Source organism: Streptomyces sp. NBC_01304 (assembly GCF_035975855.1).
In the GTDB taxonomy this organism is placed as follows: Bacteria; Actinomycetota; Actinomycetes; order Streptomycetales; family Streptomycetaceae; genus Streptomyces.
In genome coordinates this window covers 288,358-519,043 of record NZ_CP109055.1, presented here as the reverse complement: position 1 = coordinate 519,043, position 230,686 = coordinate 288,358, and the positions used below count along the sequence as shown (strand labels likewise).

General features: G+C 69.0%; 191 protein-coding genes and 8 pseudogenes (2 of these 199 running past the window's edge). 113 read left to right on the top strand and 86 right to left on the bottom strand.

Going from position 1 to position 230,686, the window contains the following annotated elements:
* Positions 1-173 carry the end of a hypothetical protein gene (locus OG430_RS02230; RefSeq protein WP_327350647.1) on the top strand. Its footprint begins 352 nt before the window's first position, so only the last 173 of its 525 coding nucleotides appear in the window; its start codon lies off the left edge, out of view; the stop codon is at positions 171-173.
* A 181-nt stretch (positions 174-354) separates the two neighbouring features.
* Here OG430_RS02230 and OG430_RS02225 read toward each other — a convergent pair whose 3' ends face one another.
* The 4 genes from OG430_RS02225 to OG430_RS02210 form a co-directional block, all read right to left on the bottom strand.
* The gene (locus tag OG430_RS02225) at positions 355-2,808 is read right to left on the bottom strand and encodes an ABC transporter permease (protein WP_327350646.1); all 2,454 of its coding nucleotides are present in this window, start codon (positions 2,806-2,808) and stop codon (positions 355-357) included.
* Entirely contained in the window at positions 2,805-3,536 is a 732-nt protein-coding gene (locus OG430_RS02220) for an ABC transporter ATP-binding protein (RefSeq protein ID WP_327350645.1), read from the bottom strand. Before OG430_RS02220 ends, OG430_RS02225 begins: the two co-directional genes overlap by 4 nt.
* Positions 3,533-4,120: a helix-turn-helix transcriptional regulator gene (locus OG430_RS02215; protein ID WP_327350644.1), complete on the bottom strand. Its 588-nt coding sequence runs from the start codon at positions 4,118-4,120 to the stop codon at positions 3,533-3,535. Before OG430_RS02215 ends, OG430_RS02220 begins: the two co-directional genes overlap by 4 nt.
* Before the next feature lie 268 nt (positions 4,121-4,388).
* A complete protein-coding gene (locus OG430_RS02210) occupies positions 4,389-5,195 on the bottom strand; it encodes a phosphotransferase (RefSeq protein WP_327350643.1) in 807 nt (268 codons plus the stop codon).
* 167 nt (positions 5,196-5,362) lie between these two features.
* Here OG430_RS02210 and OG430_RS02205 point away from each other — a divergent pair, with 167 nt between their 5' ends.
* Positions 5,363-5,938 (top strand): hypothetical protein, encoded by a 576-nt coding sequence (locus OG430_RS02205; protein WP_327350642.1) that lies wholly within the window; start codon positions 5,363-5,365, stop codon positions 5,936-5,938.
* A 68-nt stretch (positions 5,939-6,006) separates the two neighbouring features.
* Here the strand turns inward: OG430_RS02205 and OG430_RS02200 are convergent, their stop codons facing one another.
* Positions 6,007-8,490 carry a discoidin domain-containing protein gene (locus OG430_RS02200; protein ID WP_327350641.1) on the bottom strand — a complete coding sequence of 828 codons (2,484 nt, stop codon included), beginning with the start codon at positions 8,488-8,490 and terminating at the stop codon, positions 6,007-6,009.
* Positions 8,491-8,886: 396 nt separating this feature from the next.
* Between OG430_RS02200 and OG430_RS02195 the strand changes: the two genes are divergently transcribed.
* From OG430_RS02195 to OG430_RS02170, 6 genes are all read left to right on the top strand, one after another.
* Positions 8,887-9,570: a response regulator transcription factor gene (locus OG430_RS02195; RefSeq protein WP_327350640.1), complete on the top strand. Its 684-nt coding sequence runs from the start codon at positions 8,887-8,889 to the stop codon at positions 9,568-9,570.
* Complete coding sequence (locus OG430_RS02190; RefSeq protein ID WP_327350639.1) at positions 9,563-11,092, top strand: sensor histidine kinase; 1,530 nt, start codon at positions 9,563-9,565, stop codon at positions 11,090-11,092. The genes OG430_RS02195 and OG430_RS02190 overlap by 8 nt, the downstream gene beginning before the upstream one ends.
* A gap of 125 nt (positions 11,093-11,217) precedes the next feature.
* The gene (locus OG430_RS02185) at positions 11,218-12,498 is read left to right on the top strand and encodes an MFS transporter (protein ID WP_327350638.1); all 1,281 of its coding nucleotides are present in this window, start codon (positions 11,218-11,220) and stop codon (positions 12,496-12,498) included.
* Between the two features lie 51 nt (positions 12,499-12,549).
* Entirely contained in the window at positions 12,550-13,071 is a 522-nt protein-coding gene (locus tag OG430_RS02180) for a J-domain-containing protein (RefSeq protein WP_442816429.1), read from the top strand.
* A gap of 256 nt (positions 13,072-13,327) precedes the next feature.
* Positions 13,328-13,696 (top strand): ATP-binding protein, encoded by a 369-nt coding sequence (locus OG430_RS02175; protein ID WP_327350637.1) that lies wholly within the window; start codon positions 13,328-13,330, stop codon positions 13,694-13,696.
* Between the two features lie 412 nt (positions 13,697-14,108).
* The gene (locus OG430_RS02170) at positions 14,109-15,005 is read left to right on the top strand and encodes a SigB/SigF/SigG family RNA polymerase sigma factor (protein WP_327350636.1); all 897 of its coding nucleotides are present in this window, start codon (positions 14,109-14,111) and stop codon (positions 15,003-15,005) included.
* Between the two features lie 266 nt (positions 15,006-15,271).
* Here OG430_RS02170 and OG430_RS02165 read toward each other — a convergent pair whose 3' ends face one another.
* Entirely contained in the window at positions 15,272-17,479 is a 2,208-nt protein-coding gene (locus OG430_RS02165) for an MMPL family transporter (RefSeq protein WP_327350635.1), read from the bottom strand.
* 348 nt (positions 17,480-17,827) lie between these two features.
* The gene (locus OG430_RS02160) at positions 17,828-18,505 is read right to left on the bottom strand and encodes a TetR/AcrR family transcriptional regulator (protein ID WP_327350634.1); all 678 of its coding nucleotides are present in this window, start codon (positions 18,503-18,505) and stop codon (positions 17,828-17,830) included.
* Positions 18,506-18,585: 80 nt separating this feature from the next.
* On the opposite strand from OG430_RS02160, the gene OG430_RS02155 reads away from it, so the two are divergent.
* The gene (locus OG430_RS02155) at positions 18,586-18,993 is read left to right on the top strand and encodes a RidA family protein (RefSeq protein WP_327350633.1); all 408 of its coding nucleotides are present in this window, start codon (positions 18,586-18,588) and stop codon (positions 18,991-18,993) included.
* A 145-nt stretch (positions 18,994-19,138) separates the two neighbouring features.
* On the opposite strand, the gene OG430_RS02150 is transcribed toward OG430_RS02155, so the two are convergent.
* On the bottom strand, positions 19,139-19,492 hold the full coding sequence (locus OG430_RS02150) for a rhodanese-like domain-containing protein (protein WP_327350632.1): 354 nt from the start codon (positions 19,490-19,492) through the stop codon (positions 19,139-19,141).
* An 89-nt stretch (positions 19,493-19,581) separates the two neighbouring features.
* Here OG430_RS02150 and OG430_RS02145 point away from each other — a divergent pair, with 89 nt between their 5' ends.
* Complete coding sequence (locus OG430_RS02145) at positions 19,582-20,277, top strand: helix-turn-helix domain-containing protein (protein ID WP_327350631.1); 696 nt, start codon at positions 19,582-19,584, stop codon at positions 20,275-20,277.
* Between the two features lie 207 nt (positions 20,278-20,484).
* On the opposite strand, the gene OG430_RS02140 is transcribed toward OG430_RS02145, so the two are convergent.
* Entirely contained in the window at positions 20,485-21,180 is a 696-nt protein-coding gene (locus OG430_RS02140; RefSeq protein ID WP_327350630.1) for a hypothetical protein, read from the bottom strand.
* 216 nt (positions 21,181-21,396) lie between these two features.
* Positions 21,397-22,755 (bottom strand): MFS transporter, encoded by a 1,359-nt coding sequence (locus OG430_RS02135; RefSeq protein WP_327350629.1) that lies wholly within the window; start codon positions 22,753-22,755, stop codon positions 21,397-21,399.
* A gap of 431 nt (positions 22,756-23,186) precedes the next feature.
* Between OG430_RS02135 and OG430_RS02130 the strand changes: the two genes are divergently transcribed.
* The gene (locus OG430_RS02130; protein ID WP_327350628.1) at positions 23,187-23,966 is read left to right on the top strand and encodes an aminotransferase class IV; all 780 of its coding nucleotides are present in this window, start codon (positions 23,187-23,189) and stop codon (positions 23,964-23,966) included.
* A 47-nt stretch (positions 23,967-24,013) separates the two neighbouring features.
* On the opposite strand, the gene OG430_RS02125 is transcribed toward OG430_RS02130, so the two are convergent.
* Positions 24,014-24,496, bottom strand: coding sequence for a hypothetical protein (locus OG430_RS02125; RefSeq protein WP_327350627.1), 483 nt, complete (start codon positions 24,494-24,496; stop codon positions 24,014-24,016).
* 193 nt (positions 24,497-24,689) lie between these two features.
* On the opposite strand from OG430_RS02125, the gene OG430_RS02120 reads away from it, so the two are divergent.
* From OG430_RS02120 to OG430_RS02085, 8 genes are all read left to right on the top strand, one after another.
* The gene (locus OG430_RS02120) at positions 24,690-25,805 is read left to right on the top strand and encodes a serine hydrolase domain-containing protein (RefSeq protein WP_327350626.1); all 1,116 of its coding nucleotides are present in this window, start codon (positions 24,690-24,692) and stop codon (positions 25,803-25,805) included.
* A gap of 132 nt (positions 25,806-25,937) precedes the next feature.
* A complete protein-coding gene (locus OG430_RS02115) occupies positions 25,938-28,817 on the top strand; it encodes an ABC transporter substrate-binding protein (RefSeq protein ID WP_327350625.1) in 2,880 nt (959 codons plus the stop codon).
* Positions 28,818-28,915: 98 nt separating this feature from the next.
* Positions 28,916-29,713, top strand: a complete 798-nt coding sequence (locus tag OG430_RS02110) for a thymidylate synthase (protein WP_327350624.1) — start codon at positions 28,916-28,918, stop codon at positions 29,711-29,713.
* The gene (locus tag OG430_RS02105) at positions 29,710-30,213 is read left to right on the top strand and encodes a dihydrofolate reductase (RefSeq protein WP_327350623.1); all 504 of its coding nucleotides are present in this window, start codon (positions 29,710-29,712) and stop codon (positions 30,211-30,213) included. The genes OG430_RS02110 and OG430_RS02105 overlap by 4 nt, the downstream gene beginning before the upstream one ends.
* Before the next feature lie 313 nt (positions 30,214-30,526).
* A complete protein-coding gene (locus OG430_RS02100; RefSeq protein WP_327350622.1) occupies positions 30,527-30,811 on the top strand; it encodes a hypothetical protein in 285 nt (94 codons plus the stop codon).
* Positions 30,812-30,829: 18 nt separating this feature from the next.
* A complete protein-coding gene (locus OG430_RS02095; protein ID WP_327350621.1) occupies positions 30,830-31,075 on the top strand; it encodes a hypothetical protein in 246 nt (81 codons plus the stop codon).
* 254 nt (positions 31,076-31,329) lie between these two features.
* On the top strand, positions 31,330-31,671 hold the full coding sequence (locus OG430_RS02090; RefSeq protein WP_327350620.1) for a hypothetical protein: 342 nt from the start codon (positions 31,330-31,332) through the stop codon (positions 31,669-31,671).
* 309 nt (positions 31,672-31,980) lie between these two features.
* Complete coding sequence (locus OG430_RS02085; RefSeq protein WP_327350619.1) at positions 31,981-33,132, top strand: S1 family peptidase; 1,152 nt, start codon at positions 31,981-31,983, stop codon at positions 33,130-33,132.
* Positions 33,133-33,333: 201 nt separating this feature from the next.
* Here the strand turns inward: OG430_RS02085 and OG430_RS02080 are convergent, their stop codons facing one another.
* Positions 33,334-33,924, bottom strand: a complete 591-nt coding sequence (locus OG430_RS02080; RefSeq protein ID WP_327350618.1) for a malonic semialdehyde reductase — start codon at positions 33,922-33,924, stop codon at positions 33,334-33,336.
* 483 nt (positions 33,925-34,407) lie between these two features.
* Here OG430_RS02080 and OG430_RS02075 point away from each other — a divergent pair, with 483 nt between their 5' ends.
* Positions 34,408-34,614, top strand: coding sequence for a hypothetical protein (locus OG430_RS02075; protein ID WP_327350617.1), 207 nt, complete (start codon positions 34,408-34,410; stop codon positions 34,612-34,614).
* A gap of 169 nt (positions 34,615-34,783) precedes the next feature.
* On the opposite strand, the gene OG430_RS02070 is transcribed toward OG430_RS02075, so the two are convergent.
* Positions 34,784-35,368: a GNAT family N-acetyltransferase gene (locus OG430_RS02070; protein WP_327350616.1), complete on the bottom strand. Its 585-nt coding sequence runs from the start codon at positions 35,366-35,368 to the stop codon at positions 34,784-34,786.
* A 382-nt stretch (positions 35,369-35,750) separates the two neighbouring features.
* Here OG430_RS02070 and OG430_RS02065 point away from each other — a divergent pair, with 382 nt between their 5' ends.
* The gene (locus tag OG430_RS02065) at positions 35,751-36,173 is read left to right on the top strand and encodes a carboxymuconolactone decarboxylase family protein (protein ID WP_327350615.1); all 423 of its coding nucleotides are present in this window, start codon (positions 35,751-35,753) and stop codon (positions 36,171-36,173) included.
* Between the two features lie 37 nt (positions 36,174-36,210).
* Here the strand turns inward: OG430_RS02065 and OG430_RS02060 are convergent, their stop codons facing one another.
* From OG430_RS02060 to OG430_RS02050, 3 genes are all read right to left on the bottom strand, one after another.
* A complete protein-coding gene (locus OG430_RS02060) occupies positions 36,211-36,915 on the bottom strand; it encodes a cytidylate kinase family protein (RefSeq protein WP_327350614.1) in 705 nt (234 codons plus the stop codon).
* Positions 36,916-37,329: 414 nt separating this feature from the next.
* Positions 37,330-38,064, bottom strand: a complete 735-nt coding sequence (locus OG430_RS02055; RefSeq protein ID WP_327350613.1) for a glycoside hydrolase family 16 protein — start codon at positions 38,062-38,064, stop codon at positions 37,330-37,332.
* A 249-nt stretch (positions 38,065-38,313) separates the two neighbouring features.
* Positions 38,314-39,051 (bottom strand): D-Ala-D-Ala carboxypeptidase family metallohydrolase, encoded by a 738-nt coding sequence (locus tag OG430_RS02050; protein ID WP_327350612.1) that lies wholly within the window; start codon positions 39,049-39,051, stop codon positions 38,314-38,316.
* A gap of 611 nt (positions 39,052-39,662) precedes the next feature.
* On the opposite strand from OG430_RS02050, the gene OG430_RS02040 reads away from it, so the two are divergent.
* The 4 genes from OG430_RS02040 (at position 39,663) to OG430_RS02025 (ending at position 44,477) form a co-directional block, all read left to right on the top strand.
* Positions 39,663-40,508, top strand: coding sequence for a glycoside hydrolase domain-containing protein (locus OG430_RS02040; RefSeq protein ID WP_327350611.1), 846 nt, complete (start codon positions 39,663-39,665; stop codon positions 40,506-40,508).
* Between the two features lie 236 nt (positions 40,509-40,744).
* Complete coding sequence (locus OG430_RS02035) at positions 40,745-41,584, top strand: arylamine N-acetyltransferase family protein (protein ID WP_327350610.1); 840 nt, start codon at positions 40,745-40,747, stop codon at positions 41,582-41,584.
* A 144-nt stretch (positions 41,585-41,728) separates the two neighbouring features.
* Positions 41,729-42,790: an FAD-dependent monooxygenase gene (locus OG430_RS02030; protein WP_327350609.1), complete on the top strand. Its 1,062-nt coding sequence runs from the start codon at positions 41,729-41,731 to the stop codon at positions 42,788-42,790.
* Between the two features lie 745 nt (positions 42,791-43,535).
* The gene (locus OG430_RS02025; RefSeq protein ID WP_327350608.1) at positions 43,536-44,477 is read left to right on the top strand and encodes a serine protein kinase RIO; all 942 of its coding nucleotides are present in this window, start codon (positions 43,536-43,538) and stop codon (positions 44,475-44,477) included.
* 144 nt (positions 44,478-44,621) lie between these two features.
* Here OG430_RS02025 and OG430_RS02020 read toward each other — a convergent pair whose 3' ends face one another.
* From OG430_RS02020 to OG430_RS02010, 3 genes are all read right to left on the bottom strand, one after another.
* Positions 44,622-45,626: a MerR family transcriptional regulator gene (locus OG430_RS02020; protein WP_327350607.1), complete on the bottom strand. Its 1,005-nt coding sequence runs from the start codon at positions 45,624-45,626 to the stop codon at positions 44,622-44,624.
* 3 nt (positions 45,627-45,629) lie between these two features.
* Positions 45,630-46,301 (bottom strand): HEAT repeat domain-containing protein, encoded by a 672-nt coding sequence (locus tag OG430_RS02015; protein WP_327350606.1) that lies wholly within the window; start codon positions 46,299-46,301, stop codon positions 45,630-45,632.
* A 242-nt stretch (positions 46,302-46,543) separates the two neighbouring features.
* The gene (locus OG430_RS02010) at positions 46,544-47,278 is read right to left on the bottom strand and encodes an alpha/beta hydrolase (protein WP_327350605.1); all 735 of its coding nucleotides are present in this window, start codon (positions 47,276-47,278) and stop codon (positions 46,544-46,546) included.
* 377 nt (positions 47,279-47,655) lie between these two features.
* On the opposite strand from OG430_RS02010, the gene OG430_RS02005 reads away from it, so the two are divergent.
* Complete coding sequence (locus OG430_RS02005; protein ID WP_327350604.1) at positions 47,656-48,177, top strand: hypothetical protein; 522 nt, start codon at positions 47,656-47,658, stop codon at positions 48,175-48,177.
* A gap of 38 nt (positions 48,178-48,215) precedes the next feature.
* On the opposite strand, the gene OG430_RS02000 is transcribed toward OG430_RS02005, so the two are convergent.
* Complete coding sequence (locus OG430_RS02000) at positions 48,216-49,460, bottom strand: hypothetical protein (protein ID WP_327350603.1); 1,245 nt, start codon at positions 49,458-49,460, stop codon at positions 48,216-48,218.
* 307 nt (positions 49,461-49,767) lie between these two features.
* On the opposite strand from OG430_RS02000, the gene OG430_RS01995 reads away from it, so the two are divergent.
* Complete coding sequence (locus tag OG430_RS01995; RefSeq protein WP_327350602.1) at positions 49,768-50,109, top strand: hypothetical protein; 342 nt, start codon at positions 49,768-49,770, stop codon at positions 50,107-50,109.
* Positions 50,110-50,333: 224 nt separating this feature from the next.
* On the opposite strand, the gene OG430_RS01990 is transcribed toward OG430_RS01995, so the two are convergent.
* From OG430_RS01990 to OG430_RS01975, 4 genes are all read right to left on the bottom strand, one after another.
* The gene (locus OG430_RS01990) at positions 50,334-51,110 is read right to left on the bottom strand and encodes a polysaccharide deacetylase family protein (protein WP_327350601.1); all 777 of its coding nucleotides are present in this window, start codon (positions 51,108-51,110) and stop codon (positions 50,334-50,336) included.
* Between the two features lie 203 nt (positions 51,111-51,313).
* The gene (locus OG430_RS01985) at positions 51,314-51,856 is read right to left on the bottom strand and encodes a GNAT family N-acetyltransferase (RefSeq protein ID WP_327358944.1); all 543 of its coding nucleotides are present in this window, start codon (positions 51,854-51,856) and stop codon (positions 51,314-51,316) included.
* A 951-nt stretch (positions 51,857-52,807) separates the two neighbouring features.
* Complete coding sequence (locus tag OG430_RS01980) at positions 52,808-53,548, bottom strand: class I SAM-dependent methyltransferase (RefSeq protein ID WP_327350600.1); 741 nt, start codon at positions 53,546-53,548, stop codon at positions 52,808-52,810.
* 429 nt (positions 53,549-53,977) lie between these two features.
* Positions 53,978-56,071 (bottom strand): scabin-related ADP-ribosyltransferase, encoded by a 2,094-nt coding sequence (locus OG430_RS01975; protein ID WP_327350599.1) that lies wholly within the window; start codon positions 56,069-56,071, stop codon positions 53,978-53,980.
* Between the two features lie 281 nt (positions 56,072-56,352).
* Here OG430_RS01975 and OG430_RS01970 point away from each other — a divergent pair, with 281 nt between their 5' ends.
* Together OG430_RS01970 and OG430_RS01965 are read left to right on the top strand one after the other, a co-directional pair.
* Positions 56,353-57,057, top strand: a complete 705-nt coding sequence (locus tag OG430_RS01970) for an N-acyl homoserine lactonase family protein (RefSeq protein WP_327350598.1) — start codon at positions 56,353-56,355, stop codon at positions 57,055-57,057.
* A 172-nt stretch (positions 57,058-57,229) separates the two neighbouring features.
* The gene (locus tag OG430_RS01965) at positions 57,230-57,967 is read left to right on the top strand and encodes a VC0807 family protein (protein ID WP_327350597.1); all 738 of its coding nucleotides are present in this window, start codon (positions 57,230-57,232) and stop codon (positions 57,965-57,967) included.
* A 42-nt stretch (positions 57,968-58,009) separates the two neighbouring features.
* On the opposite strand, the gene OG430_RS01960 is transcribed toward OG430_RS01965, so the two are convergent.
* Both OG430_RS01960 and OG430_RS01955 read right to left on the bottom strand, forming a co-directional pair.
* Positions 58,010-58,462: a nitrate reductase gene (locus tag OG430_RS01960; protein ID WP_327350596.1), complete on the bottom strand. Its 453-nt coding sequence runs from the start codon at positions 58,460-58,462 to the stop codon at positions 58,010-58,012.
* 374 nt (positions 58,463-58,836) lie between these two features.
* Positions 58,837-59,337, bottom strand: a complete 501-nt coding sequence (locus OG430_RS01955; protein ID WP_327358943.1) for a DinB family protein — start codon at positions 59,335-59,337, stop codon at positions 58,837-58,839.
* Positions 59,338-59,669: 332 nt separating this feature from the next.
* On the opposite strand from OG430_RS01955, the gene OG430_RS01950 reads away from it, so the two are divergent.
* The 3 genes from OG430_RS01950 (at position 59,670) to OG430_RS01940 (ending at position 64,441) form a co-directional block, all read left to right on the top strand.
* Positions 59,670-62,504 (top strand): PQQ-dependent sugar dehydrogenase, encoded by a 2,835-nt coding sequence (locus OG430_RS01950; RefSeq protein ID WP_442816428.1) that lies wholly within the window; start codon positions 59,670-59,672, stop codon positions 62,502-62,504.
* Between the two features lie 153 nt (positions 62,505-62,657).
* A complete protein-coding gene (locus OG430_RS01945) occupies positions 62,658-63,278 on the top strand; it encodes a histidine phosphatase family protein (RefSeq protein ID WP_327358941.1) in 621 nt (206 codons plus the stop codon).
* A gap of 329 nt (positions 63,279-63,607) precedes the next feature.
* On the top strand, positions 63,608-64,441 hold the full coding sequence (locus OG430_RS01940) for a PIG-L family deacetylase (protein WP_327350595.1): 834 nt from the start codon (positions 63,608-63,610) through the stop codon (positions 64,439-64,441).
* A 190-nt stretch (positions 64,442-64,631) separates the two neighbouring features.
* Here OG430_RS01940 and OG430_RS01935 read toward each other — a convergent pair whose 3' ends face one another.
* Positions 64,632-65,186, bottom strand: a complete 555-nt coding sequence (locus tag OG430_RS01935) for a GTP-binding protein (protein WP_327350594.1) — start codon at positions 65,184-65,186, stop codon at positions 64,632-64,634.
* A 388-nt stretch (positions 65,187-65,574) separates the two neighbouring features.
* On the opposite strand from OG430_RS01935, the gene OG430_RS01930 reads away from it, so the two are divergent.
* The 3 genes from OG430_RS01930 (at position 65,575) to OG430_RS01920 (ending at position 69,685) form a co-directional block, all read left to right on the top strand.
* Entirely contained in the window at positions 65,575-67,569 is a 1,995-nt protein-coding gene (locus OG430_RS01930) for a glycoside hydrolase family 3 protein (RefSeq protein WP_327350593.1), read from the top strand.
* A 387-nt stretch (positions 67,570-67,956) separates the two neighbouring features.
* Positions 67,957-68,964: a 1-aminocyclopropane-1-carboxylate deaminase gene (locus OG430_RS01925; protein WP_327350592.1), complete on the top strand. Its 1,008-nt coding sequence runs from the start codon at positions 67,957-67,959 to the stop codon at positions 68,962-68,964.
* Between the two features lie 283 nt (positions 68,965-69,247).
* On the top strand, positions 69,248-69,685 hold the full coding sequence (locus OG430_RS01920; RefSeq protein WP_327350590.1) for a hypothetical protein: 438 nt from the start codon (positions 69,248-69,250) through the stop codon (positions 69,683-69,685).
* 33 nt (positions 69,686-69,718) lie between these two features.
* Here OG430_RS01920 and OG430_RS01915 read toward each other — a convergent pair whose 3' ends face one another.
* Positions 69,719-70,450 carry a chitinase gene (locus OG430_RS01915; RefSeq protein ID WP_327350588.1) on the bottom strand — a complete coding sequence of 244 codons (732 nt, stop codon included), beginning with the start codon at positions 70,448-70,450 and terminating at the stop codon, positions 69,719-69,721.
* Positions 70,451-70,559: 109 nt separating this feature from the next.
* Positions 70,560-71,078 carry a lytic polysaccharide monooxygenase auxiliary activity family 9 protein gene (locus tag OG430_RS01910; RefSeq protein ID WP_327350587.1) on the bottom strand — a complete coding sequence of 173 codons (519 nt, stop codon included), beginning with the start codon at positions 71,076-71,078 and terminating at the stop codon, positions 70,560-70,562.
* A 914-nt stretch (positions 71,079-71,992) separates the two neighbouring features.
* Between OG430_RS01910 and OG430_RS01905 the strand changes: the two genes are divergently transcribed.
* The 3 genes from OG430_RS01905 (at position 71,993) to OG430_RS01895 (ending at position 75,320) form a co-directional block, all read left to right on the top strand.
* Positions 71,993-73,033 (top strand): family 2 encapsulin nanocompartment cargo protein polyprenyl transferase, encoded by a 1,041-nt coding sequence (locus OG430_RS01905; protein WP_327350585.1) that lies wholly within the window; start codon positions 71,993-71,995, stop codon positions 73,031-73,033.
* Positions 73,034-73,406: 373 nt separating this feature from the next.
* Positions 73,407-74,057 carry a tetratricopeptide repeat protein gene (locus OG430_RS01900; RefSeq protein ID WP_327350584.1) on the top strand — a complete coding sequence of 217 codons (651 nt, stop codon included), beginning with the start codon at positions 73,407-73,409 and terminating at the stop codon, positions 74,055-74,057.
* Positions 74,058-74,390: 333 nt separating this feature from the next.
* Positions 74,391-75,320 (top strand): endo-beta-N-acetylglucosaminidase H, encoded by a 930-nt coding sequence (locus tag OG430_RS01895; RefSeq protein ID WP_327350583.1) that lies wholly within the window; start codon positions 74,391-74,393, stop codon positions 75,318-75,320.
* Positions 75,321-75,742: 422 nt separating this feature from the next.
* Here the strand turns inward: OG430_RS01895 and OG430_RS01890 are convergent, their stop codons facing one another.
* Positions 75,743-77,203: an FG-GAP repeat protein gene (locus OG430_RS01890; RefSeq protein ID WP_327350582.1), complete on the bottom strand. Its 1,461-nt coding sequence runs from the start codon at positions 77,201-77,203 to the stop codon at positions 75,743-75,745.
* A gap of 113 nt (positions 77,204-77,316) precedes the next feature.
* Positions 77,317-80,796 (bottom strand): nSTAND1 domain-containing NTPase, encoded by a 3,480-nt coding sequence (locus OG430_RS01885; protein WP_327350581.1) that lies wholly within the window; start codon positions 80,794-80,796, stop codon positions 77,317-77,319.
* A 249-nt stretch (positions 80,797-81,045) separates the two neighbouring features.
* On the opposite strand from OG430_RS01885, the gene OG430_RS01880 reads away from it, so the two are divergent.
* From OG430_RS01880 to OG430_RS01870, 3 genes are all read left to right on the top strand, one after another.
* A complete protein-coding gene (locus OG430_RS01880) occupies positions 81,046-82,413 on the top strand; it encodes a glycosyltransferase family 39 protein (protein ID WP_327350580.1) in 1,368 nt (455 codons plus the stop codon).
* Positions 82,414-82,655: 242 nt separating this feature from the next.
* The gene (locus OG430_RS01875; protein WP_327350579.1) at positions 82,656-83,543 is read left to right on the top strand and encodes a GNAT family N-acetyltransferase; all 888 of its coding nucleotides are present in this window, start codon (positions 82,656-82,658) and stop codon (positions 83,541-83,543) included.
* Positions 83,544-83,739: 196 nt separating this feature from the next.
* Positions 83,740-84,762, top strand: coding sequence for a hypothetical protein (locus OG430_RS01870; protein ID WP_327350578.1), 1,023 nt, complete (start codon positions 83,740-83,742; stop codon positions 84,760-84,762).
* 161 nt (positions 84,763-84,923) lie between these two features.
* On the opposite strand, the gene OG430_RS01865 is transcribed toward OG430_RS01870, so the two are convergent.
* Positions 84,924-86,885 carry an acyl-CoA dehydrogenase family protein gene (locus tag OG430_RS01865; RefSeq protein ID WP_327350577.1) on the bottom strand — a complete coding sequence of 654 codons (1,962 nt, stop codon included), beginning with the start codon at positions 86,883-86,885 and terminating at the stop codon, positions 84,924-84,926.
* A 291-nt stretch (positions 86,886-87,176) separates the two neighbouring features.
* Here OG430_RS01865 and OG430_RS01860 point away from each other — a divergent pair, with 291 nt between their 5' ends.
* The gene (locus OG430_RS01860) at positions 87,177-87,401 is read left to right on the top strand and encodes a hypothetical protein (protein ID WP_327350576.1); all 225 of its coding nucleotides are present in this window, start codon (positions 87,177-87,179) and stop codon (positions 87,399-87,401) included.
* A gap of 96 nt (positions 87,402-87,497) precedes the next feature.
* Here the strand turns inward: OG430_RS01860 and OG430_RS01855 are convergent, their stop codons facing one another.
* Positions 87,498-87,887 (bottom strand): cupin, encoded by a 390-nt coding sequence (locus tag OG430_RS01855; RefSeq protein ID WP_327350575.1) that lies wholly within the window; start codon positions 87,885-87,887, stop codon positions 87,498-87,500.
* 92 nt (positions 87,888-87,979) lie between these two features.
* Positions 87,980-89,419: an amidase gene (locus tag OG430_RS01850; protein ID WP_327350574.1), complete on the bottom strand. Its 1,440-nt coding sequence runs from the start codon at positions 89,417-89,419 to the stop codon at positions 87,980-87,982.
* Positions 89,420-89,626: 207 nt separating this feature from the next.
* On the opposite strand from OG430_RS01850, the gene OG430_RS01845 reads away from it, so the two are divergent.
* Together OG430_RS01845 and OG430_RS01840 are read left to right on the top strand one after the other, a co-directional pair.
* Complete coding sequence (locus OG430_RS01845; protein WP_327350573.1) at positions 89,627-90,388, top strand: helix-turn-helix domain-containing protein; 762 nt, start codon at positions 89,627-89,629, stop codon at positions 90,386-90,388.
* A 1,087-nt stretch (positions 90,389-91,475) separates the two neighbouring features.
* Entirely contained in the window at positions 91,476-91,991 is a 516-nt protein-coding gene (locus tag OG430_RS01840; RefSeq protein ID WP_327350572.1) for an SMI1/KNR4 family protein, read from the top strand.
* Positions 91,992-92,070: 79 nt separating this feature from the next.
* Here the strand turns inward: OG430_RS01840 and OG430_RS01835 are convergent, their stop codons facing one another.
* Positions 92,071-92,850 carry a class I SAM-dependent methyltransferase gene (locus OG430_RS01835; RefSeq protein ID WP_327350570.1) on the bottom strand — a complete coding sequence of 260 codons (780 nt, stop codon included), beginning with the start codon at positions 92,848-92,850 and terminating at the stop codon, positions 92,071-92,073.
* Positions 92,851-93,385: 535 nt separating this feature from the next.
* Positions 93,386-93,952, bottom strand: coding sequence for a TetR/AcrR family transcriptional regulator (locus OG430_RS01830; RefSeq protein WP_327350569.1), 567 nt, complete (start codon positions 93,950-93,952; stop codon positions 93,386-93,388).
* Positions 93,953-94,098: 146 nt separating this feature from the next.
* Here OG430_RS01830 and OG430_RS01825 point away from each other — a divergent pair, with 146 nt between their 5' ends.
* Positions 94,099-95,568, top strand: coding sequence for an MFS transporter (locus OG430_RS01825; RefSeq protein ID WP_327350568.1), 1,470 nt, complete (start codon positions 94,099-94,101; stop codon positions 95,566-95,568).
* Positions 95,569-95,653: 85 nt separating this feature from the next.
* On the opposite strand, the gene OG430_RS01820 is transcribed toward OG430_RS01825, so the two are convergent.
* The 7 genes from OG430_RS01820 to OG430_RS01795 form a co-directional block, all read right to left on the bottom strand.
* Positions 95,654-96,049: a hypothetical protein gene (locus tag OG430_RS01820; RefSeq protein WP_327359496.1), complete on the bottom strand. Its 396-nt coding sequence runs from the start codon at positions 96,047-96,049 to the stop codon at positions 95,654-95,656.
* A gap of 42 nt (positions 96,050-96,091) precedes the next feature.
* A complete protein-coding gene (locus OG430_RS01815; RefSeq protein WP_327350567.1) occupies positions 96,092-96,424 on the bottom strand; it encodes a hypothetical protein in 333 nt (110 codons plus the stop codon).
* Positions 96,425-96,646: 222 nt separating this feature from the next.
* Positions 96,647-96,964 (bottom strand): DUF6233 domain-containing protein, encoded by a 318-nt coding sequence (locus OG430_RS49405; protein WP_442816427.1) that lies wholly within the window; start codon positions 96,962-96,964, stop codon positions 96,647-96,649.
* 228 nt (positions 96,965-97,192) lie between these two features.
* Positions 97,193-97,834, bottom strand: a complete 642-nt coding sequence (locus tag OG430_RS01810) for a GlxA family transcriptional regulator (RefSeq protein ID WP_327350566.1) — start codon at positions 97,832-97,834, stop codon at positions 97,193-97,195.
* An 88-nt stretch (positions 97,835-97,922) separates the two neighbouring features.
* Positions 97,923-99,260 carry a hypothetical protein gene (locus tag OG430_RS01805; RefSeq protein WP_327350565.1) on the bottom strand — a complete coding sequence of 446 codons (1,338 nt, stop codon included), beginning with the start codon at positions 99,258-99,260 and terminating at the stop codon, positions 97,923-97,925.
* Between the two features lie 353 nt (positions 99,261-99,613).
* Positions 99,614-100,711 carry a Gfo/Idh/MocA family protein gene (locus OG430_RS01800; RefSeq protein WP_327350564.1) on the bottom strand — a complete coding sequence of 366 codons (1,098 nt, stop codon included), beginning with the start codon at positions 100,709-100,711 and terminating at the stop codon, positions 99,614-99,616.
* Positions 100,708-101,445 (bottom strand): sugar phosphate isomerase/epimerase family protein, encoded by a 738-nt coding sequence (locus OG430_RS01795; protein WP_327350563.1) that lies wholly within the window; start codon positions 101,443-101,445, stop codon positions 100,708-100,710. Before OG430_RS01795 ends, OG430_RS01800 begins: the two co-directional genes overlap by 4 nt.
* A 130-nt stretch (positions 101,446-101,575) precedes the next feature.
* Between OG430_RS01795 and OG430_RS01790 the strand changes: the two genes are divergently transcribed.
* On the top strand, positions 101,576-102,577 hold the full coding sequence (locus OG430_RS01790; RefSeq protein WP_327350562.1) for a LacI family DNA-binding transcriptional regulator: 1,002 nt from the start codon (positions 101,576-101,578) through the stop codon (positions 102,575-102,577).
* Between the two features lie 91 nt (positions 102,578-102,668).
* Here OG430_RS01790 and OG430_RS01785 read toward each other — a convergent pair whose 3' ends face one another.
* Positions 102,669-103,757 (bottom strand): terpene synthase family protein, encoded by a 1,089-nt coding sequence (locus OG430_RS01785; protein ID WP_327350561.1) that lies wholly within the window; start codon positions 103,755-103,757, stop codon positions 102,669-102,671.
* A 212-nt stretch (positions 103,758-103,969) separates the two neighbouring features.
* Between OG430_RS01785 and OG430_RS01780 the strand changes: the two are divergent.
* The 13 genes and pseudogenes from OG430_RS01780 to OG430_RS01720 all read left to right on the top strand — a co-directional run.
* Positions 103,970-104,236, top strand: a pseudogene (locus tag OG430_RS01780) (cell division protein SepF); the annotation flags it as partial.
* Between the two features lie 103 nt (positions 104,237-104,339).
* Positions 104,340-104,486 (top strand): hypothetical protein, encoded by a 147-nt coding sequence (locus OG430_RS01775; protein ID WP_327359495.1) that lies wholly within the window; start codon positions 104,340-104,342, stop codon positions 104,484-104,486.
* Positions 104,487-104,972: 486 nt separating this feature from the next.
* On the top strand, positions 104,973-105,761 hold the full coding sequence (locus OG430_RS01770) for a DeoR/GlpR family DNA-binding transcription regulator (RefSeq protein WP_327350560.1): 789 nt from the start codon (positions 104,973-104,975) through the stop codon (positions 105,759-105,761).
* A gap of 441 nt (positions 105,762-106,202) precedes the next feature.
* Entirely contained in the window at positions 106,203-107,111 is a 909-nt protein-coding gene (locus OG430_RS01765; RefSeq protein ID WP_327350559.1) for an ABC transporter permease, read from the top strand.
* 86 nt (positions 107,112-107,197) lie between these two features.
* Positions 107,198-108,061: a carbohydrate ABC transporter permease gene (locus tag OG430_RS01760; RefSeq protein ID WP_327350558.1), complete on the top strand. Its 864-nt coding sequence runs from the start codon at positions 107,198-107,200 to the stop codon at positions 108,059-108,061.
* Positions 108,062-108,115: 54 nt separating this feature from the next.
* Positions 108,116-109,774, top strand: a complete 1,659-nt coding sequence (locus tag OG430_RS01755; protein WP_327350557.1) for a hypothetical protein — start codon at positions 108,116-108,118, stop codon at positions 109,772-109,774.
* Positions 109,774-110,952 carry a Gfo/Idh/MocA family protein gene (locus tag OG430_RS01750; RefSeq protein WP_327350556.1) on the top strand — a complete coding sequence of 393 codons (1,179 nt, stop codon included), beginning with the start codon at positions 109,774-109,776 and terminating at the stop codon, positions 110,950-110,952. Before OG430_RS01755 ends, OG430_RS01750 begins: the two co-directional genes overlap by 1 nt.
* A 600-nt stretch (positions 110,953-111,552) precedes the next feature.
* Positions 111,553-112,560, top strand: a complete 1,008-nt coding sequence (locus OG430_RS01745) for a LacI family DNA-binding transcriptional regulator (protein WP_327350555.1) — start codon at positions 111,553-111,555, stop codon at positions 112,558-112,560.
* A 187-nt stretch (positions 112,561-112,747) separates the two neighbouring features.
* A complete protein-coding gene (locus tag OG430_RS01740) occupies positions 112,748-114,124 on the top strand; it encodes an ABC transporter substrate-binding protein (protein WP_442816426.1) in 1,377 nt (458 codons plus the stop codon).
* Between the two features lies 1 nt (position 114,125).
* Positions 114,126-115,094 (top strand): carbohydrate ABC transporter permease, encoded by a 969-nt coding sequence (locus OG430_RS01735; RefSeq protein WP_327350554.1) that lies wholly within the window; start codon positions 114,126-114,128, stop codon positions 115,092-115,094.
* Between the two features lie 31 nt (positions 115,095-115,125).
* Positions 115,126-116,010 carry a carbohydrate ABC transporter permease gene (locus OG430_RS01730; RefSeq protein WP_327350552.1) on the top strand — a complete coding sequence of 295 codons (885 nt, stop codon included), beginning with the start codon at positions 115,126-115,128 and terminating at the stop codon, positions 116,008-116,010.
* Between the two features lie 61 nt (positions 116,011-116,071).
* Complete coding sequence (locus OG430_RS01725; protein ID WP_327350551.1) at positions 116,072-118,588, top strand: carbohydrate-binding protein; 2,517 nt, start codon at positions 116,072-116,074, stop codon at positions 118,586-118,588.
* A 132-nt stretch (positions 118,589-118,720) separates the two neighbouring features.
* Positions 118,721-120,364, top strand: coding sequence for a glycoside hydrolase family 13 protein (locus OG430_RS01720; RefSeq protein WP_327350550.1), 1,644 nt, complete (start codon positions 118,721-118,723; stop codon positions 120,362-120,364).
* Positions 120,365-120,724: 360 nt separating this feature from the next.
* Here OG430_RS01720 and OG430_RS01715 read toward each other — a convergent pair whose 3' ends face one another.
* Entirely contained in the window at positions 120,725-121,492 is a 768-nt protein-coding gene (locus OG430_RS01715; RefSeq protein WP_327350549.1) for a hypothetical protein, read from the bottom strand.
* A gap of 215 nt (positions 121,493-121,707) precedes the next feature.
* Here OG430_RS01715 and OG430_RS01710 point away from each other — a divergent pair, with 215 nt between their 5' ends.
* The 4 genes and pseudogenes from OG430_RS01710 to OG430_RS49395 all read left to right on the top strand — a co-directional run bounded on the left by OG430_RS01710 (position 121,708) and on the right by OG430_RS49395 (position 128,640).
* A complete protein-coding gene (locus OG430_RS01710; RefSeq protein WP_327350548.1) occupies positions 121,708-122,505 on the top strand; it encodes a L,D-transpeptidase in 798 nt (265 codons plus the stop codon).
* 342 nt (positions 122,506-122,847) lie between these two features.
* Positions 122,848-123,938 (top strand): annotated as a pseudogene (locus OG430_RS01705) (PAS domain S-box protein); the annotation flags it as partial.
* A gap of 325 nt (positions 123,939-124,263) precedes the next feature.
* Positions 124,264-126,246 (top strand): annotated as a pseudogene (locus OG430_RS49400) (sensor histidine kinase); the annotation flags it as partial.
* Positions 126,220-128,640: a CHAT domain-containing protein gene (locus tag OG430_RS49395; RefSeq protein WP_442816681.1), complete on the top strand. Its 2,421-nt coding sequence runs from the start codon at positions 126,220-126,222 to the stop codon at positions 128,638-128,640. The pseudogene OG430_RS49400 and the gene OG430_RS49395, both read left to right, overlap by 27 nt.
* A gap of 304 nt (positions 128,641-128,944) precedes the next feature.
* Here OG430_RS49395 and OG430_RS01695 read toward each other — a convergent pair whose 3' ends face one another.
* Positions 128,945-129,148, bottom strand: a complete 204-nt coding sequence (locus OG430_RS01695) for a hypothetical protein (protein WP_327350546.1) — start codon at positions 129,146-129,148, stop codon at positions 128,945-128,947.
* A 236-nt stretch (positions 129,149-129,384) separates the two neighbouring features.
* On the opposite strand from OG430_RS01695, the gene OG430_RS01690 reads away from it, so the two are divergent.
* Both OG430_RS01690 and OG430_RS01685 read left to right on the top strand, forming a co-directional pair.
* Complete coding sequence (locus OG430_RS01690; RefSeq protein WP_327350545.1) at positions 129,385-129,528, top strand: hypothetical protein; 144 nt, start codon at positions 129,385-129,387, stop codon at positions 129,526-129,528.
* Positions 129,529-129,596: 68 nt separating this feature from the next.
* Positions 129,597-130,529, top strand: coding sequence for a hypothetical protein (locus OG430_RS01685; RefSeq protein ID WP_327350544.1), 933 nt, complete (start codon positions 129,597-129,599; stop codon positions 130,527-130,529).
* Positions 130,530-130,599: 70 nt separating this feature from the next.
* Here the strand turns inward: OG430_RS01685 and OG430_RS01680 are convergent.
* The 4 genes and pseudogenes from OG430_RS01680 to OG430_RS01665 form a co-directional block, all read right to left on the bottom strand.
* Positions 130,600-130,890, bottom strand: a pseudogene (locus OG430_RS01680) (short-chain dehydrogenase); the annotation flags it as partial.
* Positions 130,891-130,923: 33 nt separating this feature from the next.
* Positions 130,924-132,169: pseudogene (locus tag OG430_RS01675) on the bottom strand (ISKra4 family transposase); the annotation flags it as partial.
* Positions 132,088-132,741, bottom strand: coding sequence for a hypothetical protein (locus tag OG430_RS01670; RefSeq protein WP_327359494.1), 654 nt, complete (start codon positions 132,739-132,741; stop codon positions 132,088-132,090). The pseudogene OG430_RS01675 and the gene OG430_RS01670, both read right to left, overlap by 82 nt.
* Before the next feature lie 374 nt (positions 132,742-133,115).
* Positions 133,116-133,676, bottom strand: coding sequence for a carboxymuconolactone decarboxylase family protein (locus OG430_RS01665; protein WP_327350543.1), 561 nt, complete (start codon positions 133,674-133,676; stop codon positions 133,116-133,118).
* Between the two features lie 67 nt (positions 133,677-133,743).
* Here OG430_RS01665 and OG430_RS01660 point away from each other — a divergent pair, with 67 nt between their 5' ends.
* Both OG430_RS01660 and OG430_RS01655 read left to right on the top strand, forming a co-directional pair.
* Positions 133,744-134,109: a winged helix-turn-helix transcriptional regulator gene (locus tag OG430_RS01660; protein WP_327350542.1), complete on the top strand. Its 366-nt coding sequence runs from the start codon at positions 133,744-133,746 to the stop codon at positions 134,107-134,109.
* A gap of 7 nt (positions 134,110-134,116) precedes the next feature.
* Positions 134,117-134,356: pseudogene (locus OG430_RS01655) on the top strand (IS5/IS1182 family transposase); the annotation flags it as partial.
* An 85-nt stretch (positions 134,357-134,441) separates the two neighbouring features.
* Here the strand turns inward: OG430_RS01655 and OG430_RS01650 are convergent.
* The 4 genes from OG430_RS01650 to OG430_RS01635 all read right to left on the bottom strand — a co-directional run bounded on the left by OG430_RS01650 (position 134,442) and on the right by OG430_RS01635 (position 139,105).
* Positions 134,442-135,041 carry a GNAT family N-acetyltransferase gene (locus OG430_RS01650; protein WP_327350541.1) on the bottom strand — a complete coding sequence of 200 codons (600 nt, stop codon included), beginning with the start codon at positions 135,039-135,041 and terminating at the stop codon, positions 134,442-134,444.
* Positions 135,038-136,132: a ThiF family adenylyltransferase gene (locus OG430_RS01645; RefSeq protein WP_327350540.1), complete on the bottom strand. Its 1,095-nt coding sequence runs from the start codon at positions 136,130-136,132 to the stop codon at positions 135,038-135,040. The genes OG430_RS01650 and OG430_RS01645 overlap by 4 nt, the downstream gene beginning before the upstream one ends.
* Before the next feature lie 170 nt (positions 136,133-136,302).
* Positions 136,303-136,449, bottom strand: coding sequence for a hypothetical protein (locus OG430_RS01640; protein ID WP_327350539.1), 147 nt, complete (start codon positions 136,447-136,449; stop codon positions 136,303-136,305).
* A gap of 145 nt (positions 136,450-136,594) precedes the next feature.
* Positions 136,595-139,105 (bottom strand): hypothetical protein, encoded by a 2,511-nt coding sequence (locus OG430_RS01635; protein WP_327350538.1) that lies wholly within the window; start codon positions 139,103-139,105, stop codon positions 136,595-136,597.
* 826 nt (positions 139,106-139,931) lie between these two features.
* Between OG430_RS01635 and OG430_RS01630 the strand changes: the two genes are divergently transcribed.
* The 3 genes from OG430_RS01630 to OG430_RS01620 all read left to right on the top strand — a co-directional run bounded on the left by OG430_RS01630 (position 139,932) and on the right by OG430_RS01620 (position 141,952).
* On the top strand, positions 139,932-140,306 hold the full coding sequence (locus tag OG430_RS01630; RefSeq protein ID WP_327350537.1) for an STAS domain-containing protein: 375 nt from the start codon (positions 139,932-139,934) through the stop codon (positions 140,304-140,306).
* A 387-nt stretch (positions 140,307-140,693) separates the two neighbouring features.
* The gene (locus OG430_RS01625; RefSeq protein ID WP_327350536.1) at positions 140,694-141,161 is read left to right on the top strand and encodes a hypothetical protein; all 468 of its coding nucleotides are present in this window, start codon (positions 140,694-140,696) and stop codon (positions 141,159-141,161) included.
* Positions 141,162-141,205: 44 nt separating this feature from the next.
* The gene (locus OG430_RS01620) at positions 141,206-141,952 is read left to right on the top strand and encodes a hypothetical protein (RefSeq protein ID WP_327350535.1); all 747 of its coding nucleotides are present in this window, start codon (positions 141,206-141,208) and stop codon (positions 141,950-141,952) included.
* 272 nt (positions 141,953-142,224) lie between these two features.
* Here OG430_RS01620 and OG430_RS01615 read toward each other — a convergent pair whose 3' ends face one another.
* From OG430_RS01615 to OG430_RS01605, 3 genes are all read right to left on the bottom strand, one after another.
* Complete coding sequence (locus OG430_RS01615) at positions 142,225-144,231, bottom strand: ATP-binding protein (protein ID WP_327350534.1); 2,007 nt, start codon at positions 144,229-144,231, stop codon at positions 142,225-142,227.
* A gap of 318 nt (positions 144,232-144,549) precedes the next feature.
* Positions 144,550-144,840 carry a DUF4190 domain-containing protein gene (locus tag OG430_RS01610; RefSeq protein ID WP_327350533.1) on the bottom strand — a complete coding sequence of 97 codons (291 nt, stop codon included), beginning with the start codon at positions 144,838-144,840 and terminating at the stop codon, positions 144,550-144,552.
* Between the two features lie 614 nt (positions 144,841-145,454).
* Positions 145,455-146,078, bottom strand: a complete 624-nt coding sequence (locus OG430_RS01605; protein WP_327350532.1) for a TetR/AcrR family transcriptional regulator — start codon at positions 146,076-146,078, stop codon at positions 145,455-145,457.
* A gap of 79 nt (positions 146,079-146,157) precedes the next feature.
* On the opposite strand from OG430_RS01605, the gene OG430_RS01600 reads away from it, so the two are divergent.
* Positions 146,158-147,327, top strand: a complete 1,170-nt coding sequence (locus tag OG430_RS01600) for an epoxide hydrolase family protein (protein WP_327350531.1) — start codon at positions 146,158-146,160, stop codon at positions 147,325-147,327.
* Positions 147,328-147,693: 366 nt separating this feature from the next.
* Here the strand turns inward: OG430_RS01600 and OG430_RS01595 are convergent, their stop codons facing one another.
* Entirely contained in the window at positions 147,694-148,035 is a 342-nt protein-coding gene (locus OG430_RS01595) for a histone-like nucleoid-structuring protein Lsr2 (protein ID WP_327350530.1), read from the bottom strand.
* A gap of 345 nt (positions 148,036-148,380) precedes the next feature.
* Here OG430_RS01595 and OG430_RS01590 point away from each other — a divergent pair, with 345 nt between their 5' ends.
* Both OG430_RS01590 and OG430_RS01585 read left to right on the top strand, forming a co-directional pair.
* Entirely contained in the window at positions 148,381-148,719 is a 339-nt protein-coding gene (locus OG430_RS01590) for a hypothetical protein (RefSeq protein WP_327350529.1), read from the top strand.
* A gap of 16 nt (positions 148,720-148,735) precedes the next feature.
* Entirely contained in the window at positions 148,736-149,482 is a 747-nt protein-coding gene (locus tag OG430_RS01585; RefSeq protein ID WP_327350528.1) for a hypothetical protein, read from the top strand.
* A gap of 205 nt (positions 149,483-149,687) precedes the next feature.
* Here OG430_RS01585 and OG430_RS01580 read toward each other — a convergent pair whose 3' ends face one another.
* Positions 149,688-150,041, bottom strand: coding sequence for a VOC family protein (locus OG430_RS01580; protein ID WP_327350527.1), 354 nt, complete (start codon positions 150,039-150,041; stop codon positions 149,688-149,690).
* A 4-nt stretch (positions 150,042-150,045) separates the two neighbouring features.
* Positions 150,046-151,218, bottom strand: coding sequence for a Glu/Leu/Phe/Val family dehydrogenase (locus OG430_RS01575; protein WP_327350526.1), 1,173 nt, complete (start codon positions 151,216-151,218; stop codon positions 150,046-150,048).
* Positions 151,219-151,295: 77 nt separating this feature from the next.
* Here OG430_RS01575 and OG430_RS01570 point away from each other — a divergent pair, with 77 nt between their 5' ends.
* The gene (locus tag OG430_RS01570) at positions 151,296-151,754 is read left to right on the top strand and encodes an Lrp/AsnC family transcriptional regulator (protein WP_327350525.1); all 459 of its coding nucleotides are present in this window, start codon (positions 151,296-151,298) and stop codon (positions 151,752-151,754) included.
* Positions 151,755-151,909: 155 nt separating this feature from the next.
* On the opposite strand, the gene OG430_RS01565 is transcribed toward OG430_RS01570, so the two are convergent.
* Positions 151,910-152,581: a hypothetical protein gene (locus OG430_RS01565; protein ID WP_327350524.1), complete on the bottom strand. Its 672-nt coding sequence runs from the start codon at positions 152,579-152,581 to the stop codon at positions 151,910-151,912.
* An 806-nt stretch (positions 152,582-153,387) separates the two neighbouring features.
* Positions 153,388-154,827: a helix-turn-helix domain-containing protein gene (locus OG430_RS01560; RefSeq protein ID WP_327350523.1), complete on the bottom strand. Its 1,440-nt coding sequence runs from the start codon at positions 154,825-154,827 to the stop codon at positions 153,388-153,390.
* A gap of 234 nt (positions 154,828-155,061) precedes the next feature.
* On the opposite strand from OG430_RS01560, the gene OG430_RS01555 reads away from it, so the two are divergent.
* A complete protein-coding gene (locus tag OG430_RS01555; RefSeq protein WP_327350522.1) occupies positions 155,062-155,685 on the top strand; it encodes a hypothetical protein in 624 nt (207 codons plus the stop codon).
* A gap of 408 nt (positions 155,686-156,093) precedes the next feature.
* Here the strand turns inward: OG430_RS01555 and tnpA are convergent, their stop codons facing one another.
* On the bottom strand, positions 156,094-156,522 hold the full coding sequence (gene tnpA, locus OG430_RS01550) for an IS200/IS605 family transposase (RefSeq protein ID WP_327350521.1): 429 nt from the start codon (positions 156,520-156,522) through the stop codon (positions 156,094-156,096).
* Between the two features lie 55 nt (positions 156,523-156,577).
* Here tnpA and OG430_RS01545 point away from each other — a divergent pair, with 55 nt between their 5' ends.
* The 5 genes from OG430_RS01545 (at position 156,578) to OG430_RS01525 (ending at position 161,004) form a co-directional block, all read left to right on the top strand.
* Positions 156,578-157,801: an RNA-guided endonuclease InsQ/TnpB family protein gene (locus OG430_RS01545; protein WP_327350520.1), complete on the top strand. Its 1,224-nt coding sequence runs from the start codon at positions 156,578-156,580 to the stop codon at positions 157,799-157,801.
* Positions 157,802-158,173: 372 nt separating this feature from the next.
* Positions 158,174-158,665 (top strand): DinB family protein, encoded by a 492-nt coding sequence (locus OG430_RS01540; protein WP_327350519.1) that lies wholly within the window; start codon positions 158,174-158,176, stop codon positions 158,663-158,665.
* Between the two features lie 100 nt (positions 158,666-158,765).
* A complete protein-coding gene (locus tag OG430_RS01535) occupies positions 158,766-159,113 on the top strand; it encodes a YciI family protein (protein WP_327350518.1) in 348 nt (115 codons plus the stop codon).
* Positions 159,110-160,381, top strand: a complete 1,272-nt coding sequence (locus OG430_RS01530) for an RNA polymerase sigma factor (RefSeq protein ID WP_327350517.1) — start codon at positions 159,110-159,112, stop codon at positions 160,379-160,381. Before OG430_RS01535 ends, OG430_RS01530 begins: the two co-directional genes overlap by 4 nt.
* Positions 160,382-160,590: 209 nt before the next feature.
* Positions 160,591-161,004 (top strand): hypothetical protein, encoded by a 414-nt coding sequence (locus OG430_RS01525; protein WP_327350516.1) that lies wholly within the window; start codon positions 160,591-160,593, stop codon positions 161,002-161,004.
* 135 nt (positions 161,005-161,139) lie between these two features.
* On the opposite strand, the gene OG430_RS01520 is transcribed toward OG430_RS01525, so the two are convergent.
* Entirely contained in the window at positions 161,140-161,700 is a 561-nt protein-coding gene (locus OG430_RS01520) for a L,D-transpeptidase (RefSeq protein ID WP_327350515.1), read from the bottom strand.
* Between the two features lie 243 nt (positions 161,701-161,943).
* Between OG430_RS01520 and OG430_RS01515 the strand changes: the two genes are divergently transcribed.
* A complete protein-coding gene (locus tag OG430_RS01515; protein WP_327350514.1) occupies positions 161,944-165,804 on the top strand; it encodes an nSTAND1 domain-containing NTPase in 3,861 nt (1,286 codons plus the stop codon).
* A 283-nt stretch (positions 165,805-166,087) separates the two neighbouring features.
* Positions 166,088-167,077: a glutathione S-transferase family protein gene (locus OG430_RS01510; protein WP_327350513.1), complete on the top strand. Its 990-nt coding sequence runs from the start codon at positions 166,088-166,090 to the stop codon at positions 167,075-167,077.
* Between the two features lie 208 nt (positions 167,078-167,285).
* Here OG430_RS01510 and OG430_RS01505 read toward each other — a convergent pair whose 3' ends face one another.
* The 3 genes from OG430_RS01505 to OG430_RS01495 all read right to left on the bottom strand — a co-directional run bounded on the left by OG430_RS01505 (position 167,286) and on the right by OG430_RS01495 (position 169,505).
* Positions 167,286-168,284, bottom strand: a complete 999-nt coding sequence (locus tag OG430_RS01505) for a hypothetical protein (RefSeq protein WP_327350512.1) — start codon at positions 168,282-168,284, stop codon at positions 167,286-167,288.
* Positions 168,281-168,925: a hypothetical protein gene (locus OG430_RS01500; protein WP_327350511.1), complete on the bottom strand. Its 645-nt coding sequence runs from the start codon at positions 168,923-168,925 to the stop codon at positions 168,281-168,283. The genes OG430_RS01505 and OG430_RS01500 overlap by 4 nt, the downstream gene beginning before the upstream one ends.
* A gap of 235 nt (positions 168,926-169,160) precedes the next feature.
* Positions 169,161-169,505: a hypothetical protein gene (locus OG430_RS01495; RefSeq protein ID WP_327350510.1), complete on the bottom strand. Its 345-nt coding sequence runs from the start codon at positions 169,503-169,505 to the stop codon at positions 169,161-169,163.
* A gap of 225 nt (positions 169,506-169,730) precedes the next feature.
* Between OG430_RS01495 and OG430_RS01490 the strand changes: the two genes are divergently transcribed.
* Positions 169,731-170,327: a DUF6192 family protein gene (locus OG430_RS01490; protein ID WP_327350509.1), complete on the top strand. Its 597-nt coding sequence runs from the start codon at positions 169,731-169,733 to the stop codon at positions 170,325-170,327.
* 2 nt (positions 170,328-170,329) lie between these two features.
* Here OG430_RS01490 and OG430_RS01485 read toward each other — a convergent pair whose 3' ends face one another.
* Positions 170,330-170,869 (bottom strand): YrhB domain-containing protein, encoded by a 540-nt coding sequence (locus tag OG430_RS01485; protein ID WP_327350508.1) that lies wholly within the window; start codon positions 170,867-170,869, stop codon positions 170,330-170,332.
* Between OG430_RS01485 and OG430_RS01480 the strand changes: the two genes are divergently transcribed.
* Together OG430_RS01480 and OG430_RS01475 are read left to right on the top strand one after the other, a co-directional pair.
* The gene (locus OG430_RS01480; RefSeq protein WP_442816425.1) at positions 170,847-171,287 is read left to right on the top strand and encodes a transposase; all 441 of its coding nucleotides are present in this window, start codon (positions 170,847-170,849) and stop codon (positions 171,285-171,287) included. The two genes, OG430_RS01485 and OG430_RS01480, sit on opposite strands and share 23 nt — an antisense overlap.
* Positions 171,288-171,400: 113 nt before the next feature.
* The gene (locus OG430_RS01475) at positions 171,401-171,772 is read left to right on the top strand and encodes a hypothetical protein (RefSeq protein ID WP_327350507.1); all 372 of its coding nucleotides are present in this window, start codon (positions 171,401-171,403) and stop codon (positions 171,770-171,772) included.
* 161 nt (positions 171,773-171,933) lie between these two features.
* Here the strand turns inward: OG430_RS01475 and OG430_RS01470 are convergent, their stop codons facing one another.
* From OG430_RS01470 to OG430_RS01460, 3 genes are all read right to left on the bottom strand, one after another.
* Positions 171,934-172,266 (bottom strand): hypothetical protein, encoded by a 333-nt coding sequence (locus tag OG430_RS01470; protein WP_327350506.1) that lies wholly within the window; start codon positions 172,264-172,266, stop codon positions 171,934-171,936.
* 1,000 nt (positions 172,267-173,266) lie between these two features.
* On the bottom strand, positions 173,267-173,890 hold the full coding sequence (locus OG430_RS01465) for an NAD(P)-dependent oxidoreductase (RefSeq protein WP_327350505.1): 624 nt from the start codon (positions 173,888-173,890) through the stop codon (positions 173,267-173,269).
* An 89-nt stretch (positions 173,891-173,979) separates the two neighbouring features.
* Positions 173,980-174,807 (bottom strand): inositol monophosphatase family protein, encoded by an 828-nt coding sequence (locus tag OG430_RS01460; RefSeq protein ID WP_327350504.1) that lies wholly within the window; start codon positions 174,805-174,807, stop codon positions 173,980-173,982.
* A gap of 113 nt (positions 174,808-174,920) precedes the next feature.
* On the opposite strand from OG430_RS01460, the gene OG430_RS01455 reads away from it, so the two are divergent.
* From OG430_RS01455 to OG430_RS01445, 3 genes are all read left to right on the top strand, one after another.
* Positions 174,921-175,847, top strand: a complete 927-nt coding sequence (locus tag OG430_RS01455; protein ID WP_327350503.1) for a LysR family transcriptional regulator — start codon at positions 174,921-174,923, stop codon at positions 175,845-175,847.
* Positions 175,811-176,239 carry a DUF3592 domain-containing protein gene (locus OG430_RS01450; RefSeq protein WP_327350502.1) on the top strand — a complete coding sequence of 143 codons (429 nt, stop codon included), beginning with the start codon at positions 175,811-175,813 and terminating at the stop codon, positions 176,237-176,239. Before OG430_RS01455 ends, OG430_RS01450 begins: the two co-directional genes overlap by 37 nt.
* Positions 176,240-176,791: 552 nt before the next feature.
* Positions 176,792-177,469, top strand: coding sequence for a pentapeptide repeat-containing protein (locus OG430_RS01445; RefSeq protein WP_327350501.1), 678 nt, complete (start codon positions 176,792-176,794; stop codon positions 177,467-177,469).
* A gap of 76 nt (positions 177,470-177,545) precedes the next feature.
* Here the strand turns inward: OG430_RS01445 and OG430_RS01440 are convergent, their stop codons facing one another.
* Complete coding sequence (locus OG430_RS01440; RefSeq protein WP_327350500.1) at positions 177,546-178,412, bottom strand: LLM class flavin-dependent oxidoreductase; 867 nt, start codon at positions 178,410-178,412, stop codon at positions 177,546-177,548.
* A 412-nt stretch (positions 178,413-178,824) separates the two neighbouring features.
* Here OG430_RS01440 and OG430_RS01435 point away from each other — a divergent pair, with 412 nt between their 5' ends.
* The 5 genes from OG430_RS01435 (at position 178,825) to OG430_RS01415 (ending at position 186,151) form a co-directional block, all read left to right on the top strand.
* Positions 178,825-179,316, top strand: a complete 492-nt coding sequence (locus tag OG430_RS01435; RefSeq protein WP_327350499.1) for a DUF2975 domain-containing protein — start codon at positions 178,825-178,827, stop codon at positions 179,314-179,316.
* Positions 179,316-179,537, top strand: a complete 222-nt coding sequence (locus OG430_RS01430) for a helix-turn-helix domain-containing protein (RefSeq protein WP_327350498.1) — start codon at positions 179,316-179,318, stop codon at positions 179,535-179,537. Before OG430_RS01435 ends, OG430_RS01430 begins: the two co-directional genes overlap by 1 nt.
* Before the next feature lie 504 nt (positions 179,538-180,041).
* Positions 180,042-184,055 (top strand): WD40 repeat domain-containing serine/threonine protein kinase, encoded by a 4,014-nt coding sequence (locus OG430_RS01425; RefSeq protein WP_327350497.1) that lies wholly within the window; start codon positions 180,042-180,044, stop codon positions 184,053-184,055.
* A 112-nt stretch (positions 184,056-184,167) separates the two neighbouring features.
* Entirely contained in the window at positions 184,168-185,397 is a 1,230-nt protein-coding gene (locus OG430_RS01420) for a hypothetical protein (protein WP_327350496.1), read from the top strand.
* Positions 185,381-186,151 carry an alpha-ketoglutarate-dependent dioxygenase AlkB gene (locus tag OG430_RS01415; RefSeq protein ID WP_327358939.1) on the top strand — a complete coding sequence of 257 codons (771 nt, stop codon included), beginning with the start codon at positions 185,381-185,383 and terminating at the stop codon, positions 186,149-186,151. Before OG430_RS01420 ends, OG430_RS01415 begins: the two co-directional genes overlap by 17 nt.
* 25 nt (positions 186,152-186,176) lie before the next feature.
* On the opposite strand, the pseudogene OG430_RS01410 reads toward OG430_RS01415, so the two are convergent.
* A pseudogene (locus OG430_RS01410) lies at positions 186,177-187,003 on the bottom strand (MFS transporter).
* Between the two features lie 28 nt (positions 187,004-187,031).
* On the bottom strand, positions 187,032-188,576 hold the full coding sequence (locus OG430_RS01405; protein ID WP_327350495.1) for a peptide MFS transporter: 1,545 nt from the start codon (positions 188,574-188,576) through the stop codon (positions 187,032-187,034).
* A 248-nt stretch (positions 188,577-188,824) separates the two neighbouring features.
* Here OG430_RS01405 and OG430_RS01400 point away from each other — a divergent pair, with 248 nt between their 5' ends.
* Positions 188,825-189,694, top strand: a complete 870-nt coding sequence (locus tag OG430_RS01400; protein WP_327358938.1) for an alpha/beta fold hydrolase — start codon at positions 188,825-188,827, stop codon at positions 189,692-189,694.
* Positions 189,695-189,983: 289 nt separating this feature from the next.
* On the opposite strand, the gene OG430_RS01395 is transcribed toward OG430_RS01400, so the two are convergent.
* Together OG430_RS01395 and OG430_RS01390 are read right to left on the bottom strand one after the other, a co-directional pair.
* The gene (locus tag OG430_RS01395; protein WP_327350494.1) at positions 189,984-190,322 is read right to left on the bottom strand and encodes a thioredoxin family protein; all 339 of its coding nucleotides are present in this window, start codon (positions 190,320-190,322) and stop codon (positions 189,984-189,986) included.
* Between the two features lie 358 nt (positions 190,323-190,680).
* Positions 190,681-191,370 (bottom strand): DUF4232 domain-containing protein, encoded by a 690-nt coding sequence (locus OG430_RS01390; protein WP_327350493.1) that lies wholly within the window; start codon positions 191,368-191,370, stop codon positions 190,681-190,683.
* Positions 191,371-191,789: 419 nt separating this feature from the next.
* On the opposite strand from OG430_RS01390, the gene OG430_RS01385 reads away from it, so the two are divergent.
* The gene (locus OG430_RS01385) at positions 191,790-192,527 is read left to right on the top strand and encodes a DUF4097 family beta strand repeat-containing protein (protein WP_327350492.1); all 738 of its coding nucleotides are present in this window, start codon (positions 191,790-191,792) and stop codon (positions 192,525-192,527) included.
* 368 nt (positions 192,528-192,895) lie between these two features.
* On the opposite strand, the gene OG430_RS01380 is transcribed toward OG430_RS01385, so the two are convergent.
* Positions 192,896-194,062 (bottom strand): pectin acetylesterase-family hydrolase, encoded by a 1,167-nt coding sequence (locus tag OG430_RS01380; RefSeq protein ID WP_327350491.1) that lies wholly within the window; start codon positions 194,060-194,062, stop codon positions 192,896-192,898.
* A gap of 115 nt (positions 194,063-194,177) precedes the next feature.
* Between OG430_RS01380 and OG430_RS01375 the strand changes: the two genes are divergently transcribed.
* Positions 194,178-195,536 carry an ATP-binding protein gene (locus OG430_RS01375; RefSeq protein WP_327350490.1) on the top strand — a complete coding sequence of 453 codons (1,359 nt, stop codon included), beginning with the start codon at positions 194,178-194,180 and terminating at the stop codon, positions 195,534-195,536.
* Positions 195,533-196,195: a response regulator transcription factor gene (locus OG430_RS01370; RefSeq protein WP_327350489.1), complete on the top strand. Its 663-nt coding sequence runs from the start codon at positions 195,533-195,535 to the stop codon at positions 196,193-196,195. Before OG430_RS01375 ends, OG430_RS01370 begins: the two co-directional genes overlap by 4 nt.
* 241 nt (positions 196,196-196,436) lie before the next feature.
* Here OG430_RS01370 and OG430_RS01365 read toward each other — a convergent pair whose 3' ends face one another.
* Positions 196,437-196,730 (bottom strand): hypothetical protein, encoded by a 294-nt coding sequence (locus OG430_RS01365; protein ID WP_327350488.1) that lies wholly within the window; start codon positions 196,728-196,730, stop codon positions 196,437-196,439.
* Between the two features lie 582 nt (positions 196,731-197,312).
* On the opposite strand from OG430_RS01365, the gene OG430_RS01360 reads away from it, so the two are divergent.
* Positions 197,313-198,296, top strand: coding sequence for a helix-turn-helix transcriptional regulator (locus tag OG430_RS01360; RefSeq protein WP_327350487.1), 984 nt, complete (start codon positions 197,313-197,315; stop codon positions 198,294-198,296).
* Between the two features lie 7 nt (positions 198,297-198,303).
* Here the strand turns inward: OG430_RS01360 and OG430_RS01355 are convergent, their stop codons facing one another.
* The 3 genes from OG430_RS01355 to OG430_RS01345 form a co-directional block, all read right to left on the bottom strand.
* On the bottom strand, positions 198,304-199,305 hold the full coding sequence (locus OG430_RS01355; RefSeq protein WP_327350486.1) for a hypothetical protein: 1,002 nt from the start codon (positions 199,303-199,305) through the stop codon (positions 198,304-198,306).
* Positions 199,302-200,579: an MFS transporter gene (locus OG430_RS01350; RefSeq protein WP_327350485.1), complete on the bottom strand. Its 1,278-nt coding sequence runs from the start codon at positions 200,577-200,579 to the stop codon at positions 199,302-199,304. The genes OG430_RS01355 and OG430_RS01350 overlap by 4 nt, the downstream gene beginning before the upstream one ends.
* Before the next feature lie 112 nt (positions 200,580-200,691).
* Positions 200,692-202,140 carry an alkaline phosphatase family protein gene (locus tag OG430_RS01345; RefSeq protein WP_327350484.1) on the bottom strand — a complete coding sequence of 483 codons (1,449 nt, stop codon included), beginning with the start codon at positions 202,138-202,140 and terminating at the stop codon, positions 200,692-200,694.
* Between the two features lie 219 nt (positions 202,141-202,359).
* Between OG430_RS01345 and OG430_RS01340 the strand changes: the two genes are divergently transcribed.
* The 3 genes from OG430_RS01340 to OG430_RS01330 are packed head-to-tail and all read left to right on the top strand — an operon-like array spanning position 202,360 to position 205,650.
* Positions 202,360-203,040: a TetR/AcrR family transcriptional regulator gene (locus OG430_RS01340; protein WP_327350483.1), complete on the top strand. Its 681-nt coding sequence runs from the start codon at positions 202,360-202,362 to the stop codon at positions 203,038-203,040.
* A 46-nt stretch (positions 203,041-203,086) separates the two neighbouring features.
* On the top strand, positions 203,087-204,997 hold the full coding sequence (locus OG430_RS01335) for a S9 family peptidase (protein ID WP_327350482.1): 1,911 nt from the start codon (positions 203,087-203,089) through the stop codon (positions 204,995-204,997).
* Positions 204,994-205,650, top strand: coding sequence for a GOLPH3/VPS74 family protein (locus tag OG430_RS01330; protein WP_327350481.1), 657 nt, complete (start codon positions 204,994-204,996; stop codon positions 205,648-205,650). The genes OG430_RS01335 and OG430_RS01330 overlap by 4 nt, the downstream gene beginning before the upstream one ends.
* Before the next feature lie 179 nt (positions 205,651-205,829).
* Here the strand turns inward: OG430_RS01330 and OG430_RS01325 are convergent, their stop codons facing one another.
* A complete protein-coding gene (locus tag OG430_RS01325; protein WP_327350480.1) occupies positions 205,830-207,167 on the bottom strand; it encodes a glycoside hydrolase family 18 protein in 1,338 nt (445 codons plus the stop codon).
* 238 nt (positions 207,168-207,405) lie between these two features.
* Here OG430_RS01325 and OG430_RS01320 point away from each other — a divergent pair.
* Positions 207,406-207,753 (top strand): annotated as a pseudogene (locus OG430_RS01320) (IS5 family transposase); the annotation flags it as partial.
* A gap of 39 nt (positions 207,754-207,792) precedes the next feature.
* Here OG430_RS01320 and OG430_RS01315 read toward each other — a convergent pair.
* Together OG430_RS01315 and OG430_RS01310 are read right to left on the bottom strand one after the other, a co-directional pair.
* The gene (locus tag OG430_RS01315) at positions 207,793-208,677 is read right to left on the bottom strand and encodes a hypothetical protein (protein WP_327350479.1); all 885 of its coding nucleotides are present in this window, start codon (positions 208,675-208,677) and stop codon (positions 207,793-207,795) included.
* Positions 208,678-209,036: 359 nt separating this feature from the next.
* A complete protein-coding gene (locus tag OG430_RS01310; RefSeq protein WP_327350478.1) occupies positions 209,037-209,804 on the bottom strand; it encodes a hypothetical protein in 768 nt (255 codons plus the stop codon).
* A gap of 534 nt (positions 209,805-210,338) precedes the next feature.
* On the opposite strand from OG430_RS01310, the gene OG430_RS01305 reads away from it, so the two are divergent.
* The gene (locus OG430_RS01305) at positions 210,339-210,971 is read left to right on the top strand and encodes a hypothetical protein (protein ID WP_327358937.1); all 633 of its coding nucleotides are present in this window, start codon (positions 210,339-210,341) and stop codon (positions 210,969-210,971) included.
* Between the two features lie 70 nt (positions 210,972-211,041).
* Here the strand turns inward: OG430_RS01305 and OG430_RS01300 are convergent, their stop codons facing one another.
* Positions 211,042-211,158: a glycoside hydrolase family 18 protein gene (locus OG430_RS01300; protein ID WP_327350477.1), complete on the bottom strand. Its 117-nt coding sequence runs from the start codon at positions 211,156-211,158 to the stop codon at positions 211,042-211,044.
* Positions 211,159-211,250: 92 nt separating this feature from the next.
* Between OG430_RS01300 and OG430_RS01295 the strand changes: the two genes are divergently transcribed.
* From OG430_RS01295 to OG430_RS01280, 4 genes are all read left to right on the top strand, one after another.
* Positions 211,251-212,054 carry a hypothetical protein gene (locus OG430_RS01295; RefSeq protein ID WP_327350476.1) on the top strand — a complete coding sequence of 268 codons (804 nt, stop codon included), beginning with the start codon at positions 211,251-211,253 and terminating at the stop codon, positions 212,052-212,054.
* Between the two features lie 256 nt (positions 212,055-212,310).
* Positions 212,311-212,793, top strand: a complete 483-nt coding sequence (locus OG430_RS01290; RefSeq protein ID WP_327350475.1) for a hypothetical protein — start codon at positions 212,311-212,313, stop codon at positions 212,791-212,793.
* Positions 212,794-213,706: 913 nt separating this feature from the next.
* A complete protein-coding gene (locus tag OG430_RS01285) occupies positions 213,707-215,230 on the top strand; it encodes a catalase (RefSeq protein WP_327350474.1) in 1,524 nt (507 codons plus the stop codon).
* 573 nt (positions 215,231-215,803) lie between these two features.
* The gene (locus OG430_RS01280; protein WP_327350473.1) at positions 215,804-219,796 is read left to right on the top strand and encodes a hypothetical protein; all 3,993 of its coding nucleotides are present in this window, start codon (positions 215,804-215,806) and stop codon (positions 219,794-219,796) included.
* Between the two features lie 230 nt (positions 219,797-220,026).
* Here the strand turns inward: OG430_RS01280 and thpR are convergent, their stop codons facing one another.
* Positions 220,027-220,611: an RNA 2',3'-cyclic phosphodiesterase gene (gene thpR, locus OG430_RS01275; protein ID WP_442816424.1), complete on the bottom strand. Its 585-nt coding sequence runs from the start codon at positions 220,609-220,611 to the stop codon at positions 220,027-220,029.
* A 705-nt stretch (positions 220,612-221,316) separates the two neighbouring features.
* Here thpR and OG430_RS01270 point away from each other — a divergent pair.
* The 6 genes from OG430_RS01270 to OG430_RS01245 form a co-directional block, all read left to right on the top strand.
* Complete coding sequence (locus tag OG430_RS01270; RefSeq protein WP_327350471.1) at positions 221,317-222,300, top strand: hypothetical protein; 984 nt, start codon at positions 221,317-221,319, stop codon at positions 222,298-222,300.
* Positions 222,301-222,349: 49 nt separating this feature from the next.
* Positions 222,350-224,176: an HSP90 family protein gene (locus tag OG430_RS01265; protein WP_327350470.1), complete on the top strand. Its 1,827-nt coding sequence runs from the start codon at positions 222,350-222,352 to the stop codon at positions 224,174-224,176.
* 2 nt (positions 224,177-224,178) lie between these two features.
* Entirely contained in the window at positions 224,179-227,145 is a 2,967-nt protein-coding gene (locus tag OG430_RS01260; RefSeq protein WP_327350469.1) for a hypothetical protein, read from the top strand.
* A gap of 251 nt (positions 227,146-227,396) precedes the next feature.
* Positions 227,397-228,005 carry a short chain dehydrogenase gene (locus OG430_RS01255; protein ID WP_327350468.1) on the top strand — a complete coding sequence of 203 codons (609 nt, stop codon included), beginning with the start codon at positions 227,397-227,399 and terminating at the stop codon, positions 228,003-228,005.
* A 289-nt stretch (positions 228,006-228,294) separates the two neighbouring features.
* Positions 228,295-228,603, top strand: coding sequence for a trypco2 family protein (locus OG430_RS01250; protein ID WP_327350467.1), 309 nt, complete (start codon positions 228,295-228,297; stop codon positions 228,601-228,603).
* On the top strand, positions 228,600-230,686 hold the beginning of the coding sequence (locus OG430_RS01245; RefSeq protein WP_327350466.1) for a trypsin-like peptidase domain-containing protein. 2,629 nt of this gene lie beyond the right edge of the window; only the first 2,087 of its 4,716 coding nucleotides appear in the window; the start codon lies at positions 228,600-228,602; its stop codon lies beyond the right edge, outside the window. Before OG430_RS01250 ends, OG430_RS01245 begins: the two co-directional genes overlap by 4 nt.

Here is a 230,686-nt window from a genome sequence, read left to right as displayed (position 1 = left end):
CTCTGAGGCAGTGGGAGCTGTTGACCGGCACCTGGATTCGAGACGCGATCCAGCAGGGTACTGGGCGTCTCGCGGAGCACGACGGGCAGTTCATGGCTGGGTTCGAGGCCAAGAAGCCTCTGGAGGTCGCGTTCCAGGTTGCCGCACGGCGGGCGTTGGGAACCGATACCTGAGTCGCCAGAAGCCGAGGGGGGCGGCTCGCGCCGGGTTCGTGTCCTGCGCCGTTGATGAACGCGGGTGGGCGGTCTGCTCAGGGTGTCGGCCGGCTCCGGAGATCCGCTTCTTCGGCGAGCGGTCTGCTGAGGCACTGGGCCCCGGCGGCGACTTGGCCGCCCTGCGGCGCGCCGCCACCTCTCACTCCAGTCGGCGCCGTGTCATCGAGTCGGGCTCCTTCCCGGCGGTGAGCCAAGCCGCGGCAGCGGCCAGCAGGGGCAGCGTGAGCAGGGCGAGGGCGAGCGGCAGGTAGGGGACGCGGGCGAGTGTGCTGAGGTCATCGGCGTAGGCGGCGAGCAGGATTGCGTACGCCCCGATCGTGCCGAGGACGACGCCGGCCAGGGCCAGGCAACCGGCCGTGGCGCCGGTGAGGCTGCGGCGAATGGTCCTGGTCGCGCCGGTGGCGGTGAGGGTGCGCAGGTCGTCGGTGGCTTCACCGCGGATGGTGCCGACGGTCATGGCGAGGACGCCGAGCGCGAGGACGGTGCCGCCCGCGATCGAAGCCCAGCGCAGGGTGGCGAGGCCGTCCTGAGCGTCGCGTACCTCGGTGACCAGGCCGTTGGACGCGGCCAGTTCGCGGGCGGTGGTGAGCTGGGCGGTGGTCAGGTCGTGGGGCGTTTGGACGAACCAGCCGACGGTCACGGTCTTGAAGCCGTGGCGCTGCGCGGCCTCACGGGTGAGGAAGGTATCGGGCACGGCGCTGTAGGCCGAGTCGCCGATGGGTTGCTTGCGGGCGATGAGGTCGCGTTGCGGGACGCCGAGGAGTTCGAGCTCGTCCGTGACGGGAGTGAGGACGTCGGTGTTGGCCTTGGCCGCGCCGAGGCTGAAGCCGAACTGCCGCGCTGCCGCGGGCGTGGCGACGTACAGGGCAGAGCTGCGCCAAGTGCTGGAGCCGGCCTTGCGGCCCACTTCCATGACCGGTCGGCCGCCGCCGTCGTCGATGTTCCCGCCGCGGGACTGCGGTGCGTCGGAGGCGTACGCCATCGTCAACGGTGTTGCGGTGGTGCCGAGTTGGGCTGCGTACTGATTGACCGTCTTACGTACCTGATCGAGCTCCTGGTCGCCGATCTGCGGGACGACGGGGGCGTCGGAGCCGATCCGGATGAGGAGCTGGTTGGCGGCCAGGTTGCCGTCCTTGGCCGAGTTGAGGTTGACGGCGGCCAGCACCGAGATGGCCACCGGGATGCCGATCGCGAGAGTGATGGCGGCCAGCGCGGCGCCGGCACGTGCCTGGTGACGGCCCAGGTCGCGCAGGGCGAGCCGGGTGGTGAAGGGCATTCGCGTGGCCGTCGCGGCCACCAGCCGGATCAGCAGGGGGCTGAGCAGCAGCAGGCCGAGGACGACCGCCACGATGCCCAGGGAGATGAGCATCCCGTTCGTCTGGTGCGCGGCGATCAACGCGCCGATGCCCGCCGCGAGCAGGACCACTGCTGCCCACAGCGACTGCCGGGCGGGCACGGGACGTGGTGGGCGCGCGGAGAGCGCCTCGGCCACGGGGATGCGTGCCACGGAGCGGGCCGGCCACCAGGCCGCGAGGGTCGGCGCGAGCACCGCGAAGAGCGTCAGCAGGACGAGCAGCCCCCAGGGAAGCGAGAATGCCCCGATGCGGTGCCCGGCGCCGTTCTCCATGCGCGGGGCGATCGGCAGCCACGCGAGTACGCCGATGAGCAAGCCGAGTACGGCAGCCGCCAGTCCGGTCATGGCGCCGTGGGCGAGCAGGACGAGCTTGAGGTGGCGTGTGGTCGCGCCGAGCGAGGCCAGGACGCCGAGTTGGCGCAGGCGGCGCTGAGCGGTCACCGCGAAGCCGGCCGCGGCGACCAGCGAGACGAGCAGCAGGGCCACGGTGGCCAGCGCGAACACACCGGTGGTGATCGGCGCCGAGTCGAAGTCCCCGCGCTGCTGTGTGAACTTGGGGCCGCTGTCGATCTCGCGATACGCGGAGTACTCCTCGGACGTGGCGGCGGCCAGGACGACCAGGTTGACGGCCGGACGAGCTGCCACCGCAGTGCCGGGAGCAGTGAGGGCGAAGGTGTCGGTGAGTTTGTGGGGGTTCTCCACCAGACCGACGACCGTCAGGTGCTGTCCGTCCAGGGTGACTGGGGATCCGACCTCGGCGCGCAGGAGGTCGAGGGCGGACCTGGTGAGAGCGACCTCTGAACTGCCCGTCGGGTAGCGTCCGTTGATCAGCGCCAGCATCGGCGATCCGAAGCGGCCGTGCGGATCCTGGGCGCGGAGGTCCAGCGGTTTGACGGATCCGGGAACCGGCACGCTCCGGTGGCCGATGACCTCTACGTCGCCCATCTCGGCGCGGGCGGTATCGGCCTGGACCTTCAACTGCTCGGGGCTGGTTGCTTCCAGCCTGATGCGCTGCTGGGCGGAGCCGAACGTCGAGGATGCGGAGTCCGGATAGGCATGGGCGGCGGCGAGTCCGCACACGGCGGCGGCCACCGTGAAGGCGACAAGAGCGACGAGCAGGACCTGCTGACGCCACTCGCGGCGCAACAGCCGCCAGGCCCAGCGCACCACGGCACTGCGCGCCGGCAGCCCGCCGTTGAGCCCCCGCCCCGGCGACCGGGTGGGGGCCGCGATGCTCACCGGTCCGACTCCTGCCCGGACGACAGCAGGGCTTCGGGGCCTTCGGGTTCCGGGCCCGAGTCGATGACGCGGCCGTCCCGGACGAACACCACGCGGTCGGCCCAGGAGGCGAGTTGGGCGTCGTGGGTGACCAGGACCGCGGCGGCGCCGTCCCGGCAGGCGGCGCGGATCAGCCGCATCACGCCCTCGCCGGTGTCGGAGTCCAACGCGCCGGTGGGCTCGTCGGCCAGCAGCAGCCGGCGGTCGCCGACCAGGGCGCGGGCGATGGCGACGCGCTGACGCATGCCGCCCGAGAGCTCGTCGGGGAAGTCGTCCGCACGGTCGGCGAGGCCGAGTTCCTCCAGTGCGCGCATCCCTTCCCGGCGGGCTTGCTTGGCCTTGATGCCGTCGAGTTCCAGCGGCATGGTGATGTTCTCCACCGCGGTCAGTCCGGCCAGCAGGTTGAAGTCCTGGAAGACATAGCCGATGTGACGTCGGCGCAGCCGGGCTCGTTCGTTGCCGCTCAGTTCCGACAGGGCGGTCCCCTCGATCCACACCTCGCCCTCGGTCGGCTCCTCCAGGCTCCCGGCGATCGTGAGCATCGTGGACTTGCCGGACCCGGACGGGCCCATCACGGCCACCAACTCACCTGCCCGTACGGCCAAGTCGACGGCGTCGAGCGCGTGCACGGCGGCGGTCCCGCTGCCGTAGGTCTTCGACACCTGACGCATATCCAGTACGGCACTCATCGCACGGCTCCCCGAAGTCGGCGGGTACGGGTGGACGCGGCGGCGTCGGACCGAGCGGACGGCGCGACGAGCGTGTGGTTCTTCAACCGGCCCTCGACGGCGTCCAGCCACCGCACCACGGACTCGAGGCGGAACAGTTGGGCATCGGCGACGAGGAGCAGCGACAGGTCGTCCGCCGCGTCCTCCTTCAAGCGGGTGTACTGCTTCATCTGCGCGATGGTGTGCCGCCGGTGCGCCTGCAGCACGTCCCGCACATCGACCCCGGGCAGGCGAAGGCCCACCAGCACCTTGATGACCAACTCATCGCGCGGGGGCGCATCCGCGGGCGGCGGCGTACGCAGCCACACATCCAGCTCTTCGGCTCCGGCAGGGGTGATCTGGTAGAGCTTCTGCGGCCCCTCCGCGGTGTCGTCGGGGTCGGACTCGACCAGGCCGTCCCGCTCCAGGCGTTGCATGGTCGTGTACACCTGGCCGGTGTTGAGCGGCCAGACCTCCCCGGTCCGTTCCTCGAACTCCTGCCGCAGCCGAAGGCCGTACTTCGGGCCCTCGCTGAGCAGGGCCAACAAGGCGTGACGCACGCTCATTTGGGCTCTCCCACTCTGTTGTGTACTGGGTAGAGTACTCAGTACACAACCGGGCGCAAGAGGTCGGCGGATGGCCGTGGTTGACGAGGGATGATCCTGTTTGGTGCGGGCTTCCCTCGCGTTGGCCAAGCGCTCCCAGGCAGGACCGCCCTGCACGCGGCGACGACCCCGCACCGCACTTCGTCGGGGGCCGGGCGGGTATTGGGCGCCAGGAGATGGCCTGCTTGCCGCGCCAGAAGGCACTTTGAGCGGTCGGGCCCGGGCAACCTCACATCCGGGATCTCAGTGCGTCGACCTCACATCCCGGCGTGAACGGGTCGAAGCCGTGCTCGATGAGCCAGCGAACTCCCAGCAGGCTGCGCAACGACCACCACGCATGGATCACGTCGAGGTCGACACCGGGGCCATACCCGGCGACGACGTCGCCGAGGTGCTCCTCGTGTCCGAGCATCAAGGTGGCGAGGTCGTACAGGGGATCACCCTGGCCCGCCTCGGACCAGTCGATGATGCCCGTGATCTCGTTGCCGATGCCGATGCCGATGCCGATGCCGATGCCGATGCCGATGCCGATGCCGTTGCCGTTGCTGTCGACGAAGACGTGGGCGATCTGCAGGTCGCCGTGTGTGAACGCAGGAGCCCATGGCCGGAGCGCGGCCTCGGCGACCTGGCGGTTGCGGGTGACCAGGTCGGCGGGCAGGACGTTGTTCCTCACGAGCCATTCGCACTCGCTGTCGAGCTCCGCCGCCAACGCGTCGAGGTCCCGGCCGGCCCGGCCGGTCCAGTGGGGCAACGGCGCGTCGTGCAACTTCCGGACCGCGGCACCCGCCGCGGCCCACGCCTGGGGCGACGCGGTAGACGGCTCGCCGAGGCGGCCGAGCGCCTTCCCCGGGACTGCGGCGAGCGCGAGCACGGGCGGCTTGCGCCACAGAACCTTTGGGGTCGGGACCGGCGCCAGTGCCATCGCCGCGACCTCGACGTCGATGCGCGCCTGATCGGCGTCCACTTTCAGGAACACGTCGCCGACGCGCAGCGTCGCGCGCTCGGAATGGGCAACGACGACCTCGACCTCATCCATGGCGGCCAGTTTCCCGGATCGCCGAACACGTCGCCGCTGAAACGGCTCGCCGCCTTCCGGGACCTGACCAGGGGACGTAGCCACCAAGATCCTGTCCGGCTCTGGTTCACTTCGTACGGTGTAGTGACGCTCAGTCCCACCAACAGGGCACGTTTACGGAGGAGTCAGTGGCGCACGCGTCGGAGAAGCCGTTTCTGATGCCCGTCTCGGACGTGTTCCGCCCGCAGCAGGGCCGAGTGGTCATGGCGGTCGGCCTGATCGAGCGAGGCCGCGTGCGTCAAGGCGACGTGGTGGAGATCGTCGGCCCGGATGGCGGCGCGACCGCCGTCGTCGCGGACATCGAGCAGAGCCGGACGCGCATCGGGGAGGCGAGTGCGGAGATGAACGTGGGGCTGTTCCTGCAGGACGTTGCCGCGGACGCCGTGGGGCGGGGTCAGGTGCTCGCGATGCCGGGCTCGATCGGCGCCCAGGTCGCGTTCAGTGCCGATATCACCCTGCTGTCCGAAGAGCAGGGCAGCGGGGACGTTGGCTCCGGCGATCGCCTCCTTTTCTACCCCCGCACCGCCGCTGTGTGGGGCACCGTCACCCTGCCCGAGGGCGCCGACGTGGTCCGGCCGCTTCACGGGGGCGAGGTGACGGTGGTGCTCGACGAGGCCGTTGCCCTGGAGGAAGGCCAGACCTTCGCGTTCCGTCGCAAGGGTCGCGCTGCCGGCTCCGGCACCGTGACCCAACTCCTGCGCTGAGGGCCAGGAGCGGAGCCGGTGCCGGAGCGTCGCACCCCGCCCTTGGCCAACCCTGCTGGGGCGTTGTGTCAGCCGACGGTGAGGAGTTTCGCTGTGCTGGGTACGCCCTGCGCGTTCATGGCGAAGAGCATGTACGTGCCCGGCAGCGCCACTCCGGGATCGGTGGGGATCGTCACCTCATAGGCTCCGGTACCGGTTTGACGGGACGTCAGCGGCACGCGTCGCTGGTCGTTGTCCGTCGAGTGGGTGGCTGCTCCGGCCCGCACCAGGACGAACGAGGCCACGGAGGAGTCGGTGGTGACGGTCAGTTGGGCCCCGTTGGCCGCCCGGGCCGGGACGCCTCCGGTGATCACGGGGCGGGTCTTCTCGGTGCCGTCGGCGTTGAGGAGATAGGGCGGGGTGAACACGGCGCCGTCCGCATGGTTGGTGGCGCAGTCGCCGCACAGCCCGCCGCCCCCGGAGAAGATCCGCCCGTCCGGCAGCAGACTGGCCACGGAGTGGTAGTTGCGCGGCACGGCCATCGAGGCCATGCGTGTGAACTTGCCCGTGGCCGGGTCCCAGATCTCCGGTGTCATCGCCGAGGTCGCGTCGCTGAAGGGCAGGGGGTTGGACTGGCCGCCGAAGGTGGCGACCTTCCCGTCGGGCATCACGACACTGTTCGCGAACGACCGGGCGTAGGCCATGTCGCCGGTGCGCGCCGCGAGGGGTTGGCCGCCGCTGTTCAGGTCCACGGTGTACGCCCGCCGGGTGGCCGGGGTGTTCTCGTACGCGGTGGCGCCGCCCAGGGTGAGGAGCTTGCCGGTGTCGTACGCCACGGCGTTGCCGTTCATGGCGTCGGCGCTGTCGGCCCGGTTGCCGGCGGGGGAGATGCTGCCGTGGCCCGTCGTGGAGATCCAGTTCATTTGCTTGCTCGGGCCCAGGTGCAGCACGCGGCCGCCCGAAGTGGCGTGCAGCCATTGGTGGTTGTCGGCGCGGTAGGGGCCTGCGGGGTCCGCGGTCATGGTGGTGGTGACCGGCACGCCGGACAGGGTGCGCCAGGTGCCGCTCGCGGCGGACCAGACCTCGCCGCCCTTGTTGCCGTTGCCGCCGCTCCAGGAGCCGCCCAGGACGAACGCGTCACCGGTGGAGAGGGTGGTCATGGCCTGGTAGCCGCGCGGGATGTTCATGTCCGCGGTCGAGGTCCAGGCGTCGGTGGCGGGGTCGTAGATGCTGGCGCGTTCGGCGTTGCTGCCGCCGGTGACCAGGATGCGTCCGTCGCGCAGGATGGCGATGCCGGGACAGAACATGTCGTGCCGGGTGTTCTCGATGCGGCGCTGGGAGACGGTGCCCGTCGTGAGGTCCCAGATCGCCGTCTGCGTATAGCCGTTGCTGCCGCCGAAGCGGTCGATCCCGTACGCGGACCACACCAGCATCTTGTTGTTGGGCAGCACCGCGGCGGCCACCGGCACCAGCGGGAAGCCGGTCAGCTTGCCCCAGGAGCCGTGCACGGCGGGTTGCGCGGGACCGCTCAGACGCAGCTCGGCCGCCGACGACCACGGTCCGCGGTTGCCCGCCTCGGAGGTCGCCGTCAGGCGGACGTAGCGGGCGGTGACGGTACGCGTGAACGTGGCGCCCTTGACGGTGTCGTCGTCCTTCCAGGTGCCACCGGCCACGGGCGCGCCGAACGTGGTGCCGTCGGTGCTGGTGGTGATCGAGTACGCGCCGATGCGGCCGTTGGCGCCGGAGCGCCGCGGTTGGTAACTGAGTGCGGAGACAGCCCTGTTGGTCTGCATGTCGATGGTGATGTGGTGCGGCAGTGCGGTGGGTGTGCCCGACCACTTGCTGTGCCACATCGTGTCGGCGTCGCCGTCGAGGGCGAGGGCGGCACGATTGTCGGCCGAGGTCGTCTCCTGGTCGCTCGCGGTGGCGGTCCAGCCCTCGCGCGGCAGGTCCACGACGGAGGCCGGGGCGCCCGGGTCGCCCAGCAGGTTGATCTCGGCGGCGGACGACCAGGGGCCGCGATTGCCTGCCTCGGTGACGGCGGTGAGACGGATGAAGCGTGCGCCCTTGGGGGCGAAGCTCAGCGTCTTGGTCGTGGCATCGTCGGCCAGGGTGCCGGTGGCCACGGCTGCGCCCCACGTACTGCCGTCGCTGCTGAGGTGCACCGCGTACTGGCCGATCCGGCCGTTGGCGCTGTTGGTGCGCGGTTGGTAGACGAGTGCGGAGACGACCGCGGTGCGGTGCATGTCGAGGGTGATGTGGTGCGGCAACGGCGCGGCGGTGCCCGACCACTTGCTGTGCCAGATGGTGGCCGTGTTGCCGTCCAGCACGTTGGCGGCGCGTCCGTTCTCGGCGGCGGTTTCCTCGTCGCTCGCGGCGGCGGTCCAGCCGTCGCGGGGCAGTTCGGGCGCCAATGGCGCCATCGCGGAGGCGGGTGCGGCCGGGTGGTGCGGGGCCGGCGGCGGGTCGGTGGCGACCGGCGCCGGGGCCGCGTCCGGGGCGGCCTGCGCCCAGGGGAGCCCTCCGGTCAGCGGGAGTAAGGCCGCGAGAACGACGATCAGAGCGAACAGCATGAGATGCGTCGACCGGAGTCGGTACAGGCGTCGTAATGCAGGTCTGTCCGCCATTTGGTTGCCCCCCAACCATCTGGCCGCCCCCCGGCGGCACCACTGGGCATGACCATGCCAGCATGTGTGCAAGATGTAAAGAAGCTGAAATGGCGGTGAAAATGCGCTGGTTGAGGGGTGGAACGCCCTGAGCCTGAAGGATTCGGGATGAACCGCGCTGAACGAAGGATCGTGACCTGCACGCCTCGCGGGAGTGAAGCTCGCGGGAGCGAAGGCACAGCTGTCCGGCGCCGAAGGGCCGAGCTCCGAATCTGACGAGCGCCTTAACAGCCCCTTAGATCCCTTAAAGACCTTTAAGGATAAATATCGCCCTAGATCGCCACTGCCTTCAGGCTGAAGGGCATGGACATCCTGGTGGTCGAGGACGACCCTCAGATCGCCCGGGCCCTGAACAGGGGTCTGGCGGCGGAGGGCTTCTCCGTCACGCACACGCGTGACGGGCTGACCGGCCTGGATCTGGGACGAAACCGGGTGTTCGCGGCGATCATCCTCGACCTGATGCTGCCGACGCTGAACGGCTACCGGGTCTGCGAAGAGCTGCGGCGTGCAGGCGTGACCACACCGGTGCTGATGCTGACGGCCATGAGCGGCGAGCTGGACGAGGCCGAGGGCCTGGACGTCGGGGCGGACGACTACCTGCGCAAGCCCTTCTCCTACGTGGTGCTGCGCGCCCGTCTGAACGCCCTGATCCGGCGCACCGGCGCGGGGACGACCACCGAGGGGCTGCTGCGTGCCGGGCAGCTGTGGCTGGACCCTGCCACCCGCCACTGCGGCCGCGGCACCGACCGGATCGCCCTGACCGGGCAGGAGTACGCGGTCCTGCACTGCCTGCTGCGTGCCGACGGAAAGGTGGTGTCCAAGGAGGAGATCCTCGCCGAGGCATGGGATGCGGCATACACGGGTGGGACGTCCATCGTTGAGGTCTACGTCAGCATGCTGCGCCGCAAGATCGACACCCCGTACGACGTCCACAGCATCGAGACGGTGCGGGGCGTCGGCTACCGGCTGGCGGCCGACGATGCCTAGCCGTCTGCAGCGCCTGCCGACGCGGGCTCGTACCGCGCTGACCGCGGGCTGTGCCGCCCTGCTCCTGGCCGGCGGCGGCGCCTGGTTTCTGCGCCACAGCCTGTACGAGCACCAGCTGGCTGCGGCCCGCGAGACATCCTTGGTGCAGGCCCGCCTCATCGCTCTGGACCTGCGCAAGGACGGCCACCCGAGCGGAGCTCCCGGGGAGCCGACGGACACGTCCTGGATGCACTGGCTGCTGACCCCGGATGGCGCCGACGCCAACTGGATGGCCGCGGCCTTCCCGGGGGTGGCCCGCGCACTGCCCCGCGCACCCGCCGGGACCCCTGCGGGCTGGAGCGAAAGCACCACGGTGCACCTGCCTGCCGTGCGGCCCGGGTGCGGCTTCGGCGAGCAGCCAGCCCCGGAGCAGCAGGCGAAGGCCGCACACTGCGAGTCCCTCGCAGCTCCGCTCGCCGGTCAGACGCTGACGCTGGTGGCCACCACCGCCGTGCCCGCAGGCAAGACGGAGGCCGATCGCTATACGGTCTACGTCCCCGTGCTCCCCTTCACCGCCCGCCGGAGTACGGATGCGCTCGACCCCTACCTGCTCGCAGGCGTTCCGCTGTCCGCCGCGGTGGTGGCGCTGGTGGCGTGGTTCGCGACGGGGCGCGCACTGCGTCCGGTGGAGGCCATCCGTACCCGGTTCGCCGCCATCACGGCCCAGCACCTGGAGCGCCGCGTGCCTGTCCCTCCTGCCGAAGACGAGATCTCTCGTATGGCCGTCACCATCAACCACACCCTCGACAGCCTGGAGCGGGCCGACGTCCAACAGCGCCGGTTCGTCGCCGACGCCGCGCACGAACTGCGCAGCCCGCTGGCGGGACTGCGTGCCGGCCTGGAGGTGTCGCTCGCCCACCCGGAGCACACCGACTGGCCGCAGGCCACCCAGGAGGCCCTGGACTCGGTGGCCCGCCTTCAACTGCTCGCCGACGACTTGCTGTTCCTCGCCCGGCCCGACAGCCAGGGCGCCGACCCCATCGACCTCCGGGTGGACCTGAGCGACCTTGCCGGTGACCTGTGCACCGAAGCGCGCCACGCCCACCCCGACGGCCCCGGCGTCACCTTGCAGGCGACCGATCCCGCGTACGTACGAGGTCATGCCGGGCAGCTGCGGCGCCTGCTGCGCAACCTGCTCGACAACGCCGTACGCCACGCCCGTTCCCGCGTCACCCTGACCGTCTTTGCCGAGGAGGGGCGGGCGCACTGTCTGGTGGCCAACGACGGCTCGCCCATCCCCGCCGCCGACCGCGAGCGGATCTTCGAACGCTTCACCCGCCTCGACGAGGCCCGCAGCCGCGACGAGGGCGGCAGCGGTCTGGGCCTGGCCATCGCGCGCGCCATCGCGCAGCGCCACGGCGGCACCCTCACCGTGTCCGACCCGCCGCCGGGCCAAGGGGCCGCCTTCCTGGTGTGCCTGCCCAGCAGTCCGCCGCCCGAGGCCGAGCCCGACGACTCCGACCCTCCGGCGCCGGCCGCCTAGCGCGCCCGTACAGGAAGAAGACCTCCCACCCCCGCATTCCTTCCGAGGTAGCGATGAACCCGGCGAACACCCCCGACGAACCCCGCCCGCAATCCGACGTATTGCCTGCGGATACCCCCGACCAGGTGGCCGCTACGCCGCCGGCACCGGAGGCAGCTGCCGCTCCCAAGCGCCGCGGCAGCATGTTCCAGTCCTTGCGGATCCGCAACTACCGGTTCTGGTTCGCGGGCCAGGTGCTGTCCAACATCGGCAGCTGGATGCAGCGGATGGCCCAGGACTGGCTGGTCCTGACCCTGACCGGCAGTACCTTCGCGATGGGTGTGACCGTCGCGCTGCAGTTCATCCCGATGCTGGTGCTCGGGCTGTGGGGCGGCGTCATCGTGGACCGCGTACGCACCCGCCGGCTCCTGGCGGGCACCCAGACCGCGATGTGCGTACTGGCCGTGGTGCTCGCGGTGCTGACCCTCACCCATGTCGTGCAGACGTGGCACGTCTTCGTGCTGGCGCTCCTGCTCGGCCTGGTCACGGTGATCGACAACCCGGCCCAGCAGACCTTCGTGGCCGAACTGGTCGGCAAGGACGACCTGCCCAACGCGGTCGCCCTGAACTCCTCGACCTCCCAGGCGGCCCGCCTCATCGGCCCGGCCGTCGCCGGTCTGGTGATCCACGCGGTGGGCACCGGCTGGGCGTTCGCCGCCAACGCCGTCTCGTTCCTCGCCGTACTCGCCGCCCTCGCCCTGATGCGGGTGGGCGAACTGCACGAGGGGCGCAAGGTCGCCAAGGCCAAGGGGCAACTGCGCGAGGGACTCCACTACGTCGCTGCCCACCCGACGCTGCTCTGGCTGATGGTCCTGGTCGGCGTCGGCGGCACCTTCGCCTTCAACTTCCCGGTTCTGCTCGCCAGTTACACCACCGACGTCCTGCACGACGGCGCCAACACCCTCGGCCTGCTCAACTCCATGCTGGGCGTGGGCTCGCTGGCCGGATCGCTCATGGCCGCCCGCTGGGCCAAGCCGTGGATGGCCCTCGTGCTGGCCTCGGGCGCGGCCTTCGGCCTTCTCGAAATGATCCTGGGTGTCCTGCCCGTCCACCTCTGGCTGTTCATCGTGGTCCTGATCGTGACCGGAGTCGTCGCGGTCGTCTTCAACGCCGTCTCCAACTCGACCACCCAGCTCAGTTGCGAGCCCGAGATGCGCGGCCGCGTGATGGGCCTCTACATGCTGGTCTTCCTCGGCGGCACGCCCATCGGCTCCCCGCTCATCGGCTGGTTCGCGGAGGCGTACGGAGCCAAGGCGGCGTTCCTGCTCTGCGGCGGCGTCACCCTCGCCGCAGCCGCGTCGATCACCCTGGTCCTGTCCCGGATCGACCGCGCATCCGTCGAGCCCCGCGTCGAAGTCCCGGCCTGAACATCGAAACCAGCATCCAGCTCGAAACCACCAAGTACGAGGAATCGCATCATGACCGAACGCAAGCCCCTGGGAATGACCGTCGAGTCCTGGGTCGACAAGCAGATCCGCGAGGCACAGGAGCGCGGCGAGTTCGCCAACCTGCCCGGCATCGGCAAGCCAATACGTGATCTCAACGTGCCGTACGACGAGATGTGGTGGATCAAGCAGAAGATGGCCCGCGAGGGCCTGATGGCGATGATCAACCCGGTCCTGGCCCTGCGCAAGGAGGCCGAGGACGCCCTGGCCGAGGCGGCCGAGGCACCGTCCGAGCGCATGGTGCGGAACATCCTGGAACCGGTCAACGAGAAGATCACCGCCATGCTCCGCATGCCACCTCCCGGACCGCACCTCGGCCGCAAGGAGATCGACATCGACGAGGTGCTCCGCGAGTGGCGCGAGGCCCACGAGAAGCCCGCCTGGACTGACCACCCCGGCAAGGACACCAGCCCACAATCGGAGCCGAAGCCGAAGCCGAAGTCGAAGCACGACTGGAAGTCGCGGCATTTCCACCGCAGCGCCCGCAAGCACTAGGAGGATCAGAAGCAGTTGTGACCCCATGCGGTGAGGCCGCCCAGGTCAGCATGGTTCGTGCTCCCTCTCCCGGAGGGGTGTGCCACAAGCCGCGGGATTGCCGATCGCGTTGGCGGGGAATGACCAGCGGACGGAACCAGCCGCACCAGACATGTGCGGCCCCGGCGTGAAGGGCCGGTCGTTCTTGGAGGGGAAGTGATTCGCCATGCGTACGCATCGGCGTACCCATCGGCGTTCTGGGCGAGTGGAGTATCTGTTGCCCTACGATCCGGCTTCGCCCCGGCGGGCGCGCGAGCTGACCGAAGCGTTTCTTGCCCGCCCCCGTCGGCGGACGGCGAGCGTCGGCGACGAGCGGGCCGATGACGCGGCCCTCGTCGTGTCGGAGCTGGTCACGAACGCCACCCGGCACGGTCGCAGTCTGTGCCGTCTGCGGCTGAAGGTGGCCGATGACCGGGTGACCGTCGAGGTGTACGACAGCAATTGCGCCCTGCCGCGCATCGGGCCGCTGACCGAGGACGGCGAGAGCGGACGCGGCCTGGCCATGGTGCGGAGCCTGGCGCAGCACCTCGATGTCACCGCAGCCGCCGCGGGCGGCAAGACGGTGCGGGCCGTCCTCGCCGGCTAGGGCACGGCGCGCCGTCACCGGCCCAGCAGCGGCCCGGGCTCGCACTGCTGCCAGGAAGGCGAGTTGGGCCCGGCGAAGTCCTGGGCCTCTTCGCCACATCCCCTGCGGATTCTCGACCGCGAACCAGCTGTTGATGTTGACGTGGAGACTGCAGAACCACGTGGTGGTCGCGGATCGTGTGGGCTGTGCTCAACCACGTTGCGCCGTTTGTGGATCCTGTTGTCGAAGGCAGTTGACCGGGTGTCTGTGCACCCCCGTCGTGCTTCTGAACGCAGGTGCCTGCCGTCGATGTGGCATCCATGGCTCGATACGGAGCGTCAGGTCACGGGTGTATTACGGCTGTTGGCGGGTACTGGCCAGTGCACGATGCGCTCTCGGCCCGAGGGCGCCCCTATTCATCTTGGGAGCGGCGATGGCGACCGTGGCAGGCATCGATCCAGTCAGCACGAACTCGTACGCGGAGCGACATACCACCGGCCCGGGCTCCGCAACTGGCGCGCCGGGCCTGGAGGATCTGCCTCGCCTGCCCGAACCCGGCAGCGTGAACGCCGCCGACGCACGGGCCTTGTCCAAGGTGCTGTTCGAGCGGCTCGACGCGCTGGAGGAAGGAACTCCCGAGTATTCCTATGTGCGCAATTCCCTGGTCGAGCTGAACCTCGCCCTGGTGCGCTACGCCGTCGGCCGCATGGGCGTGCGCGGCGAGTCCTACGAGGACGTCGTCCAGGTCGGAACCATCGGGCTGATCAAGGCGATCAACCGTTTCGATCCCCAACGCGGCCTGGAATTCCCCACCCTGGCCATGCCCACCATCATCGGCGAGATCAAGCGGTTCTTCCGCGACACCACCTGGGCCGTGCACGTCCCGCGCCGCCTGCAGGAACTGCGCATCGAGTTGAACAAGGCCACCGCCCGGCTCGAGCAGCGCGACGGCCACCGGCCGACCGCGCCGGAACTCGCCGCGTACCTCGGCCTGGACGAGAACGACGTCATCGAAGGACTCGTCGCCGCCAACGGCTACACCGCAGCATCCCTGGACTTCCCGAGCGACACCGAGAGCCCCGAGGACACCCTCGCCGACCACATCGGCTACGAGGACCTGGACCTGGAAAAGGTCGAAGACCTGCACGCGCTCAAGCCGCTCCTTGACGCCCTGCCCGACCGCGAACGCAAGATCCTCGCCCTGCGGTACGGCGCCGAGATGACGCAGAGCGCCATCGGCAAGGAACTCGGCATCTCGCAGATGCACGTCTCCCGCATCCTGGCCCGCACCCTCGGCGGCCTGCGGTCCCACCTCACCGCGCGGCGCTGACCCCACACGCGGCGGATGCCGCACCGCTGCGCCCCGAGGACATCCGTGAGACGACGCAGCCCCGCCGGAGCACCGGCGGGGCTGCGTCGCATCGCGGGCCGGCAGGCGTGGGGTGAGGCGACGAAACGGCCCTTCGCGCGCTCCGTTGACCGGCTGGACCGCGGTCCTGCCCGACCTCATCGCCCGTGCCACTGACGTACGTTCGGTGCTGCGCCGCTGTCGCCTGTTCGCTGCTCGGTAGCAGGCCGCAGGAGCCCTCCAAAGGGTCAGGACTTCGCGGTGCCGGCCGGCTCCCGGGCCTGCCCCGCATCGAACTGGTGCTGCAGCTTGTCACCCTCGATGTCCAGGTCGGGGACGTACTTGGCGTACCACTTGGGGTGGTACCAGATCTTCGTGCCGATGATCGCCATGACGGCGGGAACCAGGGTGAGGCGGACCACGAAGGCGTCGAGGAAGACGCCGGCGGCGAAGCTGAAGCCGATGGCCTTGACGATGGGGTCGTCGGTGAACATGAACGCCACGAAGATGCTGAACATGATCAACGCGGCGGCGGTCACCACGCGTGCCGACAGGCCGGTGCCATGTTCCACCGCGTGCCTGGCGTCACCGCTCTTGGTGAACTCCTCCTTGATGCGGGAGACGACGAACACCTCGTAGTCGCTGGAGAGACCGAAGATGATGGCCAGCATGATGATCGGCAGGAAGCTGATGGTCTGCGACGGGGTAATGCCGAGCAGTTTCTCGCCCCAGCCCCACTGGAACATCGCCACCTGCATGCCGAACGCGGCGGCCACCGAGAGCAGGAATCCGACGATCGACTTGAGTGGCACCAGGATGGTGCGGAACGCCAATGTCAGCAGGATGAACGCCAGACCGACCACGACGATCAGGAACACGGGCAGTGCCGAGGAGAGTTTGCCCGATACGTCGATGTTGGATGCGGTGGTGCCGCCGACCATCAGTGTGGCACCGGTGTCACCGGCGATGACCGTCCGGTTGTCGCGGATGCGGTGCACCAGGTCGGTGGTGGCCTCGTCGTTGGGGCCGGTGCTGGGGATCACCCGGATCACCGCGACGTCGTTGGCCGCCGCCATCGGCGCTGCCGATACGACACCGGGGATCTTGCTCAGCTGTCCGACGACCGGAGCCGCGGCGGCCGCGTCAGGGATGCCGTCGGCGACGACGAGCAGGGCGCCGTTGAAGCCCGGGCCGAAGTTCGCGGTGGTCAGGTCGTAGGCCTTGCGCGCGGTGTCGTGCTTCGGTTTCGAGGAGCCGCTGGGCAGGCCTAGGTCCATCTTGAGGGCCGGGAGGGCGAGTACCCCGAGGAGTGCCACCCCGAGGATCAGGACCGGCACCCGGAACCGTACGACGAAGCGGGCCCAGGCGGCCCCGAAAGTGTGCTCCGGCTCGGTGGCCGCGATGGTGGCAACCTTCTCGTGGTGGCCGGGGCGCAGCGGGCTGCTGATGAACTTCGCCACCTTGTTGCCGGCGAAGCCCAGCATCGCGGGCATCAGGGTCAGCGCGATCAGCACGGCGACCAGTACGGCTCCTGCGGCGGCCACGCCCATCACGGTCAGGAACGGGATACCGGCCACGGCGAGCCCGCACAGCGCGATGATCACTGTCAGCCCGGCGAAGACGACCGAGCTGCCTGCTGTACCGGCGGCCAGGGCCACCGAGTCCTCGGTTTTCATGCCGGTGAGCAGGTTGTTGCGATGCCTGGCGAGAATGAACAGGCCGTAGTCGATGCCGCAGGAAAGGCCGAGCATCATGGCCACGGTCGTCGAGGTCGAGGCGATGGTCATGACGGAGGCCAGTGCGGTGATGCTCATCAGGGTGACGACGATGCCGATGATCGCGGTGAGGATCGGCAGCCCGGCCGCGACGAACGCGCCGAAGGTGATCGTAAGGATCACAAAGGCGACCAGGAGACCGATCATCTCCGGTGCTTCGGAGACCTTCAGCTGCCAGCCGGGGTAGACGCTGCCGGAGTACTCGACCTGCACTCCGGCGTCTTGCGCCGGCGCCACGGCGGCCTTGACCGCGTCCAGGGTCTCTGCCTTCACATCGGTCGGCGCCGCGGTGAACTGCACCGAGCCGAGCGCGACGTTCCCGCTCTTGGATACGGCCTTCGACTCGAAGGGATCCGAGACCAGACCGACTTGAGGCACCGTCTTGAGTTTGGCGATCGAGGCCTCGATGCCGGCCTTGTAGGCCGGGTCGGTGACCTTGGTGGCGCCCTTGGTCGCGAAGACGACCTGGGTCTGGCCGCCACCGAGCGCCGGCAGCTTCTTCTTCAAGAGGTCGGTGGCCTGCTGGGATTCGGTGCCCGGCACAGTGAACGTGTTGTCGGTCTTGCCGCCACCCACCACGGACAAGGTGATCGCGGCGACTGCGGCGAGCACCCACAGGCCGAGGACCAGCCAACGACGGCGGAAGGCCCAGCGGGCAAGACGGAACAGATAGAGGGACACGGCCTTCTCCCGGACTGGACCCGTTGGGCGCCGCGAACCGGCCCCTGCCCTCACTCTTGGCGCGGCCGCAGGCTGCCGCGCGCACAGCGGGTCCATTCGAGGAGGGCAGGGCTCAGCAAAAGCCCTGGAACCGGTGGGTTCGTCATCGGCACCGGCCAGGGAAGGGGCCCTAATCCGTAGCTAAGACAGTGCCGGACGAGATCGGTGTTCGTTACGGGTTGTTCGCGCAGTGGGGCCGTGACACTTACGACCGCCCGGGCATGCGATGCCTTCCCGTGGATCGCGTGCGCGGTTGGGGTTGGGGCTGGTGTCGATGCTCGGCCGTGTCCGCTGTGAGCGGCGCGGAAATCACGTTGGCGGACCAGCGTGGGGCGCCCTGGGGCCTGACTCTCCCTCACGAGAGCCGGACCGGGCTGGGGCCTTCCAGCCCCAGCCGCGCTCAACCGACCGGCCGCACCGGTTGGGTTCGTCTCCTGCGCTGGTGAACAGTGCGGTCAGCATGGGTACGCCGTGAGCGAGTGCCTGCTGCGGCAGGGGGCCCGTGGCGACCAGTGACGCGAGTCCGTGACCGATGGCCCAGCTCTGTGTGGCCAGGTCCAACGGGTTGACCTCGTCTCGGAAGCGGCCGTTCGCCTTGGCCCGTTCGATGGCTCGGACGAGACGGTGCAGGGTTTCGTCCGCGGCACCGGTGTCTTCGAGATCGAAGCCCGCGTCGAACATGACGCGGTAGAGGTCAGGGCTCTCCAGGGCATTGGCCAGGTAGGCGGCGCCCAGTGCGGCGAGGTCGCGTACCGGGTCCGCGGACATCTTGACGGCTGCGAGTTGGGCAGCCAGGCGGGTGAAGCCTTCCTGCCGCAGTGCCTTCCACAGGCCGTCCATCCCGCCGAAGTAGGTGTAGACGGCCATCGTTGACACACCGGTTCCGGCGACCAGGGTGCGCAGAGTGACCGGTTGCCTCGTCCGCAGCATCTGTGCGGCCCGGTCGAGCAGCAGGGAGCGGACCGCTGGATCTTTCGTCCTTGCCATGACCTCACAATACATAGCATCGCTATGCTTTGATGGGTGCTGATCTTGCTGCTCCTGACGCCAAGAGAAAGAGGGCGATCATGTCCGTCACGCTGGTCAATCCCGAGGGGCTGCCGAAGCCCGAGGTCTACCGGCAGCTATCGGTCGCCACTGGATCGAAGTTGGTGTTCCTGGCGGGGCAGGTCGCCCGCGACGCCGACGGGCGGCCCGTGGGCCAAGGGGACTTCGCTGCCCAGGTCGAGCAGTGCTACCTCAATATCGCCACCGCGCTGGCCGGCGTCGGCGGCTCCTTCGACGACGTGGCGAAGCTGACCATCTACGTCGTCGACTGGAGCCCCGAGAAGATGCCGCTGCTCGGTGAGGGAGTGGGGCGGGCGGCAGCAAAGCTGGGCATCGATCCGGTCAAGCCGATCACCCTGCTGGGCGTTGCGGCGCTGGGGGAACCGGACCTCCTGGTCGAGGTCGAAGCCACCGCAGTCCTCATATAGTGGGCGGCGCTGGAGCCGCTGCTGCTGGTGAGTGACAACTGGCCGCGCCTGCTGGCCGCCGGGCCCGCGCCGGTCCGGCGGCCTTCCGACCCCTGCTGATGCTGCACCGAGAGCGGCTCCCGCGGTGCCGGGGTCGGCGGATGTGTCAGGCGCTCTCGGCCGGCAGGTCGGCCGCGCTCTCAGTCGGCAGGTCGGCCGCAGTCCAGTCTTCGATGCCTTCCTTGTAGGTGCGTACGTTTGTGTAGCCGAGGCGGGTGAGTGTGTTGGCGACCTGTCCGCTGTTGGGGCATGCGGGGTTGCTGCAGTAGGTGACGACCGGGCGGGTGCGGTCCGGCAGCAGATCGGCGGCGCGTTCGGCTGCTTCGGACGGGTGCAGTGGCAGGGCGCCCGGCAGGTGCTGTGTGGCCCAGTAGTGGCCGCCGAGTGCGTCGATGACCGTCACCGAGCCGGCCTCGATCGCCGCTCGCAGTTCGTCGCGTGTGATCAGGTCGGTGGTCATGGGTGGACTCCCTCCAAGGAAGTGGACTATGGTCCGCTTGTTGTCGGGAAACGTAACGGACCGCAGTCCGCTTGGTCAAGGGAGTCACGATGGATGCCGGAGAACCGCTCGCGATCTCTCCGGGTCCGCCGCGTCGAGAGCGGGCGGACGCCGTCCGCAACCGTCGCCTGATCCTCGACGCGGCTGCCGTCCTCTTCGCCGAGCACGGCGTGGAGCAGGTGAGCATGGACGCCGTCGCGCGCGCTGCCGGAGTCGGCAAGGGCACGCTGTTCCGGCGCTTCGGTGACCGGGCCGGCCTGGCCGCAGCACTGCTGAACGAACGAGAGAGCGATCTGCAGCAGGCCATCCTGTACGGGCCTGCGCCGCTAGGACCCGGTCGGCCCGACGGCGAGGCCGCAGCGCGAGATGAGGCGGGAGAAGGGGCAGAGGAAGAGGCAGAGGAAGGGGGTGGAACCGCTACGCCCGCCGACCGGGCGGCGGCGTTCACGCGCGCATATCTCTCCTACGCGTTCGCCAATCTGGAGCTGGTCCGTGCCTCGGAGACCGCTTCGCCGGGCGCGCGCCACCGGATCGGCGCCTACCGTTTCTGGCGCCGCCATCTCGCATTCCTGTACACCGCCGCCGGTCACCCCGAGGCGACCGCGGAAATGATCGCCGAATCGATGCTCGCGCCGCTGGCGGCCGAGCAGTTGACGGCACAGGCGGAGGCCGGCCGGGACCGCGAAGCGCTCATCGACACGCTGGCCTGGCAGGCCCGCAAGTTGGCGCAGGCCGACCCGACTTGAGCCGGCCGGGCCGAGCGGGAGGAGGCGGGCGGTCCGTGGTCCGGGTGGCGACCGCGGGTCGGCGCAGGTTCAGGTCGACACCGCCACGGCCGTCGGGCGCGAACGCCGCAACGTACAGGCGAGGTGTCCGCGGAAGGCACGTATGAGCCGGTGCGGAGACCCCCGGTGGGGCGGCGCATCAAGGTGTGGCCCGCCCCACCGAACTCGTCAGCCCGACGTGCGGGTTGTGCGCATCGAAGGTCCACGCTGCCCCGGCATGACACCGTCTGCACTGCCCGCGACCATCCGGCGGGCCCGGCCGTCATACGGAGACCTTCTGAGGAGCACGATGCACAAGCCTCGTGCCTCGATGAGGGTCTGGCGCAGTTGCTCAGTGCTCAGCGCGGGCTGCTCCTCGCCCGTGCGCCCGGGCGACGCGGCACTGTCGCCGCTCGCCTTCGGCCCGAACATCTCCAGCGTCTGGGCCAGTGCCATGACCTTGCGGTAGCTGTCCACGTCGTGCGGATAGCGCACCGACAAGGCCTCGGCAGTCGTCTCGACCGACCCGGCGTCGAAGCCGCGTACGTCGGCGAGTTCACCCACCAGACGAGCGGCGTGCAACACCGCCTGCCGGGGGGAGTCGGCGAAGGCCGCCTGGGTCTGCGCCCACCTACGGACGAAGCCCTGGCGTTGCGCGGCCGACAGCCGGCGCAGACGAAGGTGACCGAACCGGTCCAGGCGGGCGGCCAGTTCACGATCCGCCTCCGTGGTATCGCCGCCGTGACGCGCACAGACTCGCTCGTACTCCGGACCGAATCTCCGTTGCAGGCGTCCTGCGCCCTGCCTGCGCACCGGCGGAGCCGCCCAAACCACCGCCACAACAGCAAGCGCCATACCCAGGACGATCCACAAGCCGAGCGACATGACCATCACCTTCCAGGCCTCGAGTGCGTTTGGTGTTTCACACCGTGTAACCGCCATGACGCGAGGCGAAACGGTTAACTCTGCGCGGCACGCTCTGCGCAGAGCCGCGAAAGCGCTGTTGACCAGGCAAGTCGGCCGAATGACCGGACAGATGGAGTCCGGACGGCGCCGAGGACAAGCTGACCCAACTCGATGCCGCTCTCAAGTCCACAGCCACTACTTGGCCCCGGCCTCGCCAGTGGCGCGAAGGGTCGTCCCCCGGGCTTGAGAGTGAGCGGCAGCCGGCGGCGCGTCATGCAGGGCCGGAAGCTCCTGTCCCAGGCGTGCGAGCGGGGAGAAGGCCATCACGACCGGGGACAGCATCATGCCTCCGGCCGTGACCAGCAGGCTGGGGCGCAGCCCCCACTCTTCCGCGAGGAATCCGCCGAGCAGAGAACCGAGCGGGGTCAGGCCCATGCCGACAAACGTGATCGTCGCGGCCGCGCGGCCCTGCATCCCGTCCGGAGTGACGGCCTGCCGGACTGCCATGACCGTGACGTTCACCAACTGGCCGCCGAGCCCGAACACGAAGCCGACCGCAAGGAGTACGGCAACCGTCACCACAGAGGAGTCACTCAGCGTGGGCACCCACAGGAACACGCTGTCGCCGAGCGCCGCCGCACCCACGAGCACCGCGCCATGACCGAACCGGCTCGGCAGGCGAGCGGCCAATACCGAGCCCAGAAGCGCGCCCGGCCCCGTCGCCGCAAGCGTCAGCCCTACGACGGTGCCCGACAGGTGCAGTTCCCGCGGCAGGAAGAGCAGATAGACGGTCATCACGGCCGCGAAGAAGAACTGGAAAGCGGCTGAGGCCAGGCACACGGTCCGAAGTGAGGTATCGCCGGCGACGAAACGTAGGCCCTCATGGATCCGCCGCCAGACCCGAGGGGGATGTTCCAAGTGCTTCTGGATCGACTCGACACGGCGGATACGCCGGATCGACAGGAACGACAGCGCGAAGAGCAGCGCGCCGGAGGCGGCAGCGATCGGCGCCGACAGCAGGGACACCAGTGCACCGCCGAGAGCGGGACCACCGATCTGCGCCGCGGACCGACTGCCCTCGAGCGCGCTGTTGCCGCGCACCAGTTGGTCGCGTTCCACGAGCCGTACGAGAGACGCCTGGTATGCCACGTCGAAGAACACGGACAGGGCCCCGACGGCGAAGGCAAGCACAAACAGGCCGGGCAGGCCGAGCCGGCCGAGGAGGCCGGCCACGGCGGCCGCGCCCAGGACCAGGGCCCGGCCGATGTCGGCGAGGACCATCGTCGTGTGGGTCCGCCACCTGTCCACCCACGCGCCGACGAAGAGCGAGAGCAACAGGATCGGCGCCTGCCCCACCGCGCGAAGGACGCCCAGCTCCCCGGCACCGGCGTGGAGTGTCAGGACGGCGAAGAGCGGCAGCACCACCAGGCTTGCCTGTTCACCGAATTGGGAGGCCGTCTGGCCCACCCAGAGTCTTCGGAAGTCGGCGTCCCGCCACAGGCTTGACGGAACAGGTCGACCGGAATCGGATACAGCGGAGGGAGCGGACGGCACGGAGATCCCCTGGGTTGCCGACAACGAGGCCCGCGACCGAGCACACGAAAGGTGCGTCGAGGGTGCGGGCAGGGAAGGGCTCGCTGTGCCGCAACATCAAGGGCAGCACGCGATGACAGGCCGGTCAGGGCCTACAACGTCAACGCGCGCTCGGAAGGCCGGGCATGTCTTCGCTCCTCGGGGGTGACTCGCTGCGCCGAAACCCTAGCCGTCGGCGGCCCGACGCGAAAGGCGGTCTCGCTCGCCCGTGTCCATCAGTCGGCCAACCGCTTCCTGCCCCTGGGGCTGCGGCCCGGGGGAGTGGTGAACCTGCTGCTTCCGAACGCCGGGCGGACGTACGCGGCACTGCGCGGCGTCCAGGCCGTCGGGACCGCGGCCAGGCCAGCCCCCCCTTTGTGCGGCCAGGTCAACCCCCTTTGTACCGTGACCCCATGACGACCCCAGCACTGCTGAACATCGAGATCGACGGCCGGACCGCCACCGTCGAGCAACTGATCCCGCACGCCCTGGACTCCGCGGGCCACTTCACCGCGCTGCAAGTGCGAGGCGGTCGCACGCGCGGGCTCGGCCTCCACCTGACGCGTTTGGACGAGGCCTCGCACGAGCTGTGGGGGCTGCGGCTCGACGGGGAGCGGGTGCGCGCTCTGGTGCGCCAAGCGCTCGGTGCGCGCCAGGACGCGTCGGTACGGGTAGTGGTACGCCGGGGCGACGACGGGCCGTCCGTCCTGGTGACCGTGCGGCCGCCCGGCGAAATGCCCGCCGGTGCCTGGCGGCTGCGGTCCGTGGCCCACCGCAGAGCGGTCGCGCACATCAAGCACCTGAGCAGCTTCGCGCATGTGCACTACGGGGACGTGGCGCGCCGGGACGGCTTCGACGACGTACTGCTCACCCAGGACGACGGGGCGATCGCGGAGGCCGCGATCGCCAACATCGCCTTCTACGACGGCTCGGGCATCGTGTGGCCCGACGCTCCGCAGCTGCCCGGCATCACGAAGTTGCTCCTCGAGCCCCGTCTCGCCGAGGCGGGCCTGCCTGCGCGCCGGGCCCAAGTCACACTCGGCGACCTGTCGCGATACCGCGCGGCGTTCCTCACCAACTCGCGCGGCATCGCCCCGGTGTCGGGAATCGACGAGGTGGCCTTCGGCGTGGACGAGAAGTTGATGCAGACGCTCGGCGAGGTGTACGAGGGCGTCCCGTGGGACGAGATCTGAGGCCTGCGGCAGACGCTTTGGGGCGGGAGTTGCCGGTCAGACTTTGATCACTTACCGGAGCTCAGGTCGGCGCCGGACGACACCTGGGTCTGCTGCACTTCCTCATGGTCGGTAAAGACGCCCCCGGCCGCCGCCCCGCCCAGGAGTGCGGCAAGGAGCGCCGCAGCCGCTCCGAAGGCCCACCGCGACCGACGAACCCGTGGGCGGCGTACGGGCGTTATCTGCACGGTGTGCTCCGGCGGGGTCTCCAGCAGACCGCACGCGATGGTGATGCGTGCGTCCACCCACGCCTGCGCGGACGCACCCCGCACCCCGCATGCGGCGACGAACGCGACGACCAGTTCCTCGCGAGGCAGCCGGTCCCTGCCGAGCATGGTCGCCGCCGTGGAGTGAGGCAGTACGTGACCCGCGTCAGCCGCGCGGCGCTGCAGTTCGCGGTAGCTCAGACCGGACCAAGCCTTGAGGCGGCGAAGCGCCGCCGTGAAGGCGGCCGCGTCGGTGCCGGGCGGTGCGGGTGGTGCGGTGCGCATGGTGGCCCCCCTCGTGAGCTGGCCGTACACAGGCTCGTACAAGCTCGAACACCCTGACAGCTTGAGCAACCGCGACGCGGCCGGTCAACCTCGGTGCACATTCAGGATGTTGGAGGGTCGCATGCGTCTTGCTTGCCGTTGCCGTTCCTGCTGCCGTCGGGGGCGCCGCCGGTGTGCCACGGCGCTGGCCGTCGTGGCGCTGCTGACGCTGTCGATGCTGAGCGGGTGCGCCGAAGGCCCTGGCAGTGACCCACCGCCGGGGCGGGCCGGCGAGTCGGTCGCCGATTTCCTGCGCCGTACGCTGCCCGAGGGGGCCGGCGGCACCGTGCTCGCGGCGCGCGGCGGCGAGCTTGCGTACTGCGGGGGATTCGGGGCAGCGGACCGCCACGCGCGCACCCCCGCGAGTTGCCGCACCGTGTACGACGTCATGTCGATCACCAAGCAGTTCACTGCGGCCGCGATCGTGAAGCTGCAGGTGATGGGCCGGCTCCGGGTGGGCGACCGGATCAGCCGGTTCCTCGGGCCGGTGCCCAAGGACAAGCGCGACATCACCATCAAGCAGCTGCTGACGCACACCTCGGGCCTGGCGGAATCGCTCGGCGACGACTACGAGCGCATCTCGCGCAGCCAGTTGGTGCACCGGGCTCTCGCCTCGAAGCTGCGAGCGGTGCCGGGCACGCGATTCCACTACTCCAACACCGGCTACAGCCTGCTCGCCGCGATCGTCGAGCAGGCGTCGGGAGAGGGCTACGAGGCGTTCCTGGCCCGGCATTTGTTCGCACCGGCCGGGATGCACCAGACCGGGTACGTACTGCCCCGGTGGCCGCGGCACCTGGTCGCGGTGGAGTACGACAGCCGGGGGCACAGCCGGGGCCGGCCCTTCGAGCATCCCTGGGCCGCCGACGGGCCGTACTGGAACCTGCGCGGCAACGGCGGCATGCTCTCCACCGCGTACGACGTCTTCCGCTGGCACCGGGCCCTGTTGGGCGACGCGCTCCTGCCGGCGCGGGCCAGGCAGGAGCTGTTCACGCCACGCGTGCGTGTCCCGGACTCCACCGGCTCGTACGGCTACGGCTGGAACGTGCGCGACACCGCCGACGGCCGGCTGGCCTGGCACGACGGCGGCAACGACTGGTCGCTGGCCGTCCTCGCACGGTCGCTGCGTGACGGCGTCCTCGTGTACTGGGTGAGCAACCACGCCTACCGGGAAGGGAAATGGAACCTTGAGGACCAGGCGGAGGCCCTGACGACGGGCATCGCCGACCGCGTACGCGCGGAGCAGAGCCCACCCGGGCCACCGCGCCGCTGACAAGCGATCACCAGTATCCGCCCTACGGAATCTTGTAGGAGCCAAGAACCGCGCCCAACCCGGTTTCTCGAACGGTAGGTTGAGATCACCGACGGCTAGGGGGTTGCGTCGGCCACGGGGGAGGCGGGGGCAATGCGGGGCTCGGTCCTGGACGGGCGGTACACGCTCGCGGAGCGCATCGGCGCGGGCGGCATGGGCGAGGTGTGGCGCGCCGAGGACGCACGCCTGCAGCGGCGGGTCGCGGTCAAGGTCCTCAGCATGCCGCCCGGTACGTCGGCCGCCGAGGGCCAGCGGCTGCTTGCCATGTTCGGGCGGGAGGCGCGGGCCGCCGCGGCCCTGGACAGTTCGTACATCGTGCCCGTCTTCGACCACGGGACGGCGGACGGCGTCCCCTATCTGGTGATGCCCCTGCTGTCCGGGCGGACCGTGCGGGACCTGCTGCTGGAGTCGGGCCCTCCGCCGCTCGAACGGGTCGCCGCGATAGGGGCGCAGGTCTGCCGTGCCCTGGTCACCGCCCATCGGGCGGGCATCGTGCACCGGGACATCAAGCCCGCGAATGTGATGGTGACGGACGAGGACACGGTCAAGGTCCTCGATTTCGGCATCGCCAAGTTCCTCGACGCCACGGCCGGCGCCGGGTATCTCACCGGCACCTCCGACGCGCCCGTGGGGACCTTGCATTACATGGCGCCGGAGCGCTTCACCAGAGGCCCGGACGACGGCCGCTCCGACGTGTACTCGCTGGGCTGCATGGTGCATCAACTCCTCACCGGGCAACCGCCGTTCGACCCGGGCTCGGCCGCCTCGCTCATGCACTGCCATGTGTACGAGATGCCGGAGGCCCCGTCGGTACGCCGCCCGGGACTGCCCCCGGCCTGGGACGAACTCGTCGTGCGGATGCTGGCCAAGCAGCCCGGCGACCGGCCGGACGCGCAGGAGGCGCTGGACGCTTTCGAGGCGCTGGGTGGTGCGCGGGCCCAGGCCGGGAACCCCGCACCCGCACCGCCCCCACCCGCGGACGCCGACTCGTACCCTTTCGCTCCGCAGCCGTCCCTGCCCCCGATGCCCCAAGCACCACCACCGGCCGCGGCGTCCGCGCCGGCACCGGCAAGCCCGGCGCCCTTCACACCGGCAGCATCCCCTGCCGTGCCCGCGTACGCCCCGACCTCCCTGGACATGGGCTCCTCCGGCCCCGCACCGCCGCGGCGCAGATCGCGGGCCAAGGCATGGTGGGTGAGCGCGGGTGCGGCGGTGGCCGTGGGCGCCCTGGTGGCGACGCTGGTGGTGTTCAACCCCTTCAAGAAGGAGGAACCGGGCGGCGGAAGCGGCGGTGGCGGCAACAACACCTCCGAACAGGACAACTCCGGCGGAGGCGTGTCCCCGGTGGCCAGCTCCATGTTCCTTTCGCTCGGCTCCGCCGCCGACTCCAAGGGCCCCGCGCCCGCCGTCAAGGGAGCGCGCAAGGGCGGCACGGTCAGCGTCCTGGAACCGAACCCGATTTCCACGATCGACCCCGGCCAGATGTGGCCCGGCACCGACCAGCAGATCGCGGACCTCCTCTATCGACGCCTCACCGCCTTCAAGAGCGATCCGACCGGGTACGTGAAGCTGGTCGGCGACCTCGCGACGGACACCGGCCAGTCGTCGGACGGCCGCGCATGGACGTTCAAGCTGAAGCCCAGGCTCACCTACAGCGACGGCACCCCCGTACGCGCCAAGGACTTCCGGTACGCCATCGAGCGCACCACCAAGCCGGGCCTGTCGAGCGGCGACCGGACGGTGCGCAGCTTCCTGTACGGCCCGAAGGCAGGCGAGAGCGAGAGCGGCAAACCGCCGAAGGCCGGCGCGATCGAGACGCCGGACGACCGCACCCTCGTCTTCCATCTCGCCGACGTGCACTGGGACTTCAACGTCGCCCTCGCCAGCCCGTCGGCCGCGCCCCTGCCCGAGGGGTCCGCCGACACCGCGAGCAGCGCGCTGGCCGCCACCGGGCTGCCGGGCACCGGCCCGTACAAGGCCGGCGGCTTCACCAACGGCAAGTCCCTCACCCTCACCCGCAACCCCCAGTGGCAGAAGAGCACCGACCCGGTACGCACCGCATACCCGGACGGATACACGGTCGAGGCGGGCGTCCAGCTCCAGGAGCTCCGGGCCCGGATCACCGTGGCGGCGGGGGAGGGCAAGGCCGTCGCGACCTTCAACGGATCCGACGATCCCCTGCTCACGGCCGGACAGGCCGGCGCCAAGGACGCCACCCTCAAGTCCGTCAAGTCCCCCACCTGGTACGTCCAGTCGTACATGATCAATATCGACCGGGTGAAGAACGTCAAGGCGCGCCAGGCCATCGCCATCGCCCTGCCCGCCGACGACATCCGCAAGGCGAGCGGCGGCAACGGCACCGTGACCCATCGTCTGATGCCGCCCGGTGTGGTCGGCGCGGACCAGCGCGACATCTACGGGGCAGGCCGGAACGGCGATCCGACCGAGGCCCGGAAATACCTCATCGAGGCCGGCCAGACCGACCTCCGCCTCACGCTCGGCGTCCGGGACACCAGCGTCGCCGACACGCAGCGCGCCGAGGCCGTCCAAGCGGGCCTGAAGAAGGCCGGGATCGATGTGACGATCAAGAAGGTCAGCGCCACCGAGTTCTGGGACGGCGTGCGGGACGGCAAGTTCGACCTGTACCGCGTCTCGGTCGGCAGCGGCCTGCCGACCGCCTCCACCTATCTGCCCGACTACTTCGACGGCCGCCAGCCGGGCTATCCGGTATCGAGCAACTACAACCACTTCAGCAACGAGAAGGTGAACCAGAGGATCGACATCGCCAACGACGTGGAGGACATCAGCGACGCGGGCAGACAGTGGTCCTACGTGGACGAATTGGTGATGGCGGAGGCGGTGGCCATCCCGGCGTACGTGCCGACGCTCACCTACCTGCACTCGACGAAGCTGAAAGGGCTGCAGGTCAGCATGACCGGTCTTTCGCCGCTCAATGCCTATGTGGCGAGGTGACGTCGCACCGCGCGGTGGCTCTGGTGCTCCAAGTGCGGAATGGTCGAGGCGCGGCAGGTGGCGAGTAGAGCGGTGGGCGGCCAGTAGACTCGACGCCTGTGGCGGACACCCAGTACGAAGACCTGTTGCACCTGGCACTCACCTCCGGGACGGCCAAAGCCGACCGGACGGGCACCGGAACCCGGAGTATCTTCGGGCACCAACTGCGCTACGACCTCGCGCAGGGGTTCCCGCTGGTCACCACCAAGAAGGTGCACCTCAAGTCCATCGCGTACGAGCTGCTGTGGTTCCTGCGCGGCGACTCGAACGTCGGCTGGCTGCGCGAGCACGGCGTCACCATCTGGGACGAGTGGGCCGACGCGAACGGCGAACTCGGTCCGGTGTACGGCGTCCAGTGGCGCTCCTGGCCCACTCCGGACGGCAGCCACATCGACCAGATCAGCGAGATCCTCGACACCCTGCGCCGCGACCCGGACTCCCGCCGGATGATCGTCTCCGCCTGGAACGTCGCCGAGCTGGACAAGATGGCCCTCGCGCCGTGTCACGCCTTCTTCCAGTTCTACGTCGCCGACGGCAAGCTCTCCTGCCAGCTGTACCAGCGCAGCGCGGACCTGTTCCTCGGCGTCCCCTTCAACATCGCCAGCTACGCCCTGCTCACGCACATGGTGGCGCAGCAGGTCGGCCTCGAGCCGGGCGACTTCATCTGGACCGGCGGTGACTGCCACATCTACGACAACCACGTCGAGCAGGTCACCGAGCAGCTTTCGCGCACACCGTTCGAGTTTCCCCGGCTGCAGCTGCGCCAGGCCGCCTCACTCTTCGACTACGCCTACGCCGATGTGGAGGTGCTCGATTACCAGCACCACCCGGCGATCAAGGCCCCGGTGGCAGTGTGAACGTCGGGCTGATCTGGGCGCAGACCCTCGACGGCGTGATCGGGGCCGACAACGCGATTCCGTGGCGAGTGCCCGAGGACATGGCGCATTTCAAGGCGACCACCAGCGGCCATCCCGTGGTGATGGGGCGCAAGACGTGGGAGTCGCTGCCGCCGAGATTCCGTCCGCTGCCCGGCAGGCGCAACATCGTCGTGACGCGCGATCCGCAGTGGGCGGCCGAAGGCGCGGAGCGCGCCGGATCCATCGCCACGGCGCTGGAACTCGCCGCCGAGTCGCCGGCGCCGGCTGCCCCTGCGGCGGCATGGGTGATCGGCGGCGGGGAAATCTACCGGGCCGCCTTGCCGTACGCCACGACAGTGTCGGTGACCGAAATCGACTCGACAGTGAAGGGCGACACCTACGCCCCGACACTGGACCCGACGTGGCAAGTCGCCGAGGACGGTGGCTGGCGGTCCTCTACGTCCGGGGTGCGCTATCGCATCCGCCGCTACACCCGGTGATCGACGACCTGCGGCCTTGATTCACCTGCGCCTCGCCGCCCTGCTTGCCCCCCACCCCGTGGCTGGTCAGATCGTCTCCGAGCACGCCGACCGGACGCAGATCATCGCCGCGCTTCGCGAAGCAATCGAGTCGACCGGGCGCCGGTGGCGAGCAGTGCGGGCACACCGAATGCCTGCAAGTCGCCGCTCGCCAAGAGGGCCGCACCACGGGGACCAGCGAAGTGCGACGCCCGGCCACCTGGCCGGCCGGCCAGGCGCTACGCTCGAAGCAAGCGGGAACTGTATTGCCACAGCCAGCGGCCTGGAGACTGCGATGAGCGAGCAGCCGTGGACCATCGAGTCCATCCGTGACGCCCTCGGCAACCCCACCCTGGCCCAACGCTTCCTCGGCGAGATCAACAAGGCGCCGGCTCACCAGCTGCTCCAGGTGTTCGCCAAGTGGGAGCGGATCGCCAAGGACACTCTCGCCGCGGTCGAACGCGGCAGGGAAATCACTGCCGCAGAGGCACGTGGGGAGGCGCCCCCCGGCGAGTGGATCGACGGCAAGGCTCGTCTCCAGCAGGCAGCTGCACGAATCCGCTCACAGGGCGCCGCCTGACCTGACAGCCTGTCGCGGGTGTACGAGCTGCGATACGACGCCACCGTCGAAGCCGTCTGGGACTCCCTGCCACAACAGGCCAGAGACGAATTCGACCGTGCCGTCCACGCAGCCTGCGAAGACCCCTACGGCGCCACCGAGCCCTACGGCATCGACGACGGAGTCACACGCACCCTCGTCCTGGAACGCACGGTCGCCGTACTCCTCCTGACCCACGCCCCGCGTCAACTCCTACGCATTCTGCAGATCACACACCTCGGGTGATCGCGTAGCTGCGCCCAGGTCCGGTCGGCGGACCGGGGGCGCTGTCGCGTCGGTCAGTCGCGAGTGATGTTGATATTGAGGGTGAAGATGGGGTCGAAGGGGTCTCTCGTGCCCGCCCTCGGAGCGTCGACCCGCCGAGTCGGTCCCGGCGATACAGTCCCGGCCTGGATTCGGTCCCGATCCGGACCTCCAACTGCCCTACGGTGCGGGCTGGTTGCGGTACGTCCACAGGGCGCGAACCCTAGGATCACCGGATGGGAATCTTCAGTCGTAGCAAGGGATCGAAGCGACTGCTGGTGGTCAAGGGCGGCCGCGTCAAGCACGTCCCGACGGAGCTCTGGGGGATGAACCTGGTGCAGGAGATCAGCCGTCTGCTCCGGTCGGAGAGCATCACGAGCACCAGGCTCGGCACGGTCACGCTCTGGCACGTCGCAGGTGACGGGACGCCCAATCCGGGCGCGAGCCGGCTCATGGCCGAGCACGGTTTCCAGCCGGTCAACGGCGCCGCGGTGGTCTCCGGCGAGATGATCGGTGCCGACTCGTTCCCGCTGGACGTCGCGGTGGCCGAGGAGCTGGCGCTCCGGCTGGAGCCGTGACCCGCGGAGCGGTGCCCCGCCGGCCGGTGACCTTCCCGGAGCGGTGACCTCATCGGCCCGAGGCCTCGGGCCGCTGCTGCGTACCTGGTTCCGGGTGTTGCCCGTCACCCTGCACTCCTCGTGGGTCTTGAGCATTGCACCGGGAGGATTCGTGGCTGTACATACATGCCCGGCTCACATCGCCGCATTGGCATGGACCTGCTCATGATCCGTCGCTAGGCTCTCCACCGACATGCCCTGAGAGCGCTCTCAGAACGCACCGCACTGTTCCACCCCCACATTCGCTGGAACAACGAAGGGCTGATCTACATGAGACGTACGACAACCCTGCGCACCCTGCTGTCCGCACTTGTCGTCACGGGTGCATGCGTAACCGCCGGATCCCCACCGGCATCCGCAGCGGACGACACCCCGAAGACCGCGCACGCCCCGGCCTCCGCGGGTGTACTCGCCGCCATGCAACGCGACTTCGGGCTGAATCGAAGCGAGGCCAAGGCCCGGCTTGCCGAGGAGAAGCAGGCCACCGCCATCGAGGAGAAGGCCCGGTCGGCAGCCGGATCCGGCTACGCCGGTTCCTGGTTCACCCCCGACGACGGCCGCCTGACGGTCGCCCTCGCCGACCGGAACAAGGCCGCAGCGGTGAGGGCCACCGGCGCCAAGGTCGAGCTGGTCACCCACAGCGCCCGGCAGCTGGAGACGAGCCAGAAGCGACTGGACGCCCTCAAGGCCCCGGCAGGCGTGAACAGTTGGCACGTCGACTGGAAGACCAACAAGGTCGTCGTGGAGGTGCAGGCCGAACAGCAAGGCGACAACGATGTCAGACGCTTCCTCGCGCGAGCCCGCAACGCAGCACCGCTGACGGTCCGCACCGTGGACCACAAGCCCACCACCCTCGCCGCGGGCACGGTCGGCGGCGACCCGTACTACACGGGCAACGTCCGCTGCTCCATCGGCTTCTCCGTGCACGGCGGATTCGTCACGGCCGGCCACTGCGGCGGCGCCGGCCAGAGCGTCAGCGGCTGGGACGGCTCGTACATCGGGAACTTCCAGGGATCCTCGTTCCCCGACAACGACTACGCCTGGGTCAACGTCGGCAGCGGCTGGTGGACCGTCCCCGTCGTCCTCGGCTGGGGCACCGTCTCCGACCAACTCGTCCGCGGCTCGGCCGAAGCACCCATCGGCGCCTCCATCTGCCGCTCCGGCTCCACCTCCCACTGGCACTGCGGCACCGTCCTGGCCAAGAACGAGACCGTCAACTACAGCCAGGGCGCCGTCCACCAGATGACCAAGACGAACGCCTGCGCCGAACCCGGCGACTCGGGCGGCTCGTTCATCAGCGGTGACCAGGCCCAAGGCGTCACCTCCGGCGGCTGGGGCAACTGCAGCAGCGGGGGAGAGACCTGGTACCAGCCGGTCAACGAGATACTCAACCGCTACGGACTGACCCTGCACACGGCCTGAGAGATTGCCCTTCTTGATCCCCCGGCGGGGGAGTGGGCGCTCGTGTGGATGCGGGCCCCGCTTTGAGAGGGTGTTGAGTCCGTTTCTGGTGGCGACCTCGTCCCGGTTGGGCGAGGAATCCTTGGTGAGTGAGTCGCCCGAGGCGGCTGTGGGCGCCGAACGACCCCGTCCGGAGCGGACGGGGTCGTTTCGCTTGAACGGTCAGACGGTGGTGACGACCTGGTCGTAGTCGAGGCGGGGGCCGCGGTCGTGCCACGCCCGCTTGCCGGGCTTGCCGATGTTGACCACGGCGAGCACGATGTGCTTGCCGTCGCTGAAGAAGTCCTTGTTGATGCCCTCGGGGTCGTACCCCGTCATCGGGCCTGCGGCGAGGCCGGCGGCCCGGATCCCGATGATGAAGTAGCCGGCCTGCAGGCCGACGTTGAACCTGCCGTGCGCAATCCGGAAGTCCTCGGGGGCCCAGATCTCAAGGGCGTCGTGGGCGTGCGGGAACAGGGTCGACAGGTTCTCGTGGAACCTGGTGTCGAGCGCGAGGATCGCGGTCAGCGGGGCGGCGGCCGTCTTGGTCTTGTTGCTGTCCACCATGTGGCCGACGAGACGCTCGCGGGCCTCGGGGGTGCGCACCAGCACCACGCGCATCGGCTGACCGTTCATGCTGGTCGGACCGTACTTTACGAGATCGTAGATCTCCTGGATCTGCCCGTCGGTCACCGGCTCGTCGGTGAAGTTGTTGACGGTGTGGGCCTCACGGAACAGCAGGTCCTGAGCGGCGGTGTCGAGAGCGAAAGCCACGATCGTTCCTTCGTGTCGAATCCTGGGAGGTGCTGAGCTCCACCCGCGGGACCCGGGTGCCCGGCAGGGTCCCGTAGCTGTCGAGGTGGCAGCCGATCGACTCAAGGGACCATATCGCGCATATTGCACTAACCTCGCTTATGCCCTCGCTCGATCATGGTATTGATCCCCGCACGAGCCGCCTGGTGAGCATGACGATGCGGATATGCGGGGTGTGAAGAGAGAGCCGTCCTCGGCGACTTACCGGACGGGCAATGGGAGTTGAGCGAGCCGATGATCACGGCCGGGAAGCAGGACGGGCCAGGTGAGGGAGAAGGCCCGCCGACCAGAGGACCCGTCCCTCGTGGTCATCGACACGCTCTCCCTGCACGCGGCCGCGGAGGTCCCCGAGCGCCCACGACGGGGCTGGGTGCGAACAAGAGGACTCCGAGCCGCAAGCGGGGACTGGCCGTCGGCGTCCTGGGGCTGATCATCGGCGTCGTCGTGCCGGCCGCCTCGGCCCACGACAGTGCCGCCGCCGGCAGGGCTCTGCTCGGCCAGGCCGCTGAACAGTGCGGGAACCGCCTGGTGAGGGCCCTGGTGGACCGGGAGTCCAAGGGCGAGGATGTCATCCACGGCGCGATGGTCGACAGCACCGTCGGCGGCGTCAGCCGCAACCTCGCCGACCACGGCAAGGACCAGGCATCGTGAACGCCTTCGACACCTACCCCAATCAGGTGTTCCGAGTCCGTGATCCGCACGAACTCCACGGCATGCCCACCGACGACCCGGCCATGAACGTCACCCATAGCCGTCTCGGACGCCTCACCCGTCAAGGCATCCGCACTCAACCCGGACGGGGTCTCTACCAGAAACGGACTTAACGCCGCACTTCGCGAGCTGGAATCGGCCCGGCGGACGGCTGCCACTCTCGCCTGAGCAACCCGAACACCCAGGAGTCGGACACCTCGCCGTTCACGACGCAGTCTTCCCTCAGCGTCCCTTCCCGAATGAAGCCGACCTTCTCCAGGACCCGGGCAGATGCCACGTTGCGTGTATCGGTCTCGGCCTGCACTCGATTCAGGTCCAGTGTGTCGAATGCCCACTGCAGCACGGCGTGTGCGGCCTCCGGCGCGTAGCCGTGGCCCCACATCGCCTCGTCGAGGACGTAGCCCAACGATGCGCTGCGGTAGTCCGGGTTCCATCCGGTCAGGCCGCACCAGCCGACGAAGGCCCCGTCAGAGGCACGGTCGATGGCCACCCGCGCCCCGGTGCCTTCGTCCGCGATCTTCTGGCACATCGTGAGGAAGCGTTCGGCGCGGGCCCGTTCGGTCCACGGCGGGGAGTCCCAGTAGCGCATCACGTGGGTGTTGCTGTGCAGCGCGAAGAGGGGGTCCGCGTCGGCGTCGGTGAAGGGGCGCAGTCGCAGGCGGGCGGTGTGCAGTACGGGCGTGGCCAAAGTCATGCGCATCATCTTGTGTCCTCAGGGGGCGGGCAGAACACCGAATATCCGCTCCCGGTCCGGCCCTTCACGACCAAGGCAACGCCTATCCAGCACATCGTGCATGCCGTCCCCGACGACGTCCGGACGAGCCGACCATCTGCGACGGCCCGTCCATACGGGGCGAGAGACCGTTTCACCTGGAGTGAACTCCAGGTTCTACGGTTCTTGCATCGTCAGCGGAACATCCACGACAGCGCCGACCTCATCGAACGGGTTGGCCGCACCACGGGCAACCAGCGCCGCTACGCAGCTGCCGACCCGAACTGGCCGGCGATCCGCTGAGGCTGCGAGAAACCGGGAACTACGAGCAGCTGCTCGGCGAGCAGCAGGAAACGGAACAAGCATGACTGAGAAGGCTGCTACCGCAGAGACGCGCCAGGACCGCTTCGAGCGTGGCATGCAGGTGCTCACCGAGGTCGACGGCGAAGGCGGCCAGAGAGTGATCGATTCGCTCGCCGACATCTCACCGGAACTCGGTCACCAGGTCGTTGCCTGGGCTTTCGGCGACATCTACAGTCGGCCCGGCCTGGCTCCGCGGGATCGCCAACTGGTCACCCTCGGCATGCTGACCGCCCTCGGTGGCTGCGAGCCCCAGCTGGAGGTCCACATCAACGCCGCCCTCAATGTCGGCCTCACCCCGCACGAAATTACCGAGGCACTCCTGCACTCCGCGGTCTACTGCGGGATGCCCAAGGCCCTGAACGCCACCTTCACCGCCAAGAAGGTCTTCGCCGAGCGCGGCCTGCTCCCGGTCGACCCCGACTAGTGGAGAGCGGCGACAATCCCCTGGGCGAGAGCGACTGTCAGATCCGGTGGATCGGTGAGTGCGGTCCGACTTCCCAGGCGGGCCGCTGGAGCTGATCGTTGTACACGATGACGTCGGCGTGGTCGGTTGGGCGGGCTGTGGCGAAGTAGAGCTGTTGGGAGGGGATGTAGCGGTTGCGCCAGGACCGCTCGATCTCGGCAGTGTCGGCGGTGGATCCGGCCGGCGCTGTGCCTCGGTTCCGGGCGCGATCCACCGTCTGCTCGAAGGGGACGGACACGAAGATGCGCAGGTCCCACCGGTCGATGAGTTCTGGGCGCAGGAGGAAGACGCCGTCGAAGAGCAGGACGGCGTCCGCGGGGGCGGTCGTGGCCGGCGGGGACGATGGGGTGTCGGTGTCTCTGTCGTAGACCGCGTGTTGGAACCTTCGGTCTCCGCCGGGGCCCAGTGGATCGAGCAACACCCGGCACAGCGCGGCACGGTCGTGGGCGTCGAAGTAGCAGCCTTCGGCCGAGTACTGGCCGCGTCGGTAGCGCTGTGCACGAGGGACGAGGAAGTCGTCGATGGTCGCGCGGATGACGTCGCGGTGCTGCGCGCGCAGGACGACGGCGAGCTCGTCGGCCAGCGTGGTCTTGCCGGAGGCGGGCGGCCCGTCGATGGCGACCCGCAGCGGGTGCGCGGTCGTGGCGGATGTGACCGCCTCGGCCAGCCGGCTGATGAGCTCCCCGCGGGTGCCTTGGTCCATTGCTGCCTCTCTCACGGTGGCTCTGTCCGGCACCGCCCACGTCAGGCTGCGGTCGCCGGCACGCGTTCGACGAGCGCGACGAGGCGGGGCGCGTTCACGGCCCGCCATCGTTGCTGGGCGGACTCGACGAGTACGGGCGTACCTTCGCGACCCGTGCAGCGAACGTGGGCCCACTCGGTGACCTTCAATCGTCTACCCGGGAAGGTACGCCCTTCGCGTGCCACCCGAGCCCGATGCGCCGGTACTCAGCATTGCGCCCCGGGCGAGAGACGGAGCCGCAGGCCGAGCCGACGCCGCTGCTTCGTCGGTGTCGGCGTGCCGGCTGACATGCTCAGGCGGTACGGATGGCCGGGAGCTGCTCTGCCCGCCTGAGTACTTCGACGAGTATGCCGACCTGCGGACCGTGACCGGCATTCACGGGTAGTACGGGGTGTAGGTGATCGAGGAGACCTTCAGGTACCTTGCGCCGTCCGCCGTGGCCCAGGTCGAGGAGTCCGGGTTGCCCGGCCAGTCCCCGCCGACCGCCGTGTTGACGATGAAGTGCATGCCGGTGCCCGCGGGGGTGGTGTACCACTTGGTGCCCGTGAAGTTGCCGTCGACGGCGAAGTCGATGTGGTCGGGCCACCAGGTGAACGAGTAGGTGTGGAAGCTGTTGGTCCAGCCGGCCGGGTTGTTCGGGGCCCACTGAGTCTGTGCGTTGTTGGTGTCGTGGAAGGTCTGGTAGACGGTGTCGGGCCTGGAGCCGACGATCTCCGCCGCGTCGATCTCGGGCAGCCACGGGTTGAGGTAGGCGGCCCACACGGCGGGCAGCAGGCCCTGCCCGTTGGGCATGTTCGCGGTGAAGCGGTAAGTGCCGTAACCGTAGAGGGCCTTGGACTCCACGCGGCCGGAGTAGTACACCCCGCCGCCCGCGTTGTACGTTTTGATCATCAGCGTTGCGCCGTCGTACCAGACGCAGTCAGGCGTGTACGTCTCCAGTTCGTTGTTGGCCGTCCACCTCCCGCTGATGACGTTCCAAGAGTTGACGGCCTGTGGTGTGCCCCAGGAATCTGCTCGTGCGGGCGGGGATGCCAGGAACAGCGTGGGGCCGGCTGCCAGAGCGGCGCCGAGGATGCGTCTCCGGCTCGGCCTGGGATGGATGGGTGCCATCGAAGCTCCAGCGCTTGGACGGATGGGCGTGGGAGCGGTCCCACGGATTCATTGCCGGACTGTAGGGGCGCATTCAACACCTGGCAAGACTCGCGGCAAGAGGCCCTTGATGCCTTCCGTTGGTGAACGCAAAGGGTTCTCGGATCATGAGCGCTCTCCCGCTGGGGGAGTCGGGGGAGCCGGGAACGTGGCGATCAGGAAGGTGGTCGCCACGAGCGAGACCGACTCCCCGAGGTGCTCGCAACCGAATCAGATGCCGCAACTGGACGCGGACCAGAAGCGGCTGGAGCGGTGGTCGACGTGCGTGTGGTCGCTGTGTCCCGGATAGCCGGGGCCGAGGATGCCGTTGAACCCGTGGTTGCGTGCCTGCTGGGCGAGCTTGCACAAGGAATGCGGGCCCGCGCCGAGATCCGCCGCGTCGCCGTACAGGTGGCGGCTGCTCGAGGCGCCACCGACCGCGTCGTTGCAGGCCTTCGAGCGGAAGCCGCTGGTCACGCGGAGCGGCTCGTCACCGAGTGCGTGCCGCAGGGCTTCCAGTTTCCACATGGTGCGCAGCGCGTTGGCCTTGGCCGTGGTGGCGCTCACCGCGCCGCCGGCCCAGGTCGAGTTGCAGTCGTTGAGCTCGGCGTACGTGAAGTGGATCGGCGTGCAGTCGTCGTCCTGCAGCGTGTAGATCTTGCTGAATGTGGCCGGGCCGGCGACTCCGTCGGCCGCCAGCCCGTACGCGGCCTGGAAGCGCTTGACGGCTGCCGCGGTGGCAGGCCCGTAGTCGCCGTCGACGGCGAGGACTCCGCCGTTTCCTGCATGACCCGCCACCCTGATCTGCAACTGGGTGACGTCGGCGCCTGTCGCTCCCTGGGAGAGGGTGCGCGACCAGGTGTAGCAGCCGTCGGCCTGGGCGGTGCCGGCCGTGGCCACGACTCCGACGACCGACGCAACAATGATCATGACAAGTGACAGGAGGAGTCGTGCGAGCCGTCTGGGCATGAAGCACTCCGTGGGGGATCCGGTGAACGGGGGAGGTGCCTGCGCACGCCAGAGCCTGACGGGAGTGCGGGCGTCCGTCAACGGGGTCTCAACTACCGTCATTTGTCGGCCCTTTGGTGCCGGGACTCCCGCGCAGGCGTCCGGCGTCGGTCGTTCCCGGCCGGTCGGCCGTGCTCGGGTGGGGCCGCCGTACTTCGCGATGGGGTGTAGTGCTTCTGGAGTGAAGATCACCGGGACGGGCTGGCGCCGCTTGCGCACGGATGGGCCCTGAGCGAGCCGGATCCGGCTTTGAGTCGGCCGCGCTCGTTCATCGCCGGGTTGATCTTCCGGTAGGTCCAGCGGGTGCCGTCCGGGGCGCCAAGGCTTGCTACCGCAGGCGCCGAGACGAGCACGGAGATTGGCATGCTGCCGCTCGGAGGAGCCTCTCTTCCACCGCATGATCGGCCAGTTCTGCTGCTGCCTGCAGCAGCGCAAGCTGTTGGAGGAAAAGACAGCATTCCCCGCCCACCTTGCGGTTGCCGCTTGACGAGTCACCGCCCCGAGGTGTCTATCCTGCAGGGATCAGTAGCAACAGAAGTGCGCGCCAGCGCGCATCAAGGGGTGGGGACCGTATGTTCGGCACGTCGCGCAAGCCTGCGCACCGGCTGTCCAAGAGAAATCGTTACATCGCCTGGGGCGCCGCGGGTGTCACGATCGTCGCGGGGGGCGGCGTCCTCGTGCAGAGCGCGTCGGCGGGCACGACCGAGCCCGCGAAGAAGACGTACACCGGTCGTGCCTTCGACACCTGTACCGCTCCCTCGGCCGCCGCGATGAAGGCGTGGCGTACCGGGTTCTACGGCGCGGCCGCCGTCTACATCGGCGGCAAGAACCGCGGCTGCGCCCAGCCCAACCTCACCGCGTCCTGGACAAAGAAGGTCACCGCCCAGGGGTGGAAGCTCATCCCCCTCTACGTGGGTGCTCAGCCGTACTGCCAGAGGGGCTCCAGCCCGGAGAAACTGACCGCGGCCAACGCCTCCACCCTCGGTGTCGCCCATGGCAAGGATGCTGTGACCAAAGCCTCCAAGCTCGGCATGAAGGCGGGGAGCGCGATCTACCTGGACATGGAGCCGTACGACGTCGCGAACACCGCGTGCAACAAGGCGGTGCTCACGTACGTGCGCGCCTTCACCAAGACCCTGCGCGCCAAGACGTATCGGGCCGGGTACTACGGGTTCAGCAGTTCCAGTGCGAAGGCCGTGGCCACCGCTGCCAACCGCACCGATCTGCCGGACTACCTCTGGTATGCGAAGTGGGACAAAATCAACACCACGACCAGTGACTGGCCGTGGTCGCCGTCGCTGTACACGAACCACAGCCGTGGGCACCAGTACATGGTCAACAGCAAGGAAACGCGCGGCGGTTACACGATCACCGTCGACCGCAACGCCTGGGACGCACCCGTGGCCGTCACCGGCTGAATGCGTGAGGGTGCTCATACGCCCGCTGGCTGGTGACGGCGAAGGGGCGGCTCGGCAGCAGCCGACTCGTGTTCCCTTCAGGAGGGCCGTACCCCTCTCCGCTCTGTGTCGGTGGCGGGGTTGAGCCGGCCGGTTTCGCCGGCCCTCGCTCGACGCATTCCCACACGGTCGCCGGTGTGGCGGGCGAAGCCCACCGGCGACTACTTTGATCATCCGTTCGGGCGGTGAGGGAGAGCATGATCGACATCGACGGGTATCTGGCCGTGTTGGGGGTGGACCGGCCGGCGGCCCCGACCGCCGAGGCGCTGTGGGCACTGCACCGGGCGCAGGTGGAACGGGTCGCCTACGAGACCCTCGACAACCAACTGGGACGGCCGACGGGCATCGGTGCCGCGGAGTCGGTGGCCCGGATCCTGCGCGGGCGCGGCGGCTACTGCTTCCACCTCAACGGGGCCTTCGCTGCGCTCCTGGAGGCGCTCGGCTACGACGTGACCCTGCACCGGGCCGGGGTGCAGGATGAGGTCGAGGACCCTGCCGGTCCGGGCGGCGACCATCTCGCGCTCACCGTGCTGCTGGACGGCGAGCGGTGGCTGGTCGACACCGGGCTCGCCGGCGGCATGTACGAACCGTTGCCGCTGTGTGAAGGCAGCTATGTCCAGGGGCCGTTCACCTACGCGATGGCGCCGTCGACGGTGGTGCCCGGCGGCTGGCGGTTCACCCACGATCCCCGCGGCGCGTTCACGGCGATGGTCTTCGCGCCGGAACCTGTGCCACTGTCCTCCTTCGCCGCGAAGCACGCCCACCTGTCCACGTCCCCCGAGTCCGGCTTCGTACGCGTCTTCCAGGCCCAACTGCGCGACGCCAAGGGCGTGGACATGCTGCGCGGCTGTGTGCTGCGCCGGATCGACGCCGAAGGCACGGACGAGCGGACCATCGACTCGGCCGACGACTGGTACGACGTCCTGGCCGACGTGTTCCAGCTGCAGCTGAGCGACGTCGACGCCGCCGAGAGGGCGGAGCTGTGGCACCGCGTCCACGCCGCACACCAGGAGTGGGAGGCCGCAGAGGGGCGGTGACGGGGCGCCCGGCGCGGAGGCGGCCCGACCCCGTACGCGGCCGATGCCCGTACGCGTTTGCGACCTGATCCGGCGCCGGACTGCCGTTCTTCTTCACGCAGTTGGGCAGACCAGGTGGGTGGACAGGGGCTACGGTCCTGCCCCATGACGAACACCACGGTCCTCATATCAGGTGCCGGTGTGGCGGGCGCCGCCCTCGGACACTTCCTGCACCGCGACGGCTACGACGTCACCGTCGTCGAACTGGCCCCCGGTCTGCGCGGCAGCGGGTACGCCGTCGACTTCCGCGGCGCCGCCTTCGACGTCCTCGGGGAACTCGGAGTCCTGGACGAGATCCGCGGCCACGACACCGCGATGCGCGGCACCACGCTGGTCGACGCGGACGGGGCCGAGATCGGCCGCCTGCCGGCCGAGGCGTTCGCGGGCGAACTGGAGGTACCCAAGCCCGAGCTGACGAGGATCCTGCACCGGCTGACCGCGCCGGAGCTCACCTATGTCTTCGGTGACTCCATCACCGCGCTCACCCAGCACGACGGCGGTGTCGCGGTCGAGTTCGAGCACGGCGCGCCTCGTACCTTCGACCTGGTGGTCGGCGCGGACGGACTCTTCTCCAAGGTCCGGCGCCTGGCCTTCGGCCCGCACGAGCAGGCGCTGCGTCACCTGGGCATGTCGGGCGCCGGGTTCACCGCCGACAACATCCTCGGCCTCGACCACAGCGGTGTGCTGCACACCGGCGACGGCACCGCCGTCTACGCCTTCAGCGCCGCGGACGCCGACCGGATGTCGGTGAGCCTGTCGTGCGCAACCGACGCGCCTCTCCTGGACCGCCGTCCACGCAGCGAGCAGGAGCAGGCCCTGCGGGACGCGTTCGCCGGTGCCGGCTGGGTCGTGCCCGACCTCCTGAAGGCGATGTCGGCCGCCGACGACTTCTACTTCTCCTCCTCCAGCCAGGTCCGCCTGGACGCCTGGTCGACCGGCCGGGTCGTCCTCGTCGGCGACGCCGGGTACTGCGCCGCGCCGACCGCCGGCATGGGCACCTCGCAGGCCTTGCTGGGCGCCCGCGCCCTGGCCCGGCACCTGGCCGCTGCCGACGGCGACCACACCGCCGCGTTCACCGCGTACGAGGCCGAGTTGCGACCGTACGTGACGGAAAACCAGGTGAAGGGCCAAGAGGGCGCCGCGGCCTTCGGAGGCAGCGGTCAGTGACCCAGGGCCCGGGGGAGTAGCCGTTCGGATCACCGCGCCCAGGGCGCGAATCGAGCACTGGTGAAGCTGCGGGATGAGCCCTCGCGGCGAGGTCAGGAGCGGTAGGACCACCCCCGTGACCTGGATGCAACTGGCAGAGCACCGGCTGGTGTTGGGGCTGACTGCGGGCCGGCAGTGGACAGCCCGCAGTCAGCTCCAGGCCGAGTGTGGTCGGAGGGGCCGTCCGGCAGCCGGCGATGGCGCTCGGCTGCGGGGACGGCGACGAGCAGAACCTGCGGCAGGAAGTCGAGGGCGAGGCGCGGCAGGTCGCGGGCATCGGGGACAGGGCCGGCCGTGCACCCGCCCGGTGCGGCAGGGGCAGCCGCCCCGGACGCCGTGACGCAGCACGTCGACGTGGCCCCGATGCCGTCCTGTGCGAAGTGCGGGGCACCCGTCCCGCTCGCGCACGGGCCGTCGGGGCTGCTTGTCCACCAGGAGTCCGGCGGGCAACGACCGGGCGATGCCAGCCTGAGCAGGCCTGGGAGGCGTCCGGTACGGAGGATCACGCCGGAAACCCACGGCACAGCCGGGCCCGCTCGACGCGGGCCGGTTTTATTCGGTTGCCACTTCCCCTGACCGCCCCTCACCATGGGCGAGCCACCGGGAGCCGCCCGGTGCTCCACGAGAGGAGGCACGACCGTGACCACGACTGTCCTCGGCCTGCCCGCCGACCGCCTCACTCTCACCTCATGGAGCACCCCCAGCGATGTCTCACGACAACTTCCCGCAGCACCCTCAGTCCCTGGCATTTCCTGACGACTTCAGCACCGACGCCTACCGCTACGTCCCGCCCCGGCGCGACCTGAGCGACATCGACGACCGGTTCATCTTCGACTTCCGTGCCTACGACGACCTCGAGGACGGCCAGCGCTGGTCGACCTGGCTGCGCGTCGAACCCCTCAGCCGAGGCCCCGAGCCGCTCCCGGACTGGGTGGTGACCTCGCAGGGCGCGATCGACACCGAACTCGGCGTCCTGAAGACCGGCAAGGAAGCCGACGTCCACCTCATCGAACGCGCCGACCCGCGCGACCCCGCCGGCGGCGGGGTGATCATGGCGGCCAAGCGGTACCGCTCTTCCGAGCACCGGACCTTCCACCGCGCCGCGTCCTACACCGAGGGCCGCTCGATGAAGCGCTCACGTGACGAGCGGGCCGTCAAACGCAAGAGCACCTTCGGCCGACAGGTCGCGGCCGGCGAGTGGGCGGTGTCCGAGTGGGGTGCGCTGGTGCGGCTCTGGGGCCTCGGGCTGCCGGTTCCCTACCCGGTACAGATCGACGGCACTGAGATCCTGATGGAGTGGATCACGGTTGTCGACGAGGACGGCGCCGTCGCGACCGCGCCCCGGCTCGCCCAGACCCGACCCTCACCTGAGCTGCTGGCCTCGTACTTCCAGCAGCTCACCGATGCGCTCGCCACGATGGTGCAGAACGGCGTCGTGCACGGCGACCTCTCGGCGTACAACATCCTGGCGGCGGGCGAGCGGCTGGTCATCATCGACCTGCCACAGCTCGTCGACCTGGTCGGCAACCTGAACGGGATGACCTTCCTCCAGCGTGACTGCGCGAACATCTGCAGCTGGTTCCGCTCGCGGGGCCTCGATGCCGACGAGGACGCGCTGTTCGGGGAGCTCATGGCGCACGCCTTTTGAACCAGGCGGCCGCCCAGGCGCGGCTGCCGTACGCGGGCGGGGGTCATGCCCGCCCGCGTACCGGCTCGGCGATGTGCCGTAGCGCCTTGCGCCGACGGCGGCGCCGCCTGTTGAACCGCAGTTGAGGCATGCCGGGGGAGACCCTCACCGTGCGCTGCGTAGCTGAAGAAGGTACGCCGCGGTCAACGCAACGGCACGGTCCTCGTCATGCGACAGCTCGACGAGGGCATGTGACGCCGTCGTCCCCGGGACGGCCGCCAGGGCTTGGGTCAGCCGTCCACGTGCAGGAGATTGCGTGGCGTCGTCGGCGAGGCGGTCGACGAGCCTGGTCGCGATCTGATCCGCGGCCTCGATGTCGCTCGCCAGCACACTCAGGGCGTCGGCCGCATCGGTGTCGTTCCTTCCCTCCACAATCATGTCGATGAGCGTCGGCATCGCTTCGCAGACTCCACGCGTCCCGAGCGCCAGAGCCGCATACCCGCGGACCACGACGTCGGGATTCGTGAGAGCGGCCCGCAGCTGCGCGGCGGCTTCATCACCGGGCATCTCGGCAAGGCACTGAACGGCACGTTCGCGGACCGCGGCCAGCGGTGAGGCGAGGCCTTCCGCCAGCAGTGCCGGAGCGCCGTCGCCCGATCGAGCCAGCGCCCATCGCAGGGCTCCGGCGACGTTCGGATCCCCCTCGCTCAGAGCCGCCTCGACCAGCGCCTCCACCGGCACCGGCAGCTCGCCGGCCGAGGAGAGGGCCGCGCGCTGACGCGCGTCGGCGCTCTTCGACCCCAGTGCCTGCAGCAGCGCCACGACCTGGAGGACGTCCTCCCAACCGGTGGGCTCTGCCGCATCGATCCGGCGCAGCCGCGTGAGCAGCTCGGTCTCGGCCGCGATGCGGTCGCGTGTCTGACGGATGAGGCCGTCGACGAGCGTCGAGGGCGTGAAGCCGGGATCGTCGAGCGCGCGCCCGATCTCACGCAGCGACATGCCCAGCGACCGCAGGCTCTCGATGTGGAAGATCCGCCGGATGTCGTCGCCGGAATACTCCCGATAACCGGAGCCCGTACGGCCAGACGGCCGCACCAGGCCGAGCGATTCGTAATGCCGGAGCATGCGGGAACTGACCCCGGACCGTCGCGCCACCTCACCGATCAACACGCCCTATCGTCTCTCCCGGCCGGACCCGCCGAGGGCCACGACGCGCTTGGCCTCCTCGATCGCGTACTCGAATCCGGCATCCGGCTCGCGCAGCAGCCGTTGCGTGGCGTGCGCGTGCACGCGCACCCCCGGGTCGGGGGCCGTCGTCGCAGCTCGCAGCGCCGGCACGATCACCTCGCCCAGCGCGACCAGCGCTCGGCTGAGACTCAGCTGCGTCTCCCGCTCACCGCGCCCGAGCTGCGTCGCCAACACCGCGGCCAACGCCGTCTCCTCGCCGTCCGGCACCAGCACGACCGCGGCCCGCCAGGCGCTTCGCGCCACCTCGTCGTCGGCGTCGGACAACAGCGCCCGCGTGATCGTCGGCCAGGCCTGCCGGTCCCCGATCTTGGACAGCGTGTGCAGCGCCTGGCTCCGGGCCTGCGCCTGCTCCGAGCGCACTTCGCGGACCAGGACGGGGAGCGTCCAGGACACCGGGTGCCGGGTGAGCGCCCAGGTCAGCATGTCGCGGACGAAGAATTCGGGCTCGATCGCGCAGCGCTCGATGAGCTTGTCGACGAAGCGCGGGTCAGGTGTCGTACCGACCGCGAGAGCAGCCCGCAGTCGTACGGACGAACGGCCGTCCTCAAGGCCTTGGAGTACCCGCATCGCATCCGCGCCTTGCCTTGTGATCGTCACCGTGACCACCTCCTGGCAAGCAGTGAAGACCTTGTCACCGTGTCAAGGTCAAACGGACCCGGCGGTCCGCACCGTACGGGCCGAGCACCGCCCCGACCGGCGGTGGCGACGACGACCGGTACCGGTGGCCGGGGCGGTTGTGTATCCGCCGGCCGCCGCCGTCGAGGAGGGCCTGGGCCTGGGCCTGTCCTCGACGACGGCGTCCTGGCCGACAGCGCCTACCGTCGGCTACCGGCCGGGCCTCACTTCAGATGCCGGGTGAAGAACTGGGCCGCGGCGTCCCCCGCGAACTGCGGGACGCCGGTGTGTCCGCCCATGTTGGCGTGCAGGGTCTTTTCCTTGGAGCCGAAGGCGTCGAACAGGTCCAGGGCCGCCTGCCGGTCGTTTCCTTCGTCGTCCCACTGCAGCAGGACGTGCAGGGGAATGGTGACCTGGCGGGCCTCTTCGAGAATGGCGCGCGGCACGAAACTCCCGGCGAAGAGCCCGGCGGCCACGATGCGCGGCTCGACCACCGCAAGGCGGACGCCGATGGAGATCACGCCTCCCGAGTAGCCGACCGGGCCGCCGAGTTGGGGCAGCTCAAGGAGTGCGTCCAGGGCGGCCTGCCACTCCGGGACCGCCTTGTCGACGAGCGGGAGGATGAGGGCGTCGATGATCTCGTCGCTGACCGGCTCGCCGGCCTGCATCACCCGCCGCAGATCGGCGAGGGCTTGCTCGGCGGTGGCCAGGCGGGGCCGGTCCCCGCTTCCCGGGAGCTCGATGGTGGCTACGGCGAAGCCATCCGCCACGGCGTGCTGGGCCCGGGCCACCAGACGGGGGTAGGCCTTGCGCAGTCCGAGCGGCGGGGGGCTCATCAGGATCAGCGGGACCGGTGCGGATGCGGACGCGGGCGTCCACAGGATGCCGGGGATCTCGCCGAGGGTGAATTCGCGCTCGAGGACGCCGTCGTCGAGACGCTGTTCAGAAGTGAAGCGCATGGTCGTGCCTTTCGGGAGTGCTCAAATACGGCGCTCCCGGACGACCTATCGCCCGACCATGACTCCAGAGGGGAGCACCCATGTCGATACGTTCACGGGTACCACCTCCTCGTTCTGTTGCACGGCCTCCGGGAGGTTAGCAGGGGTCGCCGTGGTTGGCCCAACGGGTTTCTTCGGGCTGGACGCCGCCTCGCTGCCGGCACCGGCGGGACCACCTGATCGCCGCAGAGCATGCCTGAGCCCTCGTCGGCCCGGAGTCGAATGGTGACCGGCGGTGACGCCCACGCCAGGTCACCGACCGCTCCGCCTCGGGCACCGAATCTCCGCCACCGCGCGTCGGGGCGGATGGGCTTCGTGGTGGATCGTACGGTTCCGTCATGTCCGAGCTCGATGCTGGTCAGGGGCCTTCTTCCCAGCGGCTTGACGCGTTGGGGGAGCGGCTGAAGGAACGGATCTATGCGGCCATCACGATGCTCGCCGTGAGTGTCGGCTTGGCTCAGAACGCTGAGACCCGTCACGGCACGGCGGCCCTGTACGTCTCGGGCACCGCGCTGGGGTTGTGGCTGGCGACGTTGGTGGCTGACGCGCAGGCCCACCGTGCCGTTCAGCAACGCCTGCCCAATCGGCGCGAGGTGCGACAACTGCTGTTCGTCAGCAGCCCGCTGCTCAGCTGCGCTGCGGGCCCGTTGCTGATGGTCGCGCTGTCGGCGTGGGGTGCCCTCGATCTGACCACCGCACTGTGGATCGCGGTCGGTGTGGATGTCGCCGCGCTGGCGGCGTGGGGCTTCGCGGGCGGGCGGCGAATGGGTGGAGGGGTGTTGCTGTCGTGTGTGGCGGGGCTGCTGGACGCGGCGATCGGCCTGGGTGTGGTGATGGTGAAGGTGGTCACCGGACACTGAGCGGGCGGCCGCCGCGCCGCTTCGGTCGGGGCGGGCCGTCAGCGCAGGTGACGCAGGAAGACGTCCCCGATGAGGTTGTTGTCGTCGGGGACGAGCCCTGGATGGTACGAGTAGAAGGCGACCGTGGAGCCGTCCAGACTCAGCGTGGCGGCTGCGATCGTGACCGGTTTGCCGTCGACGCCGGGCGCGAGCAGGGTGTCCCGGCCGGTGCGCAGGTCACGCAGTTGCAGTCCGAGGGTCGTGTGGTTCGCGTCGGCCGTGTTCACGACCATCTTCGTACCGTTCATGGAGAGGTCCTCGGCGAGCGTGACATCGGTCGGGGCGCGGCCGTCGATGCGCTGCAGGGCGCCGGTGCGCAGGTCGCGCACGAAGGCGTTCCAGTCGCGGTTCGGGTCCTCTCCCGGCACCAGGTTGTTCGCCCGGGAGTCAAAGGCGACCTTCGAGCCGTCGGCGCTGATCACCGGCTGCACGGACGACAGATCGGCAGGCCCGCCGTCATGGGTGGCATCCGCCTGCACGTCCCGGCCCGTGCTGCGGTCGTGGACCACGATGTCGCCCTGGTCGCCGTCGCTGTCACTGCCATTGCTCCAGCCGTCGAAGTAGGCGACCTTCCGCCCGTCGGCGCTCATCGACATCCCGTAGCAGTCATGGAACCGCTTCGAGGAGTCGTCCGGCTTGCTGACCCGGTCGGCCTGCCCGGTCGTCCGGTCGAGTACGTAGATCCGGCAGGGGAGCACGCCGTCGCCGTCCTCGTCGACGGTGGGCCGGGCCACGAAGGCGACGTAGCGGCCGTCCGCGCTGACCGGGGCGCGACCGTAGGACACCTCCCAGTTCTTCGCGAGCGCCGGCGCAAGGCGTTCGGTCCGTTGCGTACGCAGGTCCATCACGTGCACGGACGACTTGGTGGTCGTCCTCGAGTACGAACCGAACGTCAGATAGCGGCCGTTCGCGGACACCTGCGGGGAAGAGGTCGATTCCCCCTCCACGTGTATGCGGCCGAGCGGGCTGCCCGGCGCGGTGCGGTAGTAGACGTCGGGCTGCACGACCGGCCCCGGGACCAGGTTCGACGCGGCGGACTGGAAGGCCACGACGCGGCCGTCGGCGCTCACCGCCGGATTCGAGGAGTGGTAGTTGCCGCCCGTGCCGTCGGGCGCGACGCTGATCCGCTCGGTGCTCGCGACCGCGTCCGCGCCCTGCACCGGGCCGGGCAGCATCAGCACGGCGGCAGCGGCAGCGCATGCGGCCAGTACCGGGACGCGTAAGAAGGCTGATCTGGATGTCATCGCTGGTTCCCCCTTCGGCCCGCAGGGCGCGACGCCCTCGCGCGGCACAAGTCCCCCGCCCTGCGCGGCGGACTCCGCAGGATCGAAGCGCGTCGCCTTGCACAGGTCAATGCACGGGGCGCAAAAGATCTGACGGCGTATTAGGTGTGTGAACGCCGGGGTGCCGGCCGGAACGGGAGCGTCCCTCGTCCGCGCCAGCGCCAACTTGTCCCCCGCGCATCTCGGCTCGGCCGGGCGCGCTGACACGGCCGGGTGTTGTCGCAGCCGCCCTGGTCCCGTACCACCCGCGGACACCTAGGCTCCACGTATGGAACAGAAAGAGATCATCCTGCGGGCGATCGGGGTCCTGACCGAAACGCACGAGATGGTGCGCCGGCTGGGAGAGGGGGAGGAACTCGACACGGAGCAGAACCAGTTGGGCCAGCTGGTGGCCGAGGTGTTCCCGGCGGTGGAGATCCCGACAGGTGCCAGTGCCCAAGAGGCAGCGGAGCTGACCATCGGCGCGCTCCTGCCGGCCAGCGTGTCGCTCGTGGAGGCGTTCTCGTTTCTGTACACCCAGCTTGCGAAGGTGCACGACGAGGGCCACGACGAGGTCAAGTCCACGGAGCTGCTGCAGAAGATCGCACTGCGGATGTCCGAGGGCGAGTGACCGGGCGGCGGATGGCGCGGTGGCGTGGCCGCAGTCCGGGGCTATGCACGAGCAGTGCGACCCGCGCGTCGTGAGGCAGGACAACCATGTGTCTGCGCGGCACGACTGCGCAGTGCGGCCCGCCGGACCCGGCCCCGCCCGGGCGCCGGGTCGCGAACTTCTCCGCGCCACGGTCCGAGCGATCGCCGGGCCGGCGTCATTGCGGCAAACGGCCCGTCAGACGGTCACCGGTAGATGCCGCCGGGCTCGGGCTTGGCGGGGGAGAGGAGCTGGGAGACGGTCACGAAGGTGTAGCCCTCGGCGTGGAGCTTCTTCAGGATGGTGGGCATGGCGGGCAAGGTGCCCTTGTGCAGCGGGTGAAGCAATACGATGCCGTCGCGACCGGCACCTTCGAGAACGCGCTCGGCTATCAGCTTGATGTCGTCGGTCTCGTAGTCCTTCGCGGTCACCGTCCACAGGACCTGCGCCATCCCCAGCTCTTTCGAGACCTTCGAGACGCGGTCGTCGGTGCGACCCTGCGGCGGCCTCATCAGCGTCGACTTGGTGCCGGTGATCTTGGAGATGGCCCGCTCGGTGCGGCCCAGCTCGTCGCGGATCTGGTCGTCGGAGACATCGGTCAGCCGCGGATGGGTCCAGGTGTGGTTGCCGATCTCATGGCCGTCCTTGGCCATCCGTCGCACCACATCGGGGAACTTGTGGATGCGCCGGCCCTCCAGGAAGAAGGTCGACGGCGCCTTGTACTGGTCCAGGAGGTCCATCAGGCGGTCGGTGGGTTCTCCGGGGTTGCCGTCGAAGGTGAGCGCGATGCACTTGGCCTTCTGGCAGTCCACCTGCCCCGTCGGCTTGTCTCCGGATGCCGCGGCCTGTTCGCGTTCGTCGCCCGGGGAGAGCGTCTTCATCTCGTTCGCCCGGATCACCATGACCACGGTCACCGTCACGGCGGTTATTACGGCCAGCGTCAGGAGTATCAGTAGGCGCGGCCGCCTCTTCAGGATGTTCACCCGCGAAGACTACTATGAGCCTTTATGTGTTCTTTATGCGCCTCTGGTTCTCCCCTTGAGGCCCCATCCTTGTAGAGGACTTCAGGGCTCGGGAGGTTGCGCGGACACCTCGAATGTGAGGCACGGCATACCAGGTCACCATGGTTGTGGCGGGCTGCGCGCGACCGCGGCCCGAACCATTCCCGGGCCTCCCCGGTTGCCCGTCAGCCCTCGGGGTCGCGCAGGCCGACGCAGTCAAAGGCCCAAAAGGCCTCTGAGTAGACGAAGGTGCCCGTCATCCACGGCTCGTGAGCGGACAACCGGGCGACCTGGAACGCGGCTTCAGGGATACGCAGCGACGGCGAACGGAAGCCCAACGCGCCGGCACCCTCGAAGCCGCGCGTGCCGTAGTAGCGCGGCGAACCCTCCAGGAATATCAATGGCACGCCTTGGCTGTCGGCCGCCGCGAGGGCGTGGGCGATGAGCTGCGTACCGATGCCCTGGCGCTGGAACTCCGGGACCACGCCCAGCGGTGACAGCGACAGGACATCCACGATCCGGCGCGGAGCGTCCAACCGTGTCGCGCTCAACAGGACATGCCCGACGACCCGGTCATCAACAGTGGCGACGAAGGACATCGGCGCCAATGCGGCCTCCGCAACGCGAAGTGCCTCCACGAGCCCGGGAACCCGCTTGTTGTCACCGAAGGCGCGGGTGTGAACCTCGCGTACCTCTCGGTGATCGTCAGCGGCCTCTTGCCGGATCACCAGACCGGCACCACCGGGAGCGATCCGGGAGCCTGCAGGCGCATCGCGTGACGTCATGTCCGCGAGGGTAGATCGCGGGGCGGCTCGGGTGCGAGGCAATTGTGGCCCAGGCCGTGGCTCAAGTGTTGCTCTGAGAGGGCGGGGAGAGGGTTGGGCGCAGTGCTGTCAGGTGACATTGCTGGCAGATGTTGTGGGCCGAAACGGGGGGCTGGTATGCGGTTGGTGATCCGGCGGTTTGCAAGAGGCTCGGGCGAGATGCGGGCTCTGGATGTGTATGGCGTCGCGTTCCTGGCGGGCGGGGCCCAGCGGGTGGCGGACTGCGTGATCATCGCGCTGAACAGGCGCGGGCTGGTCGTGATGCACGCCTGGCGGGTGCGTGCTGTGGGTGGGGAGCGCCCCGAGAGCATGCGGTCGAGGGTGCCGGGCTCGCCTTCTGCAGGCGCAGCAAGAGCATCGAGGCCGTACGCGCTGCCATGCAACGCTCGCCGGAGGTCGAGGAGATCGCCCGGCGGCTGGCCGCACGGGCCCTGGTGGCCGGAGCGAGTCGCCGGGTGACCCGCAGGGGCAGGCGACAACTAGAGGAAGCCAAGCACGGCGCGAACGTGCCGACGGACGTCTTCCGCGGGATCACTCCTTCCCCGAAAGGGACGACGCAACGCTGGGTGGGGCCTGCGGCGGCGGCTCCATCCGGTCTCGGTCGGGCTCTGAGGCGCATGGGCAAGACCCTGACGACGACTCCGACCACGCCCCGGATACGGGGGCACACTCCGGCGGCGGTTTCAGCTGCGGCGGTGGCGGAGGCGGCGAGTGAGGCCTTACGGCCGGTTCAGGTTCACCAGTCCGCATGCTGAGTGGCGCTCTGCAGGCGGCCCCGGCCACCCGAACCAACGGCCTCAACCCGCCCAGGCCTGCCCGGCGAGGGGATGCCTTCACGTTGCGGCGTGGCGGATCTTACGGTTTGTGGGTTACCCAGAGCAGTTCCGCCGGCCAGCGGTGTGCCCAGTCGGGTGGGTCGGTTTCGTTGTAGCCGTTGGGTGTTCCGGGTTCGGGCCGCGGCTCGATGAGGTCGTCGATGATGAGACCCGCGCCGCGCAGGACCTTGACCCAGCCGCCGTAGGTGAGCTGATAGCTGGTCGCGCCGTCGCCTTCGGCGATGGTGTCCAGCCCGAAGTAGTCCTGCTGCAGCGTCGTGGTCACGCGGCTGGCGGCTTCGTCGTAGCAAGCTTCGAACCATGGGCTGGCGACGTTGAACACCAGGCGCCCACCTCGGCGCAAGACGCGTGCGGCCTGCGGGACGGCCAGGTGCGGGGATGCCCAGCTGAGCCCACCGAAGTCGCAGAACACCAGGTCGAAGGTGTCGGCGGCGAAGGGGAGTTGTTCGGCGGCGCCTTGCACCAGCGGGTAGGGGGACGCTCCCATCGCGCGGGCTGCTGCCGCGAGTTGGGCATCGGACAGGTCGAGCCCGACCACGGTGGCGCCCTCGGCGGCGAGTGCCCTGGACCACTGGCCGGCGCCGCAGCCGAGTTCGAGGACGCGCTTGCTGCTGACGTCGCCCAGGGCGTGCAGGTGCGCGTCGGGGATGGAGTACATGCCCCACAGTCGGGGTGTGGCGCCGATTTGCGGGTCGTGCTTGTGCTGGTAGGCGCTGCTGATCTGGTTCCAGAGCCGCCGGTTGGCGGGGATGCTGTCCACGTGCCGACTCCAGCACTGCCTGCCGGGGGTGGTCAACACGATTAGGGAACCGGCCGGCCCGCGCCTCGGTCCGGCCCTGGCTCGGCCCACGATCCGCCGGACGGGCCCGACGCCTCGCCCAGATGCCCGGGCAGCCGCAATTCCTTGCCGGCTTGCCGGCGACGTCCCGCCCCAACTGCTCCTGGTGGCAACCACACCAGGCTTCCTGACCCCGCGGGTGCCGAGACGGAGCGGCCGCAGTGGACGGTGAGCGGCTCAGCGGCCTGACTTCGCCCGAGGAGCCCCGCACACCACGACCGCCGACCGCCTTCAAGCACGTCCTGGACCAACACGAGATCCCTCGATCAAAGTCCTGACGAACCCTCGGCAGCTGAACTCGACCGATCAGAGATTCCCGGCAGAGTCGAGCCCAGCTGCTTCAACGGCCCTCTAGGTCCACTTGGTTGTGATCTTGCCGGTCTTCTTGTCCCGGATCAGGGCGCCGTGCTGGAAGTGCTGCCACGAGGAGCGGCTGTCGGACCTTTCGTCGCTGGACGGGTAGCCGAGCCGACCCTGGTCGTAGTGGAGCTTGGCGTACGCGCCTTGGAACGGGCCCGAAACCACATGCGCGCCCGTCACCTTGGACCAGAACATGACGCCACCCTGGAAGTACTGGACCTGACCGCCCGCGGGAGCACGGCCCTGGGATGCCGTGGCGCAGCCCAACTTCCCCGCCATGCCGCCGAATTGCTGCCACTTGACCGCGAAGGACCCGTACGGCGTGACGTGGCACTTCCGCTCGACGGTGACTTTCTTGGTCTTCTTGTCGTAGACGAGCCCGCCGCCCTGGAAGTCCTGGCGCCGGCCGTTCGGCGTGTTCACCAGGTCCGAGACGGGATAGCCGAGCACTCCGCTCTGGTACTTGACCCTGCTGTAGGCATGGAGAAACGGCTGGGTCACCGCGTGCGCTCCACCGGCCTTCGTCGCGTAGATCATGGCGGTCTCGAAGCCCTGGTACGCGCCGTCGTTCGCCTTGGGGCGTACCGGTGTGGTCGGGCACCCGAAGGGACCCGCCTCGCCGCCCGCCGCCTGCCACTTCGTGGCATACGGCTCGACCACCGGGAAGCCGCACGCGGCCATCATCGTCGTGTGCCCGCCGTCCGCCGCGACGGCGGTGACGGCGAGCCGGCGCCGGTGCTGTGCCGGATCGACATCCGCCAGGGTGAAGGGCTTGAGCTCCGCGGCCTTGAGCACCCGCTGGGTCTGCTGCGGGGAGCCGACCGTGGCCAGCCGCTTCCAGGCGGAGGTGTCCGATGCCCGCCCGTAGATCGCGTACGCCTTGATGCCGTCCTCGCCCGGGGCCGTCCAGGAGACCGTCAGGGCGGTCTTGTTGCCGTTCGCGATGCCCTGGACGAGCTGCGGCGGCTTGCCGGAGTTGTAGCAAGTAGCGGGTTCCATGAGGAACTTGTTCTTCAGCGGAGCGACCTTGCTGCCCTCGCTGATCCACAGCGCGTCGACCATGCCGCCGATGCCCGGGGCGAACTCGTACTGGTCGAGGGTGTGGCAGGTCGCGTACGGCATGGCCCGGCTGTCGATGGACGGGTCCTGCTGCTTGGTGGCCCAATAGCCGGGCACCGAGCCCCACGGTACGTACAGCGGGTCGTTCGTCTTGGTGTCGGTGGCAAGGGTGGTGCCGGTGGCGGACTTGGGCAACCGGAGCACCCGCCCCAGGGGGTCGACGGAGCGGCCGCCCTTCGCCGTCATCGCGGCGCCCGGGAGCCGGGGGCCGGTGCCCAGGACGACGTTGATCTCGTCGGCGTTCGGCTTGGGCACACTGCCCTTGTAGTTGGGGTTCCACCGGTACTCGACGGCCTTCTGCCATACCCCCTTGTCCGCGAGCCGGTAGGCCGCCATGACGTACTCGGGCCTGATGCCGCCGGGGAAGGCGATCTCCGACTCGTTGTCCATCGGATCGCCGTACAGCATCCCGTCGACCTGGATGCCGCCAGGTGCGTCGATGACGTAGTTCCACAGGCCGAAGTGCCGGGAATGGCGACTGCGGTAGGTGGTGCTGGACAGTGCGCTGTTCTTGATCTTCTCGCCGGGGCGGATCGTCAGGTTGCCGCCGGCCGTCAGGTCCCAGGGATCGGCGCCCGCCGTGAACACGTGCTCGGGGACGCTGTGCGAGCCCAGACCCGCGCCGCGAAACAGCAACGCCTTGTCGGTGCGCCACTTGAGGGTTCTGCCGGGGTTGTCGGCGGCCAGGTGTGTCAGGTCGGTACACAGGGACAGCGTCGTCTTCAGCCAGTCCTGGTACCACTGCTTGCTGGTGAACTCCTTCTGCTTGGCGACGGGGAGCTTCCGCAGCCACGGCGGTACCTTGCCGGCGCCGGGCTCACACTCCTCGGGCAGCGCAGCCATCGGCGCGGTGGGCTGGGGCGGCGGATCCGCCGCCTGCGCAGTCGCCACCGGGGCCGCCAGCGCGGTGGCCACCACGAGGGAAACGGCCCCCAGGCGACCGGTCTTCATGCGATTAGCGATCATGGAGGCATCCTGAGACCTGCCCGTACGGGGCACGTCGGCGGCGCGCTGTGGTGAGGCCGCGTTGTCATGCCGTCGGCCGTCGGCCGACGGCCCCGAATGGCCCTGCCGGTTGCCAGGGAAGCCAGGCACTCATTCTCGTACGGCCGACCAGGGGGACGCCGTCTCGAAGCGTCCATGGGCACGACGGCTGCGGGGCAGCATGACCATCACGTGAGCTCGACGCGGTCTGCTGTGGGCGGAACTCTTCTGGGGATGGCACAGGGGCCTGCCAGCATGTCCCGATGGAGAAGAAGACGGCAGTGCGTCGGCTCGATCTCGGCTACTTCGTCCGACCGGCATCAGAAGCCGGGACCCCACAACCACGCGTGGAACCCGTGCTCGCCTACCTGGTTCGGCGCGAGGAAGGACTGGTCCTCTTCGATACCGGTATCGGGGCTGCCGACCCCGAAACCGAGGCCCATTACCGTCCCCGGCGCCGGCGCCTTGAGGCCGCCCTCGCGGCCGCGGGAGTCACCCGGGCTGACATCTCCCTGGTGGTGAACTGCCACCTGCACTTCGACCACTGCGGCGGCAACCCCTTGTTCAGGGACAAGCCCATCGTGGTGCAGGCCGCGGAGCTTGCCGCCGCTCGCCGAGGCGGCTACACCATCGAGGAACTCGTCGACTTCCCCGGCGCCAACTACGAGGAAGTCACCGGTGAAACGGAGCTCTGGCCCGGGGTCTGGATCATCCCTACTCCCGGCCACACCGAGGGACATCAATCACTGGTGATCCAGCAGAATGACGGCACCGTCGTCCTGGCAGGCCAGGCACACGACTTCGCCACGCACTTCGCCTCGGAAGACCTGGCCCGGCGTGCCGCCCTGGACGGCCTCGAACCGCCCCGTCCCACCTACCAGCCCTGGCTGGAGCGGCTCCTCGCATTCGACCCACGCAGAGTGCTCTTCGCGCACGACTGTTCCGTCTGGGAACCCAGCAATCAGTGACACTGTCAGGCGGTCACGGGCAGGGCCCCGGAGGCGGAGTGCCAACGCTGGTGGCCGGCCGGCCGCAAGGGTGGGTCCGACGGGTTCCGCGTATGACCTTGTGCGATGGGTGATCGCCTTCTAGCCTCGGCCCACTATTCATGATCAAGGTGACTACGGGGGACATGCCGAGATGAATGCTGCCATCACTTCGCCAGGGGGCGTCGGCAAGCCGGAGAGGTCTGCTCCTTCGGCGCGCAGTCTGCTGGCGCACTGGGGTCCCACGATCGTCTTCAACATCGCCGGGCCGATCCTGCTCTACGGCTACCTGACCGATCACGGCTGGAGCAAGGCACACGCCCTGATGGTCGCCTCCTTGCTGCCGGTGGCGGAGATCTGCGTCCTGTACGCGCTGCGCCGACGGATCGACGACTTCGGGGTGTTCACGCTGTTCACGATGGGCCTGACGCTGCTCAGCATGCTGGCCTTCAACAGTGCCCGAGCGATCCTGATCAAAGAATCGGTGGTGATGGGCACGGTCGGTCTGGCGATCCTGTCGACCCTGCTGATGGCCCGCCCGTTCGCGTACTACATGGGTCGCAAGTTCGCGACGGACGGCAGTGCGGCGAGCCGGGCCTGGTGGGAAGGGCTGTGGCAGTACGACGGCTTCCGGCGGACGCAGCGGACGATCACCGTCGTGTGGGGTGCCGCGTTCGTGATCGAGGCTGTCATCCGTATCGTGCTGACCTTCGTGTTGTCGACGTCGGCCATGGTGAGCGTGAGCAGCATCGGGCCGTACGTCGTTATCGGTGCGCTGATCTTCTGGACGATTCGCTACAGCCGGCGCAAGCAGGCCCAGGCGGAGCAGGCGCGGGTGCAGGCAGCGTCGTCTGGTGGCGCGGTCGCACCGACTGCGGGGCCCGGCCTGTGAGTCGTGTCGGTGGCGGCATGGACAACCTGTGCCGCCCCGGGGTCAGTTGAGGCGACGACGCCTGGCGGTGCTCACCGATCGCGGCGTGTGCGGCGGCCTGCGCAGGGCCGTGCACACTGCCGCGAGTACGTCGGCGTACGGGCTCTGTCGCTGGCTCAGTGACACCCGCAGCAGGTCGAGCCTGCCCAGGTACGCCTCCATCGCCAGACGGCCCGGCACCGGCCGACAGGCCGTGAACTCCAGGACCGACGGCAGGAAATCGGGTGCCTCGCCGACGGGTGAGCGCCAGCCGTGCAGGCGATAGAGACGTTCCCACCGCACGGGGGAGATCGCTGGATCGTGAGCTGCGCCGACGCCGCCACGCGAGGACAGTGACAGCGAAAGGCGGTCCCCGCACGCGAAGGCTTCACGGTAGAGGGCGGCAAGCTCCCGCTCGGGCAAGTCCACGACCGCGTCGCAGAAGCGTCGCAGTATCTCTGCATCCTCACCCGGCATCCCGGTCAAGGATGCCCTGACCAGGGGGAGTCGCTCGAGGAACGGTGAGGTGGGTGGGTACAGAAGTGCTGCGGCCCGCTGGACAACGGCCACGGAGTGGTGCATGCCTGGCACGCTTTCCGGTTGGTGAGGATGACTGAACCGCCTACAGGCCCACCTTGTAGCCGAAAGGAGCAAGGCGCGCCGCACATCGCCGTCCTTTGAACTTCCTGAAGGAGCGTCTTTGCCGAGCGTTGACGATCAAGGCTCTGGATGTGGATCCGGCTGCGGGCTCGGACAGGCTCGCTTTCCCCGTGTGCGTTCCTTGCGGGTGCGACCACAAGGCCCGGTACGTGGTCGAGTGCGGCGTGGTCCGGCCTGCCCACCGGGTCGGCTCACCGGCCGACCGAACTGTCGATCTGCTCACGGAGGATGTCAGCATGGCCGGCGTGCCGAGCAGTCTCCTCGATCATGTGCACCAAGACCCAGCGCATCGTTGGCGGAGGCGTCTCGCGGAGTGAACGGGCGCCTGGCCGATCCAGGTCATTGCACGCGTGGATGATCTCATTGCACCGCCCGATCGCCTGATCGTAAGCCGTGAGCAGGCTCTCGGCAGTCTCGTCGTCACCAGGTTGGGACTCGTCGTCCCATGGCTCGACGTCAGCGCCGGCATACGCCCAGGCAAACCAATTGAGCTCAACTGCGGTCAGATGCTTGATGAGGCTGAGGATGCTGGTCCCTGATGACACCCCAGCAGTCCTGAGTGCCTTGTCGGATGTCCCCGACGCCTTGGCTGCGACCGCTTCCCTCAAGTAGTTGAGGAAGGCCAGCAGAGTCGTCTTCTCATCGGCGTTGAGACTCGGCGGTCGCAGATCGCCACGCGGCTCGGAATTCATCACACGGCGACACTACTGATCAAGGGCACTGGACGACCAGAGGTCCCCATCTGCCTCACGCGGCGGACATCCAAGACTCAGCCCGGACGCGGCGGGCGTGGCAGTGATCGGGAACGGCGTCATTGAACGCCCTACACCTTTGTCCTGATCGTGGATAAAGGCTGGACCTCGGCACGCGAAGAGGGTTCCGGGAACGGACGAACGCCGCTAACTTCCTTGGCATGTACCGGCCTTACCCCACACAGGCCGACTCTTCAGGCGCGACGGCGCGTGCCTGCCTTCCCCCCCACAGCCCAGTTCAGCTGTTGGCACCCCCCGATCGGGAGGCACCCGTGCGCAAGAGACGATCAACGTGGTACCCGCTCACCGCATTAGCCGCCGCCACCCTGCTTGCGGCAGGCCTGCTCGCACCCGCGGCGGGTGCGGCCGAGGCACCTCGACCACGAGCCGCAGCGGAGGAGTTCCAGCAGGTCACCCTCGCCAAGGGCGTCGCAGAGACGGGCGAGCCGATGACCATGGCGGTGCTGCCGGACCGCTCGGTCCTGCACACCTCGCGCGACGGCACGCTGCGACTCACCGACGCCGCCGGAACCACCAAGGTGTCCGGCAAGCTCGACGTCTACAGCCATGACGAAGAAGGCCTGCAGGGCATCGGCGTCGACCCCGGTTTCTCGTCCAACCGGTACGTCTACCTGTACTACGCGCCCAAGCTCTCCACCCCTGCGGGCGATGCCCCCGCCACCGGGAGCGCCGCCGACTTCGCCCCCTTCGACGGCGTCAACCGGCTCTCCCGCTTCGTCCTGAAGCAGGACGGCACGCTCGATGCCGCGAGCGAGAAGAAGGTCCTGGACGTGCCCGCCTCCCGCGGCATCTGCTGTCACGTCGGCGGCGACATCGACTTCGACAAGGCCGGCAACCTCTACCTGTCGACCGGCGACGACTCCAACCCCTTCGCCTCCGACGGCTACACGCCCATCGACGAGCGGGCCAACCGCAATCCCGCGTACGACTCCCAGCGCGGCGCCGGGAACACCAACGACCTGCGCGGCAAGATCCTGCGCATCAAGGTCAACGGGGACGGCTCGTACGCCATACCCTCCGGCAACCTCTTCGCGCCCGGAACTGCCAAGACCCGGCCCGAGATCTACGCGATGGGCTTCCGCAACCCGTTCCGGATGAGCGTCGACAAGCCCACCGGGACGGTGTTCGTCGGGGACTACGGGCCCGACGCCGGCACCGCCAGCGCCTCGCGCGGACCGGCAGGACAGGTGGAGTTCAACCGGATCACCAAGGCCGGGAACTACGGCTGGCCGTACTGCACCGGCAAGAACGACGCCTACGTCGACTACGACTTCGCCACCAACACCTCGGGTGCCAAGTTCAACTGCGCGGCACCGAAGAACACTTCGCCGCGCAACACCGGCCTCACGGACCTGCCCGCCGCCCAGCCCGCGTGGATCCCGTACGACGGCGGCTCCGTGCCCGAGTTCGGCAGTGGCTCCGAGTCCCCGATGGGCGGCCCGGTCTACCGCTACGACGCGGCCAACCCCTCCGACGTGAAGTTCCCCCAGTCCTACGACGGGAACTTCTTCGCCGGGGAGTTCGGCCGCCGCTGGATCAAGCGGATCGCGCAGGGCACGGACGGCACCGTGCAGTCCATCAACTCCTTCCCGTGGAGCGGGACGCAGGTGATGGACATGGCGTTCGGGCCGGACGGTGCCCTGTACGTCCTGGACTACGGCACCGGCTACTTCAACGGCGATGCGAACTCCGCCCTGTACCGCATCGAGAACGTCACCGGCGGCCGCTCCCCGATCGCCCAGGCCAAGGCCGACAAGACCTCCGGCAAGGCCCCGCTGACCGTCGCCTTCTCCTCCACCGGCAGCTCGGACCCGGACGGCGACCCCGTCACCTACGCCTGGAAGTTCGGTGACGGCGCCATCTCGAGCGCCGCCAACCCCTCCCACACCTACACCACCAACGGCCAGTACACGGCCACGCTCACCGTCTCCGACAACACCGGCAAGAGCGGCTCGGCCTCCGTGCAGATCACCGTCGGCAACACCGCGCCGACCGTGAAACTGGAGCTGCCCGTCGAGGGCCGGATCATCGATCCGGGCGCGGCCGTTCCGTACAAGGTGACCGTGACCGACCGCGAGGACGGCACCATCGACTGCGCCAAGGTCAAGATCAGTTTCATCGTCGGGCACGACAGCCACGGCCACCCGCAGACGTCCAAGACCGGCTGCTCCGGCACCGTACAGACCCTCGCCGACGGCGAGCACGACCCGAACGCCAACATCTTCGGCGTCTGGGACGCGGAGTACACCGACAAGGGCGCGAACGGACAGCCCGCGCTGACCACCCACGACCAGCACATCAGCCAGCCGAGCCACCGCCAGGCGGAGCACTACGGCGATTCACAGGGCGTACAGGTCACCAGCCACGACCCCGCGCACGGCGGCAAGACGGTGGGCTACATCGAGAACGGCGACTGGATCTCCTTCAAGCCGTACGCCCTCGACGACGCCACCCGATTCACCGCACGCGTCTCCTCCGGCGGCGCCGGCGGCACCATCGAGGTGCGCGCCGGCTCCACCACCGGGGCGCTGCTCGGCACCGTTCAGGTGCCGGTGACCGGTGGCTGGGTGACCTTCCAGGACGTCAGCACCGCCCTGGCCAACCAGCCCGCCACCACGACCACCCTCTACCTCGTCTTCAAGGGCGGCAGCGGCTCGCTCTTCGACGTGGACGACTTCGCCTTCAGCACCACGGGCCACAGCTTGCGCATGGGGGTGGTGAAGGGGTTGGGCGGTAAGTGCATGGACGTGGCCGGCGCCAACACGGCGAACGGCACGGCCATCCAGCTCTACGACTGCAACGGCACCGCTGCTCAGAAGTGGACGCTGCCGGGCGACGGCACGCTGCGCGCCCTGAACAAGTGCCTCGATGTCGCCGGGGCGGGCACGGCCAACGGCACCAAGATCCAGCTCTATGACTGCAACAACACCGGGGCCCAGTCCTGGCAGGCGCAAGCCGACGGGACGCTGCGCAATCCCAACTCCGGCAAATGCCTCGACGTCGAAGGCGCAAGCTCCGCCAACGGCACCCGCCTCATCCTGTGGACCTGCGCCGCCACCTCCAACCAGAAATGGACGTTGCCCTGACCTGGGGAGTCGGCCTGCGGGGGCGCTGCCCGCCGCACGACACAGCGTCCCCGCCACTGGCGGGGACGTGGTTGTTTCGAGCTTCGATGTAAGCGACCGTCGGCCATCTCTGGTTGTGGGAACCGATGGCTGAAGGTGGGCGTCCACCTCGGCATGCAAGATCGATATTTGTACCTTGCCCGTCACGGTGAAGCCACCTCCGAAGAGGGCGGGCTGACAGAGGGCGGGCGGCGGCAGGCAGAGCTGCTGGGCCGGCGTCTGCATGAGGTACCGCTGACGGCGGTCCACCACGGTCCGCTGCCCCGTGCGGCGCAGACGGCGCGGTTGATCGCAGAGCAGGTGAGCGGGGTGCCACTGCGCGAGTGCGAGACGGCTGGGGACTACGTTCCGTATGTGCCGGATCGAGGCGAGCTCCCCTCGGAAATTGCCGACGCCATGCTGTCGCGTCTGGGCTCGGTTTCGGCCGCGGAGCGTACACATGGTGCGGAGCTTGCCCGCCGGGCAGTCGCGGACTTCACCGGACCGGTGGAGCACGGGGATGCACCCCGGCATGACCTTGTCGTCACCCACGCGTTCCTCGTCGCCTGGCTCGTCCGTGCCGCTCTGGATGCGCCGCCCTGGCGCTGGATGAGTCTCACCCACGGTAACGCGGCACTGACCGTGATTCGCTACGCCGAGGCCCGGCCCGCAACCGTCCTCGTCTACAACGACGTGAGCCACCTCCCGGACGAGCTGCGCTGGACCGGGTTTCCCCCTCAGCTCCGCACGCCCTGACCGCCTTCTACCGAACAGACGGCAGATGGTCGCGCGCTCATCGAGCGATCCGTTCCGGTGCCGGATGGAAGCCGGATCCGAGGCTGCGCTGCGACGTGTGGGTCGAGCCTGTCGTTTGCCTTGAAAGGCCGATGCTCGGAAGATCAAGTGGCCGTGCCGGGAACAGTCGGTCCGGCCTGCGCGGTTGCATCGACCGAGGGGCCGGCGCCGCACGGCGGGGAACGCGGAGACCACCAGGGTCGTCCGGCCCGCCAGGATCCGGGCCCTCGGGGCGCGGTACGCCTGCCGTGCACTCGGACCAAGACATTTTTCTGCAGGAGGACTGCTTCATGACTGACCGGCCGTTGACGCTCATGGCTGTACACGCCCACCCCGACGACGAGGCCACCGGAACCGGCGGGGTCCTGGCGCGATATGCGGCGGAAGGCATCCGCACGGTTCTCGTGACCTGTACCGACGGCGGCTGCGGTGACGGACCGGGGGGTGTCAAGCCGGGGGATCCCGGTCATGATCCGGCGGCCGTCGCGCTGATGCGGCGTCAAGAACTCAAGGAGAGCTGTGACGTCCTGAAGATCAGCGATCTGGAAATGCTGGACTATGCCGACTCCGGAATGATGGGCTGGGCGAGCAACGACGCCCCCGGATCCTTCTGGCAGACCCCGGTGGAGGAGGGCGCCGCCCGCCTTGCGGAGCTCATGCGGCACTACCGGCCCGATGTGGTCGTCACCTACGACGAGAACGGCTTCTACGGGCACCCCGACCACATCCAGGCCCACCGCATCACGATGGCCGCGCTGGAGATGGTCGAGCTGACGCCGAAGGTGTACTGGACGACGATGCCCCGCTCGGGGATGCAGCGCTTCGGCGAGCTCATGCGCGAGCTGCATCCGGACATGCCGGAGCCGGATCCTGCCGAGGCTGCGGCGATGGCCGAGATCGGCCTGCCCGACGACGAGATCACCACGTGGGTCGACACCCTCGCATTCAGCGGCCAGAAGTTCGATGCGCTGGCCGCGCACGCCAGTCAGGGCGAGAACATCTTCTTCCTCAAGATGGGCAAGGAGAGGTTCGGCGAGCTGATGGGCATGGAGACCTTCGTGCGGGTCAAGGACGCCACCGGCTCCACCGCACCCGAGGACGATCTCTTCGCCGGACTGCGCTGATCCGCCCGTTCGACGGGGCCCGGGAAGCTGATGGGCCGCACGGCGCGCTCTCGCACGGCGCACACACGCAAGTGCGTCCAAGCGAGTTGTCCGTGCCGGCGGCCCATACCCCAAGCCTGCGGGCTGCTGACTTTGCACCCGTACGAGGCTGTCGCACGGCAGCACCCCGCCGGGGGAGGCCGATCCGGTGTCAGCCGAAGTGACCGTCGAGGGCCTCCGTCAGACGTACCACGTCGCGGCGCCCCTGCCGGGAGCCGGCTTGGTGCATCGCCCGCAACGCGGAGCCGTGCACGACCGGGCACTGGTCCCCGGGGTAGCCCAGCTCGTGCAGCAGCTCGCGGATTTCGAGCTCGATTATTTCCGTGATCTCCGGGTCGTTGACCAGGTCGCACTTGCCGAGGAACACCGCGACCTGTGTCACGCCCGCCGCCCGTGCCGCCTCCAGATACTCCCGGGTGTCCGGCATGGGACCGTCCTCGGCGGAGACGGCCAGCACTGCACCGCCCAACTGCCCGGCACCGACGGCGAGTCGGGAGCGGAAGGAGTCCAGGTCGGGGCTGTCGTACAGCTGGTAGGAGCCGCGTGCCGTGCCGAATTGCCCGAGTGGCTGCGCCGGTTGCCGAAACTCCTGGGGCACGACCTCGGTCAAGGCCTGCACCAGGGTGCTCTTGCCGTGCCCCGCGGCGCCTATGACCGCCGCCTGTACCAACGGCCCCCGGCCGATTTTCCGCCGCCTACCCCACATGCCTGGCCCCTCGTCTGTCGTCGACTGCCCGGGCAGGCTATCGACCCGCCCCACGCGGATCGGCCGGCGGGGGCCAGGTCCTCGGCGACGTCACCTCGGCTGTCGCGCCGCACTCGCGGCGGCCTGGCTGGGTCTGGTCGGTGGGTGGCCGCGCATGGTGCTCACCCCCCACCCCGACATCTTCGACGAGGCCTCGGCCGTGATGCCGGGTCGGCAGCGTCCTGGAGCGTGAAGCCCCCTTCGCCGACATGAGTTGAACTCAGCGAGCATGATCCGTGCACATCTCTTGTCACAAGTGAATACGGGCCCCTACTTTGAAGGCGCTTAATCGAGTCACCACTTCATACCTTGAATGACTTGTTGCACCTCGACGGAGAGGAACCCCTCCATGCCTTCACGTATCCGCGGCGCGAGAAGGCCGGCGGCGTTGGCCGCGATGACCGCCGTCGCCGCACTCCTGGCCCAGGCGGGCGTGCTCAGCCCGTCGGCCGGCGCCCATGGACGGCCCTCCGTACAGCCCCGGCTCGGCTCGCGTGACATACCGCTGATCGAGTCCCACGGACTGCGCTTTCGCGACCTGGACCGCAACGGCTCGCTCACTCCGTACGAGGACTGGCGCCTGAGCGACTCCGCACGTGCCCGGGACCTGGTGTCCCGCATGACGCTGCAGGAGAAGGCCGGGCTTCTGGTCCACGGCACCCTGACCGCCTCCGGCGAAGGCTACGACGCGGCCAAGACGGCCCAACTTGTGGGCGAGCGCCATGTCACGACGGCCATCACCCGGCTGTCGCAGTCCCCGCAGAAGGTCGCGGCGGCAAGCAACCAGGTGCAACAGGTCGCCGAGAAGCAGCGGTTGGGCATCCCGGTGATGATTTCCACCGACCCGCGCAACGGCTTCGCGGTCGTCGAGGGCCAGACCGTCGCCGGCGCGGGTACGACCGCCATGCCGGACGCCATCGGCATCGCCGCCGCGCACAGCCCGCGGCTCACCGAGAGACTCGGCGACGTCATCCGCCGTGAGTACCGGGCCGTCGGCATCTCCGAAGGCCTCTCCCCACAGGCGGACATCGCCACCGAGCCCCGCTGGACCAGGATCAACGGAACCTTCGGCTCCGACCCCACGGACGCCGGCCGCCAGGTGAACGCCTACGTCAAGGGCCTGCAGGGCGGATCCACGGGGCTGGACACGGACAGCGTCGCCACCGTCACCAAGCACTGGGTGGGCTACGGCGCCCAGGCCAACGGCTACGACAGCCACTACTACTACGGCCGGTACGCCACCTTCCCCGGCAAGAACTTCCAGGACCACATCACGCCGTTCCAGGGCGCATTCGCCGCGAACACGTCCGGCATCATGCCCACGTACTCGATCCTCAAGGACCTGACGTACAAGGGCCACAAGCTCGATCAGGTCGGCGCGGGCTTCAACTCCTACCTGCTGAAGGACCTCCTGCGCGGGACGTACGACTTCGACGGCCTCATCGTCTCCGACTGGGGCATCACCGGCAGTTGTCCCGAGGAGTGCCGCAACACCCGCCCGCCGGCTCCCTTCTTCGGGGCGTGGGGCGTCGGCATGTCGTGGGGCGTGGAGGACAAGACCGTACTGGAGCGCTTCGCACTCGCACTGAACGCGGGCGTCGACCAGATCGGCGGCAGCGACGAGCCGTCGTACGTCGTGCAGGCCGTCAGGCGGAAGCTCGTCACCGAGAAGAGGGTCGACGAGTCGGCCCGGCGGGTGCTGGAGCAGAAGTTCCAACTGGGCCTGTTCGAGGACCCGTACGTCTCCGAGCAGGCAGCGGGCCGCATCGTCGGCAACGCCGGCTTCCAGGCCCTGGGCGACCGGGCACAGGCCGATTCGCTGACCCTCCTCAAGAACAGCGACCGGACGCTGCCGGCCAAGCGCGGCAAGGTCCGTGACGTCTACCTGTACGGAATCTCCGCGGCCGAGGCGAAGGCTCGCGGGTTGAACGTGGTCGCCGACCCGGACGACGCCGATCTGGCGCTCGTACGGCTGGCCGACCCCCGGGGCGGTGCCGACCTGACCGGCCTGGAGTTCAGCGCCTCGGACCCGGCGTACAAGGCCTTCCTGGCGGCCGCGAAGAGCGGTACTCCTACCGTCGCGATCCCCAAGCTGGACCGGCCGTTGGTCCTCACCGACATGGCCCGTCAGGCCGACGCGGTGTTGGCCAACTACGGAGTCTCCGACAGCGTCCTGCTCGACACCGTCTTCGGCGAGCGCAGTCCGGGCGGCAAGCTGCCCTTCGAGCTGCCTTCGTCCCAGAAGGAGGTGGAGGCCCAGCTCGGCGACGTGCCCGACGACACGACGAATCCGTTGTACGAGCGCGGGTTCGGCCTGGGCTACCGGGCCGCGCACGGACGGTGACCGCTCGGGGCGTGGCGTCCTGAGGCGGGTGTCCGCTTGATCCGCTGCCCGTCAGGCTGATCCAACCTCCCACGCGTACGGGGTGGCCGGGTCCGGTGGACCTCGGATCCGGCCGGCTCGGCGAGGTGGTGGGAGTGGCCGTCGACAAGTGGAGCGAGCCTCACGGCCGTGCTGCAGGCGGGGCCGGGTGCGTCCCGCGCTCCGGACGGCGAGGTGACCGAGTTCGCCAAAGAGCGGATCGGTCGCGTCAAGCCCCCGGAGAGGCGGATATCTGGCTCGGCCTGCCTCGCTCGAAGGTGGGCAAGGTCTCGAAGAGCGAGGTGAGAAAGCGGCTGGCGTGACGCCGCACCTGCCCGACACCACCGCCCGGAGACCCAAGGAGTTCACATGCCCCTCGATGCCTTCGCACGCCATCCCCTGCTGTTCGGACCGAGCCCCGTCCACCCGCTGCACCGCCTCAGCGAGCACCTCGGTGGGGCCCGGATCTGGGCCAAACGGGAAGACTGCAACAGCGGGTTGGCATTCGGCGGGAACAAGACCCGCAAGCTGGAGTACCTGCTGCCGGACGCCCTCGCCAAGGGCGCGGACACCCTGGTCACCATCGGCGGGGTGCAGTCCAACCACACCCGGCAGGTCGCCGCGGTCGCGGCCCGGGCCGGACTGAAGGCTGTCCTGGTCCAGGAGAGCTGGGTGAACTGGCCGGACCCGGTCACCGACAAGGTCGGCAACATCCTGCTGTCCCGCCTGATGGGCGCCGACATACGCCTGGTCAGGGCGGAGTTCGGCATCGGGTTCAAGGACAGCTGGCAGCAGGCCCTGGAGGATGTGCGCGCCGGCGGCGGCACTCCGTACGCCATCCCGGCCGGAGCCTCGGACCATCCCCTGGGCGGCCTCGGCTTCGCCGGCTGGGCCGCAGAGGTACGTCGGCAGGAGCAGGAGATGGGCGTCTTCTTCGACACGATCGTGGTCTGCAGCGTCACCGGCAGCACCCAGGCCGGCATGATCGCAGGCTTCGCGGGTCAGGACCGACCGCGCCGGGTGCTGGGCATAGACGCCTCAGCCGAGCTCGACAGGACCCGCGCCCAGGTGGAGAAGATAGCCCGCCAAACGGCCGAACTCATCGACCTGGAGCGGGACTTGCGCGACGACGAGATCACCCTCCTCGAGGGCTGGGCCGGGGACGCCTACGGCATTCCCGTCCAGTCCACCCTGGAGGCCATACGGCTCACCGCACGCCTCGAAGGCATGATCATCGACCCCGTGTACGAGGGCAAGTCGATGGCCGCGCTCATCGACCTCGTACGCCATGACGAAATCCCCCGGGATTCCAACGTCCTGTACGCCCACCTCGGCGGACAGCTCGCCCTCAATGCTTACAGCGGCGCCTTCCACTAGGCCTGTCGAGCCGGCTGCGTGCCCGGAGCCCGTGGGGGAGCGGGCGGCTTTCCGCAACCTCCTTACGGAGAAGGGGAAACGAGGTCGGTCCCCTCCCCTCCCCGGGCCGGCCGGCACGCTGCGGTCAGGAGAGGCGCTCCTCGGGGGCAGGCACTGTCGACTGAACGACGCGGCCGCCCGGTTGCCCATCTGAGGGCTGTTCCGAAACCGTCCGTGCCAGCCGGGCCCAAGAGGCCCGATCGTCCTGCAGTCCTACCCTGCACCCCTGGCCACGTCGGCCGACGTGCGCTACCCCGGGGACGGCTGGGACCGCCTCCACACCGGAGGCTGCCCCTTCTACGACGAGGACCTCGACTGGGCCCGAGGGCTGATCGACGAGATGGGCAGCGCTCTGCGCAACGTCGCCGCGGACCACGGGACCGGCTCCCTCGACCTGCGCGAGGCGCTGCGCGGACACACCGTCTGCTCCGACAAGGCCAAGCTGGTCACCCAGGGCACCCCGAAATCTCGGCAGTTCAGCGAGTGGGCCCGATTCGTCGCCAGCGGCCGGTTCGAAGGCGACATGAACGAGTCCATCCACCCCAACGCCTTCGGTCAGCGGGCCTTGGGCAAGTGCCTCGCCGGGTTGTACGGCACGGATCCGCAGGGCGGCGCCCGGCTTTCCGGTGCGTGCACGGCCACGGCGGGCAAGGGCTACGACGGTGTCACCGTGGCCCGGTGAGTGGGGCCCACGTGGAGGTGGGCCCCACGCGGTTCAGCAGCTGAGGTTGCCTCCTGGTTCGACTCCGAGGAGCTGAGTGAAGCGTTGGTAGTTGTCGATGCGGCTCTGAACCTGGCCCGGGTTGGCGCCGTTGCATTCCAGGGTGCCGTTGATGGCCCGGATGGTCTCACCGAATCCGGCGCCGTTGACGATGGCGTTGTGCGGCGTCATCGTGCCGGGGCCGTTTTGGGTGTTCCAGTACCACAGGCCCGTCTTCCAGGCGACGGACGAGTCGTTCTGCACCAGATCGGGGTTGTTGAGCAGGTCGATGCCGAGTGCGTCGCCTGCCGATTTGTAGTTGAAGTTCCAGCTGAGCTGAATCGGGCCGCGCCCGTAGTACTTGTCGTGGCCGGCCGGGCAACCGTAGGGCTGCGTGGTGTCGCAGTAGTGCGGGTAGTTGGCCGTGTTCTGCTCGACGACGTGGACGAGGCCGCCCGTCTCATGGCTGACGTTGGCGAGGAAGGCCGCCGCCTCTTGCTTCTTCACCGTGTCGCTGCCGGTGTTGGAGAACCCCGGATACGCCGAGAGCGCGGCGGTGAGCCCGCTGTAGGTGTAGAAGGAATTGCGGTTCGGGAACATCTGGTCGAACTGGGCTTCGCTGACCACGAATTCGGCGGCGGCGCCCTGGTTCGCCTTCTGGGCGGAGGCTGTCGGGGCGAGGGCCAGTGCGGTGATCGCTGCGGTCGCGCCGGTGGCGGCCAGCAGGCCGATGATGCGGGAGTGCACGGTGTCGACTCCTCAGGGGTGCTGATGGTGGGGCGAATCGTGTGCGGGAGGTGGTGGCCCGCGCCGGGTGGGCCGGCCCCTTGGCGGAGCCGGCCCGGGAAGTGGCCCGTCAGCCGCCGACGTTGACGTCGATGCAGGCGTAGAAGGCGTTGTCGGTGTCGGCCACGTTCCACACGGCGAGGACCTTCTGCTTGCCGCTGAGTGCGCCGAAGTCGACTTGGTGGTCGACCACTTCGCCGGGTTGGGCGCCGCCGTCGTCGAACAGTGCGATGCGCCGGCCGCCGGCGTAGTACTCCCAGGTGCTGGTGGAGTGGCGGGCGGTGAGCCGCCAGGAGAATGTGGTGGTCTTGGGCACCGGGGTGATGGCCCACCCCTTGCTGTCGTCGTCCAGTTCGGCGAAGCGGCTGTTGCCACCGCTACAGCTGGTCAGGCCCTTGGGGCCTTCCACGCTCTGTGGCTCGTGGGTGATGTCGCCGCAGGACACGGTGCCGGCGGCGCACTGGGCCTGCCTGCTGGGCGGGTTGGAGATGTAGCCGTGAGCGCTGGCGGAGCCGGTGGGGAGGCTCAGAGCGAGGACGGGGGCGAGAGCGGCGCCGATCAGGGCAGCCGTCTTCCTGCTGGGGTGCATGGGTACTCCTTCACATCCGGCCGACCAGTTGTGCGTGGCCATGTGGGGGGCCAGGCGCGCGTCGGGGCGGCCTCTCTCGGGTGGGGCCAGGAGGGGTGGAAGGTGCCGAGGTCTCGCTCTCCGCGGACAGGCGGTAGCACCCGAAATGGGTGAACTCCCCAAGCGGAGGAGCGAGTTCGGTTGGCCTAGACCATACAAGTGGTCGTCATGGGCGTGTCAAGACTGCCGTAGGTGGCCGGCATGATCGCGAGCTCCTCGACCGCCGAGCGGCTGCCGCTCACGACCAGGTCTCGCCCGTGGCCACGTCGAGGCGGCAGGACTGGCCGATTCAGCTCGTGGAAACCTCGGCGGCGGCCGGTCTGTGAAGTGGCAATCGGCCGGCCGGGCGACCGGACGAGTCACTCTTCGGACGCCCGAGCCTGCCAGTTGGCATGTTGCCGCACTGCGAAAGCATTTCAGGAATGCCTTGAAGCCCGCGAGTTGCCCGACGTTTTTGGCGGTGCCAGGGCAGTTGCTTCGGAATCTCAAGATCTCCGGCAGATTTGCTGTCCTATCTGCTCTGTCCGATATTGGGCTATTGGATTTTGCCATCTTTCACACGGTCACCCCGGGAAACGCCTGACTTTTCATCACCCGCCTGCACAGAGGTTTCGAATCGCGTAGATTCGGCCGAATATCCAACCGAGGGGGAAGTGTGCGGGATTCCCTGCCCCTGCCCACTTGGGAGCCGGGGGCGGGTGAGGGTTTACGACTTTCAACCCCTGCTTCGGAGCGCTTTACGCAGTACGGGAAGGGGATCTTCGGTGCGGGAGGGATTTCGCTACCGGGTCGCGGTCCGTCCAGGCAGCAACATTTTGGTCGGGTTAATTCAATGGCGCCTCGAAGATTCTTCATGCCCGCAATCCTGGGGGGCCGTGCAGACCGAGGAGCGGGACCAGGAAGACGTGGCGGTAACTGCCCTGCTGGCGCGGGCCCGTGCGCGGGTCGACCCGGTGCTGCGCGCCGCCGTGGACACGCTGCCCGCACGGATGCGGCTCATCGCGGGCTATCACCTTGGATGGTGGGACCAGGGCGGCGTCCTGCAGGAGGGCGGGTCCGGGAAAGCCATCCGCCCGGCGCTGGTGCTGGCCACCCTGCAGGCCGCGAAGGCCGACGACGACCGAGGGCTGTGCGCGGCCGCAGCCGTGGAACTGGTCCACAACTTCACGCTGTTGCACGACGACGTGATGGACGCCGACACCTTGCGCCGGCACCGGCCCACCGCTTGGGCGGTGTTCGGCCTCCCGGACGCCATCTTGGCGGGGGACGCCCTGCAGGCCCTGGCGGCCCGGCTGCTGGCGCACGACCCGCACCCTGCCGCGTCGGCCGCGGCGTCCCGGCTCGCCTCCTGCGTGATCGAACTGTGTGAAGGACAGCACGCGGACTGCGCGTTCCAGGAGCGGACGACGGTCGGCCTCGACGGGTGCCTGACCATGTCCGAGGCCAAGACGGGCGCCCTCCTGGGCTGTGCGTGCGCACTCGGCGCACTGTATGCGGGCGCCGACGAGAAGGACGCCGACAGTCTGGATCGGTGCGGGCGCCAACTGGGGCTCTGCTTCCAGCTCGTCGATGACCTGCTGGGCATCTGGGGCGACCCGGCCGTTACCGGCAAGCCCGCCGGAGCGGACCTGGTCGCCCTGAAGAAGTCGCTGCCGGTGACGGCCGCGCTGGCCTCGGGCACCGCCGCCGGGGACGAACTCGCCGCGCTCTTCGAGGCCGGCGCACCACTTCGGCCGGCTCAACTGCCGCATGCCATGGACCTCGTGGAGCGGGCCGGTGGCCGCCGGTGGGCCCGCGCGCAGGCGGATGAGACCGCCGGCCAGGCCCTGGAAGGCCTGTCCCGGATGTACCCCGAACCGCAGGCACGCGGCGAACTGCTCGCGCTGGCCCGGCTGATCAGCCGCAGAGACCACTGAACGTCGGCGGCGCCCGGCGGCCCCCGTGCCGGTGCACCTGACGGGGGCCAACAGTGAACGCCCCGATGCTCACTGCGTGTTCCGGCGCATGCCGTGACAGCAGCATTGGCCGATCCGAGGCGGGGTGGGTATGGACGCTGCGGTCTGGCTGACCGGACTGACCGCGTTGGTGGGAGAGCGGTTCGGCGGTCCACTCTCCGGCGCAGAAGCGAGTCTGGAGGCCGGTCCGCCTCCAGCGGATCCCCCCCCCACAACGTCACGTCTTGAGCGTCAGCAGAAGACCTATGTCCCTTCCGGACACCCACCGCACGCTCACGAACGAACGAACGCTCGGGGACTGTGTCTGCCTGTCCGGGATCGTTATGATCACCGAATGACTGCGGACGGGCGAATCGGTCAGGCTCAACTCCTCTACGAACGAGCCGTCTTCGGCGGCGACACCGATGCTCTTGCCACTGCCGACCTGGGCCTCGATGCGGTCGAGGCAGATCTCGCGCTGGCCCGCGGCCGCATAATCCACGCCCGCTTCCTGGCGGAGCGAGTTGAGGACGAGCGAGAGCTGGAGCTGTTCGATCGAGCGGCGGATCTCTACGGTCGACTCGGTGATGTGCAGGGCGAGGGCGAGGCGGTGTTCTGGGTCGGCACCTTCCACCAGGTGGTGCGCGACGACAACGACACGGCCCTACCCGCCTTCAAGCGAGCCCTGGACCTCGCCACCCAGGCCGGCGACCGACTCACCATGTCCTACGCCCTGCGCCACCTCGGCTTCATCGACCAGATGGCAGAGCGCCTCGACGAGGCCCGTGCCCACTTCGAGGAGTCCACTCGCCTGCGCCGGGAACTGGGATTCCTGCCCGGGGTCGCGGCCAACCTGATCGGCCTGGCCTATCTCGCCGCCCAGCAGGAGCGGAGGGAGGACGCGGCGGCGCTGCTCAGCGAGGCGACGGACCTCGCCAAGGAGACTGACTCCCACGGCGTCCTGCGCTGGGTTGCAGGGGCCCGCGAAGAGCTCAGCTTGCCGTGAAGCGGCGGCGCAGAAGGCTGCGAGCGCGAGTTCTTTCCGCCGACGACCTTCACGACACCACGCTTTGAGGGCCAGTAGCTGAGCCCAGCGCCAATCCCCTCTCCGGGGACCCGAGTCCCCGCGTGCAAGGCCGGCGACGACCCCGGCGCGACCGCGCCCGAGCAGTTCGGCTCTGGCTTGGTGCCATGGTTGCGGCGCGGTGTGGGTGGGAGTGGTGAAGGGTGCGCGCATGGTTCTCCAGATTCGTTCACCAGAGCGGAAAGATCGGAGGGCTCACTCGGCGCCTTCGAACAAGTCGGGGCGCCGGCCCATGCGATGGGAGATTGATCAACGATGTTCACTCTGGTACGGAGCAGAGTGCGGACGGCCGCACTCGTGTTCTCGACCCTCGCGGCCCTCGCCTTCGGCACGACACTCACGACCGGCGCGGCAGCGGCCCCCGCTCCCGCTCCTGCTCCCGCGAAAGCGGGGCCGACCTCGGTGGCGTACGTCGAGGTGAACAACAACAGCATGCTCAACGTCGGCAAGTACAGCCTGGCCAACGGCGGTGGCAACGTCTTCGACGTCGCCGTGATCTTCGCAGCGAACATCAACTACGACACGGGCACGAAGGCGGCGTATCTGCACTTCAACGAGAACGTGCAGCGCGTCCTCGACAACGCCGCCACCGAGATACGGCCGTTGCAGCAGAAGGGCATCAAGGTCGTTCTCTCGGTGCTCGGCAACCACCAGGGCGCGGGCTTCGCGAACTTCCCGTCCCAGCAGGCGGCTTCGGCGTTCGCGAAGCAGCTGTCCGACGCCGTGACCGAGTACGGCCTCGACGGCATCGACTTCGACGACGAGTACGCCGAGTACGGCAACAACGGCACCGGCCAGCCCAACGACAGCTCGTTCGTGCACCTGGTCACGGCGCTGCGCGCCAACATGCCAGACAAGATCATCAGCCTCTACAACATCGGCCCGGCCGCATCGCGCCTCTCCTACGGCGGTGTCGATGTCACGTCCAAGTTCGACTACGCCTGGAACCCGTACTACGGCTCCTGGCAGGTCCCCGGCATCAACCTGCCCAAGTCGAAGCTGTCACCGGCGGCCGTCGAGATCGGCCGGACCTCGCAGAGCACAGCCGCCGACCTCGCCCGCCGCACCGTCAGCGAGGGATACGGGGTCTACCTCACGTACAACCTCAACGGCGCCGACCGCAGCGCCGATGTCTCCGCCTTCACCAGGGAGCTGTACGGCAGTGACGCCGTCTACACGCCGTAGGACGATTGCTCGTGCCGCTGCGCCGTGGTCCCTCAGGGCTTGGCGTATCCGGTAGGGCCGCGAACGTGCAGGCCGCGCTCCCGACAACGATGTCGGGGGCGCGGTGGCACGTTGGTCGAGGACGTCACACGCGGGGACGCGCCAGACGGAGGGGGAGCGCGTCCCCGCGTGAAGGACGCCGCTGAATCTACGTCCAAGCGGCCGAGTGCCATTGGCTGCAGTCCGCCGCCAGTCCTGGGCCACCTCGTAGGGGAGGGAGCGTCCGCCGCGTCGTTGCAGGCGCGAGGAGTGCGGCAGGCCCGGGACGTACACAGGCGCGGCCGGCTTGCTACCGGGCGTGAGCGGGCCGGGCGGGAGAGGGGTGAGATCGCTTCCCGCCCTTCTCCCGCCCCGCGTGGTCGCTGCCGATGTCGGGCCTGTTGTCAGTCGCTGAGGACGGAGCCGAACTGCCGGTTGGTGAAGGTGAGGCCGAAGTCGTCGGCGCTGAAGGACTTGTTGCCGGTCCGCGACAGGCTTTCGCCCGAGGCGGGAATCACCCAGTTCGCGCCGTCGGAGGTGGAACCGGCCTTCACGTCCTCGCCCCGGGCCGCGACGACGAGTTCGGCGTGGCCGTCGCCGTTGGCGTCGACGAGGGAGACGTCGGAGCCGAAGTAGTCGTTCGCCTCGTCGGCGCCGGGGACGCCGGCGTACGACTGGTAGCGGACGTTGGTGCCGAGGTCGACGCCGTAGTCGCTGCCCTTCATGAGGTAGGCGGAGCCCGTGTTCTGCACCCCGTCGACGGTCTCGTACGGGGCGCCGACGGCGATGTCGTCGATGCCGTCGCCGGTCATGTCACCGACGGCGAGGGCCGAGCCGAAGGCGTCGCCTTGCTCGTCGGTGCCGGGGATGCCGTAGGTGTTCTGGCTGTAGTTGGCGGTGTCGATCTTGCCGGGGCCGTCCGGGTGGCCGTAGCGGATGGTGACGTAACCGGCACCGCCCGACGGGTCGTTGACCTCGTCCGGGAACGGCCCGGCCTGCCCGGTGATCAGGTCGTCGTAGCCGTCGGCGTCGATGTCGCCCACGGCCGCCGCGGCGACCGGCGCGCCTGTCGACAGGTTCGACTGGAAGGTGACGCCGCCGGGGCCGCCGGTGTAGTACCCGAGCCAGGGGCAGGAGCTCGCGTCGCACTCGTCCGCCGAGCCGATGACGGCAAGGCCGTCACTCCCGGACCTGGTGAAGTCGCCGGTGACGAGGGAGCGCGCGGACACGTCGGCGAGACCGCCGGTGACCGCCGTGGGCGCGGCGGGTGTGGTGCGTGAGATGCCGTCCGGGTAGGTGAGGATCTTCCGGTCCGCCAGGACGGCGAGGTTGGCGCCGCCGTCACCGTCGAGGTCGCCGATGGCCACATCGCGGCCGAAGCCCAGTTCGTCGGCGGTGTTGGAGAGTGCCGTGGCGGTCTTGCCGAGGCCGCTCGCGCTGCCCCACAGGACAGTGACGGCACCGGCGTTGGTGTGACCGGTGACAGCCTCGCCGGGGGCGGTGACGACGAGGTCGTCGTAGCCGTCTCCGTCCACGTCGCCGCTCGCCGTCTGGGCGCCGAACTGGTCGCCCGCCTCGGACGCCCCGGGCACATTGGCGGAGCTCTGGCTGAGGACTGCGGCGCGCGAGGTCGAGGTTCCGGTGGCGGAGCCGTAGCTGACCACGAGGTTGCCCGCGCTCGCCTGACCGCCGACGACGGCCTTCGGGGTGGCGGTGACGACGTCGGCGTAGCCGTCGCCGTTGAAGTCGTACGCGGTGGCCTTGCCCGTCGCAACGGCATTCCCGGACGCCGTTGCGGCGAGGGTGGTGCCGGTGGCGGCCGCTGCCGCTATGGACGCGGCGATCGCGACGGTTCGTACACGCACAGGTGCCTCCATGGTGATGGGGTTCGCTGGGGAGACACCTGTGGCGTACGAATAGTTGTGCGCCGTAAAGGGATTGTTGGCCAAAGGTTTCCTCGCAGTGCAGACCTGCGACGTCAAGGGCCGCAGGTGTCGCGGTAATCGGCCGACGGAAAGTAGCGCCGCCACTCCGCCTCGGCGAGCCCGCCCGCCGCTCGCCGGCACAGCTCCACGGCTGCCCGGTCGGGCGCCGCGGCCCGGGCACGCATGTCCAGGTGAGGGGTGGCGATGCGCAACTCTCCCTGGCTCCCGGTGAATTCGATGCCGAGGGCCGGCCCGTCCCCGACCGGCAAGGTGGCCGCGGGCTGGGTCGGCGAGGCCGTCTCCCAGACCTGCACGGAGCCGTCGGGAGCCCCGGCCGCGAGCAGGGAACCGTCGCCCGAGAACGCCAGGGTGGCGATGCCCGCGCTCGACGCACCGGCGCGCAGTACCGTGATCCGGCGCCAGGTGCGCGCGTCCCAGAGGGTGATGCGTCCCTCGCTGCCGGCGGTGGCCAGGTGCTTGCCGTCGGGGCTGAACGCTCCGGTGGTGAGGGAGTCCTCGCCTTCCAGGCTCTTGTTTCCCGTGCGCTGCTTGCCCGTTGACGCGTCGACGAGTGTCCCCTGCTGGGTGAGCCCGGTGCGCCCTGTCGGCTCGACGGCCACGAGCGGGGAGTCACCGGCAGAGGCGCTCTCCCTCGGGGACGCGGCCCGTTCCCGCCAGGCCCTGCCCGTCAGCCCTTGCAGCGAGAGAGTGCGTACCGTGCTGGGCCGCCTGCCGACTTGATAGCGCAGCACGCCCGCGCCGGGATCCAGACGGATGTCGGAGACCTGACTGCTGGCGACGGGATAGGTGAGCAGCGGCGCACGCGTGCCGTCGGCGGCGGCGGGAAGGTCGGTACGCCACAGGCTGAAGGCGCCGGCGCCCCAGGCCAGCGCGTAGGGCCCGGAGAACCTCACGGAGTGCGCGCCTCCCAAGAGCGGCAGCCGTGGGCGTTCCCGGCCGGTCCGGAAGTCCCAGGTGACGATCGCATCGGAGGTGCCGGACGCGACTGCCCGTTGATCGGGGGTGAACGTGAGGTGTCCCTCGCACAGGTCGCGTTGGGTTTTCGCGGGCGCCAGGGCAGCGACCGGGCGCCGGTCGGCCACGTCGAGGACCTGCAAGCGCTCGCTGTTCTGCTCGCACCAGGCGAGGTGACGGTCGTCGTGGCTGAGCACGGGCATCTCTCCGGCATCGCTGCCTCGTTCGTAGCGCATGACTGCTTTCTGCAGGCGCAGGTCCCACACCTCGAGCGTCGCGCGTCCGTGCTGTGACCCGGGGACGAGTCGGCGCAGGACGAGAGTGCGCCCGCTGGGTCCGAAGGCGGCGTTGGTGTCGGTCCACGAGCCGGTCGCGAGGCGGCGTGTGCTCCCGTCGGCCAGCCCGCCAACCACCAGGCCCGCTCGACCCGGCTCGCGGTAGGCGATCCACCGGCCGTCCGCGCTGACGTCGAGGATGCCCTCGGACAGGCCCCGGCGCTGGACGGTCCGGATACGCCGATGGGTGCGTACGTCCCACTGAACGGCCTTGTCACGCACGACCGTTGTCAGGATCCGGCCGTCCCGGCTGAGCCAGGTGAGCGGATTGAGTGCGCCGCCGCCGTCCTCGGGTTGGACGAACGCGTCCTGTTCGTTTTGTGCGGCGGCCGTGCGCAGCGCCTGTCGGGTCTCCGGCAGGTCGGCGGTGCGCCAGGCGGCGAGGGCAAGTCGCATCGCGGTGCGTGGCTGAGTGGCGCGCAGCGTTTCGGACAGCGTGGCCGCTCTGCGGGCCTCGGCCTCCTCGCGCTGTCGCACGCTGACGTCGCTCTGCCGCCAGGCGCTGACACCGGCGACCACGGCCAGGCACAGCAGTACGGCAAGTCCGACGGTGAGCGTCCGCAGCCGCCGGGTCGACCGGGCCGCCGCCCGGCGGCTCTGCTCGTGCTCGGTGACGCTGGCGGCGAGGAAGTCGCGCTCAAGGCGGCTCAACTCGCCGCAGCGGGCGCCGGGTTCACCCCCTCCGGGGACGCCACCTGCGGGCGGCCCCGACGCGCCTGCACCCGTCCTTTCGCCGTCCCCATTCCCGAAGGCCTCCCGCGCCTCAGCCAACCGTATTCCCCGATACAGCGCTCCCGCGTCCCGTGCCAACTCGTTCCAGACACGGGCGGCTTCGGTCAGTTTGCGGTGCAGGCGCAAGCGGTCGCGATCCTCGTCCACCCAGCCGTGCAGCCGCGGCCAGGCGGAGATGAGCGCCTCGTGGGCGAGTTCGACGGTGTCGCCGTCGACGATGAGCAGGCGGGCGTGGACGAATCGTTCGAGGACGCGGGCGGTGGTGTCGTCGGCGTCGAATTCCGTACGGTCGACGGGGCGCCGGGTGTCCTCGGTGCCGTCGCCGGGGGTGACCAGCCGTAACAGCAGCGCTCGGACGGCAAGCGCCTCGGCCGGCGTGCAAGCGGCGTAGGCGGCCTCCGCGGTGTGCGCGACGGCGGCCTGGACACCGCCGACGGCCTCGTACGCGGCGAGGGTGAGGGTCTTTCCGGTACGCCGCCGCCAGACTTCGCGCAGGGCGTGGGCCATCAGCGGCAGCCCGCCGGGTTCGCCGGTGACGTCCGCGACGATCCGTGCGGTCAGGGAGCGTTCGACGACGATCCGTCGTGCCGCGGCGGGACGGACGACGGCCTGCCGCAGCTGCGTCGGGGTCATCGGTCCGACGAGCAGGGTGGAATCGCGCAGCGCCTCGGCGAGCGGGCCGTGTTCGGCGCAGCGCCCGTAGAAGTCGGCCCGGACGGCGAGCACCACCCGCAGCCGCGCCGACGGTTCGGCCGCGGTGAGCAACAGAGCGAGGAATCGCGTCCGTTCCGCCGGATCGGCGCAGAGGGTGAAGACCTCCTCGAACTGGTCGATGACGAGCAGGATGTCGCCGGGCCCGGAGTGCGGGGCGAAGAGGGCCTCGTGGGCGCGGGCGGGGTGGGCACCGGGGGAGAACAGGCGGATCGCAGCGGGCCGGGCCTGCACGTCGCCGGCGGCCACGGGGTCGGCGACGTCCCGCACGCGCCCGCCCGCCGGGCCTTCGATTCCCCGCAGGGCCGGTATCAACCCGGCCCGCAACAGAGACGACTTGCCGCTCCCCGATGCACCCACGACTGCGGTGATCCTCGCCCGCCCGGTCAACCGGACCAGATCGTCGATCAGATCGCCGCGTCCATGGAAGTGCTCCCCGTCGCCGGTACTGAAGCGAGCCAGCCCCGGATACGGTGCCGGCTCGTCGTCCGAACCGCCGGACAGACGCGCGTCGCCTGCCTCGGCGACCGCCCTTCGCCAGCGCCCCTCCCACTTCTCGGGGTCGCCCCCACACGCGACGACGTAGGCCCGGACCACCGCCGGCGTCGGCAGCCGCTCGCCGGCCGCCGCGGCGGACAGCGTGGGCCCCGAGTACCCGGCTTGCTGCGCCATCGCACGGTAGGTCGGCGTGCCCGCCTCGTCGCGCAGCTTTCGCAGTTCGTACGCGAACCGCTGCACCGCGCCCCTCCCCGGGTCCAGCGGTTTCTCGCGGCGCCCCATGCACGTCCCCCTCGCTCACGGCCGGCCCACACGCTAACAACCGCCCCGGGCCCATTGATTGACGCCCGCAATCAGGGCTGCCCATCAACGCGCCCGCCTCTGGACTCGTCGGTGCACGACCGCCACGCCACTCGCCCATGAGTCACGGAGCCGGCCATCGCCACCACCCATTCACCCAGACCCTCCCTGCTGCCCACACGGTTGCCGCACGCGCCCGCCGAGCCACCGCGCCCTCGCGCGTACTCGACCGTGCTCCTCCCCGCCGTGCTCTCCCTCGCTCTTGGCCTGTGGGGAGTGCGGCGCGGCGGCAGCATGTGGCGGGACGAGGCGGTGTCGTACGACATGGCGCACCGCTCCCTGCCCGACCTGGCGGCGACGCTGGTGCACGCCGACGCCGTGCACGGCCTGTACTACCTGCTGCTGCACGGACTGTTCAGGGCTTCCGGCGACGCCGACCCGCTGCTGGTGCTGCGCCTGCCCTCGGTTCTGGCGACTGCCCTCGCGGCCGGGACGCTGGCGCTGCTGGGCCGTCGGCTGGCCGGCCCGCGCCCGGGGCTTTTGGCCGGGGGCGTCTTCGCGTTGCTGCCGCCGGTGCAGCGCTATGCGCAGGAGGGCAGGTCCTATGCGCTCGTCTGCATGCTGGTGGTCTGGGCGTCGTACCTGCTGGTGCGGGCGGTCGAGACGCGCTCGCACCGGATGTGGGCGGGTTACGGCGCTGTCGCGCTCGCGGCCTGCCTTTTGCACGAGTTCGCCGTACTGGCCGTCCTCGCGCACCTGGTTGCACTCCCGCGAGCCGCCCGCCGCAACGGCATGCGGGTGGCAGCCGTGGTCTCCTTCTGCCTCGCCCCCCTTGTCGCGGTGAGTATCCGCCAGTCCGACCAGGTGTCGTGGATCGGCGGCGTGCACGCGGGCGCACTCCTGGGATTCGCCGGGGTCACGGTGCTCGGGGCGGCCTGCGCGGCGCTGATCCGCCGCGGGCCGCTGCCCGCATTCGCCTTGTCCCTGCTCGTCCTGCCCGCGCTCCTGCTCCTGCTGGCCACCCCGCTCAAGCCGCTCTATGTGGACCGCTACGTCCTCTACGGCCACGCAGGCACCGCCCTGCTCGTCGGGACCGCCCTCGACCGGCTGCCGCGGGCACGGGGCCGGATCCGGGTGGCCACCGTGCTCACCGCCGGTGCCTGCACCCTCGTCCTGCTGCCCGTCACACTGCACTTGCGGACTCCGCAGAGCCGTACCGACAACGTCACCGCCGTGGCGGAGGCGATTCGCGCGGCAGGGCGGGACGGCGACAGCGTGCTGTACCTGCCGTCATGGCGCCGCGTGTGGTCACTGGCGGATCCCACATCGGTGCGCGGGCTGCGCGATCTGGCCCTGGACCGCGGTCCGGTCACGTCGCACACGCTGTACGGCATCGAGGCAGCCGCGCCCGTGATTCGGGCCCGCATGCTGGCAACGGCACGCATCGTGGTGGTGACAGACCCGGCGGGTCAGCCACCGGACCAAGCAGCCCCGGAGCAGGTCAAACGGCAAGTGCTCGCCGATCACTTCGAGGCGTGTGGCACCCGCCGGGTCCAGGGCGCGCGCATCAGCCTGTACGCCCGGCCCGGCCGGTGCTGACGGCTCAGGTCGCGCGGCTCGCGGATGCACCGTGAAACCCTCTCGCCCGGGGCCGACGGGGCTGAAGCATGCGCTGGCGGCGAGGGCCCAACCTGAACACTGACCAATCCATCCGAGGATGCGTGCAGCACCCAAGCCGTCACCTCAACCACCGCTGCCACAGAGGGACTTGCAAACCGAAGGGTCCATGCCGAGTCCGGCAGGATACGAGCGGCGCCCCCGCAGCCTTAAGATCATGAATCATGCGACCGGATGACTGGCACCTGACCGAAGACGTCGACGGCTTCCTCGCCCGCGCCGGGGACTTCCTGTGCGCGCAGCCCGGTCGGCACATCATGCAGCTCACCTGGGCCGAGAGAGTACGAAAGCGTGGGGCGGGCGCGTGGGGCACTGAGGCTCCCGTCTTCGGCGTACTGGAGCAGGCAGGCGAGGTCCGTGCCACCTTCTATCGCCTGCCGACCCGCGGTTTCGGCCTTTCCCCGCTCACGGCGGAGCAGGCGGACTCCCTTGCGGCTCGCCTGGCCGCCCTCGGGTACTCCCTTCCCTACGTCAGTGCCGACCACAGCACGGCCACCGTTTTCGCCGAAGCCTGGCAGCGGCACACCGGCGTGACGCCGCAACTGCGCGACACGCGGCTGCGTCTGTATCGCCTCGACAGGCTGACCCCGCCGGAGCCGATGCCGGCAGGCCGCGGTCGTGTCCTGGGCGAGCAGGAGCTTGACCAAGTGATGTTCTGGTGCGGTGAGTTCGCCCGGGCTGTGGGGGAGGACGTGGTCATCGATGCCGGCATATGGGCCGACACCCGCTTCGCCGACAAGCGCTACACACTCTGGGAGACCCCGGACGGCACGCCGGTCTCCGTCGCAGGCATGAACCCGCTGATCGGCGGCCAGATCCAGGTGGACATCGTCTACACCTCGGCCGAACTGCGCGGCCGCGGCTATGCGGGCGCAGTGGCCGCGGAGGTGAGCCGCGCCGCGCTGGCAGCGGGCGCGCGGGACGTCGTGCTGTTCGCGGACCTGGCCAACCCCACGAGCAACGCCCTCTACCAGCGCCTCGGTTATCGCACGCTCACCGACTGGGCGGTGTACGACTTCTCGCGCGCCACCTCGGGAAGCCCTGCCGCGTAGTGCCCGCATGCAGGCCCGTGGATGGCTGCGGCCGATTCATCCGAACCCGAACCGCTCGACATCCTCACGCAGAACGTCGCGTGCCTCCCCGCCCTCCGGACTCAGGGCGAGGCCGACGGGGCCATCCGTGACGTGTGCCGGGGGAACCGTCAGACCTGCGCAGTCGTCAGTTACGGATGTGACTGAAGTGACGCCCATGCTGTCTGCCGACCACCGCGAACTGATCTCCGACCTGTCCGGGATCGTCAGTGATTACCCCTATGTGGATCCCGAATCGACCCTCGCCGTCCTCGCCGACGACGCGGGGGAGGCGCTCGGCCGCGACGCCACCCCGCAGGGTCGCCGGGAGCGGACCGGGTACACGATGCTCCTGCATGCCACCTGCTGGTACGTCGGCGCACGCATCTTCAGCAAGTCCGTGTTCGCCTCGTACATACGGGCCCTGGACGGGTTCCGTACGCAGTTGGACCGGGCCTCCTGCATCTGCCCGGCCGGCGCCCACCCGGCGCAGCTGGACTCGGAGTACCAGGTCGAGGCGGGGGTGAGCATGCTGACCGAGGGCGGACGGGCCGCATTCGCCGAGGACTACGGTCTCGACGAGCAAGAGCTGGTGGTGTTCGACTGCGAGGGATTTCTCGCGGACCTGGTCGATGAGGCCCTGGGCCGCCTGCGCGAGGCGCAGCAGCAGCTCTTCGGTGGCATCGACGTCTCCCCTCTGGACGCACAGTTCGTCCTGGACGACGGCCGCCTCGACCTCGTCGCCATGCAGGAGGCGATCAGCCGTAGTTGGGAGGACAACACCGGCCCGGTCGCCCTGTGGTCCGCCCGCCGCTGGCTCACCGGGCAGGTGCGGGACGAGGAGCGGATCGGCCTGTTCCTGTGCCTGTGGATGGGCATCGCCCAGTCGTACGCCGGTCTGCCGCCCTCCTACGCGCGCGACCTGGCCGCCGCGCTCGCCACCATCGACCTGGACGTCTCCTGCGAGCATCCGAAGCACCCCTGGTCCACCGCCAGTTCCGACGTGCGGTCCCGGTACCGCGCGGTGGTCCACCTGTACGCGCCGCAGGACCATCCCGAAACCCCCGTGCCCGTCGAGCTGTCGGCCCGTGAGCTGTGGGAGTGCCCGGTGCAGTACGCCCAGTTGACGCGGAAGGCGCTGGAAGACCTCCAGGGATGGCGCACCATGCGCGGCGGCGACGACGCGGACTGGGAGGACTGAGCCGCGCGGGGCCGCTGCAGCGGTCGCACGGCGCGGACACCGGTCTCTGCGGGCCCTATCCCGCCCAGTGGGCCAGGTTTGGATGTCCGGCGCCCACCCCGAGGAGCGGAACGGAGGGCGGCGGCGCCCATGCATGAGCGCCGCCCTCACCCGCGTACGGGTCAGCCGATCAGCTCGGGCGAGCGCAGCATCACCGGCGGAATGCCCCACGCGTCGACGAGGTCGACGGCGATCGGCCGGATCTTGTGGCAGAGGTCGTTCACCTCACGGCTGATGGCCTTGGAGCGCTGGACGCTCAGCCGCCCGTGTTCCATGAACCAGGCCCGGTCCGCCTCGATCGTCGACAGGGCGTAGAGGTCGCAGAGCAGGCGCAGCGCCGTCTTGTTTCCGCCCTCGGGCATCGCGCGCAGCTTGTCGGTGAACGCCTCGAGGACCAGGCGCTCCATGTGCGCGCGGGCCACGGCGATGACGTGGTCCTGGACCCGGGAGAACACCGCGCCGGGGTGGGCCTTTTGGTCTTCGACTCCGCGCTTGAGCCGCCGGGCCACACCGGCGAGCATGTGCTCCTCGCGATAACGGAGCATGGCGAGCTGGTAGTCGGGGTCGAGCAGCCCCGCCTCCTGATCCCAGTCGTCACCGCCGGGCAGGAGGTCACGCACCCGCTCGAGCAGCTTGTGCACCGAGGTCTTCTCGATGACCGTTTCGACGGCAAGTCCGGTGACGAAGCGGACCATGCCGAGTTGGTCCATGTCTTCGAACTCGCTCGCATAGTCGGTGAGCAGGCCCTTCGCCACGAGCTGCAGCAGCACATGGTTGTCGCCCTCGAACGTGGTGAAGATGTCGCTGTCGGCCTTGAGGGCGGCGAACCGGTTGACGGCCAGATAGCCGGCGCCGCCGCATGCCTCGCGGCACTCCTGGATCGTGCGCGTGGCGTGCCAGGTACCGAGTGCCTTGGTGCCGGCCGCCCGCGATTCCAGCTCGCGCCGTGCCTGCTCGTCGTCCTTGATCCCGGAGAAGACCTCGTGCAGCTGGGTGCGCACCACGTCCTGCGCGAAGTGCAGCGCATAGGTGGCCGCGAGGAGCGGAAGCAGCCGACGCTGGTGCATCCCGTAGTCGAGGAGCAACTGCTCCTCGGATCCGGCGTCGGCCTCGAACTGCCGCCGCCGCACCGCGTACTTCGTGGCGATCGCCAGCGCGACCTTACTGGCGTTGACCGCACCGCCGCCGACGCTGACCCGGCCCTGTACCAGGGTGCCCAGCATCGTGAAGAAGCGCCGGTTGGGGCTCTCGATCGAGCTCTCGTACGTGCCCTCGGGGGTGACGTCGGCGAACCGGTTGAGCAGCGCTTCGCGCGGCACGCGCACTCCGTCGAACCAGATCCGCCCGTTGTCCACGCCGTTGAGGCCCATCTTGCGGCCGTCGTCCTCGATACGGACACCGGGTGCCGCCGCGCCGCCGACGCGGATCGGCACCACGAACGCATGCACCCCCTCCCGCCGGCCGTCCACCTCCAGCTGCGCGAAGACGACGGCCAGCTCGGCGTGCCGGGCGGCGTTGCCGATGTAGTCCTTGCGGGCCTGATCGCCGTGCGTGGTGATGACGAATTCCTGGCTGTGGCTGTCGTACGTCGCCACCGTGCCCAGTGCCTGGACGTTGGAGCCGTGTCCGGTCTCGGTCATCGCGAAGCAGCCCATGAGCTTCCCGGAGATCACATCCGGCAGGTACGCCGCGTGGTGGCGTTCGGTGCCCAGTTGCAGGATCGCGCCGCCGAAGAGACCGAACTGCACACCCACCTTCACCAGCACCGACAGATCGCCGAAAGCGAGGGTCTCGAACGCCGCGATCGAGGCGCCGACGTCGCCCCCGCCGCCGTACTCCTTGGGGAAGCCCATCCCTGTCTGCCCGGTCGCTGCCAGGGCGACGACCAGCTCACGCACCCGCTCGCGGAACTCGTCGATGCCGAGGCTCTCGGCCTCCTCGAAAACGGAGGCGTACGTCGACAGGTTGGTGCGGACCAGATCGCGGACGGCGGCGTACTCGCCGTCGAGCAGCGCGGTCAGCGCCCTGATGTCGACGGCGGGTGGCACGAAAGCGTTCGGGGGTGCGGTGGCATTGGTGACCATGGAGCACAGGTACCCGCCCGAGAAGTGATCAAGCGGTGACGTGCGCCTCTTGGACCAAGGCGCGTTACGCGAGGCCGTCCAGTCAGGTGGGGGAGGGAGCAGGGCCTGCCATGGCTCGGATCCTCCTGCAGCGGCCTTGTCACCCTCTGCGGGCAGGGCGGACGGGTTGCTCAGATCTTGCTCAACCCGCGTTGCTCTGTGCCTGGTTCAGGGCAAGGTCACTTCACCGTTGGAGGATCGGGGGAGGGGCAGCCGTTCTCGGGCCGCTGCTTCGTGCAGAAGGGGGAATGCATGGCCAAGGCTTTCCGGGCCTCGCTGGGGGAAACCTGGATCACCTGTCAGTTCTGCAAGGGTGACGTCTTTCGTGAGCGAGGCGTGAAGCTCAACAGCACCGGTGGAGAACTCTTCAATCTTGCGTGGGCGGATGAGACCGCGACGGGGCTGATCTGCTGGCAGTGCGGGTTCGTGCACCTCTTCGTCAATCCACAGATCCAGCTGCATCGGGTGAAGACCTGACAGAGCCGTCAGTGTCGGTATTTCACTCCTCCCGTCGGGCCCGGGCCAGTGCCGTCCGCGCCCGAGCCCGCCGATGGCTCCGGTCCGTCGTGTTCGTCAGGCCTCGGTCCGCTCTTCCAGGCGGCTGCCACGTGGCACGGTGACGGACATGATGTCGCTGGGGGCGTCCAGGGCGATGCGGTGCCAGCGTCCACGCGGCACGACGGCTGCGGTTCCGGCGGCAAGCTTGATCTGTTCCTCTTCGTCTCCCGGCTGCTGCGGGCGCAGGCAGAGGCGTATCCCGCCGGTGAGGCAGGAGACGACTTCGTCCGCGGCAGTGTGGAGTTCCCAGTGGTCGGCGTGGACGTCGGCGTCGGTCTCCACGTGGAAGGTCATCACCTGCCAGCCGTCCCGTTCGGGGTCGAAGACCGGCTGCTCGGCACGCACCTGGCCATCTTGCCGGAGGTGGAGGAAAGAAGCGTAGAGATCGATCGGAGTGACGGCCATGCCGGGACTTCCTTTCTGCGGTGAGCTTGTTCGGGACGTGCTGGTGCGCGTGTCCTGGGGGTGTTTGAGTCGTACGACATCTTCGAGGGGCGTCAGCTGACAGTCGGGCGGCGATCCGCCCAGGGCAGCGCGAGTTCGAGCGTGCGCGACACCTGCAGCAGCAGGTCTTCCCGCCATGGCGCGGCGACGAGTTGGACGCCGACGGGCAGATTGGTGGTGTCGTCGTGATGGACGGGCAGCGAGATCGCCGGTTGGCCGGTCACGTTGAACAGCGAGGTGAACACGGCCAGCGGATAGCTCTTCAGCATGGGTGTCAGCGGGTCATCTCCGCCGCCCGTGCGCCAGAAGCCGACGGGCGGGGGCAGGCACGCCATCGTGGGCGTGACGAGCAGGTCGAAACTGCCGACGAACGCTTCGACGACGCGCCGCGACAGACGCTGGGTGCGGAGCAGGGCCTCCGCATAGGCCCAGGAGTCGACGGCGCGCGCCGCTTCGCGCAGGACCCGGTTGTGTGGCTCGACGCGGTCCGGGTCGGCGAGTGGGAAGCCCACGGCGGCGACGTTCCAGATCGTCGTGAACGCCGCGATCAGCTCGTCGGTCGGCGGCAGCGGCAGGGGTGCGTCCACCACGTGGTGGCCCGCGGCTTCGAGGGTCCGCAGCGTCGTGTCGACCGCCGTACGGCACGCCGGGTCCACGCCCATCCCGGCGATCGGGGGATCGACGAGCACCCCGATCCGCAGTCCCGTCGGAGGGGCTGTCGTGAGCGCGTCCGCGAAGGGGCGTCGCGGGGCCGGGGGCGACCACCATGCGGCGGGATCGTGTCGGGCCAGTACATCCAGGGCTGCCGCCGTGTCGGCCACCGTCCGGGTGAGCACGCCGTTGGTGGCCATGCCCTCGCAGCCGATGACCGCGTCGGCGATCAGCCCGCGGGTGGGCTTGAGCCCGACGAGACCGTTGCACGACGCCGGGACGCGGATCGAGCCGCCGCCGTCGGCGGCGTGCGCGATGGGCGCCATTCCCGACGCGACGGCGGCGCCCGCGCCGCTCGACGACCCGCCCGGCGAGCGGTCCGGATCCCACGGGTTGCGGGAGATGCCGAGGGCCTCGCTCTCGGTGAACGACACGGAGCCGAACTCGGAGAGGGTGGTCTTGCCGAGCGGCACGAACCCCGCGTCCGTGAACCGGCGCACCACCGTGTCCGATGCCGCGGCCGGTGTCGGGTCGGCGCCGGCGCTCCCGTAGGTCGTGGGCCAACCGGCCACGTCAAGGAAGTCCTTGATCGGGAGCGGGACTCCGTGGAACGGCGGCAGGTCGTCGGGCGATGCGGCGTGCACCACGGCGTCGGCCGCCGCGGTCGCGGACTTGCGGACGTCGTGGTCGGCCCGGTGGCAGAACGCGTTGAGTCGGGGGTCGAGTTCGTCCATCCGTTCCAGGTAGGTGTCCGCTACCTCTACTGGGCTCACCTCCTTGCGACGTATGGCCGCGGCGAGTTCGACGGCCGACGTGAACGGGTCGATCGAGTAGCGCGTCACGAACAGTCCCTTCCGGGGCGGGTAGTGGGGTGTCAGTGTTGCCGCGCGCCGGAGGGCACGTCTTGAACGAATGTCGCGACGGGTCCTGAAACCACGGGAGTTGACCCGTAGCCTGAGAACATGCGTTCAGTCGAGGGAGCTCGTGCGCCTGCCGCGCGGTGGGACATCAGCACGCCGTCTCGGCCCGGTCGGCTGCCGGGGGTCAGCATGGCCGGGTTCCGTGATCGCACCGCGGACCCCCTCGACCTCCAGGTGATCCCGTATCCGGCCGTCACCGTGGCTGTCGACTTGGGCAATGGGCTGATCGTCGACAACGTCCGCGGTCAACAGCTGCACGGCGGCGTCGTGTTCGGGCTCGTGCCCGGCGGCGTTCACGTGCGTGGCGGGGACATCGACTGCCTGCAGATACGGCTGTCACCAGTGATCGCGCATGCGGTGCTGGGTGTCTCCCTGGAGCTGGGGGGAGCGATGGTCGCCCTCGACGAGCTCTGGGGCCGGGGCGCCACACGAACCCAGGAACAGCTACGTGCTGCCGCGTCGTGGGAAGAGCGGTTCTCGATCGCGGAGACCGCACTCGCCCGACGGCACGAGGCAAGCCGGGCGGTCGACCCAGAAGTCGCCCACGCCTGGCGGCAGATGCTGACCAACCGCGGGCAGGTCCGCGTCGAGCCCCTGGCCGCAGCGGTCGGCTGGAGCCGCAAGCGGCTGTGGGCACGGTTCCGATCCCAGATCGGCCTCACACCCAAGCGCGCCGCGCAACTCATCCGCTTCGACCACGCGGCCCACCGCCTCGCCGCGGGGCACAGCGCCGGCTCGGTGGCGGCAGACAGCGGCTACGCCGACCAGTCCCACCTGCATCGCGACGTCGTGGCCTTCGCCGGGGTGACACCCACGGCTGTTTCGACCGCGCCATGGCTCGCGGTCGACGACGTTGCATGGACCGCCCCGAAGCGCGCATCCAGGCACTGACACGGCAGTCTCGGCATTCTGGCGCACGTAGATGACACGTACGCATGGACATCACCTGCAGCCGCCCGGGACGTCCCCCCATTACCGTCTTCGTAGTCCCGCAACGGGGCTACCGGCCTTCGGAGTTGGCATGACTACCTCCCTTGGCGAGTGCATGGCCTGGGCGACCCCGCCTCCCGCACCTACCGCGATAAAGGGATCGCCCAGGGCAAACGCCACAACCAGGCCCTGCTCTGCCTCGCCAGACGCCGAGCCGACGCCTGTTCGCGATGCTCCGCGACGGCACCCCGCACCCCTCAGGCGACGGTGGCATGGACAAGCCCACATAGACGTCGATGCAGATCAGGACCTCGTGCCGTCTGCCCATGCCGAGATCTCTACAGCACCCCGACGGACAGCTTCTTCCGGATCCCGGGCAAGCTTCCCGCAGGCCGCTGCGACGTCCGGCACACTGCCCGTTCCCGCGAGAGCGTCATGCACCCCGGTCTGCAGCCAGTCGGCCTGGTTGTCGTCAGCCTCGGCAACCGCAAGAGCGACAAGTCTTATGGCAGCCACCGTCCCCACCCGGGTCAATGTCTCTGCCGTCTGTCGGGTCACCGCCGTGTCCTCAACGTCCAGCAGCAGCCCCACCAACGCCTCCGCAACCTCAGAAACATCAGCGGAGGAAGCAAGAGCACGCCCGGCGCGAACACGTTGCGCTCATGAAGGAGACGACGCCTCAGCCAAGGCTGCCTTTAACCCACTCGTCATCTCTGGCATGAACCAGACAGTCTCACGCTCCACAGAGAAGATCGAACCCCGGTCCGAGGCCACCCCAAACGCTTGACGAAGAACATAGAGGCACCCCCCCCGGCCAGCGGCCGCTCAGTGGGGTGAACCGGGCGGCGATCCGGGCGAAGTAGGCGTCCAGCCGGGCGCGTCCGAACATCAACCGGTGGGCTGTGCGGGCTGTCGGGGATGTCGTTGTCGCTGAGTCTCGATGTCAGTCGGAGCCATGCGGCTTGATCGATGTCGCCGAGTTTCAATGTCGCTTGGACGTTCGGTTGCCTTCTCGGCGCGTCAGGTCCCGAGCCATACCATGCTGATCGTGACGCGCTTCGATGAGGTCAGGGCATCGTTCTGGAACTACGACGACTACGGAGTCCAGCCGCCACTGACGGCAGAGATGGTTCAAGACGCCGAACGCCTGCTCGGTGTCTCGCTTCCTGCTTCGCTGCTGACGCTCTTGCGGGTGCGGAACGGCGGTGGGGTGGCGGATCGCTGGAACGTGTTTCCGACGCGGGTGCCGACATCGTGGGGCGAGGATCACGTGCCGTTCGGCGACTTGATGGGGATCGGCCGGCGCGAGCGGATGACGTCGCTGCTGGACACGCCATATCTGGTTGAGGAGTGGGACCTTCCGGCGCCGATTGTCCTTCTCTCTGGCGACGGGCACTACTGGGTCGCGCTCGACTACCGGGGCTGCGGCAGGCAAGGCGAGCCGTCGGTCACGTGGTTCGACGCCGATGCGGAAAGCGACCTTGTCCTCGCTCCGGACTTCGAGTCGTTTGTCGAAGGGCTTACATCAACCGACTGGCTCGACGGAAGCGTTCAGCCGGTCTGAGGCTGCCGGCCGGCAGCCTGCCCGGCACGGACTCCTACCGCCTCGCACAGACCTGGGTGCGGGCCGGTGCTACAGCCGGCTAAGCATCGACGTCCCCGACACGTCCCACCAGCGTGGACACCCTCACGTGCTCGGTGAACCGCTTGTCCGCGGGGAGTGCTTGCCGGATACGTTCGGCGAAGACATCGCGTTCGTCCGGTCCGGGCAACTGGTCGGCGGGAATTGCGGAGCAGACTCCGCCGAACAGCTGATCGAAGGTCAGTTCACCGCTGTATTCGACTGCGATTTCCCGCACATCGACGAAGCCCGCCGACTCCATCGCCTGCGCATACCTCAGCCTGTCGCGGCCGCTGGTACCGCAGGATGCTTCCACCGTGGTTCCCAACCACTCTTCCAGACAGCCACGCAGGGCTCGGGACCATGCGCTGTCCTGCAGCCATAGCGGCGTTCCGTTCGAAATCACCGCAATGCCTCCGCCTGCGCGGAGCAGCGGCGACACAGCGCGGAAGAGTTCTTCGTGTTGCATCCAGTGAAGAGCCTGTCCGATCACCGTCAGTGCCAGCGACTGTTCTCCCATCAGGGCCCCGAGCGCCGGAACGTCGGTGTCGGCGCCAAGGATCCAGGCCGCATTCCTGATTCCCTGGTCGCCGGCTGCAACGCTGGCCAGCCGCAGCATGTCCGGCTCGGGGTCCACTCCCACCACGGAACGAACCCGGGAAGCGAAGGGAAGGGCAAGCTGGCCAGTGCCACACCCCAAGTCGAGTACGACATCGGCTTTCGACAACTCGAAGAGTTCCTGCAATGCGTCAAAAACCTCGGAGGGGTACCCGCGCCGGAACTCTGCGTAGTACTCGGCCACTGCGCCACTGAATCCCACAGGCATGTCCCCACCCTGCCGGGCATCCGCCGCACCGGGAACCTCTCGCACCCGATGATCGCTATCCGCTGAACCTGAGACAGAACCCGGACAACCTGAGCCAGCTCATGCCTCCCGCAAGGGCACGTGCCGCCCAGCCATGTCTACGACGCCCCGGCGCTTCGCGCCGGGGGAATGCTCTCCACGGCCTACGGATGCCTTGCCAGAACATCCAAGTGACATCGAAACTCACCGATATTCCAAGCCTCACGGGCCCTCGGATGACATATGAACTCACCGACAAATGACACTCGTTGAGGGATCAGGCACACATTCCGTGAGCGCGATCAGCGGGAGGCGGCGGTGAGCCGTCCGTCGACACCGTGCAACGTACAGCCGAGCGCCGTAATTAGGGAGCGCCAGCAGGCCAAAGCGCGTGGCTGCGTGGGGAAGAACGTCTGAGAGCACCGCATGGAGCCGTGGCGCCGCGGAGCCCCGGCGCCGTGTCCGAGGGCTGATCCCGGGGACCGGCGCGAGGTCACAGCAACCGGTCGACCAGTCCGTCGACGTAGTCCGGGGTGAGCGGGCCCATGCCGAACAGGACGCGGATATACATCGGGGCCAGGATGTGGTCCAGCACGCCGAGCGCGTCGGGTGCGTCCTCGCCGCGTTCGCGGGCGCGGTCGAGCATGGACTGCAGCTGTCGGGTGCGTTCGTCGCGGAGGTCGTCACGGGCCTGCAGGCCCTGCTGGCCGGTGCTCGACAAGGCGACGGCCAGGCGCACCAGCAACAGGCCGTCGGGTCCGGTGATCTCGCGGGCCACTTGGGCCGCGTACGTGCGCAGGTCGCCGGCCAGGCTCCCGGTGTCGGGCATCGGCGACTGCGCATTGAGGCGGGTGAGCGCCACGTCGGAGAGCAGGGTTTCCAGGCCGCCCCACCGGCGGTAGATGCTGCTGTCGGCCACGCCTGCACGGGCTGCGACCTCGCCGACGGTGAAGTTGCCGTAGCCGCGCTCGTTGATCAGGTCGGTGACGGCCTGGTGCACGTCCGCGGCGACGCGGGCGCTGCGCCCGCCGGGCCGCCGGGCTCGCTGTCGCTCGTTCATGCCTCCACCTTAACGCAGTTGGCACTTGCGTTTGTGAGGCGATCCTCCCTACAGTCTCCTAACGCAGCTCCTGGCTGCTTTAGTGCGCTCGGAGGCTGACCACGTCGGCCGTGGAGAGGCGCAACTACCGATTGAGGGGGATTCCCATGGCTGCAACACCTCCGGCCGTAGGCAGTCGGCCGAACCGGGCCATGCTGCTCACGGTGACCTGCCTGGGCCAATTCATGGTCCTGCTCGACAACACGATCGTTGGAGCGGCGCTGCCCGACATGCAGCACCGGCTGCACACTGAGCTGACCGGTCTGCAATGGATCGTCGACGCGTACGTACTGCTGGTCGCCATGCTGCTGCTGTCCGGCGGAGTCTTCGCCGACCGGTTCGGCCGCAAGCGGGTGTACCTGACCGGCGTGGCGGTGTTCACCGCCGCGTCGCTGCTGTGCAGCCTCGCGCCCTCGGTCGGCTGGCTGGTCGTCGGCCGGGTGCTGCAGGGCATCGGGGCCGCGGCGCTGGCCCCGGCCTCGCTCGCCCTGCTCGTTGCCGCCTATCCCGTGCCGCAGGAACGAATCAAGGCGATCGGGCTGTGGGCCGGACTCAGCGGAATCGGTCTGGCCGCGGGCCCCGTGGCCGGCGGCGTGCTGACAGAAGCCTTCGGCTGGCCCGCCATCTTCCTGGTCAATCTGCCCATCGGCGTGTTCCTGCTGCTGGTCGGATTGCGCCACCTCGGCGAGTCCCGTAATCCGGGAGCCCCCGCGATCGACATCCCGGGCACGGTGCTGTCCGTTCTCGGGGTGGGGGCTGCGACCTACGGGCTGATCGAGGGCGGTGCCCGCGGCTGGACCTCACCGGCCATCCTGGGCAGCTTCGCCGCCGCGGTGATCCTCCTCGCCGCCTTCGTCGCCGTCGAAGCGCGTCGCTTGGCACCGATGCTGCCGCTGCGGCTGTTCCGGCAGCGCCTGTTCACCGTGTCCAACACCGCCATGGTCGTCGTGGGGTTCGCGCTCATGGGCTCCTCGTTCTTCTTCTCCCAGTTCTTCGTGTACGTCCAGGGCAGCTCGATCCTGCGCGCCGGCCTGCAGACCCTGCCGCTGTCCCTCGCCATGGTGATCGTCAGCCCGTACGCGGGCCGCCTCGCCGCCCGGCACGGCTTCCGCATCGTGGTCACCACCGGGCTGGCCCTGGCCGGCCTGGGACTGCTTGCGCTCGGCATGGTGCACGCCGACACCGGCTACGGGAACGTGTGGTGGCGGATGGGACTCGCCGGCATCGGCTTCGCGCTGACCATGTCCCCACTGACAGGCGCCGCCATCCAAGCAGTCAGCCCGCAGGAAGGCGGCCTCGCCTCAGGCATCAGCAGCACCACCCGGCAGATCGGCGCGGTGCTCGGCGTGGCCGTCCTCGGAGCCATCGTCCGCACCCGGCAATCCGGCGGCGCCTCCTTCGAGGCCGGCCTCAACAGCGCCTTCCTCGCTGCCGGCACCGTCACTTTGGCCACCGCCGTGTTCACCGGCCTGTGGCTGGCGAGGTCCGAGCCCGCGGAAGGCTCCGCGGCACCGCAACGTTCCACCGATCCAGGCGCGGTCACCACCTCGAAGGAGGCATCCGCGAACAGCCGTTGACGGCAACACCGAGCTTGGCCGGGAGGCGTCCCGCCGGATGATCCCCCGGCGGGACGCCTCCCGGCTGGAGCATCGGCGAGGGCGGCTACCTGGTGGCGCTCTCGTTGCAATCACGGCACACGGTCTGGACCTCGGGGTTCCACGAGTACCAAGTCTCGAAGCTGGCGGCCACGTTGTCGCCGCGTACTCGCGTGAGGTTGTCGGTGACTCGACCACACAGCGTCTGTGGGTCCGGCTCGCCTGCGGCATCGACGTCGGCAGCGTGCACTGTGCCGACGTAGCCCTCGACGCCAGATGCACCGAACGCGTCGGTGAGCCGTTTCCCGCTCTCGAGGAGCGTCTCGGCGTCGGGGAGTCCGGCCCGACGTAGGAACTCCAGGAGGTCGTTGTCGTCGTGGGCGAGGCCGAGGATCTGCCCCCGCACGGTGACGCGCCGGCCTCCGGTGCCCTGCGGCGGATGGACGACTATCGGGGCGCTCATGCATCCAGGGTGCGACAGCCGGACACAGCGTGCAGTGCGACGTCAGCCGGTGCCACGCGGCCAGGGCTCGTCGCCCAGGGCACGGGCGTTCTCGATGTCCGGGCAGTCCGCGCCCCAGCCTTCGGTGCCGGAGTGGCCATCCGTGCCCGCGGGGGCGATACCGGAGCCCTTGGGCCAGAAGTTGTCGCCGAGTGTGCCGACGCCTTCTCGCGGATGCTCGCCTCCGTCCTCGGCTAGCGAGTCACCGCCACTGACCGAAGGCGCCACCCCACTGCCCCTGGGCCAGTACTCGTCGCCGAGCGCGCCGACGTTCTCGTTGAGCGGGTAGTCCGGCAGCCAGCCTTCGGTTTCCTGGTAGCGGCCTGCAGGCGCCACGCCACTGCCCCTGGGCCAGGGATCCTCCGCGGCCGGGGCCACCCCACTGCCCCTGGGCCAGAATTCGTCGCCGGCGCTGGCAGTGCCGGCGGACAGTGCGATGCCGCCTCCCGCAAGCACTGCGATCGCGGCAAGACGTGCAGCTATCTGTTTCATGGGCGTGTGATCCCCCATCCCCGGGGCGCTGGATCGCCCCGGAAGTCCCGATGTCCAGATGGCACGCTACGCAGCGAAGAGGGGGGAAGGGGTCCTCGCAACTCTGAGGGTGACAACGCCCTCGGTCACTCGAGCAGCCAATGCATTGTCGGGCCGGCAGTGTGGGCAGGCGGGCACCCGCTCGTAGAGTGCACGCCGCGCTCGGTCAGCGGTGGCGTCGCGGCACCGCTTGCCCGCCAAGTGGCAGTGTTCGACGTACGCATGCACCGGTGCGCTGTCGCCGAGCGCGGCTTCGATCAGCCAGGCCGGCGCTGGCGGGCGGGCTTGCCGGCCTCCGGGCGGCCTGACGCGGGTGAGGATCGCACGCAAGCCGATGTTCGCCACGGACCTGGGCGAGGCAGCCCCGCAGCATGCGGGTCATCGCGGGCCACACACCGGCCACCGTGTACGTGGGCCATGGCGGCCCCCGACGGCTGCGTCCGTCGCGGCGGCGTCCGCTTGAGCATCCCGCACGGCTGCTTGTGGATACGCGTACTCAGGGCTCGGCAGGTCTATGGCGGACCCGAAGGCCGACCACGACCTGTTGCGGGTGTGCCCGAGAGGATCAAAGGGTCAACGGCTGTTCACCGCCGCGGAGTTGAATGTCTCGCGGTAAGTGCGCGGCGCTACCCCGACGTGTGCCTTGAACAGGGTCCGGAAGTTGGCCGGGGTGCCCAGGCCGCAGCGGCGTACGACGGCCTCGATCGTGAGGTCGCCGGATTCGAGAAGTTCGCGTGCGCGCGCAAGCCGGGCTTCGAGCAGCCACCGCATGGGCGGCAGGCCCGTGTCGGTGTGGAAACGGCGGATCAGGGTCCGGCGGGACATGCCGGCCCGGCGCGCCAACTGGTCGACGGTGAGCGGCTGGTGCAGGTTGCGCAGTGCCCAGTCATACAGCGCGGGGCTGTCGGACGGCTCGGGTCGCACCGGCAGGTCGATGAACGGGGCCTGGCCGCCGGTGGGGTGCGGGGCGGCCACCAGCAGACGGGCCTGCTGGTTCGCCATGCGGGGGCCGTGGTCGCGGCGGATGAGGTGGAGGCACAGGTCCAGGCCGGAGGACACGCCCACGGTCAGCGGCAGGTGGACGAGCATCCACAGAGTGGTGGCGGCAGAGGTCTGCCGTGGTGCGAGGTCGAAGGACGTCCACCAGGCGCCGAAGCCGACCACCACGGCGATGAGGGCCACCGCGCGGGATGCAGGGTCGGTCTGGCGGAACATGCCTGGGGGCGCGGGTCGCGGGCCTCCTGGTGTGCGCGACAGCCAAGCCTTGACCGGCAGTTCATCCCCCGCAGCCCCCGCCACGGCCTCAGCCGTCTCCGCCCCCGCCGTCTCCGCCCCCGCTGTCGCCGCTGCCGCAGCCCCCGTCACTGGCGGCGCTGGACCCGCCGGCACGCCCGGTGCCGGCCCGCTGTGCGCTGGCTCCGCGCTGCTCCTGTGCCCGGGCGGCCTCTTGCCGGATGCGGTCGGACCGGGCCGCGTCCTCGCGGACCTTCTCGCGCCGTGCGCGCTCGTGCGCGGTGCCGTCGACCGGCTGCCACGGACCGAGGCTGTGACGGCGGTGCGGGAGCAGGGCGGCGGCGGTGACTTCCGAGCTCATCTGGCCCGTGTCCCGACGGTCGTCGTAAGCGATGGTGGCGTACGCCACGACGATCTCGGCGCCCTCGTGCACGGGTCCGTAGAGGACCGCTTCGAACGGCTCGCTGCGCGGGTCGACGCTGTGGTGTCCGTCGCCGATGCCGTAGGAGGAACTGCTGCCCAGATACTGCGCGGGCTTGCGGGTGTCGCGGTCCGCGGCGACGTACGAGATCGGCGCGCGCCCGCCGTCGGGGTGGATCCAGTGGTGGCCGTCGGGCGTGATGCGGATGTCCACGCGCAGGGCGGGGTGTGCTTCCTCGTCGTGGAGGCGGCGTGCGGCCCGGTAGGTGGTCAGGCCCCGCCCGTACAGGGTGCTACCGAGGACCAGGAACAGCAGGGCCGCGGTCTGTTGTGCCACGGCGTCGTACGCGTCCCCCGTCAGGTCCTTGACCAGTGCGGTGATGAGGAGGCCGACGGCGATGAGGCAGAGCGCCAGCCCGACGTAGAACAGCGCGTGTCCGCGATACTCGTCCGACTCGGGTACCCGCTCGGGCAGCGGGAAGCGCCGTGGTCCGGCCGCCGCCAGGAAGAGCTCGCGTTGCCTGCGGCGGGCCCGCAGGCGCAGGCAGCTGCCGGTGAACACCCAGGCGCAGAGGGCGAGTACGAGCAGATGCCCGGCCCGCTGCCCGGTGCCGCCCGCCGAGGCGAGCGAGGATCCCGCGTCCACCGCGACGACCATGCCGGCCACCCCGGCCATGACCGGCAGGTGCCGGTACCAGAGCGGCAGGGCCGCGAGGAGGACCGCTCCCGGATAGCGCAGCCAGTCCGTACCGGAGTCCGCGCCACCGTGCCAGGCAATGGACGAGGACGAGAACGCCGACGTCAGCACGTACGACACCACCACCACGAGCCCCGCGCCCCAACTCCCCGCGACGGGCGCGAAGATCGCCGGCTCTCGGGTGGTCCGCCACCGCTCGGCGTCGGCCGCGCTCCAGGTCCCGACCCCGTCGGCGGGTATCGCCGAGACGGGCAGTTTCTTCACCCGCTCGCCCGGCCTGCGTTCACGCATCACCAGATTCCCCCTGCTTTCCCCGCGCGCCCCCGGCCCGGGCGCCCCGGCCAAGTGTTCCCATCGGCGCCACTGAACAACAGCCCCTACTGCCCCGGCATGATCCGCCGGACAGGCCTCACAGCGCAACATGGCCATGGCAGCACCGATCGGCTGAACGCCTCAGGACCTGGCCGCCATCGCGGACGTACCGCCAGGGGACCAACTTGTGCCCGCTCCCGCGACGTTGACGGAGTTGTAGCGGTGGCCGGTGGCGGCGCGCAGCGATCGGTCGGGCATCCGCTGGGGACTGTAGAGGGGTGCCGTTGGTGGTGGACTCATCGACCGCGTCGGCGATCTCTACGCCGTGTGGATCAGGTGCGCTGCGTCGGCGCCCAGTCTGCGGGCAGTGGCGCCGGTACCGCGAAGGTCCCGCCGACCGGGGTGAACGCACCCTCGCGCGCTGAGCGTTCGATGGCGCTCATCGTCTCCAGTACGTGCTGCGCCAGTTCGCCGGATGCCCGGTGCGCTGTGCCGGTACGCAGTGAGTGCGCCATGTCGAGCACCCCCATGCCGCGGCCGTCCGTGGCGCCTTGTGACTCGATCACGGTCCAGTCGTCGGATCCGGTGGGGCGCAGCCGCAGCTGTCCGCCGAAGGTGTTCGGGTCGGGCAGGGCGAGTGTGGCCTCCGTGCCGGTGAGTTCCACGAAGCCGTGCCGGCCCAGGGGGGAGTCGAAGCTGAAGACGAGGGAGGCGACCGGGCCGGACGCGTACTCGACGAGTGCGGCGACATGGGTGTCCACCTCGACCGGGAACCGGGTGCGTGCCTTCGGGCCCGAGCCGATTGTGCGGTGTGCGTGGGCGCGTCGGCTCACTGCCACGGTCCGGGCGGCGGGGCCGAGGAGTGTGGCGAGGGCGGTGAGGTAGTAGGGGCCCATGTCGAAGAGGGGGCCGCCGCCGCGCAGGTAGTAGAACTCCGGGCTCGGGTGCCAGCTTTCCGGCCCTGGGCCTTGCAGCAGGGCGAGTGCGCTCTGCGGTACGCCGATCATCCCTGCGTCGAGCAGACGCCTGGCGCTTTGCAGGCCGGCGCCCAGAAACGTGTCGGGTGCGCACCCGAGCCGTACGCCCGCGGCCGCCGCTTGTTCGAGGAGCTTGCGTCCGGAGTCCGGGTCGAGGGTGAGGGGCTTTTCGTTCCAGACGTGCTTGCCGGCGGCGATCGCAGCGCTGGCCACGTCGTAGTGGGCGACCGGGACGGTGAGGTTGACGACCAGGTCGACGCCGGGGTGGGCGAGCGCGTCGTCTGTGGTGCCGTGGGCGGGGACCTTGTAGGTCTGGGCCTGGGCGCCGGCGCGTTCGGTGTCGAGGTCGGCGCAGATCAGGACGCGCAGGTCGGGGAAGGCGGTGAGATTGGTGAGGTATTGGTCGCTGATGGTGCCGCAGCCGATGACGGCTATGCCGAGTGGTTCGGTCATCGGTGCCTCGCCAGCCAGTCGTGGCTTTCGCGGACTGCGGTGAGCATGTCGGTGGCGCAGCGGTCGAGTTCGACGATGTGCCAGCGTACGGACGGCTGGGCGGCGAGGATCTCGGCGAGTGGCATCCGGCCTGCGCCGACAGCCGTCATCGGGTCGTCCGGGGTGATGGGCCCGTCTTTGACGTGCAGGTGGGTGACGCGGTCGCCGAGGCGGCGCAGCAGGGCGGGCACGTCTTGGCCGCCGACAGCGGCCCAGTAGGTGTCGACCTCGAGGAACACGGCGTCGTCGAGGTGGTCGGCGAGTACCTCCAAGGCGGGGACACCGCCAATGAGTTGGGCGAGTTCGAAGGCGTGGTTGTGGTAGCCGAGTCGCAGGCCGTGGTCGGCGGCCTTCGCCGCGGCCGTGTTCAGGTCGCGGGCCACTTCCCGTACGGCGTCGACGTCGGTGAAGCGCGCCGGTGGCTGGATCGGCACGATGGCGGTGTCGGTTCCCAGGGTGCGGGCGCCGCGGAAGGCGGCCTCCGCATGGTCGGTGAGAGCGGGCAGGTGCGTGGAGCAGACGGTGAGTCCGGCCGCGTCCAGGTCCGCGCGCAGGGCCGCCGGGTCACTGAGGGCGTCGAAGCACTCGACGGCCCGGTAGCCGAAAGAGGCGAGGGCGTTCAGCGTGCCCCGGCGGTCGGCGGCGAGCTGTTCACGGACGGTGTAGAGCTGCACGGCCAGCGGTGGCACGGCCATCGGCGTCTTGCCCTTCTCTTCGACAACCTTCTTTTCGACAACTTTTCGCTCACCTTGACGGTACGAGGGGTCGCTGTGAGGGTCAATCCCCGTACAGTCAGGCGTAGTTGTTTCGAAAAGGGAGCGTTCCATGCGGTCAACTCTGAGCGAGATCGCGGCGCACGCGGGCGTCTCCGTATCGACGGTGTCCAAGGTGCTCAACGGCCGTACCGACGTCTCCCCGACGACCCGCGAGCGGATCGGCCGGCTGCTGGCCGACCACGGCTACCGTGCCTCGCGTGCCAGCGGCATCGTCGACCTTGTCATCGGGGAGCTGCACAGCCCGTGGGCGGACGCCTTGGTGGCCGGCGCGGTGAGTGCGGGCTGCGAGGAGGACTGCCGCATCGTCGTCAACACCGCCACGGGGCAGGACGAGGACCTCGGTGCCACCTTGGCGCGGATCGCCGCCCGCGGCACGGACGGCGTACTCACCGTGCACCAACTGCCCCACGAGCGGGACCGCCGGCAACTTGACGCGAAGGGCGTACCGCTGGTCGTCATCGATCCGCCCGTGGAGCCCGGGGACGGGGTGCGTTCGGTGGCCTCCACCAACTGGCAGGGCGGCCTGAGCGCGACCCGCCACCTGCTGGAGCTCGGCCACCGGAGGATCGCCGCGATCTCCGGTCCGCTGCCGGTGTGGTCCGCCCGCGCCCGACTGGACGGCTACCGCGCCGCCTTGCAGCGGGCCGGGGTGCCGTCGGACGAGTCACTGGTGCGCACGGGGGAGTTCTCCGCTCGCGCGGGCCGCACCCAGGCGCTCAGCCTGCTCGACCTGCCGGAGCCGCCCACAGCGATCGTCGCAGGCAATGACGGCCAGGCCTTCGGCGTGCTGCAGGCGCTCGCCGAGCGGGGTCTGCGGGCGCCGCACGATGTGAGCGTGACGGGCTTTGACGACGTGCCGGTGGCCAGGTGGGCGGCGCCCGAGCTCACCACCGTGCGTCAGCCGCTGGAGGCGATGGCGGCGACGGCGTTCCGCATGCTTCGCTTGGTCACCGCGGGCGGCGCGGCCCAGCCGGAGCAGGTGGAACTGGCGACGACCCTGGTGGTGCGGGAGAGCACGGCGCCGCCGCAGGGCCGGCCGGGGACCGCGTGATCGCCAAGCTCCCCCCGAGGGCGGGAGCGTCTGAGGTTCCGTCTCAACAGGGACAGCGAGGATCGCTGACGAAGCAGCGTCGAGTGCGGTGTCAGGTGCTTCGGGTGAGGTCGTGCAGGGCGAGCAGACCTGGCTGATCGGGGGTGAGGCCGGAAACGGCCTGGGTGCTGTAGCGGCCGCAGCTGCGGCTCCAGTGGTAGTTGCCGGACAGCATGTCGATCATTGCGGCGAGGTGTCGTTGCACCGCGGTGCGCTCCTGCGCAGTGAGGCGGAGGCTGTCGCACAGGTGCGGGATGCCGGCTTGGAGGGTTTGGAAGCGGTGCATGTGAGAGTCGGCCGTCGCCACGACCTTCTCGATCGCCGTCTGCCTGCTGAGGTTGTCCTCCACCATCAGCAATCGAACCAGATTGATCTCGTCGCGGGCTTCGTCCTTCTCCAGGGAGCAGACGTCGTTGACGAAGATGACGTGCTCCACGGTGTAGTGGCGCATGGACTGCAGGTGGGAGGAGTACCAGGCCAGCGGCGGTACTTCGAAGGGGCCGATACATTCGCGCATGTCGAAGTCGGGAAGGACACCGACCGACCGGCGGCGGACGTCGAGGTAGTCGGACGACGACAGCGGCGTTGCGAGCCTGCGGTTGGCTTCCTCGGCCAGGTTGCCGGCCAGGTAATCGCGCCAAGTGCTGCTGGCGCGTTGCTGCCAAAAGCGTGACATCGATTCGCATTCACGCTTCCACAGGTCGGCGAACGCGGCGACCAGCGGCGATGCACCAGGGCGCAGGACCGGCTCGCCGTGCAGGAGCTCCATCACCTGCCGACATGCGGTCACCGCCCCGTCGGCGGGGCGGCCGTTGGGGGTGTCGAAGGCATCGTCGAACACGAAGTACCAGCCGTTGACGTCGAGTTGCAGGTCGAGGTCTTGGTCGGTCTCGGGTTCGGGGCAGAACCAGGCACCGACTTCGGCGTGCTGGGAGAACTGGTAGCGCTCGGTGGCGGTGTCGCTGGGCAGGAAGCCCTGGTCGGCTGCCCAGGCCAGATGGCGTTCCATGCCGGCCGACAGGTCGACGGCGACTTTCCTCGGATAGGGCATGAGGAACTCAATGTCCTGCGGCAAAACCTCTCCCAACGCTTGAAGCGGCACAATGCCGCGCACGGCGCTCCGGAGCACCGTGCGGGTCACGCCTTTCGCGGCATGTCTCCATGGAGGAACAGCGCACGCGCCAGGGAAAGAGGGCATCCACCGCCGACCCGTGAACACGTTGAACGCTTGCGCGTTTGTGATTGCGTGCGAGGAGTGAGCGAGACTCACTCCGGCATTTTGGGGCGACAAGGCCGACTGCGGCCGTAGGTGATCGCCCTCGCGGTATCCACCACAACCGGACGTCCGAAGGGGAAAGGAACGCACCGGCGATCATGCTCAAGGTCGCGTCCGAGCGAGAGCCGTACCGGATCACCGCGCTGCACCCCTGGACCGACAACGAGGCTTGGGCCAGGGAGCACTTCCGTAAAGGCACTCCGGTGATCATGAATCTCACGGAGATGGACGACACGGATGCGAAGCGGCTTGTCGACTTCACGGCAGGTCTTGTCTTCGGCCTGCATGGAAGCATTGAGCGAGTGACGCAGAAGGTGTTCCTGATGTCGCCTGCTAGCTTCGAGTCACGGAGAACAACGGCTGTTTCGCTTTCCAGGAACGTGAGTTCGCTGGGGATCCCACCGCCGCATGGGAGGCCCAGGGGGCTCATGGCGCCCCGGGAAGGAGATGGAGCAGATGCCCGGCTCAGACCAGCACGACAGCAGTTCGGTCGACCGGGAATCCCGTCGCACGCTCAGTCCGGTTGGTCAGTTTCTGGCGCTGGTAACAGCGCTGGTGATCGACCTGACGATCAGGCACCTGTTCGGCGCTTGATACGAGCACGGCCCCGGCGGTAGGACGCCAGGGCCGTGAGGCTGCGGGGGTTCTCCCGAGCGGGTTGGCCCTGTCTGTCGTAGCAACGTCGGCAGGGCCTTCCTGGGCACCAGCGTAATCCCCGCCTCTACACCAGCCAATCCCGGACGGTTCTCCTACCTCAAGGCATCGATCGTCCTCAGAGGAACTCCTGGGGCTCGGCCCCTGTCTCAGGATGAAGAGGACGGTCAGCTCGCGGGCGCGGCGACGGCTGGTGGCCCATTTCGCGAAGTATCGGACCAGGTATCGACGTTGGCTGATGGCCACAGCGATCCAGTCGTCGCGGGCAATCGATGCGCTTGATAGCGCACGGTGGGTACTGTTTTTGAACAAGATCAAGCATGTGTCTGTGCTTCCTCGGCCGGTACGTCGCATCATTCCTACCGATGCGATGCTGTCTTTCCGGCGCAGACCGTTCGGCTGTCGCCCAGGAGGAGGGGTGCCAGGGTGAACCGGTACGAACGCCACAGCGAGCTGCTTCGGCTGCTCGCCGAGCAGCGGCAGTTGGACGTCGAGGACGCGGCCGCGGAGCTCGCCGTGTCCGCGGCGACGATCCGGCGCGACCTCGATCTGCTCGCCGAGCAGAACCTGCTGATCCGCACCCGTGGCGGGGCGATGCCCACCGAGATGTCGTACGAGCTGCCGCTGCGCTACCGCTCCGCCCGTGATTCCGCCGAGAAAGAGCGCATCGGACGCGCCGCCGCGGCCCTCGCCGAGCGTGGCATGGTCGTCGGCATCAACGGCGGCACGACCTCCACCGAGGTCGCCCGCGCGCTCGCCGCCCGGCCCGACTGGCTCGACCGCGAACCGGGCGAAGGCCCTGCGCTCACCCTCGTCACCAATGCCCTGAACATCGGCCATGAGCTGGCGGTGCGCTCGCACATCAAGGTGGTCACCACCGGTGGTGTCGCGATGCCGCGGTCGTACGAACTCGTGGGTCCGCTCGCCGGGTTGATCCTGCGCGAGATCAGCCTCGACATCGCGTTCATCGGGGTCGACGCGGTGGACGCCGAGCGCGGGGCGAGTGCGCGCAGTGAGCAGGAGGCGAGCATCAACGCGCTGCTCGCCGAGCAGGCCGCCAAGCTGGTCGTGGTGGCCGACTCCTCGAAGCTCGGCGTGCAGGCGTTCGCCCGGATCTGCCGGCCGGACGTGATCGACACGCTCGTCACGGATGACCGTGCGCCGCAGAAGGTGAAGGCCTTCGAGGACCGGGGCATGACGGTGATTCAGGCCTGACCGGGCCTGACCTCGGGCTCTGTGCCGTGTGAGCCCCTGCGTGGTCTCCGCGCAAGATCTGCACGAAACTGCAAAATTTCAAGATCCTTCACGCATCTCTTGTCAGGCCCCTGCGCGGGACTGCAAGATTCCCCTGACCTCGCGGGCCGGGGACCCCGACGCCGGGCAGGTCATGTCCCAGGGGCGTCACGCGCGCCGTGGATCCGCCGTACGCGGGCGCCCCTTTTCACCCTCGGCTGCCAATTCCATGCCGTTGGCCGCCGGTTGCCCTGTCCGTGCGCCCGCCCCCCACCGCACTCGTACTCGACGCAGGAGGTGAATGTGCCGGCCGCTGCGTCCCCTTCGACCCGCTCGGACACGTCAACCCCCCAACCCCCGCCCGAACCAGGGCAGTCGGCCCGCAAGGCGAAGCCGACCCGCGCTCAAAAGCGTGCGGCCGCCGTGCGCATACCGCTGCGGGCGCGGCTACGACGCGATCGCGCCCTGCTCCTCCTGTGTGTGCCCGGCATCTTGTATTTCGCGGTGTTCTTTTATCTGCCGCTCGCCGGCAACAGCATCGCGTTCCAGGACTACCAGCCCTATCTCGGCTTCAAGGAGAGCCCGTTCGTCGGCTGGACGAACTTCACGGCCCTTTTGGAACAACCCGAGTTCTGGTCTTCCGTCTGGAACACCCTGGAGATCACCGCCGTACAGCTGCTGCTGTTCTTCCCGGCACCGATCGCGCTAGCCCTGCTGCTCAACTCCCTGATCAGCAACCGCACCCGGCGGTTCATGCAGACCATCGTGTACCTGCCGCACTTCCTGTCCTGGGTCGTGGTCGTCGCCATGTTCCAGCAGGTCTTCGGCGGCGCCGGCACCATCAGCGGCTATCTCGCCGAGCACGGCATCGGCGCGGGCAACCTGATGACGAACCCGGACACCTTCACCTTCCTGCTCACCTCGCAGATGATCTGGAAGGACGCCGGATACGGCGCGATCATCTTCCTCGCGGCGATCGCGTCCATCGACAACGGCCTGTACGAGTCGGCCGCGATGGACGGCGCCGGCTGGGCCCGCCGGATGTGGCACGTCACGCTGCCGGGCATCCGCCCGACGATCGTCCTGATGCTCATCCTGCGGCTCGGCGAGATCCTCTCGGTCGGCTTCGAGCAGATCCTGCTGCAGCGCGAGGCGGTCGGCCCCGACGCGGCCGAAGTACTCGACACGTACGTCTACTACCACGGCGTCGTCGACGGCGACTGGGGCATGTCCACCGCCGCCGGACTCATGAAGGGCGTCATCGGCTTCGTGCTGATCGTCGTCGCCAACAAGGTGGCCCACCGCCTCGGAGAGCAGGGGGTCTACCGATGACCACGCCCTCGATATCCCTTCTCAAGCGTCCTGTTCGCGGTCTCGGAGGGCCGGCCCGGCCGCGGCACGACGGCCGTCCGCCATGGATGGAGCGCCCCTCCTGGTACGGGCAGGGCGCCAAATTCCTCGTCCTCGGCGTGATCGTGGTGGCCGTCGGCTATCCCTTCCTGATCGCGCTCGGCACCAGCCTCTCGGGCAAGGAGGAGATCGCGGCCCACGGCGGCTACGTACTTTTCCCGACGGAGCCGACCCTCCAGGCGTACGAGGCGGTCCTGTCCGGGGGAGTGGTCACCCGGGCCGCCGCCGTCAGCATCGGCGTCACCCTGATCGGCACCGCGCTGAGCCTGCTGTGCACGATCGCCCTCGCCTACGGCCTGTCCCGACCCGGGACGGTGGCGGGCAAGCCGATCCTCTTCCTCGTCCTGGGCACGTTCCTGTTCACGCCCGGCATCATCCCGGTCTATCTGGTGGTCGACCAGCTCGGCATGATCGACAGCTATGCCTCGCTGATCGTCCCGATCATGCTCAACGCCTTCAACATCGTGGTCGTACGTGCCTTCTTCCAGGGCATCCCCGACGAACTCCACGAGGCCGCCCGGCTGGACGGCGCCGGCGAACTCACCATCCTGTGGCGGATCGTGCTGCCCCTGTCCAAGGCCGTGCTCGCCGTGGTCGGCATGTTCTACGCGGTGTCGTACTGGAACAACTTCTTCAACGCGATGCTCTACATCAACGACGGGGCGAAACTCCCGCTCCAAATGGTGCTCCGCTCCTATGTGTTGCAGGGCGACACCATCAACGAGTCGGCCATGGGCGTCTCCAGCCTGCCGCCGTCCAGCGCCACGCAGATGGCCGTGCTGATCCTCGCCATCGTGCCGATCGCCGCCGTCTACCCCTTCCTGCAACGGCACTTCACCAAGGGCGTCCTCACCGGTGCGATCAAGGGCTGAGCCCCGCACCTGTTGCCCAGGCCTCCATCTCGTACCTCTTGAAGGAGATCCACTGTGTCTTCCGCGTATCCCTCCCTCAACCGCCGGGGCTTCCTCGGAGCGGTCGGCGCCACGGGCCTCACCGTGGCAGGCGGTTCGTTGCTGGGCGCATGCAGCACGGGTAGTACGTCCGGCAAGGGCGGCGCCGCCAAATCCGCGAAGGTCAAGCTGCCCGCGTACATCGCGGCGAACGTCGCCGCCCCGGACCTCGCGGGCAACGCCGACGGCCTCGACCCGGCGTATCTGCGCTACCCGAAGAAGCTGGTGAAGTCCGTCGCGAAGACCCCCGGCGACGGCAAGCCGATCACCGCGCTCACCGAGACCTTCACCACCGCGCCGCCGGCCATGGGCCGCAACGCCTACTGGCAGGAGCTCAACAAGCAGCTGGGCTCCGAGTTCAAGATGACCGTGGTCAACGGCATGGGCGAAGACGACGTCTACCTCATGAAGTTCAACGCGCTCACCGCGAGCGACGACCTGCCGAACCTCGTCTGGTTCCCGCCGAACCAGGGCCTGCGCAATGTGCCGCAGGTACTGCAGGCCCGCTTCCACGACCTCACGTCATATCTGTCGGGCGATGCGGTCAAGGAGTTCCCCAACCTCGCCAACATCCCCGACTTCGCCTGGAAGACGGCGGTCATCAACGGCTCGATCTGGGGCACCGCCGTCCCGTACGGCCGTTTCGGACAGGTCCAGCTCGTCAACGCGGACTTCTGGAAGCCGGTCGGCGGCGCACGCTTCGACGACGCCGAGGACTTCCTCGCCAAGGGCAAGGACCTGCTCGACATCAAGCGCAAGAAGTACGTCCTCGAACCGGCGTACGTGAACGCGGTGCAGGCGTTCAGCCAGTGGTACGGCGCCCCGAACTGGTGGTCCCTCAAGGACGGCAAGCTCACCAGCAAGTTCGAGAGCGACGCCTACCTTGCCGCCATCGAGCTCGCCCTCAAGTGCTTCAAGGCGCAGCTGTTCTGGCCCGACCCGAACCTGCGCACGCACATGGAGAAGCTGACCGGCGGCCAACTCGGCTCGTACGTCCAGTCCTTCCCCGGATTCCTCGGCGACACCAAGATGTACGACTGGCCGATCGAGGCCATCGTGCCGTTCGCCGCGGAGAGCGGGGTGACCCCGAACTACCACCTGGGACGCGGCTCGGTCGGATTCGTCGGCATCAGCAAGAGCGTCGACAAGAAGCGCGTCAAGACCCTGCTCGCCGTCATGGACTACCTCAACGCCCCCTTCGGCAGCGAAGAGCGGCTCTTCCTCGGCAACGGCATCGAGGGCACCCACCACAAGCGCACCAGCGACGGCGACGTCCAGCTCACGCCCAAGGGCGAGGGCGAGGCCCTCACGACGTTCGATCCGCTGCAGTTCCTCGGCAACACCCCCGAGACGCTCTACACGCCGGGCAAGCCGGACGTCACCCGGTACATCCACAAGACCCAGGGCGAACTCCTGAAGATCGCCCAGGCCGACCCGACTGTCGGCTTCTACTCGGACACGTACGCCCAGAAGTGGCAGTCCCTGCGCAACGAGGTCGAGGACGACGTCAAGGACATCATCGCCGGCCGCAAGCCCGTCTCCTCCTTCAAGGACACCGTGAAGACCTTCCTGCGCACCGGCGGCGACGCCGTACGCGGCGAGTTCGAGGACGCCATCGCCAAGGGCGCGAAGTGATGACCGACGACCTCCGCATCGGCGTCATCGGCCTTGGCCTGCGCGCCAGCATCGCCGACGCCGCCCACCGCCCCGGCCGCGGCTCAGTGGTCGCCGCGGTCGCCGACACCGACCCGGCCGTTCGCGCGAAAGTCCCCGACCGCTACGAGGGAGCCGCCGCCGCCGACGACTACCGGCGCCTCCTCGACGATCCGACGCTCGACGCCGTCATCGTCGCGACCCCCGACGACACCCACGAGGCCATCGCCTGCGAGGCGTTGAGCGCCGGCAAGGCGGCCTTCGTGGAGAAGCCGCTCGGCATCACCACCGAGCAGTGCGACACGATCCTGCGCACCGCGCACAAGACCGGCAGCCGGCTCTACGTGGGCCACAACATGCGGCACATGGGCGTGGTGCGGACCATGCGCGAGATCATCGCCCGCGGCGACATCGGCGAGCCGAAGACCGTCTGGGTGCGGCACTTCGTGTCGTACGGCGGTGACTACTACTTCAAGGACTGGCACGCCGATCGCCGCCGCACGACGGGGCTGCTCCTGCAGAAGGCCGCGCACGACATCGACGTCGTGCACTGGCTCGCGGGCGGCTACACCAGCCGCGTCAACGCCCTCGGCGACCTGATGATGTACGGCGACCTGCCGCGCCGCGCCCCCGACACCCCTCGCCCCGACGGCTGGTTGAAGGACTTCGACTGGCCGCCCGCGACCCGCACGGACCTGCACCACATCGTCGACGTCGAGGACGTCTCGGTGATGAACATGCGCCTGGACAACGGCGTCATCGCCGCCTATCAGCAGTGCCACTTCAGCCCCGACTACTTCCGCAACTACACGGTCATCGGTACGGAGGGCCGCCTGGAGAACTTCGGCGACCGGCCCGGCGATGAGGTGCGCGTCTGGAACACCGGCCCGAGCGACTACCGGGCGGACGCCGACGCCGTCCACCGCGTACCCGAGGCCGATGGTTCGCACGGCGGCGCGGACGGCCGGATCATCGCCGAGTTCTGCCGCTTCGTACGCGAGGGCGGCGCCACCGACACCTCACCGGTCGCCGCCCGGATGAGCGTGGCCGCGGGCGAACTCGCGACCCGCTCCCTGCGGGACGGCGGTGTGCCGTACGACATCCCGCCGCTCGATGCGGAACTCGTGGCCTACTTCGACGCGGGGCAGCAACGCACCTGAACGAGGTCTGACGGCAGGGCACTTGGATGGTCGTTTTCCAAGTGCCCTTGCTGATCAGTCCATCGGCTGGGTGTTTCCACTCTGGCTGTTTGCGGGGATCTTGTAGCCCCTCATCCGGTCTCCTCGCACTCCGGGACTGCGTGGGCGGGGCATCCTCTGATCGCCCGGTAGAGATCATTGGCGTTCATGGCGCTGACCGCAGGCCGGCGAGTGAGGCTGAGCTGGGGGTGAGTTCGCTGATGCCGGTCAGTCCAGGCCGGCGTCGAGCAGGGCGTTGATCAAGGCGGCCGTGTGCGCCTGTGGTACTTCACGACTCCCTTGATAATCCACTTCTGGGAACGGGGCCCTTCGGCGGCATGGTCGTTGAGCGTCCAGATGGAGCCGTCGCCGGTCGGGAGCCACTCGGGCATCAATCGGTGTGCCGTGCAGACGGGGTGCTCGTGGGAGAAGACCAGCCTTACGCCGGGGCGCAGCCGGCGGACCTTGGGGTGCGGTGCGGCGATGTCGAGCAGTCCGGATGCCCTCGATGGACCACGATGGCGCTGTAAGAAACTTGCGCAACTCTGATTCTCTTTTGCGGAGACGCTGTACGGTCGGCGCATGACGAAGAGACTCTCCAAAGTGGCCGCCTTCGCCGGGGTCAGTGAAGTGACCGTGAGCCGAGTGCTCAACGGCAGCCCCGATGTCGCCCCCGCCACCCGCGACCAAGTGCTGACCGCCCTCGACGTGTTCGGCTTCGAGCGGCCTGTCGCCAGTCGCAGGGAGCGTGCGCCGCTGGTCGGCCTGGTGGTGCCTGACCTGCACAATCCGGTGTTCCCCGCGTTCGTCGAGGCGCTCGCCGGGCGGCTCAACAAGCATGGTCTGGTGCCGGTGTTGTGCACCCGCACGGCGGACGGCGTCTCCGAGTCGCACTACATCGACATGCTGCTCGCACAGAACACCGGCGGCATCGTCTTCGTCGGCTCCAGCTATGCCGACGCCGGCCTGGAGCAGGGGCGCGTCCTGCGTGAGCGGGGCACGCCCATCGTGCTGGTCAACGCCGCCGACGAGAACCGCGGCGTCGCCCAGGTCGCCGCTGACGACGCCCATGCCGCGCGACAGGCGGCCGCCCATCTCGCAGCGGTCGGCCATGAGCGAATAGGCCTGGTCATCGGCCCGGTCGGCCATGTGCCCAGTGCGCGCAAACTCGCCGGTTACGCCGCGTTCTGGAAGGCCAAAGGCGTGCCGCAGGAGACTTGGCGGCGCTGGGTTTCGCACGCGATGTTCTCCATGGAGGGCGGCGCGACCGCCGTGCCCCGGCTGCTCGATGAGGGTGTCACGGGTGTGGTGTGCGCGAGTGACGCGCTGGCCCTCGGTGCGGTGCGCGGTGCGAGGCGTCAAGGTCTCGACGTGCCGCAGGATTTCTCCGTCGTGGGCTTCGACGACTCGCTGTTCATGGTGGTGACCGATCCGCCGCTGACGACGGCGCGGCAGCCCGTGCAGGCGATGGCGGAGGCGGCCGTGACCTTGCTGCTCACGCAGATGGACGGTCATGTCGTGGACGACGAGCCGATCCTGTTCGAGACGGAGTTGATCGTACGGGGATCGACCGTGCGGCCCCGGTCCTGACGGTCACGCCGAACGGCCTGGAAGGGGGCGGAAGTTGGGCTTCCGGGGCTCGTGCGGGCACTGGAAATTGCTTTCTTGCGCAGATCCGTTGACTTGTTGCGCGGTTTCCTTTTACGGTCTGCGGCAGCGCTGTGGTGCCGGTCGGGACGGCCGGCAGGCCCCGCTTCCCAGGAAGGCATGACACCTCATGACCAACACGTCTGGTTCCACGTCCGGTTGCAGAGCGCGTCGGCACACCGGCATCGCCCTGGTCGGCGCCATGGCTCTGTCCCTGACCGCGTGCGGCGGTTCCTCCTCGTCCGGCGAGGGCAAGGACGGCGTCGTCACGATCACGGTGAACGACATGCCGCCCAAGACCCAGCCCGTCGACCGCAAGATCTTCGAGGCGGACGTCAAGGCCTTCGAGGAGGCCAACCCGAAGATCAAGATCGATGCGCGCGAGGGCCAGATGGACCCCAAGACCTTCGCGGCGAAGCTGGCGGGCGGCCAGCTCGAGGACGTGTACTACGTGTACTTCACCGACCCGGCGGGGCTCATAGAGCGGCGGCAAGGCGCGGACATCACGCCGTACATGAAGGACATCCCGTACCTCGACAAGATCCGGCCGGAGTTCCAGGACGTCTTCAAGGGCAAGGACGGCAAGATCTACGGGCTGCCCAACGGGCAGTACTCGCTCGGACTCGTCTACAACCGGGACCTGTTCGAGAAGGCCGGCCTCGACCCGGACAAGCCGCCGACGACCTGGGACGAAGTCCGCAGCGCCGCCAAGAAGATCACCGACCTCGGTGACGGCACCGTCGGCTACGCCGACTACAGCAAGAACAACCAGGGCGGCTGGCACCTCACCTCATGGATCTACTCCATGGGCGGCGACGTGGCGGTCAAGGACGGCGACAAGTGGAAGGCCGCCGTCGACTCCGACGCGGCCCGCAAGGCGCTGCAGACGCTGCACGACATGCGCTGGACCGACAACAGCATGGGCACGCGTCAGCTCCTGGAGATCCCGGACGTGCAGAAGATGATGGGCTCCGGGAAGCTCGGGATGTACATGGCGGGCCCCGACAACCTGCCCACGATCGTCAAGCAGTTCGAGCGCGAGTACAAGGAGTACGGCGTCGGCGCGATGCCCGGCGACGCGACCCTCGGCGGCGGCAACGGCTTCATGTTCAACCCCAAGGCCACCCCGGAGGAGATCAAGGCCGGCCTCAAGTGGCTGCAGTTCAAGTACCTCAACCCGGACCGCACCGAGTTCAACGACAAGCGCATCGTCAGCAAGGACGTGCCCGTCGGCCTGCCGCTCGACCGGCTCTACCAGGACGACGTACAGGCGAAGGTCGACGCCGTGCACGCCAAGTACGCGAACCTGCCCACGGACAACTTCAAGCCGTTCGTCGAGCGCAACGGCACCCTTGAGCAGAAGGTGGAGCCGCCGAACGCCCAGCAGATCTACGCGGTGCTCGACGGGGTGATGCAGTCCGTCCTGACCAAGAAGGACGCCGACCTGGACCAGCTCCTGAAAGACGCGTCCAAGAAGGTCGACGCGCTCCTGGCGACGGTTAAGTGAGATGAAGGTCGACTCCCTCACCGACGCGCTCCCCACGGACACCGCCGACCCGGTGCCGGCCTTGGTGGGCGCCGATCCCCGCCCCGTCGCGGCCCGTTCACGCCGCACGCGGCTGGTACGCGAGAACCTCGTCGCGTACGCGTTCCTCGCCGCGGGCATCATCGTCTTCGCCCTGTTCTCCTGGTACCCGATCGTGCGCGGCTGGCTGCTCGGCTTCCAGCAGGTCACCTTCGCCCAGCCCGCCGAGTGGGTCGGCCTGGACAACTTCCGCCGGCTCTTCGACGATCCGCTGTTCGTGACTGCCTGGCAGAACACCGCCTGGTTCACGCTGCTCGCGCTGGTCTTCGGCTTCGCGGCGCCGTTCGCCACGGCGGTCGTGCTCAACGAGTTCCGGCACGGGCGCGGATATCTGCGGATGACGGTCTATCTGCCGGTGATGCTGCCGCCGATCGTCACCATGCTGTTGTGGCGCTGGTTCTACGATCCCGGACCCGGATTGTTCAACAACGCCCTGGAGATGGTGCACCTGCCGGCCCAGCAGTGGCTCGAGTCGGAGAACCTGGCCATGGTCTCCCTGGTCCTGGTCTCCACCTGGGCCAACATGGGCACCACCACGCTGATCTACCTCGCCGCGCTCGGCGGGATCCCCGGCCAGCTGTACGAGGCGGCCGAGCTCGACGGCGCCTCGGTCCGCCAGCGCCTGTGGCACGTGACGATCCCGCAGATGCGCTTCATCCTGATGATCACGCTGCTGCTCCAGGTGCTCGGCACCATGCAGGTGTTCATCGAGCCGTACATCCTGACGGGCGGCGGACCGAACGACGCCACCGTCACCGTCCTGCTGCTCCTTTTCCGCTACGCCTTCGTCTACAGCGACTTCGGTCTGGCAAGCGCCATGAGCATGCTCCTCTTCGTGGTGCTCGGCCTGTTCTCGCTCGCGTATCTGCGGCTGACCCGGAGTAAGGGCTGAGAGCCCGGGCCCAGGGCTGAGAGGAACCGTCATGTCCGGCACCCCGGAACGCACGCTGATCGCACCCACCGAGATGAACCGCCGCACGGGCAGGTTCCTCTACCGGTTCGTCCTGACCGCCACGCTCATCGGCTTCACGCTGGCCTTCGTCTTCCCGCTGTACTGGATGGCGAGCGGAGCCCTGAAGTCCTCGCGGGAGCTCGCGGACGTCAACCCCACGCTGCTGCCGCACAGTTTCCACCCGGAGGCATATAGCGACGCCTGGACCAACACCGGTCTGAGCAAGCACTTCCTGAACACACTGATCCTGGCGGTCGGCGCCTGGCTGATCCAGCTGATCGTCGCCGTGGCCACCGCCTACGCCCTGTCCAAGCTGCGCCCCGTGCTCGGCAACATTCTCCTCGGCATGATGCTGGCCACCCTGATGCTGCCGGTGTCCGCGCTGCTCGTACCGACGTATCTGACGGTCACGGACGTGCCGTTGTTCGATGTGAACCTGATCAACACGCCCTGGGCGGTGTGGCTGCCGGCCGCGGCCAACGCCTTCAACGTGTTCATCCTCAAACGGTTCTTCGACCAGATCCCGCTGGAGCTCATGGACTCCGCGCGCATGGACGGCGCCGGCCCCGTGCGGATCCTGGTCTCGATCGTCCTTCCGCTGTCGCGTCCCGTACTCGCCGTGGTTTCGATCTTCGCGGTGGTCGGGGTGTGGAAGGACTTCCTCTGGCCGCTGATCGTGCTGCCGGACCCCGCGAGGCAGCCCATCACCGTGGCGCTCAGCCGCCTTTCGGAGTTCATGCCCGCCAACCAGCTGCTCGCGGGCATGGTCATGGCCAGCGTGCCGCTGCTCGTCCTGTTCCTGATCTTCCAGCGTCACATCATCGCCGGCCTCACCGCCGGCAGCCTCAAGGGCTGAGCCGCACCCCGAGCCACCCCCTCAGCCGTCCTGTCGATCCCCCACGGAAGGACGCTTCGCCATGCCCGAAACCACCCGCCCACAGGCGAGAGCGAGAACCACCCGGCTGATACCGGCTCTGCTCCTCGGCCTGCTCGCCGCCCTGCTGTACGCGGCGCCGCCGGCCCTGGCCGCGGACGCACTCGAAGCCGAGTCCGCCACGCTCTCGGGCGGCACCAAGGCCGAGAGCGAGCACGCCGGTTACACCGGCAGCGGCTACGTCGGCGGCTACACCGACGCCCACAAGGGCAACGCCTCGACGTCGTTCACCATCGCGTCGCCCACCGCCGGCTCCGGCTCGGTGAAGATCCGGTACGCCAACGGGACCACGGCGACCATGACGCTCAGTCTGTACGTCAACGGCACCAAGTCCGGCCAAGTGAGCTTCCCGGCGACCACGAACTGGGACACCTGGTCCACCATCGAGGCCCCCGTCGACTTCAAGGACGGTGCCAACACCGTCGCGCTGACCTTCACCAGCAGCGACAGCGGCAACATCAACCTGGACAACCTGACGCCGACGACGCCCTCACAGGGCGGCGGGGGCAGCCTGACCCACGAGGCCGAGCGGGCCTTCTTCTCGGGCGGTCCGCAGAAGTCCACGAGCGCGGGCGGCTACCGGGGCACCGGCTACCTCAGTGGTTTCACCGCGAGTGGCTCCCGGGCGGTCTTCACGGTCGCCTCGGCCACGGCGACCGAGCACCCGGTCCAGGTGCGCTACCGCACCTCCGACGCGACAGCGGCCACCGTCACTCTCTCGGCCAACGGCACCAAGGTCCGCGGCCTGAACCTGCCCGCCACCAACGGCTCCTGGCAGACGGCGACCACCGACGTGCCCCTGCGCGCCGGCCTCAACACCGTCACCCTGCGCACCGAATCCGGCGACAACGGCGCCTTCCAGCTCGACGGCCTGGACATCCCCTCGGCCGCCACGAACGCCGCCCGCGGGGCGACGCTGCCGTACACCACGTACGAAGCGGAAAGCGGCCGGACGAACGCCTTGGCCATCGGACCCGACCGCGCCTATCTGTCCGTCCCCGCGGAGGCCTCGGGCCGCAAGGCCGTCGTACTCGACTCCAATGGTGAGTACGTCGAGTTCACCCTCACCAAGCCGGCCAACGCCCTGACACTGCGTTACTCGATCCCGGACAACGAGGCGGGCACCGGAGACAACGCATCGCTGAGCCTGTACGCGGACGGCAGCCACCTGCGCGATCTCGACCTGAGCTCCAAGCACAGCTGGGTGTACGGCGCCTACCCCTACAACAACGACCCCTCGGGCGGCTCCGCCCACCGCTTCTTCGACGAGACCCGCGCGACCGTAGGCGACCTCCCGGCCGGCACGAAGATCAGGCTGCAGAAGGACGCAACCGACTCCGCGGCCTCGTACACCATCGACCTGATCGAGACGGAGACCGCACCCGGCGCGTACGCGATGCCCGACGGCTTCGTGTCGGCAACCACCCTCGGCGTCACCCCGGACGACGCGGGCGACGACACCTCGGCCCTCAACTCCGCGCTGAACACGGCCAAGGGGCAGGGCAAGGGCCTGTGGCTGCCGAAGGGCACGTACGACATCTCCGACCACGTGAACCTGAACGGCGTCGCGCTGCGCGGCGCCGGCGAGTGGCACACCGTGCTGCGCGGCAAGAACGGCAAGGGAGGCCTGTTCGGCAGGGGCGGCACCAGCACCGTCCAGGACCTGACGATCGACGGAGCCGCCACGCACCGGGACGACGCGGGCGGACACACCGCCATCGAGGGTGACTTCGGCAGCGGTTCCACCGTGCAGAGCGTGTGGATCGAGCACGCCAAGGTCGGCCTGTGGATCGACGCACCCACCAGCGGCCTGCTCGCCACCGGCCTGCGCATCCGCGACACCTACGCCGACGGCGTCAACCTGCACAAGGGCACGAAGAACAGCGAGATCTCGCAGAGCAGCGTGCGGGGCACCGGAGACGACGGGCTCGCCATGTTCTCCGAGCAACAGGCAGTCACCGACAGCGTCTTCCGCTTCAACACCGTGCAGCTGCCGATGCTCGCCAACACCGCGGCGATCTACGGCGGCAGCGGCAACCGCATCGAGGACAACCTGCTGTCCGACACCGTGAACGCCGCCGCGGGCATCGCGATCAGCACCCGCAACTTCCCGCCCCCGCCGCTGCCGTTCACCGGCGCGACGACCGTGGCCCGCAACACCCTGGAGCGGACCGGCGGTTACGAGGCCAACTGGGGCGCGAAGCTCGGCGCGATCTGGGTGTACGCCGACGACTCCGACATCACCACACCCGTACGGATCGAGAGCAATGACGTACTCGACTCCACCTACAGCGGACTGCTCGTGTCCTGGCAAAGAGCCGTCGGCGACCTCACGGTGAAGGACACGAAGATCGAGAAGACCGGCGCGTACGGCATCGAGATCAACGCCGCGGGAGCCGGCACCTTCTCCTCGGTGAGCGTCAGCGGCGCCGCCGACGGCGGCCTCAGCCTGGCCGGCGGCTTCCAGATCACCCGCGGCACCGGCAACTCCGGCTGGTAGCCGCACCTTTGAGCGCGGGCCCGGCCTTCGACTGCCCCGCAGGCCGGGCCCGCACCTTACCTCGGCACCCGCACCTTCCTCGGCACCCGCACTTTCCTCAGCATCCTCTGCACCTCGTACAAGGAGCCCTTGGTGACTTCGACGCCCGCGCCCGCCTGGTGGCGGCACGCCGCCATCTACCAGATCTACGTCCGCAGCTTCGCCGACGGCAACGGCGACGGCATCGGAGATCTGGCCGGAGTGCGCGACAGACTGCCCCACCTGCGTGAACTCGGCGTGGATGCGCTGTGGTTCAACCCCTGGTACGTCTCCCCGATGGCCGACGGCGGCTACGACGTCGCGGACTACCGGGACATCGACCCGATCTTCGGCACCCTCGCCGAGGCCGAGTCGCTGATCACCGAGGCCCATGACCACGGACTGCGGGTCATCGTCGACCTGGTGCCCAACCACTGCTCCGACCAGCACCCCTGGTTTCGGGACGCACTCACCGCGGGCCCTGGATCGCCCGAGCGGGAACGCTTCTGGTTCATGCCCGGCAAGGGAGCGGACGGCGACGTACCGCCCAATGACTGGCAGTCGTACTTCGGCGGTCCCGCCTGGACCCGGATCACCGAGGCCGACGGCAGCCCGGGCCCCTGGTACCTGCACATGTTCGCCCCCGAGCAGCCCGATCTGAACTGGGAACACCCCGATGTGCGGGCCGAGTTCGAGGACGTACTGCACTTCTGGCTGGCGCGCGGCGTCGACGGATTCCGCATCGACGTGGCGCACGGCCTCGCCAAGAAGGCCGGACTCCCCGACGTCGGTCCCCACCCCGACCCGACCGACCTGCCCTATCAGGACGTCGACGAGGTGCACGACATCTACCGCGCCTGGCGCAAGATCCTCGACTCGTACGACGGCGAGCGGACGTTCGTCGGCGAGGTGTGGCTGCCGGACCCCGAGCAGGCCGCCCGCTATCTGCGCCCCGATGAACTGCACTCCGCCTTCAACTTCGACTTCCTGTGCTGCCCCTGGGAGGCGCCGGCGCTTCGGGCGGTCATCGCCGGCACGCTGGCCGGACACCGGCCGGTCGGGGCGCCGCCCACCTGGGTCCTGTCCAACCACGACACGATCCGCCACACCACCCGCTACGGCCGCGCGGACACCTCTTTCGACATGGGGGACAAGCGGCTCTCCGACCCCAGCGACCTCGTCCTGGGCCGCCGCCGTGCCAGGGCGGCGGCGCTGCTCACCATGGCCCTGCCCGGCGGGGTGTACCTCTATCAGGGCGATGAACTGGGCCTGCCCGAGGTGCAGTTCATCCCCGACCACCTGATCCAGGATCCCACCTTCGTACGCTCCCAAGGACGCGACCGGGGGCGCGACGGCTGCCGGGTGCCGCTGCCGTGGACCGCCTCGGGGGAATCGATGGGGTTCTCCGCGACGAACGTCTCGTGGCTGCCGCAACCCGCGCACTGGGCCCAGTGGAGCGTCGAGCGCCAGAGCGCGGACCCGGAGTCGTTCTTGAACCTGTACCGCCAGGCGCTGCGCCTGCGCCGCGAGCGTTTCGCCGGGCGGCCCGAGACGCTGGAATGGATCGACGCGGGCTCAGACGCGATCTGCTTCGTCCGCCCAGGTGGTGCCCGATGCCTGGTCAACACGGGCGAGGAGCCGCTACCGCTGCCGCCCGGCCTGCGCGTGCTGTTGAGCAGCGGACCCCTTGAGGCGGCACGGACGGGGGAGCAGGTGCTGCCGGGCGATACGACGGTGTGGCTGGCGCCGCAGGAGTGAGGAGGCGAGAGCCCGGTGTCTGAACCGCCAACGACGCGGTGCAGATACCAGGCCCTGCGCTCGGGCAGGGCAGCGGATACCCGGCAGGGCGTTGCCCCGCCGCAGCGCCGACGGGTGGCCGGCCAAGGAGCCACGACGTGGCGCCGAGGCGACCACCCGAACCCCGACAACGCCCCCGGCTCGAGGCCCTGCACCCTCCACAACAGCTCCTCACCCATGAAGCGGGCTGTTGCCGGCAGGTCTGACTCTGCCCATGGCGGCGCTTCGCGTCACGGTTCCTTGGGGTGTGCGGGCCCGCGGCGTGCCGGTCCGCGGGCGAGAAGGGGTGCTGCCGGAGCATCCCTGGGCAGGCGGAGTTGGTCAGGGACTCGGTACGCAGATCGCGTGGACCGTCATGGTCACGGTCAGGCCGGTACCGTCGTTGTAGATGTGGGCGGACCACCCCTGCCGCGGCCCGGTAGTGGGCCCGCTGTACCCGGTCAGGACCTTGCCCGAGGTGAGGATGGTGGTACGCCTGACGCCGCCCCCGGTGACCTTGCTGCCGCCGGGGCAGAAGGCACTGCCGTACGCCTGTTTGCCGTTGTCGACCGTGAACTGGCTGGTGACGACCGTCGCCTGCTTGAGCAGCGCGGCGCCGTCCGTGCCCTTGGCGCCGTCCTTGCCCGGCGTACCGTCCTTGCCCGGTGTACCGGCTTTCCCTGCAGGGCCGTCCTTGCCCGGCGTACCGTCCTTGCCCGGTGTACCGGCTTTCCCCGCAGGGCCGTCCTTCCCTGGGGAGCCGGCCTCGCCGGGGGTGCCGTCCTTGCCCGGGGCGCCGTCCTTCCCTGCGGGACCGGCCGGCCCCGCGGGCCCGGGAGGGCCGCCCTGTGTGCCAGTGTCGCCCTTCTCGCCCTTGAAGAGCTTCTGGTACTTGGCCATCTTCTTGTCGAGGAGAGCATCGAGGTAGCGCTCGAGGTTCTCCTCAAGGCATTCCTCGCAGTTCATTCCACCAGGGCCGGGACCGAAGAGTTCCTCGGTGGTGGTGCCCGCGGGCGCCGGCGTGGCGGCAACGGCCGGGACGGGGGCGAGTGCGGCACCCGCCAGCACAAGACCGGTGATACCCGCGGTGGTGAAGCTCCTCATCTTCATGCGAGGAGAATCGAACGCCGGCCCGCGGAACTCTCGCGTCTCGGAGCCGACCCGCCTGGAAGCAACTCGTTCAGCCGACATACACAACGACGCTTGTCCGACACGCAGATAAGTGCCTTCGTTTCAGGGCTCTTCAGAAGGACTCTTCTGACCTGCGCTTCATGTGATCACCCTTGGAGGGCGGCGGACTTCCCCATCAAGGAGGTGGCGCATTCATGAGCCTGAGCCTGTGCGACGAGCCGCGGCGGCGGTGGCCTCATCCGCCTGGACGTGTCGTCGTCCTGCTGATCGCACTGGCCGCCGTGCTGCTGCCGCTCGGTGTCCCCGTTCCCACGCAGGCGGCGCCCAAGCCGCCGACGGCACCGTGGCCGGTCCCGGTCCCGGACCTGGAGCAGTGGCCTCCGTACGAGAGGAACAAGCGCCCGCCGTACTGCACTGACCAGAGCGGTCCCTGGCAAAAGCAGGTGGAGCGCCATCTCAAGCTGCGCACCGACGGGCGGCAGTCACCGCAGGACTGCAAGGCCATCCAGCGCTTCCAGCAGTACTACGGCATCCGCCACGCGGTCGGCTACGCGGGGCGCGTGACGTGGGGGACGGCGGTGCTCCTCGACGAACGCGCGCACCCGAACCGCGGCCGCCGCTGCCCGCGTACGGGATACAGCTTGATCTGCGTCGACCTGACCCGTCAGCTGATGTGGGTGCAGCGCGCCGGCAAGGTGACCTTCCAGGCCCGCCCGATCCGCTCCGGAGCGCCCAAGTACCGTACGCGCACCGGCTGGTACCGCATCTATGCGCGGGCCCGCCATCACCGCTCGACGCTCTACGGCAACGCCCCCATGCCGTGGGCCCAGTTCTTCTCCAGCGGGCAGGCTTTCCACGGCCACAGCGGCTCGATGTACGCACCTCCCGGCTCGCACGGGTGCATCAACATGCGGCCTGCCGACGCGGCGGCGCTGTGGCGCAAGGCGGGCCAAGACGCGCGCGTGTACGTCTTCGGCCGCAAGCCCGCCTGACGCCCGCGGCTGAGTTTCATGGACTCCCTGTAGCCCTTCGTGGGCGGTCGAGAGCCCGAGACGTCGCGCATCATGACTCCGTCCGTGAGCCGGCGCAGACAGGTTGGGTCATCCCAGCGGTGGAAACGGCGCTCGCGGTGGCGCTCGCCAAGCTACGGTCCTTTCCATAGCTGGAGTTGTCTTTTCCGCGGATCGACCGGAGGGGGTTCGCCCGTGAGGCATCGGTTGCGCACTCTTCCGCCGACCCATGAGGTGCACGAGGACGCGCCGGTGACGGCCGCGCACCGGGCACACGCCCCACAGCATGCGGCCTCGATGCCGCAGCCGAGTCCCGAAGCGGGGATGACCGCTCCCCTCCAGGCCACCGTGACGGCAGATCCGGAGCACGTGCTGCATTTGAGCGATCTGGATCGACTGCTCCAGATCATTGAGGAGTTGAACAAGGCCGGTAGCCTGTCCGACACCGTGCAGACGGTGGCCGACGGTGTCGTGGGCGGCCTGGGATACGCGCTGGCGTGCGTGAATCTCGTGCGCCCCGGCGGCGACCTGGTCGTCGCCGCTGTCGCGGGCAATGCCGTCGCCGAGACCCTGCTTGCCGGCCGCGTCGGCTCGCGCGCCTCCTGGGACCGCCGCCTCACCATGGGCGAGGGCTGGGGGCCGCTGCGTTTCGTCCCGCACACCGAGGGAGCGATCCTCGATGAGGACGACGTACCCCAGTGGTTCACCGACGGGCCGCCGCCCCGCTTCGACGACGAATGGCACCCCGCGGACCGGCTCTTCGCCCCCATGTACGCGACCGGTTCCTCCGGGGGCGAACTCCTCGGCGTGATCTCCGTCGATCGCCCCAGCAATGGCCGGCGCCCTGGGGCCTGGGAGCGCAAGGCCTTGCAGATGTACGCATTCCAGGCCTCGGTTGCCATCAGTAACGCACGGCTTCAGGCACGCATGCAGCGCGCCTTGGTCAGGCTTGAGCGCGAGCAGGAGGCCTTGCGGGCGAGCGAGGAGAGCTTCCGGCAGGCTTTCGAGGGCGCGCCCACGGGCATGGCCATCGCCGAGTTGGGCGGTGACCGGCAGGGTCGCATCCTGCGCAGCAACGAGGCGCTGTGCCGCCTGCTCGGCAGGCCGGCGTCGGAGATGCGCCGCCACTCGTTCGCTGACCTGGTGCACCCCGAGGACGTCGATGCGCTCCTGCGTGCCTGGGCCGACGGCGGCCACACCGAGCTGCGGCTCGCCCGGTGCGACGGCACCCATCTCTGGGTCCTGCTACGCACCTCGGTTGTCGCCCACGGCGTCGACGAGCCGCACTTCCTGCTCACGCACGTCGAGGACATCGAGGAGCGCAAACGCCGTGAGCTGCGGCTGCCCGCCACCCGGCCCACGACTTCCTGACCGCCCGCCCCACTCCGCCGAGTTGCCTCGCCGAGGTAGCAGCGGGTGAGGAGGCGATGGGTGTGGATCCGCTGGTTCGCGGTCTGCGGCGGACACGCACGTTGTTCGTCGCGACCAACGCCCCCTGGATTCTCGTGGCAGGTCGGACAAGAATCTGCGGAGGTCTGAGGCAAGTGCGATGGCCCGCTGGACTCACCGGGCTACTGTGCGTAGACCGGGAACATGGCGGACCCGTGTCGCCGGGGCTTCCAGCACGGGCCAAGGGCGACATCTGGGACGGGGCGGCGCGGGAGTGGCACAGGTACCCGAGGTGAACGACGGAATATCGCAGCCGGACGGTATTCCGCATGCCGAGAGGGTGTTGGCAGCGTGAGGCGAAGCACGAACCGTCCCGCGCCGTCGGCCCGGGGCGACTTGGCCCCGCCGGCGGGCAGGGAGGCACCAGCGTCGGTGCCCCGTCCGGAGCCACCAACTCGTCCCGCCGTCAGAGGCGTCCGCTCATCCTCCCGCAACTGGCGGGTGCCGATCCGGTTGAACGCGATCCTGCTATGTCCCGTGATCGTCGGCCTCGTCGTGGGTGGGCTCCCATTGACGAGCTCGGTCAACACCTGGCGGGAGGCCGAGAGAGCGGTGAGCTCCGCTCGCCTGGTGCGTGCCTCCCCGGCCTACACCCGCGCCCTGCACAACGAGCGTGACATCACGGCGGCTCCCCTCCTCAAGGGCAGCACCACGAAGGAAGACAGGGCCGCTGTCAGCACAGCCCGCAAGACCATGGACGGGGTGGGTGACGCCTTCGGCGAGGTGGTGCAGAGTGCGGCGCGGACGCCCGGTGCGGAGCGCCGGCTCAAGTTGTTCCGCTCTCGGGAGCCCAACCTCAAGGCGCTGCGCGCGGACGCGCACACCACTGAGCTCCCCGGTGCGAATGCTGAGCGCGGCTACGCCGAGATCGCCCATCCCTTGATGGAGTTCGCCCGCGAACTCGGCTTGAGCGACGGGGACATCAGCAGTTACGGCCGCACCCGCCATGCGATCTCGCGCACCCGGGCGGCCTTGTCACTGGAACGCCCAGTTGGCATGCACCTGCTTATCGCGCCGGGCCTGGACGCCGGCAGCGTTGCCGGCCTGCGCGAGGCCCGTTCCTCGTTCGCGCGCCTGGAGGGCATCGCTCTTGAGGTGTGCCTCAGCGGTGGCACAGAGGCTGATGCGAAGCGGCTTGAAGGATCCGAGAAACAGATCCACGCGGACACCGCAGCGATGGCCAAGGCGGCCGGGAGCAAAGGTCCGGGCTGCGTGGCGCCGCTGACCAATTCCCACGCCGACCGCCGGATGCAGCCCGACCTGGCCGCCTCGGCGGTGAACGAGGAATCCGCCATCGCCGACGACGGCCGGCGCGACGCCTTCGTCAGTGGTGCCGCCGTCGTGATCGCGGTGCTCGCCGTGCTCATCCTGGTCGGCAGGCTGGCCCGCCAACGGCGCTTGATGCGGGCACTGCGCTCAGCGGCCTTCGAAATTGCTGAGCACCGGCTGCCGATGCTGGTGGAACAGCTCTCCGAGCCGGACCCGCAGAACGTCGATGTCAGTTTCAGGCCGATTGCGATCACCTCCAAGGGCGAGGTCGGCGCTGTTGCCCGCGCCTTTGACCAGGTCCACCGGGAGGCGATCCGCCTCGCCGCGGAGCAGGCGCTTCTGCGAGGCAACGTCAACGCGATGTTCACCAACCTCTCGCGCCGCTCGCAGGGCCTCATCCAGCGCCAGCTCTCGCTCATCTCCGAGCTGGAGTCCCGCGAGGCCGACCCGGACCAGCTCTCCGCGCTGTTCGAGCTCGACCACCTCGCGACGCGTATGCGCCGTAACGGCGAGAACCTCCTGGTCCTCGCCGGTGAAGAGCCCGGCCGCCGCTGGACCCAGCCGGTCCCGCTGGTCGACGTGCTCCGCGCCGCGGCCTCCGAGGTGGAGCGGTACGAGCGCATCGAGCTCGCCGCGGTGCCGACGACCGAGGTCGCGGGGCGCGTCGTCAACGACCTCGTGCACCTGCTCGCCGAGCTGCTCGAGAACGCCACCTCGTTCTCCTCGCCGCAGACCAAGGTCAAGGTCACCGGTCACGCGCTGCCCGACGGCCGCGTACTGATCGAGATCCACGACACCGGCATCGGCCTCTCGCCCGAGGACCTCGCGGCGATCAACGAGCGGCTGGCCTCGCCGCCCACCGTGGACGTCTCGGTTTCGCGCCGCATGGGTCTGTTCGTGGTCGGCCGCCTCTCGCAGCGCCACGGCATCCGCATCCAGCTGCGTCCCTCGGACTCCGGCGGTACGACGGCGCTGGTCATGCTTCCCGTCGATGTCGCCCAGGGCATCGAGCAATCCCGAACCAAACCCAGGCAGGACGGTGTGCCTCTGGGCGGTCCGGCCGGCCCCGGTGACGCCGCACGTCGTGGTGACGACGGTGAAGGTCCGGCGAGGTCCACGTCCACTCATGTCGAGAAGGGGCGGCATCGCAAGCCGCCCTTGCCCCCACGTCGTGGTTCGCGGACCGAACTGCCGGGCGGCAACCCGCAGCCCCACATGCCCATTCGGAGCGACGAGAACGTACAGTCGTCGGCGCCGCGCGTCACTCAAGGCGCTTCCCACCAGGAGCCCGAGGCGCCGAGGGCCGACGACGGAGGTACGCCGCTGTACGACGCGGTGGAATCCGAATGGTTCCACAGACGCGAGCTGGGCAGTGGCACGGCCCCGCCCCCGCAGCAGCAGTCGCCCCAGGCTCCGGCCGTGCCCGAGGGTTCGGCCACCGGCCAGGCCGCGGCCGAGTGGCGCACCTCACCCAACGATGAGCTCACCCGCCAAGCGGAGCGTGTCCGCCAGCCGTCGGCGGGTGGCGTCACCACCTCCGGCCTGCCGCGCAGGGTGCCCAGAGCCAACCTCGTCGCTGGTGAGGCCCAGGGTCCCGAGCGCCAGGGCGGTCCGGGGGTGTCACGTGCGCCCGAAGAGGTACGCGGGCGGCTGGCCAATCTCCGTCGGGGTATCGCGCAGGGGCGCCAGGCCGGTGGCGGGCAGGCAGCGGCCAACCAGCAGGAACCCGTGGCCGTCAGCACCGGATCGGCTGCCGATGAGCGGTCCGCGAACAGAGGGTCAGAGCCCCCTCCATCTGCCAGTAGTGGCGGAGACCCTGCCCACGAAAGCCGACAACCGAGGGCTTGGGTGAGGGAGTCACCGCTGTCCTCCGTCGGTCCGCCTGCACCGCCGACCCCTCCCGTCGCCAGCCATGCCCAGTCTGCCTACGAAGGGAGCTCTCCTCTGCACCTTGCTGTCGAGTTGGCAGAGCAGGCGGCTGTGGACCGTGAGATCCCGCTTCACGTGCAGATCACCCGCGAGGCTGGTCGGGTCAGCACCCTCATGAAGCCGTTTGCGGTGCCCAAGGAGGGCGCGCAGCTGACGATCACCGTCCAGGCGCCAGGCCTGCACGCGCTGGGTGATCTCCAGCAGCAACTCACCGTGTACCCGGGGGACGACTCTGAGGTACTGCACTTCGCTCTGCGCACGCTGATCCCGGGTCTGCACCAGGTGACGGTGCGCGCGTTTCGCGAGGGCACGTACCTGGGCGAGGTGCGCTGCCAGATTTCAGTGACAACAGGCGGGGTAACCCGGGATGGGCGCAAGCACCTCGGATCGCTGCCGAGCATCGCCTTCGAGCCGGGTGAGGTCACTCTTCAAGTCCATCGCAACGCCGACGATTCGTACAGCTTCCAGCTGATGAGCGAGACCTGCTACGCACCCGAGAAGTTCCGCTTCCACGGCGGTGATCCGCGCAAGGTGGCCGACCAGATCGCCGATGAGGTGCGCGAGCTCGCCCGGATGGCGGGGCCCGGAGGCGCCGGCGCGGCCGCGCGCAACCATCGGATATACGAGCGCCTGAAGAACCAAGGTGTGGAGCTGTGGCGATCGGCCGTGCCGGAGGCGATACAGCAGCAGTTCTGGGAACAGAGCGACCACATCACCTCGTTCACGGTGCTCGGTGAGCAGAACGTGGTGCCGTGGGAACTGCTCTACCCGCTTGATTCGCAGCGCGACCGTGGCTTCCTCGCCGAGCAACTGCCCGTTGTTCGGCGGGTCTTCAACCAGGATCGCGTACACCGCATTGCCTTCCCTGGCGCGACCTTCGTGGTGCCCCCCGGGTCACCGCCCGAAGCGCAACAGGAGATCGCCTCCCTGCGTACGTTGCTCGGTCCCAAAGCGGCGCAGGCCGAGGTGATCACCGAACGCGAAGTGCTGACCGCTCTGATCCGTGGGGGAGACGTGGGTCTGCTGCACTTCGCCTGCCACAACACCTTCTCCCGTTCCGGATCACGGGTGACCATGGGAGACGGCCCTTTCGACCCCATCGATCTGTCGTCTGCCGCGCAGATCGGGAGCCTGCGGGCGCACCGCCCGTTGGTGTTCCTCAACGCATGCCGAAGCGCTGGGGAGATCGAATGGTGGAGCGAGGCACTCGGCTGGCCGCAGAAGTTCCTGGAGGCCGGGGCCGGGGCGTTCATCGGCACGCTGTGGTCGGTGCGTTCCGACTCGGCACTGCTGTTCGCGGAGACCTTCTACGACCAGTTCCTGGACGCAGGGGAGTCCCTGGGCCGAGCATCACTCGCTGCCCGACAGGCAGTCCAGAACCAGCGCGGCGATCCCACCTGGCTCGCGTATGCCGTCTATGGCAGCCCCGCCGCCAGGGCATCAAGACCAGGACATCACGATCCGGCATGAGGATTCCTGTCGGCGAGGGCGGCTAGCTCTGCCTGGGCGGAGCTGTCCATGAGCGGGGTTGCTTTGCCGCGGTCGATGCGAGCAACGGAAGCGGGTGTGGCCCACGGCGATTCCTGCACGGCAGGAAACATAATTGCCCAGGCCAGAGCCAGCTTGGCCTGGTTTAGAGCGCCATGCATACTGCCGTAGGTGGGCGAGCGTCAACCACCCGAAGGCACGCGGCATCCCATCCGCATCAACGGCGCAGCCACGCCGAACGCGAGGAGCAGGGCGAATGATGGCGCGCAGCAAGTTGATCCAGGAGCTACGCCGTGACGGCACAGGCCGCAGCGTGGCAGACGCGGCGCGCCTCGCTGCGGACTACGCCCACCAACTCGCCGTCCAGCTCCGCGAAGCCGGACATCGCGACGCCGCCAACCTCATCGACCCACGTGCCGGACAGTGCACATGCGGTGCGCCCGAGGGCGACGATGAAGAGAGCGCGCAGGTGCGCCGCTTTTGGGAGCACTCCCGTTCCTGCCCGCGGGGAGTCTGACTCGGGGATCGGCCTGAGATTGAGCCGGACCTTCGCCGGTACGGCATGCGCCGACCTTGCCTGGCGCATGTAAGGCGCTAGTCGCCTCAACAGCTTTGGGTGTGGCTCTCTTCCGGGGACGGCCCCGATGGTTCGAGCTGGGAGATCGTGGTTGTGGGTGATGGCGGTGTGGTTGGGTCTCTACCGTGTGGGTGGAGGAGGCGATGCTGATGGGGTCGTTGATCGGGGAGTTGGAGGCGCGGGAGGCGACGGCCCGGGCCCGGGTGCGGTCGTCGCCGTCCTCGATGCGTGACGGAACCGCGGGGGCCGCACAGTGCCGGGGGGCCGAGCGGGGCGGTTCGCCCACCGGCTAGCATCGCCGAGTTCGTGCCACCCACCGGCCCGGGCATCGCGGCGCGGCGTACAGGGGAGCTGACACGGCATGAGAACGAAGAGCACAGCGGCGTGGGCGGTAGCGGTGCTGATGTTCGGCGCAGCCGTCGGTGGCTGCGGCGAGCAATCGGGCAAGGGACCGTCCGGCAGCAGCGCGAAGCACACGAAGTCCCAGCGCGAACCCGAGGACAAGCCTGATTCGCGGGTCGTCGAGGGCGACGACGACCACACCGTCCTCGAACTGTCCGACGGCCGGCAGGTGTCCCTCCGCTTCACTCGCCGCGGCCTGGAGGCACAGCATCGCGATGCCTCTGACGACGCCTGGTCCGCCCGGAAGACGGTCTATGAGACCGGCACCAAACCGTGCGGCGGCATCAGGGCAAAGGCGTACCGGGACACCGTGTGGCTCGCGGCCGGCTTCGGCGTGTACTGCAGGGACGGCGAGGAACCGCAGGAAGTGATCGCGGCCGTCGCCACCGGGGACCTCTCCTCCTGGACCACCGACCCGACCAAAAACAACATGGTCTGGCCGAAGACCCGCATCCGCGACGGTGGCGCCCGAGTGGACTTCGTCCATCGCAGCATGCTGATGACCACCACGCTGACCTGGCGCAAAGGCTCCGGATTCGCCAAGGTGGTCACGAAGCACAAGCCCATCCACCCCTGGTTCGTGGGCCGGTGGCGAGCCACGGACGGCAGCCAGCAGCTGACCATCCACCAGGTCGAGCCGGGCAGATGGGCACGTGTGGTCATCGAGTCCCTCACCGGCCCGCGATGCAAGGGCAGCGCCATTGTCACCGGCACCGACCAGCACAACCTGACCATTCGCAACCCCAAGCTCGATCAGGGCACCAGGACCGTCAACTGCCCGCCGGAGGAGCTCGAGTACTTCTTCGACGTGAAGTCCTCGGACGGCCCGCTGCGCCTACGCACGATCGGCGAACACCCGAAGACCGTCCTTACCTATGAGCGGGCGGGCTGACGTACGACTGCGCATGAGGGGCGGCGGGCGAGTCGGACGGACGCCGGAAGAGCCCCGCGGGCGATGCCCCTCACCGGTATCCGGTTGCGTCCGCCGGCTTGCCGGCGTCGTCGACCTCGACCAGGTAGCGCCGGCAGTCGGGGCGTGAGCCGTCCAGGCCGGTGAAGCCGTACTCCTGGGCGAGTTGGCCGCTGGACCGCGACTGGCCGTTGCGGCGTGCGATGTCGCTGTCGCCGGCCGGCGCCGCGACCGCGCGTCCGACGTATGCCGGGCTCTCCGAGATGCAGAAGTGCGGGACGTCGGCCGGCGCGTCGCGCCAGTTGTCCTCGGTGACGCCGAAGTTGTCGAGCATCATCTCCGAAGGGTGTAGCACTCCCCGGGGGACGCCTGCGGTTCAGACCGTGAGGTCGTAGTCGTGCTGGTCAGAGGTGGAACAGAGCCGTTCGTGCGCGCGGGCGAGATGGAAGGCGAAGTGGGCGTCGAGGTCACCGTTGTCCTTCACCGCCCGGAGTTCGAGGACGGCCTCGGCGCCGCTCAGCCCCCCACCTTGCCCCGGTGATCTCCAGACGGTCGCCGATGAGATGCCTGCATGCGCCCTCGATCGGGCCGGTGGCGATCGGCCAGCCCTCGGCCAACGTGGTGTCGTAGCAGAGTTGGTCAAGGTGGCCGGTCAGGTGGCGGACGCAGGTGTCTGCGGCTTCGCGTTTCGCTCCGCGCAGGCCGGCCCGGCCGTGGAGGATCGTGGTCAGATGCCCGGCACCCAGGCTTCGGCTGCCGGGGTGCCGGGCCGGTGGAAGCTGTGCGCGGCAGCCCAGACGTACTCGCTGACGTGCACGATGTCGAGCAGGACCTGCACGGTGATCCCGCGCCGGTCGGCTTCGGCGCGGATCAGGTCGAGTTGGTGGCGGGCGCCGTCGACCAGGACGACCCAGGTCCGCACGTGGTCGCGGTCGCGGGCCTCGGCCTGATCGAAGGCCGCGGCGATGGTGTGCTCGGGCGGGTGGATGACCGAGCCGGTCAACCACTTCGCCCGCGCCTTCGGTCCCGGGCGCGGAGGCCGGAGGCCGCTGCGGCCCTCCGGCGGGGCGATGATGTCGTGCGGGCGCCGGGGGGTCGGCGTCGAACACGCAGGCCAGCGTGGCCATCCGTTTGCGGTGCGGCTTCTCGCCCGGCGCCAGGCGGGTGCGCATCGCCCGCGGGGTCTTCAGGTGCGCCTTGAGCGTGGCCGGCCGCAGACCGGACGGCCGCATCGCGATGCCCTTGCCGTCGGTCTGGATCACCAGCGTCGTGGGAGCGGTCGACGGCGCCGGGACGCGACGGGCGTAGAAGCCGTCGATGTCAACGGCCCCGCAGGCGACCAGATGTTCGGCCTGACGTTTGCCCAGGACCTTCCCGCACCGCAGCTCGATCGCCTCCTTGGCCTGGTCGTAGGAACCGCGCGCCGCCTCGGCAACCGCGCGGCGGCGCAGGCCGTGCGAGTGCAGCCCGGCGGGTAGCGACAGGTCCGTATCCAGGGGGCGGACGCTGGTCATCGGCCTGCCCCGCCACGCGGTCCGCGTCACGGTGCCGAACACGCAGGCCAGACGTCTGCAACCGCCCACCTCGCGATGCGGGCGAACCTGTCCGTCCGCACCCCGGACCGCCGGGCGGCCGGCGCGTTCCCCCGGCTCGCACTCGGCCTGCTCCCGTGGGAGTTCACCGGTTCCACACCATCGCCGGGGCGGGCCACCGTGAACCGTCCGGGCTCGTCCTCGGTCAGCCAGCCCCGCTCCACCAGCCGTTTCAGCTTCCCCCGCGTCCCCTCGATCTTTCCGGTCACCGCGGGCAGCCCGATCCGCGGCACGATCTGCTTGGCCTGCATCGGCTTCGCGGCGTCGGTGAGGACTTCGATGATGTCCGGGTAGACATCCGGCAGCACCGCAGCCGACAGCCCCTGGCGCCAGTGCGGCACTGTGATCGCCCCGACCACCCGCACCCCGGGTTGCACCCGGTTCTCCGGCTCCGCGCCGCCGGCCGCAGGTGCGGTCGCTCCGGACCCGTCCAGATCCATGATCACCTCGGCCGCCGTCTCCCGGGTGATCCGCAGCCGCGACCATGCCTCCCGCTCGTCCTCCAGACGGGCCGTCAGCTGGGCGAGCTCCGCTTCGAGCGTCTCCACCCGGGCCCGGGCCGCCGCCTCCCGCGCCTCCAGCTCCCCGATCAACGATCCCATCAGCGTCGCCTCCTCCACCCACACGGTAGAGACCCGACCACGCCGCCATCACCCACAACCGCGATCTCCCAGCTCAAACCGTCGGGGCCGTCCCCGGAAGAGAGCTACACCCAACAGCTTTGGCCCATGTGGCAGATGATGCGTATGTGCGTCTTCGGGCGATGCGAAAGTTGCCGGCCAGCGCAGAAGTTGGCGTGGACAATCCGCGTGCACCCGATGACATCGATCCGGGGTCGATCGACTGGCGGCGGGTCCACGGTCAGTACATTGACGCGCTGGCGACCCTGCGCGCGGCGGCCATGCGGACCGGCACACAGACTCGAGGGGGGTGTGACCCACACGGACTTCCGTCGTGTGGCATGTGCGGGGTGTAGTTACCTCGCCGGGAATCGAGCGGCCCAGGTTTCCTCTTCCAGGAGGAGCCCGTTGGCCAGATAGCTGATGGTTCGGTACCAGCCGATCAGTACGAGGAGTTCGAGTAGCTGGGCGTCCTCGTAGTGAACGCGCAGGGCGTCCCAGGCGGAGTGTGAGAGCTGGGCCGTGTCGTGCAGTTCGTCGACTGCGTCGAGCAGTGCCGCGTGGCGTGGCGACCATGTGGCACTGGCTGGCGTCTCGGTTTCGGTGGTCGCGCGGAGCTGTTCCGGGCTGAGACCGGCCTGCTGTGCGAGGGTCGCGGCGTGCACGCCCCATTCGTAGGCACAGCCGGCGCGCGCGGTCACGCGGGCGATGACGATCTCGCGGTCGATGGCCGGGAGGAGCCCGTGGCCCAGTAGCCCGGCCCCCAGGGAGAACATGCGAGAGGCCAGTTCCGGGTTGCGGTGGAGTACTCGGAACAGTGCGAGTGGTTCGTGCGGCACGTTGGGAGGCATCCACCGGCGGAGCGCTTGTTCGACGGGGGCGGGGTATGGCGGGATGAGCGGTTCGATGCGCGACATACGGCACCTCCTGCTTCGATTTTCGAATCACTATGATGCTTCGAGAACCGAAGCGCAAGGAGTGGGTATGGAAGCCAGAGCGCCACGGCCGGGTGTGCCGGTACGAGGGTCCGAGTCGGGTCGACCAGTCATGGCGGCACTCGACCTGCTCGGACGACGCTGGACGATGCGCATTCTGTGGGAACTGAGCCAAGCCCCGGCAGGCTTCCGGGAATTGCAGCGCCGATGCGAGCGCATGTCCTCCAGCGTGCTTGCCACCAGGCTCGACGAGCTGACCGGCGCCTGCCTGCTCACCCTGCAGGCAGACGGCTACCACCTCACCCAGCTCGGCCAGGACCTCGTCGAGGCGCTGAGTACACTGGACGCCTGGAGTCGACGATGGGCCAAGGAAACGGGCAACGTGGCCACCGGAGGGTCCGAGGGCTTGAACTGATCACAGCGTGGCCCGTGTGATCGCGGCGTCGGTGCCGTCCTGGATAGCTCCGTTGAGGGGGCTGAGCCCGAGCTGCTTCGGCAAATTGGTGACCGTGATGCGCCGGGGGACCGTGGGCGAGACGCGGGGCGGACGGCCGTGGAGCCTGCCGCTGGGGGACCAGACGCTGCTGGCCGCGGCGTACCGGTGCACGAACTTGACACTGGGCCGGCTCGCCCCGCTCTTCGGTATCTCCAAGTCGGCTGCCGAGGTGCCAGCCGTAACACAGGCGGAGCATTAGACCTCGGCGACGTCCTCGATGGGAATGCCGTCAAGGTCAGTGTCTTCCCACCTCACGCCGGCGTGTGGTGAAGGACGAGAATGGCGCGCTCGGCGGGGGTGGCTTGGCCTTTCCATTCAGGGGCGAGGGCTGAGTAGGTGATGACGTCGTGCCAGTGGCCTTTGGTGTGGAAGAGCTGGCGGAGGGTGGCTTCGGGGCGGAGCCCGGCCGCCTGCATTACGTGTTGCATGCGGTGGTGGTCGCTGCGGTGGCCGGCCCAGATGCGGTGCAGGCCGAGGTGCCCGAACGCGTAGGCCATCAGCAGGCGCCCGGCTTCGTGTGCGTGACCGTGCACGGGGGCGTCGGGCAGCAGTGCCAGGGTGGTGAGCATGGCGTTGCTGCCGTAGTCCTCGATGAGCAGCCCGATGGTGCCGATGAGGGTGTCGTCGTCCGGGCAGCAGATGCCGAGGGTGTATTTGCGGCGTGGGTGGGTGTGGGGCTGGGCCAGGCTTTGGGCGAAGGTCTCGTGGGCTTTGCCCGCGTTCATGCGGTCGATGCCGAGGTAGCGGGTGAGGACGCGATTGGTGTGGATGCGTTGGAAGGGTTCGTAGTCCGCGGCGTGCAGTTCGCGCAACCGCAGGTGCTTGCCCCGGAGTTCGGGCACGCGGTTCACCGGAGGGCTCCGTGGGGTGCGGGCAGGGCTGCCGGGGTGGGGATGAGGTCTGCCAGGTCGATGCGGTGGCGGCCGGAGGGCAGCGGTTCGCCGAGCAGGATGCGGCGGGCGGTGTCGGTGACCAGGGCGGCGCCGAGCATGACGCCACTGGCCAGTTGCGGCCAACTGGACAGGCTGCGGCCGATGCGGGTGAGGGCATCGGTCATGGCGGGGCTCAGCCCTTGTTCGTCGACGACGTCGAGCAGGAAGCGCAGGGCGCCGGCCTGGTCGAGGGCGCGTACGTCGGTGGCGCTCGTGTGGCCGGTGCGGCCGTGGAAGAGCGGGCGGTCGGGTTCGAGGTCGAAGCGTTCGATGTCGAGCAGACCGCGGTCGTTGGTGTCCATGAGGACGGGGACGCGGTGGCGGCGGGCGTGTTCGCGGGCGGCGACTTTCACCCAGGGGGTGTCGCACTCCTCGATCAGTACGTCCAGTCTGTGATCGTCGTCGCCGAAGAAGTCGTCGAGGCTCTCTTCGGTGACGCCGTCGCGAAAGACCTCGATGTCCAGGTAGGGGTCGATCTCGTACATGCGCCGGGCGCACAGCACGCTCTTCTCCAGACCGATCTCGTGCACGCCGGCGCGCAGTCGGTTCAGGTTCGACAGGCTGAGCCGGTCGAAGTCCGCCAGCCGGAAGGCTCCGCCGACGCCTTCCATGGCGCAGGTCAGCGCGGCGCTGCTGCCCACCGACAGTCCGATGACGCCCACTCTGCGACGGAGTAGTACGTGCTGCTGCTCGCGGGTGATCTTGTCGCGGTTGCGGTCGGTCCGCACCAGACGGAATGACTCTTCGGGCAGGACGTGGACCAGGCGTCCCGACCACGGGTACCAGGCCCATCTGCCATAGGTGTTCGGTCGGCCGGCGACTACGTCGTTGACGGCGCGCTGCAGGGCCTGCGGACCGAAACGTTCCCCGGGCGCCAGGCATTGCACGAGTTCAGCGACCTGGTCCTCGATCCGGTCATGCACCTCGCGCAGGGCCGGTGACGCATGCAGCGCGGCCAGGGCCGGGGCGTCGGTGGGATTTGACGGGTCGAAGAGCATCGGGCGAAACACGTCACAGGCCTGCTGGGAGGCGAGAGGCGCAAATGACGCTGAATCATGATGAGAAGGCATGAAATGGGGCATGGCGAGAAGCTAGCAATCGGCGATCACCGATTCCGGTATCTCGCCCGCGGGGGCGTGCCCGAATGGATTTTCCAGCGAACGCGCCCCCCGAACTTGCCTCACGCCCCCACCTCAATGCCCAGCATCGTCTCCCTGTTGGCCTCGATGAGAGTCTGCAGATGCTGCTCCGGCACCACTGATAGGGCCAGCCTCTTGGTCGCGAGACCGTCCCGAAGGCGGAACACCCCAGCTCGCTCATCGCTCACAGGCGCCCCTTCGGCGCAGCCTGTGAGCGAACATCATCCGGGCGCCTGCGATATTCCAGACAGTCGACGTCGGGCGAAGGCGAGACATCGTGCGCGTCGGCCTTCACTTGGCTGCACCCCGGTGTGACGTCCGGGCCCGACGGGGTCAGCCGCAACCGCAGCCCTTGCGGGCGGAGGTATTGGTCTGATCGTTTCTGGCGAGGAGAGCGGTCAGGGCTGCGTTGGTCGGGTTGGGCACGAGGCAACCCCGCGCCTCGGCGACCTTGTTCAGGATCAGGTAGATGACGCCCCAGTTGACGCCATAGAACGTGGCGATGCCGGCGCAGGGCAGCAGGGACGGATCGAGGAGCCAGCCGAGGAGCGCCAGCACGGCCGCGATCAACGCGAAGATCGCGATGAGCCAGCCGACGAACTCCCGGACAGCCAGGATCACCGCGCACGGGGTGACTTTCGAACAGAGCCACAGCCACAGGACGAACAGCAGCCAGCCGAGGCCGAACACCACCCATCCGACCACGGTCAGTACGGCCGCGGCCTGCGGTGCCGCCTTGGTGAGGACGCAGCCGAGCAGTACGAGGATCGCCCCGGCGATGATCAGAGCGACGGCCGCCCAGAGCAGCGCGGTGCACAGGGGGAATCCGTCGCCATTGCCGCCGTCGCCATCACCGGGCCGGCTGCAGGTGGTGCTGGTGGCGGCCGGGTCGATGAGGTTTCCTGCCTGGTCGCGGACTCCGGACACGGTCACGGTGACCGTCACCGCGCCGGTGGCCGGCACAGGGAGCCCGCCGAGCGTCACTGTCGTGTTGTTGGGATCCAGTGCGGCACTGGTCGGGTTGACACCCCCGGGTGCGCCGGGCTGCACCGTGACCGTGTAGTTGGCGGTCGTCTGGGCCGAGGCCGCGTCGAGTGGTTCGTCGAAGTTCACCGCCACCACGCCGCCGGTGCCGATAGCGCAGCCGGTGACCCGCGGTGGTGTGGTGTCAGCCGGACAGTCCGCCGTGAGGGCTATCGTGCGGCTGCGCTCGGGGCAGTTCGGGGCACGCACCGAGAGCGTGACGGTGTACGCGCCACCCGGCGGCGAGTAAGTGTGCGCCGCGCTCAGGGCAACTGTGCCTGCCCCGTTGGCCGGTTGGGGAATCCAGCCGGTCGTGGCGCCGTCGCCGAACGCCCACCGCGTCTCGAAGTCGGCGCCGGAGGGATTGCTCACGGTGGCGGCGAAGCTGAACGCGCAGGGACCGGTGGAGGCGGTGAGTGAGGTCACCGTGGGGCACTTGCAGTCGACCACGGTCACCGTGACGGTGTCGCTCGCGACCGGACAGGAGTCCGTCGCGGGCAGCGTGACGGTGACTTCCCAGTCGCCGAGCTGGTCAAAGGTGAGGGTCGCTTGGTTGCCCGGTGAGGGCACTGCGGGCGTCGCGGGCTGGCCTTGCGGGTCGCGCAGCGTCCACTGGTACGAGCCGGTGTAATTGGGGCCTGGCGGCGGACCTCCCTTCGCGGAAGCGGTGGCGGTGAAGCCGAGCTGTATCGAACCGCCTGGGTTGATGCATACGGTCGGACGCTGTGGATTGGGTGTGCCGGTCGCAGCGAGCTGTACGTCGAAGCAGACGGGCGGCGGGCAGGGAGCGACTTCGACCGCCGGGTCGCCGTTGAGGTTGACGTGGCCCGGTGGTTGGGCGAAGTCGTACCATCCGGCCGCGATGGCGAGCCAGGCAGGCGGCGGGTCGGCCTGCTGCAAGGCGACGGACTGGAGGATGTCGCCCGCGGGCTGGGACGGGTCGGTGCGGCTGAACGATGCCCGCCACACGGTTCCGACCTGGACGGGGGCCAGGGCCGGCAGCCACGAGGTCCCTGTCCCGAAGTGGGCCCGCACCCGCAGAGATGGCGGTGGGGGGAAGGGGTAGTCGACGTGAACGGTGTAGGTGATGGGGCGTCGCCCGGCCCCGTCGCAGGCACCGACGACAGACTCGGTCGTCACCGTCGCGCCGGGCGGTGGCCCGGTCTCCTCGCCGGTGAACTCGATGCCCAGGATGCCTTCCTCGGCCGCGTTGTAGGGGGACACCCATGGGTACACCCCGGGGTTGCCGGTCGCGCCGGTGATCTGGCCAGGATCCAGCGAGGGCTCTGATTTGATGGAGTTCGGTGTCCGGTGTACCTCGATGACCCAGATCCCGGCGCCCGCCGCGACGTTGACCGGTACGGGGACACCGACCGGGTTCCATGCCTGGTTGGAGAGCTGTATCGCCGCGACGGGCGCACCGGAGGGGTAGGTGCCGGGCGCCCATAGCCGGCACTCGAAGTCCACGCCCATGCTCAGTGCCGTCGAGCCGAGCCACAGTCGGAGCCCGGTGACCCGGAAACCGGTGGCCTGGTCGGCAAAGCCCTGGTCCCAGGTGCTCGGCGGCGCACCGGATGCGGTGGGCCAGGATGGAGTGTCACCGGGCACGGCCGAGGCGCCGTCCCAGGATGCTTGCGCCAACGGCGTCGCCCGTGCCAACTGCGCATAGCAGACGACTGGCGGTACCGGCTGCGGCTGGAGTGGCCAGCCCGGCGGCGGGAACGCCGTCGTCGGCACTGTCCCGAGCCCGGCGATCTGCGGCGGCACCGGCGCGCTATTACGGGGATCCGTCCAGTGGACACGCACGAGAACGGTTGGCATCGCTCGCCCCCTCGTCTTGCATGGAGCGCCAGTGACGCCCTGCGGGGTGACTGTCGGCCTGGAGACGACCTCAGCGGCAAGGCGGACTCACGCGAGGCCCCGATGTGACCACCTCCCGCAGACAAGCACAGCCCGCACATCTGGGGAAGCCTTGAATGCGCCAGGGGCCAAGGACTCCACCGACCAGGAACGGGCGGCATTGAGCTCGGCCGGACCGCTGCGACGAAGACACCGACGCGCCGGACGCACTCGGCCTTCGCGTAATACGCTCATTCGTATGGCCCGGAGACAGCGTCCCCCGTCTGCCTCCGGGCCGTACCTCGTATTGAGGGATGCGAACCTGGTGGATCACTTCCAGCGGTCCTGGCTGCCTCCACAGTTCGGCCCGGAAACCATGCCCCGCAGGACAATCTGAGGGGCATGCAGCGGAAGATCGAGCAGGTCCGCCAGGCCCGGCCCCCGAGGCCGCCCGGATGACTCGATGCCGGTCACGTGGCTGTGTACCGCACGGCACCACACGTAGTGGTCGTAGGGGGAAGGCGTCACGTACGCCGCCGGACTGTTGCCGGTCAGTGAATCTGCCGACCTGCACCGGCTCGCCGAAATGCAACTCGCTTTCTCCTGCTGGGGGTTGCGCACCTTAGTCAAGTACTCGCGTCGATACTTCACCCCAACGGGTGCATGTAGTGGTCGCGAACCGTTTCTGCGCTGCGCTCGGCTCGGGGTGTCCCTCTACGCTCGGCAGTCCACCGTCACCCCAGACCTTGGTGGCTTCCGGTCGGCCGCCCCGGAGGGGCCGGCTCACTGCCCCAGAGGTGATGTTGCCGTGCTCTCCAGTGACACTCAGACCGTCACCGAGTACCTGCGTACCTACCGCCACCTCGGCCACACCGTTCTGGAGTTGCACGGCGAGATAGACATCGCCGCCGTTCTCGAGATCCGTCCGCACCTGGCGGCAGCCACTGCCGCACCGCGGCCCTTGATCGTGATTGACCTGACTCCGGCGGTCTTCTTCGACTGCGCGGGGGTGGGCCTCTTGTGCTGCGCCCGCCAGCGCATTCATGACCGGGGCGGGACGCTCGTGCTGGTCTGCCCCCATCAGTTCACGCTGCGGATCCTGCGTGCGGTCCGGCTCTATCGGGTCTTCCATCCCGTACCCACCCTGGGCGAGGCCCTGGCTGAACCCCCGGCCTGCGGCTGAAGACCGCATGGCCCAGTCGCGGCTGGTCACGAGGACCGGCACGGAGCGGAACCCGCACTGGACGTATCGCCGTGCCCGAGGAGGTGTGGACGTCCATGCGAAGCCGGCCGCACCGGCCATGACGGCCCGAGAGCTCGCGACCACTGGAGGCTCTCGGACGTGGCGGGCGGTTCGGTCCTTCCCGGGGGTGCTCCTCATGATGGTCCGTGCTCGTCTTCGCGCGATGCGCATCGTGCTGCTGGTTCGGCAGGGCCAATACCGCGCTCGCATACGCCAGCTCTCGGCCAGTATCCACCGCATACGTGAGCAATCGTGACGTATTGTCAGGCGCTGCGAGCGGATGTATGACATGGCTGGGTGCTCGGCCGTGCCAAGCTGGGAGGGCGTGTGGGGCTCAATCTGACCTCGCTCGTCTTGTCGGTTGCGGCGGTAGCGGTTTCCAGTTGGGGCATCAGGCTCCAGGTCTCGCGAGCCAGGGCGGCCAGCGATCTGGCCATTACGACCGACCTGCTGCTCACCCACGTGCGTGATCCGAAGTTTCAGTGGGATCGGCGGTGGGTGCTGAACGATCTCGCGCAGGAGCATGGACCGGAGAACGGGATCGAGGGACTGCCGGATCCTGCCAACTACCGGGTCTGGAATATGGGGTTTGTCTGCGAGGCCATCTCCATCACGCTGCGGTGCGACATGGCGAACCCTGTCATCCTGCTGGAAGCTGCCGCAAAGCACCGCAGGGGACACCTGTTCTCGAAACGTGATTTACGGGCGTACAACTCCAGGTGGATCTCATCTGTCTGTCAGATGCCGGAAGGAAGGACTCCGGCATCTGACAGTGCGCATGTGCGTATGCCGTAGGGGAGATCGGGGATCAGGTGGGGAAGCAGGGATGGAGAGTCGCGGTGGCCGGTGGGGCGGCCGCGGCGTTCACGGCGGTCGCTGCGGTGCCGGCCGGGGCCGCAGAGAACGGGGTGTCGTTCACTCGGGTCAAGTTCAACGCCGGTGAGCCGATCGTGATCGGGGTGTCGCAGGAGGTGGAGGTGCCCGCCTCCTTCCGTATGACGACGACGCGTCGGTGGGACGGCGGGCCGACGGTGTTCCCCTACCGCGGGAACATCGACTCCAGCCACGAGCTGTGGAACACGATCTTCACCAGTGACTGCATCAGGGTGAGCGCGAGTGTCTGTGACTTCACCGAGACGCTGGTCATCGACCCGACCCATTACGACTTCGGCAACGAGGACGCGGGCACCTGGAAGATCGCAGCACGTGTGTTTCTTGAGGGCGATGCCCACGACATGGACGACGAGGGCCTCACGGTCCAGGTCAAGCGGAACACCCGCCTGACGGTCAACGCGTCCCCCGAACCGGTGGACCAGGGGAAGCCCATCACCGTGACGGGCAAGGTCACCCGGGCGAACTGGGACACGCACAAGTACCCCTCGTACGGGGGCCGGAAGGTGAGCCTGCAGTTCCAGCCCGAGGGCGCCACGTCCTACACCACGGTGAAGGCGGTGTACGCGGACAGTTCGGGTGGGCTCAGGACGACGGTGACGGCTGGCGCATCGGGTACGTGGCGCTGGCGTTACTACGGCAACTCCACCAGCGGGCCCTCGACTTCGTCCGGGGACCACGTCGTGGTGCAGTGAGCCCCGGCAAGCCGCGATAGTGCCTTGGGTGCCTTGGACGTAGGTCGAATGCGCCCTCCGGAACCCTCCGTTCCGGAGGGCGCATTCTCATCCAAGGCTCCAAGGCTCCAAGGCTCCCGACAGAGTCAGCGTCAGGGGTACGCCGGTTCCTACCGTCCACACGGAACCAATGGGGCCGTGGCGGCGGGGTGGTCGCCACGCTCACCCGGGATGCCCCAACACGGGTGCGTCGTCGGTGCCGCTGTACTGGCCGTATTCGAGGGGCGTTGCTCTCAGAGGGGTGCCTGACCGCCGGCTGCCCACGCGAGCATGGCCGTTGGGTCCGCAGCAGCGGCCTGGCGGTGGTACGCGTCGTAGGCCTCTGCGCCCACGATCCGACGCGCGGTGAGCTCGCCGGCCTCACGCAGCGGAGCGACGTCCGGTGCGCCTCGTTGTGGGTGGCCGACTGCCTCCCACAGGCGTTGGCCGGCTCCGGAGGCGAGGGCTGCGGAGTGGCCGTCTCCACTGCTCGAGAAGGCCGCCGCGAGCATGTCCAGTCCCAGCGCGATGCCAAAGGTGTCGCCGATGTGCTGTTTCGAGTTCAGCATGGAACGAGCGTGCTCGAGTGCCGCGTTGCTGCGCTGTTCGCGTAGCGCCGTCACGCACAGCTGGTACTCGGCGTACGAACGTATCCAGTGCTCGCCCATGCTGACGCACTCGGCGCGCAGCATCACGGCGTCCTGGCGGCTCTGGTCGAGCAGGCCGAGGCCGGTCAGAGCGAACAGGCGCAGCATCCGGCACATCATCACGGCCTGCGGAGCGGGCTCGGTGGTGGAGCCTGGCAGGCGCGCGAAGTGCAGGGCGTCGTCGAGTTGGGCCAGGGTCTGATCGGGGCGGCCTTGCAGGAGATCGCTCATCCCCTGGAGGTAACTGGCGCGCAGCAGCCCTGTCGTGTCCTGGGTGGTGTGGGCGTGCTCGAGGCACTGGCGGGCCAGGTGGTTGCCGGTGGCGTGATTGCCCTGCAGCAGATGGGTCAGGCCGAGGGCCCACAGGGCCCGTTGCCGCATCGACCCCTGGCCCTCGCCCGTGGTGAGGGTGCGGGCGAGGTAGTGCTGCGCGGTGTGGGCGTGACCGCAGCATGTCCAGTAGAAGCCGGTCAGGGTGGCGAGCTCGAGAGCCAGATCGCCCTGGTGGGACAGCAAGTGTTCGAGGGCCGCGCACAGATCGGGGTGGGCCTCTTTGATGGTGCGGTACCAGCCGGTCTGCTCGGCGCTCGTCCAGGTGGCGTCGGCTTGCTGCGCCAGCGCGAGGAAGTGGGCGGCATGCCGGTCCGCCATCGTCTCCAGTTCGTCGAGTTGGGCGAGCCACAGTCGCCCGTACTCGCGCACGGTGTCGAGCAGCAGGTAGCGCTCGTGGCGACGGGTGACGACGGACTTGTCCACCAGTCCGCTCAAGGCGTGTTCGACGTCGAGGGCGGACAGTGGGCCGCCGGCACACAGGGCGGCCGCCAAGGGCCCGTCGAAATATCCGTGGACGATCGACAGTCGTGCCCACAGCAGGCGCTCTTTGGGCGTGCAGAGCTCGTGGCTCCAGCCCAAGGCGGTACGCAGGACGTCGTGCCGGCGGGGTGCCTCAGGCGCGTTGCTCGTCTCGGGTCGACTCAGATCGTGCCGAGGGCGCCGTAACAGCTCTTCGATACTGCTGTGGCGCAGTGCCCCGGCGGCCAACTCCAGGGCCAGGGGGAGGCCGTCGAGATAGGCGCACAGTTCTGTCACCCGGCTGAGATCGCTGGGATCCGGGGAACGCCCTGCCTCTGCCGCACGCCGCAGGAACAGCTCGGCCGCATCCGTCGCCACCGGCAACGGGTCGAGCACCGTCACGTGCTCACCGTCAACATGCAGCAGTTCGCGGCTGGTCGCCAAAATCCTCAGCTGCGGGCAGTTGCCGAGCAGCGTCGTCACCAGGTTCCGGCAGGCGGGCAGCACGTGCTCGCAGGAGTCCAGCACGATCAACAGGTCCCGTTTGCCGATCCATTGGCACAGGGCGTCCAGCGGCAGCCGAGGCGTGTGATCGGACAGGCCGCAGCAGTCGGCGACGAGTTGCGCCAGCATCTCTTCGTCCTGGAGCTGCCACAGGTCAGCCCAGCAGGAAGACGTGGCACCGGCGCCCGCATCGAGTTCCACCACCTGTCGGGCAAGGCGCGTCTTGCCCACGCCGGCGACGCCGGTCAGTGTCACCAGCCGATGCGTTCTCAACGCGTCCTGCAGACCGGCCAGTTCCCGATCACGTCCGATGAACACGACTGCTCCCTCCCTGCACGCGCGGCCCGCCTGCCGGCTCGGTATGGCTCCCTTGCCTGCATGGGGGGATTGCGAGACGCACGGTTCGCCTTGCCCGACGCACACACTGCGGTGCTCCAGCCGAGGGTCCAACCTCGGGGGCATCCTGGCAGTCACGGTCGGTTTCCGGAATACCGGTGGCAGGAGCTCAGAGCAAGTCTCAGTAGGGGCCGCTCCTGCTCCTGAGTGAGCACGCGTTGCGCGAAGAGACCAGGGGGGTGACCCCTCCGGGCGTCGAGTGATCGTGCTCGGGCGAAGGGCCGTTTGTGAGAGCCGTGATCAGCCGCCGACGTACCAGCTGAAACCGCCGCTGGACGCGGCCACTGCGAGCAGGATCCCGAAGACGACCAGGTCCGCTATGCCGAGGATGATGGCGGCCTTGGCCATGCCCGAACCGTTGCGGGCCGCGGCCTGGCGGCGTGCGACCGCACCGAAGACGATGGCCAGCGGACCGAGGATCACATTCAGGAAGAACAGACCGACGATGCCGCAGACCAGGCCTGCGACTGCCAGACCGTTGGTCTGCGAGTGGGCCTGGGGGTGGGTGCCGCCGGCGCCATAACCCGACATGAGAGCTTCCTTCCGTAGAGTCGAAAATTCGGTCGTCCGTTCGTAGGTCGAGTAGCCCATGGGTTGGGATCTATGCGCCCTGTCGTCATACGTGGCGCTCGCCGGGACGACCGCGGATCGTCGCCAGAAGCCGTACCCCTTGATCGGTGACGCCCGTGAGGTGTGCGAGTAGGTGTTCTTGAAGATGCTGTGCGAGTGAGCCACTGAACCGTGTCGCTGTCCGGGCGGCCGGTGTTGGCAGAGAGTGGAGACACCGAACGAAGAACCGGTGCCGTATGCGGCTCTGTTGAAGGCGTACTGGCTGACCACGTCGGTGTGGGGTGAACACGGCGCGGCTGTGCGTGGGCGGAGGGTTCGCTGCTTGCTGTTGGCATGTGCTGCGGCGTGTGTGATCGCGGCTGTGGTGCTCGCGATGGCCGGGGAGCTGGGATGACGCCGGTCTGGTGAGCGCCTGTGGCGGACGCAGTCCTGCATCATGCCGAGTCAGGGGATGGATGTCGTCCGGCTCGTCGCAGTTCCTGCCCCAACGGCCGCGGCGATCTCCTCAAGCTGAGCAGAAGAGCGCACAAAGTGCGCATGCCTTTGCCTCGTTCCTCCAGCTTGCGGCGACCGGGTCATCGTGGGGCGGGGAGGAAGCTGTCGACCACGCGGCGGACGCTGTCGACGGAGTCTCGGCGGCCGAGGCGCAGGGCAGTGTTGGCGGCGCGGAGCACGGCGTCGATTTGGAAGGCGGCCAGCTCGCAGTCCAGTTCGGCGATCTCCCCGGCCGTGTGAGCGTGCCGTAGTTCGTCGGCCAGCAGGCCGAGCCAGCCGTCATGCCCGCGTACGAGCGCGTCGCGGATGGCTCCGGGCCGGCTGTCGAATTCGGGGAGGTTGGCCGACCAGAAGCAGCCGCCGGCGAACAGCGGTGTCTGGGCATAGGTGATCCAGTTGTCGACAAGTGCCCGCATTCGGGCGGCTCCCTCGGCTGCGGCCTGGGCCGGGCCGACGACGGCGAGGGCGAACGCCTGGCCGGCCTCCTCGACGGCCGCGAGCTGCAGGGCCTCCTTGGTCCGGAACAGTGTCTGCACGCTGCTCTTGCTCAGCCGCAGGTCGGCCGCGATCCGGCCGAAGCTGATCCCGTTGAGTCCTTCTGCCGAGGCGACGTCGACGGTGTGCCGAGCGATCCTCTGTCGCGCTCGAGCGCCTTTGATCAGGCGGCCGTCGGTCGCACTCTTTGCCTGCGCCAGCTCGCTCATGGGCTCATGCTGCCACAACCCTTGCCGAGAAATACGGTCGACCGTATGTTTTGTTTGGAGTCCACGGAAGGAGAACGTCATGAGCACCGTTGCCCCTCCCGAAACCACGGTCCAACCGTTCCGCATCGAGGTCCCCCAGGCCGACCTGGACGACCTTCAGGACCGGCTGGCCCGCACGCGCTGGTCCGCGGCCCTCTCGGGCGCCGGATGGGAGCGCGGGGTGCCGGTCGACTACCTCAAGGAACTCGCCGAACACTGGCGGGTCTCCTTCAACTGGCGTCAGCACGAGGCCCAGTTGAACGAGCTGCCGCAGTTCACGACAGTGATCGACGGCGCCACGCTGCATCTCGCACACATCAGGTCCCGCCATGAACAGGCCAGGCCTCTCCTGCTGCTGCACGGCTGGCCCGGCTCGATGGTGGAGTTCCTCGACCTGGTCGGTCCGCTCACCGACCCGACCGCGCATGGCGGCGAAGCCCACGACGCCTTCCACCTGGTGATCCCGTCGCTTCCCGGGTTCGGGTTCTCCGGGCCGCTCCCGGAGACCGGTTGGACGGACGGCCGTGTCGCCGCCGCCCTTGCCGAACTGATGACCCGACTCGGCTACGACCAGTACGGAGTGCACGGCGGCGATGTCGGCGCGTTCATCGCGCCGCTCATCGGCCGATGCGCGCCCGAGCGAGTGCTCGGTGTGCACGTCAACAACCTCGTGACCTTCCCCACCGGCGACCCCGCCGACCTGGCCGCCCTCAGTCACTCCGACAAGGCCCGGCTCAAAGAGATGAAACGGTGGCAGGAAGAGCTGGGGGGCTACATGCAGCTGCAGGGAACCCGCCCGCAGACCATCGCCGCCGCCCTCAACGACTCGCCGGCCGGGCAACTCGCCTGGATCGCCGAGAAGTTCAAGGACTGGACCGACCCTGCCAGCGCCCTGCCCCATGACGCCGTCGACCTCGAGCGGTTGCTCGCCAACGTCAGCATCTACTGGTTCACCGACACGGCCACATCGGTCGCCAACTCCTACTACGAGCGATTCAACGATCCGGCCATGTGGACACCCAAACCCCGCGGCACGGTCCCCACAGGCGTCGCGGTCTTCACCACCGACACCTCCATTCGCCGCTTCGCCGACACGGCACACAACGTCGTCCACTGGAGCGAATTCGACCGCGGCGGCCACTTCCCGGCCCTGGAAGCCCCCGATCTGCTCATCGCCGACCTGAAAGCGTTCTTCCGCGCCGTGGCGTGAAATCCGATGCAGCCGACAGCCGTCGCCGGCGGCGGCCGGGTGGCGGTCGCCGGCAGTACCGCACGTAGCCGGAACCCTGCGGCCCGGGAACGTCAAGATGGCAACGTCTCAATGCGGCAGCGCCACCTGAGCGACACGAATCCAGAGTGGTAGTCATCCAAATCCGCAGCTGTCGGCCACCTGCAGATTCCCCCCGTGATCCGCTGGAGGTGTCAGGCAGGCCTACGAAGTCACCAATGTCGGCAAGCCCGTAGGGGGTGTGCCAGCCACCGTCGACGCAGCCGTGCAGCCCGGGGTGTCGTTGGCCCTGCGGAAAGAGCGGTGGCCCCCGCGGCATTGCGAGGGCCACCGCCTATTCGGTGAGGCTCAGCGAGCCTTTTCGTACGCCTCACGCACCGTGGCCGGTACGCGGCCGCGATCGCTGACCTCGAAGCCGTTCTCCTTCGCCCACGCGCGGATCGCCGACGATTCTTCCTTGCCGCCCGCCGCCGCCCCGGGCTTGGCCTTCGCCCTCGATGCACCGCGAATCCTGCGAGCACCGTCGGCATGCAGGTACGGGTTGAGGATTTCCAGGAGCTTCTCGTAGTTCTCATCCGTGAGGTCGATTTCGACCCCAGCTCCGTCGACGAGGATGCTGTGCGTGGCGATTTCCGACGATTCCTCGCCGGTCAAGTCATCCACATATGTTGTGACTACCTTCTGGGCCATGGTGGGGATCGTAGAACACGTTCAGCCGAATCTGACAATCGGCTGTGCCGGGGCCGGGGCACGCCCATTTCACGCAGTCGCCATGAAGTCATCCAGGCGCATGGGCTGTTGCGATCCCACTGCTGCGGAGCGTGCCCGGCCAGGTGGGACGTTTTGGAGGTGCTCATCCCAGGCAACCTGCTCGCCTTGGCTGAGCCCGGCTGATGCTGGAACGATTTCGTACGTGCCGGCCGTTATGGTCGGCACGGACAGAGGGGGAGCACGGGGTGGCGAGATGCCGCCCGCTAGGTGCCGGCGGGCGGAGCGCTTCTTGAGCAAGAGCTGCACAGGCTGGTCGAAAAGCACATGCCCACGTTGCCGGGCTTTCGCTTCGTTGCCGACGAGTGCAGCACCGGCCTCCAGTACGGCGGACGCATCGACACCCTCGGCCTTGACGAGAACGGCGCACCCGTGATCATCGAGTACTGGTGCGGCCAGGACCCCAGGGTCATCGACCAAGGACTCTCCTACCTGTCCTGGCTGATGGATCACCGCGCTGAATACACGCCCAGGCGGGCGATCGCCGCGGTCCCAACTGACGCTTCTCGTCGCCCCAACCTCCATCCGCAGCCCCCGGCCACCAGTTCTGGCCGCAACCAGCGGGGCGGGCCCGGCGTCCGTGCATGGTGTGCGAGTGCACGTTGATCCGAAGGGGGAGCACTTGAGTTACCACCAGCCTCCACAACAGCCCGGGCCGTACGGCCCGCAGGGACAGCTGCCGCCCCCGCCTGTGGGCCCGCCCTCCCAGGCCGGCAAGGGTGGCGGTATGACGGTCGGTGTCGTCGTCGCCGTGGTGCTGGCGATCGCGCTGGCGGGAGGTGGGGCCTGGTACTTCCTTGGCGGCGATTCGGGCGGCCCGGAGCTGAAGGACGACGGGAAGGACTACGAGCTGGCGGTGCCGCGGACCGTGCTGGGTGAGTACAAGTTGGACAACCCGGGCGAGACCGACGACGAGGTCAACCATGACGACATGAAACATGTGGGGGTCAAGCGGGCCCACGGCATCAGCCCCGCCTACCGCACCAGAGAAGGCGACGACCGCTCACCGTCGATCGAGTTCGACGGTGTCTGGGGTGAGATAGCGGATCCACAACGGTCCCTCGACCGGGTCATCGCCGACCCGGGCTGGATCACGGGCTGGGTCGGCCTCTCGGAGCATGGGGCGAAGGCTGTGGGCGAGCCGAAGCGGGTGACCCCCGAGGGCCTGGACAACGCCGTGATGAAGTGCCAGGTCTTCGAAGAAGAGGGGGTCGACGACAAGACTATGTGCGTCTGGGCCGACTACAGCACCATCGGCGTGGTGGAGCCGAAGAACGACGGCGATCAGGGCGGGCAGAAGGTCTCCGTCGAGGAAGCCGCGCAGATCGCAGCGGATCTACGCGACGAGGTGCGTCGGGAAGTGAAGTGACGTCCTCGGCGGGCCGTGCCACCGATGGGCACGGCCCGTCTCGTTCACGACTCTCACCCCTGCGTTGCTGATGGCCCTGCCGGATTCTTCAGCGAACGGACTCGTCGAACCTCGCCCATGGCGGCAGCCGTATGAGGGCGTTCAGCCCGCAGCGGCTGCGAGACGAGTCGGGCCTGGACGCGCCGTAGACGGAGGGTGGGGCGGGTCAGTAGTACTGGACCAGGCAGAATTCATGGTCTTCGGGATCGGCCATCACGACGACCACGCCTTCGTCGTAGTCGTGCCGTTCGTCGGTGAACCGGCCGCCGAGGGCGATGACTTCAGCGATGGCCTGGTCGATGTCGTCGACCCCGACGTCGAGGTGCAGGCGTACTTTGCCGTGCTGCGGTTCGGTCACGGGCTGGAAGTTGAGGCGGGGCTCCGGGTCGCCGGGATGGCCGAGGTAGACCCAGCCGGGCCGGGAGGGCAGTTGGGGGCGGTCAAGCAGTGTGCTCCAGAAGCCCGCGACCCGTTCCACGTCGACGCAGTCGATGGTCACTCCGACCCAGCGGTTCGTCATGTCGTCAACTCCCTTGTGGTGTCGGGTGGAATGTCGGCGGCTCGGGCTTGCTCGGCCCTGCTGCCCATGAACCCAGGGGCAGCACTGCATCGTGATCCGGGTGCGAGGCTGCTTGGCGAACTCGTTGCCCGGCGAGTTCCGCGGCCGCGTCCGCGGGTGTGGTCCGGTGGGTCCGGGCCGTGTGGAAGACCTGCCGGAGCGTGGTGGCGATGGCGCCCAGACGCTCGGTGAGCTGTTCCGGAGATTCCCGGCGCAGTTCGACACCGGTGGCGTGGATGACTCCTCCCGCACTGACGACCACGTCCGGTGCCCAGAGGATGCCGCGTGCGGCGAGGAGGCGGGCGGTGGCCGGTTCGTCGAGTTGGTTGTTGGCCGGTCCTGCGACGGCGGCGCACCGAAGCAGTGGCACGGTGCGCGCGGTCAGCAGGCCGCCGAGTGCGGCCGGAACGAGGATGTCGACCTCCGTCGCGAGGGCGTTGTCCGGATCCACCCAGGTCGCGCCCAACTCCTCGGCCAGGCTGCGGGTGGCTGGGTTGACGTCCGTCACGACGAGCCGCGCACCGGCCCGGTGCAGGAGCCGGGCCACGTGGGCGCCGACCGCACCGAGGCCGATCACCCCGAAGGTCCGGCCGGCGAATTGCGGTGAGCCGAAGGCTTCGTCGGCCACTGCGCCCAGTGCCGTGAGGGTCCCGCGTGCGGTGTGGAGGGAGGAGTCGCCGCTGCCGCCGTTCTCGACGGGCCGGCAGCAGACGTGCGTGGTGCGTTCGCCGATCACGGACATGTCGACCGGGCTGCTTCCCACGTCCGGGCCTGCGATGTAGCGGCCGTCGAGCGATGCGATCGCGTCGCCGAGGTCGTGGAGCATCGCCGTACGCTCCGGGCCGGTCGGCCGAGTTGTGGTGGGGAGGGCGACGACCGCTTTCGCGCCGCCGTGGTCGAGGCCGGCCAGCGCGTTCTTCTCGGTCATCGCCGTCGCCAACCGCAGTGCGTCCGCGATGGCGGCGGCGGGGTGGGGGTAGTGCGTGATCCGGCACCCGCCGGCGGCCGGGCCGAGCGCGGTCGAGTGGATCGCGATGGTGATCGCCAGGCCACTGCGGTGACCGCGCACGACCTGCACCAACTCATGCGAGGGGTACGGGATGTGGAGGGTCAGAGCTTCCTGAAGTGCGGCTGTCATGGCGTGAAGCTAGCCGTTTCGACAACGCCTACGGCCCGTGGCCGAATGGAATTCGGCAGGGGGGCCATAATCGCCGCATGGACGAACTTGATTCGGCGATCGTCCGGCATCTGCAGCGCGATGCGCGGCAGACCAACCGCGACCTCGCCCGCACTCTCGGGATAGCCCCGTCGACCTGCCTCGAACGCATCCGCCAACTGCGCGCCCGCGGAGTGATCACCGGCTACCACGCCGCCGTGGATTCGGCCGCCCTGAACCGCCACGTCCAAGCGCTCATCCACTTCCAGATCCGCCCCCTCAGTCGGGCGGTCATCGAGGCGTTCAAGACCTATGCGGCCGGCCTGCCCGAGGTCAGCACGGTCTATGTCGTCACCGGCGGCGACGACATGATCGTGCACGTCTCCGTGCCCAGCGTGGACTACCTCCATGGTTTCCTCATGGACAAGTTCACCGAGCGCCGCGAAGTCGTCGGATTTCGTACCTCTGTGATCTACCAACACGCCCACAAGCAGGTACTCGACCCGCTCACACCTTGACCCGTCAGGCGCGCTCTTGTGCCTGTTCGCCGGCCCACGGTGCTGATGATCCGCGCAGGTGGACAATTCGGCTCACCCGTCGGCGCCTTCGCACTGTCGATCGGGGCGGATGCCAGGGCCGTTCTCCCGCCCTGGCGCCGCGACGGTGTGGTCGGTCAGGGGATGAGGGGGACGGTCTCGGAGCGGTTGGTCGACCAGTTGGTGACGATGGGCTTGTCGACGTTGGCGGGTTCGGGGAGCTGGAGTTCGGCGGGGTTGGGGTCGTCCTCGGTGAGAGCGACGATGACACTCTCGAACTCGGCGCCGGCGTTGTCGCTGGTCGTCTTCGGATTGATGCCGGTATAGGCAACAGCGGAGCCGGTGAGCTTGATGGGGTCTTCGCCTCCCTGCCCGACCGGTGAGGCGACGCCGTCGACACCGGAACCGAAGGACGCACTGGGGGTGTTGACGTCCAGGTAGCAGGTGATGCCGGACTTGGCCTTGGCGGTGACGAGGTAGTAGCCGCCCGCCTGAGATTCCGAGCTGAGCGTGAAGTCCAGGTCGTTGGTGCCGCAGGACTGTCCGTAGCCGCTCTTGTTGTCGTCGCTGGTCCCGGAGCTGCTCTTGTCGGTGGAGCCGCCGGAGTCGGATCCGCTGGAGTCGGAGCCGCGGGAAGGGCTCTCCTTGGAACGGCTTTCGTCGCTGCCGCCACCTGCGGAGGGAGTCGCGGAAGATCCGGCGCCCACGGCGTCGTCTGGGCCGCACGCGGTGGCGGTGGAGGCGAGGGCCGTCACCGCCACCGCGGCCAGGACGAGGCGGGTGGAACGGGCGGCACGACGCGAACGCACGATGATCTCCAGAGGCTGTCGGTTGCGGTGTCTCCTGCTGACACAGCCGACACTAGGGTCGAGTTGATCCTCAAGTGATCCTGGGAATGTCCGGGTTCCGTTCCAGTGGCTTCGGTCGGACGGCTCACAGCCAGACTTCACGCTGCTCCACCCCGCCGGGCTGTCGGCGAGGGCCCCCTCGTGCACCGACAACCAACCTGGTGTCTGAGCGCAGAGCGCACTGTCCGGCCCGCGCAGACAGGATTCCTCCGACGCACCTTCGCCTGCGCGGAGATGGGGCGGATGCCGAGGGTGAGGCCGCAGGCGGCCGGGGGCTCTCCGTGCACACAGAGGCGGGTGGGACAGCTCGACGGGTGTGTCGAATTCGCCAACAGTGTCCCCGCACACCATCGGCCCGTCCCGCGCACAGCTGGCCTGCCTCGCCAACTGTTGCTGTTCAGCGGCGACTTCGCGGACCGCGCTGAACACCCTGGTACATCGCGGCGGGGTGGGGACTGGATCAATTTCGCGGAGAGCGGTCGCGACCGCACGACGATCTGGAGACCGCGGTGCCCGCGGCGTGGTTCCCGGAGGTCAAGGACACCTTTCCTGAGCAGGTGGGGGACGCGGTGGGTTCGGGTCAGGCAGGGGAGGCGGCGGGAGAGCAGGCGCTGGCGGCCACGCACCAGACGCAGGCTCGCGCACTTCCGCGCCACGGTGGAGCAGGAACTCCCCGGCGTGAACGGTGCGCTCTGCCCATCACCCTGGCGGGCAGAGGACGGGCGGCCCGCTGCGGGCCCGTAGGAAGCCCCTTGATCTGCCCCGCCTCAGCTGCGGGGCTTCCACTCGCGCTCCTGAGTGTCGTACGTGTATTGAGGCAGGCCCTTGATGGCGCTGGTGCGGAACGGGTGGCCGTCGTCGTCGATGCGTACGGTGCCTTTGCGGCCCTGGGAGGACCAGTCCAGCTCCAGGTACCAGCGGCAGTCGCACGAGCTGGTCGCGGCGGTGACCAGCAGTACCTCGGGGTCCTTCGCCGAGACACGGTAGGGCATGCGCACGGCCGGGATCGGGGTGCCGGAGTCGTTCCCGGCGACTGCGCGGGCGAGGGGGCGGTCCTTGTCCAGGTCCACGGCGAAGTACCGGGGAGTGATCGCGCCACCGCAGCCCTGGTCCATGGCGTAGGCGTTGCCCTCGGCCGGCGCCGTACGGCCGACCACGCGCACGCGCAGCGCCTCCAGCACGACGGCCGTGTCGCTGCGCCCCTGCAGCGACAGCTGTACGAGCGTCTCGCCGCCGTGCGCGGCGCTCTGCGTCACCGCCCAAGGTGCCGCGTCCTGCGGGGCAGGAGGCGGGGGGACCTGGCTCGGCGGCTTGGCGATGACGTAGTTGTGGTCACAGCCGAGCTTCCACGCCTGGGAGTTGACGGACCAGGTGAGCGGCAGCCCGGCGGGCTGGTCGCCGCGGGGCGGGGTGGATGTCTCGCCGGGCGGGCGGGAGGTGCCCGGCTTCTCGTTCGGGGTGGCGGAGCCGGAAGGCCGCTCAGAGGTGGGGGTGCCGCTCGGGCCGGCTGAGGCGCCCCGTCGCTCCGGCGCCCTGGCCTCCGCCGAACCGGCGACCCGGTCAGGAGCGTCCCCGGACGCACGCCGCCCGTCCGGCAGGACGGAGAAGGACCCGAGCGTCGCAAGTACGGCACAGACGCAGGCCAGCCCGACCACGAAACGCCTCCGGCGGTACCAGGGACGCCGCGGGAGCGGGTGCGAGGGTGCGCCGGGCGGTCTGGGCGCAGGGTCCGTTTCGACGGCCGGGCTGCCGGTGGCCCTCGGCGCTGTGTCCGATGTGGCGATCGGGTCGCTGCCGGGCTTCAGCGCCGTGCCTGGTTCGGTGTTGCCCTCCACTGCTGTATCCGGTCCGTGCGCCGCGTCGTTCACGGCTTCCGACGCCGTGGCGTCGGGCGCGCTCTGCACTGCCCCCGCCGTGGGAGGCCGACGGCGGGCCGCCGCTGCCAGGAGCCAACGGCGGTGGAGTTCCAGGCGTTGTTCCGAGCTTGCCCCGCACAGGGCCGCGAAGCGTTCCACGGGGGCGAAGTCGAGCGGCACCGCGTCGCCCGCGCAATAGCGGTGCAGCGTCGAGGTGTTCATGCCCAGACGCCGGGCCAGCGAGCCATAGCTCCGATCCGTGCGCTCCTTCAGGGCCCGCAGCAGTGCCGCAAACTCCGCCACCTCATCGATCACCTTGTCGATGCCGTCGCCGTCGCCTTGTGCCGGCACAGGTCCCCCCGTCTTCGTACGACCCCACCCGGCCCGGGACGGTATCCCAGGCACCCCATGTACCTGCACGTCAAACGGGGTGGGATGGTTCCACCGTGCCCGATCGGCCGTCGGCTGTTGCGCCCGGCCGCCGTGACCGCTGATGCTCTTGGTGTCGCACCGGCCAGGCCGGGCCGACCAGCCGGCCTCACCGCGGCATCCACGTCCACGCACTCATGCACGGGGGAACAACCCATGTCCATGCGCATCCGAACGAGCGCTTGCACCGCACTCACCGTCGCCGCCCTCGCGGCGGGCACGGTCCTCACGGCACCGGCCGCAGGAGCCGCGCCGAAGGCCGCCGCGCCCAAGTTCCTGTCGGCGTCCCAGCTGCCGCCGCACCCGTCGTCGTCCTGGACCGCCGGGCCGGTCACCGAGGGGTTCCCGGAGGCACTCGGCCTCTGCGTGAGCACGGAGGGCGTGCTCGACTACGACTACCGGCACCGGGAGTTCCGGACCGATCTGGACACGGGCGCCGTGCAGTTGACCGTCGTGACGGGCACAGCCGCCCAGGCCAAGGCACTGGCGAAGCACTACGACGATCTGATCCGCACCTGCGCCGACCGCATCGAGGAGTCCTCGCCCGACGTCGAGGCCGAGGGCCGGGACTACGGCAAGCTGCCGGTCGAGGAGGGCGCCCGTGTCCGCGGCCTGCACACCGAGACGTCCTGGGGTGCCACCGACATCGCTCTGCTGTCGGTCGGGCGGGACGGCAGGACCGTCACCGTCGTGAAGTGGGGACAGATGGGCGACTTCGGGAACGCGCCCGTGGCCGCCTTCAAGAAGACCACGAGCACAGCCGTCAACAAGCTGTACTGACCGGGCGATCACCGCGAAAGGCAGGGGCCGTCCTCCCGCCACGGGGGTCGGGAGGACGGCCTCCGCAGGGGGCATCTCCAGGGCGGGGTGCCCCCCCGGGAGACCTTGGTATCGCAGGAGCCCCGGGCATCCCGCCCGGGGCTCCTTGCGTCCCTTCACCGCGTACGCAGGGATCAGAGGCCACCCGCTACCTCAAGAGCCATCGGTCTCATCCGCCCTGTTCGAGTCCTTCCGCAGCAGGGTTTGGCCGAGGTGCGGGCAGCCGCCGACAGGACGTCGTCGGCCCCGGGGTTCCGGCGGCCCGTTCGGCCATCACGCGCCAGACCACGAACTACCTCTGACCTTGGCCAGTGCCCCCGCCTTTAGGTGGGGGGTGTAGGCCATCTCAGGACTGCTCTGACCCGCAGGTCAGTACTGGCGTTTTTGCTGCTCGATGTACTGACGGACGACTGTTATCGGTGCTCCGCCGCATGATCCGGCGAAGTACGAACGGGACCAGAAGCGGCCGTGCATGATGGCGCGGTTGACCTCGCCTGTGTACTCGAAGCGCAGCCGCCGCGAGCTGACGCCCTTGAGGCGATTGACCAGCTTCGACAGGGCGACCTTCGGCGGATAGTGCACCAGCAGGTGCACGTGGTCGCGCTCGCCGTTGAACTCCTTCAGCTCCGCCTCGAAGTCCGTACAGATCTCACGCATGATCACTTCGCAGCGCGTCAGCATCTCGGACGTGAACACCCCCCGCCGGAAATTCGTGACGAACACCAAGTGAACGTGCAGGTTGTAGACGACGTGTGCTGACCGGCGGATATCGGGGGCCGCTTTCCAACGTGGTGACATGCACCAATGCTCGTATGGTCTACGAATCAGGCAACGGGCGGGATGGGGAGGGAAGTTGAAGCGTCAGCGTGGCCACAAGGCCCGGCTTTACCTCAGCCCCGCCCAGCTCCCGTTGGTCGATGACCAGGGCCACGGCGCCCGTGCGATGTGGAATCTCCTGCACGAGCTGTGGGAGATGACCCCGAAGTGCCAGCGCTCCCTCGCCCGCATGGACGAGGCGATACGCCAGGCCCGCAAGGACATTCCCTGGCTCAAGGCCGTGCCCGCGCAGGCCGCGCAACAGGTACTCAAGACGTACCACCGAGCGTGGGTGAACTGCTGGGAAGGCCGCGCAGAAGCGCCGACCTTCAAGAAGCGCACCAGCCGCCGGGCCGTCGACATCCCCCAGGGCCGAGACCTGCGCATTACCCGCCTGTCCCGCCACTGGGGACAGTGCTGGGTGCCCATGGTCGGCCTGGTCCGCTTCCGCTGGACCCGCGATCTCCCGTACGGCAAGCGCGCGGACAAGCTCAACCGGGTCACCGGGGCACGCCTGGCCAAGGAAGCGAACGGCTGGCACATCGTCTTCCGCGTACAGACCGAGGTAGACGAGCCCAAGCCCCACGACGGGCCGATCACCGGCATCGACCGGGGCATCTCCAAACCCCTCGCCCTCTCAGACGGCACCTTCCGCGAACACGGCCCCTGGCTCACCCCCGGTGAAGCAGGACGGCTCAAGCGCCTGGAACAGCAGCGCGAACGCCAGGGCCGCCAGCGCAAGCCCGGCGAGCGCAACAGCGCCCGGCTTCGCCGTACGTACGACCAGATCAAGCAGCTCCGCGCAAGAGCCACGCGCCGCGCCCTTGACTGGCAGCACCGCACCACCACCGAACTCGCCGACATCTTCGGCATCATCGGGGTGGAAGACCTGGCCATCCGCAACATGGTCAAGGCCGCCAAGGGGACCGTGGAAGCCCCCGGCACCAATGTCGCGCAAAAGCGCGGCCTGAACAGGTCGATCAGCGGCGAGGCATGGGGACGCACCGTCACCTTCCTCGAATACAAGCTGGCCGACCGGGGCGGATACCTGATCAAGGTCCCCGCCCCGAACACCTCCCGGCGCTGCTCTGCCTGCGGGTTCATCACCCCCGGCAACCGTGAGAGCCAGGCCCGTTTCGTCTGCAAGGCAGACAGCTGCGGGTACGAAGCGAACGCGGACACCAACGCCGCCCGCAACATCGAACACGCCGCAGGACATGTGGCGTCAGGACGTGGAGACCTCGGGGATACCCGGTCTTAGAAGCGTCAACCACCCACCCGGCCGCACTGCGACACGGATGGGACTCTGCCCCCTTCAGGGGGCAGAGGATGTCAATGCACGTCGCAGTCGATCCGCGCGGCCGCCGCGGCGAAGTGCCCATGAGCCGGCTGTACGGCGCGGATTGCGGTGAGCAGTTCCCCGCAGCTCGCCCAGGTGCTCCTGCAGGTCGTGCCCGCACTCGGCGAGGACCTCGCGGTACTCCATGAGCATCCGACGCGCGGTACTTGACCGGCCGACCGACCGCGACTGCCAGCCTTCCGACGGAAGGGGGCCGTCGGCTGTCGGATTTCGTGCTGTCCCATTCGTCGTAGGGGCAAGAAGATCGAAGATTGCGACAGAAGGAGATCCGGGATGGGGCGGGAAGCCGAGGTGCTGCTCGGGCGGTTGGCGGGACAGCGCGGGCATGTGTTGGGGATCTTGGAGGGGCTGACGGAGGAGCAGCTGTGCCGCCCGGTGCTGCCCTCGGGCTGGCACTGCTTGGCGCTGGTCAGGCATCTGGCGCTGTCCGATGAGCGGTACTGGTTTCGCTGTGTGGTGGGCGGCGAGCCGCGGGACATCCTGCCGTCCGAGAAGGGCGGCGACTGGCAGGTCGGCGCGGACGAGAGCGCTGAGGACGTCTTCGCGCTCTACCGGGAGGAGATCCGCCGAGCCGACGCCGTCCTCGCAGCGACGGACCTGGGCGCGCCGCCCAAGCAGCCGGACCCCGTCTGGGCGCGCTGGGGGCTCGACTTCCCCGATGTGCGCTCCGTCGTGGCGCACGTCCTGGTGGAGACCTCCGTGCACGCCGGGCACCTCGACGCGGTGCGCGAGCTGCTGGACGGCCGGCAGTGGGTGGTGCAGTGATGCGGCGGTCCCGGAACTGTGCCCGGCGCGGTGTCGGATCCGGCGCCGGCCCGTTCGTCGTATGGTCGTCCGCAGCGTTGAGCAGGGAGGAACCCCGCGCATGAAGTACATGATGTTCGTCGTGGTCGATCCGGACGCCGCCGCCGAGGCCGAGCCCGCGCCGGACGACCTGACCATCGAGGAGTGGCTGGCCGATGTCGACGGCCGCGGCAAGCGGATCATCGGGGAGCGGCTGCGGCCCCCGAGCGATGCCACGACGGTACGAGTCAGCCGCGGCCAAGTGCTGATCACCGACGGCCCGTTCACCGAGTCCAAGGAGTGGATCTGCGGCTTCGACATCCTTGAGTGCGAGGACCTGGACGAGGCCATCGCGATCGCCGCTCGGCACCCGATGGCAGTCGGCGGCAAGCTCGAGCTGCGCCCGTTCTGGCCGGGCGAGCACGCGTGACACCGGCGACAGCCGAGGCTGCCGCGGCGGCGGCCTCGGCTGTTGCCGTAGAGCGGGCGGGCATGGTGGCGAGCCTCATCCGCCTGACGGGCGACTGGGAGCTGGCGGAGGACTGTGTGCAGGACGCGCTGGAGAAGGCGCTGCGGCACTGGCCCGAGGCCGGCCTGCCGCGCTCTCCCGCGGCCTGGCTGACCACCGCGGCCCGCAACCGGGCGCTCGACGTGCTGCGCCGTCGCCGCACGGAGCAGGCCAAACTGGCCGAACGGGCGCTGCTGGTCGAGGCGGCGCAGACCGGTACGGACCGCGACGACCGACTGAGTCTGATCTTCACCTGCTGCCATCCGGCGCTGCCGCTGGATGGCCGGGTGGCGCTGACCCTGAAGACCGTGGCCGGGCTCAGCACCGCGCAGATCGCCGACGCTTTCCTGGTCTCCGAGAGCACCATGTCCCAGCGGCTGCTGCGTACCAAGCGCAAGATCAGCCATGCCGCGATCCCGTACCGGGTGCCGCCGGACGAGCTGCTGGCCGAGCGCACCGACGGGGTACTCGCCGTCCTCTACCTCGTCTTCAACGCCGGCTACGGACAGCCCGAAGGCCGCCTTGCGGACGAAGCGCTGCACCTGGCGCGGCTGCTGGTCGACCTGATGCCGTCCGCCGACGAGGCCTGCGGCCTGCTTGCCCTGATCATGTTCCAGCAGGCCCGCCGCGCCACCCGGTTCGACGCCGCAGGTGACCTGGTGTCCATGGAGGAGCAGGACCGGTCCCGCTGGGATCCGGCGCTGACCGCCGGGGCACACCGCGAACTGCGCCGCGCGACACGCTCTGGCCGCCCGCCGGGCCCGTACCGGCTGCAGGCGCGGCTCGCGGCCTGCCACGCGTCCGCGCCGTCCGCGCAGGCGACGCCCTGGCATGCGATCGTGCCGCTGTACGACGCGCTGCTCGCCGCCCAGCCCTCTCCGGTGGCCGCGCTCAACCGGGCGGTGGCGGTGGGCTTCCGCGACGGCTTCGCGGCCGGGCTCGACGCACTGGATGCGCTGGACACCGACGCGCTGGCCGGCTACCACCTGCTTCCGGCGGCCCGCGCGGACTTCCTGCGCCGCGTCGGCCGCACCGAGGCGGCAAGGACCGCGTACAAGGACGCGCTGCGGCTGGTGACCGAGGACGGACCCGAGGCCCGCTTCCTACGCCGAAGGCTCGCGGCGCTGCCGACCAGCAGCTCGTCGCAGCCTTGCGGGCCGCCTCAACCGCCGGCCGCTCAGGCGGGCTGAATCGCCCAGCGACGGAATTCGTTGACCAGCCGGAACCTGGCTTCCCCCGAGTTGGATTCCCGACGCGGCTGGGGAGGGGGGCTGGTCCGCCTGTGCGCATCCCTTGAGTCCCAGAGGCCTGGCGGCCACTCCGGGGGCGTGAATAGTCCGGATGGGTTAATTTGGCTGTGGTACCGCATGGGGGAGTCCGCAAGAATCGGGAGTCCAACGTGACAGCCACCCTGCGCAGCCGCTGCGCCCGGACGATTGCCGTGGGCGCGCTTTCCGTGGCGCTGCTGACGGCCGGCACGACCGGCGCCGTTGCCGCCGCGAGCACAAAGCCCTCGCCCTCCGCTTCTGCCTCCGCCTCGGAGGCCTCTATCACGGTCACAGCCACGCCGACCGAGGTGAACGTCGGTGACATGGTGCACTTCACCGGGAAGACCAAGGGCCTGAAGATCGACAGCCAGCTGGTTCTCCAGCACAAGAACGGCAAGAAGTGGACCAACTTGAAGGCCACCACCAAGGTGAAGAACGGAAGCAGCTACTCCCTTGATGCCAAGCTCAACACCAAGGGCAACGAACAACTGCGCATCAAGGGCGGCGACACCGTCTCCCCGACCGTGACCGTGACAGTCAAGTAGGGCGATGTCCGTATCGGTACCCGCTTGGTCGCGGAGCGCGGGCCGTTGCTGCGGGCTGATGGAGCACACATCGCTCCTGCGGCTGGAAGGCCGCAGGAGCGATGTGCCGGATGGGCGGGGTCGTCAGACGCAGCGTCAGGTCACGACAACCAGCTTGGTGGGCTTGGCGTACTCGAACAGCTCCTTGATGGCGGAGGGGCGCAGCTTGACGCAGCCTGCGGAGTAGTAGTCGTTGGGGTTGCTGTCCGTCCAGCGCCACTGCTCGGACGAACCCGGGTAGCCGTTCTTCTTCATCTCGCTGTGGATGAACAGCTCGTCCCGTAGCTGGTTGTTGCCGCACCTGAAGTCGGCCAGCTGCATGACGTAGCCCTTGATCTTGGTGCCGTCAAAGTTCTTCTGCTTGGTCTTGATCTTGTAGGTGCCGTTGGGCAGCCAGCCGCCGCCGTTGTGCCGGCAGGCGTTGTGGTTCGATCCTGATCCGGCTCGCCACGAGTCGACCTTCACCACCCTGTCGCGGGACGACAGGTAGCGGTACAGGGTCAGCGACGACTTGGTCTGGTCGCTCCAGTTCTTGTTGAAGACCAGGTAGTTGTAGTCCCCGGCCGCTTGCGCGGGTGTTGCGGTCACTGCGGCCGACAGCCCTGCCAGCAGGGTGACGGCGACGGCTATCGAGGTCTGCCGAAGGTGTGAAGCCATGGTGTCCTCTCCTGGGCCACGGGCAGGGAAAGCGCCCACGGCGATCTGGCCCCCGAATCCGGGAGCCATGCATCGGTTGGCCTTGATTTCACCCGCTCGACGGTTGTTGCACAGCCTTGTCCCGGACGTGAAACAAAGCAGCTCACGGGGCTGAATCGGCGAGATGGTGCCTGCATCAGGGGCAGCACGCGTGCAGGTGCGAGGCGTCCGTGCAAACGGCATGCGGGAGTCGGGGGCAGCGGAGTGGGACGTCCGGAGACCGAGATCGATCCGGCGCGGGGGCCGGTGCAGCAGCTGGCGTTCGAGTTGCGCAAACTACGCCAGGAGGCAGGCGGCATCACCTACCGGCAGATGGTCCGGCAGGTGGGATTCTCCGTCTCGACGTTGTCGAGGGCGGCGGGTGGGGAGCAACTCCCGCTGCTGCCCGTGGTTTTGGCGTACGTCACCGCGTGCGGCGGCGACGCGGCGGACTGGCAGGAGCGCTGGCAGGAGGCGGCCCGGGACCAAGCCCGCCAGGACGCTCCCCGATCCGAGGAGGACGCGCCGGCCCCGTACCGCGGACTCGCCCGCTTCGACGTCGATGACGAGCACCTCTTCTTCGGCCGCGAGGAGCTGACGGAAGATCTCCTGCACAAGGTGGGCGCGCACCGCGTGGTGGTGGTCATCGGCCCTTCCGGCAGTGGCAAGTCGTCCTTGCTGCGGGCAGGTCTCATCCCCCGGCTGCGCAGGCTCACCACCCCGCTGCGGCCCGCGGCCGTGCGCATCCTCACGCCGGGCGAGCATCCCGAGGGCACCCATGGGCAGGTGTGCACACCTGCCCCGGGCGACGGCGACACCTGGCTGGTCGTCGACCAGTTCGAGGAGGTGTTCACGCTCTGCCACGACACGCGCGAGCGGTCCGCGTTCCTGGCCCGGCTGCTGGCCGCAGCCGACCCCGCGAGCAGGCTCCGGGTCGTCCTGGGCGTGCGCGCCGACTTCTACGCACACTGCCTGGGCCACCCCGAACTGGCCGCCGTGATGCGGGAGTCCAGTGTGCCGGTCGGCCCCATGAGCGCCGACGAGCTGCGCGCCGCGATCGTCAAGCCCGCCCAGGCCGGCGGGCTGATCGTGGAGCGCTCCCTGACTGCGCAGCTGATCGGGGAGGCTGCCGGTGAGCCCGGCAGCCTCCCCCTGCTGTCGCACGCGCTCCTTGAAACCTGGCGGCGCAGCCGTGGCCGCACCCTGACGCGGGAGGCTTACGCGGCGGCCGGGGGCATCCACGGCGCCATCGCCCAGACCGCCGAGCACCTCTACACGCACATGAGCACGCACGAGGCACTACAGGCGCGGCGGATCCTGCTACGCCTGATCACCCCGGGAGACGGCACCCAGGACACCCGACGCCCCATCGGCCGCGACGAGTTGGACTTCGCCGACCCCGACGGCCTCGCCCGCGTGCTGGCCGCCCTGTCGGCCGCCCGCCTCGTCATCCTGGACGACGACACGGTCGACCTCGCGCACGAGGCGCTGATCACGGCCTGGCCGCGGCTGCGCGGCTGGATCGACGAGGAGCGCGAGCGGCTGCGCACCCGTCGTGACCTGACCGAAGCGGCCCGCACCTGGCACTCCCTGGGCCGCGACCCGAGCGCCCTGTACCGGGGTTCCCGGCTGGCCGGGGCCGAGGAACTCTTGGCCGACCCGCATCAACTGACCGTCCTGGAGCGTGAGTTCTTGGACGGCGGCCGTGTTGCGCGCACCCGTGAGCAGCGCAGGCGGCGCGCACTTGCCGCCTTTGTGGCCGTCTTGGTCGTCGTGGCCCTGCTGGCCGGCGGGATCGCCTGGCAGCAAAGCCGCACCAGTGACCGCCAACACCGCCAGGCGGAGGCCCGCAGGCTCGCCGCCGTCGCCGACAGCATGCGGCCCTCCGACCCGACCACAGCCCTGCAGTTGAGCGTGGCCGCATGGAAGCTGGCGGACACCACCGAGACACGATCCGCCCTGATGGGGGCCATGACACAAAAGGAAGAAGGCGACTTCCCCGTGCGCGCTGCCGCGCCCACGGCCTTTGGTTCCGGCCCCACGCCGTCCGACGCCGGCGCGGGCATCGGCACGCCGTATCACCACCTGACGGCCGACGGCAGGCAGCTCATCAGCGTCACGGGCGATCAGATTCGAGTCGTCGACCTGCGCACGCGCCGCCTGGCACACACCTACCGCGGCATCGGCACACAAGAAACCTTCGACGACATACGTCTCAGCGACGACAGCCGTACCCTCGCCATGGCCGACGCCAACGGCCGGGTGCGCCTGTGGGACGTCCGCGCCGGACGCGCGAAGGGAACCCTGGGTCAGGAGCAGACGAATTCCTGGGAGTTCAGCCCGTCGGGACGCCTGCTCGTCACCGATGAGCCGGACGACGAACCGGCCGTGGGGGAGGAGGTCCCCGAACCCCCTGCCGACGACGAGGAACCCGTGCAAGAAGACGCGGAACTCTCCGTCGGGTCAGCGACCATGGGCCCCGGGCTGGTGCGGGTCTGGGACGTGCGCAGTCGCCGCCAGCTCCTGCGTGTCAGCGATCCGAGCGGCTTCGGGGGCGTGACGGGTTTGGCTGTGAGTCCGGACGATCGTCTGCTGGCCGCCTGCCGGGGCCAACTCACGCTGGAGGTATGGGATATCCGTCAGCAGCGGAGGACGAAGCCGCTGAAGAAGACGAAGGGCGTCGGCTGCGCGGAAGGCCAGGTCCGCTTCACGAGCGACAGCCGTAGGCTGCTGCAGGTCACGGACACCAGTATCCGGGTCTGGGACCTGCGCACGGGCAGGTCACACACCGGGATCAAGACCGAGGGCGTCGAGTCCCTGCACGTCAGCACGGACGGCACCTTCGTCACCACCTACGGCCAGGGGGAGGTCCGGCTGTGGCGTCTGTCGAGCCCCGAGGCCCCCGTATTCCGATACGCCCTCGTCAACGATGACCCGAGCGACCTGGCACTCGACGCGGACGACGGCAGTATCCGTTACGTCAACGGGGAGGGCACTGCGGTGCGTACCCTCGCCGTGGGAGCGGCGACAAACCCCCCATGGCGGCAACACCCGCTGGAACTCAACACGTTGAGCCCCGACGGGCACGCCCTCGCGACCCTCGACCGGCAACGGGCCACCTCCACCCTCACCCTGACGGACACCCGCACCGGCCGGCCGTTGGCCCTGCAGCCCGATTCCGGCATCCCGTGCCCCGCGCCGGCGCACGACGAAGACCAGGACTGTATCGACTACCTGGCGTACAGCGGTGACAGCCGATACCTGGCCCACATCCAGGGCTGGGTCGGTCTGACCGACGCCACACCGCAACGGCTACCGGTCAGTGTGTGGGACACCCGTACGGGCCGACGGCACGCACGCTTCGACGTGCCCGCCGTCGAAATCGCCGACATCTCCTTCAGCGCGGACGGCCGCGCCGTGCACCTGTCCCGCTTCGCTGACGAGAGCATCGACGTCTGGGACATCCATCGCGGCAAGAGAACAAGGACGCTGCATGGTCTGCCCGGTACCCGGACCATCGCCCGGCACGACGGAAAGCTCCTGGTGGACCCGGACGGCGCCGTGGTGGACCTTCCTTCGGGACGGATCCGCCCGCGGACGCTGTCCGACGGCTCGGTCTCCGACCTGAAATTCAGCCCCGACGGCACCTACCTGGCCGTGGGCGACGACACGGGCAGCGTCACCCTGTGGGACGCCGACGTACGCAAACAGGTGGCCGTCCTGTCCGGCCTCCATGCCGGCCCCCGACTCGGCGAGAGCGAGATGCTCTCCGCCCTGGCCTTCTCCGGCGACGGCCGCCTGCTCGCGGTCGGCGGCGACGCCGGAACCGTCCGCATCTGGGACGTGGCCTCCAACCGCCCGCTCGGCACCGCCCTGCGCACCGCCGGAGACCCCGTCATTTCGCTGGCCTTCAGCACCGACGGTCACACTCTGTACGCCGCCGGACAGCACGTCACCCTGCAGAAGTTCGCGATCGACCCGGCGCAACAGGCGGCCCAGGTGTGCCGTCGCGTCGGGTCGGGCCTCTCACGCACCGACTGGGCGACGTACCTACCCGGCCTGCCGTTCCAGGAGACGTGCCGGTGACGTGATGTGCCGTCGCATCACCAGGGGTTGGCTTCAACGGCTGGAGCACCTGGCAGCGGAGTGCTACGTACTGCGCATCGTGGCGCGTACCCGCGGCGGTCAGGCGGTCACCTGTCCGCGATGTCGGGGCCCCTGCCACGGCGCATGCACAGCCGGAACGAACGACGGCTTCGGCCTTGACGCGCCATATCTGACCGGGCTCGAATTCGTAGGAGCACCGTTGGGCAGAGCTGCGCCTGCGCGGCCATCTGCGTGCGGACCGGTGGAGCAGTAGGCTCACCGCATGGCCGGTGACGGGGAGTTCAAGAGGGACCAGCGGTACATCAGTACGCGCATCACGGCGGACGGGCGTGACGGGTTCCCGGTGGAAGCCGGCCGTTATCGGCTGGTCATCGCCCGGGCCTGCCCCTGGGCGAACCGGGCGGCGATCGTGCGGCGGCTGATGGGGCTCGAGGGTGTGCTGTCGATGGGGATCGCCGGACCGCTGCACGACGAGCGCAGCTGGTCCTTCCACCTGGACCCGGACGGCAAGGATCCGGTGCTGGGAATCGAGCGGCTCCAGGAGGCGTTCTTCGCCCGCGCGCCGGGCTATCCGCTCGGTATCACCGTGCCGGCCATCGTCGATGTCCCCACCGGAAAGGTGGTGACGAACGATTTCGCGCAGATGACGCTCGACCTGGGCCAGGAGTGGCAGTCCCTTCAGCGTGCGGGCGCCCCCGAGCTGTATCCCGAGAAGTTGCGCGATGAGATCGACGACGTGGCGGGCAAAGTCTTCGCAGACCTCAACAACGGCGTGTACAAATGCGGGTTCGCCCAGTCGCAGGAGGCGTACGACAAGGCGTACCAGCAACTGTGGGCGCGAATGGACTGGCTGGAAGACCGGCTGGCCACCCGGCGCTATCTGGTCGGCGACACGATCACCGAGGCGGACGTACGGCTCTTTTCCACCCTCGTCCGCTTCGACGCCGTCTACCACGGGCACTTCAAGTGCAATCGGCACAAGCTCACCGAGCTGCCGGCCCTTTGGGGATACGCGCGTGACCTGTTCCAGACGCCCGGTTTCGGCGACACCACCGACTTCGATCAGATCAAGGCGCACTACTACGGTGTGCACCGCACCATCAATCCGGCTGGCATCATCCCGAACGGGCCCGCCCTGGAAGGCTGGCTGACCGCGCACGGGCGTGAGGATCTGGGCGGGCGGCCGTTCGGCGACGGCACGGCGCCGGGACCGCCGCCCGCGGGCGAGGACGTCCCGCCGCTCACGGGCTGATCTCCCGCTGACGGCTGCAGCAGTGGTTGTCGCTTCGTTGAAGCCGCTGTGGCCGCCCGACCCCCGGCGGCCCGCTCCGCGCTGAGCCAGAGCAAGACGCGGCCGTCGCGCCAGCGGGTCCGGTTGCAGGACACCGTGATCAGCGTGGCTGCGGCTGGATGTTGCGGTTCTGGCCGAGGGTGTGCACGGGGACGAAGGGGAGCCACCGTCAGCAGGTGGGCTGGGCAGTACGTGGCGAAGTCGAGTGCCCGAACTCGAGGCGGACAGAGTTGCTGCGGGGGATGAGCAGGGCGACACCGTTGGTGCGGGTCCAGTGGCGGGGGAGGAGCACGTACTGATTGCCCGATTGCAGGATCAGGATGAGTCCGTCGTAGCGGTAGCCGTAGGCGGCCCTGGGGGCGCGGCAGTGGGTTTCGCGGACGCCGGGCGCGCTGATGCTGAGGCTGTCCTTGCTGTAGAGGACGGCGGAGGGCTCGGCTGCCAGGGTCGAGGCGTAGTGGACGGCGCGGACCGTGCCGACCTGAGTGGCGTAGTCACTGGCGGCCCACACGAGGCCGAGCGCGACCAGGACGAAGACGACGGCCCACTCGGCGAGCACGGCCCAGACGGGACGAGCTGCGGGCCTTGAACTCGGGTTGTCATCGCGCGTGTTGGCCGGGTCTGCCGGCTCGTCGGATGCGTCGTCGGGCGCCTCGTCAGGGGGCTCGGCGGGGGCGGGCGCGGTCGGGGCTGCTGCGATGAGGGCTCGTCTCAGATGCAGGGCGTACGTCAGGACCGTCACCCCGATCGACAGGCACAGCGGCGCCAGCACCATCTGCTGGTTGAGGAAGGTCGGGGTGAGCGCGGACACGAATCCGCCGAGGCCGGCGAGGAACGCTACCGAGGCCACGGCGGGCACGGCATACCGCAGCACCCACGGCCAGGCTCCCGCCGTGAGCCGCACCATCAGCAGGCTGTGTCCCCACAAGGCCAGGAGCACCCCGGTCGCGGCCACCGTCATCGGCGCGAACAGGGTGTCCATGCTGCGCACCAGATAGTCGGTCGTGGTGATGTCGAGGGTCGTCGAGCTGATGCCGAAGTAGCCGAAGAAGGAGTACTGGTGCCAGTAGCCGAAGTAGTAGACGAGGCCTACGACCAGGCCGGTCGGAGCGGCCACCGTGCCCAGGAGCGTGCCGAGCCGGCTGAGCTCGGCGGAGCCTTCGTTCATGGGCTGCCGTCGGTGCCGCCGAACATGATGGCGGATTCCGTGGGGCCCGGATCGATGGTCGGCGGCACCTCGGTGGGCGGATCGGTGGTCGGTCCTGTCGGTGGCGACGACTCCGGCTCCGGGGTGACCACCTCGCCCGTACGCACGTCACAGGGCGCCATGCCGACCACATGGATGACCGTGCCCGGCCCCGACTGGACAGTCGTGCCGGCGGCGGGGGAGAAGTGGTCGAATCCGCACGGCACGTTCTCGGGTCGAACCGGCGAGGAGACGTACTCGCGGACCAGACTGACGCAGAGCGTGCGGTCTTTGCACTGGTCGGCGAACGCCTGCTGAATGCGGGCCCAACGGTCCTGGGTGGTCTGGTCCCTGTCATCGAAGGGCAGGGAATTCTCGCCCCAGTCGGGGATGTTCAACGGCGCCGGCTTCACGCCGCCGCCCCCGACGTCACCACCGCTCCCGGGCCCGGTGCCACCGGCTCCGCCGCTGTCCTCCCCGCCACCGCCACCGCCACCGCCGACACTTCCGCCGCCGCTGAGACTCCCGCCCCCGTCACTGTCTGTGTCCCCGCACGCGAGGGCGCCGAAGAGGCAGAGCAACAGGACGGCGGCCAGCCGGACACCGCGCACCAAGGTCGTCATATCGCCCCCGTGATCAGGAGAATTGACGCATCACGCTGTAATTCGTGTAGCCGGAGAATGACACGCGTTGGCCGTCGGATCGACGGGTTTTCCCATATCTCGACTGATGTTGACGGAAGTTCGGATGCCAGGGCCCGGGGAGTGGTCCAGGAGATACTCACAAGCACCTCCTGGAACAGATGCCCTGCGACGTGAGGTGTCGGCTACTGACATGGCAAGTTGAGTGGACCCCGGACTACCGGACATCCGGGTGGGGGCGGTTCTCCCGCCGGACACCGAAGGCGATCAGACCTACACCGATCACGAAGATCGTCACGGCAATCTTCATCCCCGACTTGCCGTCGGCCACTTCCTCCTGGCCCTCTTCGAAGCTGACGCTTTCCCGGTCGCCGGTCAGCTCCTCGCAGGTGTCACCGGCGTGCTTGGTCGGACCGCTGCAATCTCCCCCGAAACTCGCCGCCTGGCACGACATCACGAACCAGAAGCCGCCGACGAGCGCCGCGACAATGCCGCACACCCATAGCGCGCCGGCCGCATCGACAGGGGCAACGGCATCTAAGAACCCATCCTTGAACCTCAAGTGATCCCGTACACGGGTCACAGCGGAGGACTCACGTACGCATGGGCCCTCTGCTCGCAGTGGTCCGGCGGCGGGCTTCGCGGAGAGCTTCCGGGCGCCCCACGTACTGAGGTGGTGCGCCATGCCGGCATCAACTGGCGGGCGGATTCTGCCGGTACCGGACGGACCGGAGTCTCCTCGTCACGGCCACGGTGCCGTGCTCCGGCCTGGCAGGGGGAGGCTTCAGTGCCCAGTACGGAGCAGATCGGCAACGTCAGCACCGAGCGGTACGAGCAGATCGTGGTGAGGCTGCGTGAGGCCGTCGACACGATGGCGAAGTGCCAGTTCATCATCGGTGATGGTGCTCTCGAGATTGTCCCGATGCAGGAGCACGGCGGCCGGTCCGTAGGCGATGACCTGTTCGGGGTGTCAGCGTGGCTGCATCGGCTGTCGGAGGACATCAACATCCCCTACAACACCATCAAGGAGTACCGGTGGGTGGCCAGCCGGTTCCCCACACAGCACCGGCGCTCCGGGGTGGCCTCCAGCACCCATCAGGTCCTCGCGGCGATCTCGGATCCGGAAGAACGGCGGGCGGCGATCAAGAATCCGCCACTGGACGAACGGTCTGGGAAACGGCGCTGGACGCCGGAGACAACCCGGCAGCGGGCCGGCTACCACGGGCCGGGACCGGAGACCGTGCAGGAGAAGATCGAGGCCGTGCATGACCTGGTCGCCGACGAGCAGGTCACCACGAAGGTGGCCACCGATCTACTGCGTCGGCCATCGGTTGCGTTCAAGACCATGCGCGATGATTATCCGGACTACCTGCAGGCGGCTTGAGCTCAGCTGGTGGTGCGTTGTCCTGGCTGGATGGTGTGAACGCTGAGAACGGGATCCGGTTCGGGGACAAGGGTCTTGGCAGAGATTGCCGCGAGATGAGCCGGTGCTGAGCCGCTTCGCAGAGCGTTGATGTACTCGATGGCCTCCGCGTGAGCAAGTGTTGGAACCTTCTGTCGCAGCACGTGCATAGCGAAGATCCGACCGCGAGTTGCTGTCGTCTGGCGTAGCTCGTCGTGCAGGTCGTCGACTGCCGTGCGGGTCGCCATCCCGCGGATGCGGGTCCGATAGTCCGATTCCCACGCGTTGGTGACTGCTGACACCACTCCGATCGAGTGCAGCCCGCCATCCACGCGATCGACGAGAAACGGGCCATTGCCTGCCAGCATCTGGGATGGGTCGCCCGTCCGCACATACTCCGCGGACTGGTAGGAGGCGATCCACACAAGCTCGTGTTCTTCAACATGAGCCACCAGAAGCTGTCCCGGCGACTCGCGCTCCAGCTGCGCCTCCACCAGGCGGATGGCGAATTCACGGTCGAACATCCAGGCAGCATCTCCCACGAGTGAGGAAACGACCAGCCGTTTTCATCCGCGCCTCGGGTCGGAGCGCGGTCTAGTGATCACGGGCATGCCAAGGTCGGTGAGACCGCGCCGGCCGACGCTGCGGTCGCGCTCCAGACTGCGGTCGAGGCTGACGAGCCGCCTCACGATCAAGACCGTGAGCAGACCGAAGGACGCCAAGGGGTTTGTGATTCTGCCGAGGCGCTGGGTGGTGGAGCGGTTGCTGGCGTGGTTGTTGCATGCGCACCGGAACGTCCGTGATTACGAGCCCAGGCCCGAGCACTCCGCAGCGATGCTCACCCTGGCCGCTATTACGCTCATGGCTCGGCGCTTGACCCGGCAGCCCACCCGCCCCAGTGCTGCCTTGCCCCGACCGGCGACGACTGTTCAGGCAGCGTGATCACCCGTCGGGATCTGCATCTTCATCCTCGGCCTCGATCAGGGCCTTCAACTCCCCTTGTGTGCCCCCCAGGAGTCCCCGGCAAGGTGATTGCAGTGACGGAGTCCGTGGGCATGGTGAAGACTGGCTGGATGCCTCGCGACGCCGGCGGATTCGTGTTCGTAGTGCTGGGTTTCGTACTCGTCGCCGCTGGCTTCGTCTGGCGGGGACTCGTCCTGCGCCCACTCTCGGCGAAGCGTGCTGAGGCCGCCGGAAACCGGGAGCGCTCCAGAAACCTGCTGTGTTCTGCGGGCATGGCGATGGCCGCCGCGCGCCGCCGCGCCGCGAGCGGCGAACCGGCAATCGTCACGGTCGATGACGTGACCACGATGGCGTGTCAGTACTACGGATACGTCGTGGAGCGCGAAGAGGCGGCTGCCGCCCTGCGCTACGCCTTTGAAGCCGCCGACGGCCAGTCGGACTGCATGACCGATGCTTTCGACTGAGAGGTTCAGAGATGGGTTCCTAGAACCCATCCTTGAACCTTAAGGATCCGCCGAAGTCGGCAGCACTGAAGCGAGTCCAGGTGCCGGATCGCTGCTCATCCGTCCGGACGCGCTGCGGATTCGTCCTGCTGCACTGACGACCGGAGTTGTCTCGCCTGGGATCAGGGATACACGAGCGTCTGGGCGACCATCGCCGCACATTCACTGGCCATCAGCACGATCCGCCATGTCCGCAGCTGTCGGCGGGCTGGCAGCGCGGCCGCCACCATCCCGATCGTGCACGCGGCGAATATCCACCAGTTGGACGCGTCATTGGCGCTGAGTACTGCATCCCTGCACGAATCATCCGAAACGCCGCAGGCGTCCCAGGCCTGCCCTGCCACGTTCACCGTCACCAGTATCGCCAGCAGGTTGACGAAGAAGAGGGCGAAGGCCGCCCGTTGCCAGCCCTTCTCGGCCGGCTCGGCATTGCGGTATATCGCGTTGATAGCCATCAGACTTGCCCCCGTTTTCTGCAGTGTCCGAGCACGCTAACAACCACAGGTCACGCGACTATCACACCCGCCCCCGGACCCGAGCACCCGCGCATGCCTACCCACCAGCTGCACCAACAGCCTTCAAAAGCAGGCACTGACGGTGAGGACGACGACCTGCACTGGGCTCGCCGACACCCTTAGGAGTTGATCCTGATTGTCAGGTGGAGGAGGGCGTGGCCCAGGCGACGAGCGTGCCTCGGCCCAGACGATGGTGATCTCGGGGTCCATGAGCGCACCCGGAAGAGGGCTTCGCAGGCCGCGACACTGTTGTGCATGTCAAGCCCTCTGTCTGGCCACTGACGTGTGGTGAGCCTGGTGTGTACCGACCTCTCCAACGAGGCGTAGGTACGAGATCAACCGGGGTTCAAAGATGGGTTCGAAGAGGTCGCTGACCGCCGTGAGCGTCATGGTGGAGCAGCTGGTGCCGGACGAGTTATGGGTGCTGCTCCAGCGGGTGCTTCCGGAAACACCGCTGCGACCGCAAGGCGGAGGGCGACGTCTTGACGGCACCAGGGGTGTTGGCTGCCAGAGTGTTCGCGGCCAGGATTGGTTGCCCGTGCGGCAACTGCCCCCGGGCTTCGGGCCGTCCGGGGCGAGGCCATCGTGCAGAACGTCAACATCTAGGTTGGCATGGCCAGGGAGCGGCCTCAACGTCCAGGTGATCCATCCGCCCTGCCTCTGTGCATCTCCTACGGCGACGAGCTCTGGGACACCCCGCTTTTCTGCACCAAGGACCGTCCTGATAGCCCCTGTTCGAGTCCGAGAGGGACGTTCGCTGCTCCTGCGCGTCTTAACTGCTGGAGCAGGGCGAAGGGCTGCTCGACGATGTTGCGGAGCGTGCCCAGGCGCTTGATGGGCAGGGCCTACGGGAGATCACCGGCAACGCCGCCTGCGCTGCTCCTGGGTGCGAGTGTCGGGTGGTCAGACCGTTGACGACCGGCAAGCAAGAATTGGCGCCTCAGCGGCCGTTGAACAGGGCGATGGTGTCGGTGTCAGCGAAGCGGGGGGCTTCGGCTTCCGCGACCATCAGGGCGGCAATGCCGGCGCGCGGCGCCACGGGGGGCATCATGCGCGGCACGTAGTCCGTGGCCCGCACGAGGCGCCCGTTGTCCTGATACGGCTTGTTGGTCAGGGGTCCGGCGTAGACGGTGGTGCCGCCCGCACTGCGTACGGCGCGTCCGGCGACGTCTTTGGCGTCCCACTCGTGGCGCAGGATGCGCCTGAGGAGCGCGCCGTTGAGGCTGCCGAGCGCTCCCTCCGTGGCGCCCATGCCCAGCGACGTGAGCCAGATGACGCGCGGGGCTGCCGAGGCGATCAGCCGGGCGCCGTCGGAGAGGACTGTGGGGTCCTGCTTCTTGGTGATGCCCAGGCCGCTGATGACGACGTCGGCTCCTGCGACGGCGTTCACCACGCTGTCGGGGTGGGCGACGTCGGCCTGCACCACGTGCAGGTTTCCGGCGACCGCGGTGTCGACCTGTTCCGGTCGCCGGGCGAGGGCTATGACATCGTGTCCGCGCTCAAGGGCGCGGGCAACCACCAGGCGGCCCGTCTGGCCGGTGGAACCGAGTACGGCGATCTTCATTGACTCTCCAAGGGGGTGGCAGGGCTGCGGGAGGGGGCCTGGCGCGAGTGTGGTGGCCCCGGCGGCGGAGCAGAGGTGAGGTGCGACAGTCAGGTCAGGCTGGTCAGTACGTCGACGACCTGCTGGTGGATGCCGGGGGCCGTGGCCAGGAAGTCTTGGCTGGATGGGGTCCACGGCTCGCCGCGGGTGTCGGTGACCATGCCGCCGGCCTCGGCGACGAGCAGGGCGCCGGGCAGGAGGCCGGAGCGCACGTCGGAGAACTGCCAGAAGGCGTCCATGCGACCAGCGGCAACGTGGATGAGCTGCATCGTGGCGGGCACCGAGGCACGTACGACCAGGGCGCTGAGCAGCATGGCGGTGACCGAGGCGCCCAAGCGTCGCAGCGCCTCCTCGGTCTCGCCGGGCTTGGCCTGGCCGGTGCCCACCAGCGCGGCCTTGAGGTCGCTCTTGGCGGAGACCTGCAGTCGCCGGCCGTTGAGGAAGGCCCCCTGGCCCTGGACGGCGGTATAGAGGTCGCCGGTCAGCGGCACGTACACGGCTGTCAGGACGGGGGTGTTGTCGCGTACCAAGGTGGCGGTCACCGACCAGTCGTTCATGCCGTGAATGTGGTTGATGTTGCCTTCGGCCGTGTCGACGACCCACCACTCGCCCTCGGGCAGCGCGCCGCCGGCCAGCTCGTCCTCCGACCACTGCGAACCCGGACGGGCAGCGAGAAGCGGCTCCTTGACGACCGCGAGGACGGCCTCGTCGTTCGCGTAGATGTCGCGCACGATCTCGTTGAGGTCGCCGGGCCGGGCCGTGCGGTCGTATCGCTTGAGCAGGTGCTCACCGCCCGCCTTCACCGCAGTGACGGCGCCGTCCAAGGCGGCAGCGAACTCGGAGGAACGGACACGGTGCGGGGCAGGAAACGCGCTCATCGGAAAGCTCCAATCCGAAGGGGGATTCGCAACCTTCCGGCTGCTCGCTTTCGACATTAGGAGCAGGCATCATTAACTTCAAATGCAATCTAGTTACAGGTGGATTTACTCAAATGCAACTGGACCTGAATCTCCTGGTAGCACTGGATGCGCTGCTGGAAGAAGGCAGCGTGACAGCCGCTGCAAGCCGCCTGCACGTATCGGCCCCAGCCATGAGCCGGACGCTGGGCCGCATCCGGAAGGCCACCGGCGACCAGATCCTGGTGCGCACCGGCCGCACCATGACGCCCACCCCACGGGCCATCGCCCTGCGCGAATCGGTGCACGACCTCGTACAGCAGGCCCACCAGCTGCTCTCCCCGGACACGGAAATCGACCCGGCCTCCCTGACACGCACCTTCATCCTGAAATGGCACGACGCCCTGACCGGGGCCGCCGGCCCGGCGCTCCTGCAGACGACGCGCGCCGAAGCCCCCGGAGTCCGCCTGCGCTTCCTTGCCGAAGCCAGCAGCGACATCCACGACCCACGGCGCGGAGACGTCGACCTGGAAGCGGGGTCCAGCACACCCGCCACCCCCGAACTCCGGCACGAGATCGTCGGCCACGATCAGCTCATCCTCGCCATGCGACCCGAACACCCCCTGGCGGCAGGTGAGATGACACTGGCCGACTACGCGGCAGCCGAACACATCACAGTCTCGCGACGCGGGCGACTGCGGGACCCCATCGACGACGCATTGGAAGCCCACGGCCAATCCCGCCAGGTCGTCGCCGCCACCCCCACCATCGCGACAGCACTGCAGTTCATCAGCCACCACGACCTGCTGGCAGCCGTCCCCGAAGTCTTCAGCCGCCCCCACCTGGAAGCCCTCGGCCTGCACGCCCGGCCCCTGCCGTTGGCCATGCCCGACATCCCGATCCAGCTCACCTGGCATCACCGCTACGACAACGACCCCGCACACGCGTGGCTCCGCGAACACGCGCGCAAGGCGCTCCACCGCGCATGGAACGCGAATGGTTCTTCTCTCTCATCCCGTTGACGATCGGCGTGGTCTTCCTCGCCTTCGGCGCCTACTGGCTCCGCCGGGCAAGCGCGCTCCGTCGCGTCGGCGTGACCGCCGAGGCGCTGATCACCCGACACGAGACGAGGCGGAGCGACGACAGCGGCCCGGCCTACTTTCCGGTTGTCGCCTGGAGGGCCCGGGACGGCCACGAGTGCGAGTACGCGTCGACCTTTGGCCGCGGTGTCGTCGGAGACGACTTCGGTGTGGGGAGCCATGTGATGGTCCAATACGATCCGGAAAACCCCCGTCGGTTCGCGATCGATGGGTGGGACGCGACGGCGACCGTCGCCCGGCTGTTCACCGTGCTGGGGTCGGCACTCACCGCAGGCACGGTGGTGGCGCTGCTGGTCCGGCTCCTCACCCTCTGACAAGCGACAACGCGCTGGCTGCGCGGCAGGGCCCCTGTGCTGCATCAAGCCCTTGGGGATCTGGCACGACGCCGTCATCGCGCCTGCCGAGCCGGCACTGCTGGTGCGTGCGGCCTGCGGTCGACTCGTGGTCTCGTCGTCTCGTAGCTCTGGCGCGGGTGCGTCGGGTGCGTACTCCTTGGGCACCTTGCCGGCAGGCTCGGTGTGAATGCCGGCCTGAACCGGGGGAGTGCCGGCGGCATGGCGCGCCGGGCGGCCCGCGCTCAACACACCGCCAGCGGCGGACGGGGGCTCGCAAGCGGAGCTGTGTTGGGCCACTGTGCTGCCGACGCGACCGCGGCTCCTGGCGGGCCTGTGCACCCGGTGTGTACTTGTCTGATGCTCTGCTTCAAAGCTGCCGTAGAGGATGGCGGCCTCCTGCCATCTCGGCCCTAGCCGTGATCCACGGCGAGCCCCGAGGCTGCTGCCACCTCGTCGGGCGGGTTGCTGATCCTCAGTGGCCCACCGGCGCCCAGCGCAGCGGTCGTCGAGCAACGTGGAGGGAGTGAGGGAGTGGTCGAGTTGTCCGGGGTGGGTGACAGGTGCGTGTCCCTGCTGCCGGCCGAGGCGCTGAGGGAATGGCAGGCACAGGCCGACAGCACGTTGGAGGTCTGCGGGCTTGACCTGTCGCAGGCCGATCTTTCTGGTGCTGATCTGGCCATGGGGCTCCTCGTGCAAACCGTGCTGCGCGGCGCGAGGTTGGTGGGCGTGGACCTCTACCGTGCGCGTCTCGACGATGCCGTGCTCGACCTGGCAGACCTCACCGGGGCGGAGGCCGTCAAGGCCGTGCTTGACGGAGCGTCCCTGCGCGGGGCGAACCTGAACGGAGCAGATCTGGGGAGCGCGGAACTCGCAGGAGTGGATGCGCGATCGGCCTGGCTGCGGGCGGCGAGGCTCGATGGCGCTTTCCTCCTCGACGTGGACCTGCGAGGCGCCGACCTCTTTGGTGCTTCCGTACGGGAGACGTCCTTCCGCACGGAACTCGATGACGAGACTTGTGTCCGTGGGCTCACCGGCAGTCTCTTCGGTCCTGCCCATGTCCACGAAGCCGGTACCCGTCGTGAACTGGCAGGCAGCGAACTCGAAGCCTGGCTGAACAGCCGCGGGGCAGCGATTGAAGTCCTCGAGCCCCGCGGCAAGTCCGTGAGTCACTGTGCGAAGGTCAGCGACAGCCCTCCCCGTAGGGTGTAGCTCTTCTGCGGGGAGATGCCTGAGTTGCTACCACCTACCCCTGGCAGGCTGTCACCTGCCCCTTGGTGTGGGGCGTCTAATCGAGTACCGGTGGCCCCGCCTCGATGCGCCGCAGCACCGGAGCCAGGCAGTCCACATCGGGGCCAGGATCGAGTTGCCTTTCGTCCCACCAGGTGGCACCCGCGTCGCGCAGCGGGCCGATCACATCCTTGGCCTTGGCGGCGTCCGCCGAAGTGGCGCCGCCGACTACGAGGTCGAAGGGGCGCTGGGTGTCGCCTTCTCGATGGCCGCGCACATAGTTGATCAACTCCCGTACGTCCTTGGGGTCCGGCGGGTGTCCATGCAGGGCGTTGTCGAACAGGGGAACCGCGCCGTCCCATCGTGCGGCCCGTCGCATGGGCGGACGGTTTGGCCAGAATCCCCCGATCCACACCGGTGGCCGGGGGCGCTGCACGGTGGCGGGCTGCAGGCTCACGTTCCGCGCCTGGTAGTGCCGACCGTGATGGTCGACAGCCTCGCCCGTCCAGAACTGCCCCAACAACTCCAGTCCTTCGTCCAGTCGCTCGGCGAGGACACGTCGATCGGTGGAGTCGCCGAAGCTGCCGTACTCGTCCTCGACCGGCCCGCCCAGCCCCGCGGCGAAGATGACTCTGCCTCCGCTGAGGTTGTCCAAGGTGGCTACCTGCCGGGCGAGTTGCTGCGGGCGATAGCGCGCTACCGGAGTGAGGAGTGTCCCCACCCGGATCCGTGACGTCGCGAGTGCGGCCGCGGTCAGCAGCATCCACGCGTCCCCGAAGGGCCGCCCCGAGTAGCCCCGGTAATGGACGTGGTCCCAGACGAAGAGCCCGTCCCACCCGGACTCCTCGGCCGCCGCCGCTACGGTTGCCACGTTTCGGGGGTCGGCGAAGTCGCCGAAGTTCGGGATATTGATCGAGAAGCGCATCCGGGCATCGTGGGGTACCTCCACCTGCCCAGGCAACGGTTTATGCGCGATCACCTCGTGGAGTCCATCGGTGCCCCGACTGCGGGGGCGCCGAAGCGCGAGCAGCCGGGGCCGAGCGCGGAATCGAGCCTGGGGATGAGCGGGTGGAGGCCGGTTCCGCGTCTACCTCACCCCTGACCAGCACCGATACCAACTCATGGCGCCGGCTGCCCTGGTGGCTGCCTCTGACCGCTACGCGCGGCGTGCGCCCTCGGGGAGGTGCGGTGTGCGTCGAGCGGATGTTCCTGGCGGTCCCGGTGCCGTTCACGTAGCCGGTGGACGGCCTCAGCCGCCGCCCGCTCTCCGGTAGAGACCTTGCTTCGCATATCGATATTCGATAGATTTCCATCGTGGTTCGATGGAAGGGTGGGTCATGGGAAAGCTGACAGTGCGCGCGCTGCGCGCCGTGCTCGTGGTCGTGCTCACCGGCACCGTGTTCGTACAGGCATTGATGGTGTGGGCGCTGGTCAGCGGGAATGACCCGGAGGACGGTTCGCTCCCGCTGACCCCGCTGCGCCTGATCACGATCCTGGGCATCGGGACCGCCCAGGTCGCCCTGGTCTGTGTATGGCGACTGGTCACGATGGTGCGGCGCGGAACCGTGTTCTCCCACGCCGCCTTCCGGTACGTGGACGTCATCATCGGCGCGATCGTTGCGGCTGCTCTCGTGTGGTTCGCGGTCACGGCCATCAATGCGCCCGGCCAGCGGGACGACCCGGGCGTCACCCTCATCATGGGCGGGATCGGCGTGGCCATCCTGGGAGTCGCGCTCCTCGTGCTCGTGCTGCGAATGCTGCTCGCCCAGGCCGTCGCCCGCGACGTCGAAGCGGCACATATGCAGGCCGAGTTGGACGAGGTCATCTGATGCCGATCACCGTCGACATCGACGTGATGCTCGCCAGGCGGAAGATGTCCGTGGGCGAACTCGCAGACAGCGTAGGGATCACCCCCGCCAACCTGGCGGTCCTCAAGAACGGCCGCGCCAAGGCGGTGCGCTTCACGACGCTCGCCGCGCTCTGCGAGGTGCTCAAGTGCCAGCCGGGCGACCTGCTTCGCTGGGAGGCCGAGGACGCCGCAGGCCCATGAACCGCGCCTGCCGACCCGTCGTTGTCGGCATCCCTCTCCTCGCTGCCTCGTTCGTCCTGCTCCAAGACACTGCCCAGGTCCCACCCGGGCAGGTGTGGCGGGGGAGGCGGCGAGCCAGAACCTCCTGGAATTGCCGGAGTTCACCGCAGGCGCGGGCCTGGCGCAACAGTCTCGGCGCGGGTCGGCGTACGCCATCGAGGAGGCGTACGTCGTGCGGGTAGTCCTGGTGGTCCCGGTGTCATGCGAGCGGAGCAGGTGCTGCCACGCGTGGAGGATCCGGTAGAAGGTCGAGCCGCTGCGGGCTCTTGGGACGAGCCGTCGCCGCGTCGCGTGTCTGGTCGGAGACCTGTCGGCCAGTGCCTCGATCCTCCCCTGCGGCCCGCCAACTGCCCCCCATCGGCGCCAGGTTGGGAATAGGCATAGGCGTCATCGGCGTCGGAGGGCTCAACTCCCCGCTGTATAGTGGCCGATCGTCGATGATCTTGGATGGTATCGGGGGGATCCATGGACGAGGCAGTCGAGACTCCGGCGGTGTGGGGCGTTGGTGACATCATCGACGGCCGGTACGAGGTCTCCCTGGTGCATGAGCACGGCGGGATGGGGTTGGTCTACCGGGTTCGGCATCTGGCCTGGGGGATGGACCTGGCGGTGAAGTGCCCGCGGCCGGAATGGTTCACGAGCGCGGCCGACCGCGAGCGGTTCATCACCGAGGCGGAAACGTGGGTGTCGTTGGGGCTGCATCCGAACGTGTGCAGCTGTTACTACGTGCGCACGATGGGCGGCATCCCACGGGTCTTCGCGGAGTACGTCGCCGGTGGCAGCCTGCGGGAGTGGATCAACGACCGGCGGCTGTATGAAGGCGGGCGGCAGGAGGCGTTGGCGCGGATCCTGGACGTGTCGATCCAGGTCGCCTGGGGGCTGGAACATGCCCACGGCCGGGGGCTGGTCCACCAGGATGTGAAGCCGGACAACGTCCTGATCGACGGCGACGACCCGCAAGATCTCATGGCGAAGGTGTCCGACTTCGGGCTGGCGCGTGCGCAGGCGACCGCGCGGATGCGGCCCGAAGGCGGCAACGCGTCGGACAAGACCATCATGGTGCCCACCGGCGGGATGACTCGTGCCTACGCCTCGCCTGAGCAGTTGGCCGGGCAGGCTCTGGGGCGGCGCAGCGACATCTACAGCTTCGCGGTGTCGGTCTTGGAGATGTTCACCGGCGGCGTCACGTGGATGATCGGCTCCGCCGCCGGTGAGGTGCTGGCCGTCTACCGCGCCGGAGGTCCGGAAGAAGACGGCCTGCCGCAGGCGCCGGATGCTCTGGCCGACCTGCTCGCACGGTGCTTGGAGACGGACCCGGCCCAACGACCGCGCACGATGGCCGAGGTCGCCGAAGCCTTGGTGGGCATGTATCGGGAGGGGGCAGGTCGCCCGTACCCGCGCAGCCGGCCGGCAGCAGCCGATCTGCGGGCGGACGAGTGGAACAACCGCGCACTGTCGTTGGTCGACCTGGGCAGGCCTGCCCAGGCGCAAGAGGCGTTCGCGGCAGCGCTGAAAGCGGATCCGCGGCACGTGCGGGCCTCGTACAACGCCGGCATGTGGCGGTGGCGGCGCGGTGAGATCAGCGATGCCGGGCTCCTCGCCGACATGGAAGCGGTACGCGCCGACACCGGCGACGCGTGGCAGGCGCGGCTCGCCCTTCTCCAGGTGCATCTGGAACGCGCCGACCTCGACGCGGCGCGGGCGCTGGCCGACGCGCTCATACGCGAGCAGCCAGAACAGCCCGAGGTCCAGGATGCGTTGCGCACGTTGCGTTCTGGAGATCTCACCGAAGCCGGCTGCGTCTACCAGACCGATGTTCCGTGGCTCGCTCATCCGCCCGCCTTCAGGCCCGCGATCCGGCTCACTCCCGACCTGCGGTTCGCGTTCGTCGGGAGCCGTGATGGCACGCTGCGGCTGTGGGACGTCCAGAGCGGGAAGTGTCTCGTCTCCCTCGAAGGACACGAACGCGAGGTCCGTTTCGTCGACGTGAGCGCGGACGGGCGTTTCGCCCTCTCCGCCGGTGCTGACGAGGTGGTGGGGTTCTGGGACTTGACCGAGGGCCGCTGCCTGGGCCGCGCGGCGATCCCCCTTCCGGAGGGGCGACCGTACAAGGGCGCAATCCGCCAGGTGCGCTTGAGCGGTGACGCGAGCCTGGCACTGTGCGCCACGTCCTACGGGAAGATCCTTGTCTGGGACTTCCACTCCGGCAAGGGCCGGTTCACTCTCGATTGCCCCGACGAACACGGGCGGACCCTCGAGGTGAGCGGGGACGCGCGCTGGGCACTGTCGGCCGGCGGCACTGAGCATGACACGGTGCGGCTGTGGGACTTGTCCGCCGGACGGCTCCGGCATGTCCTGCGGGGCTCCAGCTTCTCCGTGCCGATGGGCATCAGCGCGGACGGCGAGAGGGCCGTCACCAGCGGCGACGATGGAAAGATCCGGATCTGGGACGTCGGCAGCGGCCGGTTGGTGCGCACGCTGGCCGGGCACACCAAGACGGCGGCGGCGGTGTCCCTGACCGCCGACGGCCGGCACGCGATCAGCGGCGGACGGGACAAGAGCATCCGCTTCTGGGATCTGGAGACCGGCCGCTGCCTGCGCACCTTCGAGGGTCTGGAGAGCGAGCCGCTCGCGGTCGCGCCGAGCCCGGACGGCCGGCACGCGGGCTGCGTCGATTCGGATGTCCGCCGTACCTGGGAACTGCCGGGCGGACACGCCAGCGTGCTGCTCCCGAGCGGCCCACGGTCGCACAGCGAGGTGAGCCGGCTGAGGGGCCGGGTGACGGCCCTGGCCGAGGAGGCGGAGCAGGCACGCGCGTCCGGTCGGTACGCCCGCGCACTCGATCTGCTCACGCAGGCGAGGAGTACCCCCGGATTCCAACGGGATCCCGAGCTCCTTTCTGCATGGCAGGCCCTGGGCCGCTCAACGGTGCGGGCAGGCCTGCGGTCGGCCTGGCCGGTCAGGACCTTGCGCGCCCATGACCGCTTCCTGAACTCCGTTGACGTGTCCGGGGACGGGCGGATCGCCGTGACCGCCGGCAGCGACCGGACGGCAAGGCTGTGGGACCTCGAAAGCGGAGCGTGCATCCGCGTCCTGGACGCTCACTCCCACCACAAGGTCGAGTCGGTCCGGCTGAGCGACGACGGGCGGTATGTGCTGTCCGGGTGCCAGGACGGCACTGTGCGGTTGTGGCGCGCCGAGGACGGTGAGTGCCTGCGGGTGATGGAGGGGGACCTGCACGGGATTTCGTGGATGCGGTTCAGCCCTGACGGCCGGTCGGCTCTGGTCGGCGCGGTGGGGAACATGATCCGGGTGTGGGACCTGGAGAGCAGCAGACTGCCGATGACGCTGGAGGCCACCCGCGATCAGGCGGACACGGCCGGAGCCGTCGCCGGCGAGCGCCTTGCCGCTCACCGCGGATACGCCGCCAATTCCGTACAGCTGTGGGACCTGGACAGCGGCCTGGGCCTGCTGACGCTGCGGGGGCACGTCGACCAACTGACGTCGGTGTGCCTGAGCATGGACGAGCGAGCCGTGCTCTCCAGCGAACGGACCATCCGCCTGTGGGACACGGCGACCGGGCAGTGCGTGCGGGTATTCGACGAGACCGCGGGCCCGGCGAACGCCGTCCAGCTCAGCGCCGACGGCCGTTTTGCGGTGTCCGGCCACACCGACGCCCGCGTCCGTGTGTGGGATGTGGAGAGTGGACGCTGCATCCGCGTCCTCGAAGGTCACCGGACAAGCGTGTCCAGCATCTCCTTGACGCCGGACGGCCGTTACGCGCTTTCCGGGGAACAGGACGGCATCGTCCGGCTCTGGGAACTCGACTGGGACCTGGCCGCGCATGAACCGGCCGACTGGGACGAAGCCGCGCGGGCGCACCTGGAGGCATTCCTTGCCTGGCACCCGACACCGTTGGCCGACCGCGATGTGGAGACCCTGCTCGCTCGCCTCCAAGACGCCGGCTACGGCTGGCTGCGGCCCGACGGTGTACGCGCCCAACTCCAACGCCTGGCAGCCGCCCCCTCGACACCTTCCCGAAGCGAGGTAGTTGAGGCCCCGCGCCCTGTCACCCCGAGTCCGGACCCTGACCCGGCGCCCACAGGGCTGAACCCGGTCGGGCTGTACCGGCAGATGTACGAAGGGAGGCTGGCCTACCTTCCCTCCATCCATGACGCCCGCACGGGGCAAGTGGTCGAGGACCGGGCCCAGGTCATCGCGTACATGAAGGCCGAAGAGCTCGTCGCGATCGACTTCATGTCAGCCATTCCCGACCTGTTCCGCCCGCAGGAGTTCATCCTCGGCGGGCCGTCTCTGCACACGGACGGTGTGTGGGTGTGGCGCACCGACTCGATCCACTACCTCGAGAACTACCAGCTGGACCTCCCCGAGGACTTCCTCCGCCACGTGCGGGCAAGCGCCTACCGACCGCGCATCGAGCACGACTACGACGACAACGAACTCGACCCGTTCATGTAGCCCTTGGCAAGAGGAACGCGGAGCAGGTCAGCGAACTAGGGGGCGGCCTGTTCCGGAATCCCGTGCGGTGGTGAGTAATCCACCAAGATCTGCGGACGGAAGGTGCCGTTTGATGGACACAACAGAGCTGACAGAGGCCCGTATCGAGGATACGAGCAACACCTTGGTGGCGCCTTCGGTGTTGCAGGACCATGACTTGATCAGGGACTTCTTCGGGTCCACGATCATGCCGGAGGACCTTGCTTCTGGCTCGCACAACCTTGCGCAGAAGACCGTCTACCTGTGTGGCGATATCTCCGGGATCAGCAGACCCCAACTGCACGCCGCTGCCCGGGTATTCGTGATCCGGGAACTCTCACACGGCTACCGCGAGGACGACGACCACCCCTGGACCCTCGTCCACCTCGGACGAGTTCCCCTTCGCGTACACGGCGTCGGCGTGTACTACCGACGCTTTTTCGGCCTCGGCGCCGATCACTTCGGACGGATCCGTGCGGAGCACGCGTTCCAGTCACTGACGGAGTCCACCAAGCCGGGAACAGCTCATCGCAGCGGCATTTATCTGACGCCCGTCACGCGAAACGGTGACGACCTGCATTTCCGCCTGCTCCGGTGCTCCACGAATCTCTCGGGGCCGACCGAGAGCTTTCGCCCGACCGACACGGACATCGTCGAGGAGCTGAACCGTGAGGTCGCCACGGTCTTCCGGAACCAGGCACCGCTCAATCACGTCCTCGCGCAGATCTACCACAACACCCTTGCCACAGCCGAGCGCAAGCAGTCCAAGGCCAAGATCTCGGCGCATGCCGACAAGACCAAGGACATGCCCGGCAACGGCATCATGGCCTTCTGCACCTTCTACGACCGGCTCGACAAACTGCAGCCCTTGGCCGAAGACGCCTTCGACTACGGCGTGAAGGGGACCAGCGGGCTGACCAAACTCCGCTTTCGCCTCAAGGAGCCGACCGGCGAACGCCACGGGGTCACACTCCCTGGGCAGTTCACCGTGCCGCTCTATCCCGGCTCCGTGTTCTTCATGCCGCTGTCCACCAACCGCCTGTATACGCACGAAATCCGGCCCTCAACGTTGGACGCCGAACTGCTCCCGACCCGCCTGGGATACGTGGTGCGCTGTTCGAGCGCCGAAGCCGTTCACAAGGACGGCGACACGTTCCTTAAAACGGCCCGAGGTTTGGTGAAGCTGGAGCCACCCACGCCGGCCGGCATGGACGATCTGCGCAGGCTGTACGCCGAGGAGAACAGGACCTCGTCCTTCATCGATTACGGTGATGAATTTCTCTTCAGCATGAACACGGGAGACTATGTTGCCCCCCGAGTCTAGAATTTCGGATGAGATCTTCTCGTGCGCTTTGCCAATCGAGGAGAATCTCTTTGCGGAGCTGTCCGCGTCGACTCGTTTCGAAGATGCAGGAAAAGGCAGACGAGGCGCCGTGCTCACCAAGATCGATGAGGCGGGCGGTGTGCCTCTCGTGCGTACTACCACGCGATACGGCGGCCCGGCGCAGCGTTTCCGGGCGGTGCACGAACGACTTGCGCAAGAGATTCAAGAACGTGCGGCACTGTCGGTGGGCTTCAACAACGCTCTCATCGAGACCTACACGAACGCCTACAAAACCATGGGCAGCCATTCCGACCAAGCACTCGACCTGGCCAACGAGTCGTCCATCGCCGTCTTCTCCTGCTACGAACACCCCGAATCCGGCTCGCCGAGGAAACTGATCTTCGAATCAAAGGAGTCCGGTGGTGAGACGTTGGAGATCCCCCTCGCCCACCACAGTGTCGTCGTGTTCTCCGTTGACTCGAATCGGCGACTCAAGCACAAAATCGTCTTGGACACACCTGTCCAGACGACGGACAACCAATGGTTGGGCGTAACGTTTCGCACGTCAAAGACGTTCATTCGGTTTCGCGACGGACACGCGTACCTCCCACACGGGGCGCGCCTCATGTCGGCCGACGATGAGCAGAGGCGCGAGTTCTACCAACTACGGCGCCGCGAGAACAATGAAACGCACTTCAGCTACCCCCGCTTGACGTACACGATCAGCGAGAGCGATCTGATGCCGCCCGCCTGACCATGAGGGCCCTCAGCCGGCGCCGTCAGACCGCGCCTTGTGCGGGGGCGACCAGTAGCGCCGCCCCTGGTCGCCACGGTCGGCACAGCCCGAGGAAGCAGAGCAGTGCGCCCAGCACGGCGGCGAGTTGGACCAGCGCCATCGGCAGCGCCGTGTGCTCGCCCGCGATGCCCACCAGTGGTGAGGCGACCGCGCCGACCAGGAACAATGCGACGGCGACCGGGACGAGTCCCACGTCACCGACCAGCCCGGAGACCATGACAAGGAACGCGGCGGCGGCCAGCGTCATCAGGGTCAGGCCGACGGCCAGGACCTTGTTCAGGCTCACCCGCCCGATGAGCGGCAGGCTGGTCATGTGTGCAGGGCATGACCGACCCCGCCGGAGTGCCGGCGCTCCTGGGGCAGTGTCTCGTGCAGCCAGCGGGCGACGACGACGGTGACCAGGCCGGCGGCGCCCGCCAGCCCCTGCAACAGGCGTCCGGCGATGAGGAGTTCCACGGTGGGCGCGACGACGCAGACGGCGGTGGCGGCCGCGTAGACGGTCATTCCGATGAGCAGCGGGCGGCGGCGGCCCCATCGGTCGGTCATCGGTCCGACTGCCAGCTGGCCGAGGGCCATGCCCAACAGGTATGCGGTAAGGGTGAGTTGGGCGGTCGCAGTGGGGGCGGCCAGCGCGTCGTTCACCTCTTGCAGTGCCGGGAGGTACATGTCCATGGACAGGGAGGGGAGCGCGGTCAGGCCGCCGAGTACCAGGGGCACCAGGATGCCGGTTCGGCGCCTGGCGACGGGGTCGGGTCGTGCGGGCGCGCGGTCCCGAGTGGTCTGGGTGCGGTGCACCGTGGGTCCTTCCAGGGGCGGGGCAAAGCAGTGGCGTCGTGTCTCAGGCGGTGACCGCGACCTCGGCCGCCCGCCCGCCGGAGTGCTGTTCGCCGATCTGTGTACGCAGCCACTTGGCGCCCTTGCGCATCAGCAGGCCCGCGACGACGAGGAGGGCTCCTTGCCACAGGAAGTTGCCGGTCTGCCCGATCACGCCGTCCAGGCGCGGTACTTGGCCGCCGATGCTGTCGCCGGTCGCGGCGGCCAGGAACCAAATGCCGATCATCTGGCTGGTGAAGGCGCGCGGCGCGAGCGCCATGGTGATCACCACGCCGACCAGGCTCAGGCACAGCTCGCCGACGACCTGGATGAAGTAGACGCCGACCAGCCACCACAGGGAGACCTTCGCGCCCCCGGCGGCCAGCGACGAGGCGACGGCCATCGCGAGGAAGGAGCCGCCGATCAGGCCGAGCGCCACGGAGAACTTGCCGGGGGTGGAGAACCTCCGCCCCTTGCGCAGCCAGAGCATCCCGATCAGCGGGGCGAGCACGATCCCGTACACGGAAGGGAAGGACATGGTCCAACTCGCGGGCATTGCCCAGCCGGCCAGGTGCAGGTCGACCTTCTGCGAGGCGAAGATGTTGAGCGTGGTCGCCATCTGGTCGTAGATCATCCAGAACAGGGCGGCGGCCGCGAAGAACCAGATGTACGCCTTGAGCTTCACCCGCTCCGGGGCGGTGACGTGCGGGCAGCGGTACATGTGGGCGAGGTAGACGGCCGGGACGATCAGGCCGAGGGCCGCCAGAGCGTACGTGAGGTTGTCGAGGCTCAGGGCCCCGGTCTCGGCGGCGAGCAGCACGAGCAGGGCGACGCCGACGACCGCGCCGGCGATGCCGCGCAGCACGTTGCGGCGCTCGCGGGCCGTGAGCGGGAGGACCGGGTGCTCCCGGTAGCTGTCGGCCATCCGGTTCCTGCCCAGCGCGAACTGTGTCAGGCCGATGGCCATGCCGACCGCGGAGGCGCCGAAGCCCACGTGCCAGTCGATCTCCTCGCTGAGGAAGCCGACGATCATCGGGGCGATCAGGGCGCCGACGCTGATGCCCATGTAGTAGAGCGAGTAGCCGGCCGCGCGCCGGTGCGTGTCGTCCCTGGCGTAGAGGAAGCCGACCATCGAGGTGATGTTGGTCTTCAGCAGTCCGGTGCCGACGGCGATGAGCAACAGCCCCGGCCAGACACCGTAGTTGCCCGGGATCGCCAGGCATATGTGGCCCGTCATGATGACGAGGCCGCCCAGGAACACCGCGCGCCGCGCTCCGAGGAAGCGGTCGGCGACCCAGCCGCCGGGGAGCGCGAGCAGACCCATCATGGCCAGGTACACGCCCGCGACCGCCACGGAACTGTCCGTGGCGAGGTCCATGCCGCCGCCCTGCTTCGAGGACACGAAGAAGTGCACGAGGATCGCGACCATGCCGAAGAGGCTGAACCGCTCCCACATCTCCGTCAGGGCGAGGGTCGCCAGACCATGTGGGTGGTCCCGGAAGGACGCCGGGTGCCGCTTCGCGGGCGCCTGCTCTCCCGGGGTGCCCTTACGTTGCGACCGAACCCTCATGCTGCACACCCTTGCCGTGGACTTCGAACCAGTTGCCCCCTGCATTCAATGATGGCTTATTGGAAGTCATTTTCAGTAACGTTTTGCCCTGATTTGGTCAAACTCTGACTCTGTCCGGCGTGCGCCGGTGCCCTTGAACGCGAGCGGCAGATCAACGGCTCCCGGCCTCCGGGCCGGCTGCAGGCCCCTGATCGGCGCGACGGCCGTCGCGCCGATGAGTTTTTGGAGCGGGGCCGGTCTTCACGGGCCTGGAGACTCACACACTCGAGACAGCCGGCGCGGACCTGGTCTACGACGTCCGCGGGCCGCTGCCGACCGCAGACCGGCGCCCGCCGTTGTTCACGATCGGGCAGCCCATGGATGCCACTGGCTTTGCCGCGCTCGCGGCGCGCTTCCCAGAGCGGACCGTCGTGACCTATGACCCGCGCGGGCTCGGCCGCAGCACCCGTAAGGATGGGCGGGTCGACCATACGCCGCAGACCCAGGCCGACGACGTACACGCCATCGTCGAGGCCCTCGGGGCCGGACCGGTCGAGATGTTCGCAAGCAGTGGCGGAGCGATCACCGCCCTCGCCGTCGTGGCGAAGTATCCGGCGGACGTGACCACCCTGGTCGCACACGAGCCACCGCTCATCACCCTCACGCCGGACGGCCCGGCAGCTGTGCAAGCGCGGGCCGGTGTACGAGAGGCGTACGAAAAGCGGGGATGGGGGGCCGGGATGGCTGCGTTCGTGGCCATGACCTCGTGGGAGGGAGAGTTCACCGACGCGTACTTCGCGCAGCCGGAGGCAGATCCCGCCGCGTTGGGGATGCCTGCGGAGGATGACGGCTCGCGGGACGATCCGCTGCTGTCCGACCGGTCATGGGCCGTCAGCAGCTATCGGCCGGACGTCGACGCGATCGCTGCGGCGCCGACCCGCGTGGTGATCGCGGTGGGCGAGGAGTCCGAGCACGTGCTGACCGGACGCACCTCCGTGGCGACCGCCGAGCTGCTCGGGCAGAGGGTGACGGTGTTCCCGAGCCATCACGGCGGGTTCCTCGACGGAGAGTTCGGATATCCGGGGAAGCCGGACGAGTTCGCACATCGACTACGGGAGGTCCTTGACGGCGCCTCGTAGGCCAACGGCTGGACGAGCAGTTCCGATAACCGGAGCAGCGGATGCCCGAGAGGATTCGTCCCCCGCTTTACGAGGGCTGGTTGTGGCCGTGGCCTGCCCTGGGCGGGCCACGGCCGGGCGTCTGTCCGGGTTTGAGCTGTGCTTTCCGCGCTGCGCCTGCCCCTTTCCCGCGAGGGGTCCGACCGCTGAACCATCACGCGCAGCCCCTGCCGTCACCCTTGCCCATGCATGGCGGAAAGAACGGGCGTGCTCGGTGAGGCCGAAGGCGCGCCCCGAGTATCCACGGGTGTCAGACGTGTGTGGCTACGAACTTCCTTAGCTCTTCCCCGTCCAAGGGGCCCTGCCACGTAGCCACCGCTTCGCCCTGCTTGATCAGGAGGAATGTCGGTGCTCCCGTGACGCCGAATCGACGCGTCGGCTCCGGGCAGCGGGTCATGTCGACCTTCACCGCCGTCAGGCGATCGTCGTACTCCTGCGCCAGTTCACGCACAACGGAGTCCATCTCCCTGCACACATTCACGGCCTTGGGCCAGGTACCAGAGAAGAAGGCGAGCACCGGCCTTGGGGACTTGGCGAGGATGAAGTCGAATTCCTCCGGCTCCATGGGCTGGTGAACACGACTCGCCATCGACACTCCCTGATGATCAGCAATACAGCAGCCCCCATCATGACCGAAGCCCACCGCAGGGCAGGCCCCCCTGGGCCGCTGGGCAGCACCGACAGACCTTGCGCGCCCCCTGCCACCCGCCGGACTGCGTACGCATCCGGTCCCGCCCGCAACAGTCGCTCGTGATTGTGCCTGCAGGCCTCGCTGCGGATGGAGGCTCGAGTCCTCCCGCCCTACCAGATGGGACGAAGTCCCGGACTGCACGTGCAGTCCGGGACTTCGTGAATGACATGGCCTGGTGTGTGACCGCGAGGCGGAGCGCTGCAGTGGGTGCGGGAGCAGGCCGTGGCTTGTTGTGGCGGGTGGGTGCCCGAGTTCGTCAGGACTGGGTCACGGGACGCATGGCGAGGCCCTCGGTACCTGCCCAGTAAGTGACACGCTGGCCGTCGTCGGCCGGGAACGACTTGACGGGCATGGTCAGGTCGATGGGCGGGGCCGCTTCGCTCTCGCCGCCGGGGCTGCCGAGGCCAAGGGTCATGGACGTCACGTCGTAGGTGTCCATGTGGCCGCCGGTGGCGAGCAGTCCGGCGTATGCCTTTTGGCCGGGAGCGAGGGTGAGGACCTCGCCGGAGTCGGTTCCCTTCTTCACCGGGGCCGGGCCCTGGGCGTCGCCGAGCGTCACCTCGGGGTAGTTCTGGATGTCGCACTTCTTGCTGCCCGAGTTGGTGGCGACGAGGAGGATGTGCCGGACCGGCTCGCCCTTCGCGTCATAGTTCGTGGCGGACACCGACAGGTCGTCCAAGGAGCACAGGGGGGTGCCGGAGTCGTCGCCGTCCCCGCCCTTGTCGTCTTGGTCACCGCTGTCGCTGGGCTGCTTCGACGTGTGCGCACTTGGCGACGCTGAGCTCGTCGCGCTTGGCCGGTCCGACGTCTTGGGTGCGTCTGCGGCATCGTCGGAGCCGGGCTCGCATGCGGTGGTGGCCAGGAGTGCGGCGGCCGCCGCGGTGCCCAGAACGTAGGACTTCCAGCCACGTGAACCGGTGCGGATTCTGCGGGCAGCAGTGTTCATGATGTTCCCCCGTGATCGGCCGTACATGGCCGGTAGCGACTCGCTGGCGGACTGATTCTGCACCAGAAGTGATCTGCAACTCGCCAGTCGCGGTGTCTTGTTACCGATCAAGTACAGACGGCGTGAAGGCGGGGGGGATTTAGCGGGCAATGGCTGGCCCGGCCGGCGCCACAGCCGCGGCTGTCCTGCCCAACCGTCGCGGTCTGTTGCGTGGACGTGGACACGAGAGTGCGGACGCGCTCGACAGCCGACTGGTCGATGCGCTGGTGGCCTAGGGCAGTGCCGAGGACATCGCCGACTGAAGGCGGAGGGATGGGCCGGTGTCCTCGGCCGACCAGCCATCGGTCACGGCGAGAGAGCTGCCGTAAGGTCTTGCTGAACGATCATCGACTCAACTTGCTTCACTCAGGGGGAATTTCATGCGCCGCCAACCCGTGCGCGTTCTTGTGGCAGTGGCTGTGACCGCGTGCACGGTCGGCGGGCTGGCTGCCTGCTCGGACCTTGGCGAGACGACCTTCGAGGACGAGGCCAAGGTGTCTCAGAAGGTCAGCTCGATCCGCCTCGACAGCGCCAACGGTGGGGTACGGATAGAAGCTTCGGCGGAAACCTCCACGGTCTCCGTGCATCGCGAAATCAACTACCGGGGTGACAAGCCGGACGGCGTCTCCTTCCGCGTGGAAAACGGTGTCCTGACGCTTTCCGGTTGCGGTGAGAAATGCGGCGTCAACTACGAGGTCAAGGTGCCCGCCGGCCTTCCGGTGGCGGGTGGAACGACCAATGGCGGCCTCACGCTGTCCGGCGTCGGCGCGGTCGACGTGCACACGAGCAATGGCGCGATCGCCGTGAACGGCGCGACGGGCCCGGTGAAATTGCGTACATCCAATGGCGACGTCAAGGTCAAAGGCGCCAAGGGCGGCGGCATCGACACCCAGACCACGAACGGTGCAGTGACGATCCAGACGGCCACCGCCCAGAACATCAAGGCCCGCACGACCAGCGGTGGCCTCACCGTAACGGTGCCGCCCGCCAAGTATCGGATCTCGGCGGAAGCCTCCAACGGCGACAAGGACGTGGCCTTCCGGAACGATCCTTCGGGAACGTACCGTCTGGATCTGTCGACGACGAACGGCAGCCTGACGGTGAAGTCGGCAGGGTAGTCGGCCTTGGGCCACTGCGTATCACCGGATTTCTCCGAGGATGCCCCGTCCTTTAGGGCGGGGAGGAATCGGATTTCTGTGGAGCAGGGCAGAGGTCGCCGGGTCGCTTCAGGGCGATCCGGCGTGGCCCGGTGACGGAGGTGAGACAGGCGCATTGCGCCGCTCACCACGAGGGCCCCGGGCTTCTCCACCACGTCAACCCGCGAATCGGACTGCGCGAGGACGACTTCCACACGCTCGCCGACTTCGCTCGATCATTGGACAGCCCACAAGCAACCAGCTGACCACGTCACCGCTCCATCGGGCAGCTCCGTGCGCGTTCCGTGATCTTTGCGGGACAAGCCTTAGTTGTTTGTCGAGGACCGGTTCTACGGATCGCACTTGGTGCAATGGACGTCGTCGGGTGGGTCGTCGGTGAGCAGCGTGTCGAGCCAGTCGACCAGCCGGGTTCCGTTGACCTTCATCTGGTAGAAGCCTTCGAACTCGAAGAGTCCGTGGCCATCACCGGGTGCGGTGTAGCTGTGCAGGTTCGCTCCGGCGGCTTCGATGGCCTTTTCGTTGGCGTCGATGACGGCCAGCTCGTCGAAGCCGGGCACGGGGGCGACGCTCGGTGAGTCGCCGTGTTCCCATTCGGTGATCTCGACGGCGGCGTGCGGGTCGTAGGCGTAGTCGAATCGGGACAGCACGAGGTCGGGGTTGTGTTGGCCGGCTTGGGTCCAGAACCTGGGGACGCCCCATTGGCGGGCGGTGAGTCCTTGGACGGCCCAGTCGGGCATGGTGTCGTAGGCGCCCCATGCTGCGTCGAGGACGTCGGTGTTGAAGTCGGGGTTGTCGGGCCAGGCGCCGGACTGGCCGCCGAACACTGTGACCTGGGCGTTCGGGAGCCGGTCGGCGACCAGTCCGCCGTAGATGGGGGCGGCGATCGACCCGGCGGTTTTGCCGATGACGACGACTTGGGTGGCGTCCGGGTAGGTCTTGGCGAGGTGGTCCAGGGCGGCGGTGGCGTTGACGTGGCCGTTGTGTTCGACGGTCAACGTGTCCGAGTACTTCTGGGAAACGTTGCCGAGGTGCGCGTCGCCGGTGCAGGAGGCCACGTAGAGGAACGAGTAGTCGGCGAACGGGTTGTCGTCATTGGAGAAGTCGAAGATCCCGTCCTCTTCGAAGTTGTTTCCCGGACCGTCGGATTGCAGGTTCCAGTCGTAGAGTTCGCTCTCGCCGGGGGTGCCGTCGCTGGTGAAGGCACAGCTGGCCGCGTCCCAGCAGACACCGCCGCCGTTCAGGAACAGCACGACCTTGGTCGGATCGGTCCGCCGGTCCCAGAAGGTGAACTCGCTCCCATCGGCGCAGTGGCAGTCGCCTCCCGGCTCGACCGTTTTCCACGCGGCGTCAGCGTAGGGCGTGTCATCTCCGACGTTGAGCAAGAGTGCACCCCCGCCGGCCAGCACGATGGCCAGAGCGGCCAGCAGCAGAAGTGGTGTTCTCAGCACACGGTGGCGGCGTGGGCGGCCGCCCACGCCACGAGAGAGGTTCGTCATGCGTCAGAGGCTGCGCGGTGACGGGTTGGCCGCGCACCTGTCCCTGGTCATGTTCGGAACCCTGACTTTCGACGGGTTCTGGTCGGTGGCGCCGAGGCTTAGGGTGCTGCCCGGTATGAAAACTTACGTGGCGGCCCTGTGGCACGCCTTACGCAGATGGAGCGTCCAGGATGCCGGCCTGGCCGCTGTGCTGCTGGCGGGCACGTGGGCGTGGACGGGTACTGCCGCGACTGAGGTGCGCAGCGGTTGGTTCGCCGAAGTGCTGTGGCTGCAGGAGCCGTTGGCCAGGTGGGTCTTGATCGGGGTTTGCGTGGCCGCCGTGGCGGTGCGCCGCAAGTGGCCGATTCCGGCACTCGCAGCGGCGTCGCTCGCCACCGTCGTACAGATGTCGCTGGCAGCAGGACCGGTGCCTGCCGACTGCGCTGTACCCATCATCGTCTATACGATCGCTGCTCAGCGGCGGCGCACGGTGTCGCTCGCCCTGCTCGGCGCCGCCCTGGCGGTGGCGATGGCTTGGTCGGCGTTCGTGACCCTCGACGGCAAGTCCGACGGCTGGCTCTACGCAGGACCCCGTACCGGCGGACACGAACGCCCGCCGGGAGCCTCTGGGCCACCACCTCGGTCGGCAACGGGCGACGCCGCACTGCCGCGCGGCGAGGAGCCAGCGGCGTTTGGCCCGACGGCCTGGGGAGGGATTCCCATCCTCGGCTCCCTGCTGGTCGTCGCCTGGGCGATCGGGTGGGGCCTGCAGAGTCGTCGCGCCTACCTCGGTGAGCTCAACGCGAGGGCCCAGGACCTGGAGCGCGAACGCGACCAGCAGGCGGCGCTGGCCGTGGCCGCCGAACGGGCCAGGATCACCCGCGAGTTGCACGATGTGGTGGCGCACGGCCTGGCCGTCATCGTGATGCAGGCGCAGGGCGGCGCCGCGGCGTTCGCGAAGCGGCCCACCGACACCCTCGCCGCGCTGGACACCATCGTGGCGACGGGCCGAGCCTCGCTCGCCGACATGCGGCATGTGCTGTCAACGTCAGCGTCTGGTGCCGGGCAGATCGACGGCTCCGCGCGGCCGGTGCCGGGCCTCGCGCAGCTGCCTCGCCTCATCGAGCAGGTCCGGCAGGCAGGCACCCCGATCCAGTTCCACATCAACGGATCGCCGCGACCGCTGCCCACCGGCGTGGACGTCTCCTCGTACCGGATCGTCCAGGAGGCGCTGACCAACACCATGAAACATGCCGGCCCGGGAGCCTGCGCCCAGATAGTCGTGTCCTACGGAAGCGACGAACTGAGGCTCGACGTCAGCGACAACGGCGCCGGCGAGCCGGCAGCAGACAAGGCCGGCAACGGACTGCGGGGCATGCGAGAACGCGCGGCCCTGCTGGGCGGCGAGGTGACCGCGGGACCCGGCCCTGACGGGGGATATGCGATACGGGCCTGCATCCCGCTGGATCCGGCAGAGCCGGGAGCGAGCGGATGATCCGGGTTCTCTTGGTCGACGATCAGGTCCTGCTCCGGGCCGGCCTGCGGATGATCCTCGAGAACGCCGAGGACATGGACGTCGTCGGAGAGGCCGACGACGGCGCCACGGCCACCGACCTGGCGGTTCAAACGACGCCGGACGTCGTCCTGATGGACATCCGGATGCCCGAGGTGGACGGCCTGGAGGCCACCCGCCGCATCCGTGCAGCGCTCCCGGGCGGACCCCGCATCCTGATCCTTACTACCTTCGATCTCGACGAGTACGTGTACTCCGCGCTGCGGGCCGGTGCCAGCGGCTTCCTTCTGAAGGACACCCTCGCTGCCGACCTGTTGTCCGCGATCCGTGTGGTGGCGAAGGGCGACGCCATCGTCGCCCCACCGGTCACCCGGCGACTGATCGAACGCCACATCGGCACCTCCGGCGACCCGTTGCCCCGTACCGAGAACGAGCTGCGCGTCCTCACCGGCCGGGAACGCGAGGTGCTCGAACTCATCGCCCGGGGCCTGTCGAACGCCGAGATCGCCGGCCGCCTCTTCCTCACCGAGGGGACCGTGAAGGGCCATGTCAGCCGCATCCTGACCAAGCTCGCCCTCCGGGACCGGGTGCAGGCCGTGATCTTCTCCTACGAGTGCGGCCTGGTCCGCGCCGGCGCGTGACGTGTGAGGGCCGGCGCCACGCCGAACTTGATCCCTCAGGGTTGACGTGGACGCGCCGTCCTCGCGTCCGCTGCCGACTTGCCGTGGAGGCTGCGCGGGCCGGCAGGCTGTGGCGGATCATGTCGTCCTCCGCGAGGCGCCGCGACCGGACCGCTCGGGGCTGCCAAGGAAGGGATCGTCCGTGTCTCGCACGGCACGCGGACAGCCTGCCCGTCGGGGGGCAGACCGTCGACGTTGTGGGTCAGCTCTTCGTGCAGCCGAGGCCACCCACGGCGATGGTGTCCTCCTGCTTGATGCCGACGGCGCTCGCGCAGTGCCAGCCGCCGGCCTCGGTGAAGAGCGAGCCCGGAACGTAGTGCCCCGCGGGGCCCTTGCAGTCGACGCCGACGATTGCTCCCGGCAGTTCCTTGCTCGGCTCCGCGCTCTGGCAGGTCCACACACCAGGAAGGTCGTCGGCCTGTGCGGCAGCGGCAGTTGCCGGGATGGCGCCCAGGCTCGTTCCGATCAGGGCCAGGGTCGCAAGAGTTCGACGCATGAATCGTCCCTTTCGAGATGCGGTGATCTTGACGGATGGACCATCAATCCGTTCCCCGGGGAGCGGGTGACACCTGTCCTCTGTTCGAGTGGACGCGTGACCGGGCGTTGGGTCGGATTGCGCTCCTGGCGGCACGGGGCGGCTCGCCATCGACGGCCCCGACTTGCGCAGCATCACGATCCCGGCCGTCGGTCTCGATGTGGGCCGGGGCATCCCACGTTCGAGGTCGGGGCTGTGGGGGATGTTCGAGCCCGCTTGTCTGCGTTGCTGCAGGCCAGATCCGGCACGTGGTCAACGGGGTGAGGGTCGCGGTGAGGGCGTGGCGCATGTCGACTGCCTGGGGGCCAGGGTTGTGGGCACGTGTGTCAGAGCCCGATGGCAGGCAAGGCCTCGCCGGGCCGCGCCCGTTCGGCGGGCGATCGGTCGCCCCGCGGAGGGACTTCGCCGAACAGGCCGACAAGGCGCCGGGACAGTCGGTCGGTCCGAGGCTGCGGCAGCTACTGCGCATAGGCCCGCCGCACCCTTGACCCCCCGGAATACGATCATGCATGCTGCGACGGGCCGAGCGTGGGAGGGGGCGCCGTGGTGGACCCGGACCTGCCGCGTCATCTGCAGATACTCGGACTCGAGGAGCCTGTTGTTGCCGCCTATGCGGCACTTCTGAAGGCCGGGCCTGTGCCCCTGGAAGAGCTGGCCGCACTGCTCGGGCAGTCCGTCGCCACCGCGCGGTGGGCGGCGCAGAGGCTCATCTCCCTTGGCCTGGCGAGTAGTTGCGGGCCGGGCGACTCGGCCGTGGCGCTCACCGATCCGGCCATCGCCCTGGAGCGGCTCACACATCACCGGACGGCAGAGCTGAGGCAGGCTCAGATCGCCACGGGCAACGCCTATTCCGCGTACCGCCGTGAGGTGAATCCGCAGGCGAACGACGATCTCGTCGAAGTGGTCACCGGGGCGCAGATCATGGAGCGGATTCATCAGGTCGAGGGGGCGGTGGAGGCCGAGGTACTGCGCTTCGACTCGCCTCCCTACCACACCCACGGCGTGGCCAACGAGTGCGAGGTGCGCAGCCTGGAGCGGGGCGTCGTCTATCGCGTGGTCTATTCGAAGTCGGCCGTGGAGAACGGCGCCTACTACGGTGTGAACATCAAGCCGTGCATCGCGGCGGGCGAGCAGGCCCGGGTGTTGCCGTCGGTGCCGGTGAAGCTGACCGTGTTCGACCGGCGGATCGCGTTCGTGTCGATGTCGTTCGTGGAAGCGGAGATCAACCACTCCATGCTGGTGGTCCGGCCCTCCAGTCTCCTGTCCGCGCTGACGGGGTTGTTCGAGACGGCGTGGCGTACGGCGCTTCCGCTGCACCAGGGGACGAGGGCCCCCGCCGCGCTGCCACCGTCCCAGCGCCGCATCCTGGAGCTGCTCGGCGCCGGGGTGAGCGACGAGACGATCGCGGAGCTGCTCGGCATCAGCAGGCGTACGCTCTCCCGGCAGCTGGAGCAGCTGATGGGCCGGGCGGGCACCACGACCCGCTTCCAACTGGCGTTGCAGGCGGCCCGCAGCGGCTGGCTGTGACAGTTGCTCAGCCCAACGCCGCAGGTGATTCGGCATCGCGCACGAGCAGTCGGGCCCTGGCTGAACCGTCGGCGGGTACCTGCCAGATGTCTGAGTGTCCGGGTTGTTCGCGCCCGCGCGGCAGCGCATAGGCCACCGTGCGGTCGTCGAGCCAGGCCGGCTGGTCGTCGATGTTGCGTGTCTCCGCGAGCCGGGTGACGCGTAGCGTGTCCAGGTCGAGTACGGCCGGCCGCCAGCCGCGGTCCGGGTCGCCGCCGATGGCGGACTTGAACGCAATGCGGGTGCCGTCGGGGGAGAGCGAGGGGCATTCCACGTTCTCGCGGACGGTGGTGACGGTGTGCCGTGCCAGGTCGCCACGGACCAGGTAGCGGTGGCCGTGGGTGGACATGGTGGCGTAGAAGCCGCGGTCGTCGGCGGTGAAGGTCACACCCCAGAAGTTGAGGTCGGCCGCCCGATAGGGCTTGCCGTCGACGGTCACTTTCCAGTCCTCGAGGGTGGGCACGAGTTCCTGCGTGCGGGTGTCGAGGATGCCCACGCGGGTGGAGAATTTTCCGCCGTTGTAGGAGTCCCCGGTCACGAACACCGTCCAGGCCACCAGGCGTCCGCTGGGGGAGACCCGGGCCCGATTGGGCACACCGACCAGCGGAATCGCCCGCACTTCCTTCAACTGGGCGTCGAGGATGACCAGTTGGTAGGTGGCGAGGGTGCCGTCGAGTCGCAGGCAGAGCCCGGTGCCTCCGGCGGCGTACAGCCGGGTGCAGCTCAGCGGTGCGACGGCCCGCCTCCCGCCGGGGTGGGCAGTGGCCACCGAGGCGAGTCGTCCACGGCTGCCCTGGGCGGTGCTGCGGAACACCAGCCGGTGCTGCGGGGTGAGGGTGACCGCGCCCGCGTCGCCGTGCCCTGCCGCCTCGCGGTTGCTGTCCGCGGCGTGGCCGATGGAGAGGGCGGCGACGGCGGCGAGCAAGACGGCGCAGGCCAGCGAGACGGCTAGCTTGGTAGCGGAGTTCATGCGGCGGGCTCCTTGGGGGTGGGGCGCAGCAGCAGCACGGTCGTCACGGCGATGGCGAGGAGCACGGCGCCCGCGGCGGCTCTGGTGGCGGCCGTCGCACCCCAGTGATGCCAGGCGAGGCCGAAGCCGACGGACGACAGGACGTACGCGAGGGCCTGCGCACTTTGGACGAGGGCGAGGCCCGTGGTGCGCAGTGCTGGTGGCAGTACGGGGGCGGCCAGGGCCATCAGCACGCCATCGGTGGCGGCGTAGAACATGCCGTAGAGAGCGAGGGCGAGCACGGTCAGCGGCAGGCCGGCGGATGCGGAGAGCAGGACGTAGACGACGAGCAGGGCGGCATAGCCCGCCAGGACCATCGGGGCGCGGCCCCAGCGGTCGGCGAGCGCCCCCAAGGGGGCGGCGAGGAGCAGGTAGGCGAGGCTGGTCCCGACGGCGAGCATCGGGAACCAGCCGGTGGCCAGGCCCTGTTCGCGCAGCAGGAGCAGATAGACGAAGCCGTCGCCGATGGTGGCCGCGCCCAGGACGGCCGCCGCGCCCAGGAGCCGGCGCACGGCCGGGTCGCCAAGGAGTGCGGCTGCCGCACCCGGTGAGACGCTGCCCGCGGCGGGGCGGGGTTCGCGGTGGTCGGTGACGACGGTGGCGAGGACGACCAGGCCGAGCGCGGCGACGCAGAAGCTGGTGACGAACAGGGCGTCGAACCCTTCGGCGGTGGCGCCGCCCGCGAGTGCGAGGATGCCGAGTGCGGCCAGCGGGCCGGCGAACGCGCCCAGGCTGTCCATCGCACGGTGCACGCCGAATGCCCGGCCTAGTGCCTGCTCGGGAACGGACAGCGCGATGAGGGCATCGCGCGGCGCGGTGCGCAGACCCTTGCCGGCCCGGTCGGCGACGAGGACCGCGCCGAGGGCGGGCGCCGAGCCGCCCGCGGCGAGCAGCCCCAGTTTGGCCACGGCGGACAGGGCGTATCCGGCGCCCGCGGTGGCCTTGCGGCGCCGGGTCCGGTCGGCGAGGTAGCCCCCGACGAGCCGGAGCAGGGCGGTGGCCCCGGTGTAGAGGCCGTCGATGACGCCGTATGCGGCAGGGGTGAGGTGGAGTGTGACGACGAAGTAGAGCGGCAGGACGGCGGTGACCATCTCGGCGGAGATGTCGGTGGCCAGGCTTACCGCGCCCAGCGCGAGAACGTTCGTGCCGACGGCTTTCAGGCCCGGGGTACGGGCGGGCGCTTGACCGGCCTGTGCGCGCAGGCCGATGGTCGACAGGTACACGCGTGCTCCCATCGGAACGGTGGCGGGGGCGGTGGCCGGACCGCCGCGTGCGGCGATCCGGCCACCGTGTCCCGGCTCGGGAGCTCGGAGAGCCGGGAGGGTCGGGAGGGGAGTGGCGGGACGGTCAGTTGCTGGTGATCCGGACGTCGTCGACCTGTGTCTCCAGGAGACTGCCGGTGCCGGCATCGGCCGTCTCGATGAGCAGCCGCACCGACTTCCCGGCGTATGCGGCGAGGTTCACCGAGGCCGACTGCCAGCTGCCGGCAACGGAGGTGGAGGCCACGCCCTTCTTCTCCAGGACCGTGGTGGCGGTGGAGCCGTCGACCACCTTCACGCGGAAGTAGTCGTCAGGGCCGGAGTTGTCGCCGTGCGCCAGGCTGTACTTGAGGTTCAGCGTCAGCGACGACGATCCCGCGGGCAGGGCGATGACGCCGGAGCGGACGGAGGTCACGCCGCCGTCGACGTCGTTCGCCCCGTACGAACTGCCCGCTGCGAGCCCGGTGGTGAGGGCCTGCGTCCCCGAGGGGGTGGTGCCGAGCTGGGTGACCAGATTCGACGCGGTGGACACGGTCTGCTGGGGGTCGCCGCGCTCCCACCGGCCGGCCGTCGCGGTGTCCGTGCCGGACGGATTCACCATCCAGCCCGGGTCCGTCTCGAAGTCGTCCGCGTACACCGTGGTGCCGGGGTCGGGCGGTGTGCCGGTGTCCCAGGCGTCGGCGACCGGACTTGCGCTTGCCGCGTTGCCGAGCGCGGGCAGCCCGTACATGTCCTCCAAGGTACGCAGGATCCCGTAGTGGTTGATCTGCTCGGAGGACTGGTGGCCGGCCTTGACGTGCGCGCCGACGAACGTCGTGTAGATCTGGTTGACCGAGGTGAAGTTGTCCTCGTCGAAGGTCTGGATGAGCAGGCTGTTGTGGGTCTTGGCCCACTGCGCGTAGGCGTCGAGATTGTTCTTCAGCCAGGTGTCGCCGGTCTTGGTGGAGCAGTCGTGCATGTCATTGCACATGTCCGGGACGACGAACGACACCGTGGGCAACTTGCTGTAGTCGCTGGGAAATCCGGAGAACGGCAGGTGGTACGCGGCCCCGCCGACGGTCGGGAAGTCGGCCCAGGGCGCGTGCTTGCGGACGTAATCGCCGCTGCTGCAGCCCGTGTAGCCGGCGCTCGGCAGGTCTTCGGAGTACGCCGCGAAGGTCTTGCTCTTGTCCAGGAGCTGTTGGCCCAGGTTCCCGGTGGTGAAGTTCTTGGGGCAGGAGTCGCTGGTGACGCCCTGCTGGGTGCCGGAGAAGAGGGCGAGGTAGTTGGGCTGGCTCGGGTGGGTCACACCGAAGGAGTTGGTGAAGAGCGTGCCCTGGGCGGCCAGGGAGTTGAGATAGGGCGCGTTGGTGGAGCCCTTGATGGTGCTGTAGTTGGTGTTCTCGAAGATCACGACGACGACGTGGTCGTAGACGGGCACTGTCGCAGCCGCGGGGCGCAGGTCCGGCCGCTGGGCTGTTTGCGCACCGGATGCCACGGTGGCGAAGAGCGTGAGGGTCGTGGCGAAGATCAGGGCTGCGATGCGGTAGGGACGCACCGGGTTCCTCCTCATGAGGGCAGGCCGGAGCGGCAGGCCCGGGGGAGCGGGCCTGTCCTGACTCCGTGCGCCTCAGTCCTACGCCCGGCCGGGGCGGCGTGGTGTCACGTGCACGCCAATGGCGCGGTTGGGCGCCGGGCCCCGCCGGCGCGCGCAGTGTCTGTCACTTAGTGACATAATGTCGCTTGAGGACACTGCGGAGGGAAGGCGAAAGGCGCCATGGAGGCCCAGCAGCGCAGCACCGGCGCGATGAGTGAGCAGCGGCGTGCCCGGCTGCGGCTCGAGATTTCCCGGGAGGCGGCGCGCCTGTTCTGGGAGAAGGGCGTCGCGGCGACCAGTGGTGATCAGATCGCCGCGGCGGTGGGCCTGTCGACGCGCACCATCTGGCGGCACTTCCGCAGCAAGGAGAGCTGCGCGGAGCCGATCGTCATGCAGGGCGTCGTCACCCTGCTGGGCGTGCTGCGCCGCTGGCCCCGCCGGTGCTCCCTCGAGGACCATCTGACCGCCGAACTGACCGCCATCAGGGAAGGCCGCACGACGCCGCCCGTCGACCTCGCGGACGAACTGCTCGCGATGAGGATGATCCGCCTCGCCGATACCGAGCCGGCCATCCGTACGGCCTGGCTGATGGCCTGCGACCAGGTGGAACGCGAGATGTGCGCGATCGTCGGCGAGCGGCTGGAGCGCCCGGCCGACGATCTGGAGATGCGGCTGCACGCGGCGTCGGCGGCGTCGGCGGTGCGGGTTCTCGATGAGCACATCGGTGCCGCCGCCCTCGCCGCCGGCGAGGACTTCACAGAGTTTGCGGACGTGCCGGCCCTGGCGCGGCGCTACGCCGAAGCGATCCGCACGGCCACCGGCGGAGCCATCGGCGATCCCCTCGACGAGAGCACCGGCTGAGGGCGGCACCCGTCCCGAGTCCCGCCGACCCCACAAGGAGCCCCCCATGCGCGCCCCCACCAGGAAGGTCCCGCACCTCACCGTCGAGGCGCTCTTCGACTCGCCCGCCCGCGTCCGCGCCTCGATCTCGCCGGACGGCAGCCGGATCGCCTACCTCGCCCCCTGGCGGGACCGGCTCAACGTATGGGTGCAGAGCCTCGATTCCGGCGACGAGCCGCGCTGTGTGACGGCGGACGGCAACCGGAGCGTGCTCACGTACCACTGGACCGGCGATCCGCGCTGGCTGCTGTACGAGCAGGACCGCGACGGCGACGAGCACTTCCACATCTACCGGGTCGACTTGGCGGACCCAGATGCCGAAGCGGTCGATCTCACCCCCTTCCCCGGTGCGATGGCCCTGGGTTTCGAGCTGGTCCCCGCCCGTCCCGGCAAGGCCTTCCTGCATCTGAACCACAGGAGCCCCGTCGAGTTCGACCTCTATGAACTCGACATCGCCACAAGCGAGTTGACGGTCCTCGCGCAGAACCCCGGGCAACCCACGGGCTGGATGTGCGCGCCCGACGGAAGCCTGTACGCCCAGTCGCTCACGGCCGACGGCGACATCGAGCTCGCGCGGTGGGACGCCCAGACACACAAGACGGCCCCGGTCGCCACGTTCGACGGCACCGACTATCCGCTGTCCATCCACCCCTTCGAGCTCACCGCGGACGGGACCGGCGTATGGCTGGGCTCCAACCGGGACAGCGACCGCACCCGCCTCGTCCGGCTCGATCTGGAAACCGGTGCGGAGACCGAGGTCGACAGCCACCCCGACTTCGACCTCGACACGCGCTGCGCCGTCTTCCCCACCCTGCCGTCGCCGCTCATCCGCAACGAGCACACCGGCGCCCTGCTCGGGGCGCGCTACCTCGGCAAACGACAGGTGATCCACGCCCTCGACCCGCACTTCGCCGAGGTGCTGCGGCACTTGGAGCAGCTGTCGGACGGCGATCTCGGCGCCGTCTCCTGCGACGCGAGCGGGCAGCGCTGGGTGGCGGCCTTCGTCCACGACCGCGACCCGGGCGTCACCTACTTCTACGACCACGCCACCGGCGAGAGCCGACTGCTCCACCGGGCCTACCCGGACCTCGACCCCAGTGCCCTGGCCCCGATGACGCCGGTCACCATCCCCGCACGCGACGGGCTGCATCTGCCCGCGTACCTGACGCTGCCACTCGGAGTCGAACCCACCGGGCTGCCTTTGGTCCTGCTCGTGCACGGTGGCCCGTGGCTCCGCGACAGCTGGGGCTTCAACCCGGCCGTACAGCTGCTGGCCAACCGCGGCTACGCGGTGCTGCAGGTCAACTTCCGCGGCTCGACCGGCTACGGCAAGGCCTTCCTCAAGGCCGGCATCGGCGAGCTGTCCGGCGCCATGCACGACGACCTCGTCGACGCCGTCGGCTGGGCCGTCGCCGAGGGCTACGCGGACCGGGAGCGGGCCGCCGTCTTCGGTGCCTCCTACGGAGGTTACGCCGCACTGGTCGGCGTCACCTTCACCCCCGACGTCTTCGCCGCCGCGATCGACGTCTGCGGCCCCTCGAACCTCGTGACCTACCTGGCAACCCTGCCGGAGTTCGCGCGGCCATGCCTGCTGAACAACTGGTACCTCTACGCCGGTGACCCCAGCGACCCGGACCAGCAGGCGGACCTCCTCGCCCGCTCACCCATCAGCCGCGTGGACCGGATCCGCACCCCGCTGATGGTGGCCCAGGGCGCCAACGACATCCGCGTCGTCAAAGCCGAGTCCGACCAGATCGTCGACGCGCTGCGCGCCCGCGGCGTCGAGGTCGAGTACATGGTCAAGGACAACGAGGGCCACGGCTTCCTCAACGCGGACAACAACATCGACCTGTTCCGCGCGGCCGACCGCTTCCTCGCCCGGCATATCGCCTCAGCCCACCCCAAGGACCAACCATGAACCTGACCCTCCCTCAGCGGCTGTACCTGCTCAGCTACACCGTCGACAAAGGAAAGTTCGAGGCGGTCGACCTTCAGGGCCGCGGCCAGCTGCTTCGGGCCGGCGCGCTGGCCGAGCTGACCTTCGAGGGTCTGCTCGCCGCCGAGGACGGCAAGGTCCTACGCCGTGACATCGGGTCGCCGCCGGCCGACACCTTCCTCGCGGAGGTGTGGCGTGATCTACCCGACGAAAAGCCGAAGAACTGGCTCCAGTACGTGCACAACAAGGCCACGACGGCGGAGGAACCCGTCCGCGACCAGCTCGCCGCGGCGGGCCTGATCACGCTCCCGGGAAAACGGACCCTGTCGCCGATCGCCTCCCACCAGGTCACCGTCAACGACCCGCAGCAGGTCCTCGACCTGCAGGAGACCGTCCGCCGTACCGTGGCGGCCGGCCTCGACCCGGCGGCCGCTGCGGCAGACGAGCTGGCCATGGCCGTACTCCCCGTGCAGTGCGAAATGACCAGCGTGCTCTCCTGGAAGCAGATGCGCGAGCACAAGCAGGCGCTCGGGGCGCTCGCCGAACGCTTCGACGCACTCGTCCCCGGCCTGCGCAAAGCCACGCGCGACTCGTTCCTGGTGACCAGAGGCGTCGGGGGTGGCTGGGGCAGGTGAGCATGCGCAGACCGCCCGCCGGAAAGTGAACGGTGCCAACTCCGGGCTCCGCACACACTGTTCGTGCCGACATTCCGCACGAACACCTCAGGAGCTCGCGTTGGCAGGCGGCCGCCACCGGCCCGCCCGCCCAGGGATCCCAGGCGGGCGGGTTCGGGCATCGGGGCAGGCCGTGCGTGCTACCTGCCCAGTGCGCGGTCGACGGTGCGTACGAGTTCCCCGTCGGGTGTGTCGCCGTCCAGCGACCAGAACATCGCCCCGCCGAGGCCGTGCGCCTTCACATACGCGGACTTCAGCGCGAGCGTCGCCGGGTCGTCGTACGTCCACAGCGTCGTGCCGTCGAAGAGCCAGGTGTGGCCCTCGCGCACATTGCGGTGGATCTTGTACGTGCCCGACGCGGCCAGCGCCTTGAGCTCCTTGTAGTCCGCGTAGCCGTTGGCCCACTTCGCGGGTGCGGGTGCGCCGGCGGGCTGTCCCATTCCGTCGCCGCCGCCGCTGATCCCGGTCCAGCCCTGCCCGTAGAACGGCATGCCGACGACCAGCTTGCGGGCCGGCGCGCCCCGGTTCAGCCAGGCCTGGACGTTGCGGTGGACGCTGAAGTCGTTCTTCGCGAACAGGGCCGACTGCTGGGCCGTGGTCTTCTCGCCGCTGACGTGGAAGTCGTAGCCCTGCAGGTTCACGAAGTCCAGATCCTTCATGATCTTGCGGACCTCGAAGCCTGCGTCGATCTTCGACTCGGCGGCCGGTACGAACGCGGACAGGTCGTAGTGCTTGCGGTTCTTCTTGCCGAGCGCGTCCAATTGGTCACGGAACTCGTCGACCAGCGCGGTGAAGTTCTGCTTGTCCTCGGGCCGGAACTTGGTGTCCGTGTCGCCTTCCGAGCCGGGCCACTCCCAGTCGAGGTCGACTCCGTCAAAGACCCCGGCCCCCGCGCCCGCACCGCCGCGGATCCCGTCCACGGGCAGATTGCCCTTGAGGTAGAGGTCGACGCAGGACTCGACGAGTGCCTTGCGGGAGGCGGGTGTGCGCACAGCGTCCGAGAAGTGGGTGGACCAGGACCAGCCGCCGAGCGAGATCATCACCTTGAGGCCGGGATGCTTGGCCTTGAGCTCCTTGAGCTGGTTGAAGTTGCCGGCCAGGGCTTGGGTGTCGGTGTCGGCGACGCCGTCCACCGAGTTCTCGGCATCCAGGGGGCGGATGTAGTCGGCCCACGGGTCGGATTCGCCCGGGACGCTGTTCAAGAAGCACGTTCCTTGCGGACTGACGTTGCCGAAGGCGTAGTTGATGTGGGTGAGCCGCCCGGCGGCGCCGCTCTTGTCCAGGTCCTGGACCTGGAAGTCGCGCCCGTAGACGCCCCACTGGGTGAAGTACCCGACGCGTTTGATCTGGTTGCCGCCGTGGTCCTGCGTGGACTGGGAGGCCGGGTGGTCCTGCGCGGTGGCCACTGGGGCGATCGGGGCGAGCAGCGACAGGAAGCAGGCGGCCGCGGCCGCTTTGGGCAGGAGTCTTCGGCGCATGGAGGCTCATTCCTGGAGAGGCGGCGATGACCAACTGGCGTACGGCCGACGGGAGTCGGGTGCGCCGAAACTATTGGTCTGGACCATCCCGGTCAAGGCTCTGTGCACCATTCGTCCGGTGTGAACCGCTCGCCGGCGCCGGGAAGAACTCCGCCACGCCATGCCGGTCAAGTTCTCCAGGCGAGTTGCGGCCGGACGCACGGTGTTGCCCTCGTGATCGACAGGGTGTGAAAAGCGCTCGATCGTTGGCACCCGCCTCCTCAACCGCGCCGCCATGGCCCACCCACGGCTCGGCAAGGGCTGGGTGAACGGCGGCTACCGCCCCCACCTCGTCGAACATGCCGGCCGCCTCGGCATCGACCTGGAAATCCTCCAGCACCGGCCCGGCCAAGGGGGCTTCACCCCACTCCCGCGCAGGTGGTGCGTGGAACGGACCCTGGGATGGCTGATGTTCACCCGCCGCCTGGCCCGCGACTGCGAAACCCTCCCGACCCGTTCCGGAGCCATGATCCGCCTGGCCGTGACCGACCTGATGGGCCGCCGCCTCACCGGCCAAGGCGCCATCTCCTGGCGCGATCCGACATCAGGGAATCAAAAGGATGAAACAGCGGGAGAAGGCGACCTCTCAGAGCACGTGGAACACCATCGCGAAGTAGACGAACGGGTAGGCGATGCACGCGAGGGTGACGGGGATACCCAGCGTGACGTAGACCAGCAGGAGCCCGGCCCGTGCCGCCGGGCCGTAGCGTGCGCTGGCCTGCTGCGGGTTGTCCGGGTCGTAGGTGACCTCGATCTGGTCGGGATCCGTTCCCACCAGGCGGCCGCCGCCCCGGTAGTCGACCTTGTTGCCGTTGCCGTCGGTGAAGACGAACACCTTGGTGCTGGTGGTGTCCTCGCCGTAGCCCCACTCGGTGCGGTCGTATGTGGCGGTCACCGTGATGCCCCGGCGGCGCAGTACCCACCAGGACTTCGTCGCCCGGCAGACGAGTACAGCGATGGCGGCGAGGGCACCGTACGCGGCGTACGTGGCCGTCCACAGGAGTGCCATCTCCCACATCCCTCGCGCCAGGGGGACGGCCGCGCCCAGCACGAAGAGACCCCCGAACAGCCAGCGCTCGGGCTCGTCCCGGGGCGTCCAGGCGCGCTGCTTCCGGGGCCGCGGCGGTATGGCCGTCGTCTTCACCAGCGCCGCCCCGTCCACTTGGCGCGCTGCTCGGTCCCGGGCGGGCAGGGCCGCGTTGACGGCCTGGGCGAAATCCGTCGCCGCGCGGGCGTTGGGGGCGCGGACCGTGTGCACCGTGGGGTTTGCGCCCTTGACCGCCGTCAGCACGATCTCAACGTCCGCGCCCTTGCGGCCTGCCGCCCGGACGGCCTCGACGGCGTGCGGCGGGATGCTCAGCCGTACCCCCGCCCGGTCGACCGACAGGCTCTTCCCCTTGAACCGTGCAGTGCCTCGGCGGCCCCTGAGGACCAGCTCCTGCCCACGGTCTCCGACCCCACCCCGTGTCACGCGAGCACCGTACGGCACAGGTGAGGCCCGCGTCAGCGCCCCTGCGTACGATTTACAGACCTCTCGACATGGACGCCCAGCGCCTCGTCGTGCGCCTTCCACGCCCGGTCGAGACCGCCCTCACCCAGGTGTCCAATGAGGCACCACAAGTCCCGCCGCAACCAGCCCCGCATGACCGCCTCGACGACTGCGCTCCGGCCGCCCGGGCCTTCCTTGACCACGTCACGCGAAGTGGTGCGGGAAGCCACACCAAATCCTCCCGGTTGCCACCTCCCATCGCCGCACGCGTGAGCACGACTTCAGACGCCCCCAGGCTCTGTGCCTCTCAGCCTGATCGGGGAAGCGACGGAGTGCGGTGCTCAGCCGACCTGGTCCCCGTCGCGGGAGGCTCCCCGCATGGAGTGGGCCACATCGGAGGTGTGTTGTGCTTGGGCAGCGGACAGGCGGCGCATCTCCCACAGCAGCGTGGCTGCATCCGCTGCCGCTGGGGGCGGAGGCGGTGGCACCCCAGACAGGACGACATCCGTCAGCGTGGCCAGATCACGGGCGTCGATCGCCAGCAGGGCAGCGAAGTCGGTCACCAAGCGGGGGGTCAGCTCCTCGCGATCAGAACCGATCATTCCGTAGGTGGACGCCGACAAGTACGTGGGCGTCACGAGCCCGAGCGTCATCGCTATGCCCAACCAGTTCAGGTTGCGGTACTGGAGCATGCGGATGACCCACGCACCTGGACCGCCGGCCAGGGGGGCGAGCAGCTTCGGGGCGAAGCTGGAACGCCGTTTCTCCTGTGGCAGTGCGCGGACCAGCCGGAGGAGTTCGAGACGGTTCGCTTCGGGGAGGAGCACCGCATCCGTCACCGTGGACTTCACCCACGTCGCGGCCGAGGCGTCGAGCGGCGCCATCTCGTCCGGGACCGCCAGCCTCGCGAGGATGAACAGATCGACGGCGTGGAAGCCCAGTTCAGGCCCGACCTGCCGCAGGAACTCCTTGCCGGGGCTGCCTCCGGCGAGTACCGCGCGGACTTCGTCGGCGTCCAGCCCGGCGCGGTCCGCCAGTCCCTGAGCGCTGAGCTCTCGCTTGTCCAGCAGGCGCGTCAGCATCGCGCCGAATCCTGGGTGCTCCGTCATCCTCCGCAGACTAGTCAGCCCACCATCCCTGTCCCAGGGGCCAGATCGCCCGAGATTTCCGTGCTCCAACGTCTGCGATGTCTGGTCGTAGCCGGTCACGGCTGTTGCCGGTGACGCTGTACACGACGACCAGGCGTGCTTTCTGGGCTGGGCCCAGCTTGGGCTCATGGCCCCACGAAGTGGCGGAGGCCATGGACCACCATGGCCATCCCTCCTGGTTCGGCGCGGTGACTGTGCCGAAGGCCGACATCAGCGAAGACATCGACTGGTGGTACTGAGCCCCACCTCGTTCATCACCTTCGCGTTCAGACGAGGATGCTCGCGAGGTGGAGTGCGGCCTGGCAAGCATCGCCAGTTTGTCCGTTTACGTGGCCAGGCCGTGCCAGGGCTTGAGGCGGTGTCGGAGTGCACCCGTATCCGCTCGGGACCGGCACAACCGAAAGCGCTCAACGGCCTTGGCGGCGATGAGAGCGCTCGGCGTAATCGCGAGGCGATACAGGCGGGGGATGCGGAACACTTCGCCCGGTGATCGCGATGCAGCCCGTGCTGGAGATATGTCCCCCTGATGGCTTCGACCTCTGGCCTGTCGCCGAGGTCGAGCCGTTCGGCTTCCTGCCTCTCAGCGGCGAGCTCTCGCCCGCTGAGGTCGGTGCGGCAGTGATGCGTATCGCCAACTGCAATGACATCGACCCCGACGGCGACCGCCCGCCTCGTCCGGCCGACGCACTTGACTCGTTCCTTCACGGACTGCTGACGTTCGACAACCTCTTCGCCGCCGGCGGCCTGCGGGTGACCGACAACTCCACAGGCGTCACGTTCCTACCTGGCTGCTGTGATGGACTGGAGGACTGGCGCGACTGGCACCAGTTCCTCGACGACGGCAGTCTGGTCGGTTTCGGCCATGCCCCCGTCTCACCGGTTGCCGAGCGCTTCGGCGACACCGTCCGGCTCACTGTCAACGCGGAGCAGAGCGAGAGTCCGGTGATCGAGCTGCCCGTCTCCGAGCTACGCAACCTGCTCGCCGGTGCCGAGCGCGACCTGGCCGACTTTCTCGCGCTGGCAGCCGATTGGTCCACCGGACACCTTCCTGGCCACTGCGCTCCCGTCACAGCCGCCCTCGCCCGCGTCGTCGACCTTCCCGCGCCAGGAACACCGCCGGGGCGATAGGACGGCAAGCCCTAGTTCGCCGACCAAGGTGGGACCTGGATTGGGTGTGCATCGTGGCAGGCCGTGCGTGCTACCTGCCCAGTGCGCGGTCGACGGTGCGTACGAGTTCCCTGTGGGGTGTGTCGCCGTCCAGCGACCAGAACATCGCCCCGCCGAGGCCGTGCGCCTTCACATACGCGGACTTCATCTGCGGGGACGGGAGGCACCCGGTGGCTCATATCCGGAACTCCCGGTACCGCGTGTTCGGGTTTTTTCGAGGGGTACACGGAACGGCACGCCGTGATCAACAACGTTTTGGTGGCGGCGGATCGACGATCCACGGGCGAGCTGAAGGGATTCGGTATGCAGATGACCAAGCAGATTGCGGCGTTGGTGGTAGCCGGGGTGTGCGCGGCAGGAACTGCGGGCTGCGGGACAGACGGCGGCGGGGGAGAGGCGTTCAAGGGTGAGAGTGCGGACGCAGTGGCGGAGAAAGCGGTAAAGGCGACGCGGGATGCCGATTCGCTGCGGATGAAGGGGCAGGTGAGGGAATCCGGCGGCCAGCAGATGTCCGTCGACCTCGCGGTCGACAGTCAGAAGAACTGCGAGGGATCCGTGACGCAGTCCGGTGCCACGGCCGAAATCCGACATACGAAAGCCACCCTGTATGTGAAGGGCGACGAGAAGTACTGGCAGGCGAACTTGAAGGGGCAGCCGGGCGCCGAGAAGATCGTGCCGAAGGTCGCCGACAAGTGGGTCAAGATACCTGCCCAGGATGATCAGTTGACCGGCCTGTGCGACAAGCAGGGGCTGCTGGCTGCGATGGACGAGGACAAGTCTGAACGGAAGGGCATGACCAAGGGCGAGACCGCGGACGTGGACGGAAACGAGGCGCTGAAGCTCACCAAGAAGTCCGGCGGCAAGACCCTGGCCATGTACGTGGCCACCCATGGTGAGCCGTACATTCTCAAGGTCACCTCCGAAGGTGGGGACAAGCCTGAGGGCACCACCTTCGGTGACTTCGACGAGAAGGTGAACCCGGAACAACCGGCCGCCAGCGAGACGGTCGACCTGCAGGAACTCGCCGGCGCCAACCAGCAGTAGCCGCCAGGTTGAGCCGGCACCCGAGGGCCCGCTGCACGTGAGCCCACTCGGCAACACCACCCGGATCGGTCTGGAAGCCACGAGGTGACGTCCCCCTCCTGTGCCAGGCGAAGCCCCCGCCCGGCCGGGTGTCGGCTCAGCCACGCGGACCCGACACCGACAGCACAGGGCGACCGCCCTGCGTGAGGTGGCGGGAGCTGGATAAGCGAGAGGGACAGGGATACGCAGATGGGGGCAGCGAGACGAGGTGACACAGATGACCGACCGTAACGGCGAAGTGCTCATGGGCGACGAGGTGTACCAGCCGGGCGACCCGGACGCCCGTGAGGACAAGGGCGTGCTTGACGCGGAGGACACCCTGAGCGACCTGGGAATGGACCCCTACGACGAGGGCTGGTCTCCCCCCGAGCGTCCGTACGGCGTCGAGCACTCAGGTAACACCGCGGCGGAACAGCGGGATGGCGAGAGCCTCGGCGACCGGTTGTCCGAGGAGCGCCCGGACCTGGTGGTCAAGGAGTACGAGGCATGGAAAGCGGACGAGACGGACGACGAAGGGAGCGTCGATCCACACGATGGTGAGGGCGAGCCGCTCGACGACGGAGACGGCGTCCGGCGCGCCGGTCTGCTCGCAGAGGCGGACGAGAGCACCCATGAGGACGCTGAGATGGACATGCTGGCCGAGGGCGTTGCACAGGGCGCAGGCGCGGCAGTTGCGGACGAGGACTCTCGCCCGTGCTGACGGCCGGCTCTCACCACCGGCGGATTCCTGGGCCTGCTTCGTTCTGCCAGGATCCATGGGCTGCTCTTCTGCCGCTGGCCACGCGTTGGCGTCTTGTCTGCGGTCCTGACGGGGCTGCAGGTCCGGGCGGACGTCGCCGGTTTGTTCACCTGGGACGTGAACGTCGACTCAACGCGCTGTCCGGCCCATCAGCACGCGGCCGGCGTCCGAGGGGACGGTCGAGCCTGGAAGGAACCGTCGGGCGGCCAGCAGGCCGAACCCGACGATCACGGCCTGGGCCGGTCTGGCGGAGGCCGGATCACAAGATTGCCCCAGCCTGAGAACAAGGGCACAAGCCGTCATCGCTGTTGGTCACAGCAGGCCGGCGGGGAAACAGCCCCCACCGGAGCCCACCCACTGGACCGGATGCTCGTCGTGAGGGAACAGGGCTGTGTTGCCCACGCTCAGCACGAAGACGAGCCGCCTGCATGGGAGTGGGCACCAAAAGGCAGCTGACGACAGGTGCCTCCGCGGAGACGACGCTTTGGCGCTGGCCCTCCGCGGGTACCCGGGCAAATCGGCCTTACGGCGCCGTGCCGACAACGTGGACGTGCGGGACCGACTCCTTCATGGGCGACGTCGTGAACCGTGGCCTGCCGAGGGCGATTGATCGCGCTGCGATGGGTACCGGAAGGGGACGGCGTCCTCGATCGCGTCCGCGAGTGGGCGTGAAGACAGTACTTCCAGCTGCCGTGAGCGCCCGAGCGAGCAATGGCGGCGGCCGCGGGTCAGCGTGATGATCTTTCGGTAGGCGTCGGTGAGGCCGAGCCCTGAGCCAGGCAGGCGGAACAGCGCACGACGGCCCGGCGGTGGAGGTTCAGTCCCCCACGATCCGCCTGCCGAGTGCACCACACGACGAAAGGATTGCCCCCACATGAACGACAACACCGGCAAGGCGACCACCACGGATGCCGGAGTCCCGGTCGAGAGCGATGAACATGCGCTCACCGTCGGCGCCGGGGGACCCATCCTGCTGCAGGACTCGTATCTGATCGAGCAGATGGCGCAGTTCAACCGGGAACGGATTCCCGAGCGCCAACCGCACGCCAAGGGAAGCGGCGCCTTCGGCTTCTTCGAAGTGACCGCGGACGTCAGCGCCTACACGAAGGCCGCGGTATTCCAGCCCGGCGCCCGCACCGACCTGGTGACCCGCTTCTCCACCGTGGCCGGCGAACGCGGCAGCCCCGACACCTGGCGCGACCCTCGCGGCTTCGCGGTGAAGTTCTATACCGCCGAGGGCAATTACGACATGGTGGGGAACAACACCCCGGTCTTCTTCGTGAAGGACCCGATGAAATTCCAGCACTTCATCCGGTCCCAGAAACGCCGCGCGGACAACAACCTGCGAGACCACGACATGCAGTGGGACTTCTGGACCCTCTCGCCCGAATCCGCCCACCAGGTCACCTGGCTGATGGGCGATCGCGGAATCCCGCGCACCTGGCGCCACATGAACGGCTACACCTCCCACACGTACATGTGGATCAACGCTCAGGGCGAGCGCTTCTGGGTGAAGTACCACTTCAAGACCGACCAGGGCATCGAGTTCTTCACGCAGGACGAGGCCGACCAGATGTGCGCGGCCGACACGGACTACCACACGCGTGATCTGTTCGAGCACATCCGCGACCGCGAGTATCCGAGCTGGACGCTGTACGTACAGGTCATGCCGTACGAGGACGCGGCCGCGTACCGGTTCAACCCGTTCGACCTGACGAAGGTCTGGCCCCATGCGGACTACCCGCTGACCGAGGTCGGCCGGATGACCCTGGACCGCAACCCCACCGACAACCACGCCGAGATCGAGCAGGCGGCGTTCCAGCCGAACAATCTGGTCCCCGGCATCGGGCCCAGCCCCGACCGCATGCTGCTCGCCCGCCTGTTCTCCTACGCCGACGCGCACCGGCATCGGATCGGTGCCAACTACCAGCAGCTGCCGGTCAACGCCCCCGTCGTCCCCGTGCACACGTACTCCAAGGACGGGGCCATGGCGTACCGGAACACCACCGACCCGGTGTACGCGCCGAACTCCAAGGGCGGGCCCGCGGCCGACACGAACCGCTTTGGTTCCCCGCCGAGCTGGTACGCGGACGGCGACATCACGCGTACCGCCTACGTCGCCCACGCCGAGGACGACGACTGGGGCCAGCCCGGCACCATGGTGCGCGATGTGCTCGACGACGCGGCACGGGAGCGTCTCGTGGACAACGTCGTCGGCCATCTCCTCAACGGGGTGAGCGAGCCCGTGCTGCTCCGTGCCTTCGAGTACTGGTCGAACATCGACAAGCCGATCGGCGAGCGTATCCAGCAGGGTGTCCGTGCCAAGGCGGACGAGAAGGACCCCAAGGCCGCGCAGCAGGGCAATCCGGCCCGGGAATCCATGCAGGACAAGGCCTGATCGAGGAAGGGCTGCCGCCCGCCCATCCGGGAGGGCGGCAGCCGTATATACACAGGGTGCGGGCGCTACCGGATGTTGCCCGTCCAGGACTGGCCCCGCCCGATCGACTCGATCGGGCGGGGGCTTTTGGAGCGAATCTTTGTGGCCTCACGAACGCGCCCGGTGTGCGAGTGCTTCCTGCAAGCCATCAGTGCGTGCGGGTCCACCATTCGAGGAGTGCAAGGATGCTGGGCCCCACAGCCGCAGCCAGTCCAACCACCAGTCGGTGGACCACCTCCCGGTGCCGGGGCAAGCACGGCGACACCGACGTGCAGGTGACGGGCTCTTGAGTTTGGCGACGCTTGGCCATGTAACAACTCTTCCTCTTCGTCTGCGTGCGGAGACGTGCATCGCCGGGCCCGGCGGACGTTGTCCACACTGGGCTGCCCGAAGGTCCGTTACACGAAGACGCGGGTGCGGAGGGCGGTCGGCGACCTAAGCTGCAGGTCACGGTTCCGCGCGCCGGTGCCCCGCCCTTACCCGCGGCGGGTGGGGGTGGCAGACGGGCGGGGGAGTAGAGGGAGTCCGGAGCAAATGGGCGCGAGGATACGGCTGTTGTATGCGCGGCTTCGCGCCCTGCGGGAAGAGGCGGAATCCCGGCGGCAGGAAGCAGGTCAGGACTCCAGCCAGGCCGCGCTCGAGCGGGCCGTCCGCGCGATGGATGTGCCGGGCGCTCAGTACTTCGCCGGCAAGCGGTCCAGCGACTGGGCGCCGCGCGTCGAGGAAAAGTTCAAGGTTCCTCACAAGGACAATGACGACGTACTGATTGCCGTCGTCACTGTGTGGTCCCAGTGGGCAGGAGTACGAGTAGGGCCCCAGGCGTTACGGGAGTGGCTCAATCTCCTGGACCGCGCGCGCGACGAGCTGGCCCAGGAGCGAGGGAGGGCAGCACAGGGCGATCCCCCCTCCGGCTCCCCTCCATCGGGACTGGAAGCAGTGCCGGTGGATCGCCTTGGTCCTGCCGTACTTGAGGTGCATCGGGCACCCGTACTGAGTGCCGGCTCCGCCCGTGACTCGGTGCTCACTCCCTATCTGACGCGATCCCACGACGAGGAACTCCGCCGTGCACTCGAGGCACCGCTGCACGGCGGCCCGTCCCTTCTCGCCGTGCTGACCGGTGGCTCTTCCACCGGCAAGACACGTGCCTTGTACGAGGCGCTCCTCACCCTCGTGCCGCACAAGCCGCTGCTGCGCCCGACCACCGCCGGAGATCTGTTGGCGCTGATCAACAGCGGTCGGGTCGGCTCCGGGACGGTGCTGTGGCTCAACGAGGCCCAGCGCTACCTGTACGACGAGCGGGTCGCTGCAGCGCTCAGAACCCTGCTCGAGAATCAGCAGGGCGTGGCAGCCGTCGGCACCCTGTGGCAGGACCCCTACTGGTCCGAACTCACCCGCCGTGGCATGCCAGGAGACCCGCACGCCCAGGCGGCTGCCCTCCTGACTGGTCCCACAGCCCTGCGGATCATGGTTGCTGGCACGTTGTCTGACGCCGAGCGCGACCATTGGCGGGAACTTGCGGCACAGTCCGGCGACGAGCGCCTCCAGCAGGCCTTGGATGCTGGTGCCGGCGATGGACAGGTCGTGCAGCATCTCAGTGGCGGCCCTGAACTGCTGAAGCGCTACGCCTACGGCCCAGGTGTCGACTTCACTCCTGGTGAACACGCAGTGCTCACTGCCGCGTTGGATGCCCGCAGGCTAGGCTATCGCAGCCCTTTGTCCGCCGCTCTCCTGTCCGCCGCCGCAGACGGCATGCTGGCTCCGCGGGAGCGCAGTGGCGACGCAGGATGGGCTCACAATGTGCTGCAGACACTCAGCCGTACCGGCAACTCCCTTACTCCGCTGATCGCGCTGCGTGCCGAATCCGGAGCCCAGGCCGTGTATGAGCCGGCCGACTACCTGGACCAGCAGACGCGTGGGCTGCGGGCGGAGACGGTGGGCGCGGACAGCTTATGGGCGGCGATAGCCGACCACGCCGAGAGCGCTGAAGACATCCGGCGTATGGCGGAGGCCGCCCGTGACCGGGGTCTGTACCGGTGGGCGTCCGCCCTGGACAAGCGCGCCATCGGGCACGGCAACGTCTACGCAGCCAACGGGCTCTTCTCCTCCACCGCACGGTTGGCCGAGGGTGGGCTGCGCAGTGCGGCTGACACGGCGGCCGCCGCCCTGTGGATCGCCAACAACGTCGACTGCCGTGATGTGCAAGCACACTCGATGCTGCTGAAGCGGATCGACGAACGAGGCGCACCGGATGCGGTCTCGGTGCTGGGCCGACGCCTCGCCGAACTCGCCCCCCTGAAGGACACGTTCCACATCGGAAACCTCCTCCACCAGCTGCAAAGTCTGGGCATGCAGCAAGCGGTGGAGGTGCTGGCGCGACGCTCGGCGAATGGGCGCTGGCGGCGGGGTGACAGTTACACCGACATCGCCGCACTGCTGCCCAGACTGGGCCTAGACGCGAACACCATTGCCGGTTTGGCCCGGTCACTGGCCCTGCACCACCCCCTCGACACCACCTTCAGCATGGCCACGTTCGTCGGCGTGCTGCACCGACTGGGTGACCGGCAAGCCCTGCAGATCGCACTGGACCGCGGCTCCGACCTGGACCTGAGCGAACTGGCAGAGGGTGAAATCATGGGCGTCGAGTCGTTACTGAAGACGCTCCGCACGGTCGGCGCCGAGGACAGGCTCACCCAACTGTCGTGCCAGGCCGCTGAGCAACTCCAGATCACCTCTCTGCTGCGCGCCGCTGCACTCCTCAAGACCCTGCACGAGGTGGGTGCACCACAGGCGATCGCCCTACTGATTCCTCGCATCTTGGCAACCGACACGGCCAACGAATGGACCCACGCATTCAGCCAGGCCCTGTACACACTGAAGCTGGTAGGAGCCGAAGGCGCCGCAGCCGAACTGGCCCAGCGCGCCGCTCATCAGGTTCCCGTCGGCAACTTGCAAGGCGCGACAGATGTCATCGTCCAGATGCCGCGCGGATCAGCCTCGCAAGCTGGGCGTCACCTGTGGCTCAGGGCCTTGGAACAGCACAGGGACAAGCCGGGGGATCTCCATCTGCTGGTGGGGATAGGAGGCGACAACTCGTGCACCGCCCAGGAGATCGCACGCAAGGTGGGCCTCGTCGACCCATGGGGGGTCTGTCGACTGATGTGGATGTTGCGCGGCCCGCGCGCCTCTGAGCACATCCCCCCGGCCGTCCAGATTCTCGCGGACCGTGCCGCCCGGGAGCTGACACTCGACGACCCAAGAGGCATCGGTCGCCTACTCGAGGCGCTGTGCGCGGAGGGCTTGCAGCAGCAGGCATGCGCCTTGGCCCTCCGCGCTGCCCGGGACATGGACCTGCGCGAACCCTACGCAGTCGCCCAGTTGCTGCGGGCACTGCAAGCATCTGGAATGCAAAGTGCGATACAGGCGCTTCTCTCACGCAATCCCGACCAGCACGTGGTGCTCGAGGACGCCGACCCCGGGTCCGTCGGCATGTTGCTGACCGCCCTCAGAGACAACGGCGCGCCCGCGGCAGCAGCCGAACTGGCCCAGTCCGCCGCCGAGTACATGTCCACGCGCAGCGTGTGGAAGACAGCTCAGTTCCTCAACGCACTCGATGGACCCACCGCGCAACCTGTGGCTGCACTCGTCGCACGCCGTGCCCTTGCTGTTGCGTCGGCCGACGGTCAACAACTGATCGACTGTCTGAAGGGACTACTCGCGGAAGGCTTCCCGCAAGAGCTCGCCGGCGTCCTCGCCGAAACCGCCGCCCGGAACATCGATGTACGGCAGACCGGCGCCGTTGCCGAACTCGTCAACGCCCTCGTGAAAACGGGTGCGAGCGACGCCCTGCAGGTGCTCCTCAAGCGCAACCCTGCCGACAACGCGTCCGTCGATGATCCGGCTGCAGTACGTGCACTGTTGGAAGCCCTCCGCCGGGCCCGCGCGGCATCGGCATTGACGGCCCTGTCCGACCGCGCTGTCCAGAGCATCAGCACCGAAAATGCCGATGACGTCGCACAGCTGATGACTTTCTTCCATGAGACTGGCGACAACGAGGCGATGCGCGCCCTCCTCGACCGCGATCCAGCTCGGTATGTCGCCATCCATCACACGCGCCCGGTCGAAGCCCTGTTGCGCTGCCTCCAGCAGGCGGACCAGTCGGCGTTCGAGGTCCTCGCGCACCGTGTCGCCTCAGAGGCAGACGTGACCGCCCCTCTTATCGTCGCTGCTCGTCTGGGCGCGCTCCACCGGGCAGGTGCACAGGACGCCATCGCGACGCTCCTCGCGCGCTCTCCCGAACAGCACGTCGTACTTGGTGACAAGTCGGATGTATCCGTCCTCATGTCAGTTCTGCATACCGTGAGGGCCACCTCGTCGCTGGCCGCCCTGGGCGACCGTGCCAGCAACAGGGGCCTGTTCAGCTCGTACATCGGCGCTGAGGATAAGGGAGCGACCCGTCAATACCCCCACGGACGAGACACCAACGGCGCACCCCAACCCCAGTGGAACTGGATTGACCTTCCCGGCTGAGTCAACGGAAGAGGCGGGCGAGAGGCCGCGCCGTCCGACCTCACGCACGTGGCTGGAGACGGAGGGCAGGGCGATGATCGCCGACTGCCGCGATGACGATGCCGATCAGTCACAGCACCGCACTGGCCAGGGCCACCGGCCCTAGCGGGTGCGGCGGTGGAGCCGGCCGCCTGAACCGCCCGGCAGAACCTTCGGACTGGCTCCGGGATCGACGCCGTGGCGCCGCCGCCTCACTCGTGGCCGGTGAATTTCCAGGCCGCGATGTCGCGATAGCGGATCGGTCCCGGGCCGCGGCCGACATTGCTGGCGACGAGGTGCAGTTGCTCGGCCGGCCACTGACGGCCGGTGAATCCGGCGAGCGAGGTGGCGGCCTCCACCACGCAGGTCGGCGTGGTGCGGCGGGCGCGGGCCAGGGTCAGATGGGGGCGTAGTGGCCGGTCCGTGAACGCGATGTCGCACTCCTTGACCGTGGCTCGGACATCCGCGGCGAGCCGGTGCAGTCCGTCGAGATCGCCGTCGATCCCACTCCACAGCACCCGCTCGTCGAAGTGACCGCCGCCGTTCAGCGCCAGGGTCAGGGGCTGGTGGGTGGAGGCGAGGTTCTTCAGGCGCGGGCACAGCAACGACACCGTCTCGACGGCGAGTTTACCCAGGAATGCCAGGGTGATGTGCCAGTCCTCGATGCGGTTCCATCGCATGAGGGGGTGCGCGGCGTATGCCGGGCCCAGTTGCTCGGCCAGCTCCTGCTTGGCGTCATCGGGCGGGGCCAGCGCGATGAACACGCGTACCGTAGCGGGCTGAATCTGTTCGTTCACCAGGACTTCGTACCCCATCCGGCTGCCACGACGACTGGCGGCCCCGTACTCGGCGCGCAGGTCAAGGCGTATCTGCGCATGCAGCGCCGGTGGGCTTGGTCGGGGGCGTCAAGGCGGCCGGAGCGAGTGAGAAGCTGCCTCTCAACCTCTTTCCGCAGGTGACAGCGCCGTCCGAGGGATAGATCGTCTGATTGCCGTTCGCGGTGAGAGCGATCGCAGTCTCCTGCTCTTTGGGCAGGGGGCGTGCAAGGCGGCGGGGCATGAGGGTGATGAAGGTCCACTGGATGTGTGCTTCGGCGTGGGCGAGTGTGCGTTCGTAGTCGCGGACGTTGCGACGGGCCCGCATCGTCCAGAAGTTGCTGCGTTCGACGATCCAGCGGCGGGCCAGGCGTCGCGAGATCGCGGCCGGGCGCCTCGTCCCCTGCGGTGGCGCCCCACCTTTGCGGCGTACACCCAGGCCGTGTGGCGCAAGGTCCACCCGGCGAACAGTGCCCTGTCCGCCCTTATCGCGACGGCGGTTCGGGTGGCGACGGAAGGAACGGCGGCAAAAGCGCCGGCGCCGGGCGGAGCTGACGTCGGCCTCGGGGCGAGCCCGGCCGCCGGTCCGATGCGTGTGAAGTTTCTGCGACCACCCTGTGGACGAGTTGTCAGAGGCGCCGCCTATGCTGCGCAGACGATCAGGCAGGACCAGGGGAGGGCACGGGGATGTTCGGCAAGCTGTTCGGGAAGGGCGGGGGGAGTCCGGCGGCGGATCCGCACGCCCTTCCCGCCTCGCGCAGGCGGCGCGATGGGGTCCACCCGCTGCGGGCCCTCGGAGACTCGCGTGTCCTGGCCCTGGTGGAGGCCGCCGACGCGGGGGACTGGGCGGAGGTGAAGACGTCCCTCACGCCGTTCGATCTCGGCCGGGAGCAGGCGGTCCTCGGCCAGCTGTCCGACATCGAAGGCCTGGAGAAGTGGATCGTCCGGGCGGCCGACGAGGACAAGGAGCACCGGGCGACGGCTCTGCTGATCTCGGGTGTGCGCCATGTCAGTTGGGGCTGGGACGCGCGCACCTCCGCCCGTGCCGCGGACGTCTCGCGCGATCAGTGGCAGATCTTCTACGAGCGGCTGAGGATCGCCGAGGAACACCTGCTCGAGGCCGCCGAGCTGCGGCCCGACTGGATCACGCCGTGGCGGCATCTGCTCACCTCAGGGCGTGGGATGTCCGTCGACGAGGGCGTCAAGGAGGCCCGGCGCGACGCGGGTCTGCGCCGCGATCCGCTGAACCTCGACATCCACCTCGAGTGGATCTCTCAGCTGCAGCCCCGCTGGGGCGGTGAGCCGGGGCAGGCCCTGGAGTTCGCCCGCAAGGCCTTCGCCGGCGCGCCCGACGGGCACCGGCTCGGCTGTGCCGTCGCCATGGCGCGGATCGAGGAGTGGGTGGAGTCGGACGACCAGGGCTGTCTGCAGGACCCGAGGATTCGGACCGAGCTGAGGGAGGCGGCGGAGCGCAGCATCCTGCACCACGCGTACGAGCGCCGCCTGGGCTGGCAGGGCGACTACAACATCTTCGCCATGGCCCTCTCGCTGGCCGGCAGCAGCACGGCCTCGAATGTCTTCCGCGAGCTGGACGGTGCGTTCACCCAGTGGCCGTGGACGTTCATGGCGGACCCGCAGAAGGTGTACGCGCGCTTCCGCAAGGCCTTCTGAACCGCCACCCCCTCGTCCTCCCGCCGCACCTCACACCCCGGACTGCCCGATGACCCTGCCCGAAAACTCCGCCGCCGACCGCACCTTCCAGGTCGATCTGCGCGGCCTCGTCGACCTCCTCTCCCACCACCTCTACTCCAGCCCCCGCGTCTACCTGCGTGAACTGATGCAGAACGCGGTGGACGCCCTGACCGCCCGCCGCGCTCTCGAACCGCGGGGAAGCTTCGGCATCCGGCTGTACGCGGACGGCGCGGTGGTCCGGGTCGAGGACGACGGTGTCGGTCTCACGGAGGCCGACGTCCACACTTTCCTCGCCACCATCGGCCGCAGCAGCAAGCGCGCCGACAAGATCGCCGAGCAGCGGGCCGACTTCATCGGCCAGTTCGGCATCGGTCTGCTCTCCTGCTTCCTGGTCGCGGACGAGATCCACGTCGTCAGCCGCAGTGCCCGCACCCCGGGCGCCCCCGCCGTCGAGTGGCGCGGCCGCGGCGACGGCAGCTACACCGTGCGTACGCTCCCGGCCTCCGCCCGCCCACAGCCCGGCACCACCGTGACGCTGACCCCGCGCGCCGACGCGGCCGAGTGGACCCGCCCGTCCCAAGTGCACTCCCTGGCCCGGCACTTCGGCTCGCTCCTGCGCCACCCGGTGACCTTCGAGGACGGTACGAGCGCACCCGCCGTACCCGTGAACCCGGAGCCCGCCCCCTGGTCCCAGACCCATCCCACGCCCGGCGCGCGGAGCCGCGCCCTGGCCGCGTACGGGGAAGAGGTCTTCGGCTTCAAGCCGCTCGACACCATCGAACTCGACCTGCCCGCCGTCGGGTTGAAAGGCATCGCCTGCATCCTGCCCGAGGCGGTCCCGAGCGGCCGCCGCCACGGCCACCGCGTGCACGTCAAGGGCATGCTGCTCTCCGAGCAGGCCCCGGAGATCCTGCCCGACTGGGCCTTCTTCGTCCGCTGCGTCGTCGACGCCGAGAGCCTGCGCCCGACGGCCTCGCGCGAATCGCTGTACGAGGACGACACCCTCGCCGCCGTACGCGACGCCCTCGCCGACCGGCTGCGCGTATGGATCGCCAAGGCCGCCGCCAGCGACCCGGAGCTGCTCGCCCGCTTCCTCCAGGCCCACCACCTGGCCGTGAAATCGCTCGCCGTGCACGACGACGAGATCCTGCGGATGCTGCTGCCCTGGCTGCCGTTCGAGACCACCGACGGGCACGCCACCCTCGACGAGTTCGCCCGCACCCATCGCACCGTGCTCGTCACGAACAGCGTGGAGGAGTTCCGGCAGGTCGCCGCGATCGCCTCGGCGGCCGGTCTCGGCGTCGTCAACGGCGGCTACACATACGACCGCGAACTGGTGCACCGGCTGCCCGAGGTCAGGCCGGAGATCGCCGTCGCCGACCTCGACCCGGAGACGCTCACCGCACACCTCGACCCCGTCGACAGGGAGACGGAACTAGCCGCAGGGGCCTATCTCGCGCTGGCCCGCGACGCTCTCGCGGTCTTCGACTGCGATGTCGCGCTGCGTACCTTCCAGCCCGCCAACGCTCCCGCCCTGCTCGTCGACAGCCGCGAGGCCCGGCACGAGCGCACCCGCTCCCAGCTCGCCCGCGAGCAGGATGGCGGCGTGTGGGGCGGCATCCTCGGCGCCCTGCGCCAAGAGGTCCCGCGGGCCCAGCTGATCCTCAACCAGCTCAACCCGCTGGTGCGGACCGCCGTCGCCATCGAGGAGCCCGAGCTGGCCCGCACCAGCGCCGAAGCCCTCTACGGTCAGGCGGTGATGCTGTCCCGGCGCCCGCTGAGGCCCGCCGAATCGAGCCTCATCAACCGCTCCTTCCTCGACCTCCTCGCCCACGCCCTCCGCAAGGACAGCTGACGATGCCGACCGCCTCCCTTCCCCAGAACACCGACGAGCTCTACCGGGCGCTGCACGAGAACGACCAGCGTCCCTACGGCCGCGCCCGCACCGTCACGGCCGAGGAACTCGCCGACGCCGCCGAGCAGTTCGACGATCCGGCCGCCGTCGTCAGCGCCCTCCTCGAACTGCAGGAGGCCTACACCTACGGCTCCGAACCCCGGAAGTCGCCCGTCGTCTTCGCGCGCCTGCTGGGCCTCTTCGACGAGCGGCCCGACGTCTTCGACGAGCGTCAGCGGCACCTGCTCTTCTGGCGATTCAAGTGGGTGGCGAACGCCCTGCTGGCCCTGCCCGAGATCCCCCTCGCGACCCTGCACCAGTGGCTGGCGGAGATGCGCGACCGGTACGTCAAGGAAGATCTCGACCTCCAGCCCTACTACGGGCAGGCATACCAACTCGCCGCACACGTGGGCGAGGACACCGCCCTCGCCCACGACCTGTGGGCCGGCCGCATCCGCAGCCGGCTCAGCGACTGCGAGGCCTGCGAGATCTGCGAGCATGCCCGGTACCACCTCGCCGCGGGCGACGACGAGCGGGCCCTGCGCACCTGGGAGCCCGTACTCGCCGGGCAGGGCTCCTGCCAGGAAGAGCCGGCCCGCTCCGTCTCGTACGCCCTGCTGCCCCTGCTGCGCACCGGCCACCTCGACCGGGCCCGGGAACTGCACCTCGCCGGCTACCGTGCCTGCCGCCGCAACCCCTCGATGGCCGGGGAGATCGGCCGGCACCTGGAGTTCTGCGCGCTGACCGGGAACGAGGCGCGCGGCCTGGAACTGCTCGCCGAGAACCGTGGCCTGTTCGAGGAGGTCGAGTCGCCCAGTGACCTGCTCGACTTCCTCACCGGCGTGGAGGTCCTGCTGCGGCGCGTCGAGCAACTCGGCCACGGCGGCCTGCCCGCCGCCGGATACGCGGGCCGCGTCTGGACGGTGACGGACCTGTGCGCCGAGGTGCGGGGCCGCGCGGGCGAGCTCGCCGCCCGCTTCGACGACCGCAACGGCACCACGGCCCACGGCGACCGCCGCCGCTCCCGCCTCGAACGCTCCCCGCTCCTGGACGCACTGGAACTCACCCTGCGGACCCGGGCGCTCGACGACATGCCCCAGGACATCCCGGCCGCCCCGACCACCACCCGCGTCGCCCGTACGGCCGCCGCCGTACCCGAGTCGCTGCCCGAACTCATCCTGCGGGCACGGGAGTTGGACGACCAGGGCCACCCGGACGCCGAGGCCTGCTGGCAGCGGCTGCGTACGCTCGCCGCCGTCCGTGACTACCGCCACCCCGACGACCCGGCCCTCGGGCCGCTCGTACAGCTGCGCGCGGACCTGCTCTCCGACGAGGCGGACCGAGCCGGTGTCCGGGACGAGCACGACGTCGCCGCCGCCCTCGACGAGGAGGCCGCCGGGCTCTACGAGGACGCCGGCCTGCCGGGCCGAGCCGCTCTCGCCCGCGCCGCCGCCGCCCTCGCCACGGCCGCGATACCCGTACCGGACGAGCTCCCCGGCGACGAGGCGGACCGGATGGCGGCGCAGGCCGCCGGCCTGACCGCCGCCCACGCGGCCATGGTCCGTCTGCACGAGGACACTCCCGGCCTCACCCCGCACGAGGAGGCCCGCCTGTTGCGGCTGCGGTCGTCCGTTCTCGCCATGCGCCTGCAGACCGTGCGTGGTGAGGAGGACAGCGCGTCGGCGTTCGCCGAGGTGGACCTGCTGCAGGAGTTCGCCGCCCGGCACCACAACATCGGCCAGCAATCCGGCGCCGGATTGCTGCGGGCCTCCCTGCACGCCGTCGTCGGAGACCTGCCCGCTGCGCTCAGCGAGACCGACGCACTGCTCGACCGGCTGAGGACGCACGGCCCCGCCTGGCACCTGCCCCGCACGCTCGGCCTGCGCGGCCGCGTCCAACTCGGCCTGCGGGACGCACAGGCCGCACACGCGGACCTGACCGAGGCCCTGCGGCTGGCCGCCGACTGGCCCGCCGACGCCGCCGGGCACGGTCGGCTGCACGGTGATCTGGCCGAAGCCTGTATGCACCTGGGCCGGCCCGACGAGGCGCTGCGGCAGCTGACCCGCGCGGCGGAACTGCACCTTCGTCACGGCAGCCGGCTGGACGGGTTCTGCACCTACAGCAACGCCGCCCAGCTCAGCCTCGACCTGGAGCACGTCGAGGACGCCATCGCTCTGCTCGACTCCGTCCTGGCGGAACCGGACATCGCCACCGGAGCACTCGACGACCGGCTCACCGCCCAACTGCGCTTGATCAGGGCCCGCGCGCTGCACGCGGGAGGCGACCTCAAGGCGGCCACGACGGAGTTCGTCGCCCTCGCGGCCGAGTCGGCCGGCTGGGACGACGACCCCGGCAGCCACGCGATGATCGCCGGACGGACGGCCGTACTCCTCGGCGAGTCCGGTGAGTTCGGCCCGGCGCGCGAGGCCATGGACCAGGCCCTGGCCGCCCACGCCAAGTCCCCGCGCCACGAGCAGATCAGCAACGCCCTGCGCGAACTCGCCCGCCTCCAGGCCAAGGAGCAGGGCGCCGACGGTCTGGCCGGCGCCCTGGCCCTGCTCGCCGAGGCCGGCCAGGTCGCCGACGCCGCCCGCGAGGACGGGCACGAGGCCGAGGACCGCGCCCTCGACACCGCCCTGGCCTACGAACACGGGCGGGTGAACGCCTACGCCGGCGAGTACGAGAGCGCCATGGCCGCCCTGGGGCAGGCCCTCGGCCTGCTCGGCGAGCCGGGACCGCAGGACGACCGGCTCGGCGAGTGGGTCGAGTGCGTCCGCCTCGCGGGCGCGGTCGAGGGCATCTACCTGGAACGAACCGCCCCGGCACTGACACGCCTCGACGCGGCGATCTCCCGCCTCACCGCCCTGGGCCACGCCGAAGAGGCCCGACCTCTGGCCGAGTTGGCGGCGCAGCTGCGCGAGGAAGGGTAGGAGGGCGGAGAGGTAGGCGATACGGAGCTGGGAGGGCGCCGCGCATGAACACGCCCCGTCAACACATTGGGTGCGTACGCCACTTGCTGTGGGGGCTCGGACTGCACGCCTAGCGGCGGGGCGCGGCCGGCAAGCCCGGTCGCGCCCTCGAGCCCCATCAGGCACCGTCCGCACTGTTGTGATGTGCCCTCCGGGTGGCTTCCCTGCCGTGTGAAGGAACTTCCCCGGCCCGGCAGGCGTCGGCTATGAGTATGAGAATCTTGCTGGTGGGGGCATCGGGGACGCTGGGGACGGCTGTTCGGGGGGCGTTGAGCAGACGGCATGAGGTTGTGGCGGCAAGCCGGAACGGCGGGGACGTCACCGTCGACATCACCGATCCCCAATCGATCACGGCGATGTACCAGACGGTCGGGACAGTGGATGCGGTGGCCTGCGCGGCGGGCACGGTGACGCTCAAACCGTTCGCCGAACTGGATCGCGAGGATTTGGAAGCAGGAATCCGGCACAAGCTGCTCGGGCAGGTGGAGCTGGTGCGCCAAGGCGTCAGCCATGTCTCGGCGACGGGGTCGTTCACGTTGATCACGAGCGTGCTCTCGCATGATCCAGTCCCGGGCAGCACGGCCGCCGCGCTGGTCAGTGGTGCACTCAAAGCATTTGTGGTGGCCGCGGCCATTGAACTGCCGCACCGTCAGCGCATCAATGCCGTGAGCCCATCGGTGTTCACCACCTCGCTGCCGCGCACCGCAGCTCTGTTTCCCGGGGCCAAGGGAGTTTTGCCTGAGCAGGTGGCTCAGGCTTACGTCAAATCCGTTGAAGGAGCCCAGACCGGGCAGGTCTATCGGGTCGAGGAGCAGTTCTAGCGCTGCGTCAGGCCACGTTTGTCCTTTTGACGACCCTACGGAGGCGTTCGTCGGCAGCCACGAACTGTTGGTCGGGGTGGAGGCGATCTCGACGTTGCTCGCAGCGGCCCAGTCACCGACCCGGCGGCACCCGTGCCCCGTCCCGCGGCGCGTGACAGGGTGCGTGGTCGGCCGCCGTTCCGTGTCAGGTTTACGAACGCGCTCATCAAGGCTCTTGTCGGAGCGGGCCTGGAACCAGTAGGAAGTGCTCCGAGGAATCTTTGTGATCTCAACGGGGGCTGGTGCGGGCATGCAGGGTGACGAGATCGGGCTGGCCGAGTGGATCGCAGCACTCGGGGACGAGCTGGAAAGAGCCCAGCGGCTGCGGGCCGCACGGGACATCAAGTTCGAGGTCGGGGCGAGTGAGTTGGAGATCGAGGTCACCACCAGTCGCGACCTCGAGGGCAAGGGAGAGGTCAAGTTCTGGGTTCTGGGCTCGGGGAGCGCTTCGCGGAAGACCACCGAGGGGTCGCGGGCACGGATCACGCTGTCGCTGACCCCGGAGGGCCCCACGGGTCGGGTGAAGGTCGGTCGGCGAGGTGACCAAGAGCCGTCGTGAACGTCCATCCGGCGTTGGACCGCATCGCCGAAGTCGTCGTCGTACACGGGCCCGGTGACTACGGGTTCGGCTCCGGCTACCTCATCGGTGGTGGTCTGGTACTGACGGCCCAGCACGTGGTGGAGTGCGGCGAGCAGGCGACGCTCAAGGTCCGCACCCGGTCAGTCACCGTGTCGGCGTCGGTGGCATGGCAGTCGCGGGAGGCGGACCTGGCGGTGCTGAAGCTGGACGACGGCGCCGCGGCGGCCGAGTGCGAGCTGGTCGTCGGGCGCGTCCAGGCGGAGCATGCGTCCGTCCTGGAGGTGGTGGCCGTCGGCTTTCCGGGGTTCAACAGCGGTGAAGTGCAGGACAGTTACCAGGTCGAGGCGACCGTCAGGACGCAGACCAACATCAAGAGCGGGTTGCTGGAGCTGAACCGCGAAGGCCGGCCGAGGACCGTGGGGGGAACATCCTGGGCGGGATTCTCGGGGGCCGCGGTGTTCGCCCACGGCCTGCTGGTCGGCGTGGTCGTGGAGGTGGAGGGCGCTGATGTCCCCCTGCACGCGGTGCCGTTGGCCGCTGTTCCGGGCGCGTCCGGCTTCTGGGAGGTGCTGGACGAGGCCGGTGTGCGCGTCTCGCATCGGGTGGCGCGGCGGACGGCGCGGTACGCGGCGTCGGTGCGGCTGAGGCTTCAGGCCGTCGACGACTTCGTGCCCGGGGCAGCGGTCGAGCGGCGGGTGGCGGAGTTCTGCGGGGGAGAGGGTTCGTACGAGTGGTGGAGCGGCGAGCCGTGGTCGGGAAAGACGACCGCGGCACTGCAGATCGCCGTTCGTCCGCCCGAAGGCGTGGACGTGGTGTCGTTCTCCTTCTCCCGCAGCCGCCAACAGCAGGTCGATGCTTTCGTCCATGCGGTGTGCGACCAGTTGGCGGCCTTGGTGGGCGAGCCTCGGCAGGACCGTTACGATCCGGCCGATCTGGCTGACTTGTGGGTACGCGCGTCGGAGCTGTCGGACGCGACGGGCCGCAAGCTCCTGCTTCTCATCGACGGGTTGGACGAGTACGCCTCTCCGACCCGGCTGGCGGCCGTGGTACCGCTCTGCACCACGAGCAGTTCCCGGATCCTGGTGCTCAGTCGGCACGACCGGCACGAGGATCTCGCCGACCATCCCCTCGGCGACCGGCACCGATGTCCTCGGATGCTCCTCACCCCCGACCGGAGAGCGGTTGATGCCCGGCGGTTGGCCGAGTCCGACCTGGCAGACCTGCTGCAGGATCCGCTCACTCGGCGGGTGTTGGCGACGTTGGCGGTGGCCGGCCCGGTGTCGCTGGATGACTTGGACGAGGTCCTGGACGACGTGGATCGGGTCGATCTGCGGCGGATCGTGACCCGCACGGCGGCGCGCGTGTTGGAAGAGGACGCAGCGAGCGGGTCGGGGCGATGGGTGTTCGGCCACGCCGAGTTGCACGCGGCGGCCATGGAGCAGGTCGGCTCGAAAGTCACCAGCGAGCGGCGCGAGGCCGTACACCGATGGGCGGATCGATGCGCGGCAGCGGGCTGGCCCGCGGACACCCCCCACTACCTGCTCGCGATCTATCCGGGCACGCTCCACAGCGGCGAACACGAACGGATCGTCGCGCTGCCGTCCGCTGGACGGGTGCGGCTGTGGCGGGCCAGGACCGGGCACGAAGGGTTCGCCCTGGACGAGATCGACAGGGCGTTGAGGCTGCTGGCGCGAAGTGAGCAGCCCGACTTGGGGCGGTCGATCAATCTTGCGCTGATATACGACCAGCTCCTCGCGACCGTGGCCGCCTATCCGGCGGAGATAGCCCTGCTGTGGGGGCTGTTGGGGCACTGGGGTCGTGCTCATCACCTGGCGCGGTGCCTGGCCGACGCCGAGGATCGGTACGAGGCGTTGTGGGGTTTGGCGCTGCTGGCTGAACGCCATGGCCAGGAGGAGTTCGCGACCGCTCTGGCCGCAGAGGCGCAGCAGACGGCCGAGCGTCATGACGTGCCCGAGGCTCGTCTGGATGCCCTGAACCGGCTGGACCTGGAAACCGTTCCTGGGCTGGAGCATGTCCTGGAGACGGGTGTCGAGGCCGCCAT

What these genes read in the sequence shown, in the direction of transcription:
- OG430_RS02220 (WP_327350645.1), bottom strand. Translation starts at nt 3,536, where the DNA reads ATGAGTGCCGTACTGGATATGCGTCAGGTGTCGAAGACCTACGGCAGC.
- OG430_RS02215 (WP_327350644.1), bottom strand. Translation starts at nt 4,120, where the DNA reads ATGAGCGTGCGTCACGCCTTGTTGGCCCTGCTCAGCGAGGGCCCGAAG.
- OG430_RS02210 (WP_327350643.1), bottom strand. Translation starts at nt 5,195, where the DNA reads ATGGATGAGGTCGAGGTCGTCGTTGCCCATTCCGAGCGCGCGACGCTG.
- OG430_RS02200 (WP_327350641.1), bottom strand. Translation starts at nt 8,490, where the DNA reads ATGCTGTTCGCTCTGATCGTCGTTCTCGCGGCCTTACTCCCGCTGACC.
- OG430_RS02195 (WP_327350640.1), top strand. Translation starts at nt 8,887, where the DNA reads ATGGACATCCTGGTGGTCGAGGACGACCCTCAGATCGCCCGGGCCCTG.
- OG430_RS02190 (WP_327350639.1), top strand. Translation starts at nt 9,563, where the DNA reads ATGCCTAGCCGTCTGCAGCGCCTGCCGACGCGGGCTCGTACCGCGCTG.
- OG430_RS02180 (WP_442816429.1), top strand. Translation starts at nt 12,550, where the DNA reads ATGACCGAACGCAAGCCCCTGGGAATGACCGTCGAGTCCTGGGTCGAC.
- OG430_RS02170 (WP_327350636.1), top strand. Translation starts at nt 14,109, where the DNA reads ATGGCGACCGTGGCAGGCATCGATCCAGTCAGCACGAACTCGTACGCG.
- OG430_RS02160 (WP_327350634.1), bottom strand. Translation starts at nt 18,505, where the DNA reads ATGGCAAGGACGAAAGATCCAGCGGTCCGCTCCCTGCTGCTCGACCGG.
- OG430_RS02155 (WP_327350633.1), top strand. Translation starts at nt 18,586, where the DNA reads ATGTCCGTCACGCTGGTCAATCCCGAGGGGCTGCCGAAGCCCGAGGTC.
- OG430_RS02150 (WP_327350632.1), bottom strand. Translation starts at nt 19,492, where the DNA reads ATGACCACCGACCTGATCACACGCGACGAACTGCGAGCGGCGATCGAG.
- OG430_RS02145 (WP_327350631.1), top strand. Translation starts at nt 19,582, where the DNA reads ATGGATGCCGGAGAACCGCTCGCGATCTCTCCGGGTCCGCCGCGTCGA.
- OG430_RS02140 (WP_327350630.1), bottom strand. Translation starts at nt 21,180, where the DNA reads ATGTCGCTCGGCTTGTGGATCGTCCTGGGTATGGCGCTTGCTGTTGTG.
- OG430_RS02130 (WP_327350628.1), top strand. Translation starts at nt 23,187, where the DNA reads ATGACGACCCCAGCACTGCTGAACATCGAGATCGACGGCCGGACCGCC.
- OG430_RS02125 (WP_327350627.1), bottom strand. Translation starts at nt 24,496, where the DNA reads ATGCGCACCGCACCACCCGCACCGCCCGGCACCGACGCGGCCGCCTTC.
- OG430_RS02115 (WP_327350625.1), top strand. Translation starts at nt 25,938, where the DNA reads ATGCGGGGCTCGGTCCTGGACGGGCGGTACACGCTCGCGGAGCGCATC.
- OG430_RS02100 (WP_327350622.1), top strand. Translation starts at nt 30,527, where the DNA reads ATGAGCGAGCAGCCGTGGACCATCGAGTCCATCCGTGACGCCCTCGGC.
- OG430_RS02090 (WP_327350620.1), top strand. Translation starts at nt 31,330, where the DNA reads ATGGGAATCTTCAGTCGTAGCAAGGGATCGAAGCGACTGCTGGTGGTC.
- OG430_RS02085 (WP_327350619.1), top strand. Translation starts at nt 31,981, where the DNA reads ATGAGACGTACGACAACCCTGCGCACCCTGCTGTCCGCACTTGTCGTC.
- OG430_RS02070 (WP_327350616.1), bottom strand. Translation starts at nt 35,368, where the DNA reads ATGACTTTGGCCACGCCCGTACTGCACACCGCCCGCCTGCGACTGCGC.
- OG430_RS02065 (WP_327350615.1), top strand. Translation starts at nt 35,751, where the DNA reads ATGACTGAGAAGGCTGCTACCGCAGAGACGCGCCAGGACCGCTTCGAG.
- OG430_RS02060 (WP_327350614.1), bottom strand. Translation starts at nt 36,915, where the DNA reads ATGGACCAAGGCACCCGCGGGGAGCTCATCAGCCGGCTGGCCGAGGCG.
- OG430_RS02055 (WP_327350613.1), bottom strand. Translation starts at nt 38,064, where the DNA reads ATGGCACCCATCCATCCCAGGCCGAGCCGGAGACGCATCCTCGGCGCC.
- OG430_RS02050 (WP_327350612.1), bottom strand. Translation starts at nt 39,051, where the DNA reads ATGCCCAGACGGCTCGCACGACTCCTCCTGTCACTTGTCATGATCATT.
- OG430_RS02040 (WP_327350611.1), top strand. Translation starts at nt 39,663, where the DNA reads ATGTTCGGCACGTCGCGCAAGCCTGCGCACCGGCTGTCCAAGAGAAAT.
- OG430_RS02035 (WP_327350610.1), top strand. Translation starts at nt 40,745, where the DNA reads ATGATCGACATCGACGGGTATCTGGCCGTGTTGGGGGTGGACCGGCCG.
- OG430_RS02030 (WP_327350609.1), top strand. Translation starts at nt 41,729, where the DNA reads ATGACGAACACCACGGTCCTCATATCAGGTGCCGGTGTGGCGGGCGCC.
- OG430_RS02025 (WP_327350608.1), top strand. Translation starts at nt 43,536, where the DNA reads ATGTCTCACGACAACTTCCCGCAGCACCCTCAGTCCCTGGCATTTCCT.
- OG430_RS02010 (WP_327350605.1), bottom strand. Translation starts at nt 47,278, where the DNA reads ATGCGCTTCACTTCTGAACAGCGTCTCGACGACGGCGTCCTCGAGCGC.
- OG430_RS02005 (WP_327350604.1), top strand. Translation starts at nt 47,656, where the DNA reads ATGTCCGAGCTCGATGCTGGTCAGGGGCCTTCTTCCCAGCGGCTTGAC.
- OG430_RS02000 (WP_327350603.1), bottom strand. Translation starts at nt 49,460, where the DNA reads ATGACATCCAGATCAGCCTTCTTACGCGTCCCGGTACTGGCCGCATGC.
- OG430_RS01995 (WP_327350602.1), top strand. Translation starts at nt 49,768, where the DNA reads ATGGAACAGAAAGAGATCATCCTGCGGGCGATCGGGGTCCTGACCGAA.
- OG430_RS01975 (WP_327350599.1), bottom strand. Translation starts at nt 56,071, where the DNA reads ATGATCGCTAATCGCATGAAGACCGGTCGCCTGGGGGCCGTTTCCCTC.
- OG430_RS01970 (WP_327350598.1), top strand. Translation starts at nt 56,353, where the DNA reads ATGGAGAAGAAGACGGCAGTGCGTCGGCTCGATCTCGGCTACTTCGTC.
- OG430_RS01965 (WP_327350597.1), top strand. Translation starts at nt 57,230, where the DNA reads ATGAATGCTGCCATCACTTCGCCAGGGGGCGTCGGCAAGCCGGAGAGG.
- OG430_RS01960 (WP_327350596.1), bottom strand. Translation starts at nt 58,462, where the DNA reads ATGCCGGGTGAGGATGCAGAGATACTGCGACGCTTCTGCGACGCGGTC.
- OG430_RS01955 (WP_327358943.1), bottom strand. Translation starts at nt 59,337, where the DNA reads ATGAATTCCGAGCCGCGTGGCGATCTGCGACCGCCGAGTCTCAACGCC.
- OG430_RS01945 (WP_327358941.1), top strand. Translation starts at nt 62,658, where the DNA reads ATGCAAGATCGATATTTGTACCTTGCCCGTCACGGTGAAGCCACCTCC.
- OG430_RS01940 (WP_327350595.1), top strand. Translation starts at nt 63,608, where the DNA reads ATGACTGACCGGCCGTTGACGCTCATGGCTGTACACGCCCACCCCGAC.
- OG430_RS01935 (WP_327350594.1), bottom strand. Translation starts at nt 65,186, where the DNA reads ATGTGGGGTAGGCGGCGGAAAATCGGCCGGGGGCCGTTGGTACAGGCG.
- OG430_RS01930 (WP_327350593.1), top strand. Translation starts at nt 65,575, where the DNA reads ATGCCTTCACGTATCCGCGGCGCGAGAAGGCCGGCGGCGTTGGCCGCG.
- OG430_RS01925 (WP_327350592.1), top strand. Translation starts at nt 67,957, where the DNA reads ATGCCCCTCGATGCCTTCGCACGCCATCCCCTGCTGTTCGGACCGAGC.
- OG430_RS01910 (WP_327350587.1), bottom strand. Translation starts at nt 71,078, where the DNA reads ATGCACCCCAGCAGGAAGACGGCTGCCCTGATCGGCGCCGCTCTCGCC.
- OG430_RS01900 (WP_327350584.1), top strand. Translation starts at nt 73,407, where the DNA reads ATGACTGCGGACGGGCGAATCGGTCAGGCTCAACTCCTCTACGAACGA.
- OG430_RS01895 (WP_327350583.1), top strand. Translation starts at nt 74,391, where the DNA reads ATGTTCACTCTGGTACGGAGCAGAGTGCGGACGGCCGCACTCGTGTTC.
- OG430_RS01885 (WP_327350581.1), bottom strand. Translation starts at nt 80,796, where the DNA reads ATGGGGCGCCGCGAGAAACCGCTGGACCCGGGGAGGGGCGCGGTGCAG.
- OG430_RS01875 (WP_327350579.1), top strand. Translation starts at nt 82,656, where the DNA reads ATGCGACCGGATGACTGGCACCTGACCGAAGACGTCGACGGCTTCCTC.
- OG430_RS01870 (WP_327350578.1), top strand. Translation starts at nt 83,740, where the DNA reads ATGCTGTCTGCCGACCACCGCGAACTGATCTCCGACCTGTCCGGGATC.
- OG430_RS01865 (WP_327350577.1), bottom strand. Translation starts at nt 86,885, where the DNA reads ATGGTCACCAATGCCACCGCACCCCCGAACGCTTTCGTGCCACCCGCC.
- OG430_RS01860 (WP_327350576.1), top strand. Translation starts at nt 87,177, where the DNA reads ATGGCCAAGGCTTTCCGGGCCTCGCTGGGGGAAACCTGGATCACCTGT.
- OG430_RS01855 (WP_327350575.1), bottom strand. Translation starts at nt 87,887, where the DNA reads ATGGCCGTCACTCCGATCGATCTCTACGCTTCTTTCCTCCACCTCCGG.
- OG430_RS01845 (WP_327350573.1), top strand. Translation starts at nt 89,627, where the DNA reads ATGGCCGGGTTCCGTGATCGCACCGCGGACCCCCTCGACCTCCAGGTG.
- OG430_RS01830 (WP_327350569.1), bottom strand. Translation starts at nt 93,952, where the DNA reads ATGAACGAGCGACAGCGAGCCCGGCGGCCCGGCGGGCGCAGCGCCCGC.
- OG430_RS01825 (WP_327350568.1), top strand. Translation starts at nt 94,099, where the DNA reads ATGGCTGCAACACCTCCGGCCGTAGGCAGTCGGCCGAACCGGGCCATG.
- OG430_RS01820 (WP_327359496.1), bottom strand. Translation starts at nt 96,049, where the DNA reads ATGAGCGCCCCGATAGTCGTCCATCCGCCGCAGGGCACCGGAGGCCGG.
- OG430_RS01810 (WP_327350566.1), bottom strand. Translation starts at nt 97,834, where the DNA reads ATGTTCCGCCAGACCGACCCTGCATCCCGCGCGGTGGCCCTCATCGCC.
- OG430_RS01805 (WP_327350565.1), bottom strand. Translation starts at nt 99,260, where the DNA reads ATGCGTGAACGCAGGCCGGGCGAGCGGGTGAAGAAACTGCCCGTCTCG.
- OG430_RS01800 (WP_327350564.1), bottom strand. Translation starts at nt 100,711, where the DNA reads ATGACCGAACCACTCGGCATAGCCGTCATCGGCTGCGGCACCATCAGC.
- OG430_RS01795 (WP_327350563.1), bottom strand. Translation starts at nt 101,445, where the DNA reads ATGGCCGTGCCACCGCTGGCCGTGCAGCTCTACACCGTCCGTGAACAG.
- OG430_RS01790 (WP_327350562.1), top strand. Translation starts at nt 101,576, where the DNA reads ATGCGGTCAACTCTGAGCGAGATCGCGGCGCACGCGGGCGTCTCCGTA.
- OG430_RS01775 (WP_327359495.1), top strand. Translation starts at nt 104,340, where the DNA reads ATGGAGCAGATGCCCGGCTCAGACCAGCACGACAGCAGTTCGGTCGAC.
- OG430_RS01760 (WP_327350558.1), top strand. Translation starts at nt 107,198, where the DNA reads ATGGAGCGCCCCTCCTGGTACGGGCAGGGCGCCAAATTCCTCGTCCTC.
- OG430_RS01750 (WP_327350556.1), top strand. Translation starts at nt 109,774, where the DNA reads ATGACCGACGACCTCCGCATCGGCGTCATCGGCCTTGGCCTGCGCGCC.
- OG430_RS01745 (WP_327350555.1), top strand. Translation starts at nt 111,553, where the DNA reads ATGACGAAGAGACTCTCCAAAGTGGCCGCCTTCGCCGGGGTCAGTGAA.
- OG430_RS01740 (WP_442816426.1), top strand. Translation starts at nt 112,748, where the DNA reads ATGACCAACACGTCTGGTTCCACGTCCGGTTGCAGAGCGCGTCGGCAC.
- OG430_RS01735 (WP_327350554.1), top strand. Translation starts at nt 114,126, where the DNA reads ATGAAGGTCGACTCCCTCACCGACGCGCTCCCCACGGACACCGCCGAC.
- OG430_RS01730 (WP_327350552.1), top strand. Translation starts at nt 115,126, where the DNA reads ATGTCCGGCACCCCGGAACGCACGCTGATCGCACCCACCGAGATGAAC.
- OG430_RS01725 (WP_327350551.1), top strand. Translation starts at nt 116,072, where the DNA reads ATGCCCGAAACCACCCGCCCACAGGCGAGAGCGAGAACCACCCGGCTG.
- OG430_RS01715 (WP_327350549.1), bottom strand. Translation starts at nt 121,492, where the DNA reads ATGAAGATGAGGAGCTTCACCACCGCGGGTATCACCGGTCTTGTGCTG.
- OG430_RS01710 (WP_327350548.1), top strand. Translation starts at nt 121,708, where the DNA reads ATGAGCCTGAGCCTGTGCGACGAGCCGCGGCGGCGGTGGCCTCATCCG.
- OG430_RS49395 (WP_442816681.1), top strand. Translation starts at nt 126,220, where the DNA reads ATGCTTCCCGTCGATGTCGCCCAGGGCATCGAGCAATCCCGAACCAAA.
- OG430_RS01690 (WP_327350545.1), top strand. Translation starts at nt 129,385, where the DNA reads ATGGGGTCGTTGATCGGGGAGTTGGAGGCGCGGGAGGCGACGGCCCGG.
- OG430_RS01685 (WP_327350544.1), top strand. Translation starts at nt 129,597, where the DNA reads ATGAGAACGAAGAGCACAGCGGCGTGGGCGGTAGCGGTGCTGATGTTC.
- OG430_RS01670 (WP_327359494.1), bottom strand. Translation starts at nt 132,741, where the DNA reads ATGGGATCGTTGATCGGGGAGCTGGAGGCGCGGGAGGCGGCGGCCCGG.
- OG430_RS01665 (WP_327350543.1), bottom strand. Translation starts at nt 133,676, where the DNA reads ATGTCGCGCATCGAACCGCTCATCCCGCCATACCCCGCCCCCGTCGAA.
- OG430_RS01660 (WP_327350542.1), top strand. Translation starts at nt 133,744, where the DNA reads ATGGAAGCCAGAGCGCCACGGCCGGGTGTGCCGGTACGAGGGTCCGAG.
- OG430_RS01635 (WP_327350538.1), bottom strand. Translation starts at nt 139,105, where the DNA reads ATGCCAACCGTTCTCGTGCGTGTCCACTGGACGGATCCCCGTAATAGC.
- OG430_RS01610 (WP_327350533.1), bottom strand. Translation starts at nt 144,840, where the DNA reads ATGTCGGGTTATGGCGCCGGCGGCACCCACCCCCAGGCCCACTCGCAG.
- OG430_RS01605 (WP_327350532.1), bottom strand. Translation starts at nt 146,078, where the DNA reads ATGAGCGAGCTGGCGCAGGCAAAGAGTGCGACCGACGGCCGCCTGATC.
- OG430_RS01600 (WP_327350531.1), top strand. Translation starts at nt 146,158, where the DNA reads ATGAGCACCGTTGCCCCTCCCGAAACCACGGTCCAACCGTTCCGCATC.
- OG430_RS01595 (WP_327350530.1), bottom strand. Translation starts at nt 148,035, where the DNA reads ATGGCCCAGAAGGTAGTCACAACATATGTGGATGACTTGACCGGCGAG.
- OG430_RS01590 (WP_327350529.1), top strand. Translation starts at nt 148,381, where the DNA reads ATGCCCACGTTGCCGGGCTTTCGCTTCGTTGCCGACGAGTGCAGCACC.
- OG430_RS01580 (WP_327350527.1), bottom strand. Translation starts at nt 150,041, where the DNA reads ATGACGAACCGCTGGGTCGGAGTGACCATCGACTGCGTCGACGTGGAA.
- OG430_RS01575 (WP_327350526.1), bottom strand. Translation starts at nt 151,218, where the DNA reads ATGACAGCCGCACTTCAGGAAGCTCTGACCCTCCACATCCCGTACCCC.
- OG430_RS01570 (WP_327350525.1), top strand. Translation starts at nt 151,296, where the DNA reads ATGGACGAACTTGATTCGGCGATCGTCCGGCATCTGCAGCGCGATGCG.
- OG430_RS01555 (WP_327350522.1), top strand. Translation starts at nt 155,062, where the DNA reads ATGTCCATGCGCATCCGAACGAGCGCTTGCACCGCACTCACCGTCGCC.
- tnpA (WP_327350521.1), bottom strand. Translation starts at nt 156,522, where the DNA reads ATGTCACCACGTTGGAAAGCGGCCCCCGATATCCGCCGGTCAGCACAC.
- OG430_RS01540 (WP_327350519.1), top strand. Translation starts at nt 158,174, where the DNA reads ATGGGGCGGGAAGCCGAGGTGCTGCTCGGGCGGTTGGCGGGACAGCGC.
- OG430_RS01535 (WP_327350518.1), top strand. Translation starts at nt 158,766, where the DNA reads ATGAAGTACATGATGTTCGTCGTGGTCGATCCGGACGCCGCCGCCGAG.
- OG430_RS01520 (WP_327350515.1), bottom strand. Translation starts at nt 161,700, where the DNA reads ATGGCTTCACACCTTCGGCAGACCTCGATAGCCGTCGCCGTCACCCTG.
- OG430_RS01510 (WP_327350513.1), top strand. Translation starts at nt 166,088, where the DNA reads ATGGCCGGTGACGGGGAGTTCAAGAGGGACCAGCGGTACATCAGTACG.
- OG430_RS01505 (WP_327350512.1), bottom strand. Translation starts at nt 168,284, where the DNA reads ATGAACGAAGGCTCCGCCGAGCTCAGCCGGCTCGGCACGCTCCTGGGC.
- OG430_RS01500 (WP_327350511.1), bottom strand. Translation starts at nt 168,925, where the DNA reads ATGACGACCTTGGTGCGCGGTGTCCGGCTGGCCGCCGTCCTGTTGCTC.
- OG430_RS01480 (WP_442816425.1), top strand. Translation starts at nt 170,847, where the DNA reads ATGGCGAATTCACGGTCGAACATCCAGGCAGCATCTCCCACGAGTGAG.
- OG430_RS01485 (WP_327350508.1), bottom strand. Translation starts at nt 170,869, where the DNA reads ATGTTCGACCGTGAATTCGCCATCCGCCTGGTGGAGGCGCAGCTGGAG.
- OG430_RS01475 (WP_327350507.1), top strand. Translation starts at nt 171,401, where the DNA reads ATGGTGAAGACTGGCTGGATGCCTCGCGACGCCGGCGGATTCGTGTTC.
- OG430_RS01470 (WP_327350506.1), bottom strand. Translation starts at nt 172,266, where the DNA reads ATGGCTATCAACGCGATATACCGCAATGCCGAGCCGGCCGAGAAGGGC.
- OG430_RS01465 (WP_327350505.1), bottom strand. Translation starts at nt 173,890, where the DNA reads ATGAAGATCGCCGTACTCGGTTCCACCGGCCAGACGGGCCGCCTGGTG.
- OG430_RS01460 (WP_327350504.1), bottom strand. Translation starts at nt 174,807, where the DNA reads ATGAGCGCGTTTCCTGCCCCGCACCGTGTCCGTTCCTCCGAGTTCGCT.
- OG430_RS01455 (WP_327350503.1), top strand. Translation starts at nt 174,921, where the DNA reads ATGCAACTGGACCTGAATCTCCTGGTAGCACTGGATGCGCTGCTGGAA.
- OG430_RS01450 (WP_327350502.1), top strand. Translation starts at nt 175,811, where the DNA reads ATGGAACGCGAATGGTTCTTCTCTCTCATCCCGTTGACGATCGGCGTG.
- OG430_RS01440 (WP_327350500.1), bottom strand. Translation starts at nt 178,412, where the DNA reads ATGCGCTTCTCGATCAATATCCCGAACTTCGGCGACTTCGCCGACCCC.
- OG430_RS01435 (WP_327350499.1), top strand. Translation starts at nt 178,825, where the DNA reads ATGGGAAAGCTGACAGTGCGCGCGCTGCGCGCCGTGCTCGTGGTCGTG.
- OG430_RS01430 (WP_327350498.1), top strand. Translation starts at nt 179,316, where the DNA reads ATGCCGATCACCGTCGACATCGACGTGATGCTCGCCAGGCGGAAGATG.
- OG430_RS01425 (WP_327350497.1), top strand. Translation starts at nt 180,042, where the DNA reads ATGGACGAGGCAGTCGAGACTCCGGCGGTGTGGGGCGTTGGTGACATC.
- OG430_RS01420 (WP_327350496.1), top strand. Translation starts at nt 184,168, where the DNA reads ATGGACACAACAGAGCTGACAGAGGCCCGTATCGAGGATACGAGCAAC.
- OG430_RS01405 (WP_327350495.1), bottom strand. Translation starts at nt 188,576, where the DNA reads ATGAGGGTTCGGTCGCAACGTAAGGGCACCCCGGGAGAGCAGGCGCCC.
- OG430_RS01395 (WP_327350494.1), bottom strand. Translation starts at nt 190,322, where the DNA reads ATGGCGAGTCGTGTTCACCAGCCCATGGAGCCGGAGGAATTCGACTTC.
- OG430_RS01390 (WP_327350493.1), bottom strand. Translation starts at nt 191,370, where the DNA reads ATGAACACTGCTGCCCGCAGAATCCGCACCGGTTCACGTGGCTGGAAG.
- OG430_RS01385 (WP_327350492.1), top strand. Translation starts at nt 191,790, where the DNA reads ATGCGCCGCCAACCCGTGCGCGTTCTTGTGGCAGTGGCTGTGACCGCG.
- OG430_RS01380 (WP_327350491.1), bottom strand. Translation starts at nt 194,062, where the DNA reads ATGACGAACCTCTCTCGTGGCGTGGGCGGCCGCCCACGCCGCCACCGT.
- OG430_RS01375 (WP_327350490.1), top strand. Translation starts at nt 194,178, where the DNA reads ATGAAAACTTACGTGGCGGCCCTGTGGCACGCCTTACGCAGATGGAGC.
- OG430_RS01370 (WP_327350489.1), top strand. Translation starts at nt 195,533, where the DNA reads ATGATCCGGGTTCTCTTGGTCGACGATCAGGTCCTGCTCCGGGCCGGC.
- OG430_RS01365 (WP_327350488.1), bottom strand. Translation starts at nt 196,730, where the DNA reads ATGCGTCGAACTCTTGCGACCCTGGCCCTGATCGGAACGAGCCTGGGC.
- OG430_RS01355 (WP_327350486.1), bottom strand. Translation starts at nt 199,305, where the DNA reads ATGAACTCCGCTACCAAGCTAGCCGTCTCGCTGGCCTGCGCCGTCTTG.
- OG430_RS01350 (WP_327350485.1), bottom strand. Translation starts at nt 200,579, where the DNA reads ATGGGAGCACGCGTGTACCTGTCGACCATCGGCCTGCGCGCACAGGCC.
- OG430_RS01340 (WP_327350483.1), top strand. Translation starts at nt 202,360, where the DNA reads ATGGAGGCCCAGCAGCGCAGCACCGGCGCGATGAGTGAGCAGCGGCGT.
- OG430_RS01335 (WP_327350482.1), top strand. Translation starts at nt 203,087, where the DNA reads ATGCGCGCCCCCACCAGGAAGGTCCCGCACCTCACCGTCGAGGCGCTC.
- OG430_RS01330 (WP_327350481.1), top strand. Translation starts at nt 204,994, where the DNA reads ATGAACCTGACCCTCCCTCAGCGGCTGTACCTGCTCAGCTACACCGTC.
- OG430_RS01325 (WP_327350480.1), bottom strand. Translation starts at nt 207,167, where the DNA reads ATGCGCCGAAGACTCCTGCCCAAAGCGGCCGCGGCCGCCTGCTTCCTG.
- OG430_RS01310 (WP_327350478.1), bottom strand. Translation starts at nt 209,804, where the DNA reads ATGACGGAGCACCCAGGATTCGGCGCGATGCTGACGCGCCTGCTGGAC.
- OG430_RS01305 (WP_327358937.1), top strand. Translation starts at nt 210,339, where the DNA reads ATGCAGCCCGTGCTGGAGATATGTCCCCCTGATGGCTTCGACCTCTGG.
- OG430_RS01300 (WP_327350477.1), bottom strand. Translation starts at nt 211,158, where the DNA reads ATGAAGTCCGCGTATGTGAAGGCGCACGGCCTCGGCGGGGCGATGTTC.
- OG430_RS01290 (WP_327350475.1), top strand. Translation starts at nt 212,311, where the DNA reads ATGACCGACCGTAACGGCGAAGTGCTCATGGGCGACGAGGTGTACCAG.
- OG430_RS01285 (WP_327350474.1), top strand. Translation starts at nt 213,707, where the DNA reads ATGAACGACAACACCGGCAAGGCGACCACCACGGATGCCGGAGTCCCG.
- OG430_RS01280 (WP_327350473.1), top strand. Translation starts at nt 215,804, where the DNA reads ATGGGCGCGAGGATACGGCTGTTGTATGCGCGGCTTCGCGCCCTGCGG.
- OG430_RS01270 (WP_327350471.1), top strand. Translation starts at nt 221,317, where the DNA reads ATGTTCGGCAAGCTGTTCGGGAAGGGCGGGGGGAGTCCGGCGGCGGAT.
- OG430_RS01265 (WP_327350470.1), top strand. Translation starts at nt 222,350, where the DNA reads ATGACCCTGCCCGAAAACTCCGCCGCCGACCGCACCTTCCAGGTCGAT.
- OG430_RS01260 (WP_327350469.1), top strand. Translation starts at nt 224,179, where the DNA reads ATGCCGACCGCCTCCCTTCCCCAGAACACCGACGAGCTCTACCGGGCG.
- OG430_RS01255 (WP_327350468.1), top strand. Translation starts at nt 227,397, where the DNA reads ATGAGAATCTTGCTGGTGGGGGCATCGGGGACGCTGGGGACGGCTGTT.
- OG430_RS01250 (WP_327350467.1), top strand. Translation starts at nt 228,295, where the DNA reads ATGCAGGGTGACGAGATCGGGCTGGCCGAGTGGATCGCAGCACTCGGG.